Raw genomic sequence first — 230,686 nt, 5'->3', positions numbered from 1 at the left:
CGGCCCCGACGTCGGCGTCATCTCCGACCTCGTCGCGAACGATCCGCAGATCAAGGGTCTGTGGGCCGTTCCCAACTACTCCAACCCCACGGGCGCGGTGTACTCGGAAGAGGTCACGCGGGCGCTGGCGTCGATGCCGGCCGCCGCCCCCGACTTCCGGCTGTTCTGGGACAACGCCTACGCGGTGCACCCGGTGATCGGCGAGACGGCGCCGTCCCTGGACATCCTGGGGATGGCCGCGGAGGCGGGTCACCCGAACCGGCCGCTCGTGTTCGCGTCGACGTCGAAGATCACGTTCGCCGGTGCGGGCGTCAGCTTCTTCGGTTCCTCGGCCGCGAACCTGGCCTGGTACCAGAAGTTCCTCGGCAAGAAGAGCATCGGACCGGACAAGCTGAACCAGCTGCGTCACCTGCGGTTCTTCGGTGACGCCGATGGGGTCCGCGCCCACATGGAGAAGCACCGCGAGATCCTGGCGCCCAAGTTCGCGCTCGTCCTGAAGATCCTCGAGGACCGTCTCGGGGCGTCGAAGGTGGCGTCGTGGACGGAGCCGAAGGGCGGTTACTTCATCAGCCTGGACGTGGTCGAGGGCACCGCGAAGCGCGTCATCGCCCTGGCGAAGGACGCGGGGATCGCGCTCACCGCCGCCGGATCGGCGTTCCCGTACGGAATCGACCCGGAGGACAAGAACATCCGGCTCGCGCCGAGCTTCCCGTCGATGGACGATCTGGACAAGTCGATGAACGGTGTCGCGACGTGCGTGCTGCTCGCGGCCACCGAATCGCGCCTGGGCCTGCCGAAGTCCTAGAAGTAGACGTCCGGCCGCTCGCCTGTTTCAGGTGAGCGGCCGGACGTGTCTCTACATCCTGGCGTAGCGCGCCATCACGAAGCTGTACAGCCCGTACGCGGCGATCCCCAGCGCGGCGAGGACCAGCAGGAACTGCCCGAACGGTGCCGAGCCGAGGGTCTTCACAGCGCCGTCGATGCCAGTCGCCTTGGACGGGTCGGAGTTGAAGACCGCGACGATCACCAGCACACCCGCGCCGGCGATGACGAGGCCCTTGGCCACGTAGCCGACGACCCCGAGCGGTTCGACGAATTTCGACGGGGTGCCCTTCAGGTCGTCCAGGAAGTTCTTCGCCGCCCCCTTGTAGATGTGGTAGCCGCCGATCGCGACGGCGACGAGGCCCACGATCACGAGGAGGGTCTTGCCTGCCCCGGACTCCATGAGGCGCGCACTCATTCCGGCGTTCTGCTGGCCGCTCGACTTCCCGCCGCCGCTCGCGAACTGGTACGACGAGAAGGCGAACGCGAAGTAGACGACTGCCAGGCCGAAGGCCTTCGCGCGGTCCAGCAGCGACGTGTCGTCGTTGTCGCCGGACTTCTCGGTGGCGTGGGGGCCGAGGACCGTTTCGGCGAGCCGCCACAGCGCCATGGCGATGAACGCGATCGTCGCCACCCACAATGCGAACCGGCCGCCGGGTTTGGAGGCCAGCGTGCCCAGCGCCCCGGACTGGTCGGCGTTGCCACCGCTCCCGAACGCCAGCTGAACGATGATGTACGCGATCAGCAGGTGCACGAAGCCGCTCATCACGTGGCCCGCCCGCGCCACCCGTTCGAAAGTGGTGCTGTCGGTTGCCTTGTCCACGGCACGGCTCATCCCACCGGCTTTGTTCGTTTCGTGCTGGGCCATCGGGTGTCCTTACGGCTCGTGCGCTTGGACCGGAGTCCCTTGACCGTAGGGGTACCCGGTATCCACCGCGCCGACACGGGCCGGGCGCTATCGCACAGCGTTCGTGACTCGGTCGATCAGGTTGGAGGCGCTGTAGTAGTCGAGGCGGAAGCTGTCCTTGCCGAGCCCGATTACCTGCTTCTTCTCGACGGACGGCGTCTGCTGCAACGTCGGATCCGCGAGGAACCGTTCGGCGTCCGCCGCGTCACCGATCACGATGAACGTGGTGTTGCCGGGTACGGCCCGCGGCAGGTTCTCCTGCCCGACCGGCACGACGTCCTTGCGGCCGGTCATGACGCCCTTGTCTGCTCGGCTGATGTCGGCGGGCAGGTCGGCGAGCGAGAATCCGAGGCGTTCCAGCAGAATGCCCTGGGCCGATTCGGCGGTGAACATCCGCGACTCCTCGGGCGAGTTGTAGGCGGGCACGTTCACCGGGTTCGCCGCGGCGACCTTGTCGCCGAGCGCCGACTTGGCGTCGTCGAGTTGCCGGTCGAACTTCGCGACGAGGGCCTCGGCCTGCTCCTCGGCCCCGATGGCCGCCGCGATCCGACCGCTGAGGTCCTGCCAGGACTTGTCGTCGTACCGCAGCACGACGACGGGCGCGATCTGCCGCAGCGTGTCCACTTGATCGACGGCCGAGTCGCCGCCGGTGGCGGACACGAAGATGAGGTCCGGATCGGCGGCGGTGATCTTCTCGACGTTGGGCTCGCCCTGGTAGAGCGTCTCGACGCCGCGCTCGGCGGCGATGTCCGCCCACTGTGTGAACAGGCCGTTCTCGTCGGTCACGTCGCTCGGTCGCTGCGCGCCGGTGCCGATCAGGGGCGCGTCGAGGGCGAGCAGCGAGCCGGTGAGGGTGACGCTGGTCGACACGATCCGCTCAGGCTTGTGTTCGATCGTGACGCTGCCCGTCTCGTCGGTGACCGTGCGCGGCCAGCCCTGGCCGGATGCTGCGGGGTTGCCGGTGGTCGCGGACTCGGTGGCGGGATCGGACGAGCACGCGGCGGCGCCGATCCCGACGGCGAGGACAGCGACGGCTGCCAGTGAGCGACGAAGTTTCACGGTGGGACTCTCTTTCGCACGGGTAAGGAAACTAATTTAGGCTAGCGTTACCTACATTCGAATGGGGAAGTGGATGCTGAAACGGGTACCCGGACCGGAGCGCCGCGTCGTGCGCACACGGGCGATCGACGACCTGGCACAGGGCGCCGTCCCCGCGTTCTGGGACCGCCTCGCCGCCGCGGGCAGCCCCATCGTCGAACGCGGCGGGGCCGACCGCGGCTGTGTGATCGCGACGTTCTGCTGGCGGGACCCCGAGGGCGACGAACGCGGGTCGAGCACGCGGCACGTCTACCTGGACGCCAACGGAATCACCGACCGCTCCCGGCCGGAACGGGCCGGGCTGTCGCGGCTCCCCGGCACCGACCTGTGGTCATTGTCGATCGAGGTGCCCGAGAACTGGCGTGGCGCCTACCGAATCATTCCCCGGACCGAACCACTGACCATTCCCTGCGACGGCACCCCGGGCTGGCAGTGGTGGCGGAACGTACTGGCCGGCGCACAGCCCGACCCGTTCAACCCGCTGCCCACGCGAGCGGTGCAGGCAGGCGACTGCTCCGAGGCGGTGATGCCCGCGGCGCCCGCGCAGCGCTGGTGGACGGACCGCCCCGGCCGCGGCGAACTCCACGAGACGACGTTCACGCTGTCGGGCACACCACGGTCGGTGTGGGTCTACGAACCGCCCGGACTCGCCGCCGGATCTCGTCCGGTGGTAGTGCTGCTCGACGGCCGGACGTGGGCGGTCGACCTGCCGATCGCGGGTGCCGTCGACGCACTCGGACCTGCCGGTCACCGGGTTCCGCTCGTCGTGATGGTCGACAGCGTCGGACCCGCACTGCGATCCGAGGAACTCGGCTGCAGCCCCGCGTTCGCCGCTGGTCTCACCGGCGAACTGCTCCCGTGGCTGCGGCGGGATTGGGCCGTCACCGACGACCCGGCGTCGACGATCGTGGCCGGCTGCAGCCTGGGCGGATTGACGGCCTGCCACCTCGCGCTGACGGCATCGCACGTGTTCGGGTGCGCCGTCAGCCTGTCCGGGTCGTTCTGGTGGCCCGGATCCGGGCCGGGGGTTGCGTTGCAGGACCGCATCCGCGCCGCCGCCCCGTCGCGCAGCCGGTTCGGCATCGAGGTCGGGACCCTCGAATGGATGCTCTTCGAACCCAACCGTGAAGTCCGCGACCTGCTGGCCGGCACCGGCCACGACGTGCGCTACCGCGAGTTCTGCGGTGGTCACGACGCGCTGCACTGGCGCGACGGACTGATCGCCGGCGTGGCCTCTATGCTGGGTTACGCACCGGTAATGCAGTGATGTGGATAACTCTGTGAATAAACCGCGCGTCGCCGTGAAGGGCGCACCCGCCCCATCGTGGGATGGCAGGATCGAAGCATGGCACGCACGCTGAACCTGGTAGGGGATCCGGACGCCGACGCACTCCTCGCGAGTGACCCGCTGGCGTTGCTTATCGGGATGCTGCTCGATCAGCAGGTTCCGATGGAGACGGCGTTCGCAGGCCCCAAGAAACTCGACGACCGGATCGGCGGCCTCGAGGTGCACCGCATCGCGGAGATGGATCCGGAAGAGTTCGCGGCCGTCTGCTCACAGACCCCCGCGGTCCACCGGTTCCCCGGATCGATGGCCACCCGCATCCAGTCGTTGTGCGCGTTCCTCGTCGAGAACTACGACGGCAGCGTCGAGGCGCTGTGGACGAGCGGTGACCCCGACGGCAAAGAAGTGTTGAAGCGGTTGAAGGCGCTGCCGGGGTACGGCGACCAGAAGGCCCGCATCTTCCTGGCGCTGCTCGGCAAGCAGATCGGTGTGGAGCCGAAGGGCTGGCGCGAGGCGGCAGGCGACTACGGCACCGAGGGGTCCCGGCGTTCGATTGCGGACGTCGTCGACGACAAGAGTCTCCACGAGGTCCGCGAGTTCAAGAAGGCCGCGAAGGCCGACGCGAAGAAGGCGGCGGCAGCGAAGAAGAAGTAGCCGCCGCTACTCGGTGTCGTCGAGAAGTAGCCGCCGCTACTCCGTGTCGTCCGGTTCCTGCTTCCGTTCCGCGTCGAGTTGCCGCCTGCGTTCCGCCTCGTGCATCCACGGGAATACGCTGTTGCCCTGGCCGCCGCCGATCGGTCCGTGCCCGAGCACACCGTGCTCGTACGCAGACTCGGCGTGCAATGCGAGGTCGATGCCGGAGGACTCGTCCTCGGCGCTCACCCGGAACCCGAAGATCCGGTCGATCAGCTTGCCCAGCCCGAACGTCACGCCGAACGCGTACAGGGCGACGACGACCACGGCCAGCACCTGCTTGCCGAGTTGCGCGAACCCGCCCCCGTACAGGAGGCCTTCGGCTCCGCCCGTCATCACCTCGGTGGCGAGCAGTCCGATCAGGATCGTGCCGACGATGCCGCCCATCAGGTGGACACCGACGACGTCGAGCGAGTCGTCGTATCCGAGGCGGAACTTCCAGCCGACGGCGAACGAGCAGACCACACCGGCGACCGCGCCGACGATCACCGCGCCGACCATGCTCACGGTGCCGCAGGACGGGGTGATCGCGACCAGCCCGGCGACGACGCCGGACGCCGCACCGAACGTCGTGGGGTGGCCGTCGCGCTTCTGTTCGACGAGGAGCCAGCCGAGCAGGCCGGTGCACCCGGCGACGAGCGTGTTCAGGAAGATCGCGGCGGCGGTGCCGTCGGCGGCGAGCGCGGAGCCCGCGTTGAAACCGAACCAGCCGAACCAGAGCAGGCCGACACCGAGCAGCACCAGCGGAAGGTTGTGGGGGCGCATCGACTCGGACTTGAATCCGAGCCGCGGTCCGAGGACCAGGGCCAACGCCAGGCCCGACGCGCCGGACACGATCTCGACGACCAGTCCGCCCGCGTAGTCGAGGGCGCCGAACTGCGCGATCCAGCCCTGCGGGTTCCACACCCAGTGCGCGACGGGTGCGTAGACGACGAGTGCCCACACGGGCACGAAGATCATCCAGGCCGAGAACTTGGCCCGGTCGGCGATCGCACCGCTGATCAGCGCGGCGGTGATGATCGCGAACGTCAGCTGGAACGTGGCGAACAGGATCTCGGGGACCTGCCCGTGGACGGTGGTCGGGTCGATGCCCGCCATCCCCACGTGCTCGAGCCCGCCGATCAGTCCGCCGCCGATGTCGTCGCCGAAGATGAGGGAGTACCCGGCCACCAGCCAGGCGACCGTGACGAGCGCGATCGACACGAAGCTCATCATGATCATGTTCAGTACGCCGGTGGAGCGGACCATCCCGCCGTAGAACAGGGCGAGCCCCGGGGTCATCAGCAGGACCAGCGCGGTACTGATCAGAAGCCAGGCGGTTGCTCCGGCGTCGATTGCAGGCACGACATTCTCCTCACACACCCGGACGAAACCCGGTGCGGAAATTCACGATGGCCGCGGGCCGTTTCAACTGTGATGCCGACGCGTTGCGAACGTGTTACGCAATCCGGTCAGGTCCGGATTTCTACCTGTGAGTAGCACCCGAGCGGGGTGCCGAGCAGGCGCTTCGACCACCCGGACCGGACTGTCGGGGCCCGCCGGTAGTCTTTCCGCGTGGCCCTGTACCGGAAGTACCGACCCGCATCCTTCGCCGAGGTGGTGGGGCAGGAGCACGTCACCGAACCACTGAGCACCGCTCTCGACGCCGGACGGATCAACCACGCGTATCTGTTCTCCGGTCCCCGCGGCTGTGGCAAGACGTCGTCTGCCCGCATCCTGGCCCGATCGCTGAACTGCGTGGAGGGCCCGACCTCGACGCCGTGCGGCCAGTGCCCCTCGTGCGTGGCGCTCGGCCCCGGCGGGTCGGGCAACCTCGACGTCACCGAACTCGACGCGGCCAGCCACGGTGGCGTCGACGACACCCGTGAGCTGCGCGACCGCGCGTTCTACGCGCCCGCCGAGTCGCGGTACCGGGTGTTCATCGTGGACGAGGCCCACATGGTCACCACGGCGGGTTTCAACGCCCTCCTCAAGATCGTGGAGGAGCCGCCGGAGCACCTCATCTTCATCTTCGCGACCACCGAACCCGAGAAGGTGCTGCCGACCATCCGTTCGCGCACCCATCACTATCCGTTCCGGTTGCTCGCGCCGACGACGATGCGCGGGCTGCTGGAGAAGATCTGCCTGCAGGAGAGCGTGCCGGTCGCCGACCCGGTGTATCCGCTGGTCATCCGCGCCGGCGGTGGGTCCCCGCGTGACTCGCTGAGCATCCTCGACCAGCTCCTCGCCGGCGCCGGCGACGAGGGCGTCACCTACCCGCGCGCGCTCGCGCTGCTCGGCGTCACCGACGTCGCGCTGATCGACGACGCCGTCGACGCGCTGGCCACCGGCGACGGCGCCGCGCTGTTCGGGACGGTCGACCGCGTCATGGACGCCGGGCACGATCCGCGCCGCTTCGCCGTCGACCTGCTCGAGCGCCTGCGCGACCTGATCCTGATGCAGGCGGTCCCCGACGCCGCCGAACGTGGCCTCGTCGACGCTCCCGGCGACGTGCTCGAGAACATGCGCGCCCAGGTCCAGCGGATCGGTCCCGCCACGCTAACCCGGTACGCCGAGGTGATCCACGCCGGTCTCGGCGAGATGCGCGGCGCCACCGCCCCCCGACTGCTGCTCGAAGTGATGTGCGCCCGGATGCTGCTGCCGTCGGCGTCCGATGCGGAGTCGGCCGTGCTGCAGCGGCTCGAACGCGTCGAGCGCGGACTTCCGCCCGCAGGCTCCGCACCGGTCGCCGCCGCAGCCGCAGCCGAGCGGCCCGCCGCGGCACCGGAGCGCGCGCCGCAACCGCCCGCCGAGCCGGAACCGGAGCCGAAGTTCCAGCGACCGTCGATGCGCCAGGCCGCGGCGGCCACCGTGCCCCCGCCGCCCGAGCCGGAACCCGAACCGATGCCGCGGCCCGTTCCGGAGCCCGCGCCTGCCCCCGTTCCCGAACCGGAGCCGACGCCGCAGCCCGAACCGACACCCGTTCCGGAGCCGACGCCGGCACCCGAGCCGACGCCGCAGCCCGTGCCCGAACCGGAGCCCGCGCCCACTCCTGTGCCCGAGCCGACGCCGGAACCCGAGCCGGCGCCTGCACCCGCGCCGGAACCCGAACCGGAGCCACCGCTCGCGCCCGAGGTGGAGGCGGCACCCGCAGCGTCGGCGGGTCCGGATGTTGCGACCCTGCGGGAGGCCTGGAATTCGCTGCGCGAGAAGGTGAGTCAGCGGAACAAAATCCTTCCCGCGATGTTGTCGGCCGCCACGGTGCACGACGTGCAGGGCAACCGCCTGATCCTGGCGCACCCGGTCCCCAACCTGGGTGCCCGGATCGCGTCGCCGCACAACGCCCAGGTGATCACCGAGGTGCTGTCCGAGATGTTCGGCGGCACCTGGGAAGTGGAGTATCAAGCTGGTGCTCCGACGGCGCCGCCCCCACCGGTCGCGAAGGCCGCTGCGGCGCCGACGAAGCCGGCGGGTGCACCCCGGTTCTCCCGGCCCAGCCAGGAGCGGGCTGCGCAGCGCCCGCCGCAGCAGCAGTCCGACGGCCAGCGCACCGATGCGGGTTCGGGTGCGGCGCAGGCACGTCCGTCGTCCGAACCGGACGACGACATTCCGCCGCCGGAGGCACCCGACTACCCGGACGATCCGGGGCCGATCGACTACGAGGCTTCAGCGTCGACGCCGCCCGTCTCCACACCCGAGGACGAGGAAGAGATGTTCAAGGAGGCGGCGGAACCCGCCGACCCCGCGACTCGCCGAGACCCGGAAGACGTGGCGTTCGAACTGCTCAAGGACATGCTCGGGGCCAAGAAGCTCGAGGGCTGAACCGAGGGTTGAGCGCACGGCGGTCCCGCCACATCGGGACATCCGCCCCTGGTGCCCGGGACGCCGGGTGCCCGATCGTCGTCTCATGAGCACAGTGAATGTTCCAGACGGCGTGCAGAACGAGGTCCCGGCGACCGCGCGACCGCGAAGCGGCCGGTGGTGGGCGTACGTCGGGGTCCTCGCCGGCGTGGCCGGAATCGTCGGCATCCAGGCGAGCATGTCGGTCGACGCGGTGTACGTGGAGGCGTCGGCCGGCGACGCGGTCGCCATCATGAACGGTCTCGCGGGACAGCGCACCGGAATCCTGGTGATGCACGTGTCGATCATGACCGCGGCGCTGCTGATCCTCGTCTTCGCCGCCGGGCTGTCCCAGCGCCTGCGGGCAGCGTTGCCGGCCGACAGCATCCTGCCGTCGGTCGCGGCGTTCGGGCTGGTCCTGACGTCGGCGGCGTGTCTGCTGGGGACCGGGCTGACCACCGAGTTGGTGTTCGGCCTCGGTGACACGAGCCGGCTGGTGCCGGCGTTCGCGGTGGTCGGCGGCCACTGGATGGGCACGATTCCGTGGCTGTGGGCGGGTGCGGGCGTCAGCGCGCTGGCGGTGGCCGCCGCACTGCTCCGCGGGCACGCTGGCCCACGCTGGATCGGCTGGGTCAGCCTGGTCCTGGGGCTGGTGACCGCCGTCATCGGAGTCTCACCGCTGCAGTACCTCGCCGGGTTCACCGGGCCGCTGTGGGTGCTGGTGAGCGCGATCGGTTTCGCTTTCGCCGACACGGTGCGCGAGTAGGGGAGATACTCGTTCGCACCATGGCGAAGCAGAAGGACACTCCGATGACCGAGGGGTCGGCGGGTGCGGGCGGTGCGCCCGTACCCGCTGCCGTCATGGCGGTGTCCGCGTGGGTTCTGGTCGTCCTATCGGTGGTGGCGTTCGTCCGGGCCGATCCGGGCATCGACTCGAATCAGCTGTTCTTCCTGGTGGACGTCGTCGGGGCGGCGGTCTACGGGACCGTTGCCGGTGTCGTCCTCGCCCGCAGGGTGCATCCGGTGCCGATCATCATGGGGCTCACCGCGATCGGCGTGGGTCTCGCCGCGCTCGGCTACAGCTGTTCGCAACTCGCCGCCGTGCGTCCGGGGCTGCCGTGGGTCGACGTGCTGTCGCCGTTGCAGAACACGGCATGGATTCCCGGGACGCTCAGCCTGTTCCTGATCGTGCCGTGGCTGATCCGCGACCATCCGCTCGGCGTCGGCGCGAAACTCGGCGTCCTCGCGGGTGTCGCCGCGACGGCCTGGTACTTCTGGTCCCGCACGTTCACGGAGATCCCCGCGGTCTGGGTGATCGTGCCCGTTCTCGTCGTCGGCGCCGCGGCGGCCGCGGACTGCGGGTGGCGGTGGCGGCACGGCCCACCCGGCGAGCGCGTCGGTCTCGGCTGGATGTGCCTCGGCACGGCGCTGATGACGGCCGCGTACATTCCGCTGGCGCTGCCCGCGTCGCTGCCGGGACTGTGGGTGCTCAACCCGTTGGTGCACTTGGCTGTTCAGGCCTTCTACCCGGTCGCGATCCTGGTGTGCATCCTGCGTCAGCGCATGTGGGGGCTGAACCTGGTCGTCAGCCGCGCGACGGTGGCGGGCACCCTCACCGTCGCGCTGCTGGTGCTGTACGTCGTGGTGGCCACGGCGCTGACGGCGCTGCTGCCCGACGGCGATTCGGTGGGGGCGCAGGTGGTCGCGGCGGGTGTCGTCGCCGTCGCCGTGCAACCGGTGCGGTTGTGGCTGCAGCGGCGGGTGCACCGCCTGGTGTACGGCGAGGGCGAGGATCCGGCGAGGGCCGTCCGCACCCTCGGCAGGCAGTTCGGCAGCGCCGAGACCCCGGAACAACTCCTCGAGGGTCTCGCCGCCGGTGTTGGCGTCGCGTTGCGGCTCGAATCCGTGTCCGTGCGGCGCGCCGGCGGGGTTGCCGCGGTGTGGGGTTCGGCGACGGGACCTGCCGAGTCGGTGGAGTTGGTGCACCGCGATGCGGTGCTGGGGACGATGGTCGTGACGGCGCCGGCGGGGGAGTCGCTGGGGGCGCGCACCCGCCGGTCGCTCACCGAACTGTCGGCGGTCGTGACGGCCGGTCTCGTCGTGCTGCAGTCGGCGGAGAACCTGCAGGAGGCGCGGCGCCGGCTGTCGTCCGTGCGACTGGAGGAGCGGCAGATGATTCGCCGCGAACTGCACGACGGGCTGGGTCCGTCGCTCGCGGGCATCCGGCTGGGTCTGCAGGGCGCGCGGAACCTGCTCGGCTCGGATCCGGCCGCCGCCGCCGAACTCATCGACGCTCTGCAAGAGCAACTCGACCATCAGGTGGAGGGCGTCCGGCAGTTGTCGCGCAGCATGTTCCCGCCGGTGCTCGACGAACTCGGACTGGTCCCGGCGCTGCACGAACTGGCGGCCACCCAGTCGCGCAGCGGGTTCCAGCTGCGGGTGCAGGCCGATCCGCCACCGAGGCTGGGCGCGGAGATCAGCGCCGCGGCGTACGGGATCGTCGTCGAGGCCGTCACCAACGCGCGCAGGCACAGCGGCGCCGACGGCTGCCGGGTCGACGCCACGTTCGCCCCGGAGGTGCTGACGGTCGTCATCCACGACGACGGCTGCGGGTTCGATCCGGCCGGCGGAGGCGGTGTCGGCACCCGGTCGATGCGCGAGCGGGCCCACGAACTCGGCGGCACGCTGCACATCGAATCCGGCCGTCCGACAGGCACGGTGGTCACCGCCCGGTTACCGTTGACCGCATCATGAGCGCGGGCACGACGAACTCCACCACCTCGTCCATCCGGGTCGCCGTCGTCGACGACCACCCGGTGTTCCGGCTGGGCATGGTCGCGCTGCTGTCGACGCTGGACGGCATGGAGGTGGCCGCGCAGGCCAGTTCCGTCGCCGAGGCGCTCGACGTCGTGGACGGGGACGTCGACGTGGTGCTGATGGATCTCGAACTCGGCGACGGCTCGGGGGTGGACGCCACCCGGCGGCTCGTCGAGCGGCACCCCGCACTGCGGGTGCTCGTGGTCACCATGCACGAGGACGACGAATCGCTGGTCGCGTCGGTGCGTGCCGGGGCGCGCGGCTACCTGGTGAAGGGCGCCGATCCGGGGGAGGTCGAACGGGCGGTCCGGGCAGTCGCCAACGGGGAGGTGATCCTCGGCGCCGCGGTCGCGGCCCGCGCGATGAGCTTCATGGCCGCCTCCCGCCGGATGGAGCCCACCGTGTTTCCGGAACTCACCGACCGCGAACGGGAGGTGCTCGACCTCGTCGCCCGCGGCTACGACAACGCGAGCATCTCGCGCAGACTCGTGCTGAGCCCGAAGACCGTGCGCAACCACGTGTCGAACGTGCTCACCAAGCTGGGTGTGCCCGACCGTCCCGCCGCCATCGTGCGGGCACGGGACGCGGGGCTCGGCCTCGACACCTGAGGCGCCGGCCTCACCGCGCGGCAGTCCAGGTCGCCCGGTCGTGATCGCCTGGGTCACGATCCAGGATCGCTTCGGTCCTTCCTACTGTTTTGGAACACGTTCTAAGGTAAATGTGCCGGGGTATGCCCCGTGCAGAGCGCCGTGTGCACGGTCGGCGTCGACGCAGATAAGGAAGGAACACTCCACAGTGACCACAGAGGCATTCATTTATGAAGCCATCCGGACCCCGCGCGGCCGCGGAAAGAAGACCGGTTCGCTGCACTCGGTCAAGCCGATCTCGCTGGTCACCGGCCTGATCGACGAGCTCCGCGCCCGCTTCCCCGACCTGGACGAGGATCGCATCTCGGACCTGGTCCTCGGCGTCGTCACCCCCGTCGGCGACCAGGGCATGGACATCGCCCGCGTCGCGGTCAACGACGCCGGACTGCCCGACACCGTCGGCGGCGTCCAGCTGAACCGGTTCTGCGCGTCCGGCCTCGAGGCCGTCAACACCGCCGCGCAGAAGGTGCGGTCCGGCTGGGACGAACTGGTCATCGCCGGTGGCGTCGAATCGATGTCCCGCGTGCCGATGGGCTCCGACGGCGGACCGTGGGCGCTCGACCCGGCCACCAACTACGACAACTACTTCGTCCCCCAGGGTGTGGGCGCCGACCTGATCGCCACCATCGAGGGCTTCTCCCGCGAGGACGTCGACGCGTACGCCGTCCGCTCGCAGGACCTCGCCGCGAAGGCGTGGACCGGCGGCTACTTCGCCAAGTCCGTCGTCCCGGTCAAGGACATCAACGGCCTCGTCGTCCTCGACCAGGACGAGCACATGCGTCCCGGCACCACCCTCGAGAACCTCGCCGGCCTCAACCCGTCCTTCGCCGGCGTCGGCGAGATGGGCGGCTTCGACGCGGTGTCGCTGCAGAAGTACCACTGGGTCGAGAAGATCAACCACGTCCACCACGGCGGCAACAGCTCCGGCATCGTCGACGGCGCCGCACTGGTCCTCGTCGGATCCGAGCAGGCCGGCAAGGACATGAGCCTGACCCCGCGCGCCCGCGTCGTCGCGACGGCCACCAGCGGTGCCGACTCCACGATCATGCTCACCGGCCCGACCCCCGCCTCGAAGAAGGTGCTCGCCGCCGCCGGTCTGACCGTCGACGACATCGACCTGTTCGAGATCAACGAGGCGTTCGCGTCCGTGGTGCTCAAGTTCCAGAAGGACCTGAACATCCCCGACGAGAAGCTCAACGTCAACGGCGGTGCCATCGCCATGGGGCACCCGCTCGGAGCCACCGGCGCCATGATCACCGGCACCATGATCGACGAGCTCGAGCGCCGCAACGCCCGGTACGCCCTCATCACCCTGTGCATCGGCGGCGGTATGGGCGTCGCCACCATCATCGAGCGCGTCTGACCGCCCGGACCATCAGGAGACTTGAAGCAGTGAGCGAGCAGAACATCATCAACTGGGAGCAGGACGCCGACGGCATCGTCGTGCTCACCATCGACGATCCCAACCAGGGCGCGAACACCATGAACGACGCCTACATCTCCTCGATGAAGGCGACCGTCGACCGCCTCGTCGACGAGAAGGACTCCATCACCGGTGTCGTCATCACGTCCGGCAAGAAGACGTTCTTCGCCGGCGGCGACCTGAAGAACATGATCAAGGTCGGACCGGAGAACGCCGACGAGATCTACAGCCACAGCGTCGCGATCAAGTCGGACCTGCGCCGCCTCGAGACCCTCGGCAAGCCCGTCGTCGCCGCCATCAACGGCGCCGCACTCGGCGGCGGACTCGAGATCGCCCTGGCCACGCATCACCGCGTCGCCGCGGATGTGAAGGGCGTCAAGATCGGCCTGCCTGAGGTCACCCTCGGTCTGCTGCCCGGCGGCGGTGGCGTCGTGCGCACCGTCCGCATGCTCGGTCTGCAGAACGCGCTCATGCAGGTGCTGCTCCAGGGCCAGCAGCGTGGACCGGTGCAGGCCAAGGAGGTCGGACTCGTCGACGAGGTCGTGCCGTCCGTCGACGAACTGGTGCCCGCCGCGAAGGCGTGGATCAAGGCCAACCCCGAGGGCGGCGTCCAGCCGTGGGACAAGAAGGGCTACCGGATCCCCGGCGGCACCCCGTCCACCCCGGCGTTCGCCGCGAACCTGCCCGCGTTCCCCGCGAACCTGCGCAAGCAACTCAAGGGCGCACCCATGCCGGCACCGCGCGCCATCATGGCCGCCGCCGTCGAGGGATCGCAGGTCGACATCGACAACGCGCTCCTCATCGAGGCCCGCTACTTCACGTCGCTGGTCACCGGTCAGGTCGCGAAGAACATGATCCAGGCGTTCTTCTTCGACCTGCAGGCCATCAACTCCGGCGCGTCCCGCCCCGAGGGCATCGAGAAGACCCCGATCACCAAGGTCGGTGTGCTCGGCGCCGGAATGATGGGCGCCGGAATCGCCTACGTGTCCGCGAAAGCCGGCTTCGACGTCGTCCTCAAGGACGTCACCATCGAGGCCGCCAACAAGGGCAAGGCGTACTCCGAGGGCATCGAGGCCAAGGCGCTGTCGCGGGGCAAGACCACCGAGGAGAAGTCGAAGACGCTCCTCGACCGCATCACGCCGTCCGCCGACCCCGCCGACTTCGCCGGTGTCGACTTCGTCATCGAGGCCGTGTTCGAGTCGCAGGACCTCAAGCACAAAGTGTTCCAGGAGATCGAGGACATCGTCGACCCGAAGGCGCTGCTCGGCTCGAACACGTCGACGCTGCCGATCACCGGCCTCGCGACCGGCGTGAAGCGCCAAGAGGACTTCATCGGAATCCACTTCTTCTCGCCCGTCGACAAGATGCCGCTCGTCGAGATCATCCGCGGCGAGAAGACGTCCGACGAGGCCCTCGCCCGCGTCTTCGACTACGTGCAGGCCATCCGCAAGACGCCGATCGTCGTCAACGATTCGCGCGGCTTCTTCACCTCCCGCGTCATCGGCACGTTCATCAACGAGGCCATCGCCATGCTGGCGGAGGGCATCGAGCCCGCCACCATCGAACAGGCAGGCATGCAGGCCGGCTACCCGGCGGCACCGCTGCAGCTGTCCGACGAGCTGAACCTGACGCTGATGCAGAAGATCCGCAAGGAAACCGCGGAAGCCGCGAAGGCCGAAGGCAAGGACCTGCCCGCCGACCCGGCAGGCGACGTCATCAACACGATGGTCGACAAGTTCGACCGCAAGGGCAAACTCGGCGGCGCCGGCTTCTACGACTACGCCGACGGCAAGCGCACCGGCCTGTGGTCCGGGCTGCGGGAGAACTTCGGTTCCAAGGAACTCGAAGTCCCGTTCCAGGACCTCATCGAGCGCATGCTGTTCATCGAGGCCATCGAAACGCAAAAATGCTTCGACGAGGGCGTGCTCCTCACCACCGCCGACGCCAACATCGGCTCCATCATGGGCATCGGCTTCCCCGCCTGGACCGGCGGTGTGTCGCAGTACATCCAGGGCTACGAAGGCGGCCAGGCCGGCTTCGTCAAGCGCGCCGAAGAACTCGCCGCCAAGTACGGCGAGCGCTTCACCCCGCCGGCGTCGCTGAAGGCGTAGGCGGCTCCGCCGCCCGTGCGTGGTTAAGGAGTCTCTGGACTCGCTAACCACGCACGGGTGGAGTTATCCCCAACCTGTCGGCTATCCACAGGGCAATTACTTTTCCCAGGTACGACACCGGGACCGGTCGGGGGTCTCGGTGACCGTGCCGGTATGACCTCTACGCAATTCGCCGCTCTGAAAGACGTCGTCGACGCTCAGTTCGGCCTCATCACCCACACCCAACTCCGTGCCCTCGGTTTTCCCCGCAGCAGGGTCCGGCACCGTGTCGAATCCGGACTGTGGCAAGCAGTGCTGCACGGGGTCTATGCGGTGAGCAGCGGACCGATCAGTCGTGAAATGGCGCTGGAGGCCGCACTGCTGTTCGGAGGCGGAGCGGCCGTCCTCAGCCACCACACTGCTGCCGAGGAATGGGGCATGATTCGTGCCGATCCGGCATGCCCCGTGCACATCACCGTTCCCTACGGGAGATCGGCTGTCACGCAGCCGCCGACCGTCGTCGGTGCGGGTCTCGCGTTGACCAGTCTGTGCCACCGGGAAGGTACGGTTTTGCATCCCGGTGTCGTCGTGCACCGGTCGAGGGCGCACGAATACATTGCCGTCGACACGGACCAGCCTCGGACGTCGAGGGCGGACACCGCGTTGGATGTGGCGATCGCCGAACCGACGGCGCGGGACGCCTTCACGCGTCTGATCGCCCTCGTGACCAATGCCCGGATCCCTGTGCGCGACATTCGACGACGCATGGAGGAGCGGCGGCCGCGCCGATATCGCAGGACGCTCCTGGACGCGGTCCGACTGCTCGCCGACGGAGTGCAGTCGGTGCTCGAATACCGCTACGCCACCGACGTCGAGGACGCGCACGGGCTTCCACGGGCGCGGCGGCAGTCACCAGTGGTCGTGGACGGCCGCACCCTCTTCGAGGACTGCGACTACTCCGACCACGGCGTACCGCTCATCGTGCGACTCGACGGTCGCCGCGCGCACGCCATGGCGGAGGTGGCATTCCGGGACCGCCGCCGCGACAACGCGGCCGAACTGCAGGGGCGGCCGCGTCTCGTCTACGGGTTCGACGAGGTGACGAAGAATCCGTGCGCCGTGGCCCGTGAAGTGGAGACCGTGCTGGTGCGGGAGGGGTGGAGCAGGCCCGGCGAAATCCCCTGCCGGGCCTGTGAGTGGTCAAGGAGTGCACAGACTCCTTAACCACTCACGGGCGGCGGAGCCGCCTACTTCCACCACGGCCGGAGCGGGACGTGTGCCTCGCCCTTCGGCCCGAGTTTGACGGCGAGGACCTGGTGCAGCTGAACGACGTTGCGTTCGAAGCCGAGTCGCGACCCGGCCATGTAGAGGCCCCACACGCGGGCGGTGCCTTCCCCGACCTCTTCGACGCAGGCGTCCCAGTTGTCGACCAGGTTCTGGCACCATCCGGCGAGGGTGAGTGCGTAGTGTTCGCGCAGGTTCTCCTCGTGCCGCACCTCGAGTCCGACGTTCTGGATCTCGGAGATGATGCGCCCGGAGCCGGTGAGTTCGCCGTCGGGGAACACGTACCGGTCGATGAATCCGCCTGCGCGGGCCTGACTCTGGTTGTCGGGCCGGGTGATGCAGTGGTTCAGCAGCCGGCCGCCTTCGCGGAGTTTGCTCTGCAGCAGTCCGAAGTAGGCGGGGTAGTTGCCGACGCCGATGTGCTCGGTCAGGCCGATGGAGGAGATGGCGTCGAAGCCGGTTTCGGGGACGTCGCGGTAGTCGGAGAACCGGACCTCGGCGAGGTCGGACAGCCCCTCTTCGGCGATGGCCTTCTGCGCCCATTCGGCCTGTTCGCGGGACAGGGTGACGCCGATGACCTTGACGCCGCGGCGTGCGGCGAACCGGACCATCGACCCCCAGCCACAACCGATGTCGAGAAGGCGATCACCCGGCTGGAGGCCGAGCTTCTCGAACACGAGGCGGTACTTGTTTTCCTGCGCCTCTTCGAGGGTCTGCTCGGCGTTCTCGTAACACGCGCACGTGTACGTCATGGACGGGCCGAGAACGTACTCGTAGAAGGTGTTCGAGACGTCGTAGTGGTGGTGGATGACCTCGGCGTCGCGGGACTTGGAGTGCCGCAAGCCTTCCGCGACTCGACGCCACCGCGGGAGGTGCTCCTGCGGGGGAGGGGCTATGGGGCGCAGCAGATCCCAGCCGAGCGACCGGGTGATGGCGGCGAGTGTGAGCGCGGACGGGCGACGGAAGTGCAGTTCGTCGCCCATGACGCGGAGGATCTCGTACGGGTCGCCGGGGTGGACGCCGCGGGCCTCGAGGTCGCCGGACACGTAGGCCCGGGCCATGCCGAGGTCGCCGGGGGCGGTCGCGAGGTACGTCGTGCCCCTCGTCGTCTTGAGGTGGAGCCCGTACGGGGCGTCCTCGGGGCCTGCGGCGCTGCCGTCGTAGGCGGAGAACCGCAGGGGGAGCATGCCGTCGGACAGAGTCTCGAGAATCTCTGCGATGGTCAGCTTGTGGTCTTGCGAGCGTGAAGCTTTCAGGGTTGTCATCGACGTTGCACCGCCTTGGAGAAAAGGTCCAGTAATCGTGTTTTGGGGTCGTAGCGTTTTTTCAGTTCCGTGTATCGATCGCCGCCGTAGTAGAGGCGTTCGAAGTCTTCTCGTGAATAATACGAATCCGAGTAGAGGGACTTGTGTCCGTCGAAGTCGCTGACCTTGTCTTCGATCAGTCGATTCGCCGCCCCCTCGGGCCTGCCCGGAACGATGGGTACCGAGGACCAGAAGCCGATGTTCACGTACGTGCGTTTCGGTTCGAGGGGGTACAGGGGCCAGGGGCGTTGCGACGACGCGCCTGCCGGGGCGGGTTCCCGCAACCGCAACGGGCACAGCCACAGCGGCTCGATGGGGATCTCGTCGAGGAACCACCGGACGAAGTCCGCGGTGCGGTCGATGGGCACTTCGACGTCCTGCACGACGCGTTCCCGCGGCGGGTTGCCCTTGCGCTTCTCGAGTCGGTCGCCGATGTCGTACTTGTGGTCGAGGGCGATGAGCTTCCAGTAGAAGCTGCTGCGGAGGAACCGCTTCGGCCACAGCCGGCGGACGGTGGGGTTCTGGGCGCCGAACGCGCGCGAGCACCAGAACCAGTCGGTGTCCCAGCGCCACAGATAGTCTCGGATGGTGAGTTTGTCCGTTTTGGGGTGGTTCACCGAGCTGTGCTGGATGGACCGGTAGAAGATGTTCTGCCCGGTGTAGTCGCTGACAGGTCCGCCCTCGTCGGTCTGGTGGCCCAGCGTCAGGTAACTCTCGGACTCGGTGAAGACGACGCCGTCCAGGTAGTCGACGGGGATGCCGTCGTGGACGCGGTCGGTGACGATGCGATCCATCGCCGTCTGCAACTCGTCCAGCGAATCGAAACGCAGATGGCGCAGTGCCACATACCGTTTGACGGGCTCGAGCTGGATGCGCAGACGCGTCGAGTAGCCGAGTGTTCCGTAGGAGTTGGGGAACCCCCAGAACAGGTCGGAATTCTCGCCTTCCGGTGTCGCGGTGACGATGTCGCCGCTGCCGGTCAGGACGTCGATCTCGAGGACCGATTCGTGGGGGAGCCCGCTGCGGAACGACGTCGACTCGATGCCGAGGCCGGTGACCGCGCCGCCGAGCGTGATGGTCTTGAGCTGCGGAACCACCAGCGGCGCCAGCCCATACGGCAGGGTGGCGTCCACCAGGTCCTCGTACGTGCACATTCCGGCGACGTCCGCGGTCCGGGCCTGCGGGTCGACGGAGATGACCCCGCCGAGGCCGGAGACGTCGAGGCCGGGTGCGCTGGTCTGCGCCCGGGCCCGGAACAGGTTGGACGTCTTCTTCGCGAGCCGCACGGTGGCGTCCGTGGGAATCGCGCGGTAGGACGCGAGGAGTCGTTGGACGCCGGCGCGGTGAGCGTCGATCCCCGTGACGGGCAAAGTGCGATGCGCACGGAAGGGGCGTCCACCCTCCCGCATGCTTTTCAGTAGTTCAACCGAAGAGGCAGCCACACCTTGACGCTATCCCTCTCCGAGGGTTCAAGCCACGCATATCGGCGCGCGCGACCGAAGATTCACACAAATGTCTCATCAATGTGCGGGTCGCGACCATGCCGAAGTGAGCTACCTCACAATAGATTGCCACGTCATCGCCCGGACTCGCGGCCGGAAGGCAGGATGGGATGAGGAAGCAGTTTCGTACAAATCGTACAAGAGGAGTCAGAACAGTGGGCCAGGTCAGCGCGAGCAGTTCGATCACCGTCGCAGCCACACCGGAGAAGGCGCTCGCGGCTTTGACGGACTACGAGACGGTGCGTCCGCGCATCCTCTCGGAGCAGTACCTGGACTACCGCGTCCTGGAGGGCGGGCAGGGCGGCGGCACCGTCGCGCAGTGGACGCTGAAGGCCACCGAGAAGCGGTCCCGCGACATCAAGGCGACGGTCACGGTGGCGGGCAACACGATCACCGAGACGGACGCGAACTCGTCGCTCGTCACCACCTGGGTCGTCGCGCCGAGTGGCAGCGGTTCGACGGTCACCACGACCACCGAGTGGAAGGGTGCGGGCGGCATCGGCGGCTTCTTCGAGAAGACGTTCGCCCCGCTGGGTCTGAAGAAGATCCAGGGGCAGGTGCTGGCGAACCTCGAGCGCGAACTCGGCTGACCCGGTCCTGTTCGCTCCGGCGTCGTCGACGGGATTCGCACGACGGCGTCGGCGGCGGACCGCGCTGACGGTCACGGTCTACGCTGGCAGGGGAAACAGCAGAAAGGACCACGTCAGTGCAACCAGGTGGACAACCCGACATGTCGCAGCTCCTCGCGCAGGCGCAGCAGATGCAGCAGCAGCTGATGGCCGCGCAGCAGGAGATGGCCGAGGCCGAGGTCACCGGGCAGGCCGGTGGCGGACTCGTGACCGCGACGGTCAAGGGGACAGGTGAAGTGGTCGGTCTGAAGATCGATCCGAAGGTCGTCGATCCCGACGACGTGGAAACTCTGCAGGACCTCGTGATCGGTGCGATCGAGGACGCGTCGAGCAAGGCGCAGGAGATCGCGGCGCAGAAGCTCGGTCCGCTCGCGGGTGGATTCGGTGGGGGAGGCCTGCCTGGCCTCCCCGGTTTCTAGAGGCGCGGCGTGTACGAAGGTCCGGTTCAGGATCTGATCGACGAGCTGGGCAAGCTGCCCGGCGTCGGGCCGAAGAGCGCGCAGCGCATCGCGTTCCACCTGCTCAGTGTCGAGCCGCCGGAAATCGACCGGCTCAAGAACGCCCTGCAGCGGGTGCGTGACGGCGTCCAGTTCTGCGTGGTGTGCGGCACGGTGTCCGACAAGGAGCACTGCCGCATCTGCGCCGATCCGCGCCGCGACCGCACGGTGATCTGTGTGGTCGAGGAGCCGAAGGACGTCCAGGCCGTGGAGCGCACCCGCGAGTTCAAGGGCCGCTATCACGTTCTGGGCGGTGCGCTGGATCCGCTGTCCGGGGTGGGCCCCGACCAGCTGCGGATCCGGGAGTTGCTCGCGCGCATCGGTAATCAGGAGGACGGCGTCGACGTCTCCGAGGTGATCATCGCGACCGACCCCAACACGGAGGGGGAGGCCACCGCGACGTATCTGGTGCGGATGCTGCGGGACTTCCCGGGGCTGACGGTCAGCCGGCTCGCGTCGGGTCTGCCGATGGGCGGCGACCTCGAGTTCGCCGACGAGCTCACACTGGGCCGGGCGTTGTCGGGGAGACGCACGCTGTGACGTCGGATCCGGGCACGGCGGCGCCGGTGAAGCGGACGGCGGAGCAGTCGCGGTCGCTGATCGTCGACGCTGCGGGGCGGGCGTTCGCGACGCGTCCGTACCGGGAGATCACGCTCAAGGACATCGCCGAGGACGCGGGGGTCAGCGCACCGCTGATCATCAAGTACTTCGGGTCGAAGGAGCAGCTGTTCGACGCGCTCGTCGACTTCCGGTCCGCCGCGGAGGTGCTGTTCAGCGGTCCGCTGGACGGCCTCGGTGAGCGGATGGTGTCGATATTCGCGCGGCCGCTCGAACCGTACAAACCGTTGTCGCTGAACATCCTGTTCATGAGCGGGCCGAGCGAGGAGAGCAGCCGGAAGCTGCGGGCCAACTATTCGACGCAGATGATCGACACGCTGGCCGAACGACTGCCCGGGCCCGGTGGCCGGCTGCGTGCGGAACTGGTGATGTCGATGCTGACGGGTCTCGCTGTCATGCGCCGCAAGATGATGCAGGAGCATGCGACGGGCACCCCGGACGAGGTGGTGGCGCAGTACGCCCCGCTGGTGCAGGAGTTGCTCGACGGCTGAGGGCGGATTGTCCGGCTTGCGGGGTAAATGGTTGTTCACCTAATGTGGTGAACAACCATTTACCAGCTGCGCGAGGGGTGACATTTGACGATCTCGTTGCCGCGCCCGCTCTCGGCGCTCGCGGATCACCCGGGCGCGCAACCCGCGTCGGCCAACGGATCGCGTTACCTCTTCCCGATTCTCGCGTTCGCGGGTGTGTTCCAGGCCGTCCTGCAGACGGTCATGGTGCCCCTCCTGCCCAGCATGCCGACGTTCACCGGCGCGAGTCAGACGTCGGTGTCCTGGCTGATCACCACCACCCTCCTGGTCGGCGCGGTCGTCACCCCGATCTTCGGCAGGCTCGCCGACATGTTCGGCAAGAAGCGGATGCTCCTCGTCGCGTTCGTCTTCATGACGATCGGCGCGTTGATCTGCGCCGTGACGTCCGACATCGCCTTCCTCATCTTCGCGCGGGGACTGCAGGGGGCAGGCGCCGCCGTCATCCCGGTCGGAATCTCGATACTCCGCGACGAACTGCCGCGCGAGAAGGTCCACGGCGCCATCGCCATGATGAGTTCGACCCTCGGCATCGGCACCGCGCTCGGACTGCCCTTCGCGGCATCCGTTGCCGAGTACTCCAACTGGCACGTCCTCTTCTGGGTCATCGCCGGCATCGGGCTCGCGGTCACCCTGGCCGCGGCGCTGTTCATCCGCGAGTCCGAGGTGCGGTCGGGCGGGCGGTTCGACGGGACCGGTGCCGTCGGCCTGACCGCCGCGCTCGTCTGCCTGCTCGTCCCGATCACCCAGGGCAGCTCGTGGGGCTGGGGAAGTCCCGCGGTGCTCGGCATGTTCGGGTCGTCGGTGTTCCTGTTCGCGCTGTGGGGATATCAGCAGCTACGCAACCGGAATCCGCTCGTGGACCTGCGGGTGTCGGCGCGACGGTCGGTGCTGCTGCCCCACGTCACGGCGCTGCTCGTCGGGTTCGCGTTCTACGGAAACGCCCTCATCACCACCCAACTTCTTCAGGCGCCCCGCGGCGACGCCGGCTACGGCCTGACGATCCTGCAGGCCGCGGTGTGCCAGCTCCCGACGAGTCTGTCGATGATCGTGTTCGCGCAGGTCGGGGCCCGGGTGTCAGAGCGCTACGGCTCGAAGGTGACGATTCTGTCGGGCGCGATCTGCCTCGTCATCGGCTACGTGCTGCACACCGTGCCGCACAAGGAGCTGTGGCTGGTGATCGCGGCGCTCGGGGTCGCGGCGATCGGCACCGCACTGGTGTACAGCACGCTGCCGATGCTGATCGTCCGGGCCGTGCCGTCCACGCAGATGGCCGCGGCCAACGGCGTCAACGTGTTGCTGCGGACGATGGGCACGACCATGTGCAGTGCGGTCGTCGCGACGGTTCTGGCCGCGAGCATGGTGGGCGGCGTCGCGTCGGCCGCCGGATTCTCGATCGCCTACGGGGTGTGCGCCGTGCTGGCGGTCCTGGTGTTCGCGGTGTCCCTGGCCCTGCCCGGGCACGATCGGGCGAAGAAAAGTCCGATGGAACCTCTTGTGACGTAGATCACTCGCGTGTATCGTCAGTGATGCGGATCGAGGAAATGTACCTGTGAGCAGAGAAAACTCGAGAAGCAGAGATCCGGCCGAGAATGCAGAAGCATTCCCGGCCGAACCCCTGTCTGGGGTCTTTACTCCTCCATCGATTCCGCGATCTCCTTGATGGCTTCCAAACGACGGTCCCACTCGGCCCCGATCCGTTCCAGTGTCCGTGCCGTCTTGTTCAGTTCGGCGCCCAGCGCGCGGTAGCGGATCTCGCGGCCCACCTTCACCGACTCCACCAGGCCGCACGCCTGCAGCGCGGTCAGATGTTTCGCGATGGCCTGCCGCGACACCGGAAGCCGGGTGGCCAGCGACGACGCCGACTGGTCGGACCGCCCGAGTTCGGTCAGGATCTCCCAGCGAGTCTCGTCGGACAGCGCCGCGAACACCGAGGCCAGTTCGGCATACGTGCCCACTGTCATGCCTTCACGCCGTGCAGGTACGCGACCAGTTCGTCGAGTTCGGCGTGCCAGCCCTGGACGTTGGCCTCGCGGGCCTGCTTCTGGTCGGCAACGTCGCGGTCGAGGGTGTCGAATCCCGTCTCGACGACGGTCAGTTCGGTGCCGGCAGCGTGCTCGGACAGCGTGAACCGCACCAGGGTCGAGTTGCCGACCACCGGGTCGGCGTCGATGTCGGCGGCCCAGCGGAAACCGAACGCGTTCGGTTCGTCGACCTCCGTGACGACGGCGCGGGCCGTGCCGTGCTCGTCCCACGTGAACGCGGCCTCACCGCCGACGCTGAGGTCGAGCGACGTGCGTTGCCCGAACCACTGGCTGATCTTGTCGGGAGCCGTGATCGCCGCCCACACTGCCGATCTCGGGGCGTTCACGACAACGGTCCTGGTAATGCTGCTCGATGCGTCCATGACGGTCACCTTCCTCGTGGGATGATCTGCAACTCCATGGTTGCACACGTCTTACGTTTTCTGCAACTCCCCGGTTGCATTGGTACGTGAGTGGCAAAGCGTCGCCGAGGACGCTTTGCCACTCACCTAGGTTATGCACAGCCTGTGGATAACCGGGCCTGTGGGGCCGTTCCGTGTCGGGGCCGGCCGACACCGTTTCCGACATGAACCACGACTCATGGCAAGCGCTTCTCGACGCCCAGGACAGCGTCGTCACCACGGCACAGCTACGGGCGCACGGCGTCAGTGCCACCGCACTCCGGCACCGGGTGGTCACCGGCCAATGGTTGAGGGTGCTGCCCCGGGTCATCGCGGTGACGAACGGCCCGCTCACGCGCCCGATGGCCCTCTCCGCCGCGCTTCTCTACGGCGGCGGTCGCGCGATCCTCAGCCACCGGACCGCGGCCGAGGAGTGGGGGATGCTCCGCGTCGACGACCTGACCGCTCCCGTCCACATCACCGTGCCCTACAAGTGCTCGGCGGTGAATCAGGGGCCGACGGTACGGACACCCGGCGGTCCACGCCCGACCTCCGCCGGAAACGCCCTCGTGCACGGCGGCGTCGTGGTCCATCGGTCCCGGGCATTCGGGCACATCGCCGTCCCGTTTCGCCAACCCCGAACATCGAAGGCCGACACTGTGTTCGACCTCGCGGTGTCCGAAGAAACCCCGAAGGAAGCGGCCGCGCGATTGATCGAAGCGGCCACCAACGGAAAGGTCCATGTCGACGCCCTCCGCCGGAAACTCGAACTCCGGCGCCCGTACCGGCACGCGACGGACATCGCCGACGCCGTGACGCTGCTCGGCGACGGCGTCCAATCCGTCCTCGAACACCGGTACGCGCTCGACGTCGAGAGGTCGCACGGACTGCCGGCCGGGAAACGCCAGATGCCGCACGTCGTGGACGGCCGGATTCTGTACGAGGACGTCGACTACAGCCCGACGGGAGTTCCGTTGATCGTCCGGCTCGACGGGCAGCAGTATCACAGCGGCAGGCAGTCCCGCTTCCGTGACCGCCGGCGCGACAATGCCGCGGAACTCGCCGACCGTCCGCGGTTGGTCTACGGGTGGGACGAGACGACCCGCGACCCGTGTGGGGTGTTCGAGGAGGTGCGGCGGGTCCTGGTCCGGGAGGGGTGGCCCGACACGACGCACCGCTGTCCCGCCTGCCCACGTGAGTGAGAAAGCGTGTCCGGGGACTCTTTCCCACTCACCTGCCCAGGTGAGTGGGAAAGCGTGCGGGACCACACTTCGGCACTCACCTAGACGCGCAGGCGCTCCCGGCGCAGTTGCTCGACCTCCGGCAGGTCGAGGGGGGCGAGTTCGTCGACGCCCAGCGCCCGCTTCAGCAGCAGGTCGGCGAGTTCGGGGTTGCGGGCGAGCGCGGGTCCGTGCATGTAGGTGCCGATCACGGAACCCTGGACGACGCCTTCGAGTCCGTCTCCGACACCGTTGCCGACACCGTGCGTGACTCGGGCCAGGCCGCGGGCTCCGGCGCCGAGTGTAGTTCCGCCGCGGTGGTTTTCGAACCCCGTCAGTGGCTGTGCCAACCCGTCGATCTGCGGGGTCGTGATCACCTCGCCGATGGACCGCGTCGCCTGCGGGGACGTGGTGACGTCGAGCATCGATACACCGTCGACGCGTTCGCCGCTCGACGTCTCGTACCAGTTGCCGAGCACCTGGATGGCGGCGCAGATCGCCAGGACGGGGGCGCCGCGTTCGGCGGCCTTCTGCAGTCCGGGGTACTTGGCGAGGTGCCGGGTGGCGAGGCGCTGCGCCGAGTCCTCGGCACCGCCGAGCGTGTACACGTCGAGCGACTCCGGGACCGGGTCGTTCAGCGTGATCTCGACGATCTCCGCGTCGTAGCCGCGCATGCGCAGTCGCTGCCGGAGGATGAGGGCGTTGCCGCCGTCGCCGTAGGTGCCCATCACGTCGGGCAGCACCAGGCCGATGCGGACGGTCGAGTCAGGCATTGCGCGCCTCCTTCGCGATGGCGGTGTTGAGGTCGCGGAACGCGGTGTAGTTGGCGAGCACCTCGACGCGTCCGGGTGGGCAGGACGCGATGGCCCGCAACGGGTTCGGGTCGAGGGTGTGCTCGACTCCGGCGTACGTGAGGCGGACGGCCAGGTCGGTTCCGCGTTCGCCGGCCGCGACCACCTTGACTCCCTCGAAGTGCTCGAACCGCACGTCCCACAGCCAGGACAGGTCCTCGCCGTCGGGGACCTGCCCGTTGACGGCGATCACGAGTCCGTCGACGGTGGGGTCGATCATCGACAGCGCTTCCTGCCAGCCGGCGGGGTTCTTGGCGAGCAGCATGTGCACGGAGTGCGATCCGACCTCGACGGTGCTGTAGCGGCCCGCGACCTCCTGCACGGTAGCCGCGGCGGCGACCGCGTCCTCCGCCTTCGCGCCCATCGCGACGGCCGCCGCGACGGCCTGCGCGGCGTTGCCGCGGTTGGCGCGCCCGGGCAGGGCGAGCGTCATCGGGATCTTCAGACCGTCGGGCCCGTACAGGTTTTCGTCGTCCAGCCACCAGTCGGGGGTCGGGCGCGCGAAGTCGGAGCCGGTGCTGCGCCAGTGCGAGCCCTCCCAGACGATGGGTTCGCCGGTGCGCGGACAGCTGGCGGCGTCGCTGGCCCAGCCGCCGCCCGCGGCGACCCAGACGACGTTCTTCGCGTCGTAGGCGACGGAGGTGACGAGGACGTCGTCGCAGTTGGCGATGACGACGGACTCCGGGTGCGCGGCGACGCAGGCGCGGAGTTTGCGTTCGATCATGTTGATCTCGCCGACGCGGTCGAGCTGGTCGCGGCTGAGGTTGAGCAGAACGAGGGCTTCGGGGTTGACGGCGTCGCTGACGTGCGGGACGTGCAGTTCGTCGACCTCGAGGGCGGCGAGGGGCGCGTGGACGCGGGTGCTGAGCGCCGCGACGATGCCGGCGTCCATGTTGGCGCCGTCCGCCTGCGTCGCGACCTCACCGAGCGTGGAGAGCGCCGCCGCGGTCATCCGGGTGGTGGTGGACTTGCCGTTGGTGCCGGTGATCACCGCGGTGCGCCGGTGGGCGCCGAGCTGTTCCATCAGGGTCGGGTCGATCTTGAGGGCGATCAGGCCGCCGATCATCGAGCCCTTGCCGCGCCCGGCCTTCTGCGACGCCCAGGAGGCCGCGGCCGCTGCGCGCAGGGCGACCTTGCCGCGCGTGGTGATCCCAGTTCCAGTACTCACTCCGCGAGTTTTGCACAGGGTCCGGTCAGACGCCGACTCGCGCGGGGGCAGGTGAGTGCGAAAGTGTGCCCGGACGCACTCTGGCGCTCACCTGGGTGGCGGCGGCACCGGCGATGACGACAGCCCCGCCGATCAGCGACAGGACGCTCGGCTCCTCGTGCAGCACCAGCCAGGACGCCCCGATCCCGACGATCGGGACCAGGAGGGAGAACGGCGCGACCATCCCGGCGGGGTAGCGGCTGAGCAGCGCCGTCCACAGACCGGAGCCCGCGACCGTGCCGAGGATCACGATGTAGGCGAGGCCCGCGAGCGCCAGCGGGCCGGTGCCGTGCAGCGAGGACGTCAGGGAGTCCCAGCCGGCCGACGGTCCCTCCACCCCGAGCGACAGCACCAGCATCGGCAGCGGCGGAATGACGCACATCCACAGCATCAGCCGCATCGGCTGGTCCGACGCGGCCTTGCGGTTGCCGATGTTGCCCAGCGCCCACGACAGTCCCGCGAGCAGGGTCAGGGCCACCGGCAGCAGCGCGGCGTGCTGGGCGCGGTCGCAGCCGATGACGGTCATCCCGGCCATCGCGACCAACAGTCCGCCGACCTGCGCCGGCCGCAGCCGCTCCCGCAGCGCGGCCGCGCCGAGGGCCACCGTGAACGGCGCGGAGGACTGCAGCACCAGCGACGCCAGCCCGGTCGGCATGCCGACGTGCATGGCCCAGAACAGGAACGCGAACTGGCCGACGCCGAACCCGAGGCCGTACACGAGCAGCCACTTCAGCGGGACCTGCGGACGGGGCACGAACAGGATCACCGGGATCGCGATGACGAAGAAACGCAGCGCGGCGAAGAAGAACGGCGGGAAGTGGTCGAGGCCGGCGCGGATGGCGAGGAAGTTGAGCCCCCAGAGAACGACGACGGTGAGTCCGAGCAGCCGGTCGCGGGAGGTCATGCATTCCATCGTGAGGGCCGGAAACAATCAGGACAAGCGCATTAAAGTGCACCATCGATGTAGTTTTGCTACATGGATGCGACCCGGTTGCGTGTGCTCCGCGAGCTCGCGGACCGCGGGACGGTGGCGGCGACCGCGCAGGCGTTGTCGATGACGCCGTCGGCGGTGTCGCAGCAGCTCAAGATCCTCGCGCGGGAGGCCGGGGTGACGCTGCTCGAACCGGCAGGCCGCCGGTTGCGGCTCACCGATGCCGGTCAGGCCCTCGTCGTCCGCGCCGACGACGTCGTGGCCGCCCTGGACCGCGCGGCGGCGGAGATGAGCGCCTACCGCGGTTCGCCGCGCGGCCGGGTGCGGGTGGCGCTGTTCCCGTCAGGTGCCGCGCTGCTGCTGCCGGGACTGCTGGACGCGCTCGCGGGCAGCGGGGTGGACCTGCAGGCGCGGGACGAGGACCTGCCCGCGGCCGCGGTGCCCGCCCTGCTCGCCGATTACGACGTGGTACTGACCCACCGCGACGAGCGGGCCCCGGACACGTCTTCGCCACGGGTGACGGCCGAGCCGCTGATGCGCGAGCCCATCGACCTCATCCTGCCGCCCGGCCATCCGCTCGCCGGACAGGACGCGGTCCGGCCGGACCAGCTGGCGGACGAGCGGTGGATCAGTGTGCGCGGCGGCTTTCCCGTCGACGACGTGCTGATGTCGGTGGCCGCCGCGACGGGTGTGCAGCCGCACGTGGCGATGCGCATCAACGACTTCCGGGTCATCGAGGAACTCGTCGCCGGCGGTCACGGCGTGGCCCTGCTGGCTCGGCACGCGGTGACCAGCCGCGCGGTGGTGCAGCTTCCCCTCGCCGGGGTCCGTGCGGCCCGCATCTACGAACTGGCGCGCAGACCCGCCGCCGACGACGTTCCCGCCGTCGCCACCGTGCTGCAGGCGTTCCGGGACGTCGCAGCCCGGATCGGGGAGTGAGTGAAGGGGCCGGACACGGAAGAAGGCCCGCCGGGCAGGCGGGCCTTCGTCGCGGCGGGCGCTCAGCTGCCCAGTGCTCAGCTGCCCAGTGCTCAGCTGCCCAGTGCTCAGCTGCCCAGTGCTCAGCTGCTCAGCGCCTTCGCCTTCAGCGTGTCGTATTCCGCCTGGGTGATGGTGCCGGCGTCGAGGAGGGCCTTCGCGTCCGCGATCTGCTCGGCCGAGGACTTGCCCGCGACGGAACGGATGTAGCTGTCCTGCGCCTGCTTCGCCTCCTGCGCGGCCGCCATCGACCGTTCGGCCATGCTCTTGCTGCGGGTGATGAGGTACACGAGTGCGGTCAGCAGCGGGACGAAGAACAGGAAGACGATCCAGATCGCCTTCACCCAGCCCGACGTCTTATGGTCGCGGAACAGGTCGGTGATGATGGAGAACAACAGGATCAGGTAGGCCACGAAGCCGAAGGTGACGATGATCACCCAGAGAAAGTCCCAGAAAGAGTCCATAGCAGCGCTCCATTCACAGTCGAATTCACTCTGCGCTGACTATCGCACCGGGTCGGGGCGCCCGCGTCATCCGAAACAGGTGAAATGCGGCGTGCAGAGCCCAGGCCCGTGAAACGCCGAACGGCCGCGACACCAGGTAGGTGCCGCGGCCGTTCGGGTGGGGACTACTTGCCGGCTTCGACCGCCCGGCGCATGCCGCGCTCGACCGCACCGATGATGTACGGACGCAGCTCCACGGCGGGGATGACGGCGTCGACGGAGCCGACCCGCTGTGCCCGCTGGATGTTGTGCACGGCCTCGAACTCGGCCGCGACCTCACCGAGCTTCTCGTTGCGCACCGCAGCCTGCTGGGCCGCCAGTTCCACCCGCAGGTGAGCCTGCTGGGCGTCGTTCTGGGCGCCCGCCAGGTTGGCCTCGAGCTCCCGGATCGACGGGTCCGCCGCCACCCGCGAGTTGACCTCACGGGTGAACACGACGGCCGCGGCGGGGGCGCCACCGAGGACCGAGGCGAACGAGCCCTCGACCGCCAGCACCTCCATGTTGTCGTTCAGTGCTCCGGAGAACACCACGAACGCGCCACCGTGGTAGCGGGAGACGACGCAGAACACGATCGGGCCGTCGAAATTGACGATGGCGCGGCCGATCTCGGCGCCGTACTCGAGCTGGATGTGCCGCAGCGAGTCCGGGGAACCGTCGAAACCGGACAGGTTGGCCAGCACCACGAGCGGCCGGCTGCCGCTGGCGGCGTTGATCGCCCGGGCCGTCTTCTTCGACGACTGCGGGAACAGCGTGCCCGCGGTCCACTGGTCGGGACCGTTGGCCGGCGACCATCCCTTACGGGCGATGGCCCGCGACTCGATGCCGATGACGCTCACCGGGTAACCGCCGAGGTGCGCGTCGAACACGACGGACGTGTCGGCGTCGGCCATGTCGGCCCACCGCTCCAGCACCGTGTGGTCCTGGTCGACGAGTGAACACCGTGCGAATGTCGAACGGCTTCTTGCGTTCCGGGTTCGTCTCCGCGGAGAAGATGTCGCCGACCGTGGTGAAGTCGCTGGACGGGTGGATGTGCGGGAAGGACCGCACGTCGCGCCCGATCGGGTCGCTGGTCTGCGCCCGGCGCGGGAAGCGTTCTCCGGCAACGACATACGCGTGGTCGTAGTGCGCGAACAGGATCTCGCACGCGGCGGGCAGGTTCGGCGCCCAGTATTGCGCCTCACCGTTGGGGCCCATCACGCGGTCGTAACCACCGATGCCGAAGTTGTCCTCGGCCGAGACGCCACCCGAGTAGTCGAGCGAGTTCTTGCCGGTGAGCACCATGGCGCTGTCCGGCGTCATGACGAGGATGCCCTTGGTGTGCATCAGCATCGTGGCTTCGGCGTTCCAGTACGGCTGCGCACCGACGTTGATGCCGGCCACGATCACGTTGACCTCGCCACCGTCCTGCGTGAACGTGATGAGGCGACGCAGACCGCGCGACACCCAGTCCATGTTCTCGGTACCGCTGTCCATGGAGATCGTCGCGCCGGACGACAGCGCGAACCACTCGACGGGAACACCCAGCTTCTCGGCCAGGTCGACACCGGCGACGAGGCGGGCGCACTCGGCTTCCGCGACCGTGCCCAGTGCCTTCGTCGGGTCACCGAACAGCGCGACGCGGGTCATGCCCTCGGGGTGCCGGTCGGTGCGAGCCGTGACCAGACCGACGACGAGGCCGGCCTTGTTCTGGCCGTACGGACGCTCGACGGGCACCAACTGGCCCGACTCGTCCAGGTCGTGCTCGACGAAGCTGCCGTCGCGGCCGGTGAGCAGCGGGATCAGCTCGTACGGGTAGACGGTGCCGCGGGCACGGGAGCTGCGGACCTTCTGGGTGTACGCGTCGAGCGGCTGCAGCGGCTCGGTCGGCGGTTCGGTGACCTTGACGACCACACCGGCGCCGGTGCGGTAGGAGAAGCGCAGAGCCTTCTCCCGCGACTCCGTGCCGGGCTCGCCCTGGAGGCGGGCGATCACGGTGATCTCCTCGAGGCCTGCACCCGCGGTGAGCGGTGCCGCGACCCGGGCGAACGCCTCGAGATCCTCGACGGGGACGTCGATCTTCGGCCACACGTACAGCACGACGCGGTTGGCGTCGAGCTTGCGCTTGCTGCCGCGCGTGGCCTGCGCCCGGCGGATGCCGTCGAGGCACGACTGCAGCACACGCTCCGCCGCCGGAACACCGATGACCTGGCCGTCCTCGTTGCGGACCGGCGTGATGTCGCGGACCTCGGCGAGCGCGATGAGGCGTTCGTCGGTGGGGTTGTCGCGCGAGACCAGGTTGAACAAGAACGTCTCGGCGGACGCGGGGAGGCGGGTGCCGTCGAAGTTCTTCAGGCGCCACAGGTCGAGTCGCTGGCCGGTGAGCGGGTGCATGTCCCGGATCAGCTTCTCCTCCGCGAGGACGCCTGCGTCCGGGCGGTAGGTGAACTTGCGGACGTCGACGTCGGTTCCGCCGAAGACGGACACCGTGACGCGGCGGCAGGTCGCGGCCAGCGGCAGCGCCGTCAGTGCCTTCCGCAGGTCCTCGGACATCGTGTCCGGGTCGGCGGGCGGCGCGGTCCACGACAGGTACAGGTCGAGGACGAGGTTCTCGGGGTTCTCCGAGGCGACGGCACCGATCTCGTCGAGCGCGCCGGGCAGTTCGGCGTACTCGGCGACGGCGGAGACCAGGTTCAGGCGCTCGCCGAGCAGGTCGAAGTTACCGGTGACGAAACGGCGTCCGTTGCGTTCGAAGGACGTGACGTCCTCGAGCGTGCGGATGTCGTAGTAGCGCCGGGTGACGACCTCGAGCAGCGGGCCGACGGTCGTGCTCTTGCGCGCGATCCGCTGTCCGAGGAGCTCGGTCAGCGACTGCGGGGTGGCGACCAGGGCCTCGAGGCGTTCCTGGTAGTCGCCGGCGGCGGGGTTCTCGGCGAGGTACTCGAGGCTGCCGCGGACACCGTCGTACACCTGCTCGCGGGCCTTGCGGATCTGCGGCTCGTCGAAGAAGCGGAACCGCACGTTGCGGGCGACGTTGCCGATCACCGGGTAACGGACCTGGGTGGCGGTGATGAGCCGGTCCAGGACCTCGCCGAGTCCGGCGGGTGCGCGGCCGGGAGCATTGCCCTCGTTCAGCCACCGGTCGAGCAGGGCGGCGATGACGGGAACCTGGTTGTCCATGCGCTGCTGCGCGAGGAACAGGCGGTAGACCGCCTCCTCCAGCTCGCCGGTGCGCTCGAGGTCGGTGACGTCGTAGTGACGCAGCGCCCGCGACAGCCGGGTCGTGAACGACTCCGGCAGGCCTTCGAGTTCGACGTCGAGGGTGTGCAGGTAGGTGTGGAAGTGCTCGCGCGGGCTGTGGACCCGCTCGTCGGCGTCCTCCTCGGCTGCGGTGGGACGGTTACGTCCGATCTCGCAGATGTCCGCGAACGTGTTCAGCAGGGCGAGTTCCGCCTGCACCAGATCCGCGTCGCCGGCGATTTCGGAGCGCAGCTTCTCGTAGTCGGCGAGCAGGACGCCTGCCCGCTTCGCGCTGACGTCGTAACCGGTGAGCAGCGCGGCGAGCGCGTCGATCTGCTCGAGGGCGTCGGTGCGGACGTCGCCCTTCGAGGCGGGGACGGCGACCTCGAATTCGACGCGCGGCGACTTCGGAGCGGTGGACTCCTCCGCGGTCTCCTCGACGCGCAGCAGTGCGGTGCCGGCGTCGACCTGGGAGTTGACCATCGCGAGGACCTCGCGGACCCGGCCTGCGACGGGCGCACGGACGGCGGTCTCCATCTTCATGCTCTCGAGGACGACCAGCGTGTCGCCTACCTCGACCTCGTCGCCGACGGACACGGGCACCGCGACCACGACTGCGGGAGCGGGTGCGCGGACGACGCCGGCCTCGTCCTGGCTGATCTGGTGGCTGATGCCGTCGACCTCGACGAGGTACTGGGCGCGGCCGGCGACCGAGACGACGTGGTGCCGGCGGGTGCCGACGACGAGGCGGCTCTCGAATTCGCTGAGCCGGTCGACCTCGACCTCGACGTCGGGGCTGTCGCCGTCGACGCGGTAGCTGTGGGCGCCGACCTGCGTGACGGTGAGGCCGTAGGCCTGACCCTGGTAGCTGAGCTCCACCTTGCGGCCGATGGCGTGACCGGCGCGGGGGCGTCCACCGCGAGCGGAGGAGAGGAACGCCTCGCGCTCGAGCTTCTCCTCGGCGTCGTAGACGTCGATGGCGGCGGCGATCAGTGCGACATCGGCCACCTTGGTGGGCGTCGTGACGCTACCGACGCCGGTGCGGTCCAGCCAGCCGGTGTCCGCGGACGCGGAGATGACCTCTTCGCGGTCGAGCAGTTCGAGGAGGAACGACTTCGTGGTGGTGCCGCCCTGCAGGACGACGGTGGTCTCGCGGAGCGCGGTGCGCAGACGCGCGAGGGCCTCGGAGCGGTCACGGCCCCAGGCGATGACCTTGGCGACCATCGAGTCGTAGTCGGGCGGGATGACGTCGCCCTGGGCGATGCCGGTGTCGACGCGGAGACCGCTGCCGAGCGGGAACTTGAGCAGCTGCACGGCGCCGGGTGCGGGAGCGAAGCCGTTGGCGGCGTCCTCCGCGTTGAGGCGGGCCTCGACGGCGTGACCGAACTCGGGCGGGCAGTCGCCGACGAGCGGCTCGCCGCTGGCGACGAGGATCTGCAGCTTCACCAGGTCGATGCCCGTGGTGGCCTCGGTGATGGGGTGCTCCACCTGCAGGCGGGTGTTGACCTCGAGGAACGTGAACGTCTTCTGCTCGGGCTGGTACAGGTACTCGACCGTGCCGGCGCCGCGGTAACCGGCGGCGCGCACGAGCTCGGCGGAGACGGTGCGCAGGTGGTTCGACTGCTCGTCGGTGAGGAGCGGGGAGCTGGACTCCTCGATGACCTTCTGGTTCTTGCGCTGGATGGAGCAGTCGCGCACACCGGGAGCCCAGACGTTGCCGAAGTTGTCGGCGATGACCTGTACCTCTACGTGGCGTGCGTCGGTGACCAGCCGTTCGATGAACACGACGGGGTCGCCGAAGGACCGCTGGGCCTCACCCTGGGTGCGTTCGAGCGCGAGTTCGAGCTCGTCTTCCGACCACACCTTGCGGATACCGCGGCCACCGCCACCGGAGCGGGCCTTGATGATGAGCGGGTAGCCGATGGCCTGGGCGTGACGGCGGGCGTCGGCGCGGGTGGCGACGGGGCCACCGCTCCACGGCGCGACCGGGACCTCTACCTTCTCGGCGAGGAGCTTGGCCTCGACCTTGTCGCCCAGCAGGCGCATCGCTTCGGCGGGCGGGCCGATGAACGTGATGCCGAGCTGCTCGCAGACCTCGACGAACGCGGGATCCTCGGCGACGAAGCCCCAGCCGACCCACACGGCGTCGGCTTTGCTCTCGCGCAGCGCGCGGGCCAGCTCGGCGTGATCGAGGTAGGCGGTGCCGGTCTTGACTGTGCGCAAGCACACACCTTCGTCGGCCTGCCGGACGAACATCGCGCGACGCTCAGCCTCGGTGTGCAGGGCGATCGTGCGGATGCCGTAGTTGTGCTCGGCGTTCAGTTCGCGCACCGCACGAATCAGGCGGACGGCCGCCTCGCCGCGGTTCACTATCGCTATTCGCTTGAACATCTGTTATCGCTCCGTTTCCGTAAAACTCATTGATCCGCAGAGTGTTTCGATGGCCAAGGCCATGTCCGCCGAGGACTGGGTGCCGCCTTCGCGGACACGTGCACCCCTGCACAACCCGCTTGACTACCTCCAGGGGCGCCCCGAACGCGATCGTCGGACCTGCGTCGTTGCAGGTTCGATGCTCGGGGAATGCGAGCATAACGTCGAAAATATGTACCCGCGCGTAACTTCTGCGAGGCCCCGATCGGCTTGTCAAGTCTTCAAGGACTTGCGTGTCGACCCTACGAGAGAGTAAGAAGGCCGGAATTCCGTCGAACTGGGCGTCCTTCGGCAAACTATCTGCAACCCGTTGTCACGGAGTCGGTTTCGTCCGGTTTTTCGAGATGTTCTCGCAGACGGGAACTTTCACACGGTAGTTACTGAGGGTTCACCTTCGGTTCGACGGCGGCCGGTTCGGTCGCGTGCGCCACCGCGCCCCGCAGGCCCACGTGCGCCTCGCGGTGCATCCGGTCGACCATGTGCGGATAGTGCAGTTCGAACGCCGGCCGCTCGGAGCGGATGCGCGGCAACTCCGTGAAGTTGTGCCGCGGCGGCGGGCAGCTGGTCGCCCACTCGAGGGAGTTGCCGAAACCCCACGGATCGTCCACCGTCACCACCTCGCCGTAGCGGTAGCTCTTGAAGACGTTCCAGACGAACGGCACCGTCGACGCCCCGAGGACGAACGCGAACACCGTGGACACCGAGTTGAGGACGGTGAAGCCGTCCGAGGGCAGGTAGTCCGCGTAGCGGCGAGGCATCCCCTCCGCCCCGAGCCAGTGCTGGACGAGGAACGTGCCGTGGAACCCGGTGAACGTCGTCCAGAAGTGCCACTTGCCGAGGCGTTCGTCGAGCATGCGCCCGGTCATCTTCGGGAACCAGAAGTAGATGCCGGCGTACGTGGCGAACACGATCGTCCCGAACAGTACGTAGTGGAAGTGGGCGATCACGAAGTAGCTGTCCGTGACGTGGAAGTCCAGCGGCGGGCTCGCGAGGATCACGCCGGTGAGGCCGCCGAAGATGAACGTGATGAGGAAGCCGAGCGAGAACAGCATGGGGGTCTCGAACGTCAGCTGACCCTTCCACATGGTGCCGACCCAGTTGAAGATCTTCACCCCGGTGGGCACCGCGATCAGGAACGTCATGAACGAGAAGAACGGCAGCAGCACCGCTCCGGTCGCGTACATGTGGTGCGCCCACACGGCGATCGACAGGGCCGCGATGGCGATCGTCGCGTAGACGAGCCCGTTGTACCCGAACACCGGTTTGCGGCTGAACACGGGGAAGACCTCCGTGACGATGCCGAAGAACGGCAGCGCCACGATGTACACCTCCGGGTGGCCGAAGAACCAGAACAGGTGCTGCCACAGCAGCACGCCGCCGGTCGCCGGGTCGTACAGGTTGCCGCCCAGGTGCCGGTCGACGAACAGGCCCATCAGCGCGGCCGTGAGGATCGGGAACGCGACCAGGATCAGGATGCTGGTGACGAAGATGTTCCACGTGAAGATCGGCATCCGGAACATCGTCATGCCCGGCGCCCGCAGGCAGATGACGGTGGTGATCATGTTGACCCCGCCGAGGATGGTGCCGAGACCGGACAGCGCCAGCCCCATGATCCACAGGTCGGCGCCGACCCCCGGCGAGTGCAGCGTGCTCGTCAGCGGCGAGTACGCCGTCCAGCCGAAGTCCGCGGCGCCGCCCGGGGTGACGAACCCTGCGATCGCGATGGTGCCGCCGAACAGGAACGCCCAGTAACTGAACGCGTTGAGACGGGGGAACGCGACGTCGGGGGCGCCGATCTGCAGCGGCAGGATGTAGTTGGCGAACCCGAACACGATCGGCGTCGCGTACAGCAGCAGCATGATCGTGCCGTGCATCGTGAACAACTGGTTGTACTGCTCGTTCGACAGGAACTGCAGACCCGGGACGGCCAGTTCGCCGCGGATCAGCAGCGCCATCAGACCGCCGGCCATGAAGAACGCGAACGACGTGATCAGGTACAGAATCCCCAGGTCCTTGGGATCCGTCGTCGTGATCATCTTGTAGAAGAAGGCGCCCTTGGGGCGACGCCGGGCCGGATACGGACGGACCGGCCGATGCTGTTGAAATGCCAGATTCACGACGCCCCCCGAAGGGTCCGAGGCGGTTCGGGTCCGGTGTGGACTCCGTTACCAGGGTAGTCACCCGGTGCCCGGAGAGCGCCACTTTCGCGCCCCGAAACAAGGCCCGGAAACGACGCTGCCGCAGGTGCGCGTGATGCGCGCCTGCGGCAGCGGTGGTGCGGAAGCGGTCAGTGCGCCCGGTTGACCGCCGAGACGACGGCGCGCAGCGACGCGGTGGTGATCGACGTCGCGATGCCGACACCCCAGACCACGGTGTTCCGTCCGTCGGGAGCGGTCACGGCGCACTCGACGTAGGCGGCCGCCTGGGCGTCGTCGCCCGCCGACATGGCGTGCTCCGAGTAGTCGAGGACGCGTACGTCGAAGTCGATCGTGGCGAGCGCGTCGACGAACGCCGCGAGCGGGCCGTTGCCCGAACCCGAGATCTCGTGCTCCTTGCCGTTGACCTTCACCGTCGCGGTGATGGAGTCGGTGCCGCCGTCCTCCTCGGCCGCGGTGACCTTCTGCTTCATCCGCTCGAGCGGCGTGATCGGAGCCAGGTACTCCTCGTGGAAGACGTCCCACATCTCCTTGGGCGACACCTCGCCGCCCTCGCCGTCGGTGATCCGCTGGACGGCCTGCGAGAACTCGATCTGCAGGCGACGCGGCAGCACCAGCCCGTGATCGGCCTTCATGATGTACGCGACGCCGCCCTTGCCGGACTGCGAGTTCACGCGGATCACGGCCTCGTACGTGCGGCCCACGTCCTTCGGGTCGATCGGCAGGTAGGGGACCGCCCACAGGATGTCGTCGACGTCCGCGTCCTGCGAATCGGCGTCGACCTTCATCGCGTCGAGGCCCTTGTTGATCGCGTCCTGGTGGCTGCCGGAGAACGCGGTGTACACGAGGTCGCCGCCGTACGGGTGGCGCTCGTGGACGGGCAGCTGGTTGCAGTACTCGACGGTGCGGCGGATCTCGTCGATGTTCGAGAAGTCGATCTGCGGGTCGACGCCGCGGGTGAACATGTTGAGTCCGAGCGTGACCAGGCAGACGTTGCCGGTGCGCTCGCCGTTACCGAACAGGCAGCCCTCGATGCGGTCGGCCCCGGCCTGATAGCCCAGCTCGGCGGCGGCCACACCCGTGCCGCGGTCGTTGTGGGGGTGCAGCGACAGGATGACCGAGTCGCGGCGGGCCAGGTTGCGGTGCATCCACTCGATGGAGTCGGCGTACACGTTCGGCGTCGCCATCTCCACGGTGGCGGGCAGGTTCAGGATCACCGGGTTCTGCGGCGTCGGCTGCAGCACCTCGGTGACGGCGTCGCACACCTCCTTGGCGTACTCGAGCTCCGTGCCGGTGTACGACTCGGGGGAGTACTCCCAGCGCCACTGCGTGTCCGGGTACTTCTTCGCCTCTTCGAGGGCCAGGGTCGCCGCGTCGGTCGCGATCTTCTTGATCACCTCGCGGTCGGCCTTGAACACCACCCGGCGCTGCAGCACGGACGTCGAGTTGTAGAAGTGGACGATCACCTTGTTCGCGCCCTCACAGGCCTCGAACGTGCGCTTGATCAGTTCCGGTCGGGACTGCGTGAGCACCTGGATGGTGACATCGTCCGGGATCGCGCCGTCCTCGATGATCTCGCGGACGAAGTCGAAGTCCGTCTGGCTCGCCGACGGGAAGCCGACCTCGATCTCCTTGTACCCCATCCGCACCAGCAGTTCGAACATGCGGCGCTTGCGGGCGGGGCTCATCGGGTCGATCAGGGCCTGGTTGCCGTCACGGAGATCGACGGCGCACCACTGCGGGGCGCGGTCGATGATCTTGTCGGGCCACGAGCGGTCCGGCAGCGACACCGGCTCCACTTCCTCGGAGAAGGAGCGGTAGCGGAACGTCGGCATCGACGAATTCTTCTGCGTGTTCCATTCCGGCTGATCGGAGGGAGCAGGCTTGGAAGGCGGCGTGATGGTGCGCGATCCGGAGGTAAAGGCGTCAGCGGGGGACATGGGATTGATCTCCAGGTTCGATGTGGACTGTCGGGAGTCCAACGGCTGTGTCGACCGGCGCACGAAAAACCCCGCGACGGGAAGCCAGTCTGGATCAGACCCCGTCGCGGCAACCAAGGAGGAGTGCGCGCTGCATACTCAGCACTGTACTCCGGGCATCGTCGTTCGCGTGCCGGGGTTCGAAGTCCGAGTGAGGAGACCGCGGTGAACCGCAGCGCGACGGTGGTATCACCGCTGGTCGCCGCCGTTTTTTCGGTGCTGCTGGTGTCGTGTTCCGGCGTCGTCGCGGGGGCGCCGAGCGTCGCCGGGACAGGCGAGCCGATCTACGGCCTGCCGGTCAGCGAGCACACCCGCGCGGAGTTGGCCGTCGCCGCCGCGGCCCGCGACCTCGCGCCGTGCGGACTGCTCGACCGGGACGTGGTCGCCTCGTTCGGGCAGGTCACCGCGTTCGGGCCCGTCGGCGACCTGTCGACCTGCCACGCCGAACTGGTGCCTGCCCGCGGCACCCCCGCCAACCCCGTCTGGGTCGAGGTGACGGTCGGTGAGCGCGAACCCACGGAGCGCACCGGCGCGGGGGAGACGGCGTCGGGGATCGAGGTGCGTCCCGCGGCCGGCGCACTCCCGGGCACGTGCACCCTGTACTTCTCGCTGCCGCCGGTCCCGGGCGCCGTCGCCCCCGGGCGTTGGGGGCACGTGTCGTACCTCGACGGGGCAGGCGGGACGGGCGACTCCGCGGCCGGCGACGACTGCGCGGAGGCGCGGACGGTACTCGGATCGGTCGTGGGCAGGCTGGCGGCGCCGGTGTCATCGGATATTCCTCTTGCGCAAAAGGATCCGTGCCGGGTGGTCGAGAAGCTGTCCGTCGAGACGTTCACCGCCGGCAGCCGCCCCTACGAATGCCTCCTGACACTCCGCGGTGGCGCCGAGGCATCCGTGCAACTCGCGCTGTCGCCGGAACCGTCGCAGGCAGGCGGACCCGAAACCGTCGAACTCGACGGCACGCCGTTCACCTACTTCCGGGACGCCATCGAATGCCACTACTACTTCTATCCGGGGACGGTGTTCGACACGAACCTGCCGTCGAGCCCGATGAGCGAACGGGACAAAATCGGCAACCGGCTGACGGCGTCCGTCGCGGCATCCGCACCTAGCTGCGACGACGCGGAAACTCTGGTGCTCGCCGCGACCGAAGTGTTCGACTACTGAGATGAACACACAGGTCGATGTCGCCCGGGCCTACCTGGACGCGTTGCTCAGTCACGACGGCAACTCGGTGCCCATCGAACCCCGGGCCGTGCGGTACGAGATGGGGCTGAAGACGGCATTCTCCGGAAATCACCTGCGCCGAAGCCTGTCCGGCGGCCCGCAGTACCGGGTGATCCGGTCGATCCGCGACTGCGTGTGGACGGTCGACGGCGAAAACGTCACCGTCGACTACCTCCTCGACGCCGGACTCCTCGGCCGCACCCTCGCGACGGTCCGGGTGGTCGAGACGTTCCGGATCCCACCGCACGACCTGCGCATCCACCGCATCGACGCGAAGATCCGGCGCCCCTGAGCGGTTGCTTCTGATCGGGCTGTCGCGCTGGGGCTTCCGCACGTGAGTGGCAAAGTGTGCTCGCGCACGCTTTGCCACTCACGTACCCGTCAGTCGAGCGTTTCGTGCGCTGCGGGAACGGAACCCAGGCGGCCGGCCTGGAAGTCCTCGAACGCCTGTAGCACCTCGGCCTTGGTGTTCATGACGAACGGTCCGGCCATCGCGACGGGCTCGCGGATCGGCTTGCCGCCGAGGACGAACACCTCGAACGACTTGGTCCGCGAATCCTGCGTGTCCGCCGCGGCGATCGTCAGGGTGTCACCGCGTCCGAAGACGGCCGTCTGACCCATGTGGATCGGCCGGCGCTCGGAGCCGACGAGTCCGTCGCCCGCGAGGACGTAGGCGAGCGCGTTGAACTCGGGGTTCCACGGCAGCGTCAGGCTCGCACCCGGCGCGACCGTCGCGTGCACGAGGCTGATCGGCGTGTACGTGGAACCGGGACCGTGGTGACCGTCCACGTCGCCGGCGATGACGCGAACGAGAGCGCCGCCGTCGGACGAGGACAGCAGGGCGACCTTTGCGCCGGTGATGTCCTGGTAGCGGGGTGCGGCCATCTTGTTGTCGCGCGGCAGGTTCACCCACAACTGGACGCCGTGGAACAGTCCGCCGCTCGTCACCAGGTGCTCGGGTGGGGTCTCGATGTGCAGGATGCCGCCACCCGCGGTCATCCACTGGGTGTCGCCGCCGCCGATGGTGCCGCCGCCGCCGTTGGAATCCTTGTGCTCCATGATGCCGTCGATCATGTAGGTGACGGTCTCGAAGCCGCGGTGCGGATGCCACGGTGTGCCCTTGGGTTCACCGGGTGCGTAGTCGACCTCGCCCATCTGGTCCATGTGGATGAACGGGTCGAGGGCCGACAGGTCGATGCCGGCGAACGCGCGGCGCACCGGGAAGCCTTCACCCTCGTACCCGACGGGTGCGGTGGTGAGCGAACGGACCGGGCGGTCGACGGCGCCGGGGGCAGGTGCGTCGATACGCGGCAGGGCAAGGATGTTGTCGACCGTCACGGCTGGCATGGGGTGTCTCCTCGTACTCAGGTAATTGATTGTTCAACTACTTCATGCTGTGTAACACCCGTTGCGTCCAGGTATTCCCACAGGGCGGCTCCGCCGCCCGTGCGTGGCCGGCGAGTGCAGAGACTCGTTAACCACTCACGGGCGCGGAGCGCCTAGTTGAGGACGTTCTCGTGGTCCGGGCAGTACCGCGTGATCGCGCCGATGATGTACGGGTAGACGCCGTCGTTGGTGAGCATCGGCGTCCACTCCTCACGCACCTGGTCGAGCGGCTTGCCCGCGTCGAGGGCGGTGCAGATCTCGCCGGCCTGATGGACCGCCAGGTCGTCGTCGGTGACGGTCTGGTTGTTCGCGCGCAGGTAGGCCAGGTAGTCGGCGGCCGTCTGCGGGTCGTCGGCGACCGCGAAGACTCGGCTGCCGGGGGCTGTGGCGGCGGTCGTCCGCGCCGCCGCGGACGCCGAGGCGGACGTGGTCTCGGATGCTGCGGTGTCGGTGTCGCCGCCACCGCAGGCGGTGAGGAGTGCCGCGGAGCAGACGGTGAGGGCGGTCAGAGCAAGGGTGCGGCGCATGGGGCGTGTGATTCCTTTCGAGGCCTGTGATGGCGACGATCGTATCGCCTGCAGGGCCGGTGTTCCCGGCGGCGATCACCCACGCTGTTCCCGGTCAGAGACCGCGATCGATCAGGTCCAGGATTTCCTCACTCGTCGCGGCGTGAATCTTGTCGACCGCGGCGGCATGCGCATCGTCGGACGTTCCGACCTCGGCCAGCAGGCTTCCGAGGCGTTGCGCGATGGCCGACCGCGCCTCGGCGTCGTCGCCGAGTTCGGCGATGGTGGCGCGCAGGCGGTCGACGTCGGCGAGCGCCACCGACATCGGATCCGGAACGAGTTCCGAGCGCAGGAACTCGGCGACGGCCCGCGGGCTGGGGTGGTCGAACACCATGGTCGGCGGCAACCGCAGTCCCGTGGCGGCACCGAGATGGTTGCGGAGCGCGACGGCAGCGAGTGAATCGAAGCCGAGTTCCTTGAACGCCTGGTCGGGGTCCACCGAGTCCGACGCGTCGTAGCCGAGCACGGTGGCGGCCCCGCCCCGCACCAGGTCGAGCATCAGGTGCCGCTGCTCGGGGATCGACAGGTCGGCCAGTCGCTGCGACCAGTCCGACGGCCCCGACCCGTTCGGCCCGGTCACGACGGAGTCCGATCCCGCGGCGTGCGGGCGCGACTCCCGGATCAGGCCCCGCAGCGGTGGGGGAACGTACGGTGCGGCCGAACCGGAGTGGTCGAATCGCGCGGCCGCGACCGTGGGTGCACCGGCGGCCAGCGCGCTGTCGAACAGCGCCAGGCCGTCGGTGGCGGGCATCGGCACCATCCCGCTGAGGCGGGCGCGGGCCAGGTCGATGGCACCGAGGTTGTCGGTCATGGCGCTCGGTGTCGCCCACATGCCCCACGCGATGGAGAGCCCGGGCAGCCCGACGGCGTGCCGGTGGTGGGCGAGGGCGTCGAGGAACATGTTCGCGGCCGCGTAGTTCGCCTGCCCGGGGGCGCCGAGGACACCGGCGAGTGAGGAGAACACGACGAACGCCCGCACGTCGCTGTCCGCGGTCAGCCGGTGCAGATTCCAGGCCGCGTCGACCTTCGGCCGCAGGACCGTGTCGAGTCGCTCTTGTGTCAGCGACGCCAGGGTGCCGTCGTCGATCACGCCTGCCGCGTGGATCACCGCTGTCAGGGGATGCTCGGACGGTATCCCCGCCAGCAACCCGGCGACCGCCGACTCGTCCGCGGTGTCGCAGGCGACGATGCTCACCTCGGCGCCCAGATCGCTCAGTTCGTTGCGCAGACGGTCGCTGCCCTCGGCGCCGGGTCCGCGCCTGCTGGTCAGCAACAGGTGCCGGGCCCCGTGCTCGGTCACCAGGTGGTGGGCGACCAGGGACCCGACCGTCCCGGTACCGCCGGTGACCAGCACCGTGCCGGCGGGATCGAACGTCGTCGGTTCGTCGACGGCGGGCATGCGCCGCAGCCGCGGTGCGCACAGGGTGCCGTTCCGGGCCGCCACCTGCGGTTCCCCGCTCGCCAGTGCCGACGTGATCGCGGCCTCGGCGTCCGACGCGTCGTCGAGGTCGATCAGCACGAACCGGTCCGGGTTCTCGTTCTGCGCGGAGCCCACCAGACCCCACACCGCCGCTGCGGCGAGGTCGGGACGGGCGTCGTGGTCCTGCCCGTCGTCGGTGACCATGGCGTTGCGGGTCACGATCACGAGCGGGTTGTCGGCGAACGTCTCGTCGTCCTGCCAGTCCTGCAGCAGTCGCAGCACCCGCGCGCACAGTTCGTGGGTCGCGTCCGGACCGTGGTCGCCGTCGGTCGCGCACCCGACCAGCACCGTCCACGGACGCCGATCGTCTTCGTCCGGCCCGGATTCCATCGCGGTCCGCAACGACTCCAGGTCGGGACACCCCGGGAACGTCGAACCGATGCCCGGATCGCCGAACCCGTCGGCGCCGAGCACGACCACCGGTCCGCGCGGCCCGGACTTCGCGGCCTCCACCCGGATCCAGGCGGTCCGGTGCAGTCGCAGCGGCGCCGGACGGCCCCCGTCGACCGTCCTCTGCACCACGCGCAGCGCCTCGACGGTCAGCACCGGCTCACCGGAGGGGTCGACGGCGGTGATGCGATGCCGTCCGTCGTCGCCGGGTGTGAACCGGGCGGTCACGTCGTCCGCACCGACGGTGTGCAGACGGATCCCCGACCAGGTCTGCGGCCAGCCGTCCCACCCGAGGAGGGGTTCGATCGCGGCCTGCAGCAGCACCGGGTGGATGCCGAACCCGCTCGTGTCGACGCCGTCCCCGAGTCGCACCTCGGTTTCGGTGTCACCCGGATCCTGTTGCGGCACTGCGGCGGACGAGCCGACGACGTCGTCGATCTTCGCCGACGCGTTCCGAACCCAGCTGTCCGGGCTGTCGGTGTCGCCCGACTTCGACGACACGGTGACGGTGCGTGCCCCGGTGGTGTCCGGCGGCGACACGAGGACGCGGATCGAGGCCAGCCCGGACGTCGAGAGGGCGAGCGGGTGGTGCAGGGTCAGTTCGTCGATGTGGTCGAGGCCGACGTGGTGGGCCGCGTGCAACGCGAGTTCGACCGGCACCGCGGGCAGCACCGTCTGTGCCTCGCTCGCCGACGGGGAGTCGCCGTCGTCGACCGACGGTGATACGAGCCAGGGGTCCCGGTGCAGCGACAGCTGTCCCGTGAACAGGGTCGCGTCGTCGTCGAGGGTCACCGCGGCACCGAGTAGCGGATGATCGGACGGTGTCAGCCCCAGTTCGGTCGGGTCGCCCGTGTTCCGGACGGCCGCCGTCGGCCAGTAGGAGCGGCGCTGGAATGCGTACGTGGGCAGGGCAACCCGGCGGCGGCCGGGTAGCACCTGATCCCAGTCGACGGTTGCGCCCTGCACGTAGGCGGCGGCGACCGCCTCGATGATCCCGTGTGGCTCGTTCTCGCGCCCGGGCAGTGTGGCGATCGTGTTCGGCACGACCTCGGCGGCGAGTGCCGCCAGGGTTGCGCCGGGACCGACCTCGACGAGGCGGGTGACGCCGAGTTCGTCGAGGGCGCGCACGCCGTCGTGGAACCGCACCGTGTGCCGGATGTGCCGGGTCCAGTAGTCCGGCGACACGAGTTCGTCGGCGGTGGCGACGCGTCCGGTGATGTTGGAGACGACCGGGATCTTCGGTTGCTGCGCCGTCAGTTTCGACAGGACGGCGGTGAACTGGTCGAGGATCGGATCCATCAGGGTCGAGTGGAAGGCCCGCTCGACCCGCAGGCTCGTGGTCTTCAGTCCGGCGGCGGACAGTTCGGCGGCGACGGCGTGCACGTCCCGTTCGCTGCCCGCGAGGACGACGGATTCGGCGCCGTTGACGGCCGCGAGGTCGACGCGGCCGTCGATCCGCGGCAGGATGTCCTCCTCGCGTGCCCGGACGGCGATCATCAGACCGGGCTTGGTGGACTGCATCAACCGTCCCCGGTCACCGACCAGGGCGGCCGCATCGGGCAGGCTGAACACGCCCGCGACGTGGGCCGCGGTGATCTCGCCGATCGAATGGCCGATCAGGTAGTCGGGGGTGATGCCCCACTCCCGTAGCAGCCGGTACAGCGCGACCTCGATCGCGAACAGGGCCGGCTGGGTGTATTCGGTGCTGTCGAGTTTCGCGCCGCCGTCCTCGTCCCAGATCACCTGCCGCACCGGGGTTTCCACATGCTCGTCGAGGACGGAGCAGACCTCGTCCAGTGCCGTCGCGAACACCGGGTAGGCGTCGTAGAGGCCGCGGCCCATCCCGATGCGCTGAGCGCCCTGGCCGGTGAACATGAACGCCGTCTTGCCACGGGCGCTCGTCCCGGTGACGACGTTGCCGCCGGGACGCTCCGTGACGATGCGGGCGAGTCCGTCCCGCAGGTCGTCCAGCGTTTCCCCGATCACCGCGGCGCGGTGGGTGAAACCGGATCGGGTGGTCGCCAGCGAGTAGGCGAGGTCGGCCGGGTCCGGGAGTTCGGTCTCGTTCGTGTCGAGGAATTCCGCCAACCGGGTTGCCTGCGCGCGCAACGCATCTCCGGTCTTTCCGGAGAGCACCCACGCCAGCGGTGAGGACGACGGCGGCGAGACCTCCGGGACCGCGTCCTCGGGTGGCTGTTCGAGGATCATGTGCGAATTGGTGCCGCTGATCCCGAACGACGACACGGCCGCCCGCCGGGGCCGCCCGGTTTCCGGCCAGGCCACCGCTTCGCCCAGCAGCGACACCTCGCCCGCGGTCCAGTCGACGTGCCGGGTGGGGACGTCGCCGTGCAGGCTCGGGGGCAGCACCCCGTGCCGCATCGCCATCACCATCTTGATCACGCCGGCGACGCCCGCCGCCGCCTGGGAATGGCCGATGTTCGACTTGACGGAACCGAGCCACAGCGGCCGGCCCTCCCGGCCCTGCCCGTACGCGGCGAGCAGCGCCTGCGCCTCGATCGGGTCACCCAGCGTCGTGCCGGTGCCGTGCGCCTCCACGGCGTCGATGTCGGTGGGGCCGAGCGCGGCGTCGGCCAGCGCCTGCCGGATGACGCGCTCCTGGGACGGCCCGTTCGGGGCGGTCAGTCCGTTGGACGCCCCGTCCTGGTTGACCGCGGATCCGCGGACGATCGCCAGCACCCGGCGCCCGTTGCGCCGGGCGTCGCTGAGCCGTTCCAGCACCACCATTCCCGCGCCTTCGCTGAGGCCGGTGCCGTCGGCCCGGTCGGAGAACGGCTTGCAGCGTCCGTCCGAGGCGAGCCCGCGCTGGCGGCTGAACTCGACCAGCACGCCGGGGGTGGCCATCACCGTCGCCCCGCCGGCCAGCGCCAGCGTGCATTCACCGTCGCGCAGTGCCCGCGCCGCGAGATGCATCGCCACCAGCGACGACGAGCACGCCGTATCCACCGTGACCGCGGGGCCGGTGAAGCCGAGCGTGTAGGAGATCCGGCCGGACGCCACGCTGTTGCTGGTCCCGGTCATCAGATAGCCCTCGGCGTCGACGTTGCGCTGCGTCATCAGGTGGAAGCCGTAGTCGCCGCCCATCAGCCCGACGAACACACCGGTGTCGGTGAGGCCGGGCGCGGTCGGCTGGATCCCGGCCTGTTCCAACGCTTCCCACGCGCTTTCGAGGAGCAGCCGGTGCTGCGGGTCCATCGCGATCGCCTCGCGCGGGCTGATGCCGAAGAACGCGGCATCGAATTCGTCTGCGTCGTAGAGGAACCCGCCCTCCTTCATGTAGGTGGTGCCGGGCCGGTTCGGGTCGGGGTCGTACACCTCGTCGAGATTCCAGCCCCGGTTGTGGGGATATTCGCCCACCGCGTTGTGGCCGTCGCGGACGAGTCGCCACAGGTCCTCCGGGCTGTACACCTTGCCCGGGTAGCGGCACGCCATCCCGACGATCACGATCGGGTCGTCGTCCCGCCGGGCCCGCGCCGGGCCTGCCGGCTGCGGAGCGGCCTCGTCCCCGAGCAGGCGGGACACCAGTTCCTGGGTGAGCGCGTCCGCGGTGGGATGGTCGAACACCACCGTCGCGGCCAGGCGCACACCAGTGGCGGTCGTCAGCTGATTGCGCAGTTGCACCGCGGTCAGCGAGTCGAAACCGAGTTGCTTGAAGGCACGTTCCGGGTCGATCGCCTCCTTGCCTTCGTGGCCCAGCACGGCCGCCACGTGGGTGGTGACGATGTCGAGCACCCGGCTGTGCCGCTCTCCGGGGTCCAGCGCCCGCAACTCCTCGGCCAGGCCGGTCGGGGAATCGGCGGCAGCGGCGCGGCGACGACGGACGCCGAGCACCCGGCGCAGGATCGGCGGCAGCGATTCGCCCTCGGATCGGGAGGCGCGCGTCGACAGCCGGACCGGCACGATCAACGGCCGGTTCACGGCGAGTGCGGCATCGAACAGCGCCAGCCCCGCCTCGGGGCTGATGGTGTCGATGCCGTTGCGCTGCAACCGGTCCAGGTCGGCCGCGTTCAGATGGGACGTCATCCCGCTGGGCCGGTCCCACAATCCCCAGGCCATGGACGTCGCGGGCAGCCCGCGGGCGCGGCGGTGCTGGGCGAGCGCGTCGAGGAAGACGTTCGCCGCCGCATAGTTCGCCTGTCCCGCGCCGCCGAGCACACCCGCCGCCGAGGAGAACAGTACGAACGCCGACAGGTCGCGGTCCCGCGTGAGGTCGTGCAGATGCCAGCCGCCGTCCACCTTCGGGCGCAGAACCGCGTGCAACTGCTCCGCGCTCAGCGTGGCGGCGGTGGCGTCCTCGAGCACGCCGGCGGCGTGGATCACGCCGGACAGGTCGGGAATGCCGGCGAGCAGCGCGGCCACCGCGTCGCGGTCGGCCACGTCGCAGGCGACAGCGTCGACATCCGTTCCCGACTCGGCGAACTCGGCCCGCAGTTCGTCCGCCGCCTCGGCGTCGAGCACGCGCCTGCCGGTCAGCACCAGCCGCCGCACCCCGTGCTGCGCGACGAGATGCCGGGCGATCAGCCTGCCGATGGTGCCGGTGCCGCCGGTGATCAGGACGGTGCCGTCCGGGCCGAACGTCGCGGGGCCCTCGTCGGGCGCGGCCGTCGCGGGCGTCACCGCGGCGAGCATCGGCGCCAGCAGCACCCCGTCCCGGACGGCCAGCTGAGGTTCGTTGCAGGCCAACGCCATGGACAGCACCGCGGGATCGGGGAGTTCACCGGCCGCCGCGTCCAGGTCGACCAGGGTGATGCGGTCCGGGTGCTCGTTCTGCACCGCGCCGATCAGCCCCCATGCGGGCGCCGCGGACACGTCGTCGACCGGGTCGTCGTCCCGGACCGCCACCGCGAGCCGCGTCGTGACCAGCAGGCGGGTCTCGGCCAGCCGATCGTCGCCGAGCCAGGCCCGGACCGCCCGCAGCGTCGACTCCGCGGCGGCGTGCGACCGGGCCGGTACGTCCGGTTCGTCGCCGGGTGCGCGGTCGAGCCACAGCACGCGACCGTCCGGGTCACCGCCGGCCAGCACCTCGTCGAGCGGCATCAGGTCCGCCGGAGAAGTACTGGACGCACCGACCGGCATCCATTCCACCCGGTACAGGCTGTCGCGGACCCGGGCGGCGGGCACACCCGCGTCGCCGAGCGGCCGCAGTGCCAGCGAGTCGGCGGTCAACACGGGTCTGCCCGCCGCGTCGTACGCGGAGACCCGGTACCGCTCGGGTCCGGTCGTTCTGACGTGCACGCGCAGGGCGGTGGCGCCGACAGCGTGCAGTTGCACCCTGTCCCAGGCGAACGGCAGCCGGATACCGGTGTCCGCTGCTCCGAGCGCAATCAGGTGCAGCGCCGCGTCGAGCACCGCCGGATGGATCCCGTACCCCGCGACCGCGGCGGCCGGGTCCTCCCCGCTCAGCCGCACCTCGCCGTACAGGTCGTCGCCGCGGCGCCACGCCGCCTTCAGACCGCGGAAGGCCGGGCCGTACTCGTAGCCGGCGTCGTCGAGCACGTCGTACAGGCCGCGCACGTCGATCGGCGTGACCTCCGCGGGCGGCCACTGCTGCTCGAGGGAATCGGCGGTGTCCACGGCCACCGTGAGCGTGCCGGTGGCGTGCCGCGTCCACGGCGTGTCCGGCGCGGCATCCGCGGGCCGGGAGTGCACCGACACCGTCGACCGGCCCGCCTCGCCGTCGGCGAGCACGCTCACCTGCAACGCCACCTCGCCCTCGGCAGGAATCACCAGGGGCGCCTCGATGGCGAGTTCCTCCAGCCGGCCGCAGCCGACACGGTTCCCCGCGTGCAGGGCGAGTTCCACGAACGCGGTGCCCGGCAGGATGACGGTGCCCTCGACGCCGTGATCGCTCAGCCAGGGAAGGCGTTGCGGCGACAGCAGACCCGTGAACACGGCGCCCCGGCCGTCGCCGAGTTCGACCGACGCGGCGAGCATCGGGTGCCCGCCCGACTCCATGCCCGTGGACGCGAAATCGCCCTGCGGAACCGGGCTCTCCAGCCAATAGCGGCGATGCTGGAAGGCGTACGTGGGGAGATCCACCCACTGCTGCCGGTCGTCGTGCCGGGCCCAGCCCACCCGGTCCCACTCGACGTGCAGTCCGTGGACCTGCGCCTCGGCGAGCGCGGCGGTGAACTGCCGGAGCCCCGCGCGGTCGCGGCGGATGGTGCCGATGGCGCGGCCTGCGACGCCCGCCGCGTCGAGGGTTTCCTGCAACGCCACCGTGAGGACGGGGTGGCTGCACGACTCGACGAACAACCGGTACCCGTCCGCGGCCAGCGATCTCGTCGCCTGCTCGAACCGGACGGTCCGGCGCAGATTCCGGTACCAGTAGTCGGCGTCCAGCGCGGTGCCGTCCAGCACGCCACCGGTGACCGACGAGTAGAACGGAATCCGCGACCGGCGGGGGGTGATCGACGCGAGGACGTCGAGAATCGGCTCCCGCAGTACGGAGACGTCGGCGCAGTGCGACGCGTATTCCACCGCGATCCGCCGGGCCTGGACGCCGTCGCCCTGCAACTGTGCGATCAGCAGGTCGAGGGCGTCGACGGGGCCGGAGATCACCGTCGCGGACGGACCGTTGATCGCCGCCACCTCGACGGCCCCGGCCCAGGGCTGGATCTTCTCCCGCACGAGGTCCGCGGGCAGCGTCACCGACGCCATCCCGCCGCCCCGCTTGGCCGACGCGCCGATCACCCGGCTGCGGGCCGCGACGACGAGCGCCGCGTCGGACAGGCTCAGCGCCCCCGCGACATACGCGGCCGCGATCTCGCCCTGTGAATGCCCGACCACCGCCGCGGGTTCGACGCCGTGCGATCGCCACAGTCCGGTGAGCCCGACCATCATCGCGAACAGCGCCGGTTGCACGACGTCGACCCGGTCGAGCGCTGCGGGATCGCGGTCGCGCAGCACGTCCAGCAGCGAGAAGTTGGTGTACGGGGCCAGCGCCTCGGCGCACTCCCGCACGGTGTCGGCGAACACCGGTGACGTGTCCAGCAGTTCGGTGGCCATGCCCACCCACTGCGAACCCTGGCCGGGGAAGACGAACACCGGCCGGTCTCCGGCCTCCAGCGCCACACCGGTGACCACGTCGGCGCTGGGCGCGCCGCGGCTGAGCGCGTCGAGGCCGTTCAGCAGGGCGTGGGGCTGTGCGCCGATCACGGCGGCGCGGTGGTCGAACGTGGCACGGGAACCCAGCAGGGCGCTGGCCACCGCGGCGGGCGTCAGATCGGGGTGGCCGCTGACGTACTCGCGGAGCCGCTCGGCCTGCGCGCGCAGTGCGGGTTCGGTGTGTCCCGACACGAACCAGGCGACGACTTCGTCTGACGGGCGGGGCGGTTCGGCGTCCGAAGGCTCGATCGGCGGCGCCTCTTCCAGCACCACGTGGGCGTTGGTGCCGCTGATGCCGAACGACGAGACCGCGGCCCGGCGGGGACGGTCGGATTCCGGCCACTCCCGGTTCTCGGTGAGCAGCGACACCGCACCGGCCGACCAGTCGACGTGCGGGGTCGGCCGGTCGACGTGCAGGGTCTTCGGCAGGACGCCGTTCCGCATCGCCATGATCATCTTGATCACCCCGGCGACACCCGCGGCCGCCTGGGTGTGCCCGAGATTCGACTTCACCGAGCCGAGCCACAGCGGCCGGTCGGCGGGGCGCTCGCGGCCGTAGCCGGCCAGGAGGGCGGACGCCTCGATCGGGTCACCCAGTTTCGTGCCCGTGCCGTGCGCCTCGACCACGTCGACGTCGCCGGGACCGAGCCCCGCATTCGCCAGTGCCTGCGCGATCACCCGCTCCTGCGCCTGCCGGTTCGGCGCGGTCAGTCCGTTGCTGGCGCCGTCCTGGTTCACCGCGCTGCCCCGGATGACGGCCAGGATCCGGCGACCCTTGCGTTCGGCGTCGGACAGCCGTTCCAGCGCGACCATCCCCGCGCCCTCGCCCCACGCCGTGCCGTCCGCCGCGGCGGAGAACGCCTTGCACCGCCCGTCGCGGGCCAGTCCGCGCTGACGGCTGAACTCCACGAACACCGCCGGGGTCGCCATGACCGTCGCACCGCCCGCCAGCGCCAGTTCGCATTCGCCGCTGCGCAGCGCCTGCATGGCGAGGTGGATGGACACCAACGACGACGAGCACGCGGTGTCCACCGTGATCGCGGGTCCGTTCAGTCCGAAGCTGTACGCCACCCGGCCGGACGCAACGCTCATCGCGTTGCCGGTGATGAAGTAGCCCTCCAGATCCTCGGGCGGCATGCCGCCCGCCCGCGCCGCGTAGTCGATGCCGGACAGCCCGGTGAAGACGCCGACCTGCCTGCCGTGCACCGACCGCGGGTCGATGCCGGCGTGCTCGAACGTCTCCCAACTCGTCTCCAGGAGAAGGCGTTGTTGCGGGTCCATCGCCAGCGCCTCGCGCGGCGAGATGCCGAAGACCTCGGGGTCGAACCCGGCGGGGTCGTCGAGGAAACTGCCCTGCACCGTGTACGTCTTACCGGCCTGCTCGGCCTTCGGGTCGTAGAGGTCCGCCAGGCCCCAGCCGCGGTCCTCGGGGAACCCCGCGACGGTGTCGGAACCTGATTCGACCAGCCGCCACAGGTCCCGCGGCGAACGCACACCGCCGGGGAACCGGCAGCCCATGCCGATGACGGCGATCGGTTCGCGGCTCACGCCCTCGACCTCACGGAGCTTCTCCCGCGCCTGATAAAGGTCCGCGGTGACTCGTTTCAGATAGTCGAGGAGCTTCGCCTGATCGGCCATACGAGGTCCTATCCGAGATCCGCCGTACATAGCGCGGAAACCTCGATTGTATCCGCCGTCACGATGCGGATGGAGCGGTCTGAGCTTCGCGTCGACGACCGATCCACCTGGTCAGCTCGGCACGCCAAGGGGATACCCACCGGTGCTCCGGTGTATGCCGATTCCGGCTGTTCGGCTTCCCGGCGACCACCGCTGTCGGTAGTGTTGCGACTCCGAGCAGGATCCGTATCGAGGAGGTGAGAACCGTGTCCGTTCGTTCAGGTCGGGTGCTCTCACTTCGCGACCGCGCGGTCGTACCGACATAAGGTGACCGGGAGAGCGCCCATCGGCATTCCGAAAGGCTCTCCCATGTCAGTTTCCCTCTCCCCGTCCCTCGAATTCGTCCTCGTCACGAGGCTGCGCGCCGCCGGTTGTGTGTTCGCCGAGGACGAGGCGCGCCTGATCGTCTCCGCCGCCCGGACGTCGGACGAACTCGCCTCGATGCTGGACCGCCGCGTCGCAGGCGTCCCCCTCGAACACGTCCTCGGCTGGGCCGAATTCTGCGGGCTCCGGATCGAGGTCGATCCGCGGGTGTTCGTGCCGCGGCGTCGCACCGCGTTCCTCGTCGAGCAGGCCGCCGCCCTCGCGTGCCCGCACGCGGTCGTGGTCGACCTGTGCTGCGGTTCGGGCGCGGTGGGCGCCGCGCTCGCCGATACCCTCGACGGCATCGAGTTGTACGCGGTCGACATCGACCCCGCCGCGGTCCGGTGCGCGCGGCGCAACCTCGCCGAACCGGCCCGGGTGTTCGAGGGCGACCTGTACGCACCGTTGCCCCCCGCGCTGAGGGGACGCATCGACGTCCTGGTCGCAAACGCCCCCTATGTGCCCACCGATGCGATCAGGTTGATGCCGCCCGAGGCCCGGTTCCACGAGCCGCGGGTCTCACTCGACGGCGGCGCCGACGGACTCGACATCCAGCGGCGCGTCACCGCCGGGGCGCGCGACTGGCTCGCGCCGGGCGGTCACCTGCTGATCGAGACCAGCGCGAGTCAGGCCCCGCTCACCGCCGACGCGTTCGCGGCGGCCGGGCTCACCACCCGGATCGAGACGTCCGAAGACGTGGGCGCCACCGTCGTCGTCGGCACCAATCCCGCGTGAGCGACCACCCCCCAGGTGAGCGCCCCTCCCAGGTGAGTGGCAAAGCGTCCCGGGGGACACTTTGTCACTCACGTGGGGGGTCGATCCGGACGCAGCAGTACCCCTCGGCCGGGGCCAGTGTCGCGTGGCGGCCCTCGCAACCCGCGCCGTCGAGCAGCCCGGACAACAGTGCGAGGTTCATCCCGCACACCATGTCGGTGTGCTGCCGGGCGAGCGCGTGGAACGGGCAGTTGACCAGGACGATGGTCCCGTCGCTGCTGCGCGGTTCGTAACCGCACTCCGCGAGCGCCGCGACCAGGTCGTCGTCCGAGCAGCCGACGTCGGCGCCGAGGCCACGCCCGAAGTCGCGGGCCCGCGCGGACAGGGCGTCGCGCGGTGAGGCACCGGTCGCGTCGGCGTCTTCGATCGCCCGCGCGAACAGCTCGCCGGCGAGCGCGTACGCACGTTCGGGGAGGTGCACCGCGAACTCGCGGTCGGACCGCCGGTAGAGCTTGGCGGGTCGACCCGCGCCCGGTCCCGAGCGCCCGCCGCGCCGCGCGAACTCGACCGCCAGCAGTCCCTCGTCGGCCAGTTTCTCGAGATGGAACGCGGACGTCGAACGTGCGAGTCCCAGCGCCTCGGCGACGTCGTCGCGGCTGACCGGGGACGGCTGCGTGCGCACGTGGTCGTACACCTGCCTGCGGACCGGCTCGCCGAGGGCGGAGACGGCCGAGACGTCCGAGCGTGGTGTGGCATCCATGAACCCCATTGTAAAACCCAGAATCGTTGACTAAATTGCGCACCGAATTCTATAGTCAAAGAACATAGTTTTTAGAAGGAGTCATCATGGCTACCAACACACCCCACCAGGTCAGCCACGGTTCGCACACCCTGTCCGAACCCGGCTACCAGGCCTTCCTCGTGCTGCGCACGGTCTTCACGGTGGCACCGATCCTGTTCGGGCTCGACAAGTTCACGAACTGGCTCACCGACTGGCCCCAGTATCTGGCGCCGTGGATCGACGACATCCTGCCGGGAACCGCGCAGCAGGGCATGTACGTCGTCGGCGTGATCGAAGTGATCGCCGGAATCCTCGTCGCCGTGGCACCGCGGATCGGCGCCTGGGTCGTCGTCGCCTGGCTGGCCGGGATCATCGTCAACCTGCTCACGCTGTCCGGCTACTACGACGTCGCACTGCGCGACTTCGGGTTGCTCGCCGGCGCCGCCGCCCTCGGCCTGCTCGCCGCCGAGTACGGGCGCCCGCTCCACCGCCCACACAGCTGATCGGAGCCGCGCACCGCACGTGAGATGCACCTCATCGACTGTTTCGAGTGACACGACCGCTCGTAGGGTGAGTGGTCGTGTCGGTAGGTGCGCAGGATCAGGGAACCGGATCGCGGGATCACGGTGTGCCGATCCCTGCGCCGGCCCCGGCACGGTCGCTGCTTCTGGGCGTGCCCAAGCTGGGCCGACGCTGGCCGGGCGTGGTCCGTGCCGGCGTCGCCGTGGGTCTGCCCGCGCTGGCGGGGGTCGCGCTCGGACATTCGGCTGTCGCGGCGACCGCCACCTTGGGTGCGTTCGCCGTCGTCTACGGCGAGGGCCGGGCGTACCGGGTGCGGTGGCGGGTGGTGTCGATCGCCGCCGCCGTGATGGTGCTGCTGGCCGGGGTGGGCGCGGCGGTCGGCGGGCTCGTGCACCACGCGACCGCGGCGGGCGGGTCCGCGCTGTGGGGGATGGCGCTCGTCCTCGCGATGACCGTGGTCGTCGCCGTCTGCGCCTTCGTCGTCGACGGACTGCGACTCGGCGCTCCGGGCGCCTTCCTTCCGCTGCTCACCGTGGAGATCTCGTCAGCGCTGCCCGCGCTCGGTGTCTCCGTGGCGGAGGTGACGGCCTGGGCGGCGGCCGGGGCGGTGTCGGCGTTGCTCGTGTCGATGTCGGGGCTGATCGTTCGTCCCCGCACCCCCGAGCGTGCCGCGGTCGCGACCGCGGTCGCCGCAGTCGACACCGCACTCTCCGACCCGTCGTCGCCCGGTTCCCGCCGGGACGCGGTGCGGTCGCTGCACGCCGCCTGGCAATGCCTCCACGACGCCGCCCTCGTCGGCCGTGACCATCCGCTGACCCGCACGTTGCGTGCGGCGCACCTGCGGTGTGCGGCGACCGTGGACGGTGTCGACGCGGACCACGCGTCGGACGACGACGACCTGCGGCCGCGGGTCCCGCTGCCGCGGCCGTCGATCCGCTACCGGCTCCGCAGGGCCTCGCATCTGCGGGGCCGGTCCTGGACGATCGTCGCGCGACTGCTGGTCGCGTGCCCCGCGGCCGGTCTCCTGGCGCTGGGGTTCGGCGTCGGCAGGCCCGATTGGGCGGTGATCACCGCGGCGATGATCCTGCACCAGGGACCGGACCGGGTGCTGGGGACGTACCGCGGGATGCACCGGTTCTTCGGAACGGTGCTCGGACTGGTCGTGCTCGCCATGCTGTCGTCGTTCGACCTGCCTGCGGCGGTGCTGGTGCTCGTGGTGGCGGGTCTGATGGCGGGGATCGAGGCGTTCCTCGTCCGCAATTACGGGCTGGCGATGGTGTTCATCACCCCGCTCGCCCTGGTGCTCGGTAGCCGCGGCACGCACGTGGACCTGATGACGGTGTCCCGCGACCGGCTCGTCGAGACCGTGCTCGGCGTCGCGGTGGCGCTGGTGGTGCTGTGGACCGTACTCCCCGGTTCGTACCGGCGGATCCTGAGCGACGCGGACGACCAGGTGGCCGCGACGATCGGGCGGCTCGGCGACGCCCGGGAACCGGGTGCCGTCGCCGAACTCCGCCGGGACCTCGAGTTCGATCTGCACGCATCCACGACCGCCGCGATCACTGCCGCCCACACCGACCCGGCGTGGACCCGCGACCGCTGGCCCGAGCATCACCACCTTCACGAACTCGGCTACCGAATCCTTACCCGGCACTTCGGACCTCGCCTTTAGCCGGTTGTCGCCGGATTCCCGCTGTTAGGGTTCGTTGATGGGTCCTGTGACGGGAATCGGAACAGTATTTCGGGCCTCGTTGGCCGCGGCTCTCTGCGTCGGGGTGCTGGCCGCGTGCTCGTCGGACGAGGAACCGCAGAGCGATCCGGCGGCCACGTGCGCGGACGTTCCGAACGGCACCCCGGTTTCCAAGGCGCCGCCGCCTCCCGGCCCGGCGCCGACCACCCAGAACCTGGCGACCAACCCCGAGATCGCCACCGTGTACCGATCCGGGATGACACCCGTGACCACGGCGTCGTATGCGGTCTCCACCGCCAATCCGGTGTCGACGCAGGCCGCGTGCGAGGTGCTGCGGGACGGCGGGACGGCCGCCGACGCGCTGATCGTGGCCCAGACCGTTCTCGGTCTCGTCGAACCGCAGTCCTCCGGAATCGGCGGCGGCGCGTTCCTGCTCTATTACGACGCCGGGCAGAACAGTGTCGAGGCGTACGACGGGCGGGAGGTCGCGCCGATGGCCGCGACGGAGAACTACCTCCGCTGGATCAGCGACACCGACCGCACCGAACCAAAGCCCGACGCCCGCGCGAGCGGACGGTCCATCGGCGTCCCCGGTGTCCTGCGGATGCTCGAGATGGCGCACCGCGACCACGGGCGGGACGCGTGGCGGGAACTGTTCGACCCCGCCATCTCCCTCGCAGACCAGGGGCTCGAGATCAGCCCGCGGATGGCCGGGCAGATCGCCGAGTCCGCGCCCGACCTGGCCGTCGACGAGCCGTCGAAGGCGTATTTCCTGAACCCCGACGGCAGCCCGAAGCCGGCCGGGACGAAGCTGACGAACCCGGCCATGGCCAAGACGCTCGGTGCGATCGCCGCGGGCGGCGCGGACGCCTTCTACACCGGGGCCATCGCCCAGGGCATCGTCGACGCGACGGCGACCGCATCGGGCGGCCGCACCCCCGGCCAGATGACCCTCGACGACCTCGCCAACTACCAGGCGAAGAAGCGGACACCGGTGTGCACGCCGTACCGGGACCACGAGATCTGCGGCATGCCGAACCCGTCGTCCGGCGGCACCGCGGTCGCGGCGACGCTCGGCATCCTGGAGAACTTCGACCTGTCGCAGTACGGGCCGACGAACCTCGACGACAACGGCGGAAAGCCGACGGCGGAGGCCGTGCACCTCATCTCCGAGGCCGAGCGACTGGCGTACGCCGACCGGGACAAGTACGTCGCGGACTCCGATTTCGTTCCGCTGCCCGGCAATTCCCTCGACACACTGCTGAACGAGGACTACCTGAAGCAGCGGGCCGGCCTCATCGACCCGGGCAAGAGCATGGGCACCGCGCAACCCGGCAACTTCGGGCCCGTTCCGCTCGGTGTGCAGCCACAGGACAAGGAACACGGCACCAGCCACATCTCGATCGCCGACAAGTACGGCAACGTCGCATCGATGACGACGACGGTGGAATCGGCGTTCGGCTCGTTCCACATGACGGACGGATTCGTGCTCAACAATCAGCTCACCGACTTCTCGGCCCAGCCGGTCGGCCCCGACGGGGCACCCCTCGCCAACCGCGTCGAACCGGGTAAGCGGCCGCGGAGTTCGATGGCGCCGACGCTCGTCTTCGACCGCGGCAGCGACGGCTCACGCGGCGACGTCCAGTTCGCGACCGGGTCGCCGGGCGGTTCGGTGATCATCCAGTTCGTCGTGAAAACGCTCGTGGGAATGCTGGATTGGGGCCTGAACCCGCAGCAGGCCGTGTCGGCGGTCGACTTCGGGGCGGCCAACACCCCGGTCACCGGCGTCGGCGGAGAGCATCCGAACATCGACGCGGTCAACGACGGTGCCGCCGACCCCTTGATCGTGCAACTGCGGGCGATGGGTCACCAGGTATCGGTCGCGCCGCAGTCCAGTGGGCTCAGTGCGCTGCAGCGTCAGGACTCGGGGTGGGTCGGCGGCGCGGACCCACGGCGCGAGGGCGCGGTAATGGGTGACGGGACGGGATAGTCGATCCGATGGTTCAGACCCCGACGGGCGGGGAACCCATCGACCATGGCGAACAACGATGTGAACGATCCCCCGGACGGCGCCTGGGCGTTCTTCGACCATTCCGAGGGTGCCACAGGGAAATAGAGGCCCATCGTGCTCGTCAGCGACCCACGGAAAGTGGGGGTCGAAGAGGAATTCCATCTCATCGATCGCAAGACCCGGCGCCTGACCACCCGCGCGCCGGAATTGCTGGCACGACTTCCCGACGATGTGTACGTCGACGAACTCCAGCAGTGCGTCGTCGAGGTCAACAGCGGTGTGTACGCCGACCTCGACGGCCTGCGCAGCGATCTGGAGCGGCACCGGACGGTGCTGATCGACGCGGCCGAAGGACTCGGGATCGGGGTGGCGGCCGCCGGTTCGATGCCGCTGGCGCTGCCCGCCGAAATGCACGTGACGGGGACGCAGCGCTACCGGCGCATGCTCGCGGACTACCAGATGCTCGCCCGCGAGCAGCTGATCTGCGGCACCCAGGTTCACGTCGACCTCCCCGACCGTGACGAGGCCGTGCAGGTCGCGCACCGCGTCGCCCCACACATGCCCGTCCTGCTGGCGCTCAGCGCGAGTTCACCGTTCCGGTCCGACGGTGCAGACACCGGTTATGCCAGCGCGCGGACGCTGCTGTGGTTGCGCTGGCCCAGTACCGGTCCGGCCGCGCCCGTCTCGTCGGCCGCCGAGTACGGCGCACTGATCGACGACCTGGTCGCGAGCGGGGTGATCAGCGATCCCGGCATGGCGTATTTCGACGTCCGGCCGTCGGTGAAGCTGCCAACCCTGGAGCTGCGGGTGTGCGACAGCTGCCCGCGGCTGGACACGGTCGTGCTCGTCGCGGCCCTGTTCCGGGCGCTCGTCGAACGTGAGGTGGAGGGTCTGCGCGCCGGGACGAAGGGCGTCGAGGTGGTCCCGACACTGACGCGGGCGGCGTTGTGGCGGGCGGCGCGGTCGGGGTTGGAGGGGGATCTCGTCGACGTGCGGTTTCCGCAGGCGCGTCCCGCGGCGGACCTCGTCGGCGACTTCGTGAACTCGCTGCGACCGCAGCTCGAGCAGGCCGGCGACTGGGACACCGTGCTGGAGTTGTCCGCCGAGGCGTCCGCCCACGGGAGTTCCGCGGCGCGGCAGCGGCACGCGCTCGCACGCCGAGGCCGGCTCACCGACGTCGTCGACCTGCTGCTCGCGGAGACGGCGGGCCGCACCGAGCACCTCCCCGAGGTGGAGGCCCCGCCCGCGCCGCCGCAGACGGGTCCGACCTCGATCGGTGGTCGCCGGACCCGGCGGTATTGGAGCGCCAGGCTGTGGGATCGCGGCGACACCGCCGACATGACGTGGACGGAGTCGACGGAGCTCGACGAGAAGAAGCTGATCGCGTGGCGCCGGGATCTGCACGCGCATCCGGAGTTGTCGTTCGAGGAACGCCGGACCACCGGAATCGTGCGTAACCACCTCATCGGTCTCGGACTCGACCCCGTCATGTTGCCCGGCGGCACCGGCCTGTGGTGCGACCTCGGCCCGGAAACCGGCGAGCGCGTCGCACTGCGCGCCGACCTCGACGCACTGCCGGTCGCCGAGACGACCGGACTGCCGTTCGAGTCGACGGTCCCCGGGGTGTCGCACGCGTGCGGTCACGACGCGCACACCACGATGCTGATGGGGGCGGCGTCGGTCCTCGTGAAGTACCCGCCGCCGACCCGGGTGCGGCTCATCTTCCAGCCCGCCGAGGAGACGACACCCGGCGGCTCCGTCGACACGATCGCCGCAGGCGCACTCGACGGGGTGTCGAAGATCTTCGCGCTGCACTGCGACCCGCACCTCGAAGTCGGCAAGCTCGCCACCCGGACCGGGCCGATCACCTCGTCCAACGACGCCGTCACCGTGCGGTTGTGGTCGTCGGGCGGGCACACCGCGCGACCGCACCTGACCGGCGATCTGATTCACGCCGCCGCCGTCCTGGTGACGGGGCTCGCGTCCGTGCTCGACCGCCGCATCGACGCCCGCACCGCGACCGTCCTCACCTGGGGCAAGGTGGCCGCCGGGCAGGTCGCGAACTCCGTGCCCGAGTCGGGTGAACTGGTCGGCACCCTGCGCAGCGCGTCCCGCGAGACGTGGGCCTCGCTCGAACCGCTGGTCACGGACTCGATCTGCCACCTGCTCGCCCCGTACAACGTGCGGTACGAGCTCTCCTACCGGCAGGGTGTCCCGCCCGTCGTCAACGATCCCGACTGCACCGCCGATCTGCGGGAGGCGATCGAATCGGTCGTCGGCTTCGACCACCTCGGCGAGGCCCACCAGTCCAGCGGCGGCGAGGACTTCGCCTGGTACCTCGAGAAGGTCCCGGGCGCGATGGCCAGGCTCGGCGTGTGGGACGGCATCGGCACACCCCAGGAGCTGCATCAACCGGGGTTCAACCTCGACGAACGCGCCATGGTGCACGGGGTCCGGACGCTGGTCGCGCTCACCCGCCTCGAAGACGAGTCGGACTGAGCGGTCAGGCCGGTTCGGCGGCGGCCTCCGCCAGTTTCGGCACGAGGGCGTCGACGGCGTAGGGGAGGCTGAGGACGGTGCCCCAGGTGAGAGCGCCGGAGACGGTGGGGTCGTCGACGAACACGGCCCGTCCGGCCTTCGCCACCGGCAGCGACTGATAGACGGGGTCCGCGGTGATCTGCGCTTCGGCGCCGGGACTGCTGCCCACGTTCCAGACGAGGACGTCGACGTCGAGGATGTTCAGCTGTTCCTTACTGATGGTGAACGCGTCCTGGTCGCCCGCGAGCTGCGTGATCTGTTCCGGGACGACGAACCCCAGCGACGTCATCAGGCGTGAGCGCGGATCGTTCGGGGAGCGAACGTAGAACGACCCGGCGTCGCCCAGTTCGGCCACCGCGACCGTCTTGCCCTCGAATTCGGGGTGGGCGGCGCGCTGCTGCGCCATCAGGTCGTCGACGTCGGCGACGAGTTCATCTGCCTTCCGGTCCTCGCCGAGGGTGGTGCCGACCATGCGGACGGCGTCCTGCCACGGCATGCCGAAATCGGGGTAGTCCGGCGACGTCGTCACGGTGGGCGCGATGGCCGAGAGTCGCTGATACGCGTCGTCGTCGACGTCGATGTACAGCGCGAGGATCAGGTCGGGGCCGAGTTTCGCGATCTCCTCGTACGCGAAGTTCGCCTCACCGGTGAACTGTCCGCGGTTGAAGACTTCGGGGTGCGCCCCGCCGAGCGCGTCCTGGGCCCAGGGCCAGGTGGCGTCCGGATAGTCGCCGTACCAGTCGGTGACGCCGACCGGGGTTCGTCCGAATGCGAGCAGCGTGTCCTGGTCGGAGTAGCCGACGGTGACGATCCGCTGAGGGTCGCCCGGGACTTCGGTCGTTCCCTTCTTGTGCGTCACCGTCCGGGTGTCGCCTTCGGCGCCGGCTTCGGTTCCGGACGAGCACGCTGCGGCGACGGCGGCCATACCGATCCCGGCGCTCACGGTCAGGAACCTGCGACGGTTGAGCGTTCGCATCCACTACCTCCCTGTAGGTAAGGCTAACCTACAGGGATTTGTCAGCGGCTGTGCATCTGTGGCGGAAACGGGGGAGTCGGCTCGGGAATCGGCGGCCCCGGGGGTGGCGTCGGCCCCGGCGGCCCCGGCTGCGGTCCCGGCTCGGGCGGTGCGGGTTCCGGACCCGGCTCCGGCGGAAACGGGTGCGGCGGTGTCGGCGTCGGCGGCACGGGAGGAGGGCCCGGTGACGGCGGCACCGGCTCCGGGTCGGGCACGGGATTGCCGTGCTCGTCACGCGCACTCGTCATCGACAGACCACCTTCCGATCGGCTGATTGAGTGGTACCCGGAACGGGCATCCCGCAATCACAGAGCTAGCTGTGGCCGCCCGGGAACAAAACGCGGGATCGGTGCGTTGTCTAGCAACCGTGCCCCGCAAGTGTGGAATTTCACGACACGGGGAACATGAGCCAAAGGGAGGAAGTCATGGCAACCGACTACGACGCACCACGGGTTACCGTCGACGACGAACTCGCCGCGGACTCGCTCGAAGAACTGAAGACACGGAGGAACGACTCGCAGTCGTCCGTCGTCGACGTCGAGGAGACCGACACGGCGGAGTCCTTCGAACTGCCCGGCGCCGACCTGTCCGGTGAGGAACTCACCGTCCGCGTCATTCCGAAGAGGGCCGACGAATTCACCTGTAGCAGTTGCTTCCTGGTCCATCATCGTTCGCGTCTCGCGTCCGAAGAGGGCGGGCAGCTGATCTGCCGCGACTGCGCATAGGAGGCCCGCGTGGCCGACGTCAGCAGAACGTTCACCGTCGCCTCACCGCTCGGGGAAGTCGTCGCATACCTGCGTGACTTCGCGAACACCACGGCCTGGGATCCCGGGACCGAGAAGTGCGAGCAGACCACCCCCGGTCCGGTGGCGGTGGGCACCGAATGGCACAACGTGTCGTCGTTCTTCGGGCGCACCACCGAACTCACCTATCGCATGACCCGCGACGACCCCGATCACGTCGTCTTCGCGGGTCGCAACGGAGCCGCGATCACGTCGGACGACCTGTCGTTCGAGAAGGTGGACGACGCCTCGACGTCGATCACCTACCGCGCGCATCTCGAATTCACCGGTCTGGCGCGATTCGCGGACCCCGCCGCCCGCCTCGCGTTCGAGGTGCTCGCGGCCAAGATCGTCAAACAGATGACCGGGGTCCTCGAGGCGAGGTAACGATCCGCCGCACACCGGTTTTGGTCGCGCACAATGCGCATGCGGGCGCCCCGCACGATACGAGGCGCCCGCGGTTCGTCGGGACCGATCAGCTGAGGTGATGCACCTCCTGCAGCCCGTAGACGGGTGTCGGGATCTCCTCGTGCCGCGCCTTGAGTTGCAGGGCGAGGTACAGCGAGTAGTGCCGCGACTGGTGCAGGTTGCCGCCGTGGAACCACAGCGCTTCCTGCTGGGTGGGCTTCCACATGTTGCGCTGTTCGCCCTCCCACGGCCCGGGGTCCTTGGTGGTGTCGGAGCCGAGACCCCAGCACTTTCCGACCTTGTCGGCCACGTCCTGGCCCATGAGGTCGGCGGCCCAGCCGTTCATCGACCCGTAGCCGGTGGCGTAGACGACGAGGTCGGCGGGCAATTCGGTGCCGTCGGTGAGGACTACGGCGTCCTCGCTGAGGTGGTCGACCTGTCCGGACACGAGGTGGATGCTGCCGTCCGCGACGAGTTCGGATGCACCGACGTCGATGTAGTAGCCGGATCCGCGGCGCAGGTACTTCATGAACAGACCGGACCCGTCGTCACCGAAATCGAGCTTGAAACCGGCCTTTTCGAGTCGCGCGTAGAAGTCTTTGTCCCGTTCGGCGATCTTCTGATACACCGGGATCTGGAACTCGTGCATGATCTTGTACGGCAGCGACGCGAACGTGAGGTCGGCCTTCTCCGTCGTCATGCCCGCCGCGAGCGCGCGCTCCGAGTAGAGGTCGCCGAGGCCGAGGTCCATCAGCGAATCCGACTTCACGATGTGCGTGGACGACCGCTGCAGCATCGTCACGTCGGCGCCGGTCTCGAAGAGCGCCTTGCAGATGTCGTGCGCCGAGTTGTTGGCTCCGACGACGACGACGCGCTTCCCGACGTAGGCGTCCGGGCCGGGGTGCCGGCTCGAGTGATGCTGCTCGCCGCGGAAGACGTCCTGGCCGGGGAACGTCGGAACGTTCGGTTTGCCCGACATGCCGGTGGCGAGCACCAACTGCTTCGGGTGCAGCACTACCTCTTCGCCGTCGCGGTCGAGGACGACGGTCCACTCCTTCGTCTCTTCGTCGAACGTCGCGGACGTGCACGTGGTGGACGCCCAGTACGGAATCTCCATCACCTTCGTGTACATCTCGAGCCAGTCGCCGATCTTGTCCTTCGGCGCGAACACCGGCCAGTTGTCCGGGAACGGCATGTAGGGCAGGTGGTCGTACCAGACCGGGTCGTGCAGGCACAGTGACTTGTACCGGTTGCGCCACTGGTCGCCGGGGCGTTCGTTCTTGTCGACGACGATGGCCGGGACCCCGAGTTGGCGTAGCCGCGCTCCGAGCGCGATGCCGCCCTGGCCGCCGCCGATCACGAGGACGTACGGCTGACGGGTGTAGCCGAGTTCCCGCTCCTCGATCTCCCGCTTCTCCGCCCAGCTCTGGGTGTCGCCGCCGGAACCGTGGACGGCGCCCTTGACGCGGTTCCGTCCTCGGCGTTCCTCGTGGCCCTTCAATTCCTGCATGGTGGTGAGGAACGTCCACGCCTCGTCGTCCTTCAGCCGCAGGTGCCCCTTGCCCCGGCCCGTCGCGGTCTCGAATTCGATCCACGCAGACGTGACGCCGTCGGCCTCGTCCGGTGTCTCGGTGGTGCGGAAGTTCGTCGGATCGGTGTCGTCGAGGCGTGCGTGCAGCATCGCGGCGACGGCGTCGCGTCCCTCCACCGTCTTGAGGTTCCAGGTGAACGCCACCAGGTCCCGCCAGAAACTGTCGACGGCGAACATGCCCGCGGCACGATCGACGTCGCGAGCGGCGAGAGCGGACTCGAAGCTCGCCAACCACAGGTCGACGCGCTCCTGGGGGGTCAGGGTCGTCTGCGCCTCAGTCGGCTGGACCGTCTGTGTCATGTACCTCTCCTTCGCTCGGTATGTGACATACAGCACACGCCGGTCGGAGCTGGGCGGCAAGCGTTGCATCGTGTTGCAATCGCCCCCCGTGAGTACTTGTTAACCGCCGGCGGTTAACAAGTACTCACGGCTGATGTCGAAATCGGAGCCCGCCGTTCGACGTACCGTGTGAGTCCAGGCAGAAGCCGGGACCGACCACAATCGAGGAGGAAATCATGCGGGTCATGGTGATGATCGAGGGTGCCGGAGCCGACGAAGACAAGATCGCCCCGACGGAGGCGATGCTCGCCGCGATGAGCGCGTACAACGAGGACCTGGTGAACGCCGGGATCATGCTTGACGGGCAGGGTCTGAAGCCGACGAGCGCCGGGGCGCGGGTGGTGTTCGAGGGCGGGACGACGTCGGTGGTCGACGGCCCGTTCACGGAGTCGAAGGAGATCGTCGCCGGCTTCTGGATCTGGGAGGTGCGGTCCCTCGAGGAGGCGATCGAGTGGGTGAAGAAGTGCCCCGCCGACCCCGGCACCGGAATGCGTCAGCTGATCGAGGTGCGGCCGATCTTCGAGTCGGACGACTTCGGGGACGAGTTCACGCCGGAGTTGCGGGAGCGGGAAGAGGCGCTCGCGGCGCGGATCCGCGAGCAGCACCCCGACCGCTGACATGGACGCGCGGCGCACGGTCGAGGCGGTGTGGCGGATGGAGTCGCCGCGGCTCATCGCGTCGCTCACCCGTCTCGTCCGTGATGTCGGCACTGCCGAGGAGATCGCGCAGGACGCGTTCGTGCTGGCGCTGGAGCAGTGGCCGCGGGACGGTGTCCCCGACAATCCGGGTGCGTGGCTGACGGCGACCGCGAAGCACAAGGCGATCGACCGGATTCGCCGGGAGCGGTCGCAGCAGTCGAAGTACACGCAGATCGCCGTCGACCCGTCGGCGCAGCAGCCGAGCGCGATGCCCGCGCCGGACGCGGTCGAGGGTGTGGAGGACGACCTGCTGGCGCTGGTGTTCGTGGCGTGTCATCCGGTGCTTCCCCGGGAGTCGCGGGTGGCGTTGACCCTCCGGCTGGTGGGCGGGCTCCGGACGGACGAGATCGCCCGGGCGTTCCTGGTGCCGTCGGCGACGATGGGGCAGCGGATCAGCAGGGCCAAGCGGACGCTGTCGGAGGCGAAGGTGCCGTTCGAGGTGCCGTCGCGCGAGGAACTTCCGGCGCGACTGTCGGCGGTGCTCGAGGTGGTCTATCTGGTGTTCAACGAGGGCTACTCGGCCACGTCGGGTGAGGACTGGATACGACGTGACCTGGCCGCCGAGGCGATGCGGCTCGCCCGGGTCCTCGCCGGACTGCTGCCGGACGAGCCCGAAGTGCACGGACTGGTGGCGCTGACCGAGTTGCAGGCGTCGCGGTTCGCCGCCCGGCTGGGCCCGGGCGGTGAGCCGATCCTGTTGCAGGATCAGGACCGGTCGCGGTGGGACCGCATCCTGCTCAGGCACGGGAACGCCGCGCTGGAGCGGGCCGTCGCGCTGGGCCGCCCGCTCGGCCCCTATTCGCTGCAGGCCGCGATCGCCGGGTGTCATGCCCGGGCGTCTCGGTTCGAGGACACCGACTGGGAGGCGATCGTCGCACTGTACGACGCGTTGGCGCAGGTGGCGCCGTCGCCGGTGGTGGAGCTCAATCGCGCGGTGGCGCTGCTGCATTCGGACGGTCCGGACGCGGCGCTGGCCGCCCTCGACGCGGTGCGGGACGATCCCCGGCTGGCCCGTCTCCATCTGTACGGCGCGGTGCGAGGCGAAGTTCTCGAGCGCCTCGGCCGCTACGAGGAGGCGGCCCGGATCCTCGAGGACGCCGCGGCCACCGCACCCACGCGGCGTGAACGCAACCTGCTCATGGCGCGGGCCGCCGCGGCGTCCGCGCGCACCGAACCGTGAGGCGTGTCTCAGATCAGGATCCCGGCCGGGACTGTTTGTGGTCGCCGAACGGCTGGTCGCGTTCGCGGACGGCCTCCCGGAATCCGGCGGTGGCCGAACGCAATTGGAACGCGTACCCCTCGCGGGTGTGCCGGGACATCCCGTCGAAGACGGTGCTCACCATCGTCGAGTTGGCGACGCCCTGCGCGAGCAGTGTGCTGTTCAGCGCGAGTTTGACCATCATCAGCTGGTTGATCGGCATCTGCGCGATCCGCTCGACGAGGTCCTCGGTGCGGCGGTCGAGTTCGTCCGCGGGCGCCGACTCGACGGCGAGTCCCCAGTCGGCGGCCTGCCGTCCGGTGATGCAGTCGCCGGTGAGGAGGAGTCGTTTCGCGCGCTGGTCGCCGAGGCGGTGCGCCCACATGCCGGCGGCGGGCACACCCCACACCCGGGTCGGGGGGTAGCCGATCTTCGTGTCGTCCGCTGCGACGATCTGGTCGCAGTACAGCGCGATGTCGGTGCCGCCTGCCACGCAGAATCCGTGGATCTTCGCGACGGTCGGCTTGTTCGCGTGCAGCAGGCTCGCGAAGCCGCGGTTGAACCGGCTCATCATGGCGTAGTCGGCCATCGGATCCCAGTTGGCGAACGGATTGTGGTTGCGCGCCTGCACGATCGGATCGAGGACGGTGCCCGTCGTGACGCCCGGGTCGTCGCTGCCGCCGCCGTTCTCGGCGAAGACGCCCAGGTCGTATCCGCCGCAGAAGCCCTTTCCCCGGCCCGACAGCAGGATCACGTGGACGCGGGGATCGAGGTCGGCGCGTTCGACGGTCGCGGCGAGTTCGAGCGGGGTGTCGGCGGTGATCGCGTTGCCGTGCTCCGGCCGGTCGAACGTGATCCGGGCGATGCGTCCGGTCACCTCGTAGGTGAGGGTCCGGTACTCGGTCGTGTCCTCGACCCGATCCTGTTCACGACCCGCGAACAGGGAGTCCGCGCCCTCGTCCCAGCCGTCGCGCCAGGCCGCCGGGCGGGTGCCGGCGTGGTCGTCGTGCCCGGTCACGCTCCCACCTTGGGGGTGGCGCGGTCGATGATGGAAGCGGTGTCGACGCCTGTCGGCAGCGTCCCGAACACGGTGCCCCAGTCGCCGGACAGCCGGCTGACGCAGAACGCGTCGGCGACCGCGGGGTGCCCGTGGCGGACGAGCAGCGAACCCTGCAGGGCGAGTGCCATGTCGCCGACGACGCGCCGGGCCCGGTGCTGGAGCGTGTCGCCGTCGCCGAAACTGGACTTCAGGTTCGTGACGGCGGCGTCGAGTCGCGCGTCGGCTCCCGCGGTCGAGTCGAGTTCGTCGAAGAACACCTGAAGGGTCTCCGGCTGTTTGGCCATCGCGCGCAGGGTGTCCAGGGCGGCGACGTTGCCGGAGCCCTCCCACACCGACAGCAGGGGCGCCTCCCGGTACAGCCGCGGCATCCGGGATTCCTCCACGTACCCGTTGCCGCCCAGGCATTCCAGGGCTTCGGCGGCGTGGATCGGCCCGCGCTTGCAGACGAAATACTTGCTGACCGACAGCGAGATGCGGCGAAGCGTGTTGGCGTGCTCGTCGCCCGCGGTCGCCCGGTCGGTGAGCGCGGCCAGCCACAGCGCGACGGTCGTGGCGGCCTCCGACTCGACGGCGAGGTCGGCGAGCACGTTGCGCATCAGCGGCTGATCCACCAGGTGGGCGCCGAACGCACTGCGGTGGACGGCGTGGTGCGCGGCCTGCGCCGTGCCGACCCGCATGCCGGTGGCCGTGCCGATCGTGCAGTCGAGGCGGGTCATGTTGACCATCTCGATGATCGTCGGAACCCCGCGACCTTCCTCGCCGACCAGCCAGGCCGCCGCCTCGTCGTACTCGACCTCACTACTGGCATTGGAGTGGTTGCCGAGCTTGTCCTTGAGGCGCTGCAGGTGCATTCGGTTGCGGGTGCCATCCGGCAGGACCCTGGGCAGGAAGAAACAGGACAGCCCGCCGGGTGCCTGGGCCAGCACCAGGAACACGTCGGACATCGGCGCCGACGTGAACCACTTGTGCCCGGTCAGCAGATAGCTGCCGTCGGACTGCGGCACGGCGCGGGTGGTGCCCGCGCGGACGTCGGAACCGCCCTGCTTCTCCGTCATCGACATCCCGGCGATCAGGCCGGCCTTCGTCAGCGGAGGGTGCAGGGCCGGATCGTAGACCCGTGCGGTGAGCAAAGGTTCGTACTGTTCCGCGAGCGCACGACTGTGCCGCAGGGCGGGGACGACGGCGTACGTCATGGAGATCGGGCAGCCGTGACCGGCGTCGACCTGACCCCACACCGCCATCTTCGCCGCCCGGACCAGGTGGGCGCGCGGATGCGGGTCGGCCCACGGTGCGCCGTGCAGGCCCATCTCGACGGCGGTGGTCATCAGCTGGTGGTAGGCGGGGTCGTACTCGACCTCGTCGACGCGGTTGCCGTACCGGTCGTGGGTGCGCAGGACGGGAGGGTGCGCCTCGGCGAGGTCGCCCCAGCGCTGCGCCTCCTCGCTCCCGGCGAGGCGTCCGACGTCGTGCAGTTCCTCGAGCGCGTCGTGTGCGCCTTCGCGTTGCAGCGCTTCGAGAATCGGGGCGTAGTCGGCCGCGTCGAAGTTGATCAGGGGCGGCACCTGGTTGACGACCTCGTGTGTGGCACTCATGTCGGGCTCCCGAGGGATCGAAGGGTGAAGGTGAGCAGGGCGGGGATGATCGCGGCGTCGGCGGCGCCGCGGGCGAGGGGCAGGATCAGTGCTTCGCCGATGGCGCCGACGATGCAGGCGGCGGTGACCGACGCGTCCTGGTCCGGGATCTCCCCGGCCTCGACGGCGCCGGCGATCGCGACGGCGAGCGCGTCCCGGAACGATTCGCGGAACAGGAGGCGTTCGGTGTCGACCTGCGGGTCGACGGGTTCGACGAGCAGCGCGTAGGCCAGGACGGGTGCGCGCAGGGCGCGTTCGGCGAACGTTCCGACGGAGGCGGACACCGCGGCGACGCAGCGGCCCTCGGCGGCCCGGGCCGTGTTGCCGGATTCGACGGCGGCGCTCACCTCCCGGCTGCAGACGATGCGGAAGACCTCCGCGAACAGTTCGCCCTTGTTCGAGAAGTGCCGGTAGACGGTGCCGGTGCCGACCCCGGCCTGCGACGCGACCGCGGAGATCGAGCACCCGGCGTAGCCGTGGCGGGCGATGAGCCCGATCGCGGAGTCGATGAGGGTGGTGCGGAGAGCGTCCAGGCGTTCCTGGACCGCGGGTGTGCGCCGATAGGCCATAACAAAGAAGTGAACACCCGTTCCGTTCTTCCGTCAAGAGTGCTAGCGTCGGCCACACCAGCGAGGAAAGGCGCACGCGATGACTGCCGACGCGGTACTTGTCCACAAGGACGGCCCGGTCACGACGATCAGCCTGAACCGGCCCGAAGTCCGCAACGCCGTCGACCGGCCCACCGCCGAGGCGCTTGCCGACGCCTTCCGTGCGTTCGACGCGGACGAGGACGCGTCCGTCGCCGTGCTGCACGGCGAGGGCGGAACATTCTGCGCCGGAGCCGATCTCAAGGCCATTAGTTCCGGCACTGGGAATCGGGTGGCGCCCGACGGCGACGCACCCATGGGCATTTCCCGGATGCGGTTGTCGAAACCGGTGATCGCCGCGATCGACGGGCACGCGGTGGCGGGCGGGCTCGAACTCGCGCTGTGGGCCGACTTGCGGGTCGCCGGCGCGGACGCCGTCCTCGGTGTGTTTTGCCGACGCTGGGGCGTGCCGCTCATCGACGGCGGAACCGTCCGCCTGCCGCGGCTTATCGGGGAGAGTCGCGCGATGGACCTCGTCCTCACCGGGCGGGCCGTCGACGCCGACGAAGCCCTGAGTATCGGGCTGATCAACCGGAAGGTCGCGGCGGGCGACGCCCTCACCGCGGCCCGGCAGTTGGCCGCCGAGATCGCCGGCCTGCCGCAGGTGTGCCTGCGGCAGGACCGGTTGTCGATGCTCGAGCAGTCCGGGCTCACCGAAGACCAGGCGCTGCTGAACGAATTCCGGCACGGCGCAATCTCTCTGGCCAACGGAATGATCGAGGGTGCCGCACGCTTCGCCGCCGGGGCCGGCAGGCACGGTGATGCCGCACCCGTGAGTACTTGTTAACGTCGGGCGGTTAACAAGTGCTCACGGGTTGTCGCCGAGCAGTAGGGGCGGCGTACCTGCTCGCGCTGGCGGTCACGATCGTCACGCTGGGGCTGCCCACCGACCGCATCTACCAGGCGACGTGGATCGTCGCCGGCCTGATCGCGTTCACGATCGACCGGCCGTGGCGGGACCATGTGCGGGTCGTGTGGGATTGGTTGCCGCTCATCGCCGCTCTTGTCGTCTACGACCTGAGCCGGGGTGTCGCCCATCATCTCGGGATGCCGGTGCGGGCGCGGGAACTGGTGTCGGTGGAGGGCTGGCTCTTCGGCGGCACGATCCCCACGGTCTGGTTGCAGCAGCATCTGCTGCCGCCGACGGGTGCGCTGCCGTGGTGGACGCTGCTCACCGGAATCGTCTACACCAGCCATTTTTTCGTGCCGTGGGTGGTCGCGGCCGTCTTCTACGCGTATTCGCGCGACGTGTGGTCGGGGTACATGCGGCGGGTGCTGCTGCTGTCCTATCTCGGCCTGGTCACCTACATTCTGCTGCCGTCGGTCCCGCCGTGGCTGGCCGCTGAGGGGGATGTGATCTCCGGCAGCGTGGGCCGCGTCGCGGGTTTCGGATTCGGTGTCGTCCCCATGGACGTCAGCACGCGGTGGCTGGAGGCGCAGAGCAATCCGGTAGCCGCGCTGCCGTCGCTGCACGCGGCGTTCGCGCTGCTGGTGGCCGTCGCGCTGTGGCCGTTCGCGAAGAATCTGTGGTTGCGCGCGCTGCTGGTCGCGTACCCGGTCGCCATGGCGTTCGTGCTGGTCTACGGCGGCGAGCACTACGTCGTCGACGTGCTGGCGGGATGGGCGTACCTGGGACTGGCGATCCTCCTGGCGCGAGCGTGGGAGTCCCGCACGGCGCCGACGCCCGGCCGAGATCTCACCGCCGTCCGCCCGCCGCGTCGCTGGTGACCGACACCTCGTCGAGCGTAGTGCGGAGGAACGGCAGGATGCGCTTGACGATCGCCTCGTTGTACGCGACCGGTTGCTGATTCGGGTTCGCGTGGCCGGTGCCGTCGAGCTTGGCCACCAGCAGCGCGCCGTCGGTCCCGCCGGACTGTTCGACGAGAATCTTCTGCGTGTAATCGACGTCGACCACACCATCCATCCAGCCTGCGCGGGGACGCACGAAGACGATCCCCGGTCGCGGTTTGTCGTCCGACTCCACCGCCAGCGACTTCAGGTTGTCGATGGCACCGGACGCGACGATGGTCTTGAACTGCGATTCGATCAGCCCGTTGCTCGCGACGTCCTCCGACAGCACCTTCTCGGTGAGGACCTCGTCGAGGACGTCGCGGAATTCGTCGACGTCGACGTGCGGATACCAGTCCGACTTCGTGTCGAGGAACCTGCTCTGCCGGGCCGCGGTCTCCACCAGCACGCGCATCGTCCGGCTTTCCCGCGCGCCGGGCAGCCAGCCGATCCACCGCAGCATGTCCTCGCCGCTGTCCCGGCTCCCGGCCCGGACGGCGTGCAGGTCCACCGGGGTGCAGTCGAGCACGACGCCGATGAGGTTGGCGTCGGTGTCCTCGTAGATGTGCTGCGCCACCTCCAGCGCGACGACGCCGCCCATGCTGTGCCCGGACAGGACGACGTTGTCGATCCCCTCCTCGGCTGCGCGGGCGGCGATCAGTTCGCTGATCACCTTGGTGTCGATACCGCCGTTGTCGTACTGAACCGCCCAGACCCGCCCGATGCCGTCGTACGAGGACAGCGTTCTGGCCGTGTCGGTGGCGTCCTTGTTGCCGAGGCCGACGAGGTCCACGACGGCGGTGCCGTGGTCGGCGGGCGACTGCGCGTCGTACACCTCGTGGATCTGCGGCTGGGTCAGTGCGAGCCGCTGGCGTTCGGGCTGGACGTCGTGAACCCAGTACTGGCCGCCGGCGAGCAGCAGGGGAACGGTCCCGAGCGCGACGGCCGCGAGGAAGCGCCTGGTGCGACCGAATTTCTGCCACCGGTGACCGAGCCGTGTCGCGTGCAGTCGCGCCTTGCGGCGGTCGTTGCTCCAGTCGGCCACGGTGGACGGATGGCGTGTAACTCTCTCCGGCATCTACTCCGATGGTACTCACGGGCGGCTTCGCCGCCCGTGAGTACTTGTTAACCGCCGGACGTTAACAAGTACTCACGGCGGAAGCGGCTGGACTCCGGGCACAGCGCGGCGACCGGGGCGACGTCGGCCGCGTAATCGACGTCCCGGAGCGTCGGCAGCGACAGCACCTCGGCGCCGGCGGCGAGCAGCGCGGCCCGGGTGAGGCGCCCGGTGTCCGGACTCGATGTGGGAACCGGGAGTATCGCCCGCGCCGAAACCGCATCGGGCACACCGAGGATCCACCATCCGCCGTCCTCCGCGAGCCCGAGGGCGCATCGGCCCTGCCGCGCGGTGAGGCGGTCCGCGGATTCGGCGAGCAGTCCCGCCGTCACCTGCGGTGTGTCCATTCCGATCTGGAGAATCGGCAGCCCGAAACGGCCGAACGTGTCGGCGTGGGCGTTCACCAACCGCTCCGCGAAACTCTCACCCCGCTGCGGCACCACGGTGAATCTGCTCAGCGTCGCGGCGATGTCGCCGCCCCGGACCGCGCGGCCGAGGTCGCCGGTCATCGCCACCACCCGCTGCGCCACCCCGGCACCGGCGACGGCGTCGAGCGTGTCCAGCAGGGAGGCGGCGGCGAGGGCTGCCGCCCGGGCGTCGCCGACGTCCCTTGCGAGCCGGGTCTTCGCGAAGCCGGGCACCGGCGCCTTCGCGACCACGAGTACGGCGACGTCGAGGGTCACCCGATCACCTTCCAGAAGTCGTGGACGGCAACGACGGTGCCCTTCAGTGAACCCGACACCTTCGACGTGCCCGCGGTGCGCGGGCGATACGTGATGTCCTGCTCCACGACCCGCCAGTGGGCGCGGCCCGCGAGCACGAGAAGCTGCAGCGGGTAGCCGGACCTGCGGTCGTCGACACCCAGATCGAGAAGGTCCTGCCTGCGGACGGCTCGCATCGCCCCGAGGTCGTGGATCGGCAGCCCGTACCGGCGCCGGAGCCGGGCGGCGAGGACGGCGTTGCCGATCCTGCTGTGCAGCAGCCACTTTCCCCGTCGCCGCCCCACCGCGAGGTCGGCACCCGAGTTCAGGGCGGCGACCAGCATGGGGAGTTCGCTGGGGTCCATCGAGCCGTCGCCGTCCAGCACGCAGACCACCCGGGTCTGCGCCGCCAGCACCCCTGCGTGCACGGCGGAACCGTACCCCGGGACGGGCTCCCGCACCACCGACGCTCCGTGGGCGGCCGCGACCGCGGCGGTGTCGTCCGTGGAATTGTTGTCCACCACCACCGTCCGGTAGTCGCGGGGCACCGCGGCGAGCACTCCGGGCAGCGAACCGGCCTCGTTCATGCACGGGATCACGACGGTGACGTCCCCCGCGGAGATCGGCGCACGCTCAGACACGGGGAGGTCCCGCCGGCGCCGCGTCCCGCAGGGGCGCGTGCGCGAACGCCGCAATCCCCTCGTCGGGCAGGATCTTCGCCCGGAACCCCAGCCGCTCCCGGGCCCGCCGGGGGTCGGCGACGATGTGCCGGACGTCGCCGGGACGGTACTCACCGGTGACGACGGGTTCGGGGCCACCGTAGGACCGGGCCAGCGTCGCCGCCACCTCGCCGATCGTCACCGGATGTCCGGAGCAGACGTTGAAGGCTGTGAATCCCGGCAGTGCGGCCTCGGCCGCGGCCACGTTCGCCGCCGCGACGTCGTGAACGTGCACGAAATCCCTTGTCTGCCTGCCATCCTCGAACACGCGCGGTGGTTCGCCGGCCTCGAGGGCGGACCGGAACATCGCCGCCACTCCCGAGTACGGCGTGTTGCGCGGCATGCGGTCGCCGTACACGTTGTGGTAGCGCAGCGCCGTCACGGATCCGCCGGTGGCCAGCGCCCAGGCGAGAGCGTAGTTCTCCTGGGCCACCTTGCTCGCGGCGTAGAGACTTCGCGGCCGCAGCGGCGAATTCTCCTCCACGAGTGCCCACTCCAGGAGTTCGCCCGTGTCGGGGTCCGTCTCGTCGAAGTTCCCTGCCGCCAGGTCCTCGGCCCGCCGGGCGGACGGTTCCACGAACTCGCCCCGCCCGTTGCGGTACCGGCCCGCCCCGTAGACGACCATCGACGATGCGAGTATCAGCCGGCGGCAACCCGACTCGTGCATCGCGGCGAGCAGTGTCGCCGTGCCGAGGTCGTTGTGGCTGGCGTAGGCCGGGGCGTCGCTCACATCCACCCCGGCGCCGACGACGGCGGCCTGATGGCACACCACGTCCACACCCCTGAGCAACGCGGTCAGGGTGGGCAGGTCGCGCACGTCGGCACGCCGCACACCGTCCGGGGATTCGGCGCCGGCGCCGTGCGCGGACGGAAGCAGTGCGTCGACGGCGACGACGTCGTGGCCGGCCTCGGCCAGCGCGGTGCGGACGTGGCCGCCGATGAATCCGGCGGCGCCCGTAAGGAGCACGCGGTCGGTCACGGCAACTCGATCGGCAGGGTCACGCCCTCGTGGACCCGGCAGGCGTCGCACGGACCCTCGGGGGCGGCGGCGATCGCGGACCGCACCAGCGTCTTCAATGACCCGAGGTTGCGCTGGAACTCGGCGAACACGTCCACGGCACGCACCCCGTCGCCGGCCTCGATTCCCGCATCGAGATCGGTGACCAAAGCGATGGTGGCGTAGCACATCTCGAGCTCTCGGGCGAGGACCGCCTCGGGATGACCCGTCATGTTGACGAGGGTCCAGCCCTGCCGGGCGAACCACAGGCTCTCGGCCCGGGTCGAGAACCGCGGTCCCTCGACCACCACCAGCACACCGCCCTCGACGGTGCCCGGCCGGGCGGCGGCCTTGCGCAGGTCGGCGCAGTACGGGTCGGCGAACTGGACGTGGACGCCGCCGCCGTCGAAGTATGTCTGCGCGCGGCCGCTGGTGCGATCGACCAGTTGGTCCGGCACGACCATCGAACCCGTTACCAGGTCCGGGGTGAGGCTGCCGGCGGCGCAGGGTGCGAACACCCGCTGCACGCCCAGCGTGCGCAGCGCCCACAGGTTCGCGCGGTACGGGATGGTGTGGGGAGCGAACTCGTGCCGGACGCCGTGGCGGGGGAGGAACGCCACCGTCCTGCCCTCCACGTCGCCGACCGTGATCGGAGCGCTGGGGCTGCCGTACGGCGTGTCGATCGTGGTCTCGGTGGCTCCCTCGTCGAAGAACGAGTAGAAGCCGCTCCCTCCGATCACGGCGACGTCCGCGCGGACCGGGTCGGGTGAACTCGTTGCGGTCATACGCTCCATCCTCCGTCGTTATGCTGGGCGCGAGTGCGACTTTCGTCGAAGGAGATGACGTCATCGGATCCCCACAGCGCACCGGCGAGCGGAATTTCCTCTACCGCGACTTCGTCGGCGCCGGGCTCGCCCTGGTCCTCGTGGTGGTCGCATTCGTCGTCCCGTACCTGGGAAACGAGACGATCACCCCCATCGTCAACCGCACCGCGAAGAGTGTGCGGGATTTCGCGGACGCCGCGCCGCTGTTCGGGTTCCGCGACGTGCACTTCGGGTGGGGCAGCCCGGTCGCCGTCGTCATCGCGGCGGCGGTCGTCGTGTGGGGTCCCGGGCTGGCGCAGACGCTATCGTGGCGGCGCCTGACGGTCGGGGTGTGGCTCGGGTCCGCCCTGTGGGCGATGGCGCTGGCACTGGTCGACGGCTGGCGGCGCGGATTCGTCGACCGCCTGACCTCCACCGACGAGTACCTGCACGAGGTTCCCGGTGTCACGGACATCCCGGCGACGCTGCGGGGTTTCGCCGACCGGATCCTGGACCTGCAGCCCGACTCGTGGACCACCCATGTGTCCGGGCACCCGCCCGGTGCGCTGCTGACGTTCGTCTGGCTCGACCGGATCGGACTCGACGGCGGTGCGTGGGCGTCCGCGCTGTGCGTCGCGGTCGGGTCGAGTGCCGGCGCCGCCGTGATCGTCGCCGTCCGGGCGCTCGGCGACGAGGCGACGGCCCGCCGCGCGGCCCCGTTCCTGGTGCTCGCACCCGCCGCGATCTGGGTGGCGGTGTCGGCGGACGCGCTGTTCGCCGGCGTGGTCGCGTGGGGAATCGCCCTGCTGGCGATGTCGGCGACCCGTGCCGTCCCGGTCCCCGCGCTCGTCGCCGTGGCCGCGGGAGTGCTGCTCGGATTCGGCGTCTACCTCAGCTACGGGCTCACGCTGATGGCGATACCTGCGGTCGCCGTCCTGGTGATCGCGCGCACGGCCCGGCCGCTGGCGTTCGCACTGGTCGGCGCGCTCGCGGTGGCCGCCGTGTTCACGCTGTGCGGATTCTGGTGGTTCGACGGCTACCAGTTGGTGCAGGAACGGTACTACCAGGGCATCGCGTCGGACCGCCCCTTCGCCTACTGGGGCTGGGCCAACGTCGCGTCGCTGGTCTGCGCGGTCGGGTTGGCGGTGCCCGCCGCGCTGCCCCGAACGTTCGCCTGGTCGCGGGTGCGGGCGCTGTCGCCGGTCCCCCTCCTGGTACTCGCCGCGCTGCTCGCGGTGGTGATCGCCGACCTGAGCGCGCTGAGCAAGGCGGAGACCGAGCGGATCTGGTTGCCGTTCGAATGGTGGCTCCTCGCCGCCCCCGCAGTGCTGCCGCGCGGAAGCCATCGGTTCTGGCTCGCCGTGCAGGCCGCCGGTGCGCTGGCCGTCAACCATCTGCTGTTCACGAACTGGTGACGGCCGGCGCATCCGGGGTGCCGTGCGAGGGCCTACGGTCACTTGGTCGCGATCGTGATGGTGGCGATCCCGACCAGCAGGCCCGGCGTGACGGCGTCGGTCTTGAACGTCTGGTTCAGCAGGCCTGCAGCGTCCGCCGAGACCTTGACCTCGGTGCCCTGCAGGATCGCCGTGTCGTTCGGTCCGGTCTGCAGCGGCTTCAGCGTGCGGCCGTTGAGATCGAACAACACCGCGTCGGTCGCCGCGGGTGAACCGTTGACACTCACGTCGCCGGTGAGGAGCGACGTGCCCGGATCGATCGTGAAATCGGTGAGTTCGACGACGGTGCCCGGTGCGGCCAGCGACAATCCGCTGCCGTCGTGCATGATCTCGCCCTGGACGTAGGGGTCGACCGTGCCGGGCTCCCAGTACTTCACGTTGCCGCCGGTGATCGGGAAGCTGACCGATCCGTCGGCGAGCGTTGCCGAGCCCACCACTCCGGGTGTGAGGCCGAGCGTCGTCAGCGCCCCGGTGAAGCCGGGATCGAGTGCGACGGCGGTACTCACCCCGGTCAGGTTGTCGACCTGGGCGACGGGTGCGGGCTGGGAGGATGCTGCTGCGCTCATATCCGAGGATGCACTCGAGTCATTGCTCGAGCACGCCGCGAGCGGGGTCAGTGCCAGGGCGCCGATGGCCGCCGCTACGAGTGCTTTTCGATAGTTCGACATGATGATCAAACAACCTTTCCGGAGGAAGGGGTGGTGGGTGGATGTTCACTAGGTATTCGACGCGGCTTCCCCGGCGGATGGGAGCTCTTACGCCCATTCCATCCGCACGAAGTGCCGATTCGCATGCTGCAGAACATCGATCACCCGAAGCCCCGCCGCGCGGGCGACCTCGGACGCGGCGGCCACGCCCACACTGGCCCAGGCGAACCAGTCTCCGGCGAGATGCTCCGTCTCCCAGCGCAGGAGTTCGCGGCGAACCCCCGCAGTGGTCGGCGGATCCACCTCGGCGATCACAATTCCGTGTGGTTGCAACAGTTCTCGCGCGCGGCTGAGCACGCGCACGGGTTCGCCGCCGATGCCGATGTTGCCGTCGGCGAGCAGCACCCGGTCCCAGTTCCCCGACCGCGGCAGCGGCGCGAAGATGTCGCTGTGCAACGCAACACCGCCGCGGCGGATCGTGAGTTGCACTGCCGTGACGGATGAATCGACGCCCAGGGCGGTGACACCGGCGGACACGAGTGCCGCGGTGAGCCGGCCCGGCCCGCACCCGAGATCGACGGTCGCACCGTGACACCCCGCGAGCATCACGCGGTCGGCGATCCGATCGGCGAGCGAGGCCGACGCGCCGCCCATCCACCGGTCGAGCGGCAGGGCGCGGCGCGTTCCCGTCGCATCACGCACCCAGCACGGGAGCCCCGCCGACGCCCGCCGCAGCAGAAGGTCGGTGGACATCCCGGTCTTCCTCATGGCCGGCTCACCGCGCCGCCGTCTTTGCGGGACAGTGCGAGTCGGGTGGCGTAGGCGACAGCGGAGACCGCGAAGAACGCGGCGCTGAGCAGCAGCCAGCGGTCGAGATACGGTTCCTGCGTCAACCCCGTCGCCGCAAGATACGCGTCGGCGCCCTGCTCGATGATCCCCGGCAGGAACAGCAGCAGCGTCAGACCGGACGCGAGCGCCGGTATACGAATGTAGTTCAGCGCCGGAACCGTCCGGGACCGTGGGCGCCTCCGCCCCCGCACCGCGTCCAGCCCCGACGTCAGAGACCGGTCGGCGAGCGCGTACAACGGGAACAGCACGAGGTCGTGGGCGATCACCGCACCGAGGAACCACACGGCGATCGACTTCCACCACACGTCCGGATTCCACAGATTCTGCACACCCACCACCGACACCGCGTACCCGGCGAGTGCGAACGTGAACAGCACCGCCAGCAGATGCAGCGGATCGGCTCCATAGACGCGGGCGAATCGGCGCATCTCACGCCTCCCGGAATTCGATGGACTGCACCCATTTGGTGTTGTGGACACCGGGCAGCGCGGGAACGATGATCCGGGCGGGATAGCCGTGGTCGAGGGAGATTTCCGCGCCGTTCACCGCGAGGGCGAGCAGGGCGTCGGAGTCGCGCACCTGATCGGCCGTGAGCACCGCCTGATTGAACGCCCCGGACCGCTCCAGCGACGTCACCTTCGCCGAGCCGAACGCCGTCACCCCCGCGAGGTCCGCGAGGTCACGCAGTCGCACGCCGGTCCACGTCTCGACGGTGGACCACCCCTCGACGCACGCGATCGGGAGGGACGCGGTGTGCGACGGCATCGCGCGCAGCTGACTTCGGCTCAGCTGCACCGGTTCCGCGCCACCCGTCACCGACAGCCGCCAGGTGTTGTCCGTCTGCTCCGGGGTGATCTGCGCGGCCGCGGCCGTCCGGTTGATCTGAAAGTCGTTGGGGCCGTCGCCGTACGAGCGCCCGCGCGGCAGCAGCAGCGCGGCGTTGCGCAGGAACCCGCCGGTGGTCTGCCCGACCGACAGCACCGCGACGAGCGCGGCGCCGCCACCGACGAGGGCGAGGGCGCCGCGCCTGCTGATCGTGGCCGGGGTAGGGTCCTCGGCGACGAGGCCGTTCTCGTCCGCCGGTTCGGGCCGCGTGTCGGCGCGGGATGTGCGCAGCACTTCCCGGAACGAGCGGGACCGCAGCGACCGCACCATCAACGGCACCTTCAGGATCGTGTGCGTCACGAACCCGGCGATGAAGACCCACGCGCCCCAGTAGTGCGCCGTGTAGAAGTCGAAACCGAAGATGTAGTCGTACTGGATGTTCAGGACCCCGGTGATGATCTCGAACAGCGCACCGCCGACCAGGGCGATCAGCGACAGACGTTCGAGGGCCTGCGCCGGTGACCGCACCGGCGGGAACACGAACAGTTTCGGGATCACCGACCACAGTTTGGCGAGCACGATCGGCACCAGGATCAGTCCGAGCCCGACGTGCAGGCCCTGCGTGAGCCGGTACAGCCACGACGGCCGGGTGGGCCACGCGAAATACGGAAGGTGCAGCCAGCCGACGTCGCCGGGCCGGGCCTGCCCGAATTGCGGCCCGTACGCGATGTAGGAGAGCAGTCCCGTGACGATGACGACGGGCAGCCCGATCAGCAGTACGAGTCCGAATACCGAGGTCAGCCACGGTCCGCGCAGTGGACTACGGAGCCGTGGGCCGCGCGAGTGGTCGGTCATCGTGATCAATCCCTCCGGCTCGATCGTCTCGAGCCTCAGAGGTGATTCGGTACCGCCGCCGTGCAGGACGGGTATGCCCTTCGGGCCCGTGAGTACTTGTTAACCGCCGGACGTTAACAAGTACTCACGGGTGGCCGTGCCGGATCTCGTCCCGCGGCCGGTCGTAGCGAACCATCTCGTATCCGATCATCGCGAGCAGGACCGCGGTCAGCACGCCGAGCGTGGCGAGCGCGGGGATGTGCCAGACGACGGGGAGCAGTGCGATCAGCACGACCGCCGTCACGACGCGCGGCACGGTCACCGACCTCGTCGCGTACGCCTTGAAGGCGACCAGCGCGAGGAGGTACAGCGCCGCGCCACCGAACAGTGCGATTAGCGGCCAGCCGTACAGCGGATCCACCAGCCGGTGATGGTTGCCGTCGCCGACGTACGACAGGATCTTCTTCAGACCCAGCGACAGCATCACGATCCCGATCACCATCGGCAGGTGGATGAAGCTGTAGCAGTTGCGGGCGATCTTGATCTGACGCGCACCGGTTGCCTCCTCGAACGCGTGCTCCACGGCCAGGGATGTGACGTCGAAGTACGACCACCACAGCAGTCCCGACACCGCGAGCCCCAGCAGGGACGCGACGATGATCGGCCACGAGATCGGCAGGCTCGCGACGCCGATGCCGATCGACACGATCGACTCGCCCAGCGCGACGATGATGATCAGCCCGTGCCGCTCCGCGAAGTGGCTGACCGATCGCAACCGCCAGTCGGTTCCGCCGACCAGCGTCCCGAGGTAGTCCCCGGCGAGCGCCAGGATCCACATGACGGTCTGCGCGGTGCCGGTGAGCTGCGACGCGACGAGCAGGAACACGGTACCGGTCACCATGCTCGGTGCGAACCGGAGCACCTGGCCGCGCAGTTGCGGGTCCTCGCGGCTGACCACCCAGAACATCACCAGGTGCAGGAGCCGGACGACGAAGTAACCGAGGGCGAAGATGACGGGACCGTCGAGACCGCCGGAGAGGTCGTCGAAGGCCTCGGGGATGGTCAACGCGGTGACGAACATGGCGCCCATCGCCCCGAACATCACGACCCGCACGATGCCCTCGTCGGCGCGCACGAGGTTGCAGAGCCACGCGTACCCCACCCAGCTCCACCACAGCACGGCCATCACCAGGGCGCCGCGCAGCAGATTGACGCTGGTGGGATCGTCGGCCATCAGGTCGGTGACACGGGTGAGCGCGAAGACGAAGACGAGGTCGAAGAACAGCTCGAGCGGCGACACCGACGCTCGCTCTTCGACGAGGCGGGGACGCAAACGATGGGCGAAGGTCACGGGAAGAATGCTGCCACCGGAACGCGGCCCGGCAAAGTCCTACGAACTGCGGCGATCCTCGGGGTCGGGTGTGCTCGTCCGGTCGGGGGTTCCCACCGGGGTGCGGGGAATCCGCCCGGTGAAGAACAGCGCGGCGATGGCGAGGAGCGCGGTGACGGCGTACGCGACCTGAAGTGCTTCGAGTCGGGCGTCGGAATTGATCGCGAGAATCTCCTGGGCGGTGGAGTCCGGAACGGACGCCTCCTTCATGGCCGCGTCCAGTTGGGTGTCGGAGAGGAACGGGACACCGCTCGCCAGTTCGGTGGTGGCCTGCTCCTGCACCGACGGCGGAACGTCGGGGTCGGCCTGGATTCCCGCGACGATCGAGGTGCTGAGGGTCGCGATGAGCACCGATCCGATCAGCGCCGTGCCCAGCGACGCACCGAGGTTCGTGGCCGTGTTCTGCAGGCCGCCGACCTCCGCGCTCTGCGAGTCGGGGACGGCCGAGACCGTGACGGCGCCGAGCTGGGAGGCCAGCGCGCCCAGCCCGAGTCCCATCAGCAGCATCGGCACGGCCACGACACCGGCGTTGGCCCCGGGATCCATGCCGGCCACGAGGATGAGGATGCCGACGATCATCGAGGTCAGACCGAACCGGACCACCGTTCGTGGGCTGGCCGCGGGCCACAGTTTGGGGATTCCGGCGGCGGCCAGCAGCAGGGCGACGGACAGCGGGATGAGCCGGAGCCCCGTCTGGAGTGCGTTGAGTTCGAGCACGACGGACAGGAACAGGGGGACGGTGAAGAAGACGCCGGCCTGAATGGTGAACTGGGCGAAGAACATGGTGAGCCCGCCGGACAGTTGCCGGTTGCGCAACAGCCCGGGGTCGATCAGTGGCTCGCCGCCGGTGGCGGCGAGATGGGATTCCCACCGCAGGAACCCGTAGAGCACGAGCAGGCCGATCAGGACCAGCCACACGACGGGCGACAACCCGAGGACGTCGGGTCCGCCGGGCTTGGGCTGCAGCCAGCCCCATTCGCTCGACCGCAGGACACCGAACACCACCATGCCGAGGCTCACCACCGACAGCGCCGATCCGACCAGGTCCAGGTGCACCTTCGCCGGCGGAACGTCGCTGATGCGGCGCAGCACCAGCAGGATGCCGATGACGATCACCACCTCGCCGGCGAACACGTACCGCCACGACGCGAACGTCGTGACCGCACCGCCGATGAGGGGGCCGGCCGCGACCGCCATCGCCCCGGCCGCGGCCACCAGTCCGTACGCTGCGGGACGCCGCTCGGCGGCGAAGTTCGACGCGACGAGGGCGACGATCGCGGGCATGATCAGCGCGGCGCCGATGCCCTCGAGCAGCGACCAGCCGATCAGCAGCACCGGAAGGTTGGGTGCCAGCGACGTGGTCAGCGAGCCGGCGCCGTAGATGACGAGGCCGAGGCCGAACGCTCGCCGGCGACCGATGATCGTGCCGACCTTGCCGCCGGTGATCATGAGCGTCGCCATCACGAGCGTGTACAGCGTAATGGCCGTCTGGATGCCGGTGATCGTGGTGCCCAGGTCCGAGGCCACCGTGGCCATGGACACGTTCATCACGGAACTGTCCAATGTCATCAGGAACTGGCCGGACGCCAGCACGGTCAGGACGAGACCGGATCCCGCGACCGTCGACGATCTGTTGCCAGTTTCCATGACGGCCATTCTCGCCGGGCAACGGCGCGCGCGTCCCCCGAACGGTGAACCTGTGAGTACTTATTAACCACGGGCGGTTAATAAGTACTCACGGGTGCTACTTGACGCCACCCGCGGTCAGGCCCGACACGATTCGGCGCTGCAGGAGCAGCACGATGATGACGAGCGGGATGGTCACGACCGTTCCCGCGGCCATCACGGACGTGAACGGCTCCTCGTGCGGTTTGCTTCCCGCGAATTGTGCGATGGCGACGGTGGCCGGCTGGGTGATGTCGTTGGACAGCTGACTCGAGATCAGGTATTCGTTCCACGACGCGATGAAGGCGAGGATCGCGGTGGTGAACAGTCCCGGTGCGGCCAAGGGCAGCAGCACCATTCGGAACGCCTGCCGCCTGCTGGCCCCGTCGATCCGGGCGGCCTCCTCGAGTTCCCACGGCAGTTCCTTGAAGAACGCGGTGAGGGTGTAGATGGTGAGGGGCAGCACGAACGAGATGTTCGGGATGATCAGCGCCTGATACGTGCCGAACCAGCCCATCGACGTGAACAGCTGGAACAGCGGTGTCAGGACGGCGACCCCCGGGAACATCGACGCGGCCAGGATGATCCCGAGGACCGCGTGTTTGCCCCGGAACTGCAACCGCGCCAGCGCGTACGCGGTGCCCACCCCGACGATCAGGCCGATCGCGGTGGTGACGGCGCCGATGATCGTGCTGTTGACGAGTGCCCGGGCGAAGTGGTTGCCCGCGTCCGTGGAGAACACGTTCGCGAAGTTGTCCAGCGTGACGTGGGTGGGCCACGGGGTGGTGTCGAACGTGTAGTCGGAGTCCCGGAAGGCGGTGACCACCATCCAGTAGACGGGGGCCAGACCCCAGACGACGATCACCGCGAGGCCCGCGTACGTGCGGATCGATGCGAGCGACGGTCCCCGGCGCCTGCGTGCCACCGTGGGCCGGGATGTTCCCGGTGTGACGAGTGCTGTGGACATGGGTCAGGCCTTTCGCTGCTGCTCTTGGGTGTCGATCACGTTGACGCCCATCACCTTCACGAGCACGTAGGCGACGGCGAAGATGAACAGGAACGTGATCGTGGAGAGGGCGGACGCGCTGTTGAATCCCTGGCGCATCTGGTCGATCACGAGGATCGACAGTGTGGTGGTGGCGGTGCCGTCGCCGCCACCGCCGCCGGTGAGGATCGCCGGGAGGTCGTAGATCCGCAGGACGTCGAGGACGCGGAAGAGGACCGCCACCAGGATGGCCGGCTTGATGAGGGGCAATGTGATCGAACGGAACCGCTGCCACGCGCCGGCGCCGTCCATCCGTGCCGCCTCGTATACCTCGGCGGGCACCATCTGCAGTCCGGCGAGGATCAGCAGCGCCACGAACGGGGTGGTCTTCCAGGCGTCGGCGATCACGACGGCGAACCGGGCCGGCCACGTGTCACCTGTCCACAGGATGTCCGTGCCGAGCAGTTTGTTAGCGATGCCGTCGTAGGCGAAGACGAAGTACCACAGTTTCGCGGTGACGGCGGTGGGGATGGCCCACGCGACGAGAATGCTGGTGCGCAGCAGTGCCCGGCCGCGGAACGCCCGGTTCATGATGGTGGCGAACCAGAGTCCCAGCGCGACCTCGATGGTGACGGTGACGACGGTGAAGAACACGGTGACCCACATCGACTGCCAGAACAGCGAGCCCAGTGTGCCGCCGGGGCAGGACACGGAGGCCCCGGTCGTGTCGGTGCACCGCTGGAACAGCCAGTGCGTGTAGTTCGACAGTCCCGCGAAGCCCTGGTCGACGAATTTGCCGGTGGCGGGGTCGATGGTCGGATCCTTGAACAGCGACATCACCATCGCACTGACCACCGGGTACAGGACGACGATGCCCAGCAGGATCATGGTCGGCAGAACGAGGAGCATCGCTGCCTTGCTGCGTCCCTTCCGGGGCCGCGGCGGCGCTTCGGACGAATCCGGTTGCGGGACGACCTCGGTCGTCGGTTCCGAGAGTTCGTGAACGGTCATCGGCTTGTCTCCTCTAGGACCCGGCCGCGGCGATCGCGGACTGGATGTCGGCGGCGGCCTGGTCCACCGTCTTCTCGCCCTTGATCGCGGCGTACGCGTTGTTCTGCACGGCCCGGGTGACCGCGGGATAGAACGGGGTGACCGGCCGGGTCACGGCGTTCTCGATCGACGTCTTCAGCGTGGGGATGTACGGGTACTGCTCGATCAGTTCCGGGTCGTCGTAGACGTCGGCGCGGACGGGGGCGAGCGATCCCTGCGACAGGAAGAACGCCTGCGACTTCTTCTCCAGGAAGAACTTCAGGAAGTCGGACGCGGTGGCCTTGTGCTCCGAGTACACGTTGATCGCGGCGCTGTGCCCGCCGAGTGTGGAGTGACCGGGCCCGTTCTTCCCGGGCAGCGGCGCCACCGCGAACTTGCCGGACACCGCGGAACTGCCCTGCCCGTTCATCAGGCTGTACGCGTACGGCCAGTTGCGCATGAACAGCAGGTCGCCGCTCTGGAACGCCTGCCGGGCCTGCTCTTCCTGGAACGTGACGGACTCGCGGGGGATCGCACCCGAACGGTACGCGTCGACGAGCGACTGCAGCCCCGCCTTGGCTTCCGGGGTGGTCATCGTCGGGGTCACGCCGTCCGGTGCGAGGATCGACCCTCCTGCCGTGTTGATGGCCTCGGACGCGTTGACGGTCAGGCCCTCGTACTTGGCGTACTGGCCTGCGTAGCATCCGATTCCGGTCTGCTGCGCCGTCCCGCACGCGCCGACCAGTTCATCCCACGTGGCGGGCGGGTGATCCAGCAGGTCGGTGCGGTAGTAGAGCAGGGCGCCGTCACTGGTCTGCGGTGCCGCGTACAGGACACCCCCGTACGTGGCCCCCGCGACGGTGGCGGGGAGCAGGCCGGACGTGTCGATCGCCATCGGGCCCTCGAGCGGTTGCAGCCATCCGCGGGCCGCGAATTCGGCGGTCCACACGACGTCGACGACGGCAACGTCGTAGCCGGGGTCACGGGACTGGAAATGCTGCACCAGGTCCTCGTGCTGCTGGTCGGCCTGGTCGGACTGCTCCTTGAACGTCACCTCCTCACCGGGGTGGGCGGCGTTCCACTCGTCGATCAGCGGCCGGACGACGTTGGAGTTGTCCTTGCCCTGCACGTAGGTGATGGGCCCGCGGCCGTCGAGGTTCAGCTTCTCCGCCTGCGCGGCGGCGTCGATGCCCTGATCGGCGCACGACGTCGCCGCGAACAGGACCCCGACGGCCACCGCGGCGGCGGCGACGCGCTTCATCGTGATTCACCCGAGCCCGGTTCCGACAGCCACACCGCGGCGTCGGACGGGAGCAGTCCGCCGGTGATGCCGGCGATCGAACCGAGCACCACGGTCGAGCCCCCGGGAAGGGCGGCCGGTTCGGTGCCGGTGTTCACCCAGCACTGCACTCCGCCGCGTGCGAACGCGAGAACGCCGGGCGGGGTGTCGAGCCACTCGACGCCGTGCGGGGTGTCGAAGTAGTCGGGTCGCAGTTCCAGCGCCCGGCGGTACAGCGTGAGGACCGACTCGGGGTGGCCTGCCTGCGCTTCCGCGGTGTGCGGGGCCCAGTGCCCGGGCTGCGGAAGCCACGTGTCCTCCTCCGCGTCGAACGGGGAGAAGCCGTACGGCACTGCGTCGTTCGACCACGGGATCGGCACCCGGCAGCCGTCGCGGCCGCAGTCGGTGAAGCCGGTCTGGAACCACGTCGGATCCTGGCGGACGTCGTCGGGTAGGTCCTCGACCTCTTCCAGTCCGAGTTCCTCGCCCTGGTAGATGTACGCGGTGCCGGGCAACGCCAACTGCAGCAGCGCGGCGGCGCGGGCACGGCGCCTGCCCAGGTCGTGGTTGGGTTCCTCGAGCGCCCAGCGGGCGCGCTCCCAATCGGTTTCGACGAGGTGGTCGGGCTGCGAGCGGGAGTAGCGGGTGACGGTGCGGGGCACGTCGTGGTTGGAGAGCACCCAGGTGGCGGGTGCGCCGACGGTGGCCGCCTGCTCGAGCGCGTCGTCGATCACGGCGCGAATGCTGTCCGAACGCCACGGGGCGCGCAGGAAGTCGAACTGGAACGCGGTGTGGAGTTCGTCGGGGCGCAGGTAGCGGGCCAGCCGGTCGTTGCCGGGAACCCAGGCCTCGGCGACGAAGACGCGGTCGTCGTAGGCGTTGGCGACGGCCCGCCAGCCCCGGTACACCTCGTGGACGGCGTCCTGGTCCCACGCGGGGTGCGGGTCGGTGTGCTGCGAACCGGGAAGGCGCTCACCGGCATCGGGGAGTGCGGGGTCCTTGGCCAGGCCGTGGGCGACGTCGATGCGGAAGCCGTCGACGCCCTTGTCGAACCAGAAGCGCAGGATGTCCTCGAACTCCGCACGGACCTCGGGGTGCTCCCAGTTGAGGTCGGGCTGCGCGGGGGCGAACAGGTGCAGGTACCACTCGCCGGTGTCGAGGCGGCTCCACGCGGGACCGCCGAATGCGCTCTGCCAGTCGTTGGGCGGCTCGTCACCCGCGGGGCCGCGGCCGGGCCGGAAGATGTAGCGCTCGCGTGCTCCGGGCTCGTCGCGGAGTGCCGCCTCGAACCAGCGGTGCTCGCTGGAGGTGTGGTTGGGCACGATGTCGAGGATCACGCGGATCCCCAGCTCGTGGGCCTCGGCGATGAACGCCTCACCCTCGGCGAGCGTGCCGTACGACGGCTCGATGTCGCGGAAGTCGGCGACGTCGTAGCCGGCGTCGGCCATCGGCGACGGGTACCAGGGGTTGATCCACACGGCGTCGACGCCGAGGTCGGCGAGGTAGGGCAGCTTGGAACGCAACCCGGTGAGGTCGCCGATGCCGTCGCCGTTCCCGTCGGCGAAGCTGCGGATGTAGACCTGGTAGACGACGGCCGTCTTCCACCAGGCTTCGGGGTGCCGGTTCGCGACGGTGGTTGCGGTCGACTCCACGGACTGGGTCATCGAATCTCCTCGGTGCGGGGATGGGATGGGCGAATGTGATGCGTAAACGTTTGCGTAATGAGCGTGAGGCACGTCACAGGGTGCTGTCAACTCGAACGAGGTGATTTCTTTTTCGCACTACAACGCCTTGCGTTGCGTGAGGAATTTACGCAAATATTTGCGTTGCTCGCTTACTGTGGGAACGTGATCCCTAAGCAGTCCGTGAACATGGCCGACGTCGCGCGCCGCACCGGCGTCTCGATCGCCACCGTCTCCCGTGCGCTGCGCGGCGAGAAGGGCGTCTCCGAAGCGACACGGCTGCGGATACAGCGGATCGCCGACGAGTTGGCGTACGTCATCTCACCCGAGGCGTCGAAGCTGTCGGGCGGTGCGACGGGCCGGGTGGCCGTCGTCGTGCCGTGGATCGACGCCTGGTTCTACTCGCGGATTCTCGCCGGCATCGAACACGAACTCCGCGCCGCCGACCTCGACGTCATGCTGTACTGCCTCGAGGAGTCGTCCCAGCGCGAATCGTTCTTCGAACGGCTTCCGTTGCGCCGCAAGGTCGATGCGGTCATCGCCGTGGCGTTTCCGCTGACCGGGCCGGAGCGGGCGCGGCTCGAGGAGATGGACGTGACCGTGGTGGTCATCGGTGCGCACGCCGGTGACTTCCCGTCCGTCCGGATCGACGACGAACTGGCCGCGCGCCAGGCCGTCGGGCATCTGATCAGGATCGGCCACACGCGGATCGGCATGATCCGCACGGTCGACCCGGAGGGGCAGTCCTGGGAGGGCGACATCGCCCGGGTCGCGGGTTTCCACGGTGCGCTCGCCGACGCCGGACTCGACGACGACTGCATCGCGACCGTGCCCTGGGGCATCGAGGGCGGCGAGCGCGGCATGGAACTGCTGCTCAGCCGCGCCGACGTGCCCACCGCGGTGTTCTGTCACTCCGACGAGGTCGCCGTCGGAGCGCTACGCACGCTGCGGCGAGCGGGGATACCCGTCCCGGCCGGGATGTCGGTGATCGGCATCGACGATCACCCGACGGCCGAACTGGCCGACCTGACCACGGTCCGGCAACCGGTGGCAGAGCAGGGAGTGGAGGCGGGCCGGGTGGTCGTGGACCTGCTGAGCGGCCGGGAACCGGCGGAACGGGCGGTCGTGCTCCCGACCCACCTGGTGGTCAGGGGCTCGACCGCCCGTCCCGCGGAACACTGAGGTCAGCGCACCAGGCGCTCACCCGCCGCGTCCGTGGCGAAGAGGTGCGCGTGCGCCTCGTCGACGCGAACGTGCACGACCTGACCCTTCTCGGGCGGGTTGCGCCAGTCGACGCGCGCGACCAGGTTCTCGGTACGTCCGTGAACGGTGGTGCGGCCGAACACGAATGCCTCGGAGCCGAGCTCCTCGACGACGTCGATCTCGAGTTTCAGTCCGCCGGAATCGGCGATCTCGACGTGCTCGGGACGGATCCCGAAGATCACCTCGCGGCCCGCCGCCGTGAGCGCGTCGCGGGGGACGGGCACCAGCTGGTCGCCGATCAGCACGCCGCCGTCGGTGACGGGCACGGTGAACAGATTCATCGACGGTGAGCCCATGAACCCGGCGACGAACACGTTCGCGGGCCTGCGGTAGAGCTCGCGGGGGGAGGCGCACTGCTGCAGCACGCCGCCCTTGAGGACGGCGACGCGGTCGCCCATCGTCATGGCCTCGACCTGGTCGTGGGTGACGTAGACGGTGGTGGTGCCGAGGCGGCGCTGCAGCTGGGCGATCTGGGTACGGGTCTGCACGCGCAGTTTCGCGTCGAGGTTCGACAGCGGCTCGTCCATCAGGAACACCTGCGGTTGCCGGACGATGGCGCGGCCCATGGCGACTCGCTGCCGCTGGCCGCCGGACAGGGCCTTGGGCTTGCGGTCGAGGTAGGCGCCGAGGTCGAGCATGTCGGCGGCCTCCGCGACGCGGGTGCGGATCTCGGACTTGTCGGTGCCTGCGAGTTTGAGGGCGAAGCCCATGTTCTCGGCGACGGTCATGTGCGGGTAGAGCGCGTAGTTCTGGAAGACCATCGCGATGTCGCGGTCCTTGGGTTCGGCGTGCGTGACGTCGCGGCCGCCGATCAGGATCTGACCGCCGTCGACGTCCTCGAGTCCGGCGAGCATCCGCAGCGACGTGGATTTTCCGCAGCCGGACGGGCCGACGAGGACGAGGAATTCACCGTCCTCGATGTGCAGGTCGAGTTGATCGACGGCGGGGACGTCGGACCCGGGAAAGAGCCTGGTCGCGCGGTCGTACGTGATTGTTGCCATGAGAAATGAATCCCTCCACCGGCAGGAACGTGCCGGACGATCCGAGTGTCAGGGGCGTGTCGGCAGACGCCGACGGAGAAGAACTATGGCCTAGATCACAGGCCGTGTCCAGTCGAGGATGAACGGCCTTTGTTCTTAAAAAGACTGAAGTATGTATTGATGAAAATCCAAAGGTCCTCTACTGTCAGCGTGACACCCCTCACTCGCAGATTTGAAGAGGACACGAGACATGGCTCTGACAATTGGCATCGACGTGGGTGGCACGAAGATCGCTGCCGGCGTGGTCGACACCGACGGAGTCATCCACCGGATGGTGCGTCGTGACACCCCGTCCCACGATGCGCGCGGCGTCGAGAACGTCATCGCCGAACTCGTCCGGGATCTGGCCGATACCCATCCGGTCCAGGCCGTCGGCATCGGCGCGGCAGGCTTCGTCGCCGCCGACCTCAGCACCGTGCTGTTCGCCCCGAACCTCGCCTGGCGCAACGAACCGCTGGGTGCGGTGGTCGAAGCGGCGTGCGGATTGCCGACGGTGGTGGAGAACGACGCCAACGCCGCGGCCTGGGGCGAAGCGCGCTTCGGGGCCGGGCGGACGGGACAGACCGTCGTCGTGCTCACCGTGGGAACCGGGATCGGCGGCGGCATCGTCGTCGACGGCGTCCTCCACCGCGGCAAGTTCGGGGTGGCCGCGGAGTTCGGGCACCTCAACGTCGAACCGCACGGCCGCCGGTGCGGCTGCGGCAACCACGGCTGCTGGGAGCGTTACGCCAGCGGGCGGGCACTGGTCCGGGAAGCGCAGGACCTCGCGAACGTGTCGCCCGGTTTCGCCGCCGACCTGCTTGCCCGCGCCGGCGGCAGGGCGGACGCCATCACCGGCCTGCACATCACCGCTGCAGCGCAGGACGGTGACCCCGCGGCGCTCGAATGTTTCCGGGTGATCGGTTCCTGGCTGGGGCACGGCATGGCGGACATCGCCGCGTTCTTCGACCCCGACCTGTTCATCATCGGCGGGGGAGTCTGCGAGGCCGGTGAACTGCTGCGCGGTCCCGCCGCCGCCGCGTTCGAGAACCGTCTCACCGGACGCGCACATCGACCGGTCGCCGAGGTGCGACTGGCGGAACTCGGCGCGAACGTCGGCATCGTCGGCGCCGCCGATCTGGCCCGGGAACGCGTTCTCGGGCTTGCACACAACGGCTCACGAGTATCTGGAGGAGTGCAATGTCCAATCGGTTGAGTCTTCCCATTCCGGTCGCCGAGGTGTGGGACTGGCAGAGGGACGCCGCGTGCCGCGGCTACGAATCGTCCACCTTCTTCCACCCCGACCGCGAACGTGGCCGGGCCCGCGAGATGCGGGACTTCCGCGCCAAGATGATCTGCCGCGGCTGCCCCGTGCTGGTGCAGTGCCGGGAGCACGCACTCAGTGTCGGTGAACCGTACGGCATCTGGGGTGGTCTCTCCGCGAACGAACGCGAAGAACTGCTCGCCAATCACGACGGCCGGGTCGACGAGGCCGTCGCCGAATCGTTCGGGTTCGACCTGGCGCGCCAGGCCTGAGCGGTCAGCTGCCCGCAGGCAGCATGACCACCCGGCTGTTGTCGGTGTCCGCGACGTACACGTCGCCCCGGCTCGACACGGCGATCCCTTCCGGCTGGTCCAGGCCGGTGAACGGGAGGACCTCCTGCTCGTCCGAACCGGCGGGCAGCCGCAGAATGCGGTTGTGGTTCTGGTCGATCGCGTACACGGTTCCCTCGTCGTCGACCGCGACACCACCGACGCTCTGGAGGTCGGTGAACGGCAGGAAGCTCTGGGCGCGGGTGGCGGCGTTCCACGCGAGCACCTTGTTGGGCGTGCCGACGTAGAGGTCGCCCTGCTCGCCGACGGCGACGGCGAACGGGCCGATCACCGACAGCGGTACCGCGACAGGGGCGGCGGTGACGTCGCGCAGGGCCAGCACCCGGTTGTTGAGCGTGTCCGCGACGTACAGCGTCCCGTCCGGTCCGAGCGCGATTCCGAACGGCTGGTTCAGCCCGCCGAACGGCATCGGTACCTGGGTGCTGCCGTGCAGCATCGTCACGGTGTTGGTCACGAGGTCGGAGACGTACACGTCGCCGGACGTGCTGACCGCGACTCCCTGCGGAACCTCGAGTCCGGTGAAGGGAAGGACCGTCTGCTCGTAGGACCCGGCCCGCACCTCCAGAACCTGCTTGGCCGCGCTGTCCGCGATGTACAGGTTCCCGCTGCCCGACACCGCGAGCCCGGCCGGGCCCTGCAGGCCGGTCAGCGGGAGCACCACCTGACTGTCCGGCGACTCCTCGCCCGGCCAGACGACGTAGGCGACAGCGGCGGCGACGAGGACAACCGCCAGGAGAGCGGCGAGCAGCCAGCGTTTCCGCCGCCACCGGCCCCCGACCGTGGTCGGTGCCGTCGGCTCCGCACCCGGCTCGGCATCGGGCCGGGTCACGGCGGGACGGCTCGTTCGGGTGGTCGCGGCGGAGTCGGCGAGGGCGGCGGGACGGGTGACGCTGCCCGGCCCGTCCCACTCGATCGCGTGGACGGCGTCGCTGAACTCACGACACGTCGAGTAACGCTCCTCGCGGTCCTTGGCCATGGCGCGCGCGACGACCGCGTCGACCCCGGCCGGCAGCCCGGGGCGCACCACGCTCGGCTTGGGAATCGGCCCGTTCAGATGGCCGTGCATCACCGAGGACGCGGTGGTCCCGGGATACGGCGGTTCGTTGGTGAGCAGATGGAAGAAGGTGCAGCCCAACGCGTAGATGTCGACGCGGTGGTCGAGCTTCTGGCCCTCGATCTGCTCGGGCGCCGCGTAGTGCAGCGTCGCCACCAGCATCCCGGTGCGGGTCAGCTGATGCGTTTCGTCGAGGGCCTTGGCGGTGCCGAAATCGGTGAGCAGCACCCGTTCGGGGTCGCCCGGCGCGAGCAGGATGTTCGCCGGCTTCACGTCGCGATGCAGAATCCCGGCCTCGTGCGCGTGGTCGAGAGCCCTCCCGGTCTCGCTGACGATGTGCACGGCGCGCTCGACGTCCAGTGCCCCGGAGCTGAGCGCTCTCCTGGCGTCGACGCCGGGCACGTACTGCATCGCGATCCACAACCTGCCGCCCTCGCGGCCGCGGTCGTGGACGGTGACGATGTTGGGATGGTCGAGATGGGCGGCGTGGTCCGCTTCCGATTCGAAACGCGACCGGACGTAGTCGTCGCTCGTCCACGACGTGTCGAGCAGTTTGAGAGCGACCTTGCGCGGCAGGTTGGGATGCTGGGCGAGGTAGACGGTACCCATCCCGCCTCGTCCCAGAACCCGTTCGATCACGTAGCCGGCAAACACCGTGCCCGGTTCGAACTCGCCGCTCACTCGGCTCACCGCCTCCCGGGACCCTTCACCATTGAACCCCGCAGCCCGGTCAGTCCGGTAGCCTGCGCATCTCGATGACGGTCAGTCCCAGCGCGTCGAAGCGGGCCAGCATGCCGCGGAGATCCGTCGGGCCGTCGACCGGGCCGTAGAGCGTCGTGTCACCGGTCGTGACGTCCGAGACGTCCAACTCGGGGAAGGCCGCCAGCACCCGATCGGACAGGGCGCCGCTGATCAGGAAGGCGTACCTGACCTTGCCCGGCCAGTTCGATTCAGGACGCACCACGGCGGGCTCCTTCATTCACATCGTCGTTCCAGAACTCGGTCAGCCGTAGATTTCAGGGTGACCGACGGAAGAGCGACGCGCCTCACCCGCAAGTGGTGAACCGTCTCAGAGCAAACCGTGGTGTTGCGCGGCGGCGATCGCGTCGCGGCGGGACGTGACGCCGAGTTTGCGGTAGATCCCGCGCAGATGAGTCTTCACCGTGTTCACCGACACGCACAGGTCGGCAGCGATCTGCTCGGCGGTGCGCCACGACGGAAGCTCCACGAGCAGTTCCAGTTCACGGGGAGTGAGCATGTCGGACGCCGTGCTCTCCGACCGCGGGAACGACGCGCGGAGCCGCTCCGCGAACGGTTCGAGCACCCCGAACCGGCCGGTGCTCCGCACGAGAAGATCCCGGATCTGTGGTCCGCAGTCGTGGAACGGACGCAGCACCGACTGCGGCTCCGCGAGACGCAACGCCTCGGTGAGCGCGCTGTGGGCGCGCGAATCATGTTTGCGGGCAAGCGCGATCGACGCGTCCACGAGCCACGCCGCGATCAGGTTGGTGCCCGCCGCGCATTCCAGTTCACCGTCCAGGACCGGCTGGATCGTCCGGCGGGCCAGGTCGAGGCGGTGCAGATGCAGATGGATGATCGCCTCGACGAGGGGTGTGTCGCCGGTGGGCCCGAGGAAGGCCTGCGCCTCGGTGGCCAACTCGTGCGCCCACCCGACCTCACCGGCGGACAGATACGCGTACTGGATGGCGGGCAGCAGCACCGCGCGGATTCCCGGCGGCATCGGCAGTGCGGACGACACCGGGCTGTCCGCATGCACCATCGTCACCGAACCGTGCCGGTGTTCGGACTCGTCGAGACCGAACAGGGCCGCGGCGCCGTCGGCGAAACCCGCGGTTCCGGTGCTCGCGCGACGCAACGCCTCGGCGGATTCGGCGGCGACGCGGGCGGCGTCGGGGTCCATCCGCATGTAGCGGCACCACGAGTCGACGAGCTTCGTCAACTGGAACGTCGGATCGCCCGTCGCCGACTGCGTCCGGCCGATCGTCAGGGCCTCGTCCACCAGTTCGGACGCCACCGCCACGTCGCCCCGCGACATCGAGACGGCGGCGAGAGTTCCCAGGCAGTACATGACGCTCAACGGTGCGTCGCCGAGTCGCGCGTGCGCGAGCGACCTCCCGAGCACGGCCTCCGCGTCGTCGTCCCGTCCGAGGAAGAGCAGCGCACGGCCTTCCTGGAGCAGGACGAACGCGTCGAGGTCGGGGTCGCCGCTCGAACCGCCGCCCACGTTCTGCAGCCGGTTCAGTGCGGTCTCGATGTCGCCGGTGCCGATCGCGGTCTGTACCCGCAGCGATTCGCGGAGCAGCAGGTGGATCCGGGATTCGGCGGCGCCGTCCACCAGCAGACCCGACTTCCTGCGGTCGAGGAGTTCGAGGGTGGACGTGGCCACCGGGATGTTTCCCGAGGCGAGCGCGGCGGCGGCGCGGAGCAGCCGCGCCGACGGGTGGTCCTGCGATGCCCGGGGCGCCCGCGTGAGAATCCGGTCGACGGCCTCGCCGTGGCCCCCGATGATCAAGGGCAGCGACGTCCTGGCCAGCAGCGCCACGATCTCGTCGTGATCACCGGAGTTCACCGCGTGCTCGAGTGCGAGCAGCGCATCGCCGAATTCGTCGTGCCAATGGGCCGCCGTCAATTCGAGATGCTCGACTTCGACGTGGCCGATGCGGCTGATCTCCGCGCGCAGATAACTCCGCAGCAGCGGGTGGTAGCGGTAGTGCGTGGGGTTCTCGGTGATCCGGCTGATCAGAAAATTGTGGTGCTCGAGCCAATCGATGTTGCCGTGCGCGTCCGTGCAGCCCGTGAGTTTCTCGGCGAGTTCGACCGTGAACGACGCGGGTACGGACGTGCGCAGGAGGAACTCGCGCATCTCGTCGGTCTGGCCGGCGAGGACCTCCTCGATGAGATAGTCGGCGACGGCCCGGCGGTCGCCCGAGAACTCGGCGATCAACCGGCTCGGATCCGGATGCCCTTCCAAAGACATTCCCGCCAGCCGGATTCCGGCAGCCCAGCCCTCCGTGCGAACCATGAGGGCGTCGAGATCGTCCGGGGGCAGCACCACGCCGTGCTCGTCGAGCATCTCGGCCGACTCGTCGGACGTGAACGCGAGATCCGTTGCCGTGAGCGTGAACAGTTTGCCGTCCAGGCGAAGTCGCTGCAGCGCGAGCGGCGGCTCGAACCGTCCGACGATGACCGTCCGCAGCATCGGCGGTTGCCAGCGCATGAACGACTCGAGGTCGGTGAGGACGTCGGTGTCGCGGAGGAGGTGGGCGTCGTCGATGATCATCCAGATGTTCTCGCCGAGTTCGTGCAACGCGGCCGACAAGGTGGCGCCGAGGTCGGGTGACTCGGAAACGAGCCCGGCGCACGCCGCCTGCAGGCGAGGATTTCCGGCGTCGGTGAGTGCGCGGAGGATCGCCCGGTGGACGACGTCGAGGTCGTTGTGCCGCTCCTCGATGGTGAGCCAGGCAATGGTCGGGGCGTCGTCGGCGGCCAGCAACTCCCGCGCCCAGTCGGCCACGGCCCGCGTCTTGCCGGACCCGGCAGGCGCGCAGACCAGCGCAACCGGATACGGGTGGGCCTCGTCGGTGAGCGCATCGGTGAGCATGGTGTGCAGGCGGGTCCGGGTGACCGTTCGACCCCCAGCACTCGACGGTATTCGAGTACTCAGACGAAACTCCCCGAGCGGTGCTGCCGTCACGCCGACCCCCAATTCTCGCTGCACCGAGAAACGATCTTCGACAAACGCCAATTCCCGACGCAGTAAGCCGGTGCGACGATTTTAGCGAGAACCAGTTGTTCTGTGTGGGTGAACGTGGTTACCGCAAACCGGCGGCAACCCGAAATTCACACTCGACGGGTGAATCCTCGGCGGGCGGGCCGGCGGACGATGGCCACGTCGAAGGGCACTGGGCCGCGGCGAAGTGCCTGAATGGAGTGACCATGAAGTTGGCAGTTGCCGGGCTGATGATGTCGATCGCACTCGTCGCGGCGGGGTGCTCGAGCAGCGGCGATGCGACGGATACGAGTGCGTCGCCGACGACGGCAGGCGGGGCGGGGGCGGTCACCGTGCCCGACGCCTACACGGGACTGATCCTCACCCCGATCGGTGATCCGACCTTCCCGTTCCCGGGCACCGACGGCAAGTACCACGTCGCCTACGACCTCCAGCTGACGAACGCGACACCCGTCCCGGCGACGCTCGACAAACTGGACGTCGTCGACGGGACCGACCCGTCGAAGGTGATCGCATCGTTCTCCGGTGCGGCGCTCGTCGAGCCGAATTGTCCGTACGGCGACTGCAACCGGCTGCGAATGCTGACCGCGCCGGCAGCCACCTCCACGGTGATTCCGCCGCAGGAGACTCGTATCCTGTTCGTCGACTACACGTTCGACTCGCTCGATCAGGCCCCGAAAGCGGTGCTCCACCACCTGTACGGCAGCGCCGCGGCCGCGCCGTCGTCGCGGGAACCGTCCCCCGTCGACTATCTGATCACCGCCCTCGACATCGACGCCGGGACCCCACGCGTCATCTCGCCACCGCTGAAGGGCGACAACTGGATTGCCCTCAACGGCTGCTGCCTGCCGGGATTCCCGCACCGCACGTCGCCGCTCCCGGTCGACGGCAAGATCAACAACAGTCAACGATTCGCGATCGACTGGAAACGCACCAACGACCAGGGCGAGTTCTACACCGGCGACCGGACGAAGAACGAGAGCTACGTCGACTACGGTTCCGACGTGTACGCCGTCGCCGACGGAACGGTCGTGGCCACATTGGACAACGTGCCCGCCAACGCCCCGGGCACACTGCCCGCCGAGGTCCCGGAACTCGCTGCGAAACTCACCGTCGAGAACGTCGACGGAAACCACGTCGTCCTCGACCTCGGAGGCGGCGTCTACGCGATGTACGCGCACTTCATCGAGGGTTCGCTGCTCGTCAAGCCCGGCGACAAGGTGTCGAAGGGCGACACGCTCGCGAAACTCGGGAACACCGGCAACGCCAACGCGTCGCATCTGCACTTCCAGTTGATGAACGGCCCGAGCCTGCTGTACGCCGACTCCCTGCCGTACGTCTTCGACAGCTTCGAATACGAGGGGCAGGTCGCGCCGCAGCAGATCCTCGACGCGGACGACTACCTGTCGGGGCAGTTCCTGCAGGGAAAACTGCCCACCGGTGAGCCGCGGACGGATGAGCTTCCGAGCAATCTCGCGATCGTCGACTTCGGGTAGGCGGCTCCGCCGCCCGTGAGTGGTTAAGGAGTCCAGAGACTCTCTAACCACTCACGGGCGCGAAGCGCCTACGGCGTGACGATCGGGAACACGTTGTCGGGCGGGTCGAGCAATTCGGTGAGGGCGAGCAGTTTCGACGGGTCACCCGTCACCTCGATGCCCTCCAGGCCCCGGCCGGCGAACAGGGCGAGCAACTGCATCTTCGTCAGGGTCAGCGTGACGTCGGGTTGCGCCGCGGTCCTCGGCGCGACCGTCTGGATGAGCGCGCCGTTGGACAGCGTCGTCCGGTAGTGCGCCTCGGGTTCGGTGAAGTGCCACTCCGCGACGAGGGTGGCGTCCCAGGCGCGCGGGCCGTTGATGCGGAGGGCGACGGAGTCGAAGATCTGGTCGATCGTCAGGGCGCTCAGCATGTCCGCGCCGAGGTCGCTGAGCGGCGGGGTGGTGATGCCGCCCCGGAGTTCGAGTGCCCCGGTGAGGTAGAAGTTGCGCCACGTCGCGTTCTCGGCGCCGAAGCCGAGTTGCTCGTACGTGCGGGCCAGCAGGTCCTTGGCCGCATCGTCGGAGGGGTCGGCGAACACGGCGTGCTTGAGCAGTTCGGCGGCGAACCGCAGATCTCCGCGCTCGAGGTACTGCGTCGCCTTCGACCGGACCTCGTCCTGGCCGCCCATGCACTCGACGTAGCGGGTGGCCACGCTTTCGGGCGGATGCTGCCACAGCGACGTCGGGTTGCCGTCGAACCAGCCCATGTACCGCTGGTAGATCGCCTTCACGTTGTGGCTGACCGACCCGTAGTAGCCGCGCGCGTGCCAGGCGGATTCGAGGGCCGGTGGCAGCGGGAAGTCTTCGGCGATCTCGATCCCGGTCAGCCCCGCGTTGAGCATCCGCAGCGTCTGGTCGTGCAGATACTGGTACAGGTCGCGCTGTTCCGACAGGAATTTCACCACCCGGTCGCGGCCCCACGTCGGCCAGTGGTGGGAGGCGAACGCGACGTCGTAGCCGCCGTCGAACATCTCGATCGCCTGGTCGAGATACCGCGACCAGGCGCGCGGATCGCGGACCAGTGCGCCGCGCAACGTGAGGAGATTGTGCAGGTTGTGGGTGGCGTTCTCGGCCATGCACAGCGCCCGGTGGTCGGGGAACAGGAAGTTCATCTCGGCGGGCGCCTCCGTTCCCGGCGTCACCTGGAAGAGGATGCGGATGCCGTCGACGGTCTCCTCCTGACCGGTGTGGGTGATGTCGACGGTCGGCGGGATCAGCCCCGGCCTGCCGGTCGACGTGTTCGTCCCGAGCCCCGCACCGAGGTGCCCGCGCGGACCCTTCGGCAGCAGCGGTCCGTACATGTAGGTGGCGCGCCTGCCCATTGCCGTTCCGGCGTAGATGTTCTCGGACACCGCGTGCTCGAGGAACCCTTCGGGCGCGAAGATCGGGACGTCGCCGCGACCGTCGGGGAGTACGCCGACGACGCCGCCGAAGTGATCGATGTGGGAGTGCGTGTAGAGGACTCCGGTGACGGGCCGGTCGCCCCGGTTCTTCCGATACAGCGCGAGCGCGGCGGCCGCGGTCTCCTGAGAGATGAGCGGGTCGATCACCAGGACACCCGTCTCGCCTTCGACGATCGTCATGTTGGACAGGTCGATTCCGCGTAGCTGGTAGATGCCCTCGGTGACCTCGTACAGCCCGTCCTTCGCGCACAGTTGCGACTGCCGCCACAGACTCGGGTTGGCGGTGCCCGGGCAGTCGCCGGACAGGAACGCGTACTCCCGCATGTCCCACACCGTGCGACCGTCCGCGTCCGTGACGGTGCAGGGGTCGAGGCGGTCGACGAAACCGCGGTCGGCGTCCTCGAAATCGGTGGTGTCGGAGAAGTCGGGTGTCATGGTTCTTCCTTCTCGTGTCGCGGGGCGGTGACCGGTGGCGTGGGTGTGGGCGTGGGGGAGTCGCTGAGAATCGTGTTCACCCACCTCGTGGACGGGTCGATGTCGATCAGCAGTGCCTTCGCCATCAGGGTCAGCGGGATGGCGAGGATCGCGCCGAGGGGTCCGAGGATCCACGTCCAGAACACCAGCGACAGGAACGTGAACGTCACGGACAGGCCGACCGCGTCCCCGACGAACTTCGGCTGGATCACGGACTGGATGATGACGTTGATGACGCTGTACACGACGATGACGGTCAGCATCAGTCCCGGACCGCCCTGGAGCAGCGCCAGCAGGGCCGGCGGGACGAGACCGAGAACGAAGCCGACGTTCGGGATGTAGTTGGTGATGAACGACAGCAGACCCCACAGGATCGGCAACGGAATCCCCAGCGCCCACAGTGCTCCGGTGTCGATGACGGCGACGATCAATCCGAAGACCGTGGTGACGACCAGGTACTTGCGGGTGCCGAGGGAGAAGGCGGAGAGGGCGGTGGCGATGTCGGGGCGCATCCGCGTGACGATGCTCATCCGCGAACCGTATGAGCTTCCGTCGACCGCCATGAACAGCAGGAGGGCGGCGAGGAACAGCAGGTTCGAGAAGATGCCCAGCATCGCCTGCAGGATGCCGTCCACGAAACCGAACGCCTTGGTGTAATCGACCTGGGAGAGCATGGTCTGGGCGCTGGAGGAGTTCACGCCGTGGCTGTTCAGGAAGCTCTGGGCGCTGTCGATCAGGGACGTGAAGTCGTCCGCGTACTGCGGGAGGAGCGTGGCGAGTTGCGCGACCGACAGCGCCAGCGACAGCACGAGTACGACGAGGATGCCGTTGACGACCACGATCGCGGCGATCGTCGCGAGCCACGGCGGGACGCCCTTCCTGTGCAGCCATACGGGGAGCGGATGGACCGCGACGGTGAGCATGAGGGCGAGGAAGACCGGGGCGAGGATCGATGCCGCCACCTCGATCCCGGCCACCGTGACGACGAGCGCGGCCAGTCCGAGGATCACGATCAGGCCCCGCGGCATCGACCACCGAGAGTCCGGCTCCGCGCCGGATGCGTCCTGCGGATCGATCATCGCGTGTCCCTTCGCAACGGCCGGCCTTCCGGGATGCCCCGATTCGACTCTTGCACCGCGACGTCGGCGTCACATCATCCGTTGCAGATGAGGATCACCCGGCGCGGATGATGCCTCCCATTGCCGGGAGCCGGACGATTCGACTGTTCGCAAACACACTTTCGAGAAGGGCATGGACATGACGACTACCCCGGAGTCCAGGACGGACAGCCCTGTGAAACAGGGTTTTGCAGCAGGAACTTCACTGGCAGCGGCGATATTGCTGCTGACTGTCGGCGTGATCTCCTTCTTTCAGGGCATCGCCGCGGTCGCGTCCGACGACCTGCTGGTCATCGGCGTCCAGTACACCTACCAGTTCGACACCACCACGTGGGGCTGGATCCACATCGTGCTGGGCGTCGTCCTGGCCATCAGCGCGATCGGACTGATGACGGGCGCCACGTGGGCTCGCGTCGTCGCGGTCTGCATCGCCGCGCTGTCGATCCTCGCCAACTTCCTGTGGCTGCCCTACTACCCGCTGTGGTCGATCCTGATCATCGCACTCGACGTCGTCGTGATCTGGGCGGTCACCACCTGGGACACCGACAAGGTCGCCGGATGACGTGGTGAAGTCCGCGACCGGCGCCTGGCCGGTCTTCGGCTCGCTGCGCGACTACCGACGGGGGTGGGTCAGGCCCGATGTGATCGCGGGCCTGACCGTGTGGGCGGTGCTCGTCCCCGAGGCACTGGCCTACGCGACCATCGCGGGAGTGCCACCGGTTGTCGGCCTCTACGCGGCGGTCCCGGCTCTGATCCTGTATGCGGCGGCGGGCAGTTCGCGCCACCTCGTGGTGGGTCCGATGTCGGCGACCGCCGCCCTGTCGGCGGCCATCGTCGCGCCGCTGGCCGGTGAGGACGGAGGAAAGTATGCGGCGCTGTCCGCCGTACTCGCGATCGCCACCGGGATCGCGGGGCTGGTGGCCGGTCTGCTGCGCCTCGGATTCATCGCCTCGTTCATCTCCGAGCCGGTGCTGAAGGGCTTCATCGTCGGTCTCGCCCTCACCATCATCATCGGACAGGTGCCCGCGCTGTTCGGGGTGGAGAAGGTGAAGGGCAACTTCTTCGAACAGGCCTGGGGGGTGCTCACCCATCTCGGGGACACGCACTGGGTCACTCTCGCCGTCGGCGGTCTCAGCCTGGTGGTGGTGCTCGGGTTCAGACGCTGGCTGCCGCTCGTCCCGGGATCCCTGCTCGCCGTGCTCCTCGGGATCGCGGCGGTGTCGCTGTTCGGGCTGGACGAGAGGGGCGTCGGCATCGTCGGGCACATCGATCCGGGTCTGCCCTCGCTCGGATTACCGGCCGGCGTCGGGTTCGACGACTACGTGGACCTGCTGGGTCCGGCGGTCGGTGTGCTGCTGATCGGCTTCGCCGAGGGTCTCGGCGCCGCGAAGACGTACGCGGCGAAGGAAGGCTACGAGATCGACGCGAACCGCGAACTTCTCGGCCTCGGCACCGCAAACCTCGGTTCCGGCCTGTGCTCGGGAATGGTGGTCAACGGCAGCCTCTCCAAGACGGCGGTGAACGGTGGGGCGGGTGCGAAGACTCAGATGAGTGGACTCGTCGTCGCCGCACTGACCGTGATCACGCTGCTGTTCCTCACCGGACTCTTCGAGAAGCTGCCCGAGGCGACCCTCGCCGCGGTGGTGATCGCCGCCGTCATCGAACTCGTCGACATCGATGCGCTCCGGAGGCTGTACGGGGTGTGGACGCGGCGGCTGGGCAGCATCTACGGCCACGCCGCACGCGCCGACTTCGCGGCGGCCCTGGCGGCGATGCTGGGCGTCCTGCTCTTCGACACCCTGCCCGGACTGGTCATCGGCATCGGCGTCTCCATGCTCCTGCTGCTCTACCGGGCCTCCCGCCCCCACGTCGCGGCGCTCGTGAAAGAGGGATCGCTGTGGGTGGACGCCGAACGCCACCCCGAACTGCCCGCCACCCCGCACGTGGTGGTCGTGCGGGTCGAGTCCGGATTGTTCTTCGCCAACGCCGATCACGTGAAGGACCGCATCGAAGAACTGTGCACCGAAGACACCAGGACGATCGTGCTCGACGCGGAGACGTCCCCGTTCATCGACGTCAGTGCGGCGCAGATGCTCGTGCAACTGCGGGACGCCCTGAAACGCAAAGGCGTCGACCTCCGGGTGGCCCGTGACATCGGCCAGTTCCGCGACACGATGCGCCGGGCGGGCTCCGAAACTTCACCCGTCGGCCTGTACCCGACCGTGCGGGAAGCACTTGCCGATGTGAGCAGGAAACGGCCAGAGGAGGATTCGTGATCGTCAGCGCAGAATTACAGGAACTCGCCGAGAAGGCGTGGGTGTACGGTTTCCCGCTCGTGTTCGACCTCGACCAGGTGAACCGTTTCGTCGCGGACGGGATGGGAAGCCTCGAGCCCGCACCGTTCAACACGTTCAGTCACGCCCGCACCCTCGCCGGGCCGCGTGACACCTTCGTCTCGGTCAACAACGACACCGTCTACTCGATCGCCCAGATCGACCTCGGCCACGGCCCGCAACTGCTGCGGGTGCCCGACAGCGGCGGCGCGTACTACGTGCTGCAGTTCGTCGACGCGTGGACCGACAATTTCGCGTACGTCGGCAAACGCGCGACGGGAACCGCGGCCGGCCTTTATCTACTGACCGGCCCTGGATGGTCCGGCGAGGTCCCCGCCGGCGCGACCCAGATCGCGTTCCCCACTGCGGTCGGCACGATCGTCGGCCGCTGGGCCTGCGACGGTGTCGACGACCTGGAGCGGGTGAACGCACTGCAGTCGGCCCTCACCCTGGAACCCGTCGGTGACCGGGAACCGGCGGAGGGTCTGCCGGCACCCGACCCGAACGTCCCCGAGGACCTTCGGTTCTGGGAGAAACTGCGGGTTTATTCGCAGGCGTACCCGTCCGCCGCGCAGGACCTGATCGCCGAGCAGATGTTCGCCCCGCTCGGGTTGCTCGAGACCGGGGCGTCGCCGTACCTCGAGGCGCCGCCGGATCTCGCGGCCGTCCTGACGGCGGGAGCCGAGGCGGGGCACCGATCGCTCGTCGCCGCACTGAAATCGGGCGCCGGTGCGGCGGTCGTCAACGGCTGGCAGTTGATGTACCACGCCTTCGACTACAACGACGACTTCTTCGAGGTCGGCACCGTGAACTCACCCGAGTGGCGGATCGAGGACCGCTCCAAGGCGCTGGGCCTGCGGGCCGGGGCCGCGATGGCGGGACTGTGGGGCAACCACGGCTACGAGGCCGCGTACGCGCCGATCTATCACGACAACGAAGGCAACGAACTCTCCGGCGAACACACCTACACCCTCACGTTCGCGCCGACGCCGCCCGTCGACGCGTTCTGGTCGATCACCATGTACGACCTGCCGGAGTTCTTTCTCGTCGACAATCCCCTCGACCGCTACTCGATCGGCGACCGCACCCCGGGACTGGTGTTCGCCGACGACGGGTCGCTGACCATCACGCTCGGCGCGACCGCCCCGGCCGACCCGGTCGCCCGCGCCAACTGGCTGCCCACACCGGCCGCCGGATTCCGGCCGATGCTGCGGATGTACAGCCCCAAGGCGGAGGTGTTCGACGGAACGTTCGAGATACCGCCGATCGTGAAGACCACGTGATCCGGAGGACGTGAATCGGCGGTAGTGTTCGGGCCGATTCGAGGGGGATCGGGTGAAGAAGGTCGCCGCGGCGCTGCTGTGCGCCGCGATCACGTCCGGGTGCGCGCACAGCGTGTCCGGGACCGCGGGGGCGTCCCCGCTGCAGGAACTGAGCCCGGACCAGCAACGGCACGTCCACATCGAGGACGCGCTCCGCGGCGCCGATCCGTGCGGTCTGCTCGACGAGGCGGTGGTGCGGCGCGCCGGGACGGTCCAGCAGTACGGGTCGGCCGTGCAACTGCCGGTGTGCTCGGCGCTGATGGCGCGGTCCGACGGCGCGAGCACCTACGTGGAGGTGTCCCTGCTGCCGTCGATGCTGTCCGAACAGTCGCTGACGCGGCCGGAGACGGTGGACGGGGTGACGGTCTACCGCGGCGCGGGCGCCGACCTGACCCGCGGGACGTGCGAGCGGGTCTTCCGGCTACCCCTCGGAACCGAGGCCCAAGATTTCGGACTGCCGCTTGCGACCGTCCGCGCTGGAACCGTCGCAGGCCAGGACGCCTGCCCGCTGGCCGACGCGGTGCTGGACTCGGCGCTCGACCGGATGCGGTCGGGGTTGCCCGCCCGCGACGCCGGCTCCCCGGATCAGGTGGCCCTCGCCGTCCACGACCCCTGCGAAGTCCTCGACGTGCTGGGGACCACGGCGGGCGGACGCGTCATCGATCCGGAATCGCCGCCCACCCCGTTCGACTGCGTCCTGTTCCCGAACCCGAATCGGGTGCCCGGGAGCGAGGTGACCGTGTCGTTCACGATGTCGCCGGTGAAGGAAAACAGACCACCCGTTCCCGCCGTGCCGGAGACGGTCGGCGACCGGTGCCGCTGGACGAGCCCGATGGGTGAGCCGATCGACATCACACGGCCCGGGCCGGGTGTCGACGAGTTCACCCGCAGGCTCGGCCACGCGGGTGCAGTCGTCACTGTTCACGGCCCGAACTGCGCCGCCGTGGCGAGGGTCGCGGACGCCGCGAACACGGCGTTCGGATAGGCCGCCGAACGGACTCACCCGGGATCAGATTGGACTCCGCCGGTAAGCTCGACAGCTGGACCAGTACAGATTCATCGACCTGGAGGTAGAAACGCGTGGCTCTCGTCGTCCAGAAGTACGGCGGATCCTCGGTGGCAACCGCCGAGAGAATCCGACGAGTGGCTGAACGGATCGTCGAGACCAAGAAGGCCGGCAACGATGTCGTCGTCGTGGTTTCAGCGATGGGGGACACCACTGATGAGCTGCTCGATCTGGCTCAGCAGGTGTGCCCAGCCCCACCCGCCCGCGAAATGGACATGCTGCTGACCTCCGGTGAGCGCATCTCCAATTCTCTCGTCGCAATGGCAATTCATTCGCTCGGTGCGGAGGCCCGTTCGTTCACGGGCTCGCAGGCGGGCGTCATCACCACCGGTGCTCACGGCAACGCCAAGATCATCGACGTCACACCGGGCCGCGTCCGGGATGCGCTCGACGAGGGCTCGATCGTCCTCGTCGCCGGATTCCAGGGCGTCAGCCAGGACAGCAAGGACGTGACGACCCTCGGGCGCGGCGGTTCGGACACCACCGCGGTGGCCCTCGCGGCAGCCCTCGAGGCCGACGTCTGCGAGATCTACACCGACGTCGACGGCATCTTCACCGCCGACCCGCGCATCGTTCCCGACGCGCAGCGGCTCGAGACGGTGTCGTTCGAGGAGATGCTCGAACTCGCGGCGTGCGGCGCGAAGGTGCTCATGCTCCGCTGCGTCGAGTACGCCCGCCGATACAACGTGCCTGTGCACGTCCGTTCGTCATACACGACCAAGCCGGGCACTATCGTGTCCGGATCGATGGAGGACATCCCCGTGGAAGAGGCAATCATCACCGGAGTCGCGCACGATCGCGGCGAGTCCAAGATCACCGTCGTCGGCCTGCCCGACACCCCCGGTTACGCCGCGCAGGTCTTCCGCGCAGTGGCCGAGGCGGAGATCAACATCGACATGGTGCTGCAGAACATCTCGAAGGTCGAGACCGGCAAGACGGACATCACGTTCACCCTGCCGACGGCCGACGGACCGCGGGCGGTCGAGAAGCTCACCAAGCTGCAGGGCGAGATCGGCTTCACGCAGGTGCTGTTCGACGACCACATCGGCAAGGTGTCGCTGGTCGGCGCGGGCATGAAGAGCCACCCGGGCGTCACCGCGACGTTCTGTGAGGCGCTCGCGAAGGCCGGCGTCAACATCGATCTCATCTCCACGTCGGAGATCCGCATCTCGGTGCTCGTCAAGGACGTGGAGCTGGACAAGGCCGTGAAGGCGATCCACGATGCATTCGAGCTCGGCGGCGACGAAGAAGCCGTCGTGCACGCAGGAACGGGACGGTAATCATGACCACCATCGCTGTCGTCGGTGCGACCGGACAGGTCGGCATCGTCATGCGCACCCTCCTCGAGGAACGCAATTTCCCCGCGGACAAGGTGCGGTTCTTCGCCTCCGCGCGGTCGGCGGGCAAGAAGCTGCCGTTCCGCGGTGAGGAGATCGTCGTCGAGGACGCGTCCGCCACGTCCGACGAGGACCTGAAGGGCATCGACATCGCCCTGTTCTCGGCCGGTGCCACGCTGTCCCGTGAGCAGGCCCCGCGCTTCGCGGCGGCCGGTGCCACCGTCGTCGACAACTCTTCGGCGTTCCGCAAGGACCCCGACGTTCCGCTGGTCGTCAGCGAGGTGAACCCGGAGCAGGCGAAGAATCCGCCGAAGGGCATCATCGCCAACCCCAACTGCACCACGATGGCCGCGATGCCGGTGCTGAAGGTCCTGCACGACGAGGCCGGACTGCAGCGTCTCATCGTGTCGAGCTACCAGGCCGTGTCCGGCAGCGGTATCGCCGGTGTCGAGGAGCTGGTGGGTCAGGCCCGCGCCGTCATCGGCGACGCGGAGAAGCTGGTCCACGACGGCAGCGCCGTCGACTTCCCGGCCCCGAACAAGTACGTCGCACCGATCGCGTTCAACGTGCTGCCGCTGGCCGGCTCGCTCGTCGACGACGGCAGCGGTGAGACGGACGAGGACCAGAAGCTCCGCAACGAGAGCCGCAAGATCCTCGGCCTGCCCGACCTGCTGGTGTCGGGAACGTGTGTCCGCGTCCCCGTGATCACGGGTCACTCGTTGTCGATCAACGCCGAGTTCGAGCGTCCGCTGTCGGTGGAACGCGCGCAGGAGATCCTGTCGAAGGCTCCCGGTGTGCAACTGGTGGATGTCCCCACCCCGCTCCAGGCCGCGGGCAGCGACCCGTCGCTGGTCGGGCGGATCCGTCAGGATCCGGGTGTTCCGGAGGGTCGTGGGCTCGCGCTGTTCGTGTCCGGCGACAACCTGCGTAAGGGTGCCGCCCTCAACACGATTCAGATCGCCGAACTGCTCGTCTAGCTCTCCCCCCACGTGAGTGGCAAAGTGTGCTCCCGCACGCTTTGCCACTCACGTGTCGGTTGCGGGTGGATACTGGGCCGATGAGAGTGGTCGGGGCCGCGGTGACGGCGGTTCTTCTGCTGCTCACCGGCGCGACCGAGGTCTCCGCGCAGCCGCCCGGGATCCTGCTGTCGCAGGAGGACCTGCCCCCCGCCACGGTCCCCGCGCAGGCGGGCGACAGCGTCCGGGTGCGGTACTCCACCCTCCGTACCTCGACCGCGACCGGTGAATCGACGGGATCGGTCTTCCTTCCCCGTGGCGACCCGCCCGACGGCGGCTGGCCGGTGGTCTCCTACGCCCACGGCACCGTCGGTGTCGCCGACCAGTGCGCACCGTCCGTCGCCGGGTTCAACTACGTCGAACTGCCCGCGGTCGAGCAGTGGCTCGCCGCCGGGTATGCCGTCGCGGCAACGGATTACGCGGGACTCGGCACACCGGGTGTCAACGCCTATCTGGACGGTCCGGCGGCCGCCGCGAACGCCGTCGACGTCGTCCTGGCCGCGCACGAGGTCTACGGCGACGTGCTCGCCGACCGGTGGATCGTCACCGGACTGTCGCAGGGCGGGCAGGCGACCTACTTCGCCGCCCGCGAGGCCACCACCCGGGCACCCGCGCTCGACTTCCGGGGCGCCGTCGCCGTGGCCGCGCCCACCCACCTCGAACAGCTCTTCCCGGCTGCGGGTCCCGCCGTTCCGGCTCTGCCGACATCCGGAATCGTGAACTACGCGCTGCTGACCCTCGCCGGCATCGACGACCAGCGTCCCGAGGTCGACATCCGGCGCTACCTGTCGCCGACAGGACTCGACCTGATGGAGTTCGCGAAGGTGACGTGCAGCCGCGAACTCGGCCGGTACCTGCTCGCCCACCCCACGTCGGTCGGCGACCTGTTCGCGGCGCCTCTGTGGAACGACCAGTTCCGGGAGCTGTTCCGGGAGATGCAGCAGGTGCCCGTCGACGGCTTCGACCATCCGTTGCGGGTGGTGCACAGCCTGTCCGACGCGTCGGTGCCGATTCCGTTGACGTGGGCGCAGCTCGCCGAGATGCGGCAGCACGGGGTGAACTTCGAATTCCAGCAACTCGTCGGTGAGGACCACCGAGGGTCGCTGATCGCCTCCATGCCGGAGTCCCTCGCGTTCGCCGCGCGGGTGCTGTCCTGACCCCCCCAGGTGAGTGGCAAAGCGTCCTCCCACACACATTGCCACTCACCTCACCCGGGACGTGCGAGGCGGACGCGGGCGCCCGACCTTACGGTTCGGACATGGGCTCAGTCATCGGAGAACTGTTACCGCTCGCCGTGGGTGTCGCGATCTCGCCGATCCCGATCATCGCCGTCATCCTGATGTTGCTGTCGAAGCGGGCGGGCGGGGCGAGCGCGGGCTTCGGTGCCGGCTGGATCCTGGGCATCGTCGTCGCGACAGGCATCTTCGTGCTCCTCGCCGGCAGCGTCGACACGTCCGATTCCGACGGTCCCTCCGCGACGGCGTCGTGGGTGAAGGTTGTTCTCGGTGTGCTGCTGCTCCTGCTCGCGGGGCGGCAGTGGCGCAGTCGCAACGCCGACGCGGAACCCCCGAAGTGGATGCAGGCGATCGACGACCTGAACTTCGTGAAGTCCACGGGACTCGGATTCGCGCTGGCGGCGATCAATCCCAAGAACCTGCTGCTCTGCGTGTCCGCGGGCGTCGGGATCGGCACGGCGGGGGTGAGCGGCGCAGAGCAGGTGGTGGCCCTGGCCGTGTACACCGTGCTGGCCGGGTCGACCGTCCTCGTCCCGGTGGTCGCGTACGCCGTGGCCGCCGACAGGATGCGCGGGACCCTCGACAGCCTCAAGGTGTGGCTCCAGTCCAACAACGCCGCCGTGATGAGCGTGCTGCTACTCGTGATGGGCGCCGTCGTTCTCGGGAAGGGATTCGGCGGATTGTTCTGAGCCGTTGACGGGCCCTCGCAGATAGCGGCCGATGTAGGTCTCGTCGAGCGCGACCGCCTTGGTGATCACCGCCGCCGCCACGATGACCACCGACATCACGAACAGCCAGCTGATCGCGGTGAACACGAGTCCTATCGCACCGAACTGGTGTTGGGCGGTTTCGGTGATGCGGGGAAGGACGAGGCGTCCCCCGGCGTGGATGGCGGTGAGCCCCGCGGAGGTCAGCGCGCCGCTGGCCCAGAGGACGCGTCCCTTGAGGGTTCCCATCGTCAGCAGGTACGGGCAGAGCGTCCACACCGCCCACCAGATCGCGAGTTCGGCGACGAGCGCGAGGGTGAGTCCGAAGTACCTCAGGTTGGTGAGTTCGTTGGCGGCGGCGATCGCGGACGCCGAGAGCGCGACCGCGAAGAGCACGACCAGCCAGCGCCAGGCGTCGCGCAGGGAGATCGAGGGGACGTTCCAGATCTTCGCGTAGATCCGTGCCAGCGCCCGCGCGAACGACGTGCCGCTGACGGCGACCATCAACAGGCCGAACACGCCGAACGCGGCGAACGTCGGGGTGGTCGGATCCACGGTGCCCACCGCGGACGACAACACGGACGGATCGAAGCCGAACTGGTCTTCGAGACTTCTGGCCGTCACGTTCCACTCGCTGACCGTCGACACCGCGATCATCACGGGCAGCACCGACGTGAAGATTTTCGCGGCGAGCGTCATGGACCGGTCGAAGAGTTCGATCCCCACCAGACCGTCGATGATGCGCCGGACCGTGCGCCCGGGAGGGGTTCCCTGGAGCCATCCGTTAGCCGTTTCGGTGCGCGCGGCCAGAGCTTCCCTGGCCAGCGCCACAGATAGTTTCGTCGACCGCACTCTTCGAGCGAACACCGATTCGGCCGGGTTGTCATCATCCGCGTCAGGTGAGAACGCGGGGTCCGGTCACGGGCGGACGATGCACCGGAACCCGATGTGGCAGGTCGACGTCTCCTCCGTGTCACCCTGCCGGGCCGACGGCCGGTAGCGGAGGCAGTAGTTGGGCGCGCAGAGATGCGAGCCGCCCTTGATCACGCGGCGCGCGTACGGTTCGTGCGGGTCCGGGGCGGCGGCGGTGTCGATGCGGGGGTTCGCCGGAATGCAGCAGGAACTCGCGGGTGCCACGTCCTTTCCGCCTGCGGAGTGGTCGGCGGTGAAGTAGTCGCTGGTCCATTCCCACACGTTGCCGGCCATGTCGCCGAGTCCGTAACCGTTGGACCGGAAATGGCCGACGGGCGACGTCCCGGCGAAACCGTCCTCGAGGAGGTTCTCCCACGGGAACTGTCCCTGCCACACGTTGCCGCCGGGCCTGCCACCCGGTTCGTGCTCGTCGCCCCAGACGAACGGCTTCCGGTCCAGGCCGCCGCGGGCGGCGAACTCCCATTCGGCCTCGGTCGGCAGGTCCTTGCCCGCCCACTCCGCGTAGGCGCGGGCGTCGAACCACGACACGTGCGTCACGGGATGGCGTTCGCGTCCGCCGACGTTGCTGCCCGGACCTTCCGGGTGCCGCCAGTCGGCGCCCGGCGTGAACGACCACCAGCGGGTGAAGTCGTCGAGGGGCACCGGGCCGGACGTCGGGGTGAACACCAGCGAACCGGGCACGAGCAGAGCCGGATCCGCATCCGGGTACTGGTCCGGGTCGGGGGCGATCTCGGCGGTCGTGACGTGACCGGTGTCCTTCACGAACCGCCGGAATTCGGCGACGGTGACCTGGTGCGCGTCCATCCAGAACCCGTCGACCGTCACCTGGTGGACGGGGCGTTCCTCAGGGTAGAAGTCCTCCGAACCCATCCAGAACGTGCCCCCGGGGATCCATGCCATGTTCTTCGGAACTGCACGAGTCATGGGGTCAGACTGGCACGACGGCGGCCATCGTGCCCAAGGCTCGTGAGTACTTGATAACCGCCCGACGTTAACAAGTACTCACAGCAACTTAAAATCAGTCTGGACTGTTTTCTTTTTTCCGCCTACAGTGCTGGGTGTGACACCTGACACAGCAGTAGCCAAACCGGCCCGCACGCAGGCCGAGCGGACCGCGGCGATGCGCACCAAGCTGCTCGATGCGGCCGTCGACTCCCTGGTCGAGCTCGGATACGCCCGCACCACGACGCAGGGCATCGCGCGGCGGGCCGGGGTGTCGCGCGGCGCCCAGTTGCACCACTTCCCGACCAAGGAGTCACTGGTGGTGGCCGCGGTGGAACATCTCGTCGACAAGCGGATGGAGGAGATCCTCGCCGCCGAGGTGGACGCCGGCCGCGGGATCGAGGTGCTCGCCGACGCCTTCTCCGGCCCGCTGTTCTACGCGGCCCTCGAACTGTGGGTGGCCGCCCGCACCGACCCGGCCCTGTTCGAGGCGACGGTCCCGCTGGAGCGGAAGGTCACCGACGCGCTCCGGCGCGGGTCGGCGGAGGTGTTCGGCGATCGGTTCGACTCCGACGCCATCGAGCTCAGTATCGAATTGGTTCGCGGTCTGGCGGTGTCGGCGCTGTTCCGCACCCCCGAGGCCGAACAGTCACTACGCGCGCGGCTGTTGCCCGTGTGGGAATCGAAGGTGGAGAAGTCGTGAATCTTCCGCAGCACGTACACACCCTGATCGTGGGGGCGGGTTTCGCGGGCATGGGCCTGGCGGCGCGCATCCTGCGGACGCAGCCGCAGGCCGACGTCCTGATCATCGAGCGCGGCGACGACGTCGGCGGCACGTGGCGCGACAACACGTACCCGGGGTGCGCGTGCGACGTCCCGACGTCGCTGTACTCGTACTCGTTCGCGCCCAGCGCCGATTGGAGTCACACGTTCGCCCGCCAGCCCGAGATCCATCGCTACCTGAAGAAGGTCGCGGCCGACACCGGCGTCCGGTCCCGGGTGGTCACCGATTGCGAACTGCAGGAAGCGTACTGGGACGACGACGCCGCCATCTGGACCGTCCGGACCAGCCGCGGAACGCTGACGGCGGACGTCGTGGTGGCCGCGACCGGTGCGCTGTCGACGCCGAGTGTTCCGGACATGCCCGGGCTGGAGAGCTTCGGCGGCACCACGTTCCATTCGGCGACGTGGAATCACGACCACGACCTCACCGGTGAGCGCGTGGCCGTCATCGGTACCGGCGCGTCGGCGGTGCAGTTCGTGCCCGAGATCGCGCCGGTCGCCGAGCATCTCACCGTGTTCCAGCGCACCCCGGCCTGGGTGATCCCGCGGCTCGACCGCGAACTACCGGACGCCGAGAAGGCCCTCTACCGTCGACTTCCGTTGGTGCAGAAGGTGGTCCGCGGGTCGGTGTACAGCTTCCGGGAAGCTCTGGGCGGGGTGCTCGCGCACGCCACCGGACTGCTGCCGGTGTTCGAGGCGGTGGCCAGGGTGTACCTTCGCAGGCAGGTGCGGGACCCCGAACTGCGCCGGAAACTCACACCGAACTTCACGATCGGCTGCAAGCGGATGCTGCTGTCGAACGACTGGCTCCGGACCCTCGACCGCCCCGACGTCACGCTCGTCGACGCCGGACTCGCCGGGGTGACAGCGGACGGCGTCGTCGACGCGGTCGGCAACGAGCACAAGGTCGACACCATCATCTTCGCGACCGGGTTCACGCCGACGGAACCGCCGGTGGCGCACGCGTTGCGCGGTGCGAACGGCCGCACCCTCGCCGAGCGCTGGGACGGGAGCCCGAGCGCGTACAAGGGGACCACCGTCGCCGGGTTCCCCAACCTGTTCCTGATGTACGGGCCCAACACCAATCTCGGTCACAGTTCCATCGTCTACATGCTCGAATCCCAGTCTGCGTACATCGCCGACGCGTTGACGGCGATGCGCCACAACGGAATCGACGCGTTCGAGGTCACCGAGGAGGCGCAGCGCCGATACAACACCCGCATCCAGTCCGAACTGCAGACCACGGTCTGGAACAAGGGCGGCTGCTCGAGTTGGTACTACGACTCCGAGGGCCGGAACTCCGTCCAGTGGCCGACGTTCACCTTCAAGTTCCGCTCGCAGTTGCAGCGTTTCGACCGGGAGAACTACGTCTCCCGGCGCAAGGTGGCGAAGGAGACCGTCGCGTGACGCATTACGACGTGGTCGTGGTCGGCTCCGGGTTCGGTGGCAGCGTCGCGGCGCTCCGGCTCACCGAGAAGGGCTACCGGGTCGGTGTTCTCGAGGCGGGCAGGCGCTTCGCCGACGACGAACTGCCCGAGACGAGTTGGCGGCTGCGACGTTACCTGTGGGCGCCCTGGCTGGGCTGCTACGGCGTGCAACGGATCCACCTCCTCCCCGACGTCCTGGTCATGGCCGGCGCCGGGGTCGGCGGTGGTTCGCTGAACTACGCGAACACGCTGTACCAGCCGCCGCGCCGCTTCTTCGAGGACCGGCAGTGGGCGCACATCACCGACTGGCAGTCGGAGCTCGCCCCGTACTACGAGCAGGCGAAGCGGATGCTGGGGGTGACGACCAATCCGTCGTTCACCCCCGCCGACGCCGTCATGCGCGAGGTCGCCGAGGAGATGGGCGCCGGTGCGACGTTCACGTCCACACCGGTGGGTGTCTTCTTCGGCGAACCGGGGTCGCGGGTGGCCGACCCGTTCTTCGGCGGGGAGGGACCCGACCGGACGGGGTGCACCGAGTGCGGCAGTTGCATGACGGGTTGCCGTGTGGGAGCGAAGAACACGCTCGTCAAGAATTACCTCCACCTCGCGGAGAAGGCGGGCGCCCGGGTCCATCCGCTGACGACGGTGAAAGAGTTGCGCCCCCGATCGGGCGGCGGCTACGAACTGCGGACCCGCCGCACCGACGGAATCCGCACGCGGGAGCGCACGTTCACCGCCGACCAGGTGGTGGTCGCCGCGGGCACGTACGGTACCGCCCGGCTGCTGCTGGCGATGAAGGAATCCGGTGCGCTGCCACGGTTGTCGCCGAGGCTGGGCTCGGTCGTGCGTACCAACTCGGAGGCGGTGCTCGCGGCCACGGCCAGGAACCGCGACACCGACTTCACGAAGGGCGTGGCCATCACGTCCTCGTTTCACCCGGACGATCACACCCACATCGAGCCGGTGCGGTACGGCAAGGGCAGCAACGCGATCGGACTGCTGCAGACCGTCCTCAGCGACGGCGGCGGCCGGACGCCGCGGCTGCTGAAGACGGTGGGTGTCGCGCTGCGCCGACCCGGGGCGTTCGCCCGCAGCCTGTCGGTGCGGCACTGGTCGGAGCGCACCGTGATCGCGCTCGTGATGCAGACCGACGACAATTCGCTCGAGCTGGCCAAGGGGAAGGGGCGACTCGGCCGGGCGGTCACCAGCCGCCCGGGGCCTGGAGATCCGCCACCCGAATGGATCCCGCAGGGACACAAGGCCATCAGGAAGGTGGCCGCTCGGATCGGGGGCGACCCCGGCGGCTCCGTCGCCGACGTCGTGAACATTCCGATGACCGCGCATTTCCTCGGAGGATGCGCCATCGGGGACTCGCCGGACACCGGGGTCGTCGACCCCTACCTACGCGCGTACGGGCACGACGGGCTGCACGTGGCCGACGGGTCGGTGGTGAGCGCGAACCTCGGCGTCAACCCGTCGCTCACCATCACCGCCCAGGCCGAGCGCGCATTCGCGCTGTGGCCCAACAAGGGTGAGAACGACACCCGGCCCGAACCGGGCAAGCCATACGTACGTATCGCACCGTCACCGCCCCGGAATCCGGTGGTGCCCGCCGACGCGCCGGGCGCGCTGCGGCTTCCGCTGACGGTCGTGAACCGAAGGGAGACGGTCGATGTGGAGCGTGCCTGAATCGACCACCGAGCGCACCGACTGGCCCGAGAGCGCGCCGCCCCCGTGGCCGGCGACCGTCCGCGCGACGCTGTGGTGGCACCGCAGCACCGCGGCCGCCCGCGCACTCGGACCGGACGGCGCCACCGTGCCGATGACCCTCGCGATGATGGTCGACTACCTCGACTCGCCCGTCGGCCCCTACCGGGAGATCCTCGCCAGCCCGGTGCTCCGCGCGCCGGGACGTCGCATCGGCGTCCTGCCTCGCATGGCGGTCCCGTTCATCGCCGTCGATTCGGAACCCTCCGTGCACGGTGGACGCGCGCACTGGAACCTGCCCAAGGTGCCTGCCGAGTTCGACGGCGACGTGCACGGCGACTTCGGGGCGTCGTCCCTGGCCTGGTCCGTCACCACGAGCACCCGGCCGCGCGGACCGCGGCTACCGATCGCCGGCGCCCTGGGGTTCGCGCAACCGGCCGAGAGCGGGCACGGTCTCGTGACGGCGTCCGCGCGGCTCCGCGGCCACTTCCGGTACGCCAGCGTGGACGTGGCGGCCGACGGACCCACGCTTGCCGACTGGCTGACGCCGGGAACCCATCACGGCATCGTGATCACGGACGGCCGGATGACCACCGGAGCCGCGCGTAGGCGCTGACTGCCCGGGGCGTTACGCGATTTCCGCGGCGACGCCGGCGAGGCGCGGCAGCACGGTGTCGCGCCAGCCCGGGCCCATCCGCTCGAATGCGTCGCGGCTGCGTTTGTCGTCGAGGTCGAAGCCCGAGTGGTCGAGGAACAGGCGCGTGCCCGCGCCCTCTGGAACGAGGCGCCACACCAGCGTCCAGTTCTCGGTGAACGTGTAGACGAAGCGCCGCTCGGGCTCGACCTCGACCACTTCGCAGGGAACGGCGCCCCAGCCGGGCATGTCGAGGTGGAACCGGTGCCCGACCGTCGCGGCGACGTCGCCCGCGGCCCACCAGCGGGCCAGCAGGTCCGGCTCGGTGAGAGCGCGCCACACCTTGGCGGGCGGCGCGGCGATGAACTGGTCGACGGAGATCTGGGTGGTGGTGCGGTCGGTCACGAGTCCTCCTCGAGGAAGTCGGCGAGTGTGCGCAAGCGGTGACGCCAGAACCGCTCGAACGGGTGCAGCCAGTCGCCGACGTCGGCGAGCGGCTCGGCGGTCAGGTGGTAGTGCCGCTGCCGTCCGGACGGTTCGTCGCGGACGAGTCCGGCCTTGCGCAGCACCTGTAGATGCTCGGCGACCGCGGGACGGCTGAGGTCGAACCGGCCCGCGAGGTCCCCCGCGGTGAGTGGTCCGTCCACCAGGATTTCCAGCAGACGCCGTCGCACCGGGTTGGCGAGGGCGAGGAAGACGTCGTCGTCGGGCACGAGGCGAGCTTATGTCGGAGATTTCCGACATGTCAACAATCTCCGACGCATCCTTTTCTTGACTAATTCCAAAAAGGCGCGATACTGGAACACATGCAACACGACACGGATCCCAAAGCGCAGCTGCGCGGCGTGGGCCTCCGTGTCACTGCACCTCGCGTTGCAGTGTTGAATGCGGTTGCCGTACGACCGCATTCCGACGTCGACGACATTGCAGCCGTAGTTCGTGAAGAGCTGGGATCGGTCTCCACCCAGGCGGTATACGACGTCCTGAAGGCGTGCACCGCCGCCGGTCTGCTCAGACGTATCGAACCCGCGGGATCGCCCGCACGATTCGAAACCCGTACCGGAGACAACCACCACCACCTCGTGTGCCGCAGCTGCGGGACCGTCGTGGACGTGGACTGCGCCGTCGGCGAGGCACCGTGCCTCGACCCGTCGCAGGCCCACGGATTCGAGATCGACGAGGCCGAGGTCGTCTTCTGGGGGCTCTGCTCCCAGTGCCAGACCGACGCGCACAGCGAAACCGGGTCGGCAGCAGCCCTGTCCTGACCCCGGTTCGTCCCACGCCGATACACCCTCACCCGATTGCAACCTGGAGGCTTTGCCATGCCTGAAACACAGCGCGCGACCACCACCAACGCCGGGATTCCCGTCGCCAGCGACAACGAGTCGCTCACCGCCGGGGCTCAGGGTCCCATCCTGTTGCACGACCACTACCTCGTCGAGAAGCTCGCGCAGTTCAACCGCGAGCGCGTCCCGGAGCGCGTCGTCCACGCCAAGGGCGCCGGCGCGTTCGGCGAACTGGTCGTCACCCACGACGTGAGCCGCTACACGAAGGCCAAGCTGTTCCAGCCCGGCGCGAAGACCGAATCGCTGGTGCGCTTCTCCACCGTCGCGGGCGAGCAGGGCAGCCCCGACACCTGGCGCGACCCGCGCGGATTCGCCGTGAAGTTCTACACCGAGGACGGCAACTACGACCTCGTCGGCAACAACACGCCCGTCTTCTTCATCAAGGATCCGATCAAGTTCCCCGACTTCATCCACTCGCAGAAGCGCCTGCCCGGGTCCGGTCTGCGCGACCACAACATGCAGTGGGACTTCTGGACGCTGCGGCCCGAGTCCGCGCACCAGGTGACGTGGCTGATGGGTGACCGCGGCATCCCGAAGACGTGGCGGCACATGGACGGTTTCGGCTCGCACACGTACCAGTGGGTCAACGCCGACGGTGAGCGGTTCTGGGTGAAGTACCACTTCAAGACCGACCAGGGCATCGAATTCCTCACCCAGGGTGAGGCCGACACGCTCGCCGGCACCGACCCCGACCACCACCGCGCCGACCTGTACGACACGATCGCCCGAGGCGAGTTCCCCAGCTGGACGCTGAAGGTCCAGGTCATGCCCGTCGAGGAGGCCGAGGGCTACCGGTTCAACCCGTTCGACCTCACCAAGGTGTGGTCGCAGAAGGACTACCCGCTGATCGAGGTCGGCAAGTGGACCCTCAACCGGAACCCCGACAACTTCTTCGCCCAGATCGAGCAGGCGTCGTTCGAACCGTCGAATGTCGTTCCGGGAATCGGCTTCTCACCCGACAAGATGCTGCTCGGCCGGGTCTTCTCCTACGCGGACGCGCACCGGTACCGCATCGGCGCCAACTACGCGCAACTGCCCGTCAACGCCCCGAAGAACCAGGTGAACTCGTACTCGCAGGACGGCGCGATGCGGTACGCCACCAATTCGCCCGAGACCCCGGTGTACGCGCCCAACTCGTACGGCGGCCCGCACGCCGACGCATCGCTCGCGGGCGACGAAGGCCTCTGGGCGTTCGACGGCGAGGCCGTGCGCGCCGGCTACGTCGAGCACGCCGAGGACGGCGACTTCACGCAGGCGGGCACCCTCGTCCGCGAGGTCCTGAGCGACGACGAACGCGACCGCCTGGTCGGCAACATCGTCGGTCACGCACTCGGCGGTGTCAGCGAACCGGTTCTGCTGCGGGTGTTCGACTACTGGAAGAGCGTCGACCCCGACCTGGGCAAGCGAGTGGAAATCGGTGTCCGGGAAGGGCAGAGCCGGAACTGAGTTCATTGGTGGGGCAGGCTCAGTGCAGGCCCCACCAATAGATCAGGCAAGCGAGTATAAATACCACCACAGTTTCCACGACGGCCCTCCTTCGCCCGACTGGACGTAGTGCACGATTCCATCATCCCCCATGTGCTTCGCACCCGTGAGTACTTGTTAACCGCCGGCGGTTAACAAGTACTCACGGGGGTGTGACGGGTGTGTCGGATGTTGTTGCTAGGTTGAGCGGTGTCAGGACACCGGCTCGGATGACCGTGTCCCGAGTCGGGGTCGAAAGGTGCTGTCTTCCATGGTGATGGGTCCCACCCATGCAATGTCCGGTGCGGCCGTCGGTCTGGCGGTGGCAGATCTGCTGCCGCTCGACTGGGGTGGGCCCACGTCCACCGCCGAGACCTTCACGTTCGCGGCGGTGTGCGCCGGGGCGGCGCTGCTCCCGGACCTCGACACCAGCCAGTCCACGGTGTCGCGGTCGTTCGGTCCGGTCAGTAGCGTCGTCGCGAAGGGTGTCGACGCGGTGTCGCTGGGTTTCTACACGATCACCAAGGGCAAACGCGACGGCAAGCGGCGGGGTGGGCACCGCACTCTCACCCACACCGCCCTGTTCGCGGCGGGCATCGGGGCCGGGGTGTCCGCGCTCGTGGTCCAGTTCGGCAAGCCCGCCATCATCGCGACGCTGTTCGTCTGCCTCGGCCTCGCCCTCCGCGGGTTGGCCGGTGAGCTGGCCAAAGAAAAAGGCTGGCTGGCGGTTTCGGCGGTCGCCGCGGTGCTGTCCGCGCTCACCTGGCAGTCGTATCCCACCGAGGCCGGTTCCACCGGGCTCGGCGTCGCCGTAGCCCTCGGATGCGCGACCCACTGCCTCGGGGACGCCATCACCAAGGAGGGCGTCCCCTTCCTCGCGCCGTTCCTCACGCTCGGCAAGGAACGGTGGTGGGAGTTCCGGCTCCCGTCGTTCCTGTCCATCCGGGCGGGCGGGCCCTTCGAGAAGGTCGTGCTCGGGCCCGCCCTGACGGTGGCCGTCGGACTGATGGTCATCTGGGCCATCGACGGTGCGCCGCAGGCAATCTACGACGCATTCGTGCCCGCGCCGAAGTGACTCAGGCGCCGAAGTGACTCAGGCGCCGAAGTGACTCAGGCGCCGAAGTGACTCAGGTGCCGACGTGACTCGGGTGACTCAGGCCGCGAGCATCTTCTCGAGGTCGTCGAGGACGAGCATCGCCCCGGTCGGTCCGAGCGCGAGGAACCACGTCTCGTCGCTGACGTGCACGGACTTGCCGTCCTTCACCGCCTGCATCTGATTCCACAGCGGGCCGCCGACCACGGTCGACTCGTCGGTGGTCTCGGGCGCGCCGTAGCTGGAGTAGAAGATCCGGTCGGCATCGGCCTCGCCGATCGTCTCCTGGCTCACCTCGACGGCGAGTTCGTCGATGTTCTGCACCGTCGGGCGCGGGAGCCCGACGTCCTGCAGGATGACGCCGATGAACGACAGGTTGCCGTACAGGCGGATCTTGCCGGACATGAACCGGACCAGCGAGATCGTTGGCCGGCCGGTGATGGACTCCCGGACCTCGTCCGCGCGGGTCTGGTAGGCGTTGAGCACGTCCTCCGCCTTGGTCTCCTCGCCGAGGGCGTCCGCGACGAGCAGGAAGTTCTCCTTCCACGGGAATCCGGGGCGGATGCCGAAGACGGTCGGTGCGATCGACGACAGCTGCGGGTACAGCTTGTCGGCGCGCAGTTTGCTGCCCAGGATCAGGTCGGGCTGCAGTGCCGAGATCGCCTCGAGGTTCAGGTTGTTGGTGGTCCCGACGTCCGGCACCCCGGCGAGCTTGTCGGCCAGGTAGGACGGCTGTCCGGCGGCACTCTCCGGGCTGGCCAGTCCGACGGGCGTGATTCCCAGGGAGAGCACGTCGTCGAGTTCGCCGCCGTCGAGGACGATCACCCGTTCGGGCTTCTTCTCGATGACGGTCTCGCCGAGCGCGTGGGTGATAGTGCGGGGGAAGACGCCGGGTGCGGCGTCGGTGCCGAGTTTGGCGGTCTCGGCGTCCGCCGTGGCGAACAGGCGGCCGCCGGTGGCGACGTCGGTATTGCCGGCGGTCGAACCGGTGTCGGTGGTGCCGCAGGCGGCGAGAAAGACGCTGGCCAGGGCGACCAGCCCGGCGCGTACGTAGAGCCTCGATGACATGAGGTGAGGCTAGCCTGAGGTACTGAAGGGGTAGTGGCGGGGTCCGGCAACCGGAAAACGCCCCCACCACGCAGAAGAGGCCTCGACCGGCGAACCGGTCGAGGCCTCTTCTCGGTGTCTCACACTGTCGGGGTGGCGGGATTTGAACCCACGACCTCTTCGTCCCGAACGAAGCGCGCTACCAAGCTGCGCCACACCCCGTGTTGAACCTCGGCTAGCTTACATTACCCAGCCAGTCACCATTAAATCCCCTGGTCAGTTGCGTAAAACAGTGCTCTCCGACGACTCGGCGCGAGCCCGCGCGGTGTCGGCGTCCGGGCCGCCGCGCTGAGCCGGGACCAACGTCAGGAGCGTCGCCTCGGGGCGGCAGCAGAAGCGGGCCGGCGCCCACGGCGACGTTCCGATCCCCGCCGACACGTGCAGCTGGGTGTGAGCCCCCCACTTGGATGGCCCCTTCACCCGCGAGCGGTCGATGTCGCAGTTGGTGACGAGCGCGCCGTAGAACGGCAGACACAGCTGACCGCCGTGCGTGTGGCCGGCCAGCACCAGGTCGTACCCGTCGTCCGCGAACCGATCGAGAACCCGCGGCTCCGGCGAGTGGGTGATGCCCAGCCGGAGATCGGCCAGCGGATTGGGCGGGCCGGCGATGGTGTCGTACCGGTCGCGCTGGAGGTGCGGATCGTCGACCCCGGCCGACGCGATCCGGACACCCGACACCTCGAGGTCGCGGCGCACGTGCGTGACGTCGAACCAGCCGCGTTCGGTGAACGCGGCGCGCAGGTCACCCCACGGCAGCGGCTCGCCGAGGATGCGCTTGCGGTCCCTGCGGAAGTACTCGAACGGGTTCTTCGGTTTCGGCGCGAAGTAGTCGTTGCTGCCGAACACGAACAGTCCGGGGCGGGCGAGCAGATTCCCCAGCGCCTGGACCACGGCGGGCACCGCCCGCTGGTGCGACAGGTTGTCGCCGGTGTTCACGACGAGGTCGGGGTCGAGGTTGTCGAGTTCCCGCAGCCAGTTCTGTTTCAGCCGCTGTCCGGGCATCATGTGCAGGTCGCTGATGTGCAGCACGCGGAGCGTCGACGACCCGGGTTCGAGCACCGGCATCGTGACCTCACGCAGCGCGAACGCATTGCGCTCGATGAGCGAGGCGTAGCCGATGCCGAGGGCGGCGGCACCCGCCGTACCCAGGGCGGCGCGGGTCAGGTTGGTGCGGAACTCGTCAGACACTCTTCCAGGATACTGATGAGCGCAATCGAGATGCAGTGGACGAATCGGGGCGCGTAGCGTTTCGCCCATGCCAGATTCACTGAAAGCAAGACTGCGCTCCGACATGACGGCCGCCATGAAGGCCAAGGATTCGCTGCGCACCGCCACGATCCGCATGCTGATGGCCGCCGTGCAGACCGAAGAGGTTTCCGGCAAGGAAGCCCGCGAACTCACCGACGACGAGGTGCTGAAGGTCCTCGCGAAGGAGTCGAAGAAGCGCGGCGAGTCCGCCGAGATCTACACCGAGAACGGCCGGGGTGAGCTGGCAGCGCAGGAGCGGGCCGAGGCGCAGATCATCGACGAGTACCTGCCGACGCCGCTGACGGACGCCGAACTCGTCGACGTCGTGGACACCGCCATCGCCCAGGTGGCCGAGGAGATCGGTGAGCGTCCCGGCATGCGTCAGATGGGTCAGGTCATGAAGGCCGCCGGCGCGCTCGCGGGCGGCAAGGCGGACGGCTCGCGGCTCTCGCACGCGGTGAAGTCCCGCCTCTGACCCCCACGTGAGTGGGAAAGCGTGCTCCTGCACACTTTCCCACTCACCTGGGGTTACCGGGGTATGGGCGGCAGCTGGATCGGCGGCAGGCCGGGCAGCTGGATGGGCGGAACGGGGATTCCCTGAGCCGGGGCCTGCGGGGGAGCGGCCTTCACCGATCCGTCGCTGACGTAGATCGTGATCGTCGACCCCGGAATCGCCGAACCGGACGGCGCCGAGCTCGTGACCGTCCCCTTGGCGACCTGCGACGCGGTGGTGATCGCGTTCACGGTGAATCCGGCTCCCTGCAGGCGGGACGTCGCGGCCGACTGGCTCAGCCCGGTGACGTCCGGAACCTGACCGTTCTGCGAACCCCGCGCGTACTTCTGGTCGACCGGCGGCAGCGTCGTCGGCCCGAAGTTGTTGGCGACGGGATTCATCGCGGCGAACCACGTCTGGGCGGGCTCGTTACCGCCGTAGAGATTTCCGTCACCACAGGGCCGCAGCGGGCCCGAGCAGATCTCACCCGGGGTCGGCGAGTCGCCGAACACGTAGACGGCGGCGGCGAAGTTGTTGGTGAACCCGAGGAAGCCCGACGACATGTGGGACTCGGTGGTTCCGGTCTTACCCGACATCGGGAGCGTCCAGCCGGCGCTGCCTGCGGCCCCGGCCGACGTGCCGCCGGCCTTGTCGTCCTTGCTCATGGCGTTGGCGAGCGTGTCCGCGAGGCCGGGCTCGACCACCTGCTCGCAGGCCTGCTGGGTGACCGAGACGGGCTTGCCTTCACGGTCGAAGACCGAATCGATGGGGGTGGGCGGGCACCACTTGCCGTGCGACGCGAGCGTCGCCGCGACATTCGACAGCTCCAGCGGGTTGACCCAGGTGGGCCCGAGGGTGAACGAACCCAGGTTCTGGTCCTTCTGGAAGTCCGCCATGCTGCGGTCGTCGAATCCGGAGGTGCCGGGGTCGGCGTACGAACGCAGGCCCAGCCGCACCGCCATGTCGACGGTGGGGGCGACGCCGGTGGCCTGGATGAGCTTGACGAACGCCGTGTTGGGCGACTGCGCGAGCGCGTCCGTCACCGACAGCGACGCCGGGTACTTGCCCGCGTTCTCGACGCAGTACGTGGCCGCCGGGCATCCGCGTGCACCACCGCTACCCATGCCCCGGGCCTCGAACCGTCCGGGGACGTCCAGGACGGCGTTGGTGCCGAGGCCCTTCTCCATCGCGGCGGCGGTCGTGAAGATCTTGAAGATCGATCCGGCACCGTGACCGGCCAGCGAGTACGGCTGGGCCTGCACGGTTTCGTTGGCGTTCGCGTCGAGACCGTACGTGCGGCTACTGCCCATCGCGAGGATGCGGTGTGAATCCTGGCCGGGCTGGACCACGTTCATGACATTGGCGATGCCGTCGAGTCCGGGGCTGGCCTTCGCGGTCAGCGCCGCCTTGGTCGACGCCTGCACCGCGGGGTCGAGCGTCGTCTTGATCAGGTAACCGCCCTTGTCGATCTGCTCCCGGCTGATGCCGGCGTTCGCCAGGTACTGCAGGGCGTAGTCGCAGAAGAAGCCGCGGTCACCGGCGGCGATGCACCCGCGGGGCAGCCGGTTGGGTTCGGGCAGCACGCCGAGGGGCGTCTCCTTGAGCTCCCGCAGTTCGGCGGCACGTTCGGGGATGTTCGAGATCATCGTGTCGAGGACCACGTTGCGGCGTTCGAGGACGCCCTCGGGGTTCGTATATGGGTTCAGCGCCGAACTGGACTGCACCATGCCCGCGAGCATCGCGGACTGCTGGGTGTTCAGTTCGGACGCGTCGATGCCGAAGTACGTCTGGGCGGCGTCCTGGATGCCGAACGAGGCGTTGCCGAACGGCACCAGGTTCAGGTAGCGGGTGAGGATCTCGTCCTTGGTGAGTTCCTTGTCGAGCGTCAGCGCCATCCGGATCTCACGGATCTTGCGGGCGGGCGTCGTCTCGATCGCGGCCCGGCGTTCGGCGTCGGTCTTCGCGACGACGAGCAGCTGGTAGTTCTTCACGTACTGCTGGTCGAGTGTCGACGCGCCCTGCTGCACCTCACCGCTCGTGGTGTTGGTCAGGAAGGCGCGCATCGTGCCCTGCCAGTCGACGCCCTTGTGTTCCGGGAACCGGCGGTCCTCGACGGAGACGATGGCGAGCTTCATCTCGTTGGAGATCTTGTCGCTGGGGACTTCGAAGCGGCGCTGGTCGTACAGCCACGCGATGGGATTGCCCGCGGAGTCGACCATCGTCGAGACCGCGGGAACCGTTCCTTCGACCAATTCGGCGGAGACGTTGTCGACGGTGTCAGCCGCCCTGTTGGAGGCGTAACCGAAGCCTCCGGCGAGCGGAAACATCACGCCGGCGAGGAGCACTCCTGCCAAGGCGGAGGATCCTGCGAGCTTCCCCACTGTTTTTGCAATCGACACGATCTACAGACTACGTGGGGTCTGAGGGTGCGCTGGTTGGGCGCAGAATTCGGCCCGGAAAATGCCCTGAGCACGGGGTATGGACGGGCGTACCAAAAAAGCGTGTTCTTCGTCTTGCGCGTGGCGGTTTCTTTACCTAAATTGTTGGAACAGTGTGATGGAGATAACACCCCATCGCTTATGTGGTGCAGCCTCGGCGTGCTAGGCGGGGTTGTGCAGACTCGAAGAGGGGAAACGAATGCACATGACCACCCCAACCAGCCGTCTGGACGTCGAGCAAGCAGAAGCGCGAATCGCCTGGGTCACCCAGGCCCGTTGCCGGGAAGTCGATCCCGATCAACTCTTTGTACGCGGTGCAGCACAGCGCAAGGCCGCAACCATTTGCCGGCATTGCCCGGTATTGATGCAGTGCGGAGCCGATGCACTCGACAACCGTGTCGAGTTCGGCGTGTGGGGTGGCATGACGGAACGTCAACGCCGGGCGTTGCTCAAGCAGCACCCCGAGGTGGAATCATGGTCCGATTTCTTCGAAGCTCAGCGGCAGCACCAGTCCGCTGTCTGAGATTCGGGATCGGATTCGCAGTCAGGAAGAACACAGGCGGGTGACCGGTTCTCCGATGGCGAGCTGATCAGCTCGTCCGGGTGAGCTGGTCGCCTACCGCTCTCAAGGCCTCGAGGTCCGACACCTCGAACGGCAGCGAGGGCACGCCGACGATCGGCACCCGAGGGTGGGCCGCCGTGAACCGGCTCAGCAGTTGGACCTCACGCTTGGCGATCACCGCCCGATGGGCGTGGATTCGCAGCACAGCGGCGGTGAGGGGGTCTTGGTCCCCGAGTTGGTCGGCGGCAGTGACCGCGTGATCGGCCGACAGGGAACTGAGAGTGGGGTGCGTCCGATTCAGGACGAGGCCCGCGAGCGGCATCTCGTCGCCTGCGAGCCGGTCGACGAAGAATGCCGCCTCGCGCAGCGCATCCGGTTCCGCTGCGGCGATCACCAGGAACTTGGTGCCCGGCTGCCGGAGCAATTCGTAAGTGCGCGTTGCTCTTTCCCGGAATCCGCCGAACATCGAGTCCAGTGACTGCACGAAACTCGAGGCGTCGGACAGCATCTGACTGCCGACGATGGTGGACACGCCGCGCAGCGCCAGGCCCATCGCGCCGGTGACGAGCCGGGTGAGGCCGCGGCCGGGCGCGGTGAGCAACCGGATCATGCGACCGTCGAGGAACGCGCCCAGGCGCTGGGGTGCGTCGAGGAAGTCCAGGGCGTTGCGCGACGGTGGCGTGTCGACGACCACCAGATCCCATTCGTCGCTGGAGGCGAGTTGCCCCAGCTTCTCCATCGCCATGTACTCCTGCGTTCCCGAGAACGAGCTGGCGACGGTCTGATAGAAGGGGTTCGCGAGAATCTGCTCCGCCTTCTCCGGGGTGGAGTGCTCGATCACCATCTCGTCGAACGTGCGGCGCATGTTCAGCATCATGGCGTGCAGTTCGCCGGTCGCATCCGGTCCGAGCTGCACCGGCTGCGGCGTGTTGTCGAGTTCCGCGACGCCGAGAGCCTGCGCGAGCCTGCGGGCCGGGTCGATGGTCAGCACGACCACCTTGCGCCCCTGCTCCGCCGCGCGCAGTGCCAGCGACGCGGCCGTGGTCGTCTTGCCGACGCCGCCGGCCCCGCAACAGACGACGATCCGCGTGGCCCTGTTCTCCAGAATCCCCGCGACGTCGAGTGCGGAGGCGGTGCGGCGACGCTCGTGTTCAGTTGTCTGGGTCATCGGACACCCTGTTCCGTCAGATATTCCGCGAGCTCGTACAGCCCGCCCAGGTCCACACCGTCGGCGAGGGACGGCAGATGCAGCCGGGCCCCGTCCACTTCACTGAGCGCTCCGGCGCTCTCCTCCTGCGCTTCGAGGACGGACGCGTGTTCGATCGTCTCGGTGAGCAGCCCGGCGAAATTCTCCTCGTCCAGGGTGATCCCGGTCTTCTGCAGACCGGCCCGGACGGCCTCGGCGTCGATGCGGCCCTTCGCGACGTCGGCGAGGGTGTCGGCGGGCAGGAACTGCGGGCTGGTGCGGTTGACGACGACGGTGCCCAGCCGCAGGTCGGCGCGGGCCAGTTCCTCTGCGGCGTCGGTGGTCTCCTGCACCGGCAGCGCCTCGAGCAGGGTCACGAGGTGGACGACGGTCTCGTCGGAGTGCAGCAGGCGCACCACGCCCTCGCTCTGCGAGCGCACCGGCCCGCCCTTCGCGAGGTCGGCCATCGCCTTCGTCACGTCGAGGAAGTTACCGATCCGCCCGGTCGGCGGGGCGTCGACGACGACGGCGTCGTACACCCGTTTGCCCGACTTGTCGGAGCGCACCACGCATTCCTTGATCTTGCCGGTCAGCAGCACGTCCCGCAGGCCCGGTGCGATGGTGGTGGCGAACTCGATGGCGCCGAACTTGCGCATCGCGCGGCCCGCGAACCCGAGGTTGTAGAACATCTCGAGGTATTCGAGGAACGCGGTCTCGATGTCGATGGCCAGCGCCATGACCTCCCCGCCACCCTCGGCGGCCGCGACCTTCGTCTCCTGCGGCGGCAGCGGGGGCACGTCGAAGAGCTGCGCGATCCCCTGCCTGCCCTCGACTTCCACCAGTAGCACGCGGCGCCCGCCCTCGGCCAGAGCGAGCGCCAACGCGGCGGCCACCGTGGACTTTCCGGTGCCGCCCTTTCCGGAGACGAAGTGCAGCCGGGCCCGCGCGGCCTTGTCGGGCCACGTCGGGGTGAGCTGGTCTGGGGATGCAACCACGGGGTCGAGCCTATAAGTCTGGGAGCCGGGATGTGCGGGGGATAGGCTCACCGGCATGAGTGAATTGACTTCCTGGGAGTACGCCACCGTTCCGCTGCTCACACATGCGACCAAGCAGATCCTCGACCAGTGGGGCACCGACGGCTGGGAACTGGTGACGGTTCTGCCCGGACCCACCGGTGAGCAGCACGTCGCGTACCTGAAGCGTCCGAAGGGCTGAGGGCCGTGGCAGAGACTCGTAACTGGTCCGCCCGCCTGACCGAACTCGGCATCACGCTGCCGTCCGTCGTTCCGCCGGTGGCCGCCTACGTGCCCGCCGTGCGCACCGGCAACTACGTCTACACGTCCGGGCAGCTGCCGATCGTCGAGGGCAAGCTGACGATCGCGGGCAAGCTCGGCGCCGGCGTGTCGGACGAGGACGCCAAGGCCGCGGCCCGCGCGTGTGCACTGAACGCGCTGGCGGCGGTCGACGCTCTCGTCGGCATCGACTCGGTGGTGCGGATCGTCAAGGTCGTCGGATTCGTCGCCTCCGCCGAGGGATTCACCGGACAGCCCGGCGTCGTGAACGGTGCCTCCGAGTTCCTCGGCGAGGTGTTCGGGGACGCGGGCGCCCACGCCCGGTCGGCGGTCGGTGTCGCGGAACTGCCGCTCGGCGCCCCCGTCGAGGTGGAACTCGTCGCCGAAGTGCAACCGGAGTCGTAGTGCCATGACCCTTGCCCATCCGGCCTACGCCCAGGTGCGGGAGGTCACCCCGACCGTCTCGGTGATGCTCGAGGACAATCCCGGCATGATGACGCTCGACGGCACCAACACGTGGATTCTGCGTGCGCCGGGCCGGGACGAGTGTGTGGTGGTCGACCCGGGTGACGCCGACGAGGAGCACCTCGCCCGCGTCGCGGCACTCGGACCGGTCGCGCTGACGCTGATCACCCACCGTCACTTCGACCACACCGGGGGCGTGCAGCGGTTCTTCGAACTCACCGGCGCGCCCGTGCGTTCGGTGGACCCCGAGTTCCTCCGCGGCGGCGGCGAACCCCTCGTGGACGGCGAGACCATCGACGTCGCGGGGCTCACCCTCACGGTGATCGCCACGCCCGGGCACACGAAGGACTCGGTGTCCTTCACCGTGGAAGGTGAGGGCACCGTCCTCACCGGCGACACGATCCTCGGCCGCGGCACCACGGTGCTCGACGACTCGGACGGCGACCTCGGCGACTACCTGTCGTCGCTGCGCCGGCTGCTGGACCTCGGCACCGGACACCGGGTGATGCCCGGTCACGGTCCCGAACTGCCCGAACTGAACGTCGTGGCGCAGCAGTACCTCGATCACCGCGAGGAGCGACTCGACCAGGTGCGGGCCGCGCTCGGTGCGCTCGGCGGCGCTCCGACGGTCCGCGAGGTGGTCGAGCACGTCTACTCCGACGTCGACCCGAAGTTGTGGCCGGTGGCGGAGAAGTCCGTCAACGTGCAGCTCGCGTACCTGCGCAGCCTCGACTGACCGCACAACGACTTCGGCCACCCCCTCGCGATGAGGGGGTGGCCGAAGTCGTGGATGCGGGGACTACCGCGCGCGACGTGCCAGGCGCTCGGAGTCGGAGATCAGCACGCTCTTGCCTTCGAGGCGCAGCCATCCGCGGTGCGCGAAGTCGGCGAGCGCCTTGTTGACGGTCTCGCGGGAAGCGCCGACGAGCTGGGCGATCTCTTCCTGCGTGAGGTCGTGGGTGACGCGCAGCGAGCCCGCCTCCTGGGTGCCGAACCGCTGTGCCAGCTGCAGCAGCGCCTTGGCGACACGACCGGGGACGTCCGTGAAGATGAGGTCGGCCAGGTTGTTGTTGGTACGACGCAGGCGGCGCGCGAGAACCCGCAGCAGCTGTTCGGCGATCTCGGGGCGGTGGTCGATCCACGCCTTGAGCGCTTCACGGTCCATGCTGACCGCGCGGACCTCGGTGACCGTGGTCGCGGTGGACGTACGCGGGCCCGGGTCGAAGATGGACAGCTCACCGAACATGTCGGACGGGCCCATGATCGTCAGCAGGTTCTCACGGCCGTCCGGCGAGCGGCGGCCGATCTTCACCTTGCCGGAAACGATGATGTACAGGCGGTCACCGGGCTCACCTTCGTTGAAGATGACATGTCCGCGGGGGAAGTCGACAGGCTGCAGCTGCTTGGTCAGCGCCGCTACCGCTGAGGGCTCGACTCCTTGGAAGATGCCGGCTCTTGCCAGGACGTCGTCCACGTGCGCTCCTTGGGAATATTGTTCGTCTGTATGCATATTGTGCGCGATTTGCTGCATGTCGACGATGCCCCGGTGATCCGCGGCGTGTCGCTGTGCAACAGGTACGGCTCTGAAGTCTACGTTGAGACGGCTCGGTCTGAGTGACCGATACCACGGAAGTCGCAAAAGTTAACCGGATGATGCGTCCGGTGGTGCGTCTTTCCGGGGGTTGTCCAGGGGTCAGCTGGCGCGCCGCGAGCCCACTTCGGTGACGTCGGCGTCGTCGGATTCGAAGCCCGACCGCCCCTTGCGACGTCGATGGAAGCGTGCCAATGCGTGGGGGAAACCTTCGTGGGCCAGGGTGGCCACTTCGTCGTGACTTGCCTGGTCGAGGAACTCTTCCACCTCTTGCTGACGAACCGTGAGCCGGCGGAGTCTGAACTCCACCCGCTCCATTGCCAGCGCAAACAGCATCAGCAGCACTGGGAAGAGGACCACAGCGAGACCTTGCATACCGGGAAGTAAACACTGCAAAGGTCTCAGAAGCGACACAGCAGCAATTCGGATCGGCCGGGTATCCGTAGAGTTGATCCCGTGCATGCGACCCCCAGCGACGGCTCCGAAGTGCGTGGACGCACCCGTTCGCGGGCCGCGAAACAGGAAGAAACCCGGCTCGGACTCGTCCGGCGTGCCCGGCGGATGAACCGCAGGCTCGCCGAGGCCTTCCCCCACGTCTACTGCGAACTCGACTTCACCACCCCCCTGGACCTCGCCGTCGCGACGATCCTGTCCGCACAGTGCACTGACGTGCGGGTCAACATGGTGACGCCGGCGCTGTTCGCCCGCTACCCCGACGCGAAGGCGTACGCGGAGGCCGAACGCACCGAACTCGAGGAGTACATCCGGTCCACGGGTTTCTACCGGAACAAGACGAACTCTCTGATCGGGCTCGGGCAGGCCCTGCTCGAGCGTTTCGACGGCGAGATCCCCGGCAATCTGAAGGATCTCGTGACGCTGCCCGGGATCGGCCGGAAGACGGCCAACGTGATCCTCGGCAACGCGTTCGATGTGCCCGGAATCACGGTCGACACCCACTTCGGGCGGCTCGTGCGGCGGTGGAAATGGACCGAGGAGGAAGACCCGGTCAAGGTCGAGCACGCCATCGGCGCCCTGATCGAGCGCAAGGAGTGGACGCTGCTCTCGCACCGGGTGATCTTCCACGGCAGACGCGTCTGCCACGCCCGCAAGCCCGCCTGCGGGGTGTGCGTGCTCGCAGGCGACTGTCCGTCGTACGGGCTCGGCCCGATCGACCCCGACGTCGCCGCCGGACTGGTTCGTGGACCGGAGACGGAGCATCTGCTGCGTCTGGCCGGCAGGTGAGGGTAGATACGAGTGTCTAGCGCAGCGCGGTGGAGTCTGGCCGCCCTCGTGGTCGTGGTGGCCCTCGTCGTCGCGATCTGGCCGCGGGGCGACGACGCGGAGACGCCGTCGTACGAGGACCGGTTCGGTGCGGGTGGCACCGCCCCGACGTCGGTGAGCGCCGATCCCGACGCGCTCGCGGCCTTGAGGACGCAGGCGGGCCTGGCCCCGTGCCCCGCCCCGGCGGCCGCGTCCGGGCCTTCGGCGGATCCGGTGCTGTCCGGCATCACACTGGAATGTGTGGGCGACGGCAGTCAGGTGGATCTGGCGGCCGCGCTCGGTGGTAAACCGGCGCTGCTGAACCTGTGGGCGTACTGGTGTGGCCCCTGCGCCGAGGAGTTGCCCTATATGCAGGAGTTTTCGGATCGTGCGGGTGACGCGGTTACCGTGCTTACGGTGCACACCGATCCCAACGAGTCCAGCGCGCTGTCGCGGCTCATCGACTACTCCGTCACCCTGCCCGGTGTGCAGGACGGCGACGGTCGCGTCCGCGTCGCGGTCGGGGCCCCGCCCGTCCTCCCGGTCTCGGTGCTGATCCGGCCCGACGGCACGGTGGCGAAGGTCCTGCCGCAGCCGTTCCGCAGCGTCGACGAGATCGCGGACGCCGTCGAACAGAACCTGGGGGTGGCGGCATGACGTCTTCCGTGGACGGCGTCGCCGTTCCGCCCTGGCTGCGCCGAGTCGTGCACCGCACGCCCGCCGACCCGCACCGGATCAACCCCGTCCTCGATCGGCGCGCACCCACCGGGACGACCACCCGGGAGGCGGCGGTGCTCGTGCTGTTCGGCGGGCCCGTCGAGGCGGACCCGCTGATGTCGGGCGGCCTGCCCGCCGGCGCCGACGTCCTGCTCACCCAGCGTGCGTCCACGATGCGTCAGCACAGTGGTCAGGTGGCCTTCCCCGGCGGCGCCAGCGACCCCGGCGACGAGGGACCCATCGCCACCGCGTTGCGGGAGGCCCAGGAGGAGACGGGACTCGACCCGTCCGGTGTCCGCCCGCTCGCCGTGCTCGAGGAGATCTTCATCCCGCCGTCCGGGTTCGACGTAACCCCCGTCCTCGCGTACTGGGAGAAGCCCAGCGAGGTCGGCGTGGTCGATCCCGCGGAGGCGGAACGCGTCGCCCGGGTTCCCGTGCACACCCTGATCGATCCGCGGAACCGGTTCCAGGTGCGCCACCCGGCCGGGTACCAGGGCCCCGCGTTCGCCGCCGACGGCATGCTCGTGTGGGGTTTCACCGCCGGCATCCTCGCCGCCCTGTTCGCCGTCTCCGGCTGGGAACAGGAGTGGGACCGCCGCGACATCCGCGACCTCGACACCGTCCTCGCCGAACTCGACAACGACCTCGACGACGACCACCTGACCCACGGTCACGGCCGCCCGGCGGCCGAGCGATGACCGGGTCGCGCTGGATCGACCTCGCCATCGTCCTGATCGCCTTCGTCGCCGCGACGTCGGGCTGGCGTCAGGGCGCCGTGGCGTCGGTGCTCGCCTTCATCGGCGTGGTGCTGGGCGCGGTCGCGGGCATCCTGATCGCCCCGCACGTGCTGGTGCACGTGGACGAGGGCCGCGGTCGCGTGCTGGTCGGCATCGCCCTGATCGTGGTGCTGGTGATCGTCGGCGAGGTCGCGGGCATGGTCCTCGGCCGGGCCGCGCGGGGCAGCATGCACAGTCCGGTCGCGCGTTCCGTCGACAGCGTGATCGGCGCGTGCGTGCAGGCCGTCGCGGTGTTCATCGCGGCGTGGCTGCTGGCGATCCCGCTCACGTCCTCGTCCCAGCCTCAGCTGGCGGCGGCGGTGCGCGGATCCAGCGTCCTCGAAACGGTCGACAACATCGCGCCCGCGTGGATGCGGCAACTGCCCACCGAGTTCACCGCCCTGCTCGACACGTCCGGGCTTCCCGACGTCATCGGGCCGTTCGGGCGCACCCCCATCACGACCGTCGACCCGCCGGACGCCAGTGTTCTGGAGAGCCCCGTCGCGTCTTCGCTGCAGTCGAGTGTGCTGAGGATCCGGGGTGTGGCCCCGAGTTGCCAGCGGGCGCTGGAGGGGTCCGGGTTCGTCGTGGCACCCGACCGGGTGATGACCAACGCGCACGTGGTCGCGGGAACGGCGGGCATCGTCGTCGACACCGCGAACGGGCCGATGGACGCGGAGGTCGTGCTGTTCGACCCGTCCGCCGACGTCGCGATCCTCGAGGTGCCCGGACTGGACGCTCCCGTCCTGAACTTCGCGCCGGAGCCCGCGCAGACCGGCGACAACGCGCTGGTGCTCGGCTACCCGGGCGGCGGCCCGTACACGGCCAGCGCGGCGCGGGTCCGGGAGATCCTGGACCTCAGCGGTCCCGACATCTACCGGGCGGGCACCGTCCAGCGCGAGGTGTACACGGTCCGCGGTTCCATCCGGCAGGGCAACTCGGGCGGACCGCTCGTCGACAGCGACGGCCGGGTGCTCGGAGTGGTGTTCGGAGCCGCCGTCGACAACAGCGACACCGGGTTCGTGCTCACCGCCGCCGAGGTGTCGCGTCAGTTGCAGGCGGCGTCCGGGGCGTCGGTCGCCGTGGACACCGGGGCGTGCATCCTCTGACGGTCAGACCGTGCGGGGCGCGACGAGGTCGAGCAGGGCGGCGTTGACGCGTTCCGGGGCTTCCCAGTGCGCGTAGTGGCCGACCCCGGCGACGGTCTGCATCTGCTGGGTGGGTGCGAAGCGGTGGCTGCGGCGCACGGTGTCCGCGAGCACGTACGGGTCGAGGTCGCCGTGCAGGTGCAGGACGGGGATCCGCAGCGTCTGATCCATCGACGCCATGAACCGGCTGCCGTCCGGGCGGAACTGGCTGCGGAACGCCCACCGCTGGTACTCCAGGGTGCAGTGCGCGGTGCCGGGAATCTGGATCGCCGACCGCATCCGTGACACCACGACGTCGAATTCCGGGTTCTCCGTCCAGCCGGGTCCGGAGCGTTCACGGATCAGCCGCTCGACCTCCGACCCGTTGTCCCGGGTGAGACGACGTTCGGGACGCCACGGCACTTGGCAGGAGACGAACGAGGGCAGCAGGGCCTTGCGCTGGTAGCGGTCGTGGAGGACGGCCTGCTTGAGCGCGAGGGGGTGCGGCGAGCTGACCAGTGCGATCGACCGGACGAGACGAGCGTGCAGGACTGCCGTGGCCCAGCAGACCAGGCCGCCGTCGGCGTGCCCGACGAGTGTGGCCTCGCCGTAGCCCATCGCCCGGATCAGGCCGGCGATGTCGCCGGCCAGCGTCCACCCGTCGTAGCCGCGCGGCGGTTTGTCGGAATCGCCGTAGCCGCGGAGGTCGACGGCGACGGCCCGGTACCCCTCCGCGGACAGCGCCGTCAGCTGGTGCCGCCACGACCACCAGAAGTCCGCGAACCCGTGCAGCAGGACGACGAGCGGCGCATCCGGTGCGGATGCGCCGACCTCGACGGTGTGGAATCGGATTCCGTTGGCATGGATGTCGCGATGAATCCAGGGGCCGTCGAAACGGACGGTGGACGGATCGGGTGGTGCCACAGGAGCGAGTTACCGCGCGTGACGTCCGGTGGGCGATGCGAGATGGGCTTCCGCATCCGAGTACGACGTGGGCAGGACGCTCTTGGCCTGCCTCAGGGAGTCGATGGTCTTCTCGGGTGCGCGGAGTTTGCGTACCCGCAGATAACCGAGCAGGGCCAGTATCGCCGTCACCACGACCATGATCAGGAAGACGATCAGGAACGCCAGCCAGCGGGCGATCCACACGTCGAGCAGTTCGGCGAGGAAGAAGAAGAAGAAGAACGAGCTGAACAGCAGCACGGTGAACGCGAGGATGAAGAACAGGCTGCCCTGCAGGCCCTTCTTGACCTCACCGGTGACCTCGGCCTTCGCGAGCTCGACCTCGGCGCGGACCAGGGTGGACACCTGCGCGGTCGCATGCTTGACCAGCGTGCCGAGGCTCGCCTCGCCGGGTGTCTGAGCGTCCACGTCCGTGAGCGGGATCGACGACACCGTGTTCGGCACCCCGTCTCCCGTATAACGCGGGCTGTCTCCCTTGCCGTGAGTGTTGCTCACTTGTCGACCCCTCCAGGTAGCTCTTGCACGTCCGAGTCATCCTGCCGGGCCGCATGGGCCCGACCGCGTCGCCACAGTAACGCTGATCCGATCAGCGACGCTGTCAACGATGTCACGAGCACCGCGACCTTAGCTATTTCGGCCTCGCTGCCGTCACCGATTCCCGCAAGCGCGAGATCCGCTACGAGAAGGCTAACGGTGAACCCGATCGCACCGAGCACTGAGAGGGCAAACATGTCCCGGAACCCCAGTGCTCGCGGTTTCTTCGCGATACCCAGGCGGATCGCGAGCCAGGAGATGCCGAAGATGCCGACGGTCTTGCCGACGAGGAGCCCGGCGATCACGGACTGTGAGATGGGGTTGGTGAACAGCTGCCCGAGGAGTTCGCTGCTGAGGGCGACCCCGGACGCGAACAGGGCGAACACCGGGACGCAGAAGCCCGCCGACAGCGGCTGGATGCGGTGCTCGAGGCGGGACGCCGGGGATTCGCGTTCGCCGGGGTCGCGCCGCACCCGGGTGAGGAGACCGAGAGCGACGCCGGCCAGCGTGGCGTGGATTCCGGCTTGGTGCATGCAGTACCAGGTGAATAGTGCGAGCGGAACGTAGAGCAGTGGGGCGGTGATGCGCCGGTGCTGGGCGAAGGCGTAGACGGCCAGGCACACGGCGGCGCCCAGCAGCCACAGCAGGGCGATCGAACTGGTGAACAGGACGGCGATGAGCACGATCGCGAGGAGGTCGTCGACGACGGCCAGGCTGAGCAGGAACACGCGGGCGCTCGCCGGGATGCGGGACCCGGTCAGCGCCAGCACCCCCAGAGCGAACGCGATGTCGGTGGCGACGGGGATGGCCCAGCCGCGGTCCATGCCGGGTGTTCCGGCGCCGATCGTCGCGGCGATGATCGCGGGCACCACCACGCCGCCGCAGGCCGCGATGATCGGGAGCAGCGCACGTTTGCGGTCGGCGAGTTCGCCGACCACCAGTTCCCGTTTCAGTTCCAGGCCGGCGACGAAGAAGAAGACCGCCAGCAGCCCGTCCTGCGCCCACGTCTCGAGTGTCAGGTTCAGGTGGAGCGCCTCCGGGCCGATCGTCCAGTCGCGCAGCGCGAAGTAGGAATCCGAGACGGGGGAGTTCGCCCACAGGAGGGCGACCGCGGCGGCGGCGAGCAGGATCGAACCGCCGACCGTCTCGGTGCGGAGGTAGCGGGAGAGTTCGGAGCGGAGGGGCTGGGTCACCGGGGGCGCTCGCTTTCGATGTGGTCCGGGTACGGCAAATGCTCTGCCGACCAGACTTCCCGGCGCACCGAGAAGAGCTTATCCAATTTGCCAAGCGAAAGACACGAGGTGTTCAATTCCTAAGGAATGGACTCTCGTCCCAATAGTTGAAATAGCATCGTGCAGGAGTAAGTCGAGTGAGCAGTGCCGTCGATACGTCGAAGCCAGATCCGGACGGCGGGGCCACCGTCGCCGGCGTACCCAGAAGCCGGATCGTCGTCGCGAGCATGGTGGGAACGTCCATCGAGTTCTACGACTTCTACATCTATGCGACCGCGGCCGTGTCCGTGTTCCCGCATCTGTTCTTCCCCAAGGGAAACGGCACCACCGCCCTGCTGGCGTCACTCGCCACGTTCGGTCTCGCGTTCGTCGCCCGGCCGCTCGGTTCGATCCTGTTCGGCCACTTCGGCGACCGCATCGGACGCAAGACGACGCTCGTCGGCTCCCTCCTCACCATGGGCATCGCCACGTTCGTGATCGGTCTGCTGCCGACCTACCACCAGATCGGCATCGTCGCGCCCGCGCTGCTCGCGTTGATGCGCTTCTGCCAGGGGCTGGGACTGGGCGGTGAGTGGAGTGGCGCAGCGCTGCTCGCGACCGAGACCGCCCAGAAGGGCAAGCGGGCCTGGGCGGCCATGTGGCCGCAGCTGGGTGCGCCGATCGGCTTCTTCCTCGCCAACGGTCTGTTCCTGATCATCACGCTGTTCATGGACCACGACAACAGCAGCCCCGACCTGGACGGCGCATTCCTCACCTGGGGTTGGCGTATCCCGTTCCTGCTCAGCGCGATCATGGTGATGATCGGCCTGTACGTGCGGCTCAAGCTGGAGGAGACACCCGTGTTCGCCCGCGCCGTCGCGCGCGGCGAGAAGGTGAAGACCCCGATCGCCGAGGTGTTCAAGTCCAGCTGGCGTCAGCTGATCATCGGCACGTTCGTCATGCTCGCCACCTACACGCTCTTCTACATCATGACCACCTGGGTGCTGAGCTACGGCACCGGCAAGACCCCCGCCCAGGGCGGTACGGGAGCCGGGTTCCACTACACCGACTTCCTGGTCCTGCAGCTGATCGCGGTCCTGTTCTTCGCCGCCGCGGTCCCCGTGTCGGGGTGGCTGGCCGACCGCTACGGTCGCCGCATCACGCTGCTCACGATCACCGGGTTCATCATGCTGTTCGGGCTCACGTTCGGTGTCATGCTGAACCAGGACGGCATGGGCAACGCCCGCATGCTCGTGTTCCTGGCAATCGGAATGTTGTTGATGGGCATGACGTTCGGTCCAATGAGCGCCGTCCTGCCCGAGCTGTTCCCGACCAACGTGCGCTACACGGGTTCGGGGATCGCCTACAACACCGCCAGCATCCTCGGCGCCGCCGTCGCACCGTTCATCGCCACCTGGCTCGCCACGTCGTACGGCGTCGGCTGGGTGGGCGTCTACCTGCTGATCGCCGCCGCGCTCACGTTCATCGCGCTGCTGGTGATGAAGGAGACGAAGAACGAGTCCCTCGACGACGTGGGCGCGTAGCGCCCGTGAGTGGTTGACGAGTCCCTGGACTCGTCAACCACTCACAAGCCGCGCAGCGGCCTATAGTTCTTGCATGGCGAAAGCCGTGCTGCTGTCCAGGACGGCCCGGATCCGGCTGCCGAAGCAGGATCTGTGGTCGTTCCTCGCCGATACCGATCGGCTCAACCGCAACATAGACCTGTCTCCGGTGCGCTTCGCTCCGATGCTGGACCGGCGCCGCAAGGGGCACTATTCGGCGGAGACCCGTTCGTACGGGCGGCGGGTGCGGTACGAGGAGTTCCCGTTCGAATGGGTCGAGGGCCGGTTCTATCAGGTCCTTCGCCGCTTCTCCCGCGGTCCGCTAGCGGAGGTGTCCACGGGTGTCCGGCTTCACCCGGCCGCTGACGGGACCGACGTCGAGGTGTTCGCCCGGATCGTCCCGCGTACCCGGTTCGGTGCGATCGCCGCGCGAACGTTGCTGGCGCGCACGGGCATACGAAAGACGGTGGCGCTCGCGCACGCGCTGGAGCGACACGTCCGCGACCCGCAGACGCATGCCGTTCCCGCCCTGCCGCCGCCGGAGCAACTCGACGCCGGCCGGCTGGAACTCCGCACGGCGCAACTGTCGCGCTCGCACGACGCTCCGAACCTGATCGGGCGCTTGGAGTCCCACTTGCGGACCGCGTCCGACCTGGAGGTGACGGGCATGCGCCCGTTCGAGCTGGCGGACCGCTGGGGCGCCGACCGGATACAGCTGCTGTACGTCTTCCTCCACGCCGCGGACTGCGGTCTGCTGGACCTGAGCTGGAGCGTCCTGTGCCCGGTATGCCGCACCGCCCGCGAGGACGCCGCCCGGATTCGGCAGTTGCCGAGCCGCGTCCACTGCGACACCTGCGACATCGCGTTCGACACGGACCTCGCGCGGTCGGTGGAGATCCGCTTCGACGTCAACCCGGCCGTCCGCCGGGCGGAGCGGGCCCGGTACTGCATCGGTGGTCCGGCGAATTCACCGTCGGCGGTGGCGCAGTTGCGGCTCGGGCCGGGGGAGCGGCGCTGCGAGCGGCTCGAACTCGACCCGGGGTGGTTGCGGCTCCGGTGCTATCAGGTGGGTACCCCGGTGGCCTGCGAGGTCGGTCCGGCCGGTGGCACGCTGCAGGTCGATTGCGGCCCCGGTGAAATCCGGGTGCGTGATGTGCCCGGCAGCGACGGCACCTGCCTGCTGGAGGTCGCGAACCGGCTTCCCGGTGAGGCGCTGGTGGTGGTCGAGCGCGAGCGGTGGAAGGATGCCGCGGCGACCGGCGCGCTCGTGATGTCGCTCGACGGTTTCCAGGACCTGTTCCCGGATCAGGGGGTGGCGCCGGGCGACGAGATCGGGATCGCGAACCTGGCGGTGCTGTTCACGGATCTGAGCGGCTCGACCGCCCTGTACGAGCGCATCGGGGACGTTCGGGCGTTCGCGTTCGTGCAGAGCCATTTCCGCTACCTGCGTGACGCGGTGGTGAGCGAGAACGGCAGCGTCGTGAAGCAGATGGGTGACGCGGTCATGGCGACGTTCGCCGACGTGCGGGAGGCCTGGTCGGCGGCGGCGTCGATGCAGGCCGGCTGGGACGAGTTCCGTCGCCGGCACCTCGGCGACGACGACTCGGTGTCGTTGAAAGTCGGGTTGCACCAGGGGCCTGCCGTGATGATCGACAACGACGGCCGGATCGACTACTTCGGTGCGACGGTCAACCTGGCGGCGCGGGTGCAGGGCTGTGCTGCGGGCGGCGACATCGTTCTGTCCCGGGCCGTTCACGACGACCCGGAGGTGGCGCCGCTGCTCGCGACGTCCGGCTACCGGTGCGACGTCTTCACCACCGGGCTGAAGGGGATCGGCGAGGAGCAGACGCTGTGGCGGCTTCGCCGCCCGTGAGTGGTTGAGGAGTGCAGGGACTCGTCAACCACTCACGGGGCGCGGAGCGCCCTACTTGCCGCGGATGGCGTCGAAGACCTTGGGGTCGACGAGGGTGGAGGTGTCGCCGAGGTCGCGGCCCTCGGCGATGTCCTTGAGCAGGCGCCGCATGATCTTGCCCGACCGCGTCTTGGGGAGTTCGGGGACGATGGTGATCTGGCGGGGCTTGGCGATCGGGCTGATCTCCCGGGACACCTCGGCCTTGAGTTCGGCGATGAGGGTGTCGCCGGTGTTCTCGACGCCTTCGCGGAGGATGACGAACGCGACGATGCCCTGGCCGGTGGTCTCGTCGGCGGCGCCGACGACGGCGGCTTCGGCGACACCGTGGTGGCCGACGAGGGCGGATTCGACCTCGGAGGTGGAGATGCGGTGGCCGGAGACGTTCATGACGTCGTCGACGCGGCCGAGGACCCACAGGGCCCCGTCCTCGTCGTACTTGGCGCCGTCACCGGCGAAGTACCAGCCCTGCTCGGGGTACCGCGACCAGTACGTTTCGCGGTAGCGGTCCATGTCGCCCCAGATGCCGCGGAGCATCGCCGGCCACGGCTTGTCGAGGACGAGGTAGCCGGAGCCGCCGGCGCCGAGTTCTTTCGCGTCGTCGTCGACGATCTTCGCGGAGATCCCGGGCAGCGGTGCCATCGCGGAGCCGGGTTTGGTGGCGGTGATCCCGGGGAGCGGGGAGATCATGATGGCGCCGGTCTCGGTCTGCCACCACGTGTCGACGATGGGGGCCTGGTTTCCGCCGATCACCTCGCGGAACCACTTCCACGCCTCGGGGTTGATCGGTTCGCCGACCGAGCCGAGGAGCCGGATGCTGGACAGGTCGTGGGCGTCGGGAATGTCCCTGCCCCACTTCATGAACGTGCGCACCAGGGTGGGGGCGGTGTAGTAGATGCTGACGCCGTACTTTTCGATGATCTGGAAGTGGCGGTGCTCGTCGGGGGAGTTCGGGGTGCCCTCGTAGACCACCTGGGTGACACCGTTGGACAGCGGTCCGTAGACGATGTAGCTGTGGCCGGTGACCCAGCCGATGTCGGCGGTGCACCAGTACACGTCCTGCCCGGCCTTGTGGTCGAAGACGTTGTGGTGGGTGTACGACGCCTGGGTGAGGTAGCCGCCGGAGGTGTGGATGATGCCCTTGGGCTTTCCGGTGGTGCCGGAGGTGTAGAGGATGAACAGCGGGTGCTCGGCGTCGAACGGGGTCGCCTCGTGGGTGCCGGAGGCCTTGTCGACGGTCTCGTGCCACCACAGGTCCCGGCCGTCGGCGACCTCCACGTCGATGCCGGTGCGCTTGACGACGAGGACGTGCTCGACGGACGCGGCCCCGTCGACGGCCTCGTCGACGGCGGGCTTGAGGGGTGCGGCCTGGCCGCGGCGCCACTGCCCGTCGACGGTGACGACGAGTTTGGCTTCGGCGTCGTCGATGCGCGAGCGCAGGGCGCTGGCGGAGAAGCCGGCGAAGACCACGGAGTGGGTCAGGCCCAGGCGCGCGCAGGCGAGCATGGTGACGATGGCCTCGGGGATCATCGGCATGTAGATCGCGACGCGGTCGCCGGCGACGAGTCCGAGGTCGGTGAAGGTGTTGGCGGCCTTGCTGACTTCGGTGAGCAGGTCGTTGTAGGTCAGGTCGCGGGTGTCGCCCGGTTCGCCTTCGAAGTGGATGGCGACGCGGTCGCCGTTGCCGGCGAGGACGTGGCGGTCGACGCAGTTGTAGGCGACGTTGAGTTGTCCGCCGACGAACCATTTCGCGACGGGGGCGTCGGACCAGTCGAGTACCTCGGAGAACGGTGTGTGCCAGTGCAGGCGCTCGGCCTGGGTGGCCCAGAATGCGAGTCGGTCCTCGTCTGCGGCAGCCTGGAGTTCGGGTCCGGCGTTCGCAGTGGCGGTGAACTCGGGGCTCGGCGGATACACCTGCGGGGCGGCATCGGAATGGTCCGCCTTCTCCGTCGCCCCCGTCGCTCCGCTCGCCTGTGCTGCACTGGTCATTGTGGGCCGGCCTTCTTTCCAGTCTCGACTTCGGCACTTCTAGCACGTGTGAGGGTAGTCACAAGGACTCCCGAGCGCACCGTTGCACAGGGTTGCATGCCCATATTCTGCGACGATCGGTCGAATGGGCGCGACGGACGGCAAGCGCGGACGACGAGTGGCGACCCCCGCGCCGACGATGTTTCGATCGGATGCCGATTCCACGAGTTTCACCCGTCGTGGCCACACAAATTGAAACGTTGACTTATCGTCATCCCATCGTTCGGGCTGCGCCCGGCACCGCTGCCCGGAACCATGCAGATCTGGGAGGAACGTCTTGCGCATCACACGTGTGGCAACCGCCGTTCTGGCGGTCGGCCTGGCAGCAGGGATGCTGTCCGCCTGCTCGTCCGGTGACTCGTCGGGCGGAGGTGGCAGCGGCATCGTCAACGCCTGGGCGGGTGAACCGCAGAATCCGTTGATTCCCACCAATACCAGCGAGAACCAGGGTGGCCGCGTCGTCGATGCGCTGTTCGCGGGACTCGTGTCCTACGACTCCGACGGTGGCGTGAACAACGAGGTCGCCGAGTCCATCGAGACGACCGACGGCAAGAACTTCACCGTGAAACTGAAGGACGGCTGGACGTTCACGGACGGCACGCCGGTCACCGCGGCCTCGTTCGTCGACGCCTGGAACTACGGCGCGCTGTCGACGAATGCGCAGCTCCAGGCGTCCTTCTTCGACCCGATCCAGGGCTACGACGAGGTGGCTGCCGAGAACCCCACGGCGCAGACCATGTCGGGACTGAAGGTGGTCGACGACTCGACGTTCACGATCGAACTGAAGCAACCCGAGTCCGCCTTCCCGGACCGTCTCGGGTTCGCCGCGTACTACCCGCTGCCGGCGGTGGCGTACCAGGACATGGCCGCGTTCGGGGAGAATCCCGTCGGCAACGGTCCGTACATGATGTCGGGACCCGGGGCGTGGCAGCACAACGTGCGGATCGACACCGTCGTGAACCCCGACTACAACGGCAACCGCAAGCCGAAGAACGCCGGCGTCGACTTCGTCATGTACAACAGCCTCGACACGGCGTACACGGATCTGCTCGCGGGCAACGTCGACGTCCTCGACCAGGTGCCGCCGAGCGCCGTCACCACGTTCGAGACCGACCTGCCGGGTCGGACCGTGAACCAGCCGTCCGCGACCATCGAGACGTTCACGATCCCGGGCCGGCTGCCGCATTTCAGCGGTGAGGAGGGCACGCTGCGCCGGCAGGCCATCTCGATGGCGATCAACCGCGATCAGATCACCCAGCAGATCTACAACAACACCCGCACCCCCGCGCTCGACTTCACCAGCCCCGCCATCGAGGGCTGGTCGGATTCGCTTGTGGGCAACAGCAACCTGAAGTACGACCCGGAGGCGGCGAAGAAGCTGTGGGCCCAGGCCGACGCCATCGCCCCGTGGTCGGGCAGTTTCGAGATCGCGTACAACGGCGACGGCGGCCACAAGGAGTGGGTCGACGCCACCGCCAACAACATCCGCAACACGCTCGGCATCGACGCGAAGGGCAAGGAGTACCCGACGTTCGCGCAGATCCGCACGGAGGCCACCAACCGGACCATCCCCAGCGCGTTCCGTTCGGGGTGGCAGGGCGACTACCCGCAGCAGTACGGCTTCCTCGCGCAGAACTACCAGACCGGCGGCAGCTCCAACGACGGCGACTACTCGAACCCCGAGTTCGACCGGCTGCTGCGCGCCTCTGCGGGTGAGGTCGATCCCGACAAGGCGCAGGACCTGCTGAACCAGGCGCAGGAGGTCCTCCTGCACGACCTGCCCGCGGTCCCGACGTGGTACCGCAACGCGGCGAGCGGCTGGTCCGAGAACGTGTCGAACGTGGTCATCGACTGGAAGGGCATCCCGATGTATTCGGACATCGAGAAGAACTGACGCACGGGAGTTTTCTCCGACGGGTGGGGCCGCGAGCTGTCAGTTCGCGGCCCCGTTCGGGAGTACGGGCCGAGGCTCCGGATTCCTGACGTGACGGCCCCCGACGAATAGGAGGTGATTCGATGCTCTGGTACGTCGGTCGCCGTTTGCTTCAGATGATTCCCGTGTTCATCGGGGCCACGTTCCTGATCTACGCGATGGTGTTCCTGCTGCCCGGGGACCCGATCGCGGCGTTGGCGGGCGACAAGGCCCTCAGCCCCGCGGTGGCCGCGCAGCTCCGCGCCCGGTACCACCTCGACCAGCCGTTCCTGATGCAGTACTTCCTGTATCTGAAGGGCATCTTCACGCTCGACTTCGGTACGTCCTTCTCCGGTCGCCCCGTCAGCGAGGTTCTGGCGCAGGCCTTTCCCATCACCATCAAGTTGTCTCTGATGGCGCTCGCGATCGAGGGGATCTTCGGGATCGGTTTCGGCCTCTTCGCCGGGCTCCGCAAGGGCGGCATCTTCGACAGTTCCGTCCTCCTCGTCAGCCTGGTGATCATCGCGATCCCGATCTTCGTCATCGGTTTCCTCGCCCAGTTCTTCATCGGCGTGAAGTGGGGGCTGGTGCCGCCGACGGTCGGGGGAAACACCAGTTTCAAGAATCTGCTGCTGCCCGCCTTCGTCCTCGGGTCGGTGTCGTTCGCGTACGTGCTCCGTCTCACGCGGACGTCGGTCGCCGAGAACCTCACCGCCGACTACGTGAGAACCGCGACGGCCAAGGGTCTTTCGCGACGCCGGGTGGTGCAGGTGCACGTGCTGCGGAACTCGCTGATCCCGGTCGTCACCTTCCTCGGCGCCGATCTCGCCACCCTGATGGGCGGCGCGATCGTCACGGAGGGCATCTTCAATATCAACGGTGTCGGCGGCACGATCTATCAGGCGGTCACCCGCGGCGAGGCGCCCACGGTGGTGTCCTTCGTGACGGTGCTGATCGTCATCTATCTGCTCGCCAACCTGATCGTCGATCTCCTGTACGCCGCGCTCGACCCGAGGATTCGCTATGTCTGAAAAAGTGGAGAACGCGTCCGCCGGACCGGGCGACCGGAAGACCCAGCAGGCGCATTTCGTGGCGCCCGAGGAAGTGGCGGCGCCGGGGGAGACCGACGCCGTGCACATCGACCAGCCACCGACGAGCATGTGGTCGGATGCATGGCGCGATCTGCGGAAGCGTCCGTTGTTCCTGGTCGCGTCGGTGATCATCGTCGTTGTGATCGCCGTGGCGGCTTTTCCGGACCTGTTCACCAGCACCGATCCCCGGTTCTGCGATCTGGCGTTCAGCATGCAGGGGCCGTCGGCGGGGCACTGGTTCGGATTCGACAAGCAGGGCTGCGACATCTACTCCCGCACGATCCACGGGGCGCGGGCGTCGGTGCTGGTGGGTGTCGGTGTCACGTCGATCGTACTCGTGGTGGGCGTGGTGTTCGGTTCGGTCGCCGGGTTCTACGGCGGCGCGGTGGACTCGCTGCTGTCCCGGGTCGCCGACATCTTCTTCGGCATCCCGCTCATCCTCGCCGCGATCGTCCTGATGCAGCTGTTCACCAACCGCACCATCTGGACGCTGATCGTCGTCCTCGCCCTGTTCGGATGGCCGCAGATGGCGAGAATCGCTCGTGGCGCGGTGATCTCGGCGAAGAGCAACGACTACGTGATGGCGTCGCGGGCGCTCGGCGTCTCGAACGTGCGCACCCTCGTCCGGCACGTGCTGCCGAACTCCCTGGCCCCGATCATCGTGATCGCGACCATCTCCCTCGGCATCTACATCGTGGCCGAGGCGACGCTGTCGTTCCTCGGCATCGGGCTGCCGTCCACCGAGATCTCGTGGGGCGGAGACATCAGCACCGCCCAGGTCACGCTGCGTCAGGGTTCGCCGATCCTGTTCTATCCGGCGACCGCGCTGGCGATCACCGTGCTCGGTTTCATCATGATGGGCGACGCTCTCCGGGACGCGCTCGATCCCAAGGCCCGGAAGAGGTGAGCGCGATGACCGCGAACGATCCGGCGGGACCGCAGGATTCGGCCGACGAGGTGCCGCTGCTCGAGATCCGGGACCTGGAGGTGTCGTTCCAGTCCCATTCCGGGCTCGTGCCCGCGGTGCGCGGTGTCAGCCTCACGGTGTATCCGGGGCAGACGGTGGCGATCGTCGGGGAGTCCGGTTCGGGCAAGTCGACCACCGCCCACGCGATCATCAACCTGCTACCCGGGACGGGACAGGTGACGGGCGGTCAGATCCTGTTCGAGGGTCAGGACCTGGCGGAGGCGTCCGAGCGCGAGTTCGTCGCACTGCGCGGCAAGAAGATCGGCCTCGTCCCGCAGGACCCGATGTCCAACCTCAACCCGGTGTGGAAGGTCGGGTTCCAGATCGAGGAGGCGTTGGAGGCCAACGGGATCGCGAAGGGCAAGGCCGCGAAGGCGCGGGCCGCCGAACTCCTCGAGGAGGCCGGCCTCGCCGACGCCGAGGACCGGCTGGGCCAGTATCCGCACGAATTCTCCGGGGGCATGCGCCAGCGCGCGCTCATCGCCATCGGGCTGTCGGCCCGCCCGCAACTGTTGATCGCGGACGAGCCCACGTCCGCCCTCGACGTCACGGTCCAACGTCAGATCCTCGATCACCTCGACGGTCTCACCGACGAACTCGGCACCGCGGTCCTGCTCATCACCCACGACCTCGGTCTGGCCGCCGAGCGGGCCGAGCACCTGATCGTCATGAGCAAGGGACGGGTGGTCGAGGCGGGGCCTGCGCTGGAGATCCTGCAGCGGCCGCGTCACCCGTACACCCGGAAACTGGTGGCCGCGGCGCCGTCGCTGGCGTCGCAACGCCGGAGTTCTTCGCTGGCCCGGGCGGACATCCGGGAACACGCTCTCGAGGTGGTGGGCGAGGCCGAACAGCACGGGCAGATCGGCGTCGAATTCGGCAAGGCCACCGACGACGTGGTCGTGGCCACCGGACTGACCAAGGTGTTCAAGATCCGCCACGGGCTGCGGAAGTCCACCGACTTCACCGCCGTCGACGACGTCTCGTTCGCGGTCCGGCGTGGGACGACCACTGCCATCGTCGGCGAGTCCGGGTCGGGCAAGTCGACGGTCGCGCAGATGGTGCTCGGACTGCTCGCTCCGACGGCGGGGAACGTGGTATTCGACGGCAAGGACGTCGCGACGCTGGACCGCAGGGAGACGCTCGCGTTCCGCCGCCGGGTGCAGCCGATCTTCCAGAATCCGTACGGCACGCTCGACCCGATGTACTCGATCTTCCGCACCGTCGAGGAGCCCCTGCGCACCCACAAGGTGGGGACGAAGGCGGAACGGGAAGCGCGGGTACGCGACCTGCTGGACAAGGTGGCGTTGCCGGCTTCGGTGATGCGGCGGTTCCCGAACGAGCTGTCCGGTGGCCAGCGGCAGCGGGTGGCGATCGCCCGGGCGCTGGCGCTGCAGCCCGAGATGGTGGTGTGCGACGAGGCGGTGTCGGCGCTCGACGTGCTGGTCCAGGATCAGATCCTCACGCTGCTGAACGACCTGCAGGCGGAGCTGGGTCTGACATATCTGTTCATCACCCACGACCTGGCGGTGGTGCGGCAGATCGCCGACGACGTACTCGTGATGTCCGCAGGCGCGATCGTCGAGAAAGCCACCACCGACGAGGTCTTCACGTCCCCGAAGGAGGAGTACACGCGGAAGCTGCTGGACGCGATTCCCGGCGGATCGATCCGGCTCGGCGCCTGACCCGCGGCGGCGCCGGGTAGCGTTCCGGTACGTGAGCGACCCGTTGCAGCCCCTCGTCGACCTACCCGGTGTCCGCGAAGCCGCGGACCGTGCGCGCGACGCGCTCGGCGCGGTTCACCGTCACAAGACCAACCGGCGCGGCTGGCCGACCACGGCGGCCGAGGCGGCCGTCCGGGCGGCCCGCGCCTCCGCGTCGCTGGACGGTGGCAGCACCGAACTGCCAGCCCCCGGCAAGGCCGGCGACCCCATCCTGTCGGGTGCGCTGCGGGTCGGGCAGGCTCTCGACGGTGACGCCCTGACGCTTCTGCAGTCCACGTGGCAGCGTGCGCCACTGCAGGCCCTCGCGCGGCTGCATCTGCTCGCTGCGGCCGACCTCGTGGAGGATCAGGAATTGCTCGGCAGGCCTAGGGCCGGGTCCGGTGTCGCGGAGCGGCTGGACGGTCTGGCTCAGCTGGTGACGGGGGGAACTGCCGCACCCGCGCCGGTTCTGGCGGCGGTGGTGCACGGGGAATTGTTGACGCTGAGGCCGTTCGGGGTGGGCGACGGCATCGTCGCGCGCGCCGCGTCCCGTCTGGTCTCGGTGTCGAGCGGGCTCGATCCCCATAATCTCGGGGTTCCGGAGGTCAGTTGGCTGCGCCGGCAGCAGGCGTACCGCAACGGGGCCGCGGCCTTCGCCTCGGGCGAGCCGGAGGGGGTCGGGAGCTGGGTCGTCCTCTGCTGCGGTGCGCTGGAGGCCGGAGCCCGCGAGGCCACGTCGATCGCGGAAGCGGCGGCGAGTTAACTCGAAGCCGTTGCACTGCAACACGTTCCCGAACATGTGAAACGGGCGGCGCTGCCGACTGGTGTCGACTTCGCCGCCCGTTAGCACGGACAACCGGTTACCAAGCGTGCAATGGTGGGTTGTGTGGGTGGCCTCGGCGAGAGTCCGAATATCGTCGGGTCGTCCTTGCAACCTGTGCAGGGTCCTTGCCGGTGAAGACTCGAGTCTCGCAGGCCCACAACGCTTTTGCCCTTATAGTGGCTTATGCTTCGCGTGGGTACCTAGTGCCCGTGCTGGGAATCCTGGTCGGGAGATCGATCCTTCTCTTCTGGGTCGACCTTGGCCTTCCGTTCTTCCGTAACTCCTTTGTACCCCGTGACCCCCCTCACAGCAAGTATCAAATCAGGTTTGTGACCGTGTCGCGGATTGCGGCGGTCAGCGCTTGCGGCGCAACACTCCATAGGTGAATGCGCCCGCGACGAGGGCCCCGATGCTCACCGCGGCGGTGGCCGCCACGGTGGTGGCGGACGGCGCCTGGAGTCGCGCCCTGAGGGAGACCGGATTCGAGAAAGTCAATATGGGCCAACCGTTTCCGGCCGCGGCCTTCCGGAGCGCCCGGTCCGGGTTGACGGCCGTCGGGTGGCCGACCGCGGACAGCATGGGCAGGTCGGTCACGGAGTCGGAGTAGGCGTAGCATGCCGACAGGTCGTAGTGGTATTCGTCGGCCAGTTGCCGCATCGCCTCGACCTTGCCGTCGCCGTAGCAGTAGAACTCCACCTCGCCCGTGTAGAGCCCGTCCGCGACTGCCATGCGGGTGGCCATGCTGCGTGTCGCCCCGAGTGCTTCGGCGATCGGCGTCACCACCTCCTCGCCCGACGCCGAGACGACGATGACGTCGTGGCCCCGCAGCTTGTGGTCCGCGATGAGGTCGGCGGCCTCCGCGAACACCAGGGGGTCCACGATGTCGTGGAGGGTCTCGGCGACGACGGATCGGACCTGTTCCACGTTCCAGCCCGCGCACATGCTCGTGAGGTAGGCGCGCATCCGTTCCATCTGATCGTGGTCCGCGCCGGACAGCAGGAACAGGAACTGCGCGTAACTGCTCTTGAGGACGGACCGTCGATTGATCAGGCCCTGGTCGAAGAACGGTCTGCTGAACGCGAGGGTGCTGGATTTCGCGATGATCGTCTTGTCGAGGTCGAAGAATGCGGCAACCCGACCCGTCTCGGTGTGTCGACCTGTCTTGGCACTTCTCTGTGGCTTCGCGGTCACAATTTCCAAGGATATGCGGACTTCGGCCCGGGATGCGTGTTCCGTGTAACCGCCCGGAACAGGGGCGTTCGGTATCTCCGACACCGTAAAACATTTGAACAGTTGAACTTGCAAATACTGATCTGGTGAGGTGTAGTATTGCTGATGTCCGGATTTGATCCGGACGATGTTCAGCCCGACCCCCCGGGGCTGAACACTGACGACCCTCGCCTCCTCCCCCCCTGGCGAGGGTCGTCCTCTGTCTGCGGCCGGTCCGCCGCCCTGCGCTTTCTGCTGATCAAAAATTGGTGCGGTGGTACCAGTTTTTATCCCCAGCCCCGAAGTTGTCCACATTTCGAAAAGAGCACCTTTCCGCGGTCCCCGGCAGCGGGCACGCTCGCTGCATGGACGCACGAGACGGTGGCGAAGTGCTGGTTCTGGTCGACGATCCGGCGCTGCTGCACAGCATCAGGCGCGTGGCGGCGGCGGCCGACCGGACGCTGAACGAGGCCGAGGTTGCCGACGCCCGGCACGTCTGGGGCAGCGCGCCGATCGTCGTGCTCGACGCACGCGCTGCCGCCGCGTGCCGCAATCGGCTCCCACGCCGGCGCCGGGTCGTCCTGCTGTGCGACGGGCCGCCGGGCATCGACGAGTGGCGGATCGCGACCGCGGTCGGTGCCGAACACGTGCTGGCCGTGCCCGACGACGAGTCGGCCCTGGTCGCCGTTCTCGGCGAGCAACCCCAGCGGCCCGACGCGGACGGAACCGTCGTCGCCGTGGTCGGCGGGTGCGGCGGCGCCGGCGCGTCCACCCTGGCGGCCGCGACAGCCCTCACTGCGGCGACGCGGCCGCAGCCCACCTTGCTGCTCGACACCGACTCGTGGGGATCCGGGCTCGATGTGCTGCTGGGCATCGAGGACGTGCCCGGACTGCGGTGGTCGGGACTGTCGATCGAAGGCGGCCGGATCTCTTCGGGCGCGCTCCGGGACGCGCTGCCCGCTCGCGGCGAGCACCTGCGGGTCCTCGCCTGCAGCAGGACCGGGGCCGGTGCGGGACCGACGGCGGCCGCGGTACGCGCCGTCACGGACGCCGGTCGACAGGCCGGTGACCTGGTCGTGTGCGACGTGTCGCGGTTCCCCGGCCCGGTCACCGAGGCCGTTCTCGAACTCGCCGACCTCGTGGTCCTCGTCGTGCCCGCGACCGTCCGGGCCTGCATCGCCGCGGGGAAGGTGTCGCAGTGGGTCACCGAACGGAACCCCAATCAGGGACTGGTGGTCCGCGGCCCGGCACCCGGTGGGCTCCGCGGGGCCGACGTGGCGGAGGTCCTCGACCTGCCACTGATCGTGTCGATGCGCGCCGAGCGCGCGCTCACCGGAATGCTCGAACACGGCGGTCTGCGGCCGGGGCGGCGCTCCCCGCTGGGCGCCGCGGCCGAGGCGGTCCTCGACACCGTCGGCAGCAGACCCCGGACACGGGAGTGGGCGGCATGAGTTCCCTCGTCACCCCCGACCTCCTCGACCGGGTGCGCGAGCGCCTCGCGCACACGTCCGGCGAGCCGACACCGGCGACGGTCGCCGCGGCCATCCGGACCGAGTCCGGCGGCGTGCTCGGCGACACCGACCTGCTCGGTGCGTTGCGCGTGCTCATGACCGAACTCACCGGGGCAGGCCCGCTCGAGTCGCTGCTGACCGAACCCGGTGTCGCGGACGTGCTCGTCACGGCGCCCGACCGGGTGTGGGTCGACCGCGGCCGCGGACTCGAACGCGCAGCGGTCCGGTTCACCGACGAGGCGGCGGTGCGCCGACTCGCCCAGCGGCTCGCACTGTCCGCCGGCCGCCGCCTCGACGACGCTCAGCCGTGGGTCGACGGAAGGCTGCGGGACGTCGGGAACGGCTCGTTCGGTGTGCGGCTGCATGCCGTCCTCGCCCCCGTGGCGCAGGGCGGCACCTGCCTGTCGCTGCGGGTGCTGCGCCCGGCCACCCAGGGGCTCGGCGCGCTCGTCGCGGGCGGCGCCGTCACCGGGGCGGCCCACGATCTGCTGGTGAAGATCGTGCACGCACGCCTCGCCTTCCTGGTCACCGGCGGCACAGGGGCGGGGAAGACCACGCTGCTGGCCGCGCTGCTGGGGGCCGTGGATCCGGCCGAACGGATCGTGTGTGTGGAGGACGCCGCAGAGTTGGCGCCGACGCACCCGCACGTGGTCCGGCTGGTGGCCCGGGCACCCAACGTCGAGGGCGTGGGCGAGGTGACCGTCCGGGACCTGGTCCGGCAGTCCCTCCGTATGCGACCCGACCGGATCGTCGTGGGCGAGGTGCGGGGCGCTGAGGTGGTCGACTTGCTGACGGCGCTCAACACGGGCCACGACGGGGGCGCCGGAACGGTGCACGCCAACTCGCCCGAGGAGGTGCCCGCCCGGCTCGAAGCGCTTGCGGCACTGGGCGGAATGGACCGCGCGGCGCTGCACAGTCAGCTGGCCGCGGCCGTGCAGGTGATTCTGCACGTCCACCGGTCGTCGAGCGGGGTGCGGCAGTTGACGCAGATCGGTGTCGTCACCCGCGACGAGCACGGACGCGTCACGATCGTTCCCGCCTGGAGCCACGACACGGGGGAGGGGCCGGCGGTGGACCGGCTCCGCCACTGGTGTTCTCGGCGAGAACCGGCGGCTTTTCCTCGGGAGGCGTCATGATCGCAGGTCTGGTGGTGCTGGCGTGCGCGGTCCTGGCGGTGCCGTCGGCGCGGTCGCGTCCGCGCTTGCTCGCGGTTGCCGGACGAGGAGGCACCCGGCGGCAGATCCGTCTGCCCTGGGTGGTTCCGGCAGCCCTCGTCTGCGCTCCGGTCGTGTACGAACTGGGCGGGGTCTGCGCGGTTCTGGCTGCGGTGATCGTCTGTGCGACAGTGCGGTTCAGGTTGATGCGACGTCGGTCGGCGAAAGCGAAGGACGCCGATCTGCGCGTCGTGCTGGCGGGCCTCGAGGTGGTGACGGCGGAACTCCGGGTGGGCGCGCATCCCGCTTCGGCATGTCAGACGGCGGCCGACGAATCGGTGGGCAGTGTGTCGGCGGCCTTCCGGGCCGCGTCGGCACGCTCGCGGCTCGGGGGATCCGCCGCCGACGGGTTCCGGATCGCGGACTCCCGGGTCGGCACCGAGTTGGGGCGGATCGCCGACATCTGGGCGGTGGCCGACGCGCACGGGCTCGCGCTGGCGGAACTGCTCGAGGCGGCGCGAACGGACCTGTTGGGGCGCAGCCGCTTCCGTCAGCGAACCGAGGCGTCGCTCGCCGGGGCGAGGGCGACGGCGACCGTACTGGCCGGGCTGCCGCTCCTGGGTGTCGGCCTCGGTCAGATGATGGGGGCATCCCCGCTGACGGTGCTGTTCGGCGGCGGGCTGGGCGGCATCCTGCTGCTGCTCGGTGCGGGGCTGGTGTGCGCGGGACTGCTGTGGACCGACCGGATCACCGGACGGGTGACGGGATGATCTGGGGCGCGGTACTTCTCCTCGCGTGCGCCGTGCTGGTTCTTCCCGCACCCAGATCGCCGGTGCAGCGACTGCTCGGCGACGCCGGCGGCGCGGGTGACCCGGCGGCCGCGGCGGACGACTCCACGCGCCGCGAGGACCCGCTCGCGACCGCCGCCGCCTTCGACCTGCTGGCAGCGTGCCTGCGCGCAGGGTTGCCGGTCGCAACCGCGGCGAAGGCCGTGTCGCGGTCGGCACCGGCGCCGCTGTCGGAATCGCTTCGCCGCGCCGCAGATCTGCTCGCGCTGGGCGCCGACGCGGCGGCCGCATGGGAGGCGGCGGCGTCGGACCCGGCCACCGAATCGCTCGCCCGGATGGCGCGACGGTCCGCGGCGTCGGGTTCGTCGCTTGCCGGTTCGATGACGGAACTCGCCGCCGACGGCCGCACCCAGGTCGAGCACCTGGCCGCGGCATCGGCCGAACGCGCGGGCGTGCTCATCAGCGGTCCGCTCGGGTTGTGCTTCCTGCCGGCGTTCATCTGTCTCGGGATCATCCCGGTCGTCGTCGGGCTGGCCTCGCGCGTGCTGGACGGCGGATTGCTGTGACACGCAGACACTTCCGGCGCAGAACCACTGCGCCGGACATTCTGAAGGGGGAACATCATGAAACATGGAATCCGGTCTCTGGCGGCGGTGCGGGCACTGACGGCGCACTTCGCTCTGCTCGCGACGGACGAGGACGGCATGTCGACGGCCGAGTACGCGATCGGCACGATCGCTGCCGCGGCGTTCGGGGCCGTCTTGTATTCGGTCGTCACCGGCGACAGCATCGTCACGGCGTTGACGAACATCATCGACAAAGCGCTGAACACCGCGGTGTGATGAGGTCCGCCGAGAAGCTGCGCCGGTCGGAGGCGGGCGGCGTCACGGTGGAGGCGGCGATTGCGATCGCGTCGATCGTCGCGGTGGTCGTGCTGTGTGTCGGCGCGATCACCGCGGTGACGCTGCACGTCCGGTGTGTCGATTCGGCCCGTGAGGCCGCCCGGCTCACCGCCCGCGGAGATCACGAGTCGGCGATCTCCGCGGCGCAGAGAGTGGCCCCGGACGGCGCCGACGTGTCGGTCCGGACCGAGGGGGAGTTCGTCGTCGCGACCGTGCGAGCACACAGTCCGCTTCTTCCGCTCGTGAACATCTCCGCGGAGGCGGTGGCTGCCCTCGAACCCACGGTGCCGGGGTGGAGCGGGGGAGGCCGGTGAGTTCGGGGATCTCCGACGACCGCGGTGCCGCGACGGTGCTGGTATGTTGCGCGCTCGCGGCCCTGGTGGTGGTCACGGCAATGCTGGTGCACGTCGGTTCGGCGGTCGCGGTGCGGCACCGCGCGCAGTCGGCGGCGGATCTGGCCGCTCTCGCCGCGGCCGTCGGTCTGGACCGCGGCACCGAGGCGGCGTGCGACGCGGCGCGGGAGGTCGCGGGGCGGATGCGCACCGAGGTCGTGTCCTGTGAGGTCGACGACTGGGACGTGGAGGTCGCGGTCACCGCGCCGGTGATCCTGTCCGTGCCGGGTGTCCTGGATGCGCGGGCGGTGGCGCGGGCGGGCCCGGCGGAGTGACATCGGGCCCCGCGGAGTGACATCGACGGCAGGACGGTGCCGGCGATGTCCATCGCTCCAGCGTGCGGGGGATTTCCGGATTATGACCAGATCGGTAATAATCCCCGGCCAGAGAAGTATTGGACGGCATGGATCCTGTGATGCGAGTCTCACTGAAGCGAGCTGGTTTCCATGCACACCAGCCCCCTGGCGAGAGAGGGCACTACATGACCACGGCACCACCGAAGCGGACCGAGGCCGAGACGAAAGCACGGAGAGCGGGCATCGCCTCGTTCATCGGCACCACGATCGAGTGGTACGACTTCTACATCTACGGCACCGCATCCGCCCTGGTCTTCGGGCAGGTGTTCTTCTCCGACACCCTGCCTGCGGGCATGGGCACCCTGCTGGCGTTCGTCACGCTGTGGGCCGGGTTCCTCGCCCGACCGATCGGCGGCATCGTCTTCGGGCATCTCGGCGACAAGATCGGCCGGAAGACCACCCTGGTCATCACGCTCGTGATGATGGGGACCGCCACGGTCGGGATCGGACTCCTGCCCTCCTACGCGCAGATCGGGGTGTGGGCGCCCGTCGCGCTGGTCTTCCTCCGCGTCGTTCAGGGCGTGGCCGTGGGTGGCGAGTGGGGCGGGGCCGTCCTGATCGCCAGTGAAAACGCACCCAAGGGAAAGGGGATTCTGTACTCCGCGTTCGCACAGCAGGGGTCGCCCGCCGGGAACCTCCTGGCCACGATGGCGTTCTTCCTGCTCTCCGCGATGCCCACCCCGGAATTCGTGCTGTACGGCTGGCGTATCCCGTTCCTGATCTCCGCTGTCCTGGTGATCGTCGGCATGATCATCCGCCTCAAACTCGAAGAGTCGGACGCCATGAAGACCGTGCTGAAGCGGAAGAAGACCGTCGCGCTGCCGATCGGTGAGGTGCTGCGCAAGCATTGGGTCCTCGTCCTGCTCGGTGCGGGTGCGCTGCCCCTGGCACAGGTGACGTATTTCAAGAACACGTTCGCGTTGTCCTGGGCCACCAGCGAACTCGGCTACGACCGTGGCACGTTCCTCGGCGCCATCGCGATCGCCCTCGTCGTGCAATTCATCGTGCAGCCGTTCGGCGCCGTCCTGGTGTCCCGGATCGACATGCGGAAAGCCATGTGCATCATGGTGATTCCCGAGTTCGTCCTGATGCCGGCGATGTTCTTCGCGATCCGGACCGAGAACTTCGCCGTCGCCGTGGTCATGATGTGCCTCGCGACCATCCCGCACTCGATGTTCTACGGCGCCATCGCCGGTGTGCTCGCGCGTGCCTTCCCCGCCAACATTCGCTACACCGGCCTGTCCGCGGCCTACCAGCTGTGTTCGCTGATCGTCGGCGGCGGCACCCCGGTGCTGGCGCAGTGGATGCTCAACTCGTCCGGCAACATCGTCGGTGTCGCCTTCGTGTCGGCCGGCTACGCCGCCGTGTCGCTGGTCTGCACGCTGCTGCTCCTGAACCGGACCGGATTCGACGCGCGCCGGTTGTCGACGGCGGAGCAGTCCGACGCCGACGAACTGCAACTCGACGTCGAGGAAGACGGCGCGGCCGACGGCACTCCGAGCGCAGGGCAGGCACGTGCGACAGCCCATTCCTGATCGTGCGGTGTCATTCCGGAGTGGGCAGTCATTCCGGAGTGGGCAGCGCCTCCTCGGACAGCCTGAGAACTTCCCGCAACGCGGCGCTGTCGTCGTCCGCACGCCACGCGATCCGCAACTGCAGGGTGCTGGGACCTCCGACCAGCGGGAGGAACACGACATCCGGGTTGTTGACGTTCTCGACGACGGAGGAGACGGTCAACGCGCAGCCGACCTCCGCGGACACCAACGCCATCAACGACATCGAGTCCGGCGCACTCTGCACGATCCGGGGCGTGAAACCGGCGTCGTGGGCCGCCCTCAGCAGGGAGTCGCGCAGCGCGGATCCGGGATCGGCGGGCAGCGCCACCCAGGGCTCGGTCGCCAGCTCCTCGATCCGGACGCCGTCCCTGCCCGCGAGCGGGTGGTCGGCAGTCACGGCCACCACGAAGTCCTCGTTGAGAATGACGCGGGACGCTATGCCGGGTGGGGTGAAGATCCACCGGCCCAGGCCGATGTCGAGGGTTCCGTCGAGGAGCTTGTTCAGTGCCTCGCTCGCGAAAGCGGAACTGTTCAAGACGAATTCGATGCCCGGGTGAGTGTGCCGGACGAGTTTCGCCCACCGTCCGATGAGCAGATGGGACGAGACGCCGGAGAAACCGATGCGCACCCGGCCGACCTGGCCGCGCCCGGCGGCGGCGACGGCGATCTCCGCGAGCCGGCAGGCGTCCAGGATCTCGCGCGCCGGACCGAGCAGTGCCTCGCCGGCGGAGGTGAGGCGGACGTTCCGGGTGTTGCGGTCGAACAAGGTTGCCCCGAGTTGCTTCTCCAGTTGCCGAATGGTTCGGCTCAGCGGGGGCTGAGCCGAGTGCAGGCGCTGTGCGGCCCGGCCGAAGTGCAACTCCTCGGCGACCGCGAGAAAGGCAGTGATCTGAGAAATCTCCACGACAGAACTATTGCAGTTCGAGCAAGAAATCTGAGGGCATGGCAATGAGCAAAGTGGTCAGCATGGCGGAAGCCATCGAGACGTACGTCGAAGACGGCATGACCGTGTGCCTCGAGGGCTTCTCGCATCTCATCTCGTTCGCGGCTGCGCACGAGATCATCCGCCAGGAGCGCCGGAACCTCACGCTGTGCCGGATGACGCCGGACATCGTGTCGGATCAACTCGTGGCCGCCGGCTGCGTGACCAAGCTGGTGGCGTCGTTCTTCGCGAGCGGCTCGGCCGGGTCTCTGCACGAGTTGCGACGCCGCATCGAGCGCCACGATCCGGCACCGCTCGAGGTCGAGGAGTACAGCCATTACGGAATGGTCTGCCGCTATCAGGCGGGCGCCGCCGGTCTGCCGTTCTTTCCGCTGCGGTCCTACGCCGGAAGCGACCTTCCGCGGCTCAATCCCCGAATTCGACTGGTCGACGACCCTTACGGGGAGGGCACCGTCTACGTCGTGCCGCCGCTGAACCCGGACGTCACCATCGTTCACGCGCAGCGCGCCGACCGTCACGGCAATGTGCAGATCTGGGGGATCTCCGGGGTCCAGCAGGAGGCGGTCTACGCCGCGGGGAAGGCGATCGTGGTCGTCGAGGAGATCGTCGACGACGACGTCGTCCGCTCCGACCCCAACCGCACGTTGATCCCCTCGCACGCCGTCGACGCGGTCGTCGTCTGTCCGCGCGGGGCGCACCCCTCCTACGTGCAGGGCTACTACGACCGGGACTGCGCGTTCTACCGGCGCTGGACCGCGATCAGCAAGGACTCGGGACTCCTGCAGGCGTGGCTGAAGGAATGGGTCCACGGCACCGCGAATCACGAGGAGTACCTGGACAAACTCGGCGTCGACTACTGGGACGACCTCGCCGTCGCGCCTCGATTGTCCGAACCGGTCGACTACGGGAGCAGAAAATGACCACAGTACGAGTCGAAGGGATCTCGGCGACCGAGGTCATCGTGTCCGTCGCCGCCCGCGAACTCGCCGGGAAAAGGCGTGTCTTCGCCGGTGTCGGCCTGCCGACGCTCGCCGTCGACCTGGCCAAACGAACCAGCAACCCGGACGTCGAACTGATCTACGAATCGGGTGTGTGCGGCGCCCATCCCAGCGCGATGGCCGAGGGCATCGCCGACTCGGTGGTCGTGTCGGGCGCCGAGTCGGTGGTGTCGATGCAGGCGTTGTTCGGGTACGTGCTGCAGGGCGGCAACGTCGACGTCGGGTTTCTCGGCGCGGCCCAGATCGACAGGTACGGCAGTCTCAACACCAGCATCATCGGCGACTGGGACAAGCCGACGGTCCGGTTGCCCGGAGCCGGTGGTGCCGCGGAAATCATGCCCAACGCCGGCGAGATCTTCGTGGTGATGCGGCGCCACGATCCGAGCGCCTTCCCCGCGGAACTCGACTTCTGCACGTCGCCGAGCCCGGTCCGGGCCCGGGCGGCGGGCGACGGGATCGCTCCTCGCGGACGCGGGGTGACGAAGGTGTTCACGAACCTCGGCGTGCTGTCGCGGCAGGGGCCGTTCGACGAACTCGAGTTGGTCAGCGTGCACGAGGGGGTCACCGTCGACGACGTGCGGGCGCAGACCGGCTGGGATTTGAAGGTCGCCGACGATGTCACGGTCACCGCGCCGCCGACCGGCGAGGAGATTCACCTGCTCCGCGATGTGATCGACACGGTGCGGCTGTATCTGCGCTGATCGGAAAGCCGGTATCTCAGCCGAGCGAGTCCAGCACCGCCGAGAGGACCCGGATCGCCCCGTCCTTGTCCAGGGGATCGTTGCCGTTTCCGCATTTCGGCGAGTACACGCAGGACGGGCACCCGGACGTGCAGTCGCACGACCGGATCGCTTCGCGGGTCGCGCCGAGCCAGCGGGTGAGTTCGGCGTGCCCCCGGTCGGCGAATCCGGCGCCACCGGCGTGACCGTCGTAGACGAACACGGTGGGAAGCCCGGTGTCGGCGTGCAACGCCGTCGAGACGCCGCCGATGTCGCCTCGATCGCACACCGCGACGAGGGGCAGGAGCCCGATCGCCGCGTGTTCTGCGGCGTGGAGTGCCCCCGGCACGCGTTCCGCCGGAACACCGGCCTGCAGCAGAAGTTCCGGGGCGATCGTGTACATCACCGCGCGGGTGGGGAGGGTGTGCTTCGGCATGTCCAGTTCGATGGCGTCGAGGATCTCGCCGGACGGCAGTCGCCGCAGGTACCCGATCACCTGATGGGTCACCTCGACCTCGACGAGCGCGACTTCGACGTCGCCGAACTGCTTCTGCTCGAGCACCGAGGTGACGGTGATCTCGGTGGTTTCGCGGGCCGACGTCGTCCAGTCGGGGTCCTCCGCGTGCACCAGGGCGAGGCCCTGGTCGAGGTCGAGTTCGTCGACGACGTACGACTCACCCTGATGGATGTGGACGGCGCCGGGGTGCGCCGTGGCCGGAGCGCGGCCGGTGTCGACCGTCCCGAGCATGCGTCCGGATTCCGACACGACAATCGCCACCTGGGTTCCGATTCCGCCCCGGATATCCACTGCGCCATGAGGATTTGTTCCGGCGGTGACGAACCAGCCGTGTGCACGCCGGCGGATCAGGCCCTGCTCCGACAGCTTCGCGAGCACGTCGAGTGCCCCGAACGCTTCGGCCTCCGCGTCGGACAGTGGTAGTTCCATTGCCGCGCAGAGCAACTGCGGGCCGAGGACGTACGGATTGCTCGGGTCGGTGACGGTGGCCTCGACGGGTTTGTCGAGCAGAGCGGACGGATGATGGACGAGGTACGTGTCGAGCGGGTCGTCCCGCGCGACCAGCACCACGAGCGAACCTTCGCCGCGCCTGCCGGACCGGCCGCCCTGCTGCCAGAACGACGCCACCGTGCCGGGGAACCCGGCGACGACGACGGCGTCGAGGCCGGCGATGTCGACGCCCAGTTCCAGCGCGTTCGTCGTCGCCGCCCCCAGCAGGGTGCCGTCGGCGAGGGCCGTCTCGAGTTCACGCCGGTCCTCGGCGAGGTATCCGGCCCGGTACGACGCGACGCGCGATGCGAGTTCGGGATCGATCTCCCCGAGTAGGCGTTTGGTCGCCATCGCGGTCAGTTCGGCGCCCCGGCGGGAGCGCACGAAGGTCAGCGTGCGGGCGCCTTCGACCATCAGATCAGCCATGATGCGTGCGGCCTCGGACCCGGCGGGCCGCCGGACGGGGCTTCCGTTCTCCCCGGTGACCTCCCGCATGAGCGGGGGTTCCCACAGAGCGACCGTCCGGGGACCGTGCGGCGAACCGTCTTCCACGATCTCGGCGCAGGGTGCCCCGATCAGCCTCGATGCCGCTGCCCCGGGGTCCGCTGTGGTGGCGGACGCGAGGACGAAGACGGGGTCGGCGCCGTACCGCGCCGCGATGCGCCGCAGCCGCCGCAGCACGAGCGCGACATTCGAGCCGAAGACGCCACGGTAGGAGTGGCATTCGTCGATCACCACGTAGGCCAGATTGCGGAAGAAGTGCGCCCATCGCTGATGGGTCCGCAGGAGCGAGATGTGCAGCATGTCGGGGTTCGTGAAGAGCCACCGCGAGTTCTCCCGGGCCCAGTGCCGCACCTCGAGTGGGGTGTCGCCGTCGAACACACACGGGCACGCGCTCCGCAGGTCGTCCCCGGCGTCCAGGACCTCGGAGTCGATGAGTGCCGTCACCGCCCGGAGCTGGTCCGCTCCCAGCGCCTTGGTCGGCGAGAGGTAGAGGGCGGTCGCCCGCGGATCCGTTGCCAGAGTGGTGAGTACCGGAAGCTGGTAGGCGAGGGATTTGCCCGAGGCGGTGCCGGTGGACACCACGACGTTCGTCCCGTGATGTGCCAGGTCGGCGGCGGCGGCCTGATGAGTCCAGGGACGGGCGATCCCGTTCTCCTGCATGGCCCGGACGACGCTGGGGTGCGCCCACGCGGGCCATTCCGACAGCTGGGAAGTCCGCGCAGGCATTTCTGCGGCGAAAGTGAGCGGGTTTTCGTCCCGGGGAACGCCCTCGAGGACTCGGTTCAGCAGTGTTCGGCCGTATGTTTCGCCCGTATTTCCACTGTCGTCACGGGGTGAAAACGGTGTGCTCACTGAAGTCTCCGGGCTGTCGTAGGGACGGGCGAGTAGCTTCCACACCGCCACGACCTGCGCATTTGATGATAACGAGTGCCTCGGACGGCCTGTCGCCCGGGGTGTCGCGAGGCCGTCGCTAATGCCCAGTTCCGGGCCTGTTCGCTACAAGATCAACTTTTTGTGTGAATTGTTCGGATTTCGACTGTTGCGTTCCCGGAGTTCATGGTTGACTACAACTGGTCGCAGCTTCTGTGTTCGTAGGCTTGAAAGAGTGAACGTTCGCAGGATCGATGTTGCGAACGCGGTGCTCTGCTTTTCCTGAGGGGGAAATCTAGAAGTACAGCGGTCGGAACCGGCCCGGCGGACTGTATGTGCTGTCCGCCGAATCCGGTGGTTAGAAAGAGAAGGAAAAGCATGGCACAGGGCACTGTGAAGTGGTTCAACGCGGAAAAGGGCTTCGGCTTCATCGCACCCGAAGACGGCTCCGCTGACGTCTTCGTTCATTACTCCGAGATCCAGGGCAGCGGCTTCCGCACCCTCGAGGAGAACCAGCGCGTGGAGTTCGAGGTCGGCCAGGGCACCAAGGGTCCCCAGGCAACCGGCGTTCGCGCAGTCTGATTCTGCCGTTCACGTTCGTGAACACGTAAATCAGATAGGCGGGGTCCTCGTGACCGCGTCTGATTCGTCCCCCATCGCCTGAGGCGGTGGGGGACGAGTCGTTTTCACGGCAACGGTGCCGTGGCAAAAGGGGGTACTTCAGTGAGCCAGCTCTCCTTCTTCTCCGCGGAGGCGATGCCGCCGGCGATCACCGATCTGTGCGGTCTTCTCGCGGCGACGGGCCAGGTGGTCACGTCCGGCGAGCGGGCGCGCATCTCGATCGTGGTCGACGCCCAGTGGCGGGCGGAGGCGATCGCGGAGCTGATCGAGCAGGCCGGACTCGAGGTCGAGATCACGCGCAGCGACGAGGGCAGCCCACTGGTCCGCACCGCATCCGTCGTCGACTTGCGGCCTCTCGCGGACCAGTGGACGAGGGGGGCGGTCAAGGCGGTGCCCTCCGGCTGGGTGCCGTCGGGGCGTCAACTGAGGGTGTGGGCGCTGGCATCGGGCAGGGGTGAAGCGGAGGGTGAACGGTTCGTTCTCGGACTCGATCCGCACGCCCCGGATACCCACGCGCCGTTGGCCCAGGCCTTGATGAGGGCGGGCATCGCGCCGACGCTGATCGGCACCCGTGGGTCCGGTCCGGGGCTCCGGATCTCGGGTCGGCGTAGGCTCGGCAGACTCGTCGAGAGCATCGGCGAGGCTCCCGGAAATGTGGACGACCGTACCGGTTGGCCCCACGTATAGGGCCGTGTAGACGGTACTGATCTGCGAGGATGGGTTCCGGGTATGTCACTCTAGTAATAGGCGAACCGGGTATAAAAGGGTTTGTCTGCACAACTGTCGAGTGGCAGCGATCGACTTCAGGAAGGCTCGGGCTTCAGGTGGCTAAAGGGGACAACGGCAGTGCACAGGGTGCGGCGGGAGCGTCCGGCCAGCCTCGCCGCCTCGTGATCGTCGAGTCGCCGACCAAGGCCCGCAAGATCGCCCCGTACCTCGGGAAGAACTATGTCGTCGAGGCGTCGGTCGGCCACATCCGCGACCTTCCGCGAGGAGCAGCCGACGTCCCGGCCAAGTACAAGGGCGAGTCGTGGGCGCGGCTCGGCGTCAACGTCGACCAGGACTTCGAACCGCTCTACGTGGTCAGTCCGGAGAAGAAGTCCAAGGTCACGGAGCTGAAGAGCCTCCTCAAGGACGCCGACGAACTCTTCCTCGCCACCGACCCCGACCGCGAGGGCGAGGCGATCGCCTGGCATCTCCTCGAGACGCTCAAGCCGAAGATCCCGGTTCGCCGGATGGTCTTCCACGAGATCACCGAGCCGGCGATCCGCGCCGCGGCCGAGGACACCCGCGAGCTCGACAACGACCTGGTCGACGCGCAGGAGACCCGCCGCATCCTCGACCGTCTGTACGGCTACGAGGTCAGCCCCGTGCTGTGGAAGAAGGTCATGCCGAGGCTGTCGGCAGGCCGCGTGCAGTCCGTGGCGACCCGCGTCATCGTGCAGCGGGAACGCGAGCGGATGGCGTTCCGCTCGGCCTCCTACTGGGACATCTCCGCCACCCTCGACGCCGGCGCGGAAGCCAGCCCCCGCAGTTTCGGGGCGCGTCTGGTGACCGTCGACGGGTCCCGCGTGGCCTCCGGCCGCGACTTCGGCTCGGACGGACAGCTGAAGACGAGCACCGTCACGGTTCTGGACGAGGCACGGGCGCAGCGTCTGGCCGAGTCCCTCGCGGGTGTCGATCTCACGGTCTCCTCCGCGGAGAGCAAGCCGTACACCCGCAAGCCCTACGCACCGTTCATGACGTCGACGCTGCAGCAGGAGGCGGGCCGCAAGCTGCGGTTCACGTCCGAGCGGACCATGCGCATCGCGCAGCGGCTGTACGAGAACGGCTACATCACCTACATGCGTACCGACTCGACGACGCTGTCGTCGTCGGCGATCGCTGCCGCCCGCGCGCAGGCCACCGAGTTGTACGGGGCCGAGTACGTGCACGACACTCCGCGGCAGTACACCCGCAAGGTCAAGAACGCGCAGGAGGCGCACGAGGCGATCCGCCCCGCAGGCGACGTGTTCCAGACCCCTGGTCAGCTGCATTCGCGTCTCGACACCGACGAGTTCCGTCTGTACGAGCTGATCTGGCAGCGCACCGTCGCATCGCAGATGGCCGATGCGCGGGGCACCACGCTGACCCTGCGGATCACCGGAACCGCGGGCACCGGCGAGGAGTGCACCTTCTCGTCGTCGGGCCGCACCATCACGTTCGCCGGTTTCCTGAAGGCTTACGTGGAGAGCGTCGACGAGGAAGCAGGGGGCCAGTCCGACGACGCCGAGTCCCGTCTGCCGGTGCTCGTCGAGGGTCAGGCGGTCACCGCCACCAAACTCGACCCCGACGGCCACACCACCAACCCGCCCGCCCGGTACACCGAGGCGAGCCTGATCAAGACCCTCGAAGAGCTGGGCATCGGCCGCCCGTCCACGTATTCGTCGATCATCAAGACCATCCTCGATCGCGGATACGTCTACAAGCGCGGTAGCGCGCTGGTCCCGTCCTGGGTGGCGTTCGCCGTCATCGGCCTTCTCGAGATGCACTTCGGACGGTTGGTCGACTTCGACTTCACCGCCGGCATGGAAGACGACCTCGACGCGATCGCCGGTGGTCGCGAACAGCGCGGCAACTGGCTCAGCAGTTTCTACTTCGGCGGCGATCACGGAGCCGAGGGTTCGGTGGCCCGTGAGGGCGGCCTGAAGAAGATGGTCGGCGTCAACCTCGAGGAGATCGACGCCCGCGAGGTCAACTCGATCAGGCTCTTCGACGACGCCGAGGGACGGGAAGTGCACGTCCGCGTCGGACGGTTCGGTCCGTACCTCGAACGGATGGTCCAGAACCCGGACGATCCCGAGGGCGACCTCATCTCCCAGCGCGCCAACCTGCCCGACGACCTTCCGCCGGACGAGCTGACACCGGAGTACGCGGAGAAGCTGTTCTCCACGCCGCAGGAGGGTCGCAAGCTGGGCGTCGACCCGCTGACCGGGCACGAGATCGTCGCGAAGGAGGGCCGCTTCGGCCCGTACGTCACCGAGATCCTGCCCGAGCCGGAACCGGAGCCCGAGCCGGCCGTGGTGCCGGTGACCGACGAATCGGGCGACGGGACGACCAAGACGAAGACGGCTGCCGCCAAGAAGGCGCCCGCGAAGAAGGCGGCGAAGAAGGCCACCGGCCCGAAGCCGCGGACGGGCTCGCTGCTCAAGTCCATGGACCTGGCGACGGTCACCCTCGACGACGCCCTCAAGCTGCTGTCGCTGCCGCGTGTAGTGGGTGTCGATCCGGAGTCGAAGGAAGAGATCACCGCGCAGAACGGCCGCTACGGCCCGTACCTGAAGAAGGGCACGGACTCGCGGTCCCTCGCCAACGAGGACCAGATGTTCACGGTGACTCTCGACGAGGCGCTGAAGATCTACGCCGAGCCCAAACGTCGCGGACGTCAGGCGGCTGCCACCCCGCCGCTGCGGGAGCTGGGTGTCGACTCGGTCAGCGAGAAGCCGATGGTGATCAAGGACGGCCGCTTCGGTCCGTACGTCACGGACGGTGAAACCAACGCCAGCCTCCGCAAGGGCGATGAGGTGGAATCCATCACCGACGCCCGCGCTTCGGAACTGCTCGCGGATCGGCGTGCCCGCGGCCCCGTCAAGAAGAAGGCTGCGGCGAAGAAGGCACCTGCCAAGAAGGCGGCCAAGAAGACTGCCGCCAAGAAGGCGCCGGCCAAGAAGGCTGCCTCGAAGAAGGCCGCGGACAAGAAGGCGTGAGCCGGTACCTCGGGCCGGTAGGGGTGTCGCAGGTGCCGGTTAGGCTGGCGCGGTGACGGTATTCGACCGGTTGGTGGGCCAGGAGGACGTCGAGTCCGAGCTGACGGCCGCGGCGACTGCCGCCCGTCGGGGAGTCGGCGAGATGGGCTCCTCGATGACGCACTCGTGGCTGTTCACCGGCCCGCCCGGCTCGGGTAGGTCGGTGGCCGCGCAGTGTTTCGCCGCCGCCCTGCAGTGCACGAGCGACGGCATTCCCGGCTGCGGCGTCTGCCATGCCTGCACCACCGCGATGGCCGGCACCCACGGCGACGTCCGGCAGGTCGTCCCCGAGGGCCTGAGCATCAGCGTGAAGGAGATGCGCGCCATCGTGCAGACCGCCGCCCGCCGGCCGAGTACCGGGCGCTGGCAGATCGTGGTCGTCGAGGACGCGGACCGGCTCACCGAGGGTGCCGCCAACGCGCTCCTGAAAGTGGTGGAGGAGCCCCCGGACCGCACCGTGTTCCTGCTGTGCGCGCCGTCCGTCGACCCGCAGGACATCTCCGTGACGCTGCGGTCGCGCTGCCGGCACATCCATCTCGTGACGCCGTCGGCCGACTCCATCGCCAAGGTCCTGCGCGAGCGGGACGGCCTGGACCCCGCAGACGCGCAACTGGCGGCCTCGATCAGCGGCGGCCACGTCGGGCGCGCGCGGCGTCTCGCGACGGATCTGAACGCCAAGGTGCGTCGGAGGGACGCGCTGGACCTGGCGGTCGCGGCGTTGCGGCCCGCCACCGCGTTCGCCGCTGCGGAAGAACTGGTGCGTTCCGCCGACGCGGAGGCGAAGGAGATGAGTGCCGCTCGGGACGAGCAGGAGACCGAAGAGTTGCGCACCGCTCTGGGCGCGGGCGGTACCGGTAAGGGTGCGGCCGGAGCGCTCCGCGGCTCGGCTGGGGTGCTGAAGGATCTCGAGAAGCGACAGAAGTCCCGGGCTACCCGCACGGGTCGCGACGCACTCGACCGCGCACTGATCGATCTGGCCGGTCTCTACCGCGACGCGCTCGCCGTCGCGTGGAAGTCGAACGCCGCCGCGAACCACCCGGACATGGCCGATCGGGCCGCCGATCTTGCGTCGCGAACAACCCCGGAAGGCCTTCTGAAGTGCATCGAAGCCGTCCTCGAGTGCCGCGAGGCGATCACCGTCAACGTCAAACCGCAGTGGGCGGTCGACGCCATGGTGGCCAGTCTCGGCGACGCGTTCAGGGAGCCGTTTTCGCATACTCGGGGTTGAGGCGCTAGACTCGCCACCGCCGAAAGGCACCGCTGCCTTAGCTCAGTCGGTAGAGCATTTCACTCGTAATGAAAAGGTCGAGAGTTCGATTCTCTCAGGCAGCTCAGCGGTCCTCTGGCCCTTCCCGATCAGTCGGGAAGGGCCAGAGTCGTCTCCGGGGCCGGACGCGTCTGCCGTGTCGGATATGTACAAGAAATTCGGGATCTTCTCCGGCGACATCGAGGGCAGGGCGGTCACCAGATTCGTCGGGGGTCTCACCGAGGACCAGAGTGCGGGAGCCTACGCGGCACGGGGAGAGCTTCGAAGGTTCTGTCGACGGCGTCCGCGGTGCCTTCGCCTTCGTGCACATGCAGGTGCTCTCGGACAGCAAGGTCGAGGCGATGGTGCTGCACATCGTGCCGAGTAGCGGTACCGGAGGCCTGGCGGGACTCACCGGTGTGGGTGGGATTCGCGTCGACGAAGTCGGCACCCACCGTTTGTGGCTGGACTACGCAATTCCCGACTGACACCGCGATCGGTTCACCGGGGACGGGAAGAATCGGGAAGACTGGACGGGTGGACACCCAGAGTGAAACTCCGGCGACGCGGTCGGGCGGGCTGCGCGCACTCGGAGCACCCGCGGCTGTCGCTGCCGGCGCCGTGGTCGCGACCGCGATCCTCCACTTCCGGGATCCGCATCAGCCGGGTTCGTACGGCTTCTGTCCCGTCTACGCGCTGACCGGGTGGTGGTGTCCGGCCTGTGGCGGGCTGCGGGCGGTGCACGACCTGACCAACCTCGACTTCGGCGCGGCCGTTGCCGGCAATGTTCTGATCGTCCCGTTCATCGCGGTGATGATTTTCGCCTGGATCCGATGGGCACGTCAGCGCTGGCACGGACGAAGCGAGCCCATCTTCGTGGTGGGACCGCGAGTGACAGTGGGTGTGCTCATTTTCCTTGCGGCGTTTACCGTCACCAGGAACACATCTTGGGGAAGCTGGCTCGCGCCGGCCTGACACCTGGTCGCCGCGGGCACGAAACAGAGAGTCGGTTCACAGATGGCAATGCAGGTCTTTTCGTTGATCGCGATCCTGGGCGCGCTGATCGTCCTCATTCCGACCGCGCTGCGAGTCTTCGGCAAGAGCGACAACGTGAAGGCGCCGGACGAGACCGACGAGTAAGCGCGTTGCACTCTCGACAACCCATCGCCGCACGACCATGATTTCGATATGAGCGATTCGCTGAAGGACCGGGTGCGCGAGAAGCTGTTGCGTCAGCTGGCCGAGGACGGGGGGCACCCGGTCCAGGAGGCGGAGGGGGACGATCCACGATTGGTTTCCATCGACTCCGACCTCGCGGCGTTGGAACAGGCATCGGAGGGCGATCTGGTGATCGAGCAGCTGGCAGCCAAGTACTGGGTGCCCTGAATCGGGGGTTTAGCGGCGTTGACCTGGCGATTTGGTGTTCTCGTTTCCCTTCGCGTAACTTATTCCAGGTCAGAGCGACACGGACACCGACCCCGGCCGGAAGGCGGGGGACACGAGGTTGGACGAAGGCGCCTGGTGAATCGGAAGTTCACTGCCGTGTATGGTGGTGCTTCAATCCCGGTTTGATCCTGATCAGCGTCACGGCTTGCGCCGCTGAGGCTGGTAGGATAAGATGGAACGGTTGCCCCGGAGCGGCCGAAGTTGATACTTCGGTGGTGATGGTGTGCGCGTGTTCTTTGAGAACTCAACAGTGTGTCGATGAATGTCAGTGCCAAATGTTTTTGGTACTCCACATCACGAATTGCTTTCGGGGCCTTCGGGTTTCGGGGTGTGTGTGGTGTGGGTATTTTGCTGGCCCTTCCTCCTTCTTCCGTCGGATGGGGGGTCAGTGTTTGATTGAAGCTAGTTTGAGTTTTTTTGCTAGTGATTTGACTCGATGTCTTTGACTGATTGCCGGTTTTGCCGGTCATCTTGAGTCTTCAACGGAGAGTTTGATCCTGGCTCAGGACGAACGCTGGCGGCGTGCTTAACACATGCAAGTCGAGCGGTAAGGCCCTTCGGGGTACACGAGCGGCGAACGGGTGAGTAACACGTGGGTGATCTGCCCTGCACTTCGGGATAAGCCTGGGAAACTGGGTCTAATACCGGATATGACCGATGGCTGCATGGCTGTTGGTGGAAAGGTTTACTGGTGCAGGATGGGCCCGCGGCCTATCAGCTTGTTGGTGGGGTAATGGCCTACCAAGGCGACGACGGGTAGCCGACCTGAGAGGGTGACCGGCCACACTGGGACTGAGACACGGCCCAGACTCCTACGGGAGGCAGCAGTGGGGAATATTGCACAATGGGCGAAAGCCTGATGCAGCGACGCCGCGTGAGGGATGACGGCCTTCGGGTTGTAAACCTCTTTCAGCAGGGACGAAGCGAGAGTGACGGTACCTGCAGAAGAAGCACCGGCCAACTACGTGCCAGCAGCCGCGGTAATACGTAGGGTGCAAGCGTTGTCCGGAATTACTGGGCGTAAAGAGCTCGTAGGCGGTTTGTCGCGTCGTCTGTGAAAACTCGAGGCTCAACCTCGAGCTCGCAGGCGATACGGGCAGACTTGAGTACTGCAGGGGAGACTGGAATTCCTGGTGTAGCGGTGAAATGCGCAGATATCAGGAGGAACACCGGTGGCGAAGGCGGGTCTCTGGGCAGTAACTGACGCTGAGGAGCGAAAGCGTGGGTAGCGAACAGGATTAGATACCCTGGTAGTCCACGCCGTAAACGGTGGGCGCTAGGTGTGGGTTTCCTTCCACGGGATCCGTGCCGTAGCTAACGCATTAAGCGCCCCGCCTGGGGAGTACGGCCGCAAGGCTAAAACTCAAAGGAATTGACGGGGGCCCGCACAAGCGGCGGAGCATGTGGATTAATTCGATGCAACGCGAAGAACCTTACCTGGGTTTGACATATACCGGAAAGCCGTAGAGATACGGCCCCCCTTGTGGTCGGTATACAGGTGGTGCATGGCTGTCGTCAGCTCGTGTCGTGAGATGTTGGGTTAAGTCCCGCAACGAGCGCAACCCTTGTCTTATGTTGCCAGCACGTAATGGTGGGGACTCGTAAGAGACTGCCGGGGTCAACTCGGAGGAAGGTGGGGACGACGTCAAGTCATCATGCCCCTTATGTCCAGGGCTTCACACATGCTACAATGGCCGGTACAGAGGGCTGCGATACCGTGAGGTGGAGCGAATCCCTTAAAGCCGGTCTCAGTTCGGATCGGGGTCTGCAACTCGACCCCGTGAAGTCGGAGTCGCTAGTAATCGCAGATCAGCAACGCTGCGGTGAATACGTTCCCGGGCCTTGTACACACCGCCCGTCACGTCATGAAAGTCGGTAACACCCGAAGCCGGTGGCCTAACCCCTTGTGGGAGGGAGCCGTCGAAGGTGGGATCGGCGATTGGGACGAAGTCGTAACAAGGTAGCCGTACCGGAAGGTGCGGCTGGATCACCTCCTTTCTAAGGAGCACATCTCCAATGCCGGTGTCACACAGGTGACACCGGGTTGGCAGAGACCGTTGAGTCCTCATCAGTAGGACTGCGGACGCTCATGGGTGGAACACTGACAACCATTCTTCTCGATGACTGCCGGCCCGAGTGCCGGCGGCGGGAAGTGTTATATCGATGCACTGTTGGGTCCTGAGAGAACACGCAAGTGTTTCCTCTACAGGAAAGTGACGACAAGCAAGCACTGCAGGTCAAACCGCGGGGGATGTGATTTCCTCGGTCTGGTGTCTGTGTGGGTGGTTGGTTGTGTGTTGTTTGAGAACTGCACAGTGGACGCGAGCATCTTTGTTGTAAGTAATGAAGAGCGTACGGTGGATGCCTTGGCACCAGGAGCCGATGAAGGACGTAGGAGGCTGCGATAAGCCTCGGGGAGCTGTCAACCGAGCTGAGATCCGAGGATGTCCGAATGGGGAAACCCAGCACGAGTGATGTCGTGTTACCCGCACCTGAATATATAGGGTGTGTGGAGGGAACGTGGGGAAGTGAAACATCTCAGTACCCACAGGAAGAGAAAACAATAGTGATTCCGTGAGTAGTGGCGAGCGAAAGCGGAAGAGGCTAAACCATGGATGTGTGATAGCCGGCAGGTGTTGCATTCGTGGGGTTGTGGGGTTCATCTTGTCAATGCTGCCGTGTTGGCCGACAGTAAGAAATCATTGTGTTAGTGGAAGTGGTCTGGAACGGCCTGTCGTAGAGGGTGAGAATCCCGTACACGAAAACATGATGACTGTCGTGATGGAAACCCAAGTAGCACCGGGCCCGTGAAATCTGGTGTGAATCTGTCGGGACCACCCGATAAGCCTGAATACTCCCTGGTGACCGATAGCGGACTAGTACCGTGAGGGAAAGGTGAAAAGTACCCCGGGAGGGGAGTGAAATAGTACCTGAAACCGTGCGCTTACAATCCGTCAAAGCCTTTGCACACTTCGGTGTGGGGGGTGATGGCGTGCCTTTTGAAGAATGAGCCTGCGAGTTAGTGGCATGTCGCGAGGTTAACCCGTGTGGGGTAGCCGTAGCGAAAGCGAGTCCGAATAGGGCGTTTTAGTGGCATGTTCTAGACCCGAAGCGGAGTGATCTACCCATGGCCAGGTTGAAGCGACGGTAAGACGTCGTGGAGGACCGAACCCACTTAGGTTGAAAACTGAGGGGATGAGCTGTGGGTAGGGGTGAAAGGCCAATCAAACTCCGTGATAGCTGGTTCTCCCCGAAATGCATTTAGGTGCAGCGTCGCGTGTTTCTCACCGGAGGTAGAGCTACTGGATGGTCTAGGGGGCCCACAAGCTTACCGAAATCAGCCAAACTCCGAATGCCGGTGAGTGAGAGCGCGGCAGTGAGACTGCGGGCGATAAGGTTCGTAGTCGAGAGGGAAACAGCCCAGATCGCCAGCTAAGGTCCCTAAGCGTGTACTAAGTGGAAAAGGATGTGGGGTCGCGAAGACAACCAGGAGGTTGGCTTAGAAGCAGCCACCCTTGAAAGAGTGCGTAATAGCTCACTGGTCAAGTGATCCTGCGCCGACAATGTAGCGGGGCTCAAGTACACCACCGAAGCTGCGGCATTCACACAATGCACCCCCTGGATTCTGCGGAGTCTTGGGCAGTGGTGTGGATGGGTAGGGGAGCGTCGTGTGGCCATGGAAGCGGCGGGGTGACCCAGCCGTGGAGGCCACACGAGTGAGAATGCAGGCATGAGTAGCGAAAGACGAGTGAGAAACTCGTCCGCCGAATGACCAAGGGTTCCTGGGCCAGGTTAATCCGCCCAGGGTGAGTCGGGACCTAAGACGAGGCCGACAGGCGTAGCCGATGGACAACGGGTTGATATTCCCGTACCCGTGTGAACGCGCCCCTGGTGAATCAGTGATACTAACCATCCTGAAGCGTCCTTACGTCCCTTCGGGGGCCCTGGATGTGGATGCATGGGACCTGATCTGGTAGTAGCCAAGCGATGGGGTGACGCAGGAAGGTAGCTGAGCCAGTCAGTGGTAATACTGGTGTAAGCCTGTAGGGCGAACGGTAGGCAAATCCGCCGTTCACGCAGCCTGAGAGGTGACGCATAGCCGAATGAGGCGAATTCAGTGATCCTATGCTGCCGAGAAAAGCCTCTAGCGAGCTTTCACACGGCCCGTACCCCAAACCGACACAGGTGGTCAGGTAGAGAATACTAAGGCGATCGAGATAACTATGGTTAAGGAACTCGGCAAAATGCCCCCGTAACTTCGGGAGAAGGGGGGCCTCGTCCGGTGATGGAACTTGCTTCCTGAGCGGGGTGGGGCCGCAGAGACCAGTGAGAAGCGACTGTTTACTAAAAACACAGGTCCGTGCGAAGTCGTAAGACGATGTATACGGACTGACGCCTGCCCGGTGCTGGAAGGTTAAGAGGACCGGTTAGCCACTTGTGGCGAAGCTGAGAATTTAAGCCCCAGTAAACGGCGGTGGTAACTATAACCATCCTAAGGTAGCGAAATTCCTTGTCGGGTAAGTTCCGACCTGCACGAATGGCGTAACGACTTCTCAGCTGTCTCAACCATAGACTCGGCGAAATTGCATTACGAGTAAAGATGCTCGTTACGCGCGGCAGGACGAAAAGACCCCGGGACCTTCACTACAGCTTGGTATTGGTGTTCGGTTCGGTTTGTGTAGGATAGGTGGGAGACTGTGAAGCGCTCACGCCAGTGAGTGTGGAGTCGTTGTTGAAATACCACTCTGATCGTATTGGACCTCTAACCTCGGACCATGATCTGGTTCAGGGACAGTGCCTGGTGGGTAGTTTAACTGGGGCGGTTGCCTCCCAAAATGTAACGGAGGCGCCCAAAGGTTCCCTCAGCCTGGTTGGCAATCAGGTGTCGAGTGCAAGTGCACAAGGGAGCTTGACTGTGAGACTGACAGGTCGAGCAGGGACGAAAGTCGGGACTAGTGATCCGGCACCGGCAAGTGGAAGCGGTGTCGCTCAACGGATAAAAGGTACCCCGGGGATAACAGGCTGATCTTCCCCAAGAGTCCATATCGACGGGATGGTTTGGCACCTCGATGTCGGCTCGTCGCATCCTGGGGCTGGAGTAGGTCCCAAGGGTTGGGCTGTTCGCCCATTAAAGCGGCACGCGAGCTGGGTTTAGAACGTCGTGAGACAGTTCGGTCTCTATCCGCCGCGCGCGTTAGAAACTTGAGGAAGGCTGTCCCTAGTACGAGAGGACCGGGACGGACGAACCTCTGGTGTGCCAGTTGTTCCACCAGGAGCACCGCTGGTTAGCTACGTTCGGAAGGGATAACCGCTGAAAGCATCTAAGCGGGAAGCCTGTTCCAAGATGAGGTTTCTCACCCCCTCGAGGGGGTAAGGCCCCCGGCAGACCACCGGGTTGATAGGCCAGAACTGGAAGCCAGGTAACTGGTGCAGGTGACTGGTACTAATAGGCCGAGGACTTACCACAAAGAAGCTACGCGTCCACTGTGCAGTATCTGAAACAACACACACGATTCACACGTTTTTGGTGAATCGTGTGTGGGCGAAGCCCCCAACAAAAAGGGGTTTTCAGCGTTCACTCGATTCATTTCACGCGAAGCGTGTGTGACAGTTTCATAGAGTTACGGCGGCCATAGCGGAGGGGAAACGCCCGGTCCCATTCCGAACCCGGAAGCTAAGCCCTCCAGCGCCGATGGTACTGCACCCGACAGGGTGTGGGAGAGTAGGACACCGCCGAACATCCGTTACCGAAAGCCCCCCAACCTTGTTGGGGGGCTTTCGGCATTTCACAACAGTTTCACCCGCCGCAACTTGATAACGCTGCGGTAACGTCCCCTCGGTTCCCCGTTGGCAAGTCCTTCGCCTGCGTAACGTGGCCCGGGCAGATCCGTTGGGATCGTGCCGTGCGGTGCGCGTCCTCCCGGATCACCCGAGGTGACGAAGGGGAATCTGTGGTGACGAGCACGATGTCGAAACAACGTCCGGCTGTCAGAGCGGCCGTCGCCCTCGCAGGCTTGATAGTGGCCGCCGGCTCCGTCGCGGGGTGCACGAAGACCGACACGGCCAGCGGTGGATCGCTTCTCCAGCAACTGCAGGACAGCGGAACTGTGACCGTCGGTTTCGCCGGCGAGGCGCCGTACAGCTTCGAGCAGGACGGCCAGCTGACCGGCGCCACCGTGGCGTTGCACCGGGAAATCTTCAAGAACCTCGGCATCGACAACGTCGAAGGCGTGAGCACCGACTTCGGAGCCCTCATTCCCGGACTGCAGGCCCGCCGCTTCGACGTCGTCAGTGCCGGAATGTCGATCCTGCCACAGCGCTGCGAGCAGGCAGCGTTCAGTGAGCCGGAATTCAACTACACGACCGCGCTGATGGTGCCGAAGGGCAATCCCGCGAACCTCACCGACATGCAGTCGGTGCAGCAGAGCGGTGTGCGGATGGCAGCGATGACCGGGGCGATCGAATCGGACTACGCGCAGCAACTCGGGATCGACGCGATGCAGGTGGCGTCGCCGCAGGACGGAATGGACGCCGTCGCCAACGGGCGAGCCGATGTCTTTGCGCTCACCGGGATCTCACTGAACTGGCTGGCGCAGAACAACCCACAGGTCCCGGTGGAGGTGACCAACTCGTTCGTCGCCGTGATCGACGGGGTACCTCAGGTCGGAGCCGGGGGCACGGTCTTCCGCAAGGAGGACACCGAGTTGCGCGACGCCTACAACGCCGAACTCGCCAAGATCACCTCCGACAAGGAGAAGTACCTGTCGATCGTCGGACCGTTCGGATTCACCGCAGAGGAACTGCCCGATCCGAACCTGACCACCGCCAAACTCTGCGGCGAGACCGGCTGATCGACGCCGGGGTCTGCTGCCTGTGAAGGAGAACATCGACGCGCTGCTGGATGCGTGGCCGAGCATCCAGGAAGGCATCGTCGTCACGCTCCAACTGACGGCGGGAGGCGCGCTCCTGGCGTTCGTGCTCGCTCTCGCACTCGGGTTGGCTGCCCGTGCCCACAACGTCGTGATCCGGGGATCGGCTCGCGCGTTCATCGAATTCTTCCGGGGCACTTCGCTGTTGGTGCAGCTGTTCTGGTTATTCTACGTGGTTCCGCTGTTCGGCTATCTCATCGACCCGGTGCTGTGCGGGATCCTCGCGCTCGGGCTGAACTACGGCGCGTACGGAGCCGAGGTGGTCCGCGGTGCGATCAACTCGGTGCCGCAATCGCAGTGGGAGGCGGCGACGGCGCTGGACTTCAGTCACTGGCAGCGGCTGCGCCGGGTGGTCTTCCCGCAGGCCTGGGCCGAGATGATTCCGCCGCTGACGAATCTGCTGATCCAGCTCCTCAAGGGCACCGCCCTCGCGAGCTATATCCTCCTGCAGGACTTGACGTTCGAGATCGACCAGCTCCGGCAGACGACCGGGAACACGTTGTTCGCATTCGGCGTGGGGCTCATCATCTACTTCGTCATCGGCTACGCGCTGACGCTGTTGATGAACGCACTCGAGGTGCGGGCGAAGAATCGCCTCGGCACGGGGCCGTCTCTGCGTGAGATCTTCAGTCTCGCACCGTCCGATCCGCGGGGATTGGAGGCGGCGAAACAATGAGCGCCCACTGGAGTTGGGATCGCGCATTCGAGGCTCTGCCCGTGCTGCTCGAGGGTTTCAAGATCACCCTGATCGCCACCGTGCTCGGGTTCCTGATCTCCGTCGTTCTCGGACTCGTCATCGCGTTGATCCGGCAGGCCGCACCGCGCTGGGTGAGTGTGCCGGTCCGCGCGGTCAGCGAATTCATCCGTTTGACCCCGCTCGTCGTGCAACTGCTGTTCGTGTACTACACGTTCACGGGACTGTCGCCGCTGCAGATCGGTGTGGCGGTACTCGGAATCCACTATTCGACGTATATGGCCGAGGTGTACCGGGCGGGGATCGAGGCGGTACCCGTCGGCCAGTGGGAGGCGGCGCGGGCATTGTCCATCGCGCCGACCCGGACGTGGCGGGCGATCATCCTGCCGCAGGCCATCCGCCGCGTCGTCCCGGCGCTGGGCAACTACGCGGTGTCGATGTTCAAGGACACCCCGTTCCTGTTCGCCATCACGGTGGTGGAGATGGTGACGGCCGCGCAGCAGTTCGGCGCCCGGCACTTTCAATACCTCGAACCGTTGACGCTGGCGGGTGTGATCTTCCTGCTCGCCAGCTACCCGACGTCCCTGCTCATACGGCGATTGGAGAGACGTCTTGCCCGATGACGCGAGCGCAGCAACCCCGATGATTCGATTCGACGACGTCGTGAAGCAGTTCGGCGACCACGTCGTGCTCGATCACCTGGACTTTCAGGTCGACCGCGGCGATCGCGTGACCCTCATCGGCCCGAGCGGATCGGGGAAGACGACGATCCTGCGGCTGCTCATGACCCTCGAGAAGGTGAATGACGGCGTCATCTGGGTGGATGGGGCGCCGCTGACGCACGAGGAGAAGGGCGGCAAACTCGTTCCGGCGTCGGAGAAGTACACACGCCGGATACGACGCCGGATCGGCATGGTCTTCCAGCAGTTCAACCTGTTCCCCAACATGAACGTGATCGAGAACATCACCGAAGCGCCGATCCACGTGCTCGGGCTGGACAAGGCCGCGGCCGCGAAGCGGGCACGCGAGTTGCTAGAGACGGTCGGGCTGTCGGACAAGGAGACCGCGCACCCGACGCAGCTGTCCGGTGGCCAGCAGCAGCGGGTCGCGATCGCGAGGGCCCTGGCGATGGACCCCGACATTCTGCTGCTCGACGAGGTGACGTCGGCGCTGGACCCGGAATTGGTGGCGGACGTCCTCGACGTGCTCCGGGACGTCGCACGCACCACCGACATCACGATGCTGATCGTCACGCACGAGATGCAGTTCGCGCGGGACGTGTCGAACCGGGTGATGATGTTCGACGCCGGCCGCATCGTGGAAGAAGGCGATCCGGCCACGATCTTCACCGCACCGAAGCACGAGCGCACCAAGACGTTCCTGAAGGCCGTGCTGGCCGACTGACTCCCGGACTAGCGCGAGGTGGTCGCGAGTTCCGTCTCGTCGGCGGAAGCGCGCCGTGCCAGCCTGCCGGCCATCCACGCGCACACCAGCAACTGCAGTTGGTGGAACAGCATGAGCGGCAGCACGATCAGGCCGATCGGCTGACTGGCGAACAGGACCGTGGCCATCGGAAGACCGGTGGCGAGGCTCTTCTTCGACCCGCAGAACGTGATCGTGATCTGATCGGCGCGGTCGAACCCGAGTCGCTTCGACCCGAACCAGGTGAGGGACAGGACGATCGCGAGCAGGACCGCGCACACTGCGAGCAGGCCGAGGAGCCGGCCGACGGACAGGGTGCCCCAGATTCCCTCGTTCATTCCTTCGCTGAATGCGACGTAGACGACCAGCAGGATGGATCCGCGGTCGACGAGCTTGAGCGGTGCGCCGTGCTTCTTCACCCACGGGCCGATCCACCGTCGCACGGACTGGCCGGCGATGAACGGGAGCAGCAGCATGACGAGGATGCCGATCGCGGACGACGCGTCGAAGCCCGCGCCCTCGCTCGTCATCAGCAACGCCACGAGCAGCGGAGTGACGACGATGCCGAGGATGTTGGAGAACGACGCGCTGACGATCGCCCCGGGCACGTTGCCGCGGGCGATCGACACGAACGCGATCGACGACTGGACGGTCGACGGCAGGAGGCAGACGTACAGAAGGCCCAGATACAGCGGTTGGGTCAGGATCGTCGGGACCAGCACCCGTGCGGCGATTCCGAGAAGAGGGAAGATGACGAACGTCGCCGCGAGGATCGTGAGGTGCAGACGCCAGTGACGCAGGCCCTGCAGCGCTTCCTGCGTGGAGAGCCGGGCGCCGTAGAGGAAGAACAGAATTCCCACGGCCACCTTCGTGGCCCAGGTGAACGCCGTCAGGGCAGTGCCGTCGGCGGGGACCAGGCTGGCGATCCCGACGGTGATCAGGATGCCGATGATGAACGGATCGAGTTTTCCGAGCAGCGGGATCTTCGTCAGCATGGTTCGACCGTAGGGAACCCACGGATATTTCGAAAGACGATTGTGACGTTTACTGTAATGCTGAACCGTGATAACAATGAGCCATGTTCGATCCGGTTCACCTGCGGAGCTTCCTGGCGGTCGCGCGCACCAAGAGCTTCACCGCCGCCGCCCGGCGCCTGGACCTGCGGCAATCGACGGTCAGCCAGCACGTCGGAAAGCTCGAGAACGCTGCCGGTCGCCGTCTGTTTCTGCGGGACACGCATTCGGTCGAGCTGACCGCGGACGGCTCCGTGATGGTGGGGTTCGCGACGTCGATACTCGAGCGGCACTCGGACGCCGAACGCTACTTCACACAGTCCGGGGTGCGCGGCCGCGTCCGGTTCGGGGCGTCCGAGGATCTGGTTCTGCACGAACTCCCCCGGATTCTGGGCGAGTTCCGGCGCAGCCATCCGCTCGTGGATCTCGAACTCACGGTGGCGTTGAGCGAGGTGCTGTTCCGGCAACTGCGCGAGGGCCGGCTGGACCTGGTCTTCGGGAAGCGTCGCCGAGGAGACCAGCACGGGGAACTGGTGTGGACGGACCGGTTGGCGTTCTTCGCCGCACCCGACTTCGTGCCGGACGCCGAGGGCCCGGTGCCGCTGGTGACGTACCCGCCGCCGTCGATCACGCGGGCAGCGGCACTGGACGCCCTGGAGAAATCCGGCCGCGGCGCGCGGGTGGCCTGTGTGACGGACAGCCTGAACGGATTGCGGGCCGCCTGCCTCGCCGGACTCGGCGTCGTGTTCCACGCGGAGACCCTGCCACCCGCAGGGCTGGTTCCGGTGCGGATGCGTTCGCGCGACGACTGGGGGCCCGCGGTCGACGTCGAATTCGTGCTGGAGGCCCGCCGTAGCGTGCTCAGCGAACCGGAGCAGGCTTTGCGCGCCGCCATCCTCGAGAACGCGGATCGACTGCGCGCCTGACCTCGGTGGGAGGTCTGCCCCACCGAGGTCGTCGAGCTGTCAGAAGATGAGGACGGACAGCGCGGTGGACAGCACCAGGCCGGACACCACCGGCACGAAACACTTCCGGGCGAGTTCGAGGACGGGCACCCGGGCGAAACCGGCCACCGCGATCAACGACGACCACGCGACGAGCGTTCCGCCGCCGGACCAGATGTTGCCCATCTGACCGATCGCCGCCAGGGTTGCGGGGTCCATCCCGACCGCGGGTCCGAGTGCGCCTGCGAGTGAACCGGTCAGCGGCAGGCCGGTGAAGCCGGAACCCTCGAGGCCCGCGATCATTCCGATGGCGAGAATGCCGAACGACGTGACGAACGCGTTCTGCGGCAGGTGGGACTGTGCGGCGTTGACCAGGTCGAACAGCAGCGTCGGGCCGGTCGCGTCGGCGGGAAGTCCGAGAATGGCGGCGGAGAAGTCGCCGTTGCCGATGAAGAAGAAGCCGGCGATCGGAATCACGATGCCCATCGCCTTGAATGCGAAGACCAGGCCGTCGATCAGGTGCTCGGACGTCGTTTCGAGGAAGCCCTTCTTGTCGTTGGTCGCGGCGGCCGCGAACAGGATGAGCGCCGCGATGCCGCCGACCATCGCCGCCGCGTCGCCGCCCTTGAGGTCGGGCACGAGGTCCGTGAACTTGCCGACCATGAGGTAGACGATGAACGCCAGATACGCGGTGGGCACGAGCACCGCGAAAGTCTTTGCGGCGCGGATACTCTTGAACGTGTCGTCGATGACCTGCCGCGCCGAGGCCGTGACGGGTTCGGCGAGGACCGTCGTCGACGCCTGCGGAGCGGCAGTCGTCGCCGTTTGGGCCGGTGCGCGACCGGTCGTCCCGTCGCCGGTGGGAGCCGCACCGCCGTCGGGGGCGTCGCCGCCGGGCTTGCCGAAGTCGCTCTCCGCGCGGGACTCCCAGTCGGTGAGCAGTTCCGGTGCGGGGCGGCGCATGTGCCTGCGCTGCGTGAAGTAGGCGATGAGGAGCGCGGTGAGGCCGACGATCAGGGACATCACCAGGGCGCGGTCCGCGACGACGTCCGGATCGACGCCCGCCGACTTTGCCGACAGGCCGGGCGCCACCTTGATGATGTAGTCCGAGGACAGCGCCATGCCCTGCCCGCAGATGGCGATCGCCATGCCGACGGCCATCGGGGGAAGGCCGGCGCGGATGGCGACGGGGATGAGGACGGCGCCGATCAACGGCACCGCCGGGGTGGGCCAGAAGAACAGCGAGATCGTGTAGGTGACGACGGCCAGAACGATGAAGCTGCTGGTGCCGCCGCGCATGACGCGCCGGAACGGGGCGACCATCAGCCGGTCGGCCCCCATCTGCCGGAGCGCGCCGAGCATGGCGGTCACCAACGAGATGATGAGGAAGATGTTGAACAGCTCGCGGGCGGCGACGAGGCTCGCATTGAAGATCGACGCGAGACCGGTGACGAGGCTGTCGGAGAACGCGAAGGCTGTCAGGAAGGTGCCGATGACGGCGGGGACGACGATGTTCTTCCGCATGAGCATCGTCCCGAGGATGACAACGATTCCTCCGAGATACACCCAATGTGCGGCGGTGAGACTTACATCCACAGTGCGCCCCTTCGAAATAGGTACAGACTAGTGGCACTAGTCACAGTGCAGTGATACTGCGCGGGGCGTTTTCCAGGGTCAACGTCCAGAGTGCACATCGACAACCAGCGTATTTGGGCATTGTGCCCGACATTTTTCGCCGGGATTGCTTGTTGTCACGCGCAAGTAAAGGAATGCTCGGCAGAAGCCGTTTCACGGAATCCTGTGTTCATAATTAGGCTTGCCTAACCTAATGTTCTGGGTGGGTGCGGCAGGGGTTTCCGGTGGAAACCGGTATCGCCGGAGCGCGAATTCTCGGATGAAAGTGGACTCTATGATGACGGCGATCGGTCAGGACCGGAGTGCAACCGCGAGTGACGAACGAGGGCCGGGCACGACGCCCGCGCTGGCGGCACTGCTCGCCGGAACGTTCGTCGGCACGGTCAGCAACAACATCGTCAACGTCCCGCTGAACGCGATCCTCACGGACTTCGACGCAGGACTCGGTGGCGGCATCTTCGTGGTCGTCGGATTCCTCCTCACCTTCGCGACGACGATGCCGCTGGCCGGGTGGATCGGGGACCGGTTCGGTCGCAGGCGTGTGTACTGCGCCGCCCTGCTGGGGACCGCGGTCTGTTCCCTCGGCGCGGCGCTCGCGCCGTCGCTGCCCGTGCTTGTGATGTGGCGATCGCTCGGCGGGATCGCGGCCGCTGCGTTCGCGCCCGCGGTCATGGGGCTGATCGCGTGGCTGTTCGGGCCCGCACGGCGGGCGAGCGCCGTCGGCGCGTGGGCGGCGGTGAACGGCATCGGTCAGGCGGTGGGCCCGTCGATGGGCGGAATCGTCAGCGACTGGTGGGGCTGGCGGTGGGCCTTCGTGCCACTGGTGCCGGTCGCCCTGATCGGGTTCGCCGCGACTCTCCGCTACATCCCGAGATACCCCGGCAAGAAGATGCGACTGGACGTGATCGGGGCGTTCACCGTCACGCTCGGAGCGGCCCTGCTGATCCTCGGCCTCACGACCGTCTCGCAGGAGCAGGTGCCCGCCTGGGTCAGCATCGCGACCATCGTCGGCGGGGTCGTCGTCATCGCCGTGTTCGTGATCCACTGCCGGCGGGCGGCGAACCCGTTCGTGCCCATCGACCTGGTGATCGAATCACGTTTCCTGCGTAGCGCTCTCGCCGCGTTCACCCAGATGTTCGCGCTGGGGGCGGTGTTGCTCGCGTTTCCGCTCTACCTGACGGGGTCGGGTAGTTCGACCACACAGGCCGGGCTGATGCTCTTCGTGCTGCCGGTCGTCATGACATGCGTGGCACCCGTAGTCGGACGTCTCGTCGACAGGATCGGCGCCCGAGTGGTGATGCGATCCGGCCTGGTGGTGTTGATCGGTAGCCAAGTGGCACTGACGATCACGTTATCGGCTGACGTCCGGAACCCGATCGCGCTCGGCGCCGTACTCGTCGCCGCCGGTCTGGGAATCGGCATGGTCCAGACGCCCGCCGCGGCCGGCTCGACCCGATCGCCCGCGGGGGCCGTGGGAACGGGTCTGGGACTGTTCAACCTCATCCGCTTCGGCGGCTCCGCCGTCGGCGCCGCCTGGGTGGGCGTGGCCGCGCATCTGGCGGCGGATCCGTACGGGCTGCTGTTCGTCGTGGCCGCCCTCGTCGTGATCGCAGGCTTGGCCGGAACTTTCATCGGCGAGGATCCGGTGGCGGTCTGAGGGCTAGCGGGTCACGATCTCGTGGTTGACGGTGTCCTGGACCTGGGAGAGCAGATCGAGGCGGAGCGCCAGCCACAGGGTGAACTGATTCTCCGGTTCCCGGATGTCCATGCCGATGAGCCGTGACGTGCGATCGAGCTTGGCGATCATCGTGTTCCGGTGGATCCGCAGGCGCCGCGCGGCGGCGTTGACGTTGCCGCCTTCTTCGAGGTAGGCGAATAGCAACTCCTCGGCGTCGGCGTGTGAACTCGATGCCCGGAGGGGGCCGAGGACGTCGCGGATGAGCCGCCGGCTCTCGTCGGTGTCGGTGGCGCGGGCGAGCACACTGAACCCACGCAGGTCGTTGTAGGCCACCGAACCGGACAGCCCGAGCCGCTGCGCGATGCCCAGGGTGATGCGGGCCTCGCGGTAGCTCTCCCCGATGTCGCGGGCACCCGCCGCCGGGCGCCCGTGGGCCACGGGAATCCGCTGGCCCAAACGGGTTTCGAGATCGAGCGCCATGGCGTGCGCATACTCGCCGATCTCCGATTCGACGCCGGGGGCCTCGGCGGAGCTCAGGGAGCGGATCACCACGAGCACGTCGCCGATGACGGTGACGTGGGAACGTACGCCCGGACGGGGCAGCACGCCGGCGGCGTAGCGCGCCAGCCGGACCATGCTCGCGCCGGGCCGTCCCGCCGCGCGGTCGACGAGACCGGGAGCGACGAACACGATGTAGTGCAGGTCCAGATCGATCTCGTGCAGTGCGGCCCGGGTGCGCAGGTCGTGGTCGTTGGCGAAGTTGCCGTGCACCAGGGCCTGGACGAAGTCGCCCCGGGCGCGCTCCTCGGCCTCATCGACGCTCCGCTGCCGCAGCATCTCGGTGCCGATGATCGTCCCGGCCTGCTCGACGACCACCCGGTGCTGCGCGATGTCGTGCCTGCGGGGGTTGGCGCCGGGCACGACGACCACTACCCAGCCCTCGTAGCGGCCTGCCAGTTGCATCGCTCCGGCGACCGCCGTGGTGGGCACGAACAGTCCGTCCGGATGCTCCAGGCGGATCACGTGCACGTTGTGCATCCGTGCCGGCGGCGATTCCTCCAACCGCGGCAGGGCGTCGGCGAGCGCGTCGAGCAGGGCGACGGTGCTCGCGTCCTCGGCGTCCGGAAGTCCGGCGTGCGCGAGGAGGCGTCCCCGGACGTCCAGAGCGACGGCGACGTCGGAGGTCAGCGCCGCGACCTCGCGGATCAGCATCGGCAGTCCCGCCCCGCGGTGCAGCAACCCCGCGAGCGACTGGTGCACGGTGAGCGCATAACGCATCACGTGCGCTTCCTGGGTGAGTGCGCGCTCGGCGAGGAGGCGGTTGAGCGCCGTGAACCCGACCGGAAATCCCAGTTCCACGACCGTCAGTCCGCGCGGCCAGGTGGTGCCGGCGGGCGCGGACCCGTCGACGAGGAGGACGCCGGCACCCCGCGCCACCAGCGACTCGAGTTCCCGTCCGGGTGCGGACAGCGTCTCGGGCCGGGTATACACGGCGACCTCGGCGAGCGAGTCGGGCCTGCTCATCACCTCGCCCCACGGCAGGCACCACGTCACCGGGCCGCTCAGGGCGTCCGTGCCCGACAGCACCCGGGCCGACGCGAGCAGGGGCTCTTCGAGCAGGCCGCGTAACGACAGTCGCTCGTCGTCGCCGTTCGGCGTCGTGGTGTCGTCCACTACGGACCTCCTCGGCTGGCGGCGAAAGGTGCAGTATGGCGGAGCGCGCACCTGCACTGCCTATGCACTATGCCCTGATTTCGCCGAAATTGCCGGATAGTTTGACCATGGTTCTGCCAGTTGCCCCGGTGATAGAAATCGGTGCATCACTTCCTCCCGAATACGCAACGGAGAAGACCATGCATCAGGTTCACCGAATCACCCTCGACGACGCACTCCCGCTGCTCGCCGCGGGACGCGCGAAGGCCGAGGAAATCGGCGTCAAGCAGACCCTGTGCGTCTGCGACGACGGCGGCAACGTGCTGGCCCTGCACCGGCTGCCCGGAGCGCGCCTCACCGGCGTCGACATCGCGATCGCCAAAGCGTTTACCGCGGCAGGCCACGAGCGGGCCACGCACCTGTTCAACGAGGCCCCCGACGGACCCGCGCTGCCCGGGAACGAGGCCTTCGGTATCAGCCACATGCTGCCGGGCAAGTTCGCGGTGTTCGTCGGCGGATTCCCCCTCGTCTTCGACGGCCAGATCGTCGGCGGCATCGGCATCAGCGGCGGAAACGGCAAGCAGGACAAGGCTGTCGGAGCGGCGATGCTCGCCGAATTCGAAGCACTCGTGGCAGTACGCAACTGACCACCTCCCGGTGTGCCGACAACGTGCACATCGAAACCGTTCCGACGCAGTCACTTCGACCGTGGTCGCACTGATCGCGAATCGATACCGTCGAACCCACTCCAGTCGGAGCATCCCCCAACCATTCTCATACCAGAGGAAGACGAGGCACATCATGACCGAACTACTGGGCAGGGACGAATTCCGCACAGCTCTGGAGAACGCCATCAAGGGCCGCGAGGCGAAGAACGCGTCGTTCAGCAAGGCGTGGGCCGAGGGCAAGCTCGAGAAGCACCACTTCGCACGGTGGGCCGAGAACCACTACCACTACGTCGGTCCGTTCGCCGACTACCTCGCGAACATCTACTCGAACACCCCCGACAACTTCACCAATGCAAAGGATTTCACCCTCCAGAACATGTACGAGGAGGAATTGGCCGACATCCGGCACACCGACCTCCTCATCAAGTTCGCAGAGGCGTGCGGCACCACGAAGGAGCGCGTCGAGGACCCGTCGAACATGAACGCGATCACCCGCGGACTGCAGTCCTGGTGCTACGCGGTGTCGCAGCGTGAACACTTCGTCGTGGCCACCGCCGCACTCGTCGTCGGACTCGAATCGCAGGTTCCGAGCATCTACAAGAAGCAGATCGTCCCGCTGCGTGAGGTGTACGGGTTCACCGAGGACGAGATCGAGTTCTTCGACCTGCACATCACGTCGGACGTCGTGCACGGTGAGCGCGGATACCAGATCGTGCTCGACCACGCGGACACCCCGCAGCTGCAGCAGCGTTGCCTGCAACTCGTGCAGTGGGGAGCCGAGATGCGCTTCTCGTACACGAAGGGTCTCTACGACACGTACGTGGCGCCGGACCTCACGCTCGCGACCGCCTGACCGTGCGAAGGGAGGGGCCCGGACCGGGCCCCTCCGGACGCAGGCCGCCCGAGAAGGAGAAAACGATGGAGACGAACTGGACCCGGCTGGTCACCGTGCGCGAACTCGGCCGCCGTCGGAAGCTTCGAGTCGAGGCCGGGGACACCGCGATCGCCCTGTTCCAGACCGACGACCGCATCTACGCCTTCCGTGACCTGTGCGTCCATCAGGATCGGTCGCTCGCGAAAGGCACACTGCTGCACGGGCGCGTCATCTGCCCGGGCCACCAGTGGGCGTTCGACCTCGACACCGGCTACGAGGAAGACCAGGACCTGTGCCAGCCGACCTACGCGGTGAAGGTCGAGGACGACGTCGTCTACGTGGATCTCACCCGCAGCCCCGATTACGCCGAGACCGCGACTTCGCCGGCCGAAGTCGACTGAGAGAGCGAGTGACACCATGACGCTGAACACCATCGTCACCATCGGCGCCGGCCAGACCGCTGCCGTCGCGGCGCGCACCCTGCGGCGCCGAGGGTTCGACGGCAGGATCCTCCTCGTCGGCGACGAGCCGCACGCGCCGTATCAGCGCCCACCACTGTCCAAGGAATTCCTCGCCGGGCAGGAGGACCGCGAGTCGTTGATGCTCCTGCCCGAACCGTGGCGAGAAAAGCAGAACGTCGAACTTCTCACCGGCACGACGGTGACGCGGATCGACGCGGGCGGCGGATCGGTCGAACTGTCCGACGGGCGGAGCATCGCGGCCGATGCCGTCCTCGTCGCGACCGGCGGCAGACCGCGCACGATGCCGGTGACCGGCCCCGCGCCGGAACGGGTGCACTATCTGAGGACGATCGACGACGCCGAACGGCTCGCCGCCCAGCTTCGCCACGGCACCGGGCTGGCGCTGATCGGTGGCGGCTTCATCGGACTCGAAATTGCCGCCACCGCGCGAACTCTCGGCGCGGACGTGACCGTCCTCGAAGCGGACGCGGTGCCTCTCGCCCGGATACTCGGACCCGAGATGGGCGACGTCTGCACGCGGTTGCAGCGCGACAACGGCGTCACCGTCCGCGGCGGCGTCCGCGTCGACACCGTGACCACCCGGCCCGACGGCGTGCTCATCGCCCTCGACGACGGCGAGGTACTGCAGGCCGACGTCGTGGTGGTGGGGATCGGGATCGTCCCCAACGTCGAGGTCGCCCAGGCCTCCGGCCTGGCCGTCGACGGCGGAATCCTGGTGGATGCGCAGGGTCGGACGTCGATTCCGCACGTGTACGCCGCCGGCGACGTCGCGGCCCGATTCTCCGACGCGGCAGGCAGACATGTACGCGTCGAACACTTCGACAACGCGAGCAAGCAGGGGGCCGCGACGGCGAACCTGATGCTCGGACGCGTCGGGGTCGTGGACCCCGCGCACTGGTTCTGGTCCGATCAGTTCGGCAAGAACATTCAGTTCACCGGCGCCGCCACCTACACGGACCTGGTATTCCGCGGCAGCGCAGACAGCGGCGAATTCACCGCCTTCTATCTGGACCGCGGCGTCGTGCGCGGCGCCTTCACACTCGACCGGGGCGAGGAGATCGGCGCGGCCAGGGAACTGATCGGCCGGGCGATCACACCGGCGAGGTTGGCGGACGAGAGCGTCGACCTGTTCGACCTGATGGACGAGGACGACGAGGAATTGGTGACGGTGTCATGATCGAGGGACTGAATTTCATCGACGGGCAGTGGGTTCCGTCGTCGTCGGGCGAGGTGTTCGAGCGGCGCAATCCCGCCGACCACCACGACGCGATCGGCGTGTTCCCGGATTCCACCGAGGCGGACGTGGATGCCGCCGTCGGCGCACTGGCCAAGGCGGCGCCGCAGTGGGCCGCGACGCCCCCGGAACGCCGCGCGGCAATTCTGGAAGGCGCGGCCGCGCACCTCGAGGCGCGGGCAGCCGAACTCGTCGACGAACTCGTCCGGGAGGAGGGCAAGACCCGGGCCGAGGCGACGATGGAAGTCGGCCGCACTCCGATGAACCTGCGCTTCTACGCGGGTGAGGCCCTCCGGACCACCGGCAGTACCTATCCCACCCCGGGTGAGGGACTCGTCATCACCCTGCGCGAACCCGTCGGCATCGTCGGCGCGATCACCCCGTGGAACTTCCCGCTCAACATTCCGTCGCGCAAGCTCGGACCGGCCCTCGCCGCGGGAAATGTCGTGGTGTTCAAACCATCCGAGCTGACGCCGCTGATGGGACAGCGACTGGTCGAAGCATTGCTGGCCGGGGGACTTCCGGCCGGGGCCATCGCGCTGGTCCAGGGATCCGGTCGGGCAGGCGCCGCGATCGCGGCGGACGAGCGCGTCGACGCCGTGACGTTCACGGGCTCCACCGGGGTGGGCCGCGCGATCCACGCGGCGGTGGGTCCGTCGCGCCGGAGCCAACTCGAGATGGGCGGCAAGAATCCCGTCGTGGTCCTCGACGACGCCGACGTGGACAAGGCGGCCGCCCTGATCGTCAAGGGCGCCTTCGGGTTGTCCGGGCAGGCGTGCACGGGCACCAGCCGGGTGATCGCGGTGGACGCCGTCCACGACCGGTTGCTGGACCGCGTGGTGGAACTCGCCGGAGAGATCACCGTCGGCCCGGGCGCGGACCCGGGCGTGGGCATGGGTGCTCTCGCGAGCGCGGGACAGCTGACCAAATTCCTCGACTACGTCCGGATCGGCCGGGAGGAAGGCGCCGAACTGGTTTGCGGTGGAATGAGTCTCGACGAGGACCGCGGATATTTCGCCGCCCCGACCGTGTTCGCCGGCGGCAGCCCGGACATGCGGGTCGTGACCGAAGAAGTGTTCGGACCACTGCTGGTCTTCCTGCGGGCCGCCGGCTTCGACGAGGCGGTCGCATTCGCGAACGACACGGAATTCGGGCTCAGCGCCGGAATCGTCACCAACGACGTGACCAAGGCGCTCGCGTTCGCCGGCCGGTCCGAATCGGGTCTGGTGAAGATCAACCAGCCCACCACCGGCATGAGCATGAACGCGCCGTTCGGCGGGTACAAGGCGTCGAGCACGCAGACCCACAAGGAACAGGCGGGCGACTCGATGATGCAGTTCTACCAAGCCGAAAAGACCGTCTACCTCAGCCCTTCGGCCTGAGACCTACCTGTCGACAGAGGGAGAAGACCATGGAATTCACTCGCGTTGCGCGCTCCGGACAGGTTTCCGAAGGCATCGTGCGCCGCTTCTTCGCCGGTGACCACGAGTTCGCCGTGGCCCGTCTGAACGGAAAGGCCTACGCCACGTCGAACTACTGCACGCACCTGGACTGCCTGCTCTCGTCCGGGAAACTCGTGGACGACGGCATCGGATGTTCCTGCCACGGAAGCGTATTCGATCTGGAGACCGGTGAACCCGTGTGCCCGCCGGCGACGGTGGCCATCAAGACGTACCCGGTCGAGGAACGCGACGGTGAGATCTTCGTCGGCATCGACCCCGAGGACACCAGTTCCATTCCACGCAGGCGGGCCGCGCGGGGGTGCATGAAGTGACCCCTCGACCGTCCACCCTCTCCACCGACGGCATGGTCTCGTCCAGTCATCCCGCGGCCAGCACGGTCGGTGCGCGCGTACTGGCCGACGGCGGCAACGCGATCGACGCGACTCTGGCCATGGCCGCGATGACCTGGCTGACGTTGCCGGGCCAGTGCGGGATCGGCGGCGACGCGTTCGCGGTCGTCCGCGAACCCGACGGATCGGTGTGGACGGTCGGGGGCAGCGGCTTCGGGCCCGACGGCGCCGACGTGGACTTCTACACTGAACGCGGGCTGCGGTCGATTCCCCTGGACGGGGCGTTGGCGGTGGCGGTTCCCGGAGCGCCGGCCGCCCTCGCCGCACTGCACGCGGGTGGCGCCTCCCGTTCGCTGGCGGATCTCTGGGCGCCGGCGGTCCGCGCGGCGGAGAAGGGGCTGCCCTGCTCGGCCAAGACCCGCGACGACGTGCGGGAGGCGCAGGCCGCGATCGCCGCCGACCCCGGCTTGCGTGCCGTGTATCTGCCGGACGGGCGATTGCCGCAGGTCGGGGAGCTGCTGCCGCAGCGCGATCTGGCCCGGTTCCTCCGGGAACTGGCGCGCGACGTAGCCGGTTTCTACACTGGCTCGTTCGCTCGGCGGGCCGTCGACGCGCTCCGCGCCGGAGGGGCGCCGTTCAGCGGGGACGAGTGGGCGGCAGGCGCCGATGTGCGCCCGGAGTCCGCGATCAGCGGCCACTACGCCGGCGCGGTCGTGCACCAGACGCCGCTGCCCACACCCGGATGGATGCTGCTCCAGCAGGCGGCGCTGAACGACGGCGTCGTCGGTTTCTCCCCGTGGCTCACCGCCCCGGCGGTCGACCGCATGGCGAGAGCGGCGCGTCTGGCCTTCGAGGATCGGCTCGCAATGTGCGGCGCCGGCAACGACGGGTGGAGGGCGGTCCTCGAGCCGGCCGCGATCGGGTCGGCGAGAGACCGGCTGGACGGCCACCGGGCGTCGTCGGGCGCCTTCAGCGTGAACGCGGGAGACACCACCTCGACCGTCGCGGTGGACGCCGACGGTCGCGCCGTCAGTTTCATCCACTCCCTGGCCTTCACGTTCGGCGCCAAGATGACGGTGCCCGGCACCGGGGTGGTGCTGAACAATCGATACGGCCGCGGGGCCTACCTGATCCCGGGGCATCCCAACGCCGCGGCACCGCGGCGCAAGCCGCTGCACACCCTCAACGCGTGGGTCGTCACCGACACGTCCGGGAATCTGCTGCACGTCGGCAACACCCCGGGCGGGGACGGGCAGGTGCAGTGGAACATGCAACTGATCTCGCACCTCCTCGATCACGGACTCGACCCCGCGGAGGCCGTCGCGGCACCCCGCTTCACGGTGTTCCCCGGCAGCGACGCCGACGTGGTCGGACGCCCGGCGGAACTGCGATGCGAGTCCCGCATCCCGGAGGACGTGCGTGCCGAGTTGGCGCGGCTGGGCCACGACGTCGCCGTGCAGGGGCCGTGGGCCGCGGGCGGCAGCGCTCAGATCATCTCCGTCGACACCGCACGCGGACTGCTGTCCGGTGCCGCCGACCCTCGTCAGGAAGGGATAGCGCTCGGTGTCTGAGCCGGAACTCGTCCCGCGGCCGCAGGGCCGCTACGTCCCCGCTGTCGTGCACGACGGGATCGCGTACAGCGCGGGGATGACACCGCGCCGCGACGGGGTGCTGACCGTGACCGGCGTCGTCGGACGGGACCTGGACCTTCCGCGGGCCCGGGAGGCGGCCGGGTTGGCGGCGAGAAACGCGATCGCCGCCGTCGCCGCGGCCGTCGGTGGTACGGCGGCCATCTCCCGGTGCCTGCGGATGAGCGTGTTCGTCGCGTGTGCCCCGGACTTCCGTGAGCTGTCCGCGGTGGCCGACGGCGCGTCCGACGTGCTGGTCGAATGCCTGGGACCGGACGCTCTGCCGGTGCGCAGCGCGATCGGCGTGTACGCCCTGCCGTCCGGCGCGCCCGTGGAGATAGAGCTCACAGTGGCCGTCTCGGCATAGACCCGGCACCGGTCACCGGCGTATAAATACATCTTGTGTCTATGTTGTATTCCGCCGCGGAGCAGGCCTATCGCGAGGTCAAGGAGCTCATCCTGTCGGGCGGTCTGCCCGGCGGTGAGCTGATCAGCGAGGGCGAGATCGCCGGACGGATGGGGCTCAGCCGCACTCCGGTGCGCGAGGCCTTCCTCCGGCTCGAGGCCGAGGGCTGGATGCGGCTGTACCCGAAGCGGGGCGCACTCGTCGTCCCCGTCGCCGACGGCGAGGCGGAACATGTCGTCGACGCCCGCCAACTCGTCGAGACACACAGCGTCCAGGTGCTCGCCGATCAGCCGCACGCCCGCCAACTCCTCGTCGCCCGCCTGCGCGAGAACCTCGCGGAGCAGCGCGACATCGCCGCACGAGGCGATGTCGCCGCCTTCAGCGCCGCCGACGCCGACTTCCACCGGATGATCGTCGAGGCGGGCGAGAACCCGCTGCTGGCGACGTTCTACTCCAGCATCCGCGAGCGGCAGCGCCGCATGACGGCACACTCCATCACCCGCGACCCGGGACAGCTGCCCAGGATCATCGCCGACCACCAACAGCTGACCGAACTCGTCGAGGCCGGTGACGCCGCGGGCTTCGACGCCGCGGTGCTCGTCCACATGCGCCAGGTCCACGCCCTCAACCCGAGAGGAGTTGCGCGATGACCGCCGTCCGCGAATGCCCGACGGAGATGCCGCAGGCCCTCGCGTCGCCGCGCACCTGGATGCTGGTGGCCGCGACCATGTTCGCCGTCGCCTGGGGCGGCAACGAGTTCACGCCGCTCCTCGGCATGTACCGCGCCGATCACGGATTCTCACCGGTGACGGTCGATCTGTTCCTGTTCGCCTACGTCGTCGGGATCGTGCCCGCGCTGCTCCTCGGCGGACCGCTCTCCGACCGGCTGGGGCGCCGGCCGATCCTGCTTCCGGCCCCGTTCCTGACGGTCGCCGGATCCGCGCTCCTGGCCCTCGGCGCCGACTCCGCGGCGATGCTCATCGTCGGCCGCGTCCTGTGCGGCGTCGCGCTCGGTCTCGGCATGGCCGTCGGCGGCAGCTGGGTGAAGGAGTTGTCGACGGCGCCGTGGGATCCGGCGGCCACGGACGGGGCGGGTGCGCGTCGGGCCGCGATGAGCCTGACCGGTGGGTTCGGCCTCGGTGCCGGTGTCGCCGGTGTCCTCGCGCAGTGGGCGCCGCTGCCGAGCGTCCTGTCCTACGCCGTGCACAGCGCGATCGCCGTCGCCGCCGCCGTCGCGCTGTGGCTTGCCCCCGAGACCCGCGCGGCCCAGCCCGCCTCCGAACGAGGCTCCCTCGCCCGCGACCTCGCGATCCCGTCCGCCGCGCACAAGCGGTTCCTGTTCGTGATCGTGCCGCTCGCGCCGTGGGTGTTCGGCACGGCGGCCGCCGCCTACGCGGTGCTGCCGTCGCTGATGTCCCGGAACAGCGGTGGGCTGCCGCTCGCGTTCTCCGCGCTCATGTGCATGGTCGGCCTCGGGGCCGGTTTCGCCATCCAGGCGCTCGGCCGCAAGATCGACACTCCCCGCAACGCACGGGCCGTCGTGGTCTCGCTCGTTGTCGTCGTCGCCGGAATGGGCATCGCCGTCGTCGCGGCGTCCGCGCTGACCATTCCGCTCGCGCTCGCCGCGGCCGTCGTGCTCGGCTGCGGATACGGCATGGCCATGGTGTCGGGACTGCAGGAGATCCAGCGGATCGCGGGCCCCGACGACCTCGCGGGACTGACCGCGGTCTTCTACTCGCTGACGTATCTGGGATTCGGGACGCCCGTCGTGATGGCCTATCTGTCCGAGACGTTCCCGGCGGTGACGTATCCGAGAATGTTCGTATTCGGGGCGATCGCGGCGGCCGGCTGCCTCGCGCTCGCACTCACGAAGTGGCGCGCGCACCTGCCGAACACGGAGGCGCCGTCAGATCACATCGACGGCAGCGTCTTCTCCCCGAGCCACGAATCCCACAGCAGGCGCAGCGATTCGTCGGTGTAGTGGGCAGCCAGGTCGGTGAACTGCTCGCTCGTGACGGTGGAGTGGCGATGGACGAGGGTCCACTCGCGCAGCAATGCAAAGAACTTGTCGTCGCCGAGCCGGCGCCGCAGGGCGTGGAGTGTGAGCGCGCCGCGCTTGTAGACGCGGTCGTCGAACATCAGCTGCGGTCCCGGATCGGCGATCACCAGGTCCTGCGCTTTGCGGGCCAGGCCCTGATGCGCCTGGAGGGCGAGCTGGTGCGCCGAATGTCCACCGGAATTCTCCGACCAGATCCACTCGGCGTAACAGGCGAAGCCTTCGTGCAGCCAGATGTCCCGCCACTGGCCGAGCGTCAGGCTGTTGCCGAACCACTGGTGGGCCAGTTCGTGCGCCACCAGACGTTCGGCCCAGCGCCTACCGGTGCAGTGGTTGGCGCCGAAGATGGACAGTCCCTGCGCCTCGAGCGGGATCTCCAACTCGTCGTCCGTCACGACCACCGTGTAGTCGGCGAACGGATAGGGGCCGAACAACCGGGAGAACACGTCCATCATCTGGGGCTGCCTGCCGAAGTCCACGTCGAACGACGCCCGCAGCCGCGGCGGGTGGACGGCGAACATGGGAACACCGCCGGAACCGAAACTGCGGCGCTCGTACGGCCCGATCTGGATGGTGGCGAGGTAACTCGGCATCGGCTCGGTCTGCTCGTACACCCACGTCGTCTGACTGGCCCGGGTCTGCTTGCTCACCAGCGCGCCGTTGGCCAGCGTGTAGTACGGCGAATCGGTGGTGATCGAGATGCGGTAGCTGGCCTTCGAGCTGGGATGGTCGTCGCACGGGAACCACGACGCCGCGCCGTTGGGCTGACTGGCGACGAGGGCGCCCTCCGACAATTCTTCCCACCCGACCTCACCCCACATGCTGCGGATCGGTTTCGGCGAACCCCCGTACTGGACGGTGAGCACGAGGGCGCCGCCCGCGGGGATCTTCTGCGCGGGCGTGATGATCAGCTTGCCGTTGCGGTGCAGCCACTTCGTGTTGCGGGATCCGTTGGTCGTGACTTTCGTGACGTGCAGGTTTGCCGCCAGGTCCAGGGCGAACCGGGACCGGACCGCGGTCGTGACCGCGGTGATCGTGGCCTTGCCCGCCAGCCGGTTGCTGTGGACCTTGTAGGTGAGGTCGAGTTCGTACCGGGACACCCGGTATCCGCGGTTGCCGTTCTGGGGGAGGTACGGGTCGACCGGCTCGTCCATCCCCTTGTCGGACTTCACGTGGCCGCCCAGGGGGCGATCGGGTTCCCCTGCCAGCGCGTGGACGGCGGCACGGTGTCGCCGCGCATGACGAGGGAGGCCGGTCCAACCGTGCCGCCTTCGCCGATCCGGGCGGCGGGCAGCGCGACACAGTGCGGACCGAGGGTGGCTCCGGCTCCGAGGATGACGGTGTCCATGGACATGATCCGATCATGGAACAGGTGAGTCTGCACCACGCACCCCCGTTCCACGGTCGCTCCGTCGCCCAGCGTCACGAGATCGGCCTCGGGGAGCCAATAGGTTTCACACCACACACCCTTGCCGATGGTGGCGCCGAGACCCCGCAACCAGACGTTCAGGACGGCGGTGCCGGTGGCGGCCCGAGCGAACCAGGGTGCGGCGACGGTCTCCACGAACGCGTCCGACACCTCGTTCCGCCACACGAACGAACTCCACAGCGGGTGTTCGATCTTCCCGATCCGACCCACCACCAGCCACTTCGCGACCACGGAGATCAGTCCGGCGGCCGCACCCGCGACGAGGAGGACGAGTCCGCTGGCCAGCGCGGCGAGCCAGAAACCGACGCGGCCGGCCATCACCTCCAGCGCGAACAGCACGCCGAGCCCGATCCCGAACGTCACGATCACGGGAAGGAGACGGCACGTTTCGACGACGGCACGGGCGACCTTGAGCCGGAACGGCGGGCGGAACGTGCGGGAGGCGTCGGTGTCGCCGGGCGCCCGGCGGAGGCGGACGGGGGGACTGCCCAGCCAGGAGGAACCGGATTTAGCCTTCGACGGCGTGGCCGAGAGCACCGCGACGAGACCGTTCTTGGGGACCCGGCGGCCCGGACCGGTCATGCCGGAGTTGCCGAGGAACGCGCGCTTGCCGACCTTCGCGTGTTCGATGTGCATCCAGCCGCCGCCGAGTTCGTAACTCGCGATCATCGTGTCGTCGGCGAGGAACGCGCCGTCCGCCACGGTCGTGAACTTCGGCAGCATGAGAACGGTCGACGCTTCCACGTTCTTGCCGATCCGGGCGCCGAGCAACCGCAGCCACCCCGGAGTCAGCAGGCTCGCGTACAGCGGGAACAGGAACGTGCGGGCCGAGTCCATGAGTCGTTCGGTGGCCCACACCTGCCAGCCGACGCGACTGCGGACCGGGTGGTAGCCCTCGTGCAATCCGATCGACAGCAGTCGGACGGACACCACCGTGAGAACGGCGAACACGAGGAGGCTGACGAGCGTCGCGGCGGGAAGGATCACCAGCGACTGCAGTGCGGCCGCCCCGACCGTGCCCGCGTCGCGGATCCACCACCCGACGATCACGATGCCTGCGATCAGGGCGAAGATCGGCAGACCGGCGATGAGCATCGACGTCACGCCGAACGCGGGAACCCAGTAGGCCGCGCGGCGTGGGGTCTCCTCGGGCCACGGGTGGACCGCCTTGCCGACCTTGACCGCCGGTGAACCAGCCCAGTGCTGATTGGCCTTGACGCGTCCGAACACCGCGGAACCGGCCTCGACCTCGGCGTTACGGCCGATGGTGGCGCCGGGGAGCAGCGTCGATCGCGCACCGACCGAGGCGCCGGGACCGATCTTGATCGCGCCGATGTGGACGACGTCGCCGTCCACCCAGTGCCCGGACAGGTCGACCTCCGGTTCGACCGAGCAGCCGTCGCCGAGTTCGAGCATCCCGGTGACCGGTGGCAGGGTGTGCAGGTCGACGCCCTTGCCGACGTCGGCGCCGAGCGCCCGCGCGTAGTAGAGCATCCACGGGGCCCCGGACAGGTTCGCGGCGCCGCTGGCCTCGGTGAGGCGCAGCGCCACCCACAGTCGCAGGTGTTCGCTGCCGCCTCGGGGATACGTTCCCGGTTCGAGTCCGCGCAGCAGGATCCGTGAACCGAGCACCGAGATCGCCATCCGCCCGACCGGACTGATGAACGCGAAGAACGCGAGCAGAATCCACCACCACGACACCGTGGGCGCCCAGGACACGGTCGTGAACCAGGAGAAGACGTTGTTCGCGATGGCCAGCCACGTCACCCATTGCAGACCGGTGAGCGTGGTGAGCGGGACCGTCGCCGCGATCTGCGCGAGCTGGCTTCGCCGCGGAGTGGGGGTGACGATGCGGGGTTCGACGGCGTCGATCGGCGCCAGTTCGTCGAGGTATTCGGCGAGCGAACCGAGCCGCGGATGGTCGTAGAGTTGCGCGACCGTCACCTCGGGGAACCGTTCGCGCAGCGCCGTGACCAGCTGGGCGGCGGAAAGAGAACCGCCGCCGAGTTCGAAGAAGTCGTCGTCGGTTCCGGTGATCTCGGCGCCGAGAATCGACGTCCACAACTCGGCGACCCACGCCGGAGTGCCCTCGAGGCCCAGCTTCTCCGCGGCGTCGTCGACGCCCGGCGGCGGCCAGGGAAGGGCGTTCCGGTCGACCTTCCCCGACGTGCGGGTGGGGAGTTCGTCGACCAGCACCAGCCGCGGGACCAACGCAGCCGGAAGTTGGCCGGTGAGCGTGGTGTGCGCGGCCTTGAGGTCGAAGTCGGGGTTGGTGCTGGCCAGGTAGCCGACGAGGATCTGATGACCGGCACCGGTCCGGCGCACGGCCGCCGCCGCACCGCCGACGCCGGGGAGGTTCTGCAACGCGTTGTCGACCTCGCCCAGCTCGATCCGCCTGCCGCCGAGTTTCACCTGGTCGTCCGCGCGGCCCTGGAACAGGAGTCCGCGCGTGTCGAGGCGGACCAGGTCGCCGCTCCGGTAGGCCCGATCCCAGCCGAGCGTCGGCATCGGGGCGTACTTCTCCGCGTCTTTCGCTGGGTCGAGGTAGCGGGCGAGGCCTACACCGCCGATGACCAGTTCGCCGACCTCGCCCTCGGGCACGGGTTCGCCTGCTGCGTCGACGACGGCGAGATCCCAGCCGTCCAGCGGGAGGCCGATGCTGACGGGGCTCCGGCCGTCCATCAGGGCGCCGCAGGCCACGACGGTCGCCTCGGTGGGCCCGTACGTGTTCCACACCTCGCGGCCGTCGACGGCGAGGCGTTCGGCCAGTTCGGGCGGGCAGGCCTCGCCGCCGAAGATCAGCAGGCGCACGGCCTCGAGGGCCTCGGCGGGCCACAGCGATGCCAGGGTCGGCACCGTCGAGACGATGCTGACGTCGCGGGCGACGAGCCACGGGCCAAGATCCATGCCGCTGCGCACCAGCGACCGGGGTGCGGGAACGAGGCAGGCGCCGTGACGCCACGCCAGCCACATCTCCTCGCAGGACGCGTCGAACGCCACCGACAGTCCGGCGAGCACCCGGTCGCCGGGCCGGATCGGGTCTTCCTGCAGGAACATCCGGGCCTCGGCGTCCACGAACGCGGCCGCGTTGCGATGGTTCACCGCGACACCCTTGGGGGTGCCGGTGGAACCGGACGTGAAGATGATCCAGGCGTCGTCGTCGACGGTCGGCGGGCGGGCGCTCGGCGCTTCCGCCCTGACCGGTGCGGTGCCGGCGACGATCCCGGCGCCGGTCACCACGCACCGCACCTGCGCCTCGCCGAACACGAGTTCGGCGCGTTCCTCGGGGTCGTCCGCGTCGACCGGCACGTAGGCGGCGCCGACGGCGAGGGTCGACAGGATGGCGACGTACAGCGAGCACGAGCCGGACGGCATCCGGATTCCGACGCGATCGCCGGCCCCGACCCCCGATTCGGCGAGGACGTCGGCGGTCTGCCGGATCTCCTCGAGCAGTTCCTGGTACGTCAGCGACGTGGTGCCGTCGTCGATCGCGGGGGCTTCGGGGCTCGCCTCCGCTGTCGCGAACAGGATGTCGACGAGGGTGCGCGGCGCCGGTGCGAATTCACGGCGGAGGAATTCCCGGGGTATACGGAGCGACAGGTCCGAATCCGTCGGCGACTGGAGAGACAATCCAGGATTCCTTCTCTGAGCGGGTAGTGGTGCGTACGGCTCGTTATCTCACGATCAAGTGGACAGATGGTGAACAGTTGGTGTTCGGTAGGGCTCCTTCGACCATTCTTCACCTGCTGTTGGAGGTTTCTCGCCGCGGATGTAGAAGTTCGCTCCTTTTCTTCGTCGTCTGGTCAGAGGGAGCACCCGGGTTCCCTCGAATCGAGGAAGGATGACGTCATGTACTACCTGGCATTGCTGGCGGGCGAGAAGAACGCCACCGAATGGGGACCGGACAGTCCGGAGTTCGCTGTGGCGATGGGACGTCACCAGGCGTCCTGGGATGGGGCGGGCTCCGCGCTCGTCGGCGGTGGGGCGCTGTACCCCAGCGCGGAGGCGGCGACCATCCGGAACGAGGACGGCCGTGCGCTGATCACGGACGGTCCGTTCGCGGAGACGGCGGAGGTGATCGGCGGCTTCTACGTCCTCGAGGGTTCGGACCTGGACGAGGTGCTCGAACACGCGCGCCGCATCCCGGAGGCCTCCGAGGGTTCCGTCGAACTGTGGCCGATGTTCGAGTGGATGGCCGTGACGGATCAGAAGGGCTGTTGGCTGGCGCTGCTTCGTGAACCGGTGGGGGCGGCCGTGTCGCCGGGCACACCCCAATGGGACGAGGGGATGGCCGAGCACGAGCAGTTCGGACGCGTCGCCGGGTCTGCGGTCCGCGGCGGCGGGGCCCTGTATCCGCCGGACTCCGCGACGACGATCCGCGTCCGGGACGGCGAACTTCTGCTCACCGACGGACCGTTCGCCGAGACCGCGGAGGTCGCGAACGGTCTGTACGTGCTGGCTGCCGACGACCGGGAGAGCGCGATCGCGCTGGCGGCGAAGATCCCGGTGTCGCCGAAAGGGTGCATCGAACTCCGGCAGATCGTCGCCGACGCCGAGTGATGGACGGCGACACTCTGAGCCGCGTCTTCCGGGAGGAGTCCGGGCGGGCGCTGGCCACCGTGGCACGGATGGTCGGCGACCTGTCCCTCGCGGAAGACGCGGTGCAGGAGGCGTTCGCCGAGGCGATCCGCAGCTGGCCGGATTCGGGTGTGCCGAACAACCCGGGCGCCTGGATCACGACCGTCGCCCGCAACCGGGCACTGGACCGGTTGCGCCGGGAGTCGCTGCGCGGCGACAAGGAGCACGATGCGGCGCGACTCGTTCCGCCTCCCGACGAGGAAGAGGTGTGGCCGGTGCGTGACGACCAGTTGCGGCTCATGTTCACGTGCTGCCATCCCGCGCTGTCCTCGGAGTCGCAGGTGGCGTTGACGCTCCGGCTGGTGGCCGGGTTGCGGCCCGCGGAGATCGCCCGGTTGTTCCTCGCCCCGGAACCGACCGTGTCCCAACGGCTCAGCCGCGCCAAGGCCAAGATCCGGACGGCGGGGATCCCGTTCCGGGTTCCGCCCGACCATCTGCTGCCCGAGCGCACCCCGCAGGTGCTCGCCTGCATCTACCTGGTGTTCACCGAGGGCTATTCGGCCACGTCCGGTGACACCGCGATCCGCGACGAACTCTGCGAGGAGGCGCTGCGGCTCGGCCGGCTGTTGTGCGAACTGATGCCGGACGAGGGTGAGGCGTGGGCGTTGATGGCGCTCATGCTGTTCCACGACAGCAGGCGAGCCCAGCGCACCGACGCCGCCGGTGATCTCGTCCCCCTCGAATGCCAGGACCGCAGGCGGTGGGACCGGGCGAAGATCGAGGAAGGCGTCGTGTGCCTGCGGGCTGCCCGGCGCCGGGGCGGCGGTCCGTACAGCGCGCAGGCCACGATTGCCGCCGCCCACGCGACGGCGCCGAACTGGGAAGCCACCGACTGGGGCACCGTCGTCGCCGGATACGACGAGCTCGCCGCGTATGGTGACTCGCCCGCGGTTCGTCTCAATCACGCTGTGGCCGTGAGTTTCCGGGACAGTCCCGACGCCGGTCTCGCCGAGGTGGACGCGCTGGCCGGGGAGCCGAGGCTCGCCCGGACACACACCCTGCACGCCACCCGCGCCGACCTGCTGCGCCGAGCGGGCAGGCCGGCGGAGGCGAGCGTGGAGTACCGCGCCGCGATCGGATTGGCGGCGAACGAACCGACCCGGCGTTTCCTGACCCGGCGGCTCACGGAAGTGGACGGCGAAACCGCTGCCCGTCAGATCCGCCCGCGAGGCTGATGCTGGGTGATGCAGTGGATGCCGCCGCCCCGCGCGAAGATCTGCCGGGCATCGACGGTGACGACGCGGCGACCCGGGTAGACGCTCGACAGGATGTCCCGGGCGAGGGCGTCGTGGGGGTCGTCGAAGCCGCACGCGATGACGCCGCCGTTGACGACGAGATGGTTGATGTAGCTGTAGTCGACCCACCCCTCCTCGTCACGCAGGATGGTCGGCGCGGGCACCTCGACGATCCGCCACGGCGCACCGGACCGGTCACGGCTGTCGGACAGCACCTTCAGGATCTCGGCGGTCACCTCGTGGTCGGGGTGGGACGGGTCGCGCTGGCAGTGCACCAGGACCACCCCTGGCGCGGGCAGGGCCGCCACGATGTCGACGTGCCCCTTGGTGCCGAACTTCTCGGAATCCCGGGTCAGGCCGCGCGGCAGCCAGACGACGTGCTCGGCGCCGATCGTGCGCGCGAGTTCCGCCTCGACACCCGCCGCGTCCAGGCCGGGGTTGCGCAGCGGGTCGAGTTGCACCGTCTCGGTGACGAGCACGGTTCCGTGGCCGTCCACCTGAATTCCGCCGCCCTCGTTGACCATCGACGACGGGACCGGCCGGGCGCCCGACCACGCCGTGACGGCCGCGCCGATCGACCGGTCGCGGTCCCAGGTGGCCCACTCCTGCTGTCCCCAGCCGTTGAACACCCAGTCGACGGCACCGAGACGGTCCTCCTCGTCGAGGACGAACGTGGGACCGATGTCGCGCATCCAGGCGTCGTCGAGGGGCGCCTCGACCACGTCGATGTCCGGGGACAGGTACTGCCGGGCGACGTTCCGGTCTGCCGGATCGACGACCATGGTGACCGGTTCGAATTCGGCGATCGCGTGGGCGACGGCCGCCCACGCGGTCCGCGCCTCGTGGGCGTCGTCGACCGTCGCGGTCATCGACGCCCCGAGGGGCGGAAACGCCATCCAGACCCGCTCCTGCGGTTCCGTCTCGCTGGGCATCCGCCAGGTCATGACCGGGTCTCCGCGGCGGCGACCGTCGACGGGAGGCCGTAGGGGTGCTCGTGGTCGACGGCGTCCGTGAGCCGGGTGTACGTGTCCGGCCTGCGGGTGGTCAGGAACGGGAAGAGGTCGAGCCAGTCCTTGCGCTGATCGAGGTCGAGGTCGGCCACCAGGACCGCTTCCTCGTCGCGGGGAGCGGACACCAGCACCCGGCCGTACGGGTCGGAGATGAAGGAGGAACCGTAGAAGTCGATGCCGCCCTCGTTGCCGCACCGGTTCGGGACCACCATGAATGTTCCACTGGTGATGCCGTTTCCGACGATCACGTGCTGCCAGATCGGCTGCGTGTCGAACGCCGGGAAGCTCGGCTCGGACCCGATCGCGGTCGGGTAGACGAGGATCTCCGCGCCGCCGAGCGAGTACATCCGGGACACCTCGGGGAACCACTCGTCCCAGCACGTCGGCAGTCCGAGGGCGGCGCCGCCCAGTTCGGCCGGCCGGTAGACGGGGTAGGCGTCGTCGGCGGGGCCGCCGCGGAAGTAGGTGTCCTCGTAGTATCCCGCGCTGACGGGGATGTGCAGCTTGCGTGTCCGGGAGAGCAGTTCGCCGGACGGGGACACGAGGATGGCGGTGTTGAAACCGAGACCGTCCGGGCCGTCGGCCTTCTCGTACAGCGAGGCGTGGACGCAGACCTGGTGGCGGGCAGCGGCGGCGGCCGCGAACGTGTAGGTGGGTCCGGTCGTGAGGTCCTCGGCGTCGCGTCCGGGTGTGCCGGTCGCGCGGGTGTCGGCGGGGTACTTCGACAGCGTGAGTTCCGGCAGGAACACCACTTCCGCGCCGAGGGCCGCCGCCTCACCGATCGCGTCGGTCAACGCGGTGCGCAATGCGTCCGCGTCGGCGCGCCAGCGGTGCTGCACCAACCCGACCCGCAGCGGAGTGCGGGCGGTGGCCGTGGAACGTGCGGGGGAGGCGGGTGCGGGCAGCGCGGTGATCGTGCGGATGGTCATCGTTTTTCCTTCGTTCTGGTGGTGACGGGGTTGTCGGTGGTGCGGTCGGTGGGCTCGGACATCACGACGTCGATCGCGCCGAGCAGATGGGAGCGGGCGTCCTCGGTGGAGATCTCCTTGCAGAGCCACCGTCCGGACAGTCCTTCGACGAGGGCGGTCATCGTGACCGCGGTGCGCCGGGGGTCGAGGGAGGGGGAGATCTCGCCGGTGGCCTGCGCCTGCGTGATCGCGTCGGCGATCTCCGCGACCCACGCGGCGGTGGTCCGGGCGAGAGGCTCCCGCAGCGCCTCCTCGTACACGGCGGAAGCGCGTAACTCGTTCCAGGCCAGCGAGTTCTCCACGACCTCGGGGCGGTCCTGGATCTCGCCGAGGAGCGAGCGGGTGAGCCGGTCGCGTGCGGAGTCCGCGGACCCCTCGCCCTCGCTGCGGTAGTCGCGGGCACGGTCGTTGATGTAGTTCAGGGCGGCCTCGAGCAGGCCGATGCGATCCTTGAAGTGGTAGTACAGCAGTCCCGGCGAGACTCCCGCGACCTCCGCGACATCGTTGACGCGCAGCCCGCGGATACCTCGCTGGGCAATGGCCGTCGCGCTGGCCTTCAGAATCGCGTCGCGTCGCTCGCTCATCGGGGATCTCCTTCGGTTCGTGTCGCGCTAGGACGACGGCGCCTCGACCGGGGCCACGTGTTCGGGCCACAGTCGCAGCGCGACGAGGTAGCCGGCCACGGCGATGACCGACGATCCGATCAGACTGACATCGACACCGTGCGCGATGTCGGCAAGCGGCCCGGAGTACAGCGACGTGTCGACCGCGAGCAGGCCGAACAGCGATCCGGCCGCCCAGGGGATGACGGCGCGCAGATTCCAGCCGCCGGTGAACCAGTACCGCCCACCCCTCCGGCCCAGGTTGAAGACCTGGAGATCGACGGCGTCGTACTGCCCGCGCCGCGCAACCAGGAAGCCGGCGACGTTGATCGCCACCCACGGAGCGGCGAAACCGTTGAGCACCAACGTCATCGCCGTGATCGAATCGACGGCGTCGACGACGAAGACGCCGATGTAGAGCAGGGCCACCGCGAGCGCCGACGTGATCAGCGTCGTGTGGACGCGGCGCAACCGGGGGATCAGCGCCTCCAGGTCGAGTCCGCTGGCGTAGACGTTGAGGACGCCCTGGCCGAGTCCGCCCGCGAGGGCGACGAGCACGATCGGCAGCACGTACCAGCCGGGAGCCTCCGCCACCAGGTCGGCGACGTAGGAGTCGCTCAGCGTGGTGAACGTCGATGCGGTGAACGAACCGAACGCCGCGGTCAGGAACAATCCGAAGAAGATGCCGGCCATGGTGGCCGCGACGATCGAACGGTCGCTGAACCGCACCCGGGAGATCCGCCTGCTGTAGTCGCCGAGCGTCGGGGCGTAGGACAGCGGACCGCCGACGGCGAGGACCACGGCCAGAATCCAGGTGGGCCAGAATCCGCCGAGCAGGTAGTCGCCGCTGCCCGCTCCGCCGTCGAAGTGGCCACCGAATGCGAAGACCCCCAGCAGGAGCAGGGCCGCGACGATGGGCAGCACGAACTTCTGGAGCGCGACCACCGTGCCGTGGCCGAACAGTGCGACGGCCACGATCTCGGCGGCGATGATGCCGTAGCCGAGTGCGAGCATGCCGTTGTCGACCGGTGTGCCGAACAGGCGGTGGGCGGCGGCGATCAGTGCGTCGCCCGACGTCCAGACCGCGATCGCGGCGTACGCGAGGGCGAAGAGGAGGGTGAGCCCTGACCCGATCATCCGTCCGCTCACTCCGAAGTGCGCACCACTCGACACGGTGTTGTTCGTGCCGGTGCGCGGGCCCAGGAGCGACAGGGGAGCGATGAGGAGCGTCCCCAGCCCGATGCCGATCGCGCTGGCCGCCAGCGCGCTGCCGAAGCTGAGCCCGAATGTGATGGGGAGCCAGCCGAACACGATCACGGAGAACGCCAGATTGCCGCCGAAGAACACCGCGAGCATGTTGAGCGGTCGCGAATCGCGTTCCGATTCGGGGATGTACTCGACGCCGATCGTCTCGACGTGTCCGAACCGGTCCTCCGGCGGGGAGGGGGCGGTGTCGTCGAGGGGCATCGTCGGGTCGAGATTCGTGGACACTGCGGACCTCACATTCGGGGCGGAGGTGACCGGTATCACGTCCTGTTGGGTATCGAACATATTCCAAACTGAAAATTCAGTCAAGACCCGACGGTGACGTGCACCACCGCGAGCGGCGCGGAGTTTGCGCTGCTCCGGCGACCGGACTAGATATATGTGTGACCGATAGTCTCACTTATTCACCGGTCATCGGAGTGCCTGTGTCTGCCGCCACCACCGCCGCCGTCTCGTGATCCGGTGGCAGCTGATCGGCTTCGTACTCGTCGCCGTCATGGGGCTCGTCTACGTGGGTGCCAACGCCTCGACAACCTCCTCGGCTTCGGCGAATGCGCCGTGAACCTCGAACTGGAGACGTCGGGCGACATCTTCACCAACGCCGAAGTCGCCTACCGCGGCGTGCCGGTCGGTCGCGTCGGGGACCATGCCCCTCGCGGCGGACGGCGTCGTCGTCGAATTGAGGATCGACAAGAGCGCGCCCGACATTCACGCATCCGCGAAAGCCGTTGTGGCGAACCGGTCGACGCGCTCCACGCCGTCGTGACGGAACTCGGCGCGGCATTCGACGGAAAGGGGTCGGGTACGAGGGCACCCAAGCGATCCTCCAGGAGATGAAGCGCCAGGATCCGAACTTCGACGACACGCAGCAGGGCTTCCCGCAGAACACCGCCGCCACCTGCGCGGCCCCGCAGGGCAGTCTCACCGGCGTCCGCAGCGCGAACCGGATCGTGTTCGGCGACCCCGCCACCGTTCAACCGTGGGACTCCACCCCCAAGAAGGACCCGAACAAGCTGGACCTCAACCCGATTGCGAATCAGCTCGCCCCGCTGCTCGGGGTCACCCCCAACTGGCGCAAATCGTCGGACCCGGATTCCGGACCCTCCCGGTGTCGGGTTGACAACTACGCGCCGATCCTGCAATCTTCGAAACAGGTCACGAGTACCAGCGTCAAGCCCCGGCTAGCTGGTCGGCAACCCTCCACCGCGGCGGGGTGCTCCGGGTGACGACCAGGCTGAGGTTCATACCGAACCCGGCAAGCGCGGACTCCGAGAGGGCACCGACCCTGCGACGAGTCCCTGACTACGAGGGATGTCGTGATGACTGCTGTATTGACCGCTGACGTGTGTGTTGCCCCCCTGGCTCAGGTTTCGGGTTCCGACCTGCGGGTTCCGCTCGTTCAGGGCGGCGACTGCACCTACGTGAACTTCGACTACGCGGCCAGTGCTCCCGCGTTGGCGCAGGTCACGGACCGTATCGGGGCCCTGCTTCCGACGTACTCCAGTGTGCACCGCGGCGCCGGCTACGCCTCGCGGGTGTCGACCGAGTGCTACGAAAAGGCCCGCGATTCGGTGGCCCGGTTCGTCGGGGCGTGCGACGACCAGGTGGTGGTGTTCACCCGCAACACCACCGACTCACTGAACCTGCTCGCCAATTGCGTTCCCGGCAGCACCGTCGTCCTCGACATCGAACACCACGCGAACCTGCTGCCGTGGAAGGACTCTCGCGTCGTGCGGGCCGCGGACACCCTTGACGAGACCGTCCGGCTGCTCGTCGCCGAACTGTGCTCCAAGCCCACCGCCCTGCTCGCGGTGACGGGTGCCTCCAACGTCACCGGTGAGGTGCTGCCGATCGCCGCCCTCGCCGAGGTGGCGCATCGTTGCGGCGCACGGATTCTCGTCGACGCCGCTCAGCTCGCACCGCACCGTCGCATCGACGTAGAGGAGTGGGGTGTCGACTACCTCGCCTTCTCCGGGCACAAGCTGTACGCCCCGTTCGGCGCCGGCGTGCTCGTGGGCCGCCGGGACTGGCTCGACGCCGCCGAGCCCTACCTCGCGGGCGGCGGCGCGGTCCGGAACGTGACCGTCGAATCGACCCAGTGGGCGCCCGCCCCCGCCCGGCACGAGGCGGGAACCCCCAACGTGCTCGGCGCCGCGGCCCTCGCCGCCGCGTGCGATGCGCTGTCCGAACTGGACTTCGGCACGGTGGCCGAACACGAGGCGGCACTCACCGGCAGGCTCCTCGACGGCCTCGGATCCGTCGACGGACTGGAGTTCCTACGGCTGTGGACGGACGCCCCCGACACCGTGGGAATCGTGACGTTCACGATCGACGGTTTCGAGCCGGGCGAGATCGCCGCCTACCTGTCCGCCGAACACGGAATCGGAGTTCGCGACGGACGTTTCTGCGCACACCCGCTGCTGGGCCGCCTCGGCAGGCCCGACGGCGCCGTGCGGGTGAGCGTCGGTCTCGGAAGCTGCTCCGACGACGTGGATCGGCTGGTCGACGCCGTGCGCACCCTGGTGGCGGGAGGCCGGAACTGGGCCTACGCCAAGGAGAGCGGCCAGTGGAATCCGGTGCCCGAGACCCGCTTTTCGCGAGACGCGCTAGTATGACGGCATGGCATCGCAGGCTGGGAGCACAATGATTGCTCACTGGTGCCGTCGGCATGTGGATCTGTGCCGAACCGCCTCGGGTATGTGTTCGAGCTGACCGGTCTTCCCGTTCCGTTTCATTCACACGCACACGTCATTCCCGAGGAACCCTTATGTCTCGAGACAATGCCTACGTTTCCCGTCCCCTCCGCGTCGCCGTCGAACTGACCGGATCGGGACACCACCCGGCCGCCGAGGGCGCCGCAGGCACACGGCCGATCAACGGCGCCGACTACTGGGTGGACCTGACCGCCGACTCGACGGATCAGCTCGACCTCACGTCGTTCCCGCCGAACGTCGTCCGGATCCGGGCCGCCGATCTGCGTGAGGCGCAGCAGGAGCGCGCTCGGATCCGTGCCGAGATCGTCGCCGACGGCCGCGACCCCGACAGCGTCACCGTCCTGGTGGACCTCGAGGTGCTCATCGCCGGAGAAGCTCGCGCCGCGCGCAAGGAGCTGGCCCTCCTCGACAGTGCGCTGGACGCACCGCGCACACCGGTGTCGTTGCAGTACATCGGAACTCCGGTCGGCCTCGCCGGGCTCATCGCCGACATCCAGGCCGCCGGCGTCGCCGACGGCGTGACCCTGCTCCCGCTGTCGCTGCCCAGGGTTCTCGAGCAACTCGTCGACGGCACCCTCCCGTGGCTGGAGCAGCGGGGCCTCGTCACGTCCGCCGAAGCGGTGGACGAGGCGCTGCGCCGCTTCGACCTGCCCCGCGCCGAACGGGTGCTGGCGTCCTGACCCAGGTCAGTTGCCGTTGTTCGCTGAACCCAGCGGAGTGGGCCGGTAGTACCGGCCCTCGTGATACAGCAGGGGAGCCGACGCGGAATCGTCGTCGGCCTCGGCGTGGACGCGGGTGACGAGGCCGATGACGAGCGTGTGGTCGCCGACCGGAATCAACTGGTCCACGACGACCCGCATCCAGCTGGGAGTTCCGTGCAGCACCGGTTCGCCGGTGTCGAGCCGCGCCCACAGCGACTCGTCCGAGAACCGCTGGTCCGCGCTCCGTGAGAAGCGCTGAGCCAGGTGCTGCTGGTGCTCCCCGAGCAGGTGGATCACCAGCGAGCCCGCCGAGTGGAGCGCGTCGATGCTCGACGACGTGTTCGCGATGTTGAACGACACCAGCGGCGGGGCCAGCGAGACGGACGAAAACGAGGATGCGGTGAAGCCCACCGGGCCCGATCCCGAGTCGAGGGTCACGATGGTGACGCCCGCCGGGTGACGGCGCAGGGCTGCGCGGTAATCCTCCGCACAGATTCCGGGGGCGAGTTCGGGGTGTCGGGGGAGGTCCGAACCATCGACGGTATCGGCGTTCTCGGCTCTGTCGGACAAATCATTCTCCGGGTCGGCCCGTGTGGGCACTGTGTCACGCTCGTGCACGTCACTCTCGTTCACGAGATCTGACGTCAACTATAAGGGCGGGAAGCGACCGGGATTCAGTCGACGTCGATCGCCAGGCCCGCGGTGATCCGGACCAACTCCGAGAACGACGTGCGGAAGACGGTGTCCGGGTGACCGGCGGCCGCCCACAGTTCCGCGTACTCCGACAGGGCGTTGTCGACGTAGGTCGGAAGGTTCGTGGGATGGCCGAGCGGGGCGATACCGCCGATCGGCTGCCCGGTCGCGATCCGCACCATGTCGAGAGGCGCCTGGGTCAGATTTCCCTGCAGACGTTTGCCCGTGTTCGCCAGATCCACCTCGTGCGCCCCCGACACGAGGAGCAGGATCGGGTCGTCGTCCAGAAGGAACACCAGCGACTTGGTGATGGCGCCGACATCGACCCCCAGGGACTCCGCCGCCTCGGCCGCGGTGTGGGTGGAGTCGGGCTGGGTCACGATCACCCCATGGTGCCCTCGCGCGATCAGAGTCTCGGCGACATGCGCGGCGTGGGGGTGCAGGGGCGTCGGCATGAACCAAGAGTAGGTCCATTCCCCTGGAACGACATCAAGAAGCGTCTTCCGACACGACATCGGAACGGGGCGTAGTCGATTCCAGCTTCCGGAGGCGCCGGACGGTGAACCCGAACAGCAGTCCCAGCCCGACCGCGGAGTACAGCGCGAGGGCGAGTGCGGGCTGCCCCAGCCCCACGTCGTCGAAGTACACGATGCTGCGGATTCCCTCGGTACCCGCGCCGGGGGTGATCCAGCGTCCGATGGCCGCGTAGAACGTGGGGATGACGTTCGAACCGAACGCCCCGCCTGCACTGGGGTTACCCAGGATGACGAAGACGGCGATCGCGAGCGGCACCGCGAGGATGCCGACCGAGGCGCGCAGACCGAGCGTGAACGCGGCCGTGCCGAAGACGACACCGGCCCCGAGGAGCCATAGCGGGAACCAGTGGCCCGCGAACGTGCCGAGCACGTGCGTCGTGATCAGGGCGCCGAGAGCGCCCGAGAGCAGGGCGTAGCCGAACAGGACGGCCGTGTGCGCCGACGCCTGACGCAACGTCCGCGGGGCACCGATGAACAGCCCGATCGCCGCCGCGAGCAGGTAGCCGCCGACCACCCACCCGACCGCCAGATAGAAACCGGACAGGCCGCGGTTGTCGTGCGCGCCGACGGGAATCTCGTCGCGAACCGTGAACTGGCGACCCTGACTGTTCTCCACCTGGGTGAAGACCGATTCGAGCGCGCTGGAGATGGAACTGCCGCCCGCGCTCGCCGTGATCAGGGTGTCGGGGCCGACGGGATTCACGACGAACGCGCCCTGAATCTCACGGTCGTGGAGGAGGCGGCGGGCTTCCGCGGTGTCCGAGACGACGCGTGCGCGGAGCGGGCTGCCGTCGATCGCGTCGAGCCGGTCGGCGACCTGCTGGTCCGTCCCGGAGGGCAGTCCCGCCGCGGCGACGACACCGACCTCGATGTCGCGGGGCGTGGGCTGATGGAACGCGGCCACGTAGCTGAGGATGAAGCCGAGTTGGAGGAGGAGAACGCCGAAGACCAGCGCGGTCATCACCTTGGGCGCGCCGTATTTCGACACCGGACTGTCGTGGTGCACGGGAGCCGGGGTGGTGGTTTCGCTGGCGGTGGTGGTCATCGGACGTCCTCGATCCTTGTCGATACCGTAGGTATTGAATACCCTAGGTATCGTGACTGAAGAACGTCAACCGGACAGTCGTCACACCGATTGGGCGCCGACGACGCGTCCCGGTCGCGACGTCGTGCGACAGCGCCTCCTCGACGCGGCGGCAGAGGAATTCGCGGAACGCGGCTTCAGTGCGGCCCGGCTCGCCGAGGTCGCGCGCCGGGCCGGGTTCACCAAGGGCGCGGTCTACTCGAACTTCGAGTCGAAACAGGACATGTTCGCCGAACTCTTCGCGGCGCGCTCACTCGAACTCGCGGGACGGGTGCTCGCCGAGATCGCCGGCATGAACCCGACGGACGCCGCTGGCAAGGGCGGCGAGGCCGTCGCGTCGTGGATGGTGCGCGAGCCGGGCTGGTCGCTGCTGGTACTCGAATTCGGTGTGCTTGCCGCCCGCGACCCGCAGATCGCGCAGGCCTACCTGCGGGAACGGCGGCAACTGCGGGGACGGCTCGTCGAGTTGATCGGCGAGCGCGCGCGGGAGTGGGGAGTCGACGACACGTTCGACGTGCGCACCACGGCCATCTCGCTGATGGCCCTCATCTCCGGCCTCGTGCTCGAACACTCCGTCGATCCGGAGGAAGTGGACCAGCCGACGATGGGCGCCGCGGTCACCGCGTTGTTCGCCGGTGCGGTCGCCCGGGCCGGGTTGGTCTGAACAGTCTGGGCCGGGCTGGTCTGAACAGATTTCAGGCGGTTTGTGCGACGACCCCGTCGAGGAAGCCGTCGATGTGTGCCCACGTGGAGTCCTTGGCCTTCGGGCCCGCAACGAGTCCCAGGTGGCTGCCCGGCGCGGACTCGAACCGCACCGACGGTGACCCGGTGAGCACGTCTGTCGCCGCCCGGACCGACGGGATCGGCGCGATGACGTCCTCGGTGCCGCCGATGGCGAGGACCGGCACCGTCAGATCGGCCAGCGCGATTGCGCCGTTCCGGGTCGCGAAGCTCCCCTCGGTGAGTGCGTTCCCCAGGATCAGCTGAGTGCAGACCTGGCGGAAGAAGCGTGCGGGGTACCCGGGCATGTCGGCCATGAACCGGTCGATGGACTCCATGCGGGCCAGGGTCTCGGCGTCGTGCAGGTTCCGGGCGATGAACCACGGCTTGGTGAGTTCACGCTGGAGTGCGGTGAAGCGGTAGCTGGCCTGGACCAGCGGCGCGGGCAGTCCGCCCATCGCCCCTGTGGCGGTGGTGAGGGGGCGGTCGCCGGTGAACCGGCCGACGGCCCGCAGCGGCGCGATCATGGTCACCGACTCGTAGTCGATCGGCGTGCCGATCGCCGTCACCGAACCGATCGGCAGATCGCTTCGGCCCGCGGCGGTGAGCAGCGACATCGTTCCGCCGAGGCTCCAGCCGATCAGGTCGACGGGTGCGCCGTCGTGGAGCCGGGACACCCGGTCGACGGCGGCCGGGATGAAGTCGTCCACCCAGTCCTCGAATCCGAGGCCGCGGTCGGCGTAGCCCATCGTTCCGTAGTCGACGAGATACGTGGCCTTGCCCGACTCGACCAGGTGTGCGGCCAGGCTCTGGCCGGGCCGGAGGTCGAAGCACTGTGCTGGCGCGGCGAGCGGCGGCACGAGGAGGATGGGCCGGTCGTCGTCGGTGTCGGAACCGTCGAACCGGTACAGGTCCTGATGAAGTGCCTCGTGGATCCGCGTCGACGGGGTGCGCTGGACCGGTGCGATGCCGCCGCCGAAGGACAGTCGCCAGGCGTTGCGGGTCAGCGTGTTCAGCGTCGGGTTCCAGGCGATGTCGAGCACGGATTTCCTCTCGTGGCGGCGCAGATCCTTCAGGTATCTGTGACGTCAACATACAGGTAATCCTGCGACGGTCCGTCAGCGGGAGGCGAGCAGAACCCGCAGCACGGTCGCCGGCCGCAGCAACGCGCCCGGCCGGTCCAGAAGATGCGTCACCCGGAGAAACGCCGCCCCCACCGCCGGATCGAGGGACGCCGCCCGATCGAGCCGGGCCGCGTACGCATTGACCGACCGGACCCGCGCCGACCGTCGTCCCGGCACGGCCGGGATCCGGAGGTCGTTGTCGACGGTGAGATTCCACGCGGGATCGATGCACCGGTTCGCCCTCCGGAGGAACCGGCGCGCGAGATGCGTGGATCCCGACCGCAGGCAGTCCCGCAAGATCTGCGCCTCCACAGCGGCGACGCTCATCCCCTGACCGTAGATGGGGTTGAACGAGCAGATGGCGTCCGCGAACGGCAGATAGTTCGACGGCAGATCGTCGGCCGAATAGTGCCGCCGGACGGTGGTCGGGATCCGGTAGCGCACGCCGTCGTCTACCGGCACGGCCGTGCGCAGCGCGTCGTACATGTCCGGGGCCGGGAAAGACTTCACGAACTCGAGGAAGCCGCCCGGATCCAGCGGCGGCACGTCGTCGCCGTACCCGGCGAGCGTGACGATCCACGTGCCGTTCTCCTGCACGCCCACGAATCCGCTGCGCGGACTCGACGGTCCCGGCGCCATCCCGATGCCGGAATCGCCGTCCAGGTGCGGCGGGTCGAGCCGGAAGTGCCTCGTCGCGTAGCTGACGTCCACGGCCACCTGGGACTCGGGCGGCGGCGAAAACCCGAGCGCGCCGAGCCGGGCGACACTCTGCGAACTGCGGCCCGACGAGTCCACGACGAGATCGGCCCCGACGACCTCCGGTGCGACGCCGCCCCGGTGCTGCACGGTCACGCCGGTCACCCTCCCGTCGTCCAGGACGAGACCCGTGACGTCGGAACGGTCCAGGATCCGCACGTTCGGCAGGGCCTGGACCCGCCGCCGCACCTGCCGCTCGACCAGCGGTCTGCTCGCGAGAATGCCGGGAACCCCGCTGGTCGCGCGGGCCATCCGATGCCCGTCGACGATCCACCGGATGTCGCCGAGCGCGTCGCCCGCGGTGGCTCCGAGGGCCAGGAGTTCGGGCACCAGACCCGGCAGGAGGTCCTCCATCGCGGCCTGCCCACCGGCGAGGAGGGCGTGCACGTGCCGGGCCTGCGGCACGCACCGGCGCGCCGTGGCCTCGTCGGGCAGGACGTCGCGGTCGAGGACGACGACGTTGCGGAACGTGCTGCCGAGCGCCGCCGCGGCCAGCAGACCGCCCATTCCGGCGCCGACGACCAGGGCGTCGCCATCCGGGGCCGTCCGGTGCGTCATCGCGGCTGTCCGTTCGCAGACGGTGCAGAGACCTCCAGGGTATTTCGCCGGACACCGGCCAGCGGAGGTTACTCTCGAGTAATGACCGAACAGAAGACCTGGAATGCGTTCACCGTCGAGCGCAAGGATCACGTCGCGCAGGTGACGCTCATCGGACCCGGCAAGGGCAACGCGATGGGGCCGGATTTCTGGAGCGAACTCCCCGAGATCTTCGGCGAACTCGACTCCGATCCCGACGTGCGGGCCGTGGTGATCGCCGGCTCGGGCAAGAACTTCTCCTTCGGCCTCGACCTGCCCGCCATGAGCGGCAGCTTCGGTTCCGTCCTCGCGGACAAGGCGCAGGCAGGCCCGCGCACCGCGTTCCACGACATGATCAAGCGGATGCAGTCCGGCATCAACGCGGTCGCCGACTGCCGCAAGCCGGTGGTCGCGGCCATCCAGGGCTGGTGCATCGGCGGCGGCGTCGACCTCATCTCCGCGTGCGACATCCGGTACGCCAGCGAGGACGCCCAGTTCAGCATCCGTGAGGTGAAGGTCGCGATCGTCGCCGACATGGGTAGCTTCGCCCGGCTGCCCGCCATCATCGGCGACGGACATCTGCGGGAACTCGCACTCACCGGCAAGGACATCGGCGCGGGTCGCGCGGAGAAGATCGGTCTCGTCAACGGTGTCTACGCCGATGCCGACGCCGTCCTCGCGGCCGCGCACGCCAGCGCGGGCGAGATCGCGGCGAACCCGCCGCTCGTCGTGCACGGCATCAAGGACGTCCTCGACCACTCCCGTGCGGCCGCCGTCGACGACAGCCTGCGCTACGTCGCCGCGTGGAATGCCGCGTTCCTGCCCTCGCAGGACCTGACCGAGGCGATCACCGCCGTCTTCGAGAAGCGCACCCCCGAGTTCAAGGGCGAGTAATCCGTCCGCACTGTCGGGGGTGGACGCTTATCCGCAGGTAAAGCCCAGTTCATCAGTTGCCCGAATCCTCGCTGCGCTCGCATACTTGCCGACTACAAGTAAACGACCAGCGCAGCGAGGAAACAGTGTCGAATTCGGTCGAAACGCCGGTGGCCTACACCCACCGGCAGATCCTGGCTGTACTCAGCGGGTTGATGCTCGGCATGTTCCTCGCTGCGCTCGATCAGACGATCGTGGCGACGGCGATCCGCACCATCGCCGACGACCTCGACGGCTACTCGTTGCAGGCGTGGGCCACCACCGCCTACCTCGTCACCGCGACCCTGGCAACGCCGCTCTACGGCAAACTGTCCGACATCTACGGCCGCAAGCCGTTCTTCATGTTCGCCATCACGGTGTTCGTGATCGGCTCGGTCCTGTGTACGTTCTCGACGTCGATGTATATGCTCGCGGCCTTCCGTGCGGTGCAGGGACTCGGCGCCGGCGGTCTGTTCTCGTTGGCGCTCACCATCATCGGCGACATCGTCTCCCCTCGTGAGCGCGCCAAATATCAGGGCTACTTCCTGGCCGTGTTCGGCACGTCCAGCGTGCTCGGGCCGGTCCTCGGCGGACTGTTCGCCGGGCAGGACGCGATCCTCGGAATCGACGGCTGGCGTTGGGTTTTCCTGGTCAACGTGCCCGTCGGTCTGGTCGCGCTCACCGTCGTCTCCAGGGTGCTGCACCTCCCTCGACGATCGGGCGGAAGCCGGCGGATCGACTGGTGGGGCGCGATCGCCCTCGCCGTGGGTGTCGTGCCGTTGCTCATCGTCGCCGAACAGGGCACACCTGGGGGTGGGGCGACTCGAAGTCGTTGGCGTGCTACGTGATCGGCGTCCTCGGTGTGCTCGCCTTCGTGCTCGTGGAACTCGCGATGAAAGACGACGCGCTCATCCCGATGCGCTTCTTCCGCAACAGCACGTTCGCGCTCGGCGTCGTCATCAGCCTCGTCGTGGGCGCCGTCATGTTCGGCGGCATCAGCCTCCTGCCCCAGTACCTGCAGGTGGTGAAGGGCTCGAGTCCCACCCTCGCCGGATTCCAGATCCTGCCGATGGTCCTCGGCCTCATGGCCGGCTCGGTGGTCAGTGGTCAGATGATCTCCCGGACAGGGCGATACCGGTACTTCCCAATCCTTGGGACCGCCCTCATCGCGGTCGGCGCGTTCCTGCTGCACACGCTGGCAGCCGACACGCCGATGCCCGTCGTGATGGCCTTCATGCTGATCCTGGGACTCGGTCTGGGAAACCTGATGCAGCCGCTCACTCTCGCCATTCAGAACGCCCTGCCCCCGCAGGACATGGGAGTGTCGACCGGAGCGGCCACCTTCTTCCGGCAGATCGGCGGCACCGCAGGCGTCGCGATCTTCCTGTCGATCCTCTTCTCCCGCCTCACCCCGGCCATCGGCGAGCGCGTGACGGCCGCAGCGGGCACATCCGACTTCCGGCGGGCAGTGGTCGCCGCCGCGCAGAGCAACGACCCCGCCGAGGCCGCCATGGGTCAGGGAATGCTCAGCCCCGACCACGCGGGCGTCAGCGGCGTCCTCACGGACAGTTCGGTGATCGGAAAGCTCGACGACGTGCTCGCCCTGCCGTTCCGGGAGGGATTCGCCGACGCCATCGGATCCGTCTTCCTCACCGTGTCGATGCTCGCCGTCGTCGCCTTCGTCCTCACCGTGCTGTGGAAGGAAGTACCCCTGCGCAGCGAGTCCGGGCTCCAGGCCGCGGCCCGGGGCGACGCGGGGGAGTAGAGACGGCAACGGCGCCCAGCCCACCCGATAGCCGGGGAACTGGACGCCGCTGAAAAGAACGTCAGGCTCAGTGCCCGCCGTTGTCCTTCAGACGCTTGATCGACGCCTCGACCTCGGCCTTCGCCTCGGCGAGCCCGACCCAGTCGGCGCCCTCGACGTGCTTGCCCGGCTCGAGGTCCTTGTAGTGGACGAAGAAGTGCTTGATGGCGTCCAGTTCGAACTGCGGGACGTCGCCGATGTCCTGGATGTGGTCCCAGCGCGGGTCGCCGGCAGGCACGCACAGCACCTTGTCGTCGCCGCCGGCCTCGTCGACCATCTTGAACATGCCCACGGGGCGTGCCTCGACGATGACGCCGGGGAACACCGACTCGGGGAGCAGGACCAGCGCGTCCAGCGGGTCGCCGTCCTCGCCGAGGGTGTTCTCGATGAAGCCGTAGTCGGCCGGGTAGCCGAACGCGGTGTACAGGTAGCGGTCCAGCTTCACGCGACCGGTCACGTGGTCGACCTCGTACTTGTTTCGCTGACCCTTGGGGATCTCGATGGTGACGTCGAACTCCACGCCGATTCCTCGCTGTCGTGTCGATGATGATTCGGGGAGAGGATATCGGGTCGAGGATAAGGTTGGTTGTCTGACCACCCACGAATCACAGTGAAGACGGAGGCGCGTTGCCGGGCCAGGGAAAGAAGAAGATGGGCTCGTTGGCGGGACGCCACCGTCGGAACATGCGAATTCTGTTCGCGTCGGTCGTCGTCGTGGTGCTCGCGATGGCCGCCGTGCTGGTGGTCGCGGTGGGCGCGCACAACGCGTCGGCGGGGCGCGGCGAACTGACGATCGCCCCCGAACCGGCACCGATCATCGCGGCCCCGCAGGTCACGCCGGTCCCGGACGACGCGCCGATGCCGAGCGCGCAGGGGATCGCCGCGGCGGTCGGTCCGGCCGCCGCCAACCCGGACCTCGGCAAGTTCAGCGGAACGGTCGCCGACGCCGTCACCGGTCAGGTGCTGTGGAGCGTCAACCCGCAGACCCCGATGACGCCTGCGTCCACCACCAAGGTCCTCACCGCGGGATCCGCGCTGCTGTCGTTGCCGTCCGACCACCGCGTCACGACGAAGGTGGTGCAGGGGGCGGCTCCCGGGGAGATCGTCCTCGTCGCCGGTGGTGATCCCACTCTCACCGCGAAGCCGGTCGGGGAGAACGGCTACTACCCGGGTGCGGCGCACATCTCGCAACTGGTCGATCAGATCCGGAACGCGGGCATCCAGGTGACGCGCATCGTGGTCGACACGAGCATCTACTCGGGCGACACCATGGCGCAGGGATGGTTCCCGACCGATGTCGGCGCCGGATTCATCACCCCCACCGAGCCGATCATGATCGACGGCGGACGCGCCGACCCGCTCGTGGACGAGTCGCCGCGTAGTTCGACGCCCGCGCTCGACGCCGGGCGGACGCTGGCAAATGCGCTCGGCGTCGACCCGTCGGCGGTCGCGTCGGGGGTCGCGGCACCCGGAGCCGCCACGGTTGCGAGTGTGCAGTCCGCGCCGCTGCGCGACCGGTTGCGGCAGATGATGGAACACTCGGACAATGTGCTTGCCGAAGCGATCGGGCGGGAGGTTGCCATGAATGCCGGCGCGGAAGCATCGTTCGCGGGCGCCGTCGCGACCATCGGCCAGACCCTGACCGGTGCCGGCTTCGATCTGTCGGGGCTCACGCTGCACGACGCGAGCGGGCTGTCCGTCGACGACCGCATCGCGCCGCACACCCTCGACCAGGTGCTGACGGCCGCCGCCGGGGAGGGGAATCCCGCCCTGCGGCCGATGCTCGACTACCTGCCGGTGGCAGGCGCCACGGGCAGCCTGTCGGACCGGTACGCGTCGGGCAACCGCACCGGCGCCGGATGGGTGCGCGCGAAGACCGGCACCCTGTCCACGGCCAGCGCCCTCGCCGGCTACGTGGTGGACCAGAACGGGCGCGTCCTCACGTTCGCGCTGATGTCCAACGACCGCCCACCGGAGGTCAGCCGTCCCGCCCTCGACGCACTGGCGGCCGCGCTCCGCACGTGCGGGTGCCAGTGATGGCCGCCGAAGGAAATGCGTTCAGCGGTGCCGTCGACTGGAAACTCGCAGCCAGGACGGGGGTGAGGCTGGCGCGCAGCGGGCCCGCCACGTCGCGGTACACGGCCGAAACCGTGGTCGCGGAACTGGCCGACGCGTCGATGCGCGCCGAACTGCCCGTCCGGGAAGTCACCGGACTCGCCGACGGACTGCCGGTGCCCACCGCCCAGATCCTCGACCGGGCGGGGTGGATCCACGCCGCCGCGCATTCGATGTCGCAACTCACCGGCGGCGACGCCGCCCCCGGCATGCTGCTCGGCAAGCCGGCGGGCATTCAGGCCGGGGCGATGCTCGCCTACCTGTCGTCGGCGATCCTCGGTCAGTACGACCCGTTCACCGGCGACAACGGAACCCTGCTGCTCGTCGCGCCCAACGTGGTGTCCGTCGAGCGCACACTGCGGGTGCAGCCCAGCGACTTCCGGCTCTGGGTGTGCCTCCACGAGGTGACGCACCGGGTGCAGTTCTCGTCGTCGCCGTGGCTCACCGGGTACATGCAGGAGTCGGTGGAGATCCTCGGATCCGCCGAGGACGAGTCGATCACCGACATGGTCGGCCGGTTGTCCTCCGCGCTGCGCGACCGTGGACGTACGGAACCCGACGAGTCGGGTGCACCGGGCGGCATCGTCGGACTCCTGCGCGCGACCCAGGCCGAGCCGCAGCGTGACGCGCTCGACCGTCTGCTGGTGCTCGGCACCCTCCTCGAGGGACACGCGGACCACGTGATGGACGCGGTCGGTCCCGCGGTCGTGCCGTCGGTGGCCGCCATCCGCGCGGCCTTCGACAGCCGGCGCCGCCGCAAGAGCAACCCGGTGCAGCGGCTCATCCGGGCGCTGCTCGGGATGGACGCGAAGATGGCGCAGTACGTGCGCGGCAAGGCGTTCGTCGACGCCGTCGTGGACAAGGTCGGGATGGACCGGTTCAACGTCGTGTGGACCGGCCCCGACACGTTGCCCCGGCTCGCGGAGATCGACGCACCGGACGCCTGGGTGTCCCGGGTGCTGGGCTGATTCGCGAAGGACCGAGCCGGTGACAGTGCTTCCCGAGGAACCGGCGATCCTCGAGGTTCGTCACGCCGTGCGGCGCTGGATCGCGGCACACGCCCCGGACGGCGACGTCGCGGTCGCGTTGTCGGGCGGCGCCGATTCGCTGGCCCTGACGGCGGCGGCCGCCGCCGAGGCCCGTTCGGTTGTCGCCCTCGTCGTCGATCACCGGCTGCAGCCGGGGTCGGCCGACGTCGCCGACGAGGCGGCAGCGCGCGCCCGGGCCCTCGGCTGCGCGTCGGCCGAGGTGCTTCCCGTCGACGTCACCGGAACCGGCGGGCTGGAGGCCGCCGCCCGGCAGGCCCGCTACCGGGCCCTCGACTCGGCGCGCGGAACCCGCCCGGTGCTGCTGGGACACACCCTCGACGATCAGGCCGAAACAGTGTTGCTGGGGCTGTCCCGCGGTTCGGGTGGTCGATCCATCTGGGGGATGAGCCCCTACGACAGCCCGTGGGGCAGGCCGCTGCTGGACGTGCGACGCGCGGTGACCCGGCAGACGTGCGTGGAACTAGGCCTCAGCCCGCACGAGGATCCGCACAACAGCTCACCCGACTTCGTGCGGGTGCGGCTGCGCACCGAGGTGCTGCCGCTGCTGGAGGACGTTCTCGGCGGCGGCGTCGCCGGGGCCCTCGCCCGCACCGGGGAACACCTGCGCGAGGAGGGAGCTGTCCTCGACGCGGTGGCCGCCGACGCCGAAGCGAAAGTCGTGGTGGACGGGGAAATCGACGCGGCGCTCCTCGCCCTGTCGGCGCCGCCCGTCCGCAGGCGGGTCCTGCGCAGCTGGCTGCTCGCGGCCGGTGCACGCGGTCTCGGAGACACCCAGTTGCGGGCGGTGGACGACCTCGTCGCCCGATGGCGGGGGCAGGGACAGGTGGCGGTCGGGGGCGGAACACCGGACGCGAGGTTGGTGGTCCGACGGCGACGTGGCAGGCTGAACGTCGGATTGGACGACCGACGAAGGGTTTGATCGCGTGTACGAAGGCGACATCGCATCGGTACTGATCTCCGAGGACGAGATCCGTCGACGTACCGTCGAACTGGCCGAGGAGATCGCCAAGCGCTACCCGGAGGGCGCCCCGGAAGGGGATCTGCTCCTGGTGGGTGTCCTCAAGGGCGCCATCTTCTTCATGACCGACTTCGCGCGGGCCCTCCCCATCCCCACCCAGATGGAGTTCATGGCCGTCAGCTCCTACGGGTCGTCCACGTCGTCCTCGGGTGTCGTGCGCATCCTCAAGGACCTCGACAAGGACATCGCAGGCCGCCACGTGCTGATCGTCGAGGACATCATCGACTCCGGTCTCACACTGTCCTGGCTGATGCGCAACCTCTCGACGCGTAACCCGGCATCGCTCGAGGTCGTCACGCTGCTGCGCAAGCCCGACGCCATCAAGGTCGACATCAACGTCGCGAACGTCGGCTTCGACATTCCCAACGAGTTCGTCGTCGGCTACGGCCTCGACTACGCCGAGCGGTACCGCGACCTGCCGTACATCGGAACGCTCGAGCCCTCCGTCTACGGCGGCTGAACCCCGCCCGTCAGCGGGCGGTTTCGTGGGACACGGCGAGTTCCAGCGCCCGCAGATCCTGCTCCAGCTGCCGGAACAGCCAGTACACGCCGACGAACGCGAAGATACCGCCGACGCACAGGATGCGAACCGCGATGATCACCAGCGTGATCTCGTCGGGCGACAGGAACGTCACCCCGGCCACACCGGCCAGCGGAACCGACGCGGCCACCGCGAGATACAGCGTGCTGCGGCGGTCGAGTCCCCGCAGTTTGTGCGCGTCGGCGCTGCTCGCGATGTCCTGCGGTAGCAGGGTCGGATAGATGCAGCGCACCGCGAAGAACGCCACCACGAAGAACGGGTACGCCACCGACACGGCACCGCACACGATCAGCGACGCGATGAAGTGCACGTACGCGCCCGGCGGCACGTTCCCCGCCGCCAGTTGCAGGGAAATCGGATAGGCGATTCCCGCGATCACCCACAATCCGAACACCACGAGCACCACGCGGTCGCCGAGCAGCAACGTGTCGGTGCGGGCCCGGGCCAGGGTCTGGCGGTCGTACGTCCGGCCCTTGCGCAGACCCCGCGGAACCAGCAGCGGGTAGCGGCACCAGTAGAGCAGCATGATCGCGCCCAACGGGAACGCGATCGAGTTGATCACCAACTGGATCCCCTCGAACGACTGCTGCGCCTCGGGAGTCAGATTGCTGATGATCAGCATCTTGTTGTGGTGGTAGTTGTACGCACCGGCAAGGGCGTTCGGCACCGCGATACCGAAAACCAGAATCGGGAGCGCGAACCGGCGCAACCGCATGCGCCAGGAATGTGGGGGCGGATCGACGAGGTCACGGGCCCGCGGGTTCAAGCACAGGTCGAACTGCTGGGCCAGCTCGGCGCCGGACGACCACCGGTCGGCCGGCTTCGGCGCCAGACACGTCAGCAATACCCGGCGCAGCGACGGCGGGCAGTCGGCCGGTAACTGGTCCAGGAACTCCGGGTCGACGTCGCGGCTGCGGCTGTCCAGCATCGCCTCGAGTGCGGCGAGCGACTCGCTCGACACGTCCTCGTCCTGGAACGGACGCCGCCCGCACATCAGCTCCCACAGCATCACCCCGAGCGCGAAGATGTCGCTGCGGGTGTCGAGGTCCGCCGCCGTTCCCGGCATTCCGCGGTGACACGCTTCGAGTTGCTCGGGGGACATGTAGGCCAGCGACCCGCCGAAGTAGGCGAGCGGTGACGCCCCGGTGACGGAGTCGCTGAAACTGATGTTGAAATCGGCGAGCTTGGGCACACCCTCCGCCGTCAACAGGATGTTGGCGGGTTTGATGTCGCGGTGCAGGACGCCGCGTTTGCCTGCGTAGTCGAGGGCCTCGGCCAGCCGCCGCCCCAGCCACGCGATCGTCTCGGGCCAGGTGAGTGACGCGATCTCGTCGCGCACACTCGAGTCGGTGGGCCTGAGCTCGCCCTTCTCCCGCATCTCCTCGTCGACGACGTCCAGCAGCAGGCTGCCGGTCCGCTCCCGTTCGGGCGTGACGCGCACCCGCCGCAGGACCCGCAGCAGGGTGCCGCCCGGCAGGTACTGCATGTAGAGCAGACGCAGTTCGCGGTCCTCGAGCAGCCTCTGGTCGAAGACGCGGACGATGTAGTCGTGGTCGAGTTGGGCGAGGGTCTGCGGCTCGTTGCCCTTGTCGTGGGAGATCTTCACCGCCACGAGACGTTGCATCGACCGCTGGCGTGCGAGGAACACCCGGCCGAACGCGCCGCTGCCCAGACTCATCAGCAGATCGAAGTCGTCGACCTGCTGCCCGACCTCCACGTCGTCGAGCGCCGCACTGCCGGGCGGCATGGTGATGAGCGTGTCCGGCTGCCGGGCGGTCACGGTCGGACCGGCCTCCGCCGTCTGTTCGGCCGCAGCAGTTCGCTCGGCCGCAGCGGTCTGTTCGGCCGCAGCAGTTCGCTCGGCCGCAGCGGTCTGTTCCGCGGCAGCGGTTTGTTCGGCCGCGGCAGTTTGCTCGGCGAGTGCGGTCTGCTCGGCGGTCATCGTCCGTGCGGACAGGGTTTGCTCAGCCGTCACCGTCGGCGGGCCGGCCGCGACCGTCGCTTCGCTGCTCTCGTGTTCGGAGTTCGTGACTCCGACGGTCCGTTCGGCAGAGTCCGATCCAGCGGCCGATCCGTCTCTGCCCGACCCGTTTCCTCTGGTCATTGCACATCGAGGGTTCTACTGGGCGGGTTCTCTGGGCACATCGAGGTTGTCTGGAGCGGTGTGAAGAGTCCCATCCAGGGACAAGCGAATGGTAACCCCGCAGACCTACCGTATCCAGCGCGAATACTCGAAATCGCTGCTGCGCTGCACCATATACTCGGATGATGGGGGACTCCCCGTTCACCTCAGCCGTCGTCGTCGCCGAGCAGGTCCGCTCGGGCGTCTCGAGCCCGATGGAGCACGTCGAGGTCGCGCTCGCGGCCATCGCAGAGCGTGAACCGAAGATCCAGGCGTTCGCCGCAGTTCTCGGCGACCAGGCCCGAGCCGAAGCGCTGGCGCTGTCCCGCCGACCGGATCTGGCCACGCTTCCACTGGCCGGAGTGCCCGTCGCGATCAAGGACGTCATCCCCGTGGCCGGACTGCCGATGCGCGAGGGATCGGGCGCGACCAGCGCCGAACCGAGGGCCGCCGACCATCCGGTCGTGGCGCGACTGCGGGCTGCGGGAGCGGTGGTGGTGGGCCTGACCACCCTCCCCGAACTGGCGGTGTGGGGAACCACCGACGCGCCCGGCCACATCACTCGCAACCCGTGGAATCCGTCCCGGACCTGCGGCGGCTCGTCCGGGGGAGCGGCCGCCGCCGTCGCCGCGGGAATGGTGCCGCTGGCGCACGGGACCGACGGTCTCGGTTCGATCCGCATCCCCTCGGCCAACTGCGGAGTGTTCGGCATCAAACCGGGCAGGGGAGTCGTGCCGTCCGAACTCGGCGCCACCTCCTGGTTCGGCATGGCCGAGAACGGGCCCATCGCCACGACCGTCGACGACGCCGCCCTCATGCTGTCCGTGATCGCCGACCGTCCCGAACTCGCGCGGATCGGGCCGTCGGAGCCGCTGCGGATCGCGGTGGCGTCGGGGTCACCGACGTTCCTGGCCAGGGTCGATCCGCAGTGGCGGGACGCGGCCGTGCGCGCGGGGACTGAACTGACCGGCTCGGGCCACGACGTGGAGCCCGCGACGCTGCCGTACCCGGTCAACCTGATTCCGGTTCTCGCCCGCTGGACCGCGGGAACGGCCGCCGACGCGAAGGGCCTCGACCCCAGGCGACTGCAGCCGCGGACCCGCAGGCACGTCGCGTTGGGCCGCGCGCTGGGCCGGTTCGTCCGCCCGGAGCAGGTGAACAGGCTGGAGGACTCGCTGCGCGCCTTCTTCGAGGACTACGACGTGGTGATCACCCCCGCGCTCGCGCAGCCGCCGCTCGCGGCGACGACGTGGAGCGAGCGGTCGTGGTTGTCGAACATCGTGGCCAACGTGCGGTACGCCCCGCTCAGTGCGCTGTGGAATCTCGTCGGCTGGCCGGCGGCCAGTGTCCCCGTCGGCACGCACTCGCATTCGGGCACCCCGCTGGCCGTGCAGATCGCGGCGCCGCCCGGTGGCGAGGCCAGGATTTTGGCCCTGGCCGCGCACATCGAGCGGGTCGGCGGCGGCTGGCCGAGGGTTGCTCCCACGCGGTGAACTCCCGCACATCCGGAGCGGGATCGAGGCGGAGGGAACCGATGGGCCGCCGCGTGCGTTGAACGAAATAGAGACCGCTCGCGACAGCGGTTGGCTGCTACCTGGAGTCGCCGGGGTGCCTTCGCGGTAACCTGGTTTGTCCGGTTGGCAGCCGGAAGGCGCACCCGGAAGACCCGCACTCTCGAAAGGACCGGCCATCTCGGCCGACCTGTATGAACCGTAAGACTGTGTTTCGAAACCTGGCGATAGTTGCCGGCATCCTGCTGGTGATCTATGCCTTCAGCTACTTCGGCAACGACACGCGCGGATTCAAGGGTGTCGACACCTCCGTGGCGATCGCGCAACTCGACGCGAACAACGTCGAGAAGGCGCAGATCGACGACCGGGAGCAGCAGGTGCGCCTGTGGCTGAAGGACGGCAACGACGCCACCGACGGCAAGACCGAGATCCTCGCCAAGTACCCGGCGTCGGCGTCCGAGCAGATCTTCAACGAGATCTCCGACAAGGGGCTGCAGAGCTACAACACCACGGTCACGCAGGAGAGCTGGCTAACGTCCATCCTGCTGTTCGTCCTGCCGATGGTGATTCTGCTCGGCATCTTCTTCTTCGTGATGAGCCGCATGCAGGGCGGCGGTCGCGGCGGCGTCATGGGCTTCGGCAAATCCAAGGCCAAGCAGCTCAACAAGGACATGCCGAAGACCACGTTCGCCGACGTCGCGGGTGCGGACGAGGCCGTCGAAGAGCTGTACGAGATCAAGGACTTCCTGCAGAATCCGGCGCGCTACCAGGCATTGGGCGCGAAGATTCCCAAGGGTGTCCTGCTTTACGGTCCTCCCGGAACCGGTAAGACCCTGCTCGCCCGCGCGGTGGCAGGCGAGGCCGGTGTCCCGTTCTTCACGATCTCCGGTTCGGACTTCGTCGAGATGTTCGTCGGTGTCGGTGCGTCCCGCGTGCGCGACATGTTCGACCAGGCCAAGCAGAACAGCCCCTGCATCATCTTCGTCGACGAGATCGACGCCGTCGGACGTCAGCGTGGCGCCGGTCTCGGTGGCGGTCACGACGAGCGTGAGCAGACCCTCAACCAGTTGCTCGTCGAGATGGACGGTTTCGGTGACCGCACCGGCGTCATCTTGATCGCCGCCACCAACCGGCCCGACATCCTGGACCCGGCGCTGCTGCGCCCGGGCCGCTTCGACCGGCAGATCCCGGTCGGCGCCCCCGACCTCGCCGGCCGACGCGCCATCCTCAAGGTGCACTCGCAGGGCAAGCCGATCGATCAGCACGCCGACCTCGAGGGCCTGGCCAAGCGCACCGTCGGAATGTCGGGCGCCGATCTGGCCAACGTCATCAACGAGGCCGCGCTGCTCACCGCCCGCGAGAACGGCACCGTCATCACGGAGGCCTCGCTCGAGGAGTCCGTCGACCGTGTCGTCGGTGGCCCCCGCCGCAAGAGCCGCATCATCAGCGAACACGAGAAGAAGATCACCGCGTACCACGAGGGCGGGCACACGCTCGCCGCGTGGGCGATGCCCGACATCGAGCCGGTCTACAAGGTCACCATCCTCGCCCGCGGCCGCACCGGCGGTCACGCGATGACGGTGCCCGAGGACGACAAGGGCCTGATGACGCGGTCCGAGATGATTGCCCGCCTGGTCATGGCGATGGGTGGCCGCGCGGCCGAGGAACTCGTGTTCCACGAGCCCACCACCGGTGCGTCCTCCGACATCGACATGGCGACGAAGATCGCCCGGTCGATGGTCACCGAGTACGGCATGAGCGCCAGGCTGGGTGCCGTGCGGTACGGCCAGGAGGGCGGCGACCCGTTCCTGGGCCGGTCGATGGGGCAGCAGTCCGACTACTCCCACGAGGTCGCACGCGAGATCGACGAAGAGGTCCGCAACCTCATCGAGGCCGCGCACACCGAGGCGTGGGCGATCCTCAACGAGTACCGCGACGTGCTGGACATCCTGGCCACCGAACTGCTCGAGCGGGAGACCCTCACCCGCAAGGATCTCGAGAAGATCTTCCACAGCGTCGAGAAGCGCCCCCGGATCACGGCGTTCAACGACTTCGGGCACCGGACCCCGTCCGACAAGCCGCCGGTCAAGACGCCGCGGGAACTCGCTACCGAGCGCGGCGAGCCGTGGCCGCAGCAACCCCAACCGGTGTTCGCGCAGCAGCAGTCGCAGCAGACCCCGCCGCAGCAGCAGTACCCGCAGCCGGCGCCCGCCAACGGCTACTCGCAGCCCGCTCCGGCCCGGCCGCAGGGCGGCATGACGCAGCCGCGTCCCGACTACGGCGCCCCCGCGGGATGGTCGGCTCCGGGCTGGCCGCCCCGCGATCCGGGCAACCAGAGCCCGGAGGGGCAGTACCCCGGAAACCAGGGTCCCGGGACCGACCAGGGTCCGGGGAACCAGTGGAATCCGCCGCACGAGCAGCGGGGCACCGGGGACGACGATGCGCAGAC

General features: G+C 68.5%; 190 protein-coding genes, 2 tRNA genes, 3 rRNA genes, 3 pseudogenes and 1 riboswitch (2 of these 199 only partly in view). Of the genes and pseudogenes, 119 read left to right on the top strand and 79 right to left on the bottom strand.

The window, feature by feature from the left end; translation table 11 throughout:
• On the top strand, window positions 1-805 hold the 3' portion of the coding sequence (locus JWS13_RS22080; protein ID WP_206007476.1) for an aspartate aminotransferase type Ic. The gene continues 494 nt to the left of window position 1, outside the view; 805 of the gene's 1,299 nt are visible here — the last part of the coding sequence; the start codon falls outside the window, past its left edge; the stop codon is at window positions 803-805.
• Between the two features lie 51 nt (window positions 806-856).
• Here JWS13_RS22080 and JWS13_RS22075 read toward each other — a convergent pair whose 3' ends face one another.
• A complete protein-coding gene (locus JWS13_RS22075) occupies window positions 857-1,690 on the bottom strand; it encodes a DUF1206 domain-containing protein (protein WP_206007475.1) in 834 nt (277 codons plus the stop codon).
• A gap of 87 nt (window positions 1,691-1,777) precedes the next feature.
• The gene (gene fepB, locus JWS13_RS22070) at window positions 1,778-2,788 is read right to left on the bottom strand and encodes a Fe2+-enterobactin ABC transporter substrate-binding protein (RefSeq protein WP_206007474.1); all 1,011 of its coding nucleotides are present in this window, start codon (window positions 2,786-2,788) and stop codon (window positions 1,778-1,780) included.
• Between the two features lie 73 nt (window positions 2,789-2,861).
• On the opposite strand from fepB, the gene fes reads away from it, so the two are divergent.
• Window positions 2,862-4,094 (top strand): enterochelin esterase, encoded by a 1,233-nt coding sequence (fes, locus tag JWS13_RS22065; protein WP_206007473.1) that lies wholly within the window; start codon window positions 2,862-2,864, stop codon window positions 4,092-4,094.
• A gap of 78 nt (window positions 4,095-4,172) precedes the next feature.
• The gene (locus JWS13_RS22060) at window positions 4,173-4,766 is read left to right on the top strand and encodes an HhH-GPD-type base excision DNA repair protein (RefSeq protein ID WP_087561518.1); all 594 of its coding nucleotides are present in this window, start codon (window positions 4,173-4,175) and stop codon (window positions 4,764-4,766) included.
• A gap of 36 nt (window positions 4,767-4,802) precedes the next feature.
• Here JWS13_RS22060 and JWS13_RS22055 read toward each other — a convergent pair whose 3' ends face one another.
• Window positions 4,803-6,149, bottom strand: a complete 1,347-nt coding sequence (locus JWS13_RS22055) for an ammonium transporter (protein WP_124390213.1) — start codon at window positions 6,147-6,149, stop codon at window positions 4,803-4,805.
• A gap of 210 nt (window positions 6,150-6,359) precedes the next feature.
• Here JWS13_RS22055 and JWS13_RS22050 point away from each other — a divergent pair, with 210 nt between their 5' ends.
• The 7 genes from JWS13_RS22050 (at window position 6,360) to JWS13_RS22020 (ending at window position 16,825) form a co-directional block, all read left to right on the top strand.
• Window positions 6,360-8,606, top strand: a complete 2,247-nt coding sequence (locus tag JWS13_RS22050; protein ID WP_206007472.1) for a DNA polymerase III subunit gamma and tau — start codon at window positions 6,360-6,362, stop codon at window positions 8,604-8,606.
• An 85-nt stretch (window positions 8,607-8,691) separates the two neighbouring features.
• Complete coding sequence (locus tag JWS13_RS22045) at window positions 8,692-9,390, top strand: hypothetical protein (protein ID WP_206007471.1); 699 nt, start codon at window positions 8,692-8,694, stop codon at window positions 9,388-9,390.
• Between the two features lie 44 nt (window positions 9,391-9,434).
• Window positions 9,435-11,378 carry a sensor histidine kinase gene (locus JWS13_RS22040; RefSeq protein ID WP_206007470.1) on the top strand — a complete coding sequence of 648 codons (1,944 nt, stop codon included), beginning with the start codon at window positions 9,435-9,437 and terminating at the stop codon, window positions 11,376-11,378.
• Window positions 11,375-12,049, top strand: a complete 675-nt coding sequence (locus JWS13_RS22035) for a response regulator (RefSeq protein ID WP_206007469.1) — start codon at window positions 11,375-11,377, stop codon at window positions 12,047-12,049. Before JWS13_RS22040 ends, JWS13_RS22035 begins: the two co-directional genes overlap by 4 nt.
• A 187-nt stretch (window positions 12,050-12,236) precedes the next feature.
• On the top strand, window positions 12,237-13,451 hold the full coding sequence (locus JWS13_RS22030) for an acetyl-CoA C-acetyltransferase (protein WP_012691313.1): 1,215 nt from the start codon (window positions 12,237-12,239) through the stop codon (window positions 13,449-13,451).
• Window positions 13,452-13,480: 29 nt separating this feature from the next.
• The gene (locus tag JWS13_RS22025; RefSeq protein WP_206007468.1) at window positions 13,481-15,622 is read left to right on the top strand and encodes a 3-hydroxyacyl-CoA dehydrogenase NAD-binding domain-containing protein; all 2,142 of its coding nucleotides are present in this window, start codon (window positions 13,481-13,483) and stop codon (window positions 15,620-15,622) included.
• Between the two features lie 153 nt (window positions 15,623-15,775).
• Window positions 15,776-16,825: a type IV toxin-antitoxin system AbiEi family antitoxin domain-containing protein gene (locus JWS13_RS22020; RefSeq protein ID WP_206007467.1), complete on the top strand. Its 1,050-nt coding sequence runs from the start codon at window positions 15,776-15,778 to the stop codon at window positions 16,823-16,825.
• 23 nt (window positions 16,826-16,848) lie between these two features.
• Here JWS13_RS22020 and JWS13_RS22015 read toward each other — a convergent pair whose 3' ends face one another.
• Both JWS13_RS22015 and JWS13_RS22010 read right to left on the bottom strand, forming a co-directional pair.
• A complete protein-coding gene (locus tag JWS13_RS22015; protein WP_072938230.1) occupies window positions 16,849-18,150 on the bottom strand; it encodes a class I SAM-dependent methyltransferase in 1,302 nt (433 codons plus the stop codon).
• Window positions 18,147-19,598 carry an FAD-binding oxidoreductase gene (locus JWS13_RS22010; protein WP_206011685.1) on the bottom strand — a complete coding sequence of 484 codons (1,452 nt, stop codon included), beginning with the start codon at window positions 19,596-19,598 and terminating at the stop codon, window positions 18,147-18,149. The genes JWS13_RS22015 and JWS13_RS22010 overlap by 4 nt, the downstream gene beginning before the upstream one ends.
• 248 nt (window positions 19,599-19,846) lie before the next feature.
• Between JWS13_RS22010 and JWS13_RS22005 the strand changes: the two genes are divergently transcribed.
• From JWS13_RS22005 to JWS13_RS21985, 5 genes are all read left to right on the top strand, one after another.
• Window positions 19,847-20,281 (top strand): SRPBCC family protein, encoded by a 435-nt coding sequence (locus JWS13_RS22005; RefSeq protein WP_087557182.1) that lies wholly within the window; start codon window positions 19,847-19,849, stop codon window positions 20,279-20,281.
• Between the two features lie 116 nt (window positions 20,282-20,397).
• Window positions 20,398-20,739, top strand: coding sequence for a YbaB/EbfC family nucleoid-associated protein (locus tag JWS13_RS22000; RefSeq protein WP_012691319.1), 342 nt, complete (start codon window positions 20,398-20,400; stop codon window positions 20,737-20,739).
• A 9-nt stretch (window positions 20,740-20,748) separates the two neighbouring features.
• The gene (gene recR / locus JWS13_RS21995) at window positions 20,749-21,357 is read left to right on the top strand and encodes a recombination mediator RecR (protein WP_005248644.1); all 609 of its coding nucleotides are present in this window, start codon (window positions 20,749-20,751) and stop codon (window positions 21,355-21,357) included.
• Window positions 21,354-21,926: a TetR/AcrR family transcriptional regulator gene (locus JWS13_RS21990; RefSeq protein ID WP_206007466.1), complete on the top strand. Its 573-nt coding sequence runs from the start codon at window positions 21,354-21,356 to the stop codon at window positions 21,924-21,926. Before recR ends, JWS13_RS21990 begins: the two co-directional genes overlap by 4 nt.
• Window positions 21,927-22,010: 84 nt before the next feature.
• The gene (locus JWS13_RS21985) at window positions 22,011-23,468 is read left to right on the top strand and encodes an MFS transporter (RefSeq protein ID WP_206007465.1); all 1,458 of its coding nucleotides are present in this window, start codon (window positions 22,011-22,013) and stop codon (window positions 23,466-23,468) included.
• Window positions 23,469-23,593: 125 nt separating this feature from the next.
• Here the strand turns inward: JWS13_RS21985 and JWS13_RS21980 are convergent, their stop codons facing one another.
• Window positions 23,594-23,926 (bottom strand): ArsR/SmtB family transcription factor, encoded by a 333-nt coding sequence (locus JWS13_RS21980; RefSeq protein WP_206007464.1) that lies wholly within the window; start codon window positions 23,924-23,926, stop codon window positions 23,594-23,596.
• On the bottom strand, window positions 23,923-24,369 hold the full coding sequence (locus JWS13_RS21975; RefSeq protein ID WP_206007463.1) for an SRPBCC family protein: 447 nt from the start codon (window positions 24,367-24,369) through the stop codon (window positions 23,923-23,925). Before JWS13_RS21975 ends, JWS13_RS21980 begins: the two co-directional genes overlap by 4 nt.
• A 203-nt stretch (window positions 24,370-24,572) precedes the next feature.
• Between JWS13_RS21975 and JWS13_RS21970 the strand changes: the two genes are divergently transcribed.
• Window positions 24,573-25,589: a type IV toxin-antitoxin system AbiEi family antitoxin domain-containing protein gene (locus JWS13_RS21970; protein WP_206007462.1), complete on the top strand. Its 1,017-nt coding sequence runs from the start codon at window positions 24,573-24,575 to the stop codon at window positions 25,587-25,589.
• A gap of 80 nt (window positions 25,590-25,669) precedes the next feature.
• On the opposite strand, the gene JWS13_RS21965 is transcribed toward JWS13_RS21970, so the two are convergent.
• Genes JWS13_RS21965 through JWS13_RS21955 form a run of 3 tightly spaced genes read right to left on the bottom strand, consistent with a single transcriptional unit; the run spans window position 25,670 to window position 28,569 of the window.
• A complete protein-coding gene (locus tag JWS13_RS21965) occupies window positions 25,670-26,380 on the bottom strand; it encodes a type 1 glutamine amidotransferase (protein WP_206007461.1) in 711 nt (236 codons plus the stop codon).
• Window positions 26,373-27,626: a Mur ligase family protein gene (locus JWS13_RS21960; RefSeq protein ID WP_072938465.1), complete on the bottom strand. Its 1,254-nt coding sequence runs from the start codon at window positions 27,624-27,626 to the stop codon at window positions 26,373-26,375. Before JWS13_RS21960 ends, JWS13_RS21965 begins: the two co-directional genes overlap by 8 nt.
• A 25-nt stretch (window positions 27,627-27,651) precedes the next feature.
• A complete protein-coding gene (locus tag JWS13_RS21955; RefSeq protein WP_206007460.1) occupies window positions 27,652-28,569 on the bottom strand; it encodes an EamA family transporter in 918 nt (305 codons plus the stop codon).
• A 72-nt stretch (window positions 28,570-28,641) separates the two neighbouring features.
• On the opposite strand from JWS13_RS21955, the gene JWS13_RS21950 reads away from it, so the two are divergent.
• Complete coding sequence (locus JWS13_RS21950) at window positions 28,642-29,535, top strand: LysR family transcriptional regulator (RefSeq protein WP_206007459.1); 894 nt, start codon at window positions 28,642-28,644, stop codon at window positions 29,533-29,535.
• A 122-nt stretch (window positions 29,536-29,657) separates the two neighbouring features.
• Here JWS13_RS21950 and JWS13_RS21945 read toward each other — a convergent pair whose 3' ends face one another.
• The 4 genes and pseudogenes from JWS13_RS21945 to leuA all read right to left on the bottom strand — a co-directional run bounded on the left by JWS13_RS21945 (window position 29,658) and on the right by leuA (window position 39,819).
• Entirely contained in the window at window positions 29,658-30,038 is a 381-nt protein-coding gene (locus tag JWS13_RS21945; RefSeq protein ID WP_072938202.1) for an SHOCT domain-containing protein, read from the bottom strand.
• Window positions 30,039-30,202: 164 nt separating this feature from the next.
• Window positions 30,203-35,684, bottom strand: a pseudogene (locus tag JWS13_RS21940) (ATP-binding protein).
• Window positions 35,685-36,100: 416 nt separating this feature from the next.
• Window positions 36,101-37,840, bottom strand: a complete 1,740-nt coding sequence (ctaD, locus tag JWS13_RS21935; RefSeq protein ID WP_206007458.1) for an aa3-type cytochrome oxidase subunit I — start codon at window positions 37,838-37,840, stop codon at window positions 36,101-36,103.
• Window positions 37,841-38,010: 170 nt separating this feature from the next.
• Entirely contained in the window at window positions 38,011-39,819 is a 1,809-nt protein-coding gene (gene leuA / locus JWS13_RS21930; protein ID WP_206007457.1) for a 2-isopropylmalate synthase, read from the bottom strand.
• A 204-nt stretch (window positions 39,820-40,023) separates the two neighbouring features.
• Between leuA and JWS13_RS21925 the strand changes: the two genes are divergently transcribed.
• Window positions 40,024-41,025 (top strand): hypothetical protein, encoded by a 1,002-nt coding sequence (locus JWS13_RS21925; RefSeq protein WP_206007456.1) that lies wholly within the window; start codon window positions 40,024-40,026, stop codon window positions 41,023-41,025.
• Between the two features lies 1 nt (window position 41,026).
• Window positions 41,027-41,377 (top strand): DUF8021 domain-containing protein, encoded by a 351-nt coding sequence (locus tag JWS13_RS21920; protein ID WP_124390235.1) that lies wholly within the window; start codon window positions 41,027-41,029, stop codon window positions 41,375-41,377.
• An 89-nt stretch (window positions 41,378-41,466) separates the two neighbouring features.
• Here the strand turns inward: JWS13_RS21920 and JWS13_RS21915 are convergent, their stop codons facing one another.
• The 3 genes from JWS13_RS21915 to JWS13_RS21905 form a co-directional block, all read right to left on the bottom strand.
• Window positions 41,467-42,432, bottom strand: a complete 966-nt coding sequence (locus JWS13_RS21915) for a pirin family protein (protein WP_206007455.1) — start codon at window positions 42,430-42,432, stop codon at window positions 41,467-41,469.
• Window positions 42,433-42,584: 152 nt separating this feature from the next.
• Window positions 42,585-42,998 carry a DUF732 domain-containing protein gene (locus JWS13_RS21910; protein ID WP_206007454.1) on the bottom strand — a complete coding sequence of 138 codons (414 nt, stop codon included), beginning with the start codon at window positions 42,996-42,998 and terminating at the stop codon, window positions 42,585-42,587.
• A 94-nt stretch (window positions 42,999-43,092) separates the two neighbouring features.
• A complete protein-coding gene (locus JWS13_RS21905; RefSeq protein ID WP_206007453.1) occupies window positions 43,093-53,670 on the bottom strand; it encodes a type I polyketide synthase in 10,578 nt (3,525 codons plus the stop codon).
• 348 nt (window positions 53,671-54,018) lie between these two features.
• Between JWS13_RS21905 and JWS13_RS21900 the strand changes: the two genes are divergently transcribed.
• Window positions 54,019-54,807, top strand: coding sequence for a putative protein N(5)-glutamine methyltransferase (locus tag JWS13_RS21900; protein ID WP_206007452.1), 789 nt, complete (start codon window positions 54,019-54,021; stop codon window positions 54,805-54,807).
• Between the two features lie 64 nt (window positions 54,808-54,871).
• On the opposite strand, the gene JWS13_RS21895 is transcribed toward JWS13_RS21900, so the two are convergent.
• Window positions 54,872-55,546: a helix-turn-helix transcriptional regulator gene (locus JWS13_RS21895; protein ID WP_206007451.1), complete on the bottom strand. Its 675-nt coding sequence runs from the start codon at window positions 55,544-55,546 to the stop codon at window positions 54,872-54,874.
• 86 nt (window positions 55,547-55,632) lie between these two features.
• On the opposite strand from JWS13_RS21895, the gene JWS13_RS21890 reads away from it, so the two are divergent.
• The 4 genes from JWS13_RS21890 (at window position 55,633) to JWS13_RS21875 (ending at window position 62,289) form a co-directional block, all read left to right on the top strand.
• Window positions 55,633-56,070 carry a DoxX family membrane protein gene (locus tag JWS13_RS21890; RefSeq protein WP_206007450.1) on the top strand — a complete coding sequence of 146 codons (438 nt, stop codon included), beginning with the start codon at window positions 55,633-55,635 and terminating at the stop codon, window positions 56,068-56,070.
• 200 nt (window positions 56,071-56,270) lie between these two features.
• Complete coding sequence (locus JWS13_RS21885; RefSeq protein ID WP_206011684.1) at window positions 56,271-57,761, top strand: FUSC family protein; 1,491 nt, start codon at window positions 56,271-56,273, stop codon at window positions 57,759-57,761.
• A gap of 37 nt (window positions 57,762-57,798) precedes the next feature.
• The gene (gene ggt, locus JWS13_RS21880) at window positions 57,799-59,769 is read left to right on the top strand and encodes a gamma-glutamyltransferase (protein WP_206007449.1); all 1,971 of its coding nucleotides are present in this window, start codon (window positions 57,799-57,801) and stop codon (window positions 59,767-59,769) included.
• Between the two features lie 135 nt (window positions 59,770-59,904).
• Window positions 59,905-62,289, top strand: coding sequence for a glutamate--cysteine ligase (locus tag JWS13_RS21875; RefSeq protein WP_206007448.1), 2,385 nt, complete (start codon window positions 59,905-59,907; stop codon window positions 62,287-62,289).
• A 4-nt stretch (window positions 62,290-62,293) separates the two neighbouring features.
• Here JWS13_RS21875 and JWS13_RS21870 read toward each other — a convergent pair whose 3' ends face one another.
• Window positions 62,294-63,304: an iron-siderophore ABC transporter substrate-binding protein gene (locus tag JWS13_RS21870; protein ID WP_206007447.1), complete on the bottom strand. Its 1,011-nt coding sequence runs from the start codon at window positions 63,302-63,304 to the stop codon at window positions 62,294-62,296.
• 464 nt (window positions 63,305-63,768) lie between these two features.
• Between JWS13_RS21870 and JWS13_RS21865 the strand changes: the two genes are divergently transcribed.
• Both JWS13_RS21865 and JWS13_RS21860 read left to right on the top strand, forming a co-directional pair.
• Entirely contained in the window at window positions 63,769-64,068 is a 300-nt protein-coding gene (locus JWS13_RS21865; RefSeq protein WP_073359047.1) for a DUF4193 domain-containing protein, read from the top strand.
• A 9-nt stretch (window positions 64,069-64,077) separates the two neighbouring features.
• Complete coding sequence (locus JWS13_RS21860) at window positions 64,078-64,512, top strand: SRPBCC family protein (RefSeq protein WP_206007446.1); 435 nt, start codon at window positions 64,078-64,080, stop codon at window positions 64,510-64,512.
• Between the two features lie 88 nt (window positions 64,513-64,600).
• Here JWS13_RS21860 and JWS13_RS21855 read toward each other — a convergent pair whose 3' ends face one another.
• Complete coding sequence (locus JWS13_RS21855) at window positions 64,601-66,424, bottom strand: flavin-containing monooxygenase (RefSeq protein ID WP_206007445.1); 1,824 nt, start codon at window positions 66,422-66,424, stop codon at window positions 64,601-64,603.
• Window positions 66,425-66,639: 215 nt separating this feature from the next.
• On the opposite strand from JWS13_RS21855, the gene JWS13_RS21850 reads away from it, so the two are divergent.
• Window positions 66,640-67,080 carry a YciI family protein gene (locus tag JWS13_RS21850; protein WP_087557209.1) on the top strand — a complete coding sequence of 147 codons (441 nt, stop codon included), beginning with the start codon at window positions 66,640-66,642 and terminating at the stop codon, window positions 67,078-67,080.
• A gap of 1 nt (window position 67,081) precedes the next feature.
• Window positions 67,082-68,341, top strand: coding sequence for an RNA polymerase sigma factor (locus tag JWS13_RS21845; RefSeq protein ID WP_206007444.1), 1,260 nt, complete (start codon window positions 67,082-67,084; stop codon window positions 68,339-68,341).
• A 13-nt stretch (window positions 68,342-68,354) separates the two neighbouring features.
• On the opposite strand, the gene JWS13_RS21840 is transcribed toward JWS13_RS21845, so the two are convergent.
• The 3 genes from JWS13_RS21840 to JWS13_RS21830 are packed head-to-tail and all read right to left on the bottom strand — an operon-like array spanning window position 68,355 to window position 71,619.
• On the bottom strand, window positions 68,355-69,377 hold the full coding sequence (locus tag JWS13_RS21840; RefSeq protein WP_206007443.1) for a crotonase/enoyl-CoA hydratase family protein: 1,023 nt from the start codon (window positions 69,375-69,377) through the stop codon (window positions 68,355-68,357).
• Complete coding sequence (locus JWS13_RS21835) at window positions 69,374-71,011, bottom strand: acyl-CoA dehydrogenase family protein (protein ID WP_206007442.1); 1,638 nt, start codon at window positions 71,009-71,011, stop codon at window positions 69,374-69,376. Before JWS13_RS21835 ends, JWS13_RS21840 begins: the two co-directional genes overlap by 4 nt.
• A complete protein-coding gene (locus JWS13_RS21830) occupies window positions 71,008-71,619 on the bottom strand; it encodes a TetR/AcrR family transcriptional regulator (protein WP_206007441.1) in 612 nt (203 codons plus the stop codon). Before JWS13_RS21830 ends, JWS13_RS21835 begins: the two co-directional genes overlap by 4 nt.
• A gap of 79 nt (window positions 71,620-71,698) precedes the next feature.
• Here JWS13_RS21830 and JWS13_RS21825 point away from each other — a divergent pair, with 79 nt between their 5' ends.
• Window positions 71,699-72,484 carry a crotonase/enoyl-CoA hydratase family protein gene (locus JWS13_RS21825; RefSeq protein ID WP_206007440.1) on the top strand — a complete coding sequence of 262 codons (786 nt, stop codon included), beginning with the start codon at window positions 71,699-71,701 and terminating at the stop codon, window positions 72,482-72,484.
• A 17-nt stretch (window positions 72,485-72,501) separates the two neighbouring features.
• The gene (locus JWS13_RS21820) at window positions 72,502-73,425 is read left to right on the top strand and encodes a phosphatase PAP2 family protein (RefSeq protein WP_206007439.1); all 924 of its coding nucleotides are present in this window, start codon (window positions 72,502-72,504) and stop codon (window positions 73,423-73,425) included.
• Here JWS13_RS21820 and JWS13_RS21815 read toward each other — a convergent pair.
• The 5 genes from JWS13_RS21815 to JWS13_RS21795 are packed head-to-tail and all read right to left on the bottom strand — an operon-like array spanning window position 73,394 to window position 77,804.
• On the bottom strand, window positions 73,394-74,563 hold the full coding sequence (locus JWS13_RS21815; RefSeq protein ID WP_206007438.1) for an alpha/beta fold hydrolase: 1,170 nt from the start codon (window positions 74,561-74,563) through the stop codon (window positions 73,394-73,396). The genes JWS13_RS21820 and JWS13_RS21815 overlap by 32 nt on opposite strands.
• A gap of 47 nt (window positions 74,564-74,610) precedes the next feature.
• Entirely contained in the window at window positions 74,611-75,285 is a 675-nt protein-coding gene (locus JWS13_RS21810) for a TIGR04282 family arsenosugar biosynthesis glycosyltransferase (protein ID WP_206007437.1), read from the bottom strand.
• Complete coding sequence (locus JWS13_RS21805) at window positions 75,282-75,944, bottom strand: glycosyltransferase family 2 protein (protein ID WP_206007436.1); 663 nt, start codon at window positions 75,942-75,944, stop codon at window positions 75,282-75,284. The genes JWS13_RS21810 and JWS13_RS21805 overlap by 4 nt, the downstream gene beginning before the upstream one ends.
• Window positions 75,937-77,001 carry an NAD-dependent epimerase/dehydratase family protein gene (locus JWS13_RS21800; RefSeq protein ID WP_206007435.1) on the bottom strand — a complete coding sequence of 355 codons (1,065 nt, stop codon included), beginning with the start codon at window positions 76,999-77,001 and terminating at the stop codon, window positions 75,937-75,939. Before JWS13_RS21800 ends, JWS13_RS21805 begins: the two co-directional genes overlap by 8 nt.
• Window positions 76,998-77,804 carry an S-methyl-5'-thioadenosine phosphorylase gene (locus JWS13_RS21795; RefSeq protein ID WP_206007434.1) on the bottom strand — a complete coding sequence of 269 codons (807 nt, stop codon included), beginning with the start codon at window positions 77,802-77,804 and terminating at the stop codon, window positions 76,998-77,000. Before JWS13_RS21795 ends, JWS13_RS21800 begins: the two co-directional genes overlap by 4 nt.
• Before the next feature lie 20 nt (window positions 77,805-77,824).
• On the opposite strand from JWS13_RS21795, the gene JWS13_RS21790 reads away from it, so the two are divergent.
• Window positions 77,825-79,237: a hypothetical protein gene (locus tag JWS13_RS21790; protein ID WP_206007433.1), complete on the top strand. Its 1,413-nt coding sequence runs from the start codon at window positions 77,825-77,827 to the stop codon at window positions 79,235-79,237.
• A 38-nt stretch (window positions 79,238-79,275) separates the two neighbouring features.
• Here the strand turns inward: JWS13_RS21790 and JWS13_RS21785 are convergent, their stop codons facing one another.
• The 10 genes from JWS13_RS21785 to JWS13_RS21740 all read right to left on the bottom strand — a co-directional run bounded on the left by JWS13_RS21785 (window position 79,276) and on the right by JWS13_RS21740 (window position 90,443).
• On the bottom strand, window positions 79,276-79,944 hold the full coding sequence (locus JWS13_RS21785) for a hypothetical protein (protein WP_124390260.1): 669 nt from the start codon (window positions 79,942-79,944) through the stop codon (window positions 79,276-79,278).
• A gap of 87 nt (window positions 79,945-80,031) precedes the next feature.
• Entirely contained in the window at window positions 80,032-80,676 is a 645-nt protein-coding gene (locus JWS13_RS21780) for a methyltransferase domain-containing protein (protein ID WP_241032263.1), read from the bottom strand.
• A gap of 11 nt (window positions 80,677-80,687) precedes the next feature.
• Window positions 80,688-81,200: a hypothetical protein gene (locus JWS13_RS21775; RefSeq protein ID WP_206007431.1), complete on the bottom strand. Its 513-nt coding sequence runs from the start codon at window positions 81,198-81,200 to the stop codon at window positions 80,688-80,690.
• Between the two features lies 1 nt (window position 81,201).
• Window positions 81,202-82,452, bottom strand: a complete 1,251-nt coding sequence (locus JWS13_RS21770; RefSeq protein WP_206007430.1) for a molybdopterin-dependent oxidoreductase — start codon at window positions 82,450-82,452, stop codon at window positions 81,202-81,204.
• A gap of 124 nt (window positions 82,453-82,576) precedes the next feature.
• Window positions 82,577-83,782, bottom strand: coding sequence for a low temperature requirement protein A (locus tag JWS13_RS21765; RefSeq protein WP_206007429.1), 1,206 nt, complete (start codon window positions 83,780-83,782; stop codon window positions 82,577-82,579).
• 39 nt (window positions 83,783-83,821) lie between these two features.
• Entirely contained in the window at window positions 83,822-85,468 is a 1,647-nt protein-coding gene (locus tag JWS13_RS21760) for an MFS transporter (protein ID WP_206007428.1), read from the bottom strand.
• Window positions 85,469-85,565: 97 nt separating this feature from the next.
• Window positions 85,566-86,453, bottom strand: a complete 888-nt coding sequence (locus JWS13_RS21755) for a carbohydrate ABC transporter permease (RefSeq protein ID WP_206007427.1) — start codon at window positions 86,451-86,453, stop codon at window positions 85,566-85,568.
• 3 nt (window positions 86,454-86,456) lie between these two features.
• Entirely contained in the window at window positions 86,457-87,482 is a 1,026-nt protein-coding gene (locus JWS13_RS21750; RefSeq protein WP_206007426.1) for a carbohydrate ABC transporter permease, read from the bottom strand.
• Window positions 87,483-87,495: 13 nt separating this feature from the next.
• On the bottom strand, window positions 87,496-88,761 hold the full coding sequence (locus tag JWS13_RS21745) for an ABC transporter substrate-binding protein (RefSeq protein ID WP_206007425.1): 1,266 nt from the start codon (window positions 88,759-88,761) through the stop codon (window positions 87,496-87,498).
• Window positions 88,758-90,443 carry a glycoside hydrolase family 13 protein gene (locus JWS13_RS21740; protein WP_206007424.1) on the bottom strand — a complete coding sequence of 562 codons (1,686 nt, stop codon included), beginning with the start codon at window positions 90,441-90,443 and terminating at the stop codon, window positions 88,758-88,760. Before JWS13_RS21740 ends, JWS13_RS21745 begins: the two co-directional genes overlap by 4 nt.
• A gap of 183 nt (window positions 90,444-90,626) precedes the next feature.
• Between JWS13_RS21740 and JWS13_RS21735 the strand changes: the two genes are divergently transcribed.
• Window positions 90,627-91,643, top strand: coding sequence for a LacI family DNA-binding transcriptional regulator (locus JWS13_RS21735; RefSeq protein WP_206007423.1), 1,017 nt, complete (start codon window positions 90,627-90,629; stop codon window positions 91,641-91,643).
• A gap of 2 nt (window positions 91,644-91,645) precedes the next feature.
• Here the strand turns inward: JWS13_RS21735 and JWS13_RS21730 are convergent, their stop codons facing one another.
• Window positions 91,646-92,725: an ABC transporter ATP-binding protein gene (locus tag JWS13_RS21730; RefSeq protein WP_206007422.1), complete on the bottom strand. Its 1,080-nt coding sequence runs from the start codon at window positions 92,723-92,725 to the stop codon at window positions 91,646-91,648.
• 229 nt (window positions 92,726-92,954) lie between these two features.
• Here JWS13_RS21730 and JWS13_RS21725 point away from each other — a divergent pair, with 229 nt between their 5' ends.
• A complete protein-coding gene (locus JWS13_RS21725) occupies window positions 92,955-93,959 on the top strand; it encodes an ROK family glucokinase (RefSeq protein ID WP_124390268.1) in 1,005 nt (334 codons plus the stop codon).
• A complete protein-coding gene (locus JWS13_RS21720; RefSeq protein ID WP_124390269.1) occupies window positions 93,944-94,279 on the top strand; it encodes a WhiB family transcriptional regulator in 336 nt (111 codons plus the stop codon). Before JWS13_RS21725 ends, JWS13_RS21720 begins: the two co-directional genes overlap by 16 nt.
• A gap of 4 nt (window positions 94,280-94,283) precedes the next feature.
• On the opposite strand, the gene JWS13_RS21715 is transcribed toward JWS13_RS21720, so the two are convergent.
• From JWS13_RS21715 to JWS13_RS21705, 3 genes are all read right to left on the bottom strand, one after another.
• On the bottom strand, window positions 94,284-96,092 hold the full coding sequence (locus JWS13_RS21715) for a serine/threonine-protein kinase PknD (protein ID WP_206007421.1): 1,809 nt from the start codon (window positions 96,090-96,092) through the stop codon (window positions 94,284-94,286).
• Between the two features lie 49 nt (window positions 96,093-96,141).
• A complete protein-coding gene (locus JWS13_RS21710) occupies window positions 96,142-96,390 on the bottom strand; it encodes a hypothetical protein (RefSeq protein ID WP_072938116.1) in 249 nt (82 codons plus the stop codon).
• A gap of 90 nt (window positions 96,391-96,480) precedes the next feature.
• Window positions 96,481-99,033: a winged helix-turn-helix domain-containing protein gene (locus JWS13_RS21705; RefSeq protein ID WP_206007420.1), complete on the bottom strand. Its 2,553-nt coding sequence runs from the start codon at window positions 99,031-99,033 to the stop codon at window positions 96,481-96,483.
• A 335-nt stretch (window positions 99,034-99,368) separates the two neighbouring features.
• Here JWS13_RS21705 and JWS13_RS21700 point away from each other — a divergent pair, with 335 nt between their 5' ends.
• Window positions 99,369-100,658 (top strand): M23 family metallopeptidase, encoded by a 1,290-nt coding sequence (locus JWS13_RS21700; RefSeq protein WP_206007419.1) that lies wholly within the window; start codon window positions 99,369-99,371, stop codon window positions 100,656-100,658.
• A gap of 68 nt (window positions 100,659-100,726) precedes the next feature.
• Here JWS13_RS21700 and JWS13_RS21695 read toward each other — a convergent pair whose 3' ends face one another.
• Together JWS13_RS21695 and JWS13_RS21690 are read right to left on the bottom strand one after the other, a co-directional pair.
• The gene (locus JWS13_RS21695; RefSeq protein WP_206007418.1) at window positions 100,727-102,535 is read right to left on the bottom strand and encodes an alkyl/aryl-sulfatase; all 1,809 of its coding nucleotides are present in this window, start codon (window positions 102,533-102,535) and stop codon (window positions 100,727-100,729) included.
• Window positions 102,532-103,653, bottom strand: a complete 1,122-nt coding sequence (locus JWS13_RS21690) for an AI-2E family transporter (protein WP_206007417.1) — start codon at window positions 103,651-103,653, stop codon at window positions 102,532-102,534. Before JWS13_RS21690 ends, JWS13_RS21695 begins: the two co-directional genes overlap by 4 nt.
• Before the next feature lie 172 nt (window positions 103,654-103,825).
• Between JWS13_RS21690 and JWS13_RS21685 the strand changes: the two genes are divergently transcribed.
• The 8 genes from JWS13_RS21685 (at window position 103,826) to JWS13_RS21650 (ending at window position 112,690) form a co-directional block, all read left to right on the top strand.
• The gene (locus tag JWS13_RS21685; RefSeq protein WP_206007416.1) at window positions 103,826-104,254 is read left to right on the top strand and encodes a DUF7144 family membrane protein; all 429 of its coding nucleotides are present in this window, start codon (window positions 103,826-103,828) and stop codon (window positions 104,252-104,254) included.
• A 1-nt stretch (window position 104,255) separates the two neighbouring features.
• Window positions 104,256-105,968: a SulP family inorganic anion transporter gene (locus JWS13_RS21680; protein ID WP_206007415.1), complete on the top strand. Its 1,713-nt coding sequence runs from the start codon at window positions 104,256-104,258 to the stop codon at window positions 105,966-105,968.
• A complete protein-coding gene (locus JWS13_RS21675; RefSeq protein WP_206011683.1) occupies window positions 105,968-107,308 on the top strand; it encodes a DUF1254 domain-containing protein in 1,341 nt (446 codons plus the stop codon). Before JWS13_RS21680 ends, JWS13_RS21675 begins: the two co-directional genes overlap by 1 nt.
• Window positions 107,309-107,360: 52 nt before the next feature.
• A complete protein-coding gene (locus JWS13_RS21670; RefSeq protein WP_206007414.1) occupies window positions 107,361-108,332 on the top strand; it encodes a hypothetical protein in 972 nt (323 codons plus the stop codon).
• 95 nt (window positions 108,333-108,427) lie between these two features.
• Entirely contained in the window at window positions 108,428-109,693 is a 1,266-nt protein-coding gene (locus tag JWS13_RS21665; protein ID WP_005248517.1) for an aspartate kinase, read from the top strand.
• Window positions 109,694-109,695: 2 nt separating this feature from the next.
• Window positions 109,696-110,727, top strand: a complete 1,032-nt coding sequence (locus tag JWS13_RS21660) for an aspartate-semialdehyde dehydrogenase (RefSeq protein ID WP_087557241.1) — start codon at window positions 109,696-109,698, stop codon at window positions 110,725-110,727.
• An 80-nt stretch (window positions 110,728-110,807) separates the two neighbouring features.
• Complete coding sequence (locus JWS13_RS21655; RefSeq protein WP_206007413.1) at window positions 110,808-111,923, top strand: alpha/beta hydrolase; 1,116 nt, start codon at window positions 110,808-110,810, stop codon at window positions 111,921-111,923.
• Window positions 111,924-112,024: 101 nt separating this feature from the next.
• Window positions 112,025-112,690: a GAP family protein gene (locus JWS13_RS21650; RefSeq protein WP_206007412.1), complete on the top strand. Its 666-nt coding sequence runs from the start codon at window positions 112,025-112,027 to the stop codon at window positions 112,688-112,690.
• Here JWS13_RS21650 and JWS13_RS21645 read toward each other — a convergent pair.
• Both JWS13_RS21645 and JWS13_RS21640 read right to left on the bottom strand, forming a co-directional pair.
• Complete coding sequence (locus JWS13_RS21645; RefSeq protein ID WP_206007411.1) at window positions 112,637-113,539, bottom strand: hypothetical protein; 903 nt, start codon at window positions 113,537-113,539, stop codon at window positions 112,637-112,639. The two genes, JWS13_RS21650 and JWS13_RS21645, sit on opposite strands and share 54 nt — an antisense overlap.
• An 87-nt stretch (window positions 113,540-113,626) precedes the next feature.
• Window positions 113,627-114,565, bottom strand: coding sequence for a formylglycine-generating enzyme family protein (locus tag JWS13_RS21640; RefSeq protein ID WP_206007410.1), 939 nt, complete (start codon window positions 114,563-114,565; stop codon window positions 113,627-113,629).
• A gap of 127 nt (window positions 114,566-114,692) precedes the next feature.
• Between JWS13_RS21640 and JWS13_RS21635 the strand changes: the two genes are divergently transcribed.
• From JWS13_RS21635 to JWS13_RS21620, 4 genes are read left to right on the top strand one after another with little or no spacing between them, the layout of a single operon-like run.
• Entirely contained in the window at window positions 114,693-115,286 is a 594-nt protein-coding gene (locus JWS13_RS21635; RefSeq protein ID WP_206007409.1) for a TetR/AcrR family transcriptional regulator, read from the top strand.
• The gene (locus tag JWS13_RS21630) at window positions 115,283-116,773 is read left to right on the top strand and encodes a flavin-containing monooxygenase (protein ID WP_206007408.1); all 1,491 of its coding nucleotides are present in this window, start codon (window positions 115,283-115,285) and stop codon (window positions 116,771-116,773) included. The genes JWS13_RS21635 and JWS13_RS21630 overlap by 4 nt, the downstream gene beginning before the upstream one ends.
• Window positions 116,770-118,482, top strand: coding sequence for an FAD-dependent oxidoreductase (locus tag JWS13_RS21625; RefSeq protein WP_206007407.1), 1,713 nt, complete (start codon window positions 116,770-116,772; stop codon window positions 118,480-118,482). The genes JWS13_RS21630 and JWS13_RS21625 overlap by 4 nt, the downstream gene beginning before the upstream one ends.
• The gene (locus JWS13_RS21620) at window positions 118,466-119,116 is read left to right on the top strand and encodes an acetoacetate decarboxylase family protein (protein ID WP_206007406.1); all 651 of its coding nucleotides are present in this window, start codon (window positions 118,466-118,468) and stop codon (window positions 119,114-119,116) included. The genes JWS13_RS21625 and JWS13_RS21620 overlap by 17 nt, the downstream gene beginning before the upstream one ends.
• Before the next feature lie 12 nt (window positions 119,117-119,128).
• Here JWS13_RS21620 and JWS13_RS21615 read toward each other — a convergent pair whose 3' ends face one another.
• Both JWS13_RS21615 and JWS13_RS21610 read right to left on the bottom strand, forming a co-directional pair.
• The gene (locus JWS13_RS21615; RefSeq protein ID WP_087557251.1) at window positions 119,129-119,539 is read right to left on the bottom strand and encodes an SRPBCC family protein; all 411 of its coding nucleotides are present in this window, start codon (window positions 119,537-119,539) and stop codon (window positions 119,129-119,131) included.
• Window positions 119,536-119,847 carry an ArsR/SmtB family transcription factor gene (locus JWS13_RS21610; RefSeq protein WP_206007405.1) on the bottom strand — a complete coding sequence of 104 codons (312 nt, stop codon included), beginning with the start codon at window positions 119,845-119,847 and terminating at the stop codon, window positions 119,536-119,538. Before JWS13_RS21610 ends, JWS13_RS21615 begins: the two co-directional genes overlap by 4 nt.
• Before the next feature lie 93 nt (window positions 119,848-119,940).
• Between JWS13_RS21610 and JWS13_RS21605 the strand changes: the two genes are divergently transcribed.
• The 3 genes from JWS13_RS21605 (at window position 119,941) to JWS13_RS21595 (ending at window position 123,019) form a co-directional block, all read left to right on the top strand.
• Complete coding sequence (locus tag JWS13_RS21605; RefSeq protein WP_206007404.1) at window positions 119,941-120,399, top strand: Fur family transcriptional regulator; 459 nt, start codon at window positions 119,941-119,943, stop codon at window positions 120,397-120,399.
• 57 nt (window positions 120,400-120,456) lie between these two features.
• Window positions 120,457-121,926 (top strand): catalase, encoded by a 1,470-nt coding sequence (locus tag JWS13_RS21600; RefSeq protein WP_206007403.1) that lies wholly within the window; start codon window positions 120,457-120,459, stop codon window positions 121,924-121,926.
• Between the two features lie 289 nt (window positions 121,927-122,215).
• A complete protein-coding gene (locus JWS13_RS21595; RefSeq protein ID WP_206007402.1) occupies window positions 122,216-123,019 on the top strand; it encodes a metal-dependent hydrolase in 804 nt (267 codons plus the stop codon).
• A gap of 78 nt (window positions 123,020-123,097) precedes the next feature.
• On the opposite strand, the gene JWS13_RS21590 is transcribed toward JWS13_RS21595, so the two are convergent.
• The 3 genes from JWS13_RS21590 to JWS13_RS21580 form a co-directional block, all read right to left on the bottom strand.
• Complete coding sequence (locus JWS13_RS21590) at window positions 123,098-124,105, bottom strand: ABC transporter substrate-binding protein (protein ID WP_206007401.1); 1,008 nt, start codon at window positions 124,103-124,105, stop codon at window positions 123,098-123,100.
• 127 nt (window positions 124,106-124,232) lie between these two features.
• Window positions 124,233-124,306 (bottom strand) — tRNA-Pro (locus JWS13_RS21585).
• A 54-nt stretch (window positions 124,307-124,360) separates the two neighbouring features.
• Window positions 124,361-125,332 carry a metallophosphoesterase gene (locus JWS13_RS21580; protein ID WP_206007400.1) on the bottom strand — a complete coding sequence of 324 codons (972 nt, stop codon included), beginning with the start codon at window positions 125,330-125,332 and terminating at the stop codon, window positions 124,361-124,363.
• 67 nt (window positions 125,333-125,399) lie between these two features.
• Between JWS13_RS21580 and JWS13_RS21575 the strand changes: the two genes are divergently transcribed.
• Window positions 125,400-125,867 (top strand): GatB/YqeY domain-containing protein, encoded by a 468-nt coding sequence (locus JWS13_RS21575; RefSeq protein ID WP_005248498.1) that lies wholly within the window; start codon window positions 125,400-125,402, stop codon window positions 125,865-125,867.
• Window positions 125,868-125,920: 53 nt separating this feature from the next.
• On the opposite strand, the gene JWS13_RS21570 is transcribed toward JWS13_RS21575, so the two are convergent.
• A complete protein-coding gene (locus tag JWS13_RS21570; RefSeq protein WP_124393244.1) occupies window positions 125,921-128,266 on the bottom strand; it encodes a penicillin-binding protein in 2,346 nt (781 codons plus the stop codon).
• A gap of 256 nt (window positions 128,267-128,522) precedes the next feature.
• Between JWS13_RS21570 and JWS13_RS21565 the strand changes: the two genes are divergently transcribed.
• Window positions 128,523-128,846, top strand: a complete 324-nt coding sequence (locus JWS13_RS21565; protein WP_005248496.1) for a WhiB family transcriptional regulator — start codon at window positions 128,523-128,525, stop codon at window positions 128,844-128,846.
• 67 nt (window positions 128,847-128,913) lie between these two features.
• Here JWS13_RS21565 and bagB read toward each other — a convergent pair whose 3' ends face one another.
• Both bagB and bagA read right to left on the bottom strand, forming a co-directional pair.
• Window positions 128,914-130,053, bottom strand: a complete 1,140-nt coding sequence (bagB, locus tag JWS13_RS21560; RefSeq protein WP_072938071.1) for an ATPase BagB — start codon at window positions 130,051-130,053, stop codon at window positions 128,914-128,916.
• On the bottom strand, window positions 130,050-131,066 hold the full coding sequence (bagA, locus tag JWS13_RS21555; protein WP_124393208.1) for an ATPase BagA: 1,017 nt from the start codon (window positions 131,064-131,066) through the stop codon (window positions 130,050-130,052). Before bagA ends, bagB begins: the two co-directional genes overlap by 4 nt.
• Window positions 131,067-131,121: 55 nt before the next feature.
• Here bagA and JWS13_RS21550 point away from each other — a divergent pair, with 55 nt between their 5' ends.
• Genes JWS13_RS21550 through JWS13_RS21540 form a run of 3 tightly spaced genes read left to right on the top strand, consistent with a single transcriptional unit; the run spans window position 131,122 to window position 132,564 of the window.
• The gene (locus JWS13_RS21550; RefSeq protein ID WP_005248493.1) at window positions 131,122-131,286 is read left to right on the top strand and encodes a Sp36 family protein; all 165 of its coding nucleotides are present in this window, start codon (window positions 131,122-131,124) and stop codon (window positions 131,284-131,286) included.
• A gap of 5 nt (window positions 131,287-131,291) precedes the next feature.
• Entirely contained in the window at window positions 131,292-131,768 is a 477-nt protein-coding gene (locus tag JWS13_RS21545; RefSeq protein ID WP_206007399.1) for a RidA family protein, read from the top strand.
• A 4-nt stretch (window positions 131,769-131,772) separates the two neighbouring features.
• Entirely contained in the window at window positions 131,773-132,564 is a 792-nt protein-coding gene (locus tag JWS13_RS21540; protein ID WP_206007398.1) for an MBL fold metallo-hydrolase, read from the top strand.
• Between the two features lie 63 nt (window positions 132,565-132,627).
• On the opposite strand, the gene JWS13_RS21535 is transcribed toward JWS13_RS21540, so the two are convergent.
• Complete coding sequence (locus JWS13_RS21535; protein WP_005256089.1) at window positions 132,628-133,302, bottom strand: Crp/Fnr family transcriptional regulator; 675 nt, start codon at window positions 133,300-133,302, stop codon at window positions 132,628-132,630.
• A 219-nt stretch (window positions 133,303-133,521) separates the two neighbouring features.
• Window positions 133,522-133,794 carry a hypothetical protein gene (locus JWS13_RS21530; protein WP_124393211.1) on the bottom strand — a complete coding sequence of 91 codons (273 nt, stop codon included), beginning with the start codon at window positions 133,792-133,794 and terminating at the stop codon, window positions 133,522-133,524.
• A gap of 81 nt (window positions 133,795-133,875) precedes the next feature.
• On the opposite strand from JWS13_RS21530, the gene nth reads away from it, so the two are divergent.
• From nth to marP, 4 genes are read left to right on the top strand one after another with little or no spacing between them, the layout of a single operon-like run.
• Window positions 133,876-134,661 carry an endonuclease III gene (gene nth / locus JWS13_RS21525; RefSeq protein ID WP_124393212.1) on the top strand — a complete coding sequence of 262 codons (786 nt, stop codon included), beginning with the start codon at window positions 133,876-133,878 and terminating at the stop codon, window positions 134,659-134,661.
• Window positions 134,662-134,673: 12 nt separating this feature from the next.
• On the top strand, window positions 134,674-135,336 hold the full coding sequence (locus JWS13_RS21520; protein ID WP_206007397.1) for a TlpA family protein disulfide reductase: 663 nt from the start codon (window positions 134,674-134,676) through the stop codon (window positions 135,334-135,336).
• On the top strand, window positions 135,333-136,094 hold the full coding sequence (locus JWS13_RS21515) for an NUDIX hydrolase (protein WP_206007396.1): 762 nt from the start codon (window positions 135,333-135,335) through the stop codon (window positions 136,092-136,094). Before JWS13_RS21520 ends, JWS13_RS21515 begins: the two co-directional genes overlap by 4 nt.
• On the top strand, window positions 136,091-137,281 hold the full coding sequence (gene marP / locus JWS13_RS21510) for a MarP family serine protease (RefSeq protein ID WP_206007395.1): 1,191 nt from the start codon (window positions 136,091-136,093) through the stop codon (window positions 137,279-137,281). The genes JWS13_RS21515 and marP overlap by 4 nt, the downstream gene beginning before the upstream one ends.
• A gap of 3 nt (window positions 137,282-137,284) precedes the next feature.
• Here the strand turns inward: marP and JWS13_RS21505 are convergent, their stop codons facing one another.
• From JWS13_RS21505 to nhaA, 3 genes are read right to left on the bottom strand one after another with little or no spacing between them, the layout of a single operon-like run.
• A complete protein-coding gene (locus tag JWS13_RS21505) occupies window positions 137,285-138,223 on the bottom strand; it encodes an alpha/beta fold hydrolase (RefSeq protein ID WP_206007394.1) in 939 nt (312 codons plus the stop codon).
• Window positions 138,224-138,232: 9 nt separating this feature from the next.
• The gene (locus JWS13_RS21500; RefSeq protein WP_206007393.1) at window positions 138,233-138,757 is read right to left on the bottom strand and encodes a phage holin family protein; all 525 of its coding nucleotides are present in this window, start codon (window positions 138,755-138,757) and stop codon (window positions 138,233-138,235) included.
• Entirely contained in the window at window positions 138,754-139,989 is a 1,236-nt protein-coding gene (gene nhaA, locus JWS13_RS21495; RefSeq protein WP_124393218.1) for a Na+/H+ antiporter NhaA, read from the bottom strand. Before nhaA ends, JWS13_RS21500 begins: the two co-directional genes overlap by 4 nt.
• A gap of 176 nt (window positions 139,990-140,165) precedes the next feature.
• On the opposite strand from nhaA, the gene JWS13_RS21490 reads away from it, so the two are divergent.
• Together JWS13_RS21490 and JWS13_RS21485 are read left to right on the top strand one after the other, a co-directional pair.
• Window positions 140,166-141,551 carry an MFS transporter gene (locus JWS13_RS21490; protein ID WP_206007392.1) on the top strand — a complete coding sequence of 462 codons (1,386 nt, stop codon included), beginning with the start codon at window positions 140,166-140,168 and terminating at the stop codon, window positions 141,549-141,551.
• 73 nt (window positions 141,552-141,624) lie between these two features.
• The gene (locus JWS13_RS21485; protein WP_206007391.1) at window positions 141,625-143,442 is read left to right on the top strand and encodes an adenylate/guanylate cyclase domain-containing protein; all 1,818 of its coding nucleotides are present in this window, start codon (window positions 141,625-141,627) and stop codon (window positions 143,440-143,442) included.
• A 51-nt stretch (window positions 143,443-143,493) separates the two neighbouring features.
• On the opposite strand, the gene acs is transcribed toward JWS13_RS21485, so the two are convergent.
• Window positions 143,494-145,467 carry an acetate--CoA ligase gene (acs, locus tag JWS13_RS21480; RefSeq protein WP_206007390.1) on the bottom strand — a complete coding sequence of 658 codons (1,974 nt, stop codon included), beginning with the start codon at window positions 145,465-145,467 and terminating at the stop codon, window positions 143,494-143,496.
• A 316-nt stretch (window positions 145,468-145,783) separates the two neighbouring features.
• On the opposite strand from acs, the gene JWS13_RS21475 reads away from it, so the two are divergent.
• The 5 genes from JWS13_RS21475 to JWS13_RS21455 all read left to right on the top strand — a co-directional run bounded on the left by JWS13_RS21475 (window position 145,784) and on the right by JWS13_RS21455 (window position 151,939).
• Window positions 145,784-147,400, top strand: a complete 1,617-nt coding sequence (locus tag JWS13_RS21475) for a peptide ABC transporter substrate-binding protein (RefSeq protein WP_206007389.1) — start codon at window positions 145,784-145,786, stop codon at window positions 147,398-147,400.
• Window positions 147,401-147,522: 122 nt separating this feature from the next.
• Window positions 147,523-148,449, top strand: coding sequence for an ABC transporter permease (locus JWS13_RS21470; RefSeq protein WP_206007388.1), 927 nt, complete (start codon window positions 147,523-147,525; stop codon window positions 148,447-148,449).
• Window positions 148,442-149,416, top strand: a complete 975-nt coding sequence (locus JWS13_RS21465; protein WP_206007387.1) for an ABC transporter permease — start codon at window positions 148,442-148,444, stop codon at window positions 149,414-149,416. Before JWS13_RS21470 ends, JWS13_RS21465 begins: the two co-directional genes overlap by 8 nt.
• A 5-nt stretch (window positions 149,417-149,421) precedes the next feature.
• Complete coding sequence (locus JWS13_RS21460; RefSeq protein ID WP_241032262.1) at window positions 149,422-151,158, top strand: dipeptide ABC transporter ATP-binding protein; 1,737 nt, start codon at window positions 149,422-149,424, stop codon at window positions 151,156-151,158.
• Window positions 151,159-151,189: 31 nt separating this feature from the next.
• Window positions 151,190-151,939 (top strand): Fic family protein, encoded by a 750-nt coding sequence (locus JWS13_RS21455; protein ID WP_206007385.1) that lies wholly within the window; start codon window positions 151,190-151,192, stop codon window positions 151,937-151,939.
• Window positions 151,940-152,353: 414 nt separating this feature from the next.
• Here JWS13_RS21455 and JWS13_RS21450 read toward each other — a convergent pair whose 3' ends face one another.
• Window positions 152,354-153,190 carry an HAD-IB family hydrolase gene (locus JWS13_RS21450; protein WP_124393227.1) on the bottom strand — a complete coding sequence of 279 codons (837 nt, stop codon included), beginning with the start codon at window positions 153,188-153,190 and terminating at the stop codon, window positions 152,354-152,356.
• A gap of 383 nt (window positions 153,191-153,573) precedes the next feature.
• Between JWS13_RS21450 and ssd the strand changes: the two genes are divergently transcribed.
• From ssd to JWS13_RS21410, 8 genes are all read left to right on the top strand, one after another.
• Window positions 153,574-154,659 (top strand): septum site-determining protein Ssd, encoded by a 1,086-nt coding sequence (ssd, locus tag JWS13_RS21445; protein WP_206007384.1) that lies wholly within the window; start codon window positions 153,574-153,576, stop codon window positions 154,657-154,659.
• The gene (locus JWS13_RS21440; protein ID WP_206007383.1) at window positions 154,656-155,855 is read left to right on the top strand and encodes a TadA family conjugal transfer-associated ATPase; all 1,200 of its coding nucleotides are present in this window, start codon (window positions 154,656-154,658) and stop codon (window positions 155,853-155,855) included. The genes ssd and JWS13_RS21440 overlap by 4 nt, the downstream gene beginning before the upstream one ends.
• Entirely contained in the window at window positions 155,852-156,643 is a 792-nt protein-coding gene (locus JWS13_RS21435; RefSeq protein WP_206007382.1) for a type II secretion system F family protein, read from the top strand. The genes JWS13_RS21440 and JWS13_RS21435 overlap by 4 nt, the downstream gene beginning before the upstream one ends.
• A complete protein-coding gene (locus JWS13_RS21430; protein WP_206007381.1) occupies window positions 156,640-157,227 on the top strand; it encodes a type II secretion system F family protein in 588 nt (195 codons plus the stop codon). The genes JWS13_RS21435 and JWS13_RS21430 overlap by 4 nt, the downstream gene beginning before the upstream one ends.
• A 57-nt stretch (window positions 157,228-157,284) precedes the next feature.
• Window positions 157,285-157,503 carry a DUF4244 domain-containing protein gene (locus tag JWS13_RS21425; protein ID WP_124393232.1) on the top strand — a complete coding sequence of 73 codons (219 nt, stop codon included), beginning with the start codon at window positions 157,285-157,287 and terminating at the stop codon, window positions 157,501-157,503.
• Window positions 157,503-157,877: a TadE family type IV pilus minor pilin gene (locus JWS13_RS21420; protein ID WP_206007380.1), complete on the top strand. Its 375-nt coding sequence runs from the start codon at window positions 157,503-157,505 to the stop codon at window positions 157,875-157,877. The genes JWS13_RS21425 and JWS13_RS21420 overlap by 1 nt, the downstream gene beginning before the upstream one ends.
• Complete coding sequence (locus tag JWS13_RS21415; RefSeq protein WP_206007379.1) at window positions 157,874-158,230, top strand: Rv3654c family TadE-like protein; 357 nt, start codon at window positions 157,874-157,876, stop codon at window positions 158,228-158,230. The genes JWS13_RS21420 and JWS13_RS21415 overlap by 4 nt, the downstream gene beginning before the upstream one ends.
• A 206-nt stretch (window positions 158,231-158,436) precedes the next feature.
• A complete protein-coding gene (locus JWS13_RS21410) occupies window positions 158,437-159,846 on the top strand; it encodes an MFS transporter (protein ID WP_206007378.1) in 1,410 nt (469 codons plus the stop codon).
• Between the two features lie 28 nt (window positions 159,847-159,874).
• Here the strand turns inward: JWS13_RS21410 and JWS13_RS21405 are convergent, their stop codons facing one another.
• Window positions 159,875-160,771 carry a LysR family transcriptional regulator gene (locus JWS13_RS21405; protein ID WP_124393236.1) on the bottom strand — a complete coding sequence of 299 codons (897 nt, stop codon included), beginning with the start codon at window positions 160,769-160,771 and terminating at the stop codon, window positions 159,875-159,877.
• A 38-nt stretch (window positions 160,772-160,809) separates the two neighbouring features.
• On the opposite strand from JWS13_RS21405, the gene JWS13_RS21400 reads away from it, so the two are divergent.
• On the top strand, window positions 160,810-161,730 hold the full coding sequence (locus JWS13_RS21400) for a CoA transferase subunit A (protein WP_206007377.1): 921 nt from the start codon (window positions 160,810-160,812) through the stop codon (window positions 161,728-161,730).
• Window positions 161,727-162,509 carry a CoA-transferase subunit beta gene (locus tag JWS13_RS21395; protein WP_206007376.1) on the top strand — a complete coding sequence of 261 codons (783 nt, stop codon included), beginning with the start codon at window positions 161,727-161,729 and terminating at the stop codon, window positions 162,507-162,509. Before JWS13_RS21400 ends, JWS13_RS21395 begins: the two co-directional genes overlap by 4 nt.
• Window positions 162,510-162,525: 16 nt before the next feature.
• Here JWS13_RS21395 and JWS13_RS21390 read toward each other — a convergent pair whose 3' ends face one another.
• Entirely contained in the window at window positions 162,526-164,889 is a 2,364-nt protein-coding gene (locus tag JWS13_RS21390) for a DEAD/DEAH box helicase (RefSeq protein ID WP_206007375.1), read from the bottom strand.
• A gap of 396 nt (window positions 164,890-165,285) precedes the next feature.
• Between JWS13_RS21390 and JWS13_RS21385 the strand changes: the two genes are divergently transcribed.
• The 16 genes from JWS13_RS21385 to ehuA all read left to right on the top strand — a co-directional run bounded on the left by JWS13_RS21385 (window position 165,286) and on the right by ehuA (window position 181,032).
• On the top strand, window positions 165,286-165,489 hold the full coding sequence (locus JWS13_RS21385) for a cold-shock protein (RefSeq protein WP_005248460.1): 204 nt from the start codon (window positions 165,286-165,288) through the stop codon (window positions 165,487-165,489).
• A 141-nt stretch (window positions 165,490-165,630) separates the two neighbouring features.
• Complete coding sequence (locus tag JWS13_RS21380) at window positions 165,631-166,215, top strand: hypothetical protein (protein WP_206007374.1); 585 nt, start codon at window positions 165,631-165,633, stop codon at window positions 166,213-166,215.
• Window positions 166,216-166,352: 137 nt separating this feature from the next.
• Complete coding sequence (gene topA / locus JWS13_RS21375; RefSeq protein WP_124393241.1) at window positions 166,353-169,274, top strand: type I DNA topoisomerase; 2,922 nt, start codon at window positions 166,353-166,355, stop codon at window positions 169,272-169,274.
• Between the two features lie 52 nt (window positions 169,275-169,326).
• Window positions 169,327-170,541: a DNA polymerase III subunit delta' gene (locus tag JWS13_RS21370; protein ID WP_124393242.1), complete on the top strand. Its 1,215-nt coding sequence runs from the start codon at window positions 169,327-169,329 to the stop codon at window positions 170,539-170,541.
• Between the two features lie 31 nt (window positions 170,542-170,572).
• Window positions 170,573-170,645 (top strand) — tRNA-Thr (locus tag JWS13_RS21365).
• 165 nt (window positions 170,646-170,810) lie between these two features.
• A complete protein-coding gene (locus tag JWS13_RS21360; RefSeq protein WP_241032261.1) occupies window positions 170,811-171,047 on the top strand; it encodes a DUF3224 domain-containing protein in 237 nt (78 codons plus the stop codon).
• A 49-nt stretch (window positions 171,048-171,096) separates the two neighbouring features.
• Complete coding sequence (locus tag JWS13_RS21355; protein ID WP_206007373.1) at window positions 171,097-171,534, top strand: DUF2752 domain-containing protein; 438 nt, start codon at window positions 171,097-171,099, stop codon at window positions 171,532-171,534.
• A 42-nt stretch (window positions 171,535-171,576) separates the two neighbouring features.
• Window positions 171,577-171,699 (top strand): hypothetical protein, encoded by a 123-nt coding sequence (locus JWS13_RS46005; protein WP_257890590.1) that lies wholly within the window; start codon window positions 171,577-171,579, stop codon window positions 171,697-171,699.
• Between the two features lie 48 nt (window positions 171,700-171,747).
• On the top strand, window positions 171,748-171,945 hold the full coding sequence (locus JWS13_RS21350; protein WP_087557290.1) for a hypothetical protein: 198 nt from the start codon (window positions 171,748-171,750) through the stop codon (window positions 171,943-171,945).
• A gap of 539 nt (window positions 171,946-172,484) precedes the next feature.
• A 16S ribosomal RNA gene (locus JWS13_RS21345) occupies window positions 172,485-174,003 on the top strand.
• A 336-nt stretch (window positions 174,004-174,339) separates the two neighbouring features.
• Window positions 174,340-177,472, top strand: a 23S ribosomal RNA gene (locus JWS13_RS21340).
• A gap of 155 nt (window positions 177,473-177,627) precedes the next feature.
• Window positions 177,628-177,744, top strand: a 5S ribosomal RNA gene (gene rrf, locus JWS13_RS21335).
• Together the 16S, 23S and 5S rRNA genes form the textbook arrangement of a ribosomal RNA operon.
• 227 nt (window positions 177,745-177,971) lie before the next feature.
• Window positions 177,972-178,856: an ectoine/hydroxyectoine ABC transporter substrate-binding protein EhuB gene (gene ehuB, locus JWS13_RS21330; protein WP_124391791.1), complete on the top strand. Its 885-nt coding sequence runs from the start codon at window positions 177,972-177,974 to the stop codon at window positions 178,854-178,856.
• A 22-nt stretch (window positions 178,857-178,878) separates the two neighbouring features.
• On the top strand, window positions 178,879-179,610 hold the full coding sequence (gene ehuC / locus JWS13_RS21325; RefSeq protein WP_206007372.1) for an ectoine/hydroxyectoine ABC transporter permease subunit EhuC: 732 nt from the start codon (window positions 178,879-178,881) through the stop codon (window positions 179,608-179,610).
• Entirely contained in the window at window positions 179,607-180,251 is a 645-nt protein-coding gene (gene ehuD, locus JWS13_RS21320; protein WP_124391783.1) for an ectoine/hydroxyectoine ABC transporter permease subunit EhuD, read from the top strand. The genes ehuC and ehuD overlap by 4 nt, the downstream gene beginning before the upstream one ends.
• Before the next feature lie 19 nt (window positions 180,252-180,270).
• A complete protein-coding gene (ehuA, locus tag JWS13_RS21315; RefSeq protein WP_206011682.1) occupies window positions 180,271-181,032 on the top strand; it encodes an ectoine/hydroxyectoine ABC transporter ATP-binding protein EhuA in 762 nt (253 codons plus the stop codon).
• Window positions 181,033-181,040: 8 nt separating this feature from the next.
• On the opposite strand, the gene JWS13_RS21310 is transcribed toward ehuA, so the two are convergent.
• Window positions 181,041-182,045: a bile acid:sodium symporter family protein gene (locus tag JWS13_RS21310; protein WP_206007371.1), complete on the bottom strand. Its 1,005-nt coding sequence runs from the start codon at window positions 182,043-182,045 to the stop codon at window positions 181,041-181,043.
• Between the two features lie 83 nt (window positions 182,046-182,128).
• Between JWS13_RS21310 and JWS13_RS21305 the strand changes: the two genes are divergently transcribed.
• Window positions 182,129-182,989 carry a LysR family transcriptional regulator gene (locus JWS13_RS21305; RefSeq protein ID WP_206007370.1) on the top strand — a complete coding sequence of 287 codons (861 nt, stop codon included), beginning with the start codon at window positions 182,129-182,131 and terminating at the stop codon, window positions 182,987-182,989.
• 39 nt (window positions 182,990-183,028) lie between these two features.
• Here JWS13_RS21305 and JWS13_RS21300 read toward each other — a convergent pair whose 3' ends face one another.
• Window positions 183,029-184,603, bottom strand: a complete 1,575-nt coding sequence (locus tag JWS13_RS21300; protein WP_206007369.1) for a hypothetical protein — start codon at window positions 184,601-184,603, stop codon at window positions 183,029-183,031.
• A 313-nt stretch (window positions 184,604-184,916) separates the two neighbouring features.
• Between JWS13_RS21300 and JWS13_RS21295 the strand changes: the two genes are divergently transcribed.
• A complete protein-coding gene (locus JWS13_RS21295) occupies window positions 184,917-186,299 on the top strand; it encodes an MFS transporter (protein ID WP_206011681.1) in 1,383 nt (460 codons plus the stop codon).
• Between the two features lie 3 nt (window positions 186,300-186,302).
• On the opposite strand, the gene JWS13_RS21290 is transcribed toward JWS13_RS21295, so the two are convergent.
• Window positions 186,303-187,994 carry a PucR family transcriptional regulator gene (locus JWS13_RS21290; protein ID WP_206007368.1) on the bottom strand — a complete coding sequence of 564 codons (1,692 nt, stop codon included), beginning with the start codon at window positions 187,992-187,994 and terminating at the stop codon, window positions 186,303-186,305.
• Between the two features lie 179 nt (window positions 187,995-188,173).
• Here JWS13_RS21290 and JWS13_RS21285 point away from each other — a divergent pair, with 179 nt between their 5' ends.
• The 10 genes from JWS13_RS21285 to JWS13_RS21240 all read left to right on the top strand — a co-directional run bounded on the left by JWS13_RS21285 (window position 188,174) and on the right by JWS13_RS21240 (window position 197,038).
• On the top strand, window positions 188,174-188,620 hold the full coding sequence (locus tag JWS13_RS21285; protein WP_206007367.1) for a GlcG/HbpS family heme-binding protein: 447 nt from the start codon (window positions 188,174-188,176) through the stop codon (window positions 188,618-188,620).
• Window positions 188,621-188,774: 154 nt separating this feature from the next.
• Window positions 188,775-189,494 (top strand): iron-containing redox enzyme family protein, encoded by a 720-nt coding sequence (locus tag JWS13_RS21280; protein WP_206007366.1) that lies wholly within the window; start codon window positions 188,775-188,777, stop codon window positions 189,492-189,494.
• Between the two features lie 65 nt (window positions 189,495-189,559).
• Window positions 189,560-189,916, top strand: coding sequence for a Rieske (2Fe-2S) protein (locus JWS13_RS21275; protein WP_087559799.1), 357 nt, complete (start codon window positions 189,560-189,562; stop codon window positions 189,914-189,916).
• A 16-nt stretch (window positions 189,917-189,932) separates the two neighbouring features.
• A complete protein-coding gene (locus tag JWS13_RS21270) occupies window positions 189,933-191,174 on the top strand; it encodes an NAD(P)/FAD-dependent oxidoreductase (protein WP_206007365.1) in 1,242 nt (413 codons plus the stop codon).
• The gene (locus JWS13_RS21265) at window positions 191,171-192,613 is read left to right on the top strand and encodes an aldehyde dehydrogenase family protein (protein ID WP_206007364.1); all 1,443 of its coding nucleotides are present in this window, start codon (window positions 191,171-191,173) and stop codon (window positions 192,611-192,613) included. Before JWS13_RS21270 ends, JWS13_RS21265 begins: the two co-directional genes overlap by 4 nt.
• A 29-nt stretch (window positions 192,614-192,642) precedes the next feature.
• Window positions 192,643-193,005: a Rieske (2Fe-2S) protein gene (locus tag JWS13_RS21260; RefSeq protein ID WP_012691457.1), complete on the top strand. Its 363-nt coding sequence runs from the start codon at window positions 192,643-192,645 to the stop codon at window positions 193,003-193,005.
• Complete coding sequence (locus JWS13_RS21255) at window positions 193,002-194,594, top strand: gamma-glutamyltransferase family protein (protein ID WP_206007363.1); 1,593 nt, start codon at window positions 193,002-193,004, stop codon at window positions 194,592-194,594. Before JWS13_RS21260 ends, JWS13_RS21255 begins: the two co-directional genes overlap by 4 nt.
• Entirely contained in the window at window positions 194,587-195,018 is a 432-nt protein-coding gene (locus tag JWS13_RS21250) for a RidA family protein (protein ID WP_206007362.1), read from the top strand. Before JWS13_RS21255 ends, JWS13_RS21250 begins: the two co-directional genes overlap by 8 nt.
• 41 nt (window positions 195,019-195,059) lie before the next feature.
• A complete protein-coding gene (locus JWS13_RS21245; protein ID WP_206007361.1) occupies window positions 195,060-195,707 on the top strand; it encodes a GntR family transcriptional regulator in 648 nt (215 codons plus the stop codon).
• Window positions 195,704-197,038 carry an MFS transporter gene (locus tag JWS13_RS21240; protein ID WP_206007360.1) on the top strand — a complete coding sequence of 445 codons (1,335 nt, stop codon included), beginning with the start codon at window positions 195,704-195,706 and terminating at the stop codon, window positions 197,036-197,038. Before JWS13_RS21245 ends, JWS13_RS21240 begins: the two co-directional genes overlap by 4 nt.
• Here JWS13_RS21240 and JWS13_RS21235 read toward each other — a convergent pair.
• Window positions 196,969-198,267 carry a M1 family metallopeptidase gene (locus JWS13_RS21235; protein ID WP_206011680.1) on the bottom strand — a complete coding sequence of 433 codons (1,299 nt, stop codon included), beginning with the start codon at window positions 198,265-198,267 and terminating at the stop codon, window positions 196,969-196,971. The two genes, JWS13_RS21240 and JWS13_RS21235, sit on opposite strands and share 70 nt — an antisense overlap.
• A gap of 14 nt (window positions 198,268-198,281) precedes the next feature.
• Entirely contained in the window at window positions 198,282-202,172 is a 3,891-nt protein-coding gene (locus tag JWS13_RS21230; RefSeq protein ID WP_206007359.1) for a Pls/PosA family non-ribosomal peptide synthetase, read from the bottom strand.
• Window positions 202,173-202,391: 219 nt separating this feature from the next.
• On the opposite strand from JWS13_RS21230, the gene JWS13_RS21225 reads away from it, so the two are divergent.
• Together JWS13_RS21225 and JWS13_RS21220 are read left to right on the top strand one after the other, a co-directional pair.
• Complete coding sequence (locus JWS13_RS21225; RefSeq protein ID WP_206007358.1) at window positions 202,392-203,102, top strand: YciI family protein; 711 nt, start codon at window positions 202,392-202,394, stop codon at window positions 203,100-203,102.
• Window positions 203,102-204,355, top strand: a complete 1,254-nt coding sequence (locus JWS13_RS21220) for an RNA polymerase sigma factor (protein WP_206007357.1) — start codon at window positions 203,102-203,104, stop codon at window positions 204,353-204,355. The genes JWS13_RS21225 and JWS13_RS21220 overlap by 1 nt, the downstream gene beginning before the upstream one ends.
• On the opposite strand, the gene JWS13_RS21215 is transcribed toward JWS13_RS21220, so the two are convergent.
• The 4 genes from JWS13_RS21215 to JWS13_RS21200 are packed head-to-tail and all read right to left on the bottom strand — an operon-like array spanning window position 204,334 to window position 208,486.
• A complete protein-coding gene (locus tag JWS13_RS21215; protein WP_206007356.1) occupies window positions 204,334-205,359 on the bottom strand; it encodes an agmatine deiminase family protein in 1,026 nt (341 codons plus the stop codon). The two genes, JWS13_RS21220 and JWS13_RS21215, sit on opposite strands and share 22 nt — an antisense overlap.
• Window positions 205,356-206,354: a nitrilase-related carbon-nitrogen hydrolase gene (locus tag JWS13_RS21210; RefSeq protein WP_206007355.1), complete on the bottom strand. Its 999-nt coding sequence runs from the start codon at window positions 206,352-206,354 to the stop codon at window positions 205,356-205,358. The genes JWS13_RS21215 and JWS13_RS21210 overlap by 4 nt, the downstream gene beginning before the upstream one ends.
• Window positions 206,351-206,977 (bottom strand): TetR/AcrR family transcriptional regulator, encoded by a 627-nt coding sequence (locus JWS13_RS21205; protein ID WP_206007354.1) that lies wholly within the window; start codon window positions 206,975-206,977, stop codon window positions 206,351-206,353. The genes JWS13_RS21210 and JWS13_RS21205 overlap by 4 nt, the downstream gene beginning before the upstream one ends.
• A 27-nt stretch (window positions 206,978-207,004) precedes the next feature.
• Window positions 207,005-208,486, bottom strand: coding sequence for a purine-cytosine permease family protein (locus tag JWS13_RS21200; protein ID WP_206007353.1), 1,482 nt, complete (start codon window positions 208,484-208,486; stop codon window positions 207,005-207,007).
• A 271-nt stretch (window positions 208,487-208,757) separates the two neighbouring features.
• Between JWS13_RS21200 and JWS13_RS21195 the strand changes: the two are divergent.
• The 4 genes and pseudogenes from JWS13_RS21195 to JWS13_RS21185 all read left to right on the top strand — a co-directional run.
• Window positions 208,758-209,331 (top strand): annotated as a pseudogene (locus JWS13_RS21195) (MlaD family protein); the annotation flags it as partial.
• Window positions 209,332-209,414: 83 nt separating this feature from the next.
• Window positions 209,415-209,529: riboswitch (SAM riboswitch) on the top strand.
• Window positions 209,530-209,580: 51 nt separating this feature from the next.
• A complete protein-coding gene (locus JWS13_RS21190) occupies window positions 209,581-210,876 on the top strand; it encodes an aminotransferase class V-fold PLP-dependent enzyme (protein ID WP_206007352.1) in 1,296 nt (431 codons plus the stop codon).
• 4 nt (window positions 210,877-210,880) lie between these two features.
• Window positions 210,881-210,973, top strand: coding sequence for a putative leader peptide (locus JWS13_RS46470; RefSeq protein WP_368680942.1), 93 nt, complete (start codon window positions 210,881-210,883; stop codon window positions 210,971-210,973).
• Between the two features lie 55 nt (window positions 210,974-211,028).
• A complete protein-coding gene (locus JWS13_RS21185; RefSeq protein WP_206007351.1) occupies window positions 211,029-211,655 on the top strand; it encodes an LLM class oxidoreductase in 627 nt (208 codons plus the stop codon).
• Window positions 211,656-211,661: 6 nt separating this feature from the next.
• Here the strand turns inward: JWS13_RS21185 and dszD are convergent, their stop codons facing one another.
• From dszD to JWS13_RS21170, 3 genes are all read right to left on the bottom strand, one after another.
• A complete protein-coding gene (gene dszD, locus JWS13_RS21180; protein ID WP_087559824.1) occupies window positions 211,662-212,246 on the bottom strand; it encodes an NADH:FMN oxidoreductase DszD in 585 nt (194 codons plus the stop codon).
• A gap of 104 nt (window positions 212,247-212,350) precedes the next feature.
• Window positions 212,351-212,824, bottom strand: a complete 474-nt coding sequence (locus tag JWS13_RS21175; protein ID WP_072947342.1) for a YbaK/EbsC family protein — start codon at window positions 212,822-212,824, stop codon at window positions 212,351-212,353.
• Window positions 212,825-212,858: 34 nt separating this feature from the next.
• Entirely contained in the window at window positions 212,859-213,950 is a 1,092-nt protein-coding gene (locus JWS13_RS21170; RefSeq protein ID WP_206007350.1) for a hypothetical protein, read from the bottom strand.
• Between the two features lie 124 nt (window positions 213,951-214,074).
• Here JWS13_RS21170 and JWS13_RS21165 point away from each other — a divergent pair, with 124 nt between their 5' ends.
• Entirely contained in the window at window positions 214,075-214,653 is a 579-nt protein-coding gene (locus JWS13_RS21165; RefSeq protein WP_206011678.1) for a TetR/AcrR family transcriptional regulator, read from the top strand.
• A gap of 31 nt (window positions 214,654-214,684) precedes the next feature.
• On the opposite strand, the gene JWS13_RS21160 is transcribed toward JWS13_RS21165, so the two are convergent.
• Window positions 214,685-215,752: an alpha/beta fold hydrolase gene (locus JWS13_RS21160; RefSeq protein ID WP_206007349.1), complete on the bottom strand. Its 1,068-nt coding sequence runs from the start codon at window positions 215,750-215,752 to the stop codon at window positions 214,685-214,687.
• Window positions 215,753-215,827: 75 nt separating this feature from the next.
• Window positions 215,828-217,147 carry an NAD(P)/FAD-dependent oxidoreductase gene (locus tag JWS13_RS21155; RefSeq protein ID WP_206007348.1) on the bottom strand — a complete coding sequence of 440 codons (1,320 nt, stop codon included), beginning with the start codon at window positions 217,145-217,147 and terminating at the stop codon, window positions 215,828-215,830.
• 81 nt (window positions 217,148-217,228) lie between these two features.
• Here JWS13_RS21155 and JWS13_RS21150 point away from each other — a divergent pair, with 81 nt between their 5' ends.
• Window positions 217,229-218,059 (top strand): crotonase/enoyl-CoA hydratase family protein, encoded by an 831-nt coding sequence (locus JWS13_RS21150; RefSeq protein WP_206007347.1) that lies wholly within the window; start codon window positions 217,229-217,231, stop codon window positions 218,057-218,059.
• A gap of 125 nt (window positions 218,060-218,184) precedes the next feature.
• A pseudogene (locus tag JWS13_RS21145) lies at window positions 218,185-219,842 on the top strand (MDR family MFS transporter).
• Window positions 219,843-219,909: 67 nt separating this feature from the next.
• Here JWS13_RS21145 and JWS13_RS21140 read toward each other — a convergent pair.
• Window positions 219,910-220,401, bottom strand: a complete 492-nt coding sequence (locus JWS13_RS21140) for an inorganic diphosphatase (protein ID WP_124391753.1) — start codon at window positions 220,399-220,401, stop codon at window positions 219,910-219,912.
• Window positions 220,402-220,532: 131 nt separating this feature from the next.
• On the opposite strand from JWS13_RS21140, the gene dacB reads away from it, so the two are divergent.
• The 4 genes from dacB to hpt are packed head-to-tail and all read left to right on the top strand — an operon-like array spanning window position 220,533 to window position 224,523.
• Window positions 220,533-221,918, top strand: coding sequence for a D-alanyl-D-alanine carboxypeptidase/D-alanyl-D-alanine endopeptidase (gene dacB, locus JWS13_RS21135; protein ID WP_206011677.1), 1,386 nt, complete (start codon window positions 220,533-220,535; stop codon window positions 221,916-221,918).
• Window positions 221,918-222,964, top strand: a complete 1,047-nt coding sequence (locus JWS13_RS21130; RefSeq protein WP_206007346.1) for a zinc-dependent metalloprotease — start codon at window positions 221,918-221,920, stop codon at window positions 222,962-222,964. The genes dacB and JWS13_RS21130 overlap by 1 nt, the downstream gene beginning before the upstream one ends.
• Before the next feature lie 19 nt (window positions 222,965-222,983).
• On the top strand, window positions 222,984-223,964 hold the full coding sequence (gene tilS / locus JWS13_RS21125; RefSeq protein ID WP_206007345.1) for a tRNA lysidine(34) synthetase TilS: 981 nt from the start codon (window positions 222,984-222,986) through the stop codon (window positions 223,962-223,964).
• 4 nt (window positions 223,965-223,968) lie between these two features.
• On the top strand, window positions 223,969-224,523 hold the full coding sequence (gene hpt / locus JWS13_RS21120; protein WP_072947351.1) for a hypoxanthine phosphoribosyltransferase: 555 nt from the start codon (window positions 223,969-223,971) through the stop codon (window positions 224,521-224,523).
• Between the two features lie 10 nt (window positions 224,524-224,533).
• On the opposite strand, the gene JWS13_RS21115 is transcribed toward hpt, so the two are convergent.
• Window positions 224,534-226,708: a serine/threonine-protein kinase gene (locus JWS13_RS21115; RefSeq protein ID WP_206007344.1), complete on the bottom strand. Its 2,175-nt coding sequence runs from the start codon at window positions 226,706-226,708 to the stop codon at window positions 224,534-224,536.
• A gap of 164 nt (window positions 226,709-226,872) precedes the next feature.
• Here JWS13_RS21115 and JWS13_RS21110 point away from each other — a divergent pair, with 164 nt between their 5' ends.
• Both JWS13_RS21110 and ftsH read left to right on the top strand, forming a co-directional pair.
• Window positions 226,873-228,219, top strand: coding sequence for an amidase (locus JWS13_RS21110; RefSeq protein ID WP_206007343.1), 1,347 nt, complete (start codon window positions 226,873-226,875; stop codon window positions 228,217-228,219).
• Between the two features lie 212 nt (window positions 228,220-228,431).
• On the top strand, window positions 228,432-230,686 hold the 5' portion of the coding sequence (gene ftsH, locus JWS13_RS21105; protein ID WP_206007342.1) for an ATP-dependent zinc metalloprotease FtsH. 34 nt of this gene lie beyond the right edge of the window; only the first 2,255 of its 2,289 coding nucleotides appear in the window; it begins with the start codon at window positions 228,432-228,434; its stop codon lies beyond the right edge, outside the window.

The sequence above is a fragment of the Rhodococcus pseudokoreensis genome, assembly GCF_017068395.1.
Taxonomy (GTDB): domain Bacteria; phylum Actinomycetota; class Actinomycetes; order Mycobacteriales; family Mycobacteriaceae; genus Rhodococcus_F; species Rhodococcus_F pseudokoreensis.
This window is presented reverse-complemented; position numbering and strand designations above follow the sequence as displayed.

Bases quoted from the DNA above. Each gene is read 5' to 3' on its own strand.
- JWS13_RS22075 (WP_206007475.1), bottom strand. From the start codon at position 1,690: ATGGCCCAGCACGAAACGAACAAAGCCGGTGGGATGAGCCGTGCCGTG.
- fes (WP_206007473.1), top strand. From the start codon at position 2,862: ATGCTGAAACGGGTACCCGGACCGGAGCGCCGCGTCGTGCGCACACGG.
- JWS13_RS22060 (WP_087561518.1), top strand. From the start codon at position 4,173: ATGGCACGCACGCTGAACCTGGTAGGGGATCCGGACGCCGACGCACTC.
- JWS13_RS22045 (WP_206007471.1), top strand. From the start codon at position 8,692: ATGAGCACAGTGAATGTTCCAGACGGCGTGCAGAACGAGGTCCCGGCG.
- JWS13_RS22040 (WP_206007470.1), top strand. From the start codon at position 9,435: ATGACCGAGGGGTCGGCGGGTGCGGGCGGTGCGCCCGTACCCGCTGCC.
- JWS13_RS22035 (WP_206007469.1), top strand. From the start codon at position 11,375: ATGAGCGCGGGCACGACGAACTCCACCACCTCGTCCATCCGGGTCGCC.
- JWS13_RS22020 (WP_206007467.1), top strand. From the start codon at position 15,776: ATGACCTCTACGCAATTCGCCGCTCTGAAAGACGTCGTCGACGCTCAG.
- JWS13_RS22015 (WP_072938230.1), bottom strand. From the start codon at position 18,150: ATGACAACCCTGAAAGCTTCACGCTCGCAAGACCACAAGCTGACCATC.
- JWS13_RS22010 (WP_206011685.1), bottom strand. From the start codon at position 19,598: ATGCGGGAGGGTGGACGCCCCTTCCGTGCGCATCGCACTTTGCCCGTC.
- JWS13_RS21980 (WP_206007464.1), bottom strand. From the start codon at position 23,926: ATGACAGTGGGCACGTATGCCGAACTGGCCTCGGTGTTCGCGGCGCTG.
- JWS13_RS21975 (WP_206007463.1), bottom strand. From the start codon at position 24,369: ATGGACGCATCGAGCAGCATTACCAGGACCGTTGTCGTGAACGCCCCG.
- JWS13_RS21970 (WP_206007462.1), top strand. From the start codon at position 24,573: ATGAACCACGACTCATGGCAAGCGCTTCTCGACGCCCAGGACAGCGTC.
- JWS13_RS21965 (WP_206007461.1), bottom strand. From the start codon at position 26,380: ATGCCTGACTCGACCGTCCGCATCGGCCTGGTGCTGCCCGACGTGATG.
- JWS13_RS21955 (WP_206007460.1), bottom strand. From the start codon at position 28,569: ATGACCTCCCGCGACCGGCTGCTCGGACTCACCGTCGTCGTTCTCTGG.
- JWS13_RS21950 (WP_206007459.1), top strand. From the start codon at position 28,642: ATGGATGCGACCCGGTTGCGTGTGCTCCGCGAGCTCGCGGACCGCGGG.
- JWS13_RS21945 (WP_072938202.1), bottom strand. From the start codon at position 30,038: ATGGACTCTTTCTGGGACTTTCTCTGGGTGATCATCGTCACCTTCGGC.
- leuA (WP_206007457.1), bottom strand. From the start codon at position 39,819: ATGTCCCCCGCTGACGCCTTTACCTCCGGATCGCGCACCATCACGCCG.
- JWS13_RS21920 (WP_124390235.1), top strand. From the start codon at position 41,027: ATGAACACACAGGTCGATGTCGCCCGGGCCTACCTGGACGCGTTGCTC.
- JWS13_RS21915 (WP_206007455.1), bottom strand. From the start codon at position 42,432: ATGCCAGCCGTGACGGTCGACAACATCCTTGCCCTGCCGCGTATCGAC.
- JWS13_RS21910 (WP_206007454.1), bottom strand. From the start codon at position 42,998: ATGCGCCGCACCCTTGCTCTGACCGCCCTCACCGTCTGCTCCGCGGCA.
- JWS13_RS21905 (WP_206007453.1), bottom strand. From the start codon at position 53,670: ATGGCCGATCAGGCGAAGCTCCTCGACTATCTGAAACGAGTCACCGCG.
- JWS13_RS21900 (WP_206007452.1), top strand. From the start codon at position 54,019: ATGTCAGTTTCCCTCTCCCCGTCCCTCGAATTCGTCCTCGTCACGAGG.
- JWS13_RS21895 (WP_206007451.1), bottom strand. From the start codon at position 55,546: ATGGATGCCACACCACGCTCGGACGTCTCGGCCGTCTCCGCCCTCGGC.
- JWS13_RS21890 (WP_206007450.1), top strand. From the start codon at position 55,633: ATGGCTACCAACACACCCCACCAGGTCAGCCACGGTTCGCACACCCTG.
- ggt (WP_206007449.1), top strand. From the start codon at position 57,799: ATGGGTCCTGTGACGGGAATCGGAACAGTATTTCGGGCCTCGTTGGCC.
- JWS13_RS21870 (WP_206007447.1), bottom strand. From the start codon at position 63,304: ATGCGAACGCTCAACCGTCGCAGGTTCCTGACCGTGAGCGCCGGGATC.
- JWS13_RS21865 (WP_073359047.1), top strand. From the start codon at position 63,769: ATGGCAACCGACTACGACGCACCACGGGTTACCGTCGACGACGAACTC.
- JWS13_RS21855 (WP_206007445.1), bottom strand. From the start codon at position 66,424: ATGACACAGACGGTCCAGCCGACTGAGGCGCAGACGACCCTGACCCCC.
- JWS13_RS21850 (WP_087557209.1), top strand. From the start codon at position 66,640: ATGCGGGTCATGGTGATGATCGAGGGTGCCGGAGCCGACGAAGACAAG.
- JWS13_RS21845 (WP_206007444.1), top strand. From the start codon at position 67,082: ATGGACGCGCGGCGCACGGTCGAGGCGGTGTGGCGGATGGAGTCGCCG.
- JWS13_RS21835 (WP_206007442.1), bottom strand. From the start codon at position 71,011: ATGAGTGCCACACACGAGGTCGTCAACCAGGTGCCGCCCCTGATCAAC.
- JWS13_RS21830 (WP_206007441.1), bottom strand. From the start codon at position 71,619: ATGGCCTATCGGCGCACACCCGCGGTCCAGGAACGCCTGGACGCTCTC.
- JWS13_RS21825 (WP_206007440.1), top strand. From the start codon at position 71,699: ATGACTGCCGACGCGGTACTTGTCCACAAGGACGGCCCGGTCACGACG.
- JWS13_RS21815 (WP_206007438.1), bottom strand. From the start codon at position 74,563: ATGCCGGAGAGAGTTACACGCCATCCGTCCACCGTGGCCGACTGGAGC.
- JWS13_RS21795 (WP_206007434.1), bottom strand. From the start codon at position 77,804: ATGACCGCAACGAGTTCACCCGACCCGGTCCGCGCGGACGTCGCCGTG.
- JWS13_RS21790 (WP_206007433.1), top strand. From the start codon at position 77,825: ATGCTGGGCGCGAGTGCGACTTTCGTCGAAGGAGATGACGTCATCGGA.
- JWS13_RS21785 (WP_124390260.1), bottom strand. From the start codon at position 79,944: ATGTCGAACTATCGAAAAGCACTCGTAGCGGCGGCCATCGGCGCCCTG.
- JWS13_RS21780 (WP_241032263.1), bottom strand. From the start codon at position 80,676: ATGTCCACCGACCTTCTGCTGCGGCGGGCGTCGGCGGGGCTCCCGTGC.
- JWS13_RS21775 (WP_206007431.1), bottom strand. From the start codon at position 81,200: ATGCGCCGATTCGCCCGCGTCTATGGAGCCGATCCGCTGCATCTGCTG.
- JWS13_RS21770 (WP_206007430.1), bottom strand. From the start codon at position 82,452: ATGACCGACCACTCGCGCGGCCCACGGCTCCGTAGTCCACTGCGCGGA.
- JWS13_RS21760 (WP_206007428.1), bottom strand. From the start codon at position 85,468: ATGGAAACTGGCAACAGATCGTCGACGGTCGCGGGATCCGGTCTCGTC.
- JWS13_RS21755 (WP_206007427.1), bottom strand. From the start codon at position 86,453: ATGTCCACAGCACTCGTCACACCGGGAACATCCCGGCCCACGGTGGCA.
- JWS13_RS21750 (WP_206007426.1), bottom strand. From the start codon at position 87,482: ATGACCGTTCACGAACTCTCGGAACCGACGACCGAGGTCGTCCCGCAA.
- JWS13_RS21745 (WP_206007425.1), bottom strand. From the start codon at position 88,761: ATGAAGCGCGTCGCCGCCGCCGCGGTGGCCGTCGGGGTCCTGTTCGCG.
- JWS13_RS21740 (WP_206007424.1), bottom strand. From the start codon at position 90,443: ATGACCCAGTCCGTGGAGTCGACCGCAACCACCGTCGCGAACCGGCAC.
- JWS13_RS21730 (WP_206007422.1), bottom strand. From the start codon at position 92,725: ATGGCAACAATCACGTACGACCGCGCGACCAGGCTCTTTCCCGGGTCC.
- JWS13_RS21725 (WP_124390268.1), top strand. From the start codon at position 92,955: ATGGCTCTGACAATTGGCATCGACGTGGGTGGCACGAAGATCGCTGCC.
- JWS13_RS21720 (WP_124390269.1), top strand. From the start codon at position 93,944: ATGTCCAATCGGTTGAGTCTTCCCATTCCGGTCGCCGAGGTGTGGGAC.
- JWS13_RS21710 (WP_072938116.1), bottom strand. From the start codon at position 96,390: ATGAAGGAGCCCGCCGTGGTGCGTCCTGAATCGAACTGGCCGGGCAAG.
- JWS13_RS21705 (WP_206007420.1), bottom strand. From the start codon at position 99,033: ATGCTCACCGATGCGCTCACCGACGAGGCCCACCCGTATCCGGTTGCG.
- JWS13_RS21700 (WP_206007419.1), top strand. From the start codon at position 99,369: ATGAAGTTGGCAGTTGCCGGGCTGATGATGTCGATCGCACTCGTCGCG.
- JWS13_RS21695 (WP_206007418.1), bottom strand. From the start codon at position 102,535: ATGACACCCGACTTCTCCGACACCACCGATTTCGAGGACGCCGACCGC.
- JWS13_RS21690 (WP_206007417.1), bottom strand. From the start codon at position 103,653: ATGATCGATCCGCAGGACGCATCCGGCGCGGAGCCGGACTCTCGGTGG.
- JWS13_RS21685 (WP_206007416.1), top strand. From the start codon at position 103,826: ATGGACATGACGACTACCCCGGAGTCCAGGACGGACAGCCCTGTGAAA.
- JWS13_RS21660 (WP_087557241.1), top strand. From the start codon at position 109,696: ATGACCACCATCGCTGTCGTCGGTGCGACCGGACAGGTCGGCATCGTC.
- JWS13_RS21655 (WP_206007413.1), top strand. From the start codon at position 110,808: ATGAGAGTGGTCGGGGCCGCGGTGACGGCGGTTCTTCTGCTGCTCACC.
- JWS13_RS21650 (WP_206007412.1), top strand. From the start codon at position 112,025: ATGGGCTCAGTCATCGGAGAACTGTTACCGCTCGCCGTGGGTGTCGCG.
- JWS13_RS21640 (WP_206007410.1), bottom strand. From the start codon at position 114,565: ATGACTCGTGCAGTTCCGAAGAACATGGCATGGATCCCCGGGGGCACG.
- JWS13_RS21620 (WP_206007406.1), top strand. From the start codon at position 118,466: ATGTGGAGCGTGCCTGAATCGACCACCGAGCGCACCGACTGGCCCGAG.
- JWS13_RS21605 (WP_206007404.1), top strand. From the start codon at position 119,941: ATGCAACACGACACGGATCCCAAAGCGCAGCTGCGCGGCGTGGGCCTC.
- JWS13_RS21600 (WP_206007403.1), top strand. From the start codon at position 120,457: ATGCCTGAAACACAGCGCGCGACCACCACCAACGCCGGGATTCCCGTC.
- JWS13_RS21595 (WP_206007402.1), top strand. From the start codon at position 122,216: ATGGTGATGGGTCCCACCCATGCAATGTCCGGTGCGGCCGTCGGTCTG.
- JWS13_RS21590 (WP_206007401.1), bottom strand. From the start codon at position 124,105: ATGTCATCGAGGCTCTACGTACGCGCCGGGCTGGTCGCCCTGGCCAGC.
- JWS13_RS21575 (WP_005248498.1), top strand. From the start codon at position 125,400: ATGCCAGATTCACTGAAAGCAAGACTGCGCTCCGACATGACGGCCGCC.
- JWS13_RS21565 (WP_005248496.1), top strand. From the start codon at position 128,523: ATGCACATGACCACCCCAACCAGCCGTCTGGACGTCGAGCAAGCAGAA.
- bagB (WP_072938071.1), bottom strand. From the start codon at position 130,053: ATGACCCAGACAACTGAACACGAGCGTCGCCGCACCGCCTCCGCACTC.
- JWS13_RS21550 (WP_005248493.1), top strand. From the start codon at position 131,122: ATGAGTGAATTGACTTCCTGGGAGTACGCCACCGTTCCGCTGCTCACA.
- JWS13_RS21540 (WP_206007398.1), top strand. From the start codon at position 131,773: ATGACCCTTGCCCATCCGGCCTACGCCCAGGTGCGGGAGGTCACCCCG.
- JWS13_RS21530 (WP_124393211.1), bottom strand. From the start codon at position 133,794: ATGCAAGGTCTCGCTGTGGTCCTCTTCCCAGTGCTGCTGATGCTGTTT.
- JWS13_RS21515 (WP_206007396.1), top strand. From the start codon at position 135,333: ATGACGTCTTCCGTGGACGGCGTCGCCGTTCCGCCCTGGCTGCGCCGA.
- marP (WP_206007395.1), top strand. From the start codon at position 136,091: ATGACCGGGTCGCGCTGGATCGACCTCGCCATCGTCCTGATCGCCTTC.
- JWS13_RS21485 (WP_206007391.1), top strand. From the start codon at position 141,625: ATGGCGAAAGCCGTGCTGCTGTCCAGGACGGCCCGGATCCGGCTGCCG.
- acs (WP_206007390.1), bottom strand. From the start codon at position 145,467: ATGACCAGTGCAGCACAGGCGAGCGGAGCGACGGGGGCGACGGAGAAG.
- JWS13_RS21470 (WP_206007388.1), top strand. From the start codon at position 147,523: ATGCTCTGGTACGTCGGTCGCCGTTTGCTTCAGATGATTCCCGTGTTC.
- JWS13_RS21465 (WP_206007387.1), top strand. From the start codon at position 148,442: ATGTCTGAAAAAGTGGAGAACGCGTCCGCCGGACCGGGCGACCGGAAG.
- JWS13_RS21460 (WP_241032262.1), top strand. From the start codon at position 149,422: ATGACCGCGAACGATCCGGCGGGACCGCAGGATTCGGCCGACGAGGTG.
- ssd (WP_206007384.1), top strand. From the start codon at position 153,574: ATGGACGCACGAGACGGTGGCGAAGTGCTGGTTCTGGTCGACGATCCG.
- JWS13_RS21440 (WP_206007383.1), top strand. From the start codon at position 154,656: ATGAGTTCCCTCGTCACCCCCGACCTCCTCGACCGGGTGCGCGAGCGC.
- JWS13_RS21435 (WP_206007382.1), top strand. From the start codon at position 155,852: ATGATCGCAGGTCTGGTGGTGCTGGCGTGCGCGGTCCTGGCGGTGCCG.
- JWS13_RS21430 (WP_206007381.1), top strand. From the start codon at position 156,640: ATGATCTGGGGCGCGGTACTTCTCCTCGCGTGCGCCGTGCTGGTTCTT.
- JWS13_RS21425 (WP_124393232.1), top strand. From the start codon at position 157,285: ATGAAACATGGAATCCGGTCTCTGGCGGCGGTGCGGGCACTGACGGCG.
- JWS13_RS21420 (WP_206007380.1), top strand. From the start codon at position 157,503: ATGAGGTCCGCCGAGAAGCTGCGCCGGTCGGAGGCGGGCGGCGTCACG.
- JWS13_RS21410 (WP_206007378.1), top strand. From the start codon at position 158,437: ATGACCACGGCACCACCGAAGCGGACCGAGGCCGAGACGAAAGCACGG.
- JWS13_RS21400 (WP_206007377.1), top strand. From the start codon at position 160,810: ATGGCAATGAGCAAAGTGGTCAGCATGGCGGAAGCCATCGAGACGTAC.
- JWS13_RS21395 (WP_206007376.1), top strand. From the start codon at position 161,727: ATGACCACAGTACGAGTCGAAGGGATCTCGGCGACCGAGGTCATCGTG.
- JWS13_RS21385 (WP_005248460.1), top strand. From the start codon at position 165,286: ATGGCACAGGGCACTGTGAAGTGGTTCAACGCGGAAAAGGGCTTCGGC.
- JWS13_RS46005 (WP_257890590.1), top strand. From the start codon at position 171,577: ATGGCAATGCAGGTCTTTTCGTTGATCGCGATCCTGGGCGCGCTGATC.
- JWS13_RS21350 (WP_087557290.1), top strand. From the start codon at position 171,748: ATGAGCGATTCGCTGAAGGACCGGGTGCGCGAGAAGCTGTTGCGTCAG.
- ehuB (WP_124391791.1), top strand. From the start codon at position 177,972: ATGTCGAAACAACGTCCGGCTGTCAGAGCGGCCGTCGCCCTCGCAGGC.
- ehuD (WP_124391783.1), top strand. From the start codon at position 179,607: ATGAGCGCCCACTGGAGTTGGGATCGCGCATTCGAGGCTCTGCCCGTG.
- ehuA (WP_206011682.1), top strand. From the start codon at position 180,271: ATGATTCGATTCGACGACGTCGTGAAGCAGTTCGGCGACCACGTCGTG.
- JWS13_RS21310 (WP_206007371.1), bottom strand. From the start codon at position 182,045: ATGCTGACGAAGATCCCGCTGCTCGGAAAACTCGATCCGTTCATCATC.
- JWS13_RS21305 (WP_206007370.1), top strand. From the start codon at position 182,129: ATGTTCGATCCGGTTCACCTGCGGAGCTTCCTGGCGGTCGCGCGCACC.
- JWS13_RS21295 (WP_206011681.1), top strand. From the start codon at position 184,917: ATGATGACGGCGATCGGTCAGGACCGGAGTGCAACCGCGAGTGACGAA.
- JWS13_RS21285 (WP_206007367.1), top strand. From the start codon at position 188,174: ATGCATCAGGTTCACCGAATCACCCTCGACGACGCACTCCCGCTGCTC.
- JWS13_RS21280 (WP_206007366.1), top strand. From the start codon at position 188,775: ATGACCGAACTACTGGGCAGGGACGAATTCCGCACAGCTCTGGAGAAC.
- JWS13_RS21275 (WP_087559799.1), top strand. From the start codon at position 189,560: ATGGAGACGAACTGGACCCGGCTGGTCACCGTGCGCGAACTCGGCCGC.
- JWS13_RS21270 (WP_206007365.1), top strand. From the start codon at position 189,933: ATGACGCTGAACACCATCGTCACCATCGGCGCCGGCCAGACCGCTGCC.
- JWS13_RS21265 (WP_206007364.1), top strand. From the start codon at position 191,171: ATGATCGAGGGACTGAATTTCATCGACGGGCAGTGGGTTCCGTCGTCG.
- JWS13_RS21260 (WP_012691457.1), top strand. From the start codon at position 192,643: ATGGAATTCACTCGCGTTGCGCGCTCCGGACAGGTTTCCGAAGGCATC.
- JWS13_RS21245 (WP_206007361.1), top strand. From the start codon at position 195,060: ATGTTGTATTCCGCCGCGGAGCAGGCCTATCGCGAGGTCAAGGAGCTC.
- JWS13_RS21240 (WP_206007360.1), top strand. From the start codon at position 195,704: ATGACCGCCGTCCGCGAATGCCCGACGGAGATGCCGCAGGCCCTCGCG.
- JWS13_RS21235 (WP_206011680.1), bottom strand. From the start codon at position 198,267: ATGGACGAGCCGGTCGACCCGTACCTCCCCCAGAACGGCAACCGCGGA.
- JWS13_RS21225 (WP_206007358.1), top strand. From the start codon at position 202,392: ATGTACTACCTGGCATTGCTGGCGGGCGAGAAGAACGCCACCGAATGG.
- JWS13_RS21220 (WP_206007357.1), top strand. From the start codon at position 203,102: ATGGACGGCGACACTCTGAGCCGCGTCTTCCGGGAGGAGTCCGGGCGG.
- JWS13_RS21215 (WP_206007356.1), bottom strand. From the start codon at position 205,359: ATGACCTGGCGGATGCCCAGCGAGACGGAACCGCAGGAGCGGGTCTGG.
- JWS13_RS21210 (WP_206007355.1), bottom strand. From the start codon at position 206,354: ATGACCATCCGCACGATCACCGCGCTGCCCGCACCCGCCTCCCCCGCA.
- JWS13_RS21205 (WP_206007354.1), bottom strand. From the start codon at position 206,977: ATGAGCGAGCGACGCGACGCGATTCTGAAGGCCAGCGCGACGGCCATT.
- JWS13_RS21190 (WP_206007352.1), top strand. From the start codon at position 209,581: ATGACTGCTGTATTGACCGCTGACGTGTGTGTTGCCCCCCTGGCTCAG.
- JWS13_RS46470 (WP_368680942.1), top strand. From the start codon at position 210,881: ATGGCATCGCAGGCTGGGAGCACAATGATTGCTCACTGGTGCCGTCGG.
- JWS13_RS21185 (WP_206007351.1), top strand. From the start codon at position 211,029: ATGTCTCGAGACAATGCCTACGTTTCCCGTCCCCTCCGCGTCGCCGTC.
- JWS13_RS21175 (WP_072947342.1), bottom strand. From the start codon at position 212,824: ATGCCGACGCCCCTGCACCCCCACGCCGCGCATGTCGCCGAGACTCTG.
- JWS13_RS21170 (WP_206007350.1), bottom strand. From the start codon at position 213,950: ATGACCACCACCGCCAGCGAAACCACCACCCCGGCTCCCGTGCACCAC.
- JWS13_RS21155 (WP_206007348.1), bottom strand. From the start codon at position 217,147: ATGACGCACCGGACGGCCCCGGATGGCGACGCCCTGGTCGTCGGCGCC.
- JWS13_RS21150 (WP_206007347.1), top strand. From the start codon at position 217,229: ATGACCGAACAGAAGACCTGGAATGCGTTCACCGTCGAGCGCAAGGAT.
- dacB (WP_206011677.1), top strand. From the start codon at position 220,533: ATGGGCTCGTTGGCGGGACGCCACCGTCGGAACATGCGAATTCTGTTC.
- JWS13_RS21130 (WP_206007346.1), top strand. From the start codon at position 221,918: ATGGCCGCCGAAGGAAATGCGTTCAGCGGTGCCGTCGACTGGAAACTC.
- JWS13_RS21115 (WP_206007344.1), bottom strand. From the start codon at position 226,708: ATGACCAGAGGAAACGGGTCGGGCAGAGACGGATCGGCCGCTGGATCG.
- JWS13_RS21110 (WP_206007343.1), top strand. From the start codon at position 226,873: ATGGGGGACTCCCCGTTCACCTCAGCCGTCGTCGTCGCCGAGCAGGTC.